Genomic DNA, 204,711 nt, shown 5'->3' on the forward strand with positions numbered 1-204,711 from the left:
GTACGGGGCGTCGGGTTTTCGCGGGGGTTGGATGGCGGCGACGGCCCCGACGTCTACTGGGTAGACCGCCCGGGGCGATGGCGCACCCCGGGCGGCGGGTCTTACGGCTTCACCTCCAGGGTGAGGGTGGTGGTCGACGGCCGGAAGCGGGCGTCGCCGGAGTAGGAGACGGTGAGCTCGTGCGTGCCGGCCGGCAGGTCGAGGCCGAGCTCGGTCTTGCCCTGGCCACCGGGGTTGAGCGTGCCCTCGCCGAGGATCGTCGCGCCCTCGGACACGGTCACCTCACCGGTCGCGCCCTCGGGGTCCACGCTGTAGTGGACCTGGACCTTCTTGCCCTGCTTCACCTGCTTGGGCGAGGCGTGGGCGGTGACGCTGGTGTCGGCCCGGGTGTCCTTGCCGAGACGGATGAACGTCACCGAGCGGGCGGGGAAGTCGTAGGTGAACGACTCGGAGAAGCCGCTCACCTCCCGCTCGACAGGCGCGATCTTCGTAGGTTCGGCGAGCGAGTTCACGGCGGCGGGGTCGCCGGTCAGCGAGGTGACGACGGCCTTCGGGGCGATCTTGGCGTCGCCGAGGTCGACCGTGCTGCGCACGGCGGTGTCCTGGACGTTGACGGCCTTGATCACCACGTCGCCGGTGTCGCTGTCCTTGGAGACCACCTGGTAGAGCGGTTCGACGGAGGCGTTGTCGGTGAAGTCGTTGATCTTCTGGCCGTCCAGCCACGTGGTGATGTGGCGACCGGAGACCTGGATCTTGATCTTGTAGTCACGGCCGGTCTGGACGGTCGTGCTGGAGGTCGCGATCGACGACTTGGAGCCGTTCGTCGCCTTCTCGACGGCCGACTGGGTGTTGTTCCAGCCGCCGATGTTCCACCAGTAGAAGTTGCCGGTGTCCTTCGCGCCGAACATCACCAGGAAGCCCTCGGCGCCGCCGGTCTTGCGGGCGGTGACCTCCAGCGTGTAGTTGGACCAGTCCGTCGAGCCGGCCGTGGACCGGGCGTCGGTCACGTTGGCCGTCTGGACGTACGCGCCGTCCTGCACCGCCCACGTTCCCTGGCCAGGGGTCCACTTGCCCGTACCGTTCGAGAAGTCGTCACTGAACAGGACCGTGCCGTCGGCCCCGGTCACCTTGACGTCGTCGTAGCGGACCTGGGTGCTCCACGAGCCGAGGCCGATGGCGCCCTTGATGTCGTCCACCGGCAGCGGGCTCGCCTTGTACGTGCTCGGCAGCACGGTGTCGCCCACGTTGCGGGAGAACAGGCGCTGCACGTAGTAGCTGGGCGAGCCGTAGACCTGGTCGTTGTCGAACCAGATGAGGTCCGGCGCCCAGTTGACGTAGTCGACGTTGGACAGCAGCGGCGCGTACGACGCCAGCTCGACGACGTCGGAGTTGCGCTCGATGCCGGTCAGGTACGACGCCTCGGTCAGCGCGTTCCAGTACGTGTTGCCCTTCGAGGCGTACTCGCCGACGAACACGTGCGGGCCGCTGCGGTCGTAGGTGTCGTACCGGTGGTTGTTGGCCAGGAACCAGCTCGGGTCGTTGTAGTAGTGCTCGTCGACCAGGTCGGCCTTCTGGTCACGCGCGAACTGCCACATGCGGTCGAACCAGCTGCCCTGGGACGTCTGGCCGGCGTTCGAGAGGATCTTGACGTTCGGGTACTTGGCCCGGACCGCGTTCGCGAACTTGGGGTAGTTCGTGAAGAACTCGTTGTAGATCTCCTCGTTGCCGAGGCCGATGTACTTCAGGTCGAACGGCTTGGGGTGGCCCATGGCGGCCCGCTTGGCGCCCCAGGTGGAGTCGGCAGGGCCGTTGGCGAACTCGATGAGGTCGAGCGTGTCCTGGACCCACCGCTGGAGCTTGGCCTCGTCGGTCAGCGGCCGGTTCTCGTTGCAGCCGTTGACGCCCACCGACAGCACCGGCAGCGGCTCGGCGCCGATGTCCTCGGCGAACTGGAAGTACTCGTAGTAGCCGATGCCGTACGTCTGGTTGTAGCCCCAGAAGTTGAAGTTGGTCGGCCGCTCCTCGACCGGGCCGAGCGTCTCCTTCCACTGGTAGATGCGGCGCCGGTCCTGGTTGAGCGAGTACGGGTCGTAGGTGCCGACGTTGGTCACGCAGCCGCCGGGGAAGCGCAGGAACCGCGGCTTGAGCGCGGCGATCGTCTCGGCGATGTCCTTGCGCATGCCGTTCTGACGGCCCTTGAAGGTGTCCTCCGGGAACAGCGAGATCATGTCGAGGTCGACCCGGCCGGTGCCGCCGGCCAGCACGACCAGGCGTGCCGCGTCGGTGGTCTCGCTCGCGGTGATCGTGGCGGTGTACTTCTTCCAGTCGGCCGACTGCGCGTCGATCGTGGCGGTGCCGTACACCTTCGAACCGTCGGCGTTCTCGATCGTCGCGGTGATCGGGCCGCCGCTGGTGCGCCGGGCGAACAGCGACAGGTCGTAGGTCTTGCCGGCCTGGACCGCGATGCCCTTGTTGAAGCCGGTGTTGCTCACGCCGAAACCGGTGCCCGGGCTGGTGATGTCCAGCCGCAGGAAGTTGCGGTTGTTGCTGTTCAGCGGCTGGTCGCCGGACACGGCGGCCGTGCCGGCCGCGCCGCCGCGCCCGACCCTGGTCCACGCGGTGAGGCCGTTGTAGCTGCGGTTGTCGACCGAGTTGAACTCGAAGGACCGGTTCTGCACGAGCTCGGCGTACAGGCCGCCGTCGGCCGCGTGGTTGATGTCCTCGTAGAAGATGCCGTACAGGTTGGGGCTGACCTTGGTGCCGGCGGAGGCGGTGTCCACCTTCAGCGCGCCGACGTCCTTGGCGTACCCCTCGACCTGGAACTTCGTACCCTTCGCCGTGGCGACGAGCCTGCCGTCGCTCACCGCGACCTGCTTGTCTCCGGCGGAGAGGTACACCTTGCCGCCGCCCGCGTCGCGGAGTTGGAACGCTCCCGGCGTGGAGCCGAGGCGCAGCGTCGAGTCGTCGGCGACCCGCACGTAGTCCTTGCCGTTCAGCTCCTTGAGCCACATCGTGCCGTCGCCCTTGTCCTCGGCGGTGACCGCGAGGCTCGTCATGCCCTGGGCGTCGGAGGCGACCACCTGCCCGTCCTTGGCGACCGACAGGTACGGCGCGGAGCCGGCCGCGCGCAGCGTGAACGCGCCGGACGGCACGACCGTCCTGCCCGGGGCCGCCTTGACCGCGAAGTAGTCGAAGTCGGCCGCGATCGGTGTGCCGTTCTGCGCGGACAGCGCGAACAGGCCGACCTGCTTGATGTTCAGTGCGGCGGTCACCTTGGACGCCTGCACCCAGGCGGAGCCGTCCCAGTAGGACGAGGTGAACTCGTTGCCCGCCCTGGTCAGCTTCAGAATCTCTCCGGTCGAGCCGGAGCGGCTCGCGAAGGACGCGTTGAAGGCCGCCTTCACCTCGGTGTCGGTCTCGATGACGTTGCCCCCGGACGAGCCGACGTGCGCGAGACCGGCGCGGACGTAGTTGTCCCAGTCCTGCCAGGCGAAGATACCGGCGCTCTGGTAGTCCAGCGCGACCGGGGCGCTGAACTTCGTGACGACCTCGAAGTCCCCGGCGGGGACGTCCATGAGGAAGATGTTCTTGGCCGAGTTGTCGGTCTGGTAGGTGTCGCCCTTCAGCGAGTGGATCCGCAGGCTGCCGGGCTGCTCGCTCAGGGACCACTGGGTGTTGTCGGGGTTGAGAACCTGCCAGTCGGGACCGAGCGCGGCGGCGTCGAACTGGTCGACGGCCGCGCCGGCGGGGATCGGGTCGGCGGTCTCGGCCTGAGCCGGCGTGGTGGAGAGCACGCCGCCCACCACACCGCTCACCATGGCCGCCGACAAGGCCAGTGACCAGGCCTTTCTGCTCATTCGGGGGGCTCCTCCGGTTTCTGTTAGCGTTAACATCACGAGATGGTCGCGAAGTGAGCGCTAACAAGCTGGATTCGGCCACCAGTTAAGAGCCACAAGGCATGTCCGTCAATAGGGCGTTAACGCGATGTTTCGGCGTAACCGGACCGTAATCGGCCACCACCTTGACGGGGGGTCGTGTTAACGCTCACAGTCTTCCCAAGCAGATGAGAGGAGCGCCAGTGGGACCCAACGTCGACCGCCGCCCGCCCGTCATGGCCGACGTGGCCAGGCTGGCCGGAGTGTCGCACCAGACGGTCTCGCGGGTGCTCAACGACCATCCGAACGTCCGCGCCGAGACCCGCACCCGGGTCCTGCGGGCCATCGACCAGCTCGGTTACCGCCGCAACCTCGTCGCCCGGGCCCTGGTCACCAAGCACTCGCGCACGCTGGGCGTGGTCAGCTTCGACACGACGCTGTACGGCCCGGCGAGCACGGTATACGGAATCGAGCAGGCCGCGAGGGACGCGGGCTACTTCGTGAGCATCGTGAGCCTGCGGACCATCGACAGGGCCGGCGTGAACGACGCGATCGGCTACCTCGCCGAGCAGGGGGTGGACGGCATCGTCGTCGTCGCTCCGCAGCGCTCGGCGGCCCGGGCGCTCGACGACCTGCCGGCGGGCATGCCCGCCGTGGCCGTCGAGGGCTGGCACCAGGGCGAGGTCTCCGTGGTGAGCGTCGACCAGGTCGAGGGCGCCAGGCTGGCGACCTCGCACCTGCTCGAACTCGGGCACGAGACCGTCTGGCACGTCAGCGGCCCGGCGGACTGGCTGGAGGCCGAGGGCCGGATCGAGGGCTGGCGCGCGGTGCTGACCGCCGCGGGGCGGCCCATCCCCGGCATGCTGACCGGCGACTGGAGCCCGCGATCGGGTTACCACGCCGGAAAGGAGCTCGCCGCCATGGCCGGCGACGTCACCGCGGTGTTCGTCGCCAACGACCAGATGGCGCTCGGCCTCCTGCGCGCGTTCACGGAGGAGGGGGTGAAAGTCCCCGAGCAGATCAGCATCGTGGGCTTCGACGACATCCCTGAGTCGGAGTTCTTCTCCCCGCCGCTCACCACCATCAGACAGGACTTCGGGGCCGTCGGAAGGCGCAGCATCGACGTGCTGCTCCGGCAGATCGAGTCGGGCGAGGCGTTGCCCCATGAGCGTCTCGTCGTGCCTCCCCAGTTCGTGCTCAGGGGAAGCACAGCCGTCGCCGCGCGCTAGCCGTACGGAGACAAACCAGATGACCAGCGCTGTGCCATAGGTGTTAGCGCTAACAGTTAGAAAGGATCCCCCACAGTGTTGAAGAGGATCTCGGCACTGATCCTGGCCGGTGCCACCGCACTGACGATGGCCGGTTGCGGCAGTAGCAGCAGCAGCGGCGGCAGCGGCGGTTCGTCCGGCGGTGGCGCCGACGACGGAAAGCTCGTGATGGGCTTCGCCCAGGTCGGCGCGGAAAGTGGCTGGCGCACCGCCAACACCAAGGACATCCAGGAGTCCGCCAAGACGGCCGGCATCGAGCTGAAGTTCTCCGACGCGCAGCAGAAGCAGGAGAACCAGATCAAGGCCATCCGCTCCTACATCCAGCAGAAGGTCGACGTGATCGCCTTCTCGCCGGTCGTGGAGTCGGGCTGGGACACCGTCCTCAAGGAGGCGCAGAACGCCAAGATCCCGGTCATCCTCACCGACCGGGCCGTGGATTCCAAGGACACCAGCCTGTACAAGACCTTCCTCGGCTCGGACTTCGTGGAGGAGGGCAAGAAGGCCGGCCAGTGGCTGGTCGACCAGTACAAGGACAGCAAGGACGACGTGAACATCGTCCAGCTGGAGGGCACCACCGGCTCGGCGCCCGCCAACGACCGGAAGGCCGGTTTCCAGCAGGTCATCTCGGCCGACCCGAAGTTCAAGATCATCGCTTCGCAGAGCGGCGACTTCACCCGTGCCAAGGGCAAGGAGGTCATGGAGGCCTTCCTGAAGTCCAACCCCAAGATCGACGTGCTCTACGCGCACAACGACGACATGGGCCTCGGCGCCATCGAGGCGATCGAGGGCGCGGGCAAGGTGCCCGGCAAGGACATCAAGATCATCACGGTTGACGCGGTGCACGACGGCATGCAGGCCCTCGCGGACGGCAAGATCAACTACATCGTCGAGTGCTCCCCGCTGCTCGGCACCCAGCTCATGGACCTCGCCAAGAAGGTCGTCAAGGGTGAGCAGGTCCCGCCGCGCGTGGTGACCGAGGAGACCACCTTCACCCAGGAGCAGGCCAAGGAGGCCCTGCCCAACCGCAAGTACTGATCGGGTTCCGGGCCGCCCCCACGCGTGGGGGCGGCCCGCCCCACGGCGACAGAAACGAGCATGAGAGGGGCGCCGCATGGCCGCACCCGCGCCGATCCTGCGGATGAGCGGGATCGGCAAGCAGTTCCCCGGCGTGAAGGCACTGGACGGCGTCGACTTCCGGCTGCTGCCGGGCGAGGTCCACGCGCTGATGGGGGAGAACGGCGCCGGTAAGTCCACCCTGATCAAGGTGCTGACCGGCGTGTACGACATCGACGCCGGCGAGATCGAGCTGGAGGGCAGGCGCGTCGCCTTCCACAGCCCGCTCGCCGCCCAGCAGGCGGGGATCAGCACCGTCTACCAGGAGGTCAACCTCTGCACGAACCTGTCGGTGGCGGAGAACATCTTCATCGGCCGCGAGCCGCGCCGCTTCGGCCGGATCCAGTGGAAGAAGATGCGCCGCCGGGCGGCGGAGATCCTCGCCCGCCTCGACCTCGACCTCGACGTGTCGGCGCCGCTGTCGTCGTACTCGCTGGCCATCCAGCAGATGGTGGCGATCGCGCGGGCGGTGGACATCGAGGCGAAGGTGCTCATCCTCGACGAGCCGACCTCCAGCCTCGACGCGGGGGAGGTGGCCCAGCTCTTCCGGGTGATGCGCAGGCTCAAGGAGCAGGGCATCGCGATCCTGTTCGTCTCCCACTTCCTCGACCAGATCTACGAGATCTCCGACCGGATGACGATCCTGCGCAACGGCACGCTCGTGGGGGAGTACCTCACCAGCGAGCTGAGCCAGGTCGAGCTGGTCGGCAAGATGATCGGTCGTGAGCTGGCCGACCTGGAGAAGCTGGAGGGCCGCCCGCCGGCCCACGAGGCCGCGCCACTGGTGGAGGCCGTGGAACTGGGCCGTTCCGGGGCGATCGAGCCGTTCACGCTCACCATCCACGAGGGCGAGGTCGTCGGCCTGGCCGGGCTGCTCGGCTCGGGCCGCACGGAGGTCGCCCGGCTGCTGTTCGGCGCCGACCACGCGGGCACCGGCGCGCTGAAGATCGGCGGCGAGCAGGTCAACCTGCGCACGCCCCGCTCCGCGGTCGCCAGGAAGCTGGCCTTCTGCTCGGAGAACCGGCGGGCCGAGGGCCTCGTCCCCGACCTCACCGTCCGGGAGAACCTCATCCTCGCCCTGCAGGCCGCCCGCGGCTGGACCCGGCCACTCCCGCGGCGCAAGCAGGACGAGCTGGTCGACAAGTACATCGCCGCGCTGAACATCCGCCCGGCCGACCCCGACCAGCTCATCAGGAACCTCAGCGGCGGCAACCAGCAGAAGGTGCTGCTGGCCCGCTGGCTGATCCTGGAGCCCCGCCTGCTCATCCTCGACGAGCCCACCCGCGGCATCGACGTCGGCGCCAAGGCGGAGATCCAGCGCCTGGTCGCGCAGCTGTCCGACGGCGGGATGGCCGTGCTGTTCATCTCCGCCGAGCTGGAGGAGGTGCTGCGGCTCAGCCACAAGGTGGGCGTGCTGCGCGACCGCAAGCTGGTCGCGCAACTCGACAACGACGAGAGCCTCACCACCGACACACTGACGGAGACGATCGCGAGCGGAGCCCGATCATGAGCCGGTTCCTACGACATCGCCTGTTCTGGCCACTGGTCATCCTGGCCGCGCTGCTGCTGCTGAACCTGTTCTTCACCGACAACTTCTTCAGCATCCAGATGAAGGACGGGCACCTCTACGGCAGCCTGATCGACATCGTCCGGTTCGGCGCGCCGCTGATCCTGGTGTCGCTCGGCATGACGCTCGTGATCGCGACCGGCGGCATCGACCTGTCGGTCGGGTCGGTCGTGGCGATCGCCGGGGCGCTGGCCTGCCTGCGCATCAGCGACCTGTCCGACCAGAACTCGGTGGGCGGGGTCCTCGCGGCCGTCGGGATCGCGCTGGTGCTGTCGGTGATCCTCGGCGCGTGGAACGGCTTCCTCGTCGCGGGCATCGGCATCCAGCCGATCATCGCGACGCTGATCCTGATGGTCGCCGGGCGCGGGCTGGCGCAGCTCATCACCGACGGTCAGATCACCACGGTCAACAGCTCGCCGTACAAGCTGATCGGCGGGGGCTACTGGCTGACGCTGCCGTTCGGGATCATCATCGTGGCGGTCGTGTTCGCCCTCACCGCGTTCCTCACGCGGAGGCTGGCGCTCGGCCTGCTCATCGAGTCCGTCGGCGGCAACGCCGAGGCGAGCCGCCTGGCCGGCATCAGCGCCCGCGGCGTGCTCATGATGGTGTACGCGTTCTGCGCGCTGTGCGCCGGCATCGCCGGGCTGATGATCAGCTCGAACGTCTCCAGCGCGGACGGCAACAACGCCGGCCTGTGGATCGAGCTGGACGCCATCCTCGCCGTCGTGATCGGCGGCACCTCCCTGTCGGGCGGCCGCTTCTCGCTCGGCGGCACCGTGCTCGGCGCGCTCATCATCCAGACGCTGACCACCACCATCTACTCGATCGGCGTCCCGCCGGAGACCACCCTGCTGTTCAAGGCCCTCGTCGTGACGATCGTCTGCCTGCTGCAGTCTCCGGCCTTCCGCGCGAAGGTGTTCCGCCGCCGCAGGCGCCCGGTGGCGCCGACCCCGGCGACCGAAGAGAAGGTGAGGGTCTCGGCATGACGAGCATCGCCGGCGGCCTGCGGTCCGGCCGCCTCAGGGTCCCGCAGAAGTACATCCCGGTCCTGGTGACCGCGGGCCTGTTCGTGGCGATGTTCGTGGCGGGCGGCATCCGCTACGAGGGCTTCGCCACCGGGCAGATCATCCTCAACGTCTTCGTCGACAACGCGTTCCTGCTGGTGGTCGCGGTCGGGATGACGTTCGTCATCCTCACCGGCGGCATCGACCTGTCGGTCGGGTCCGTCGTCGCGCTCTCCACGATGATCGCGGCGAGTCTGCTGAAGGACGGCTGGCCGGCGTTCGGGGTCATCGCCCTGGTGCTGCTGATCGGCGCCGTGCTGGGCCTAGGCATGGGCGCGATCATCCACTACTTCGAGATCCAGCCGTTCATCGTCACGCTGGCGGGCATGTTCCTCGCCCGCGGCCTGTGCTACACGATCGGCACCGAATCGATCCCCATCGAGAACGAGACGTTCACGTCGTTCGCACAGACGAGGATCGACCTCGGCGGCGACATGTGGATCTCGCCGAGCGTGCTGATCGCGGTGGTGGTCGTGCTGGCGGCGGCGTACGTGCTGCACTACACCCGCCTCGGCCGCAACGTGTACGCCACGGGAGGCAGCGAGCAGTCGGCCCTGCTGATGGGCCTGCCGGTGGCGCGGACGAAGATCGCCGTCTACACGATCAGTGGCTTCTGCTCGGCGCTCGGCGGCGTGCTGCTGTCCTTCTACATGTTGTCGGGCTACGGACTGCACGCGGTCGGCATGGAGCTGGACGCGATCGCGGCGGTCGTCATCGGCGGCACGCTGCTCACCGGCGGCAGCGGCTACCTGCTCGGCACCGTGCTCGGCGTGCTCGTCCTCGGCCTGATCCAGACGATCATCAGCTTCGAGGGCACGCTGAGCTCGTGGTGGACCAAGATCTTCATCGGCCTGCTGCTGTTCGCCTTCATCCTGCTGCAGCGCTTGATCACCGCCCGTCGCAGGTAGACGCTGCCAGTAGAGCGGCAGTACCTCTTCCTTCTCCGATTTGGAGTTTGTGTGAACGCTAACAGCGAGCGTTACGTCATCGGCGTCGACTACGGCACGCTGTCCGGGCGCGCGGTCGTCGTGCGGGTGAGTGACGGCGAGGAGGTGGGCGGCGCCGTCCACGAGTACGCCCACCGTGTGATCGAGGACGCGCTGCCGGGCTCCGACGTCCGGCTCGGCCCCGACTGGGCCCTGCAGTCGCCGGCCGACTGGATCGACGTGCTGCGGCACGCGGTGCCGAAGGCGCTGGCCAACGCGCAGGTCCCGGCCGAGCAGGTGATCGGCATCGGCACGGACTTCACGGCCTGCACGATCCTGCCCGCCACCGCCGACGGCCATCCGCTGTGCGAGGAGTTCCCCGAGCGGCCGCACGCCTGGCCGAAGCTCTGGAAGCACCACGCGGCCCAGCCCCACGCCGACCGGATCAACGCGCTGGCCGCTGAGCGCGGTGAGCCGTGGCTGCCGCGGTACGGCGGCAAGATCTCCTCCGAGTGGCAGTTCGCCAAGGGCCTGCAGCTCCTGGAGGAAGACCCGGAGATGTACGAGCGGGCCGACCGCTGGATCGAGGCCGCCGACTGGATCATCTGGCAGCTCACCGGCGTGGAGACCCGCAACGTCTGCACCGCCGGATACAAGGGGATCTATCAGGACGGCGCCTACCCGTCCGAGGAATTCCTGGCCGCGCTCAATCCCGCCTTCGCCGGCTTCACGCGCAAGCTTGAAACCGGTGGGCACGGCCAGGATCTCGCTCCGCTCGGCGGCCTCGCCGGTCGCCTGACCGCGCGGGCCGCCGAGTGGACGGGCCTGCCCGAGGGGATCGCGGTGGCGGTCGGCAACGTCGACGCCCACGTCACCGCCGCGGCGGCCGACGCCGTGCGGCCGGGCCAGATGGTCGCCATCATGGGCACCTCCACCTGCCACGTGATGTGCTCCGACCAGCTCGCCGAGGTGCCCGGCATGTGCGGCGTGGTGCGCGATGGCATCGTGCCCGGGCTGTGGGGTTATGAGGCGGGCCAGTCCGCCGTCGGCGACATCTTCGGCTGGTATGTGGACAACTGCGTGCCCGCGTCGTACGCCGAGCGGGCGGCGGAGGCGGGAGTCGGCCTGCACGAGTACCTGACCTCGCTCGCCGCCGCGCAGAAGGTCGGGCAGCACGGGCTGGTCGCGCTCGACTGGCACGGCGGCAACCGCTCGGTCCTGGTCGACCACACCCTGTCCGGCGTCGTCGTCGGGCAGACGCTCGCCACCCGCCCGGAGGACGTCTACCGCGCGCTCATCGAGGCCACCGCGTTCGGCGCCCGGACGATCGTGGAGACGTTCGAGGCGTCGGGGGTGCCAGTGGAGGAGTTCGTGGTCGCCGGCGGCCTGCTCAAGAACCACTTCCTCATGCAGACGTACGCCGACGTGCTGCGCCGCCCGCTGTCGGTGATCGGCTCCGACCAGGGGCCGGCCCTCGGCTCGGCGATCCACGCCGCCGTCGCGGCGGGCGCCTACCCCGACATCACGGCCGCCGCGGCGGCGATGGGCAAGCGCGAGACCGCCGCCTACGTGCCCGACGCCGGGCGGGCCGACGCCGGGCGGGCCGACGCCTACGACCGGCTGTACGCCGAATATCGCAGGCTGCACGACCACTTCGCGGACGGCGGGATGCTCCACCGGCTCCGCGCGATCAGGAACGAGGCCAGTGCATGATCGATGAACTTCGCAGGGATGTCTGCCGGCTGCACACCGAGCTGGTGCGTTACGGCCTGGTGGTGTGGACGGCGGGCAACGTGTCGGGCCGGGTGCCCGGCGAGGACCTGTTCGTCATCAAGCCGAGCGGCGTGTCGTACGACGACCTGACTCCCGAGTCGATCGTGGTCTGCGACCTCGACGGCAACCTCGTCGAGGGCGACCTGGCCCCCTCCAGCGACACGGCGGCGCACGCCTACGTCTACCGGCACATGCCGGAGGTGAACGGCGTGGTGCACACCCACTCCACGTACGCCTCGGCGTGGGCGGCCCGCGGTGAGGCGATCCCGTGCGTGCTCACCGCGATGGCCGACGAGTTCGGCGGGGAGATCCCCGTCGGGCCGTTCGCCCTCATCGGCAACGACGACATCGGCAAGGGCATCGTCGAGACCCTGACCGGGCACCGCTCCCGGGCCGTGCTGATGCAGAACCACGGGGTCTTCACGATCGGCGAGTCGCCGAAGGCGGCGGTGAAGGCCGCGGTGATGTGCGAGGACGTCGCGCGCACCGTGCACATCTCCCGCCAGCTCGGCGAGCCGCTGCCGATCGCGCAGAGCGACATCGACAGCTTGTACGACCGCTACCAGAACGTCTATGGACAGAGGAGTCACCTGTGAAGTTATGGTTCCTGACCGGCAGCCAGGGCCTGTACGGCGAGGACACGCTGCGGCAGGTGGCCGAGCAGTCCCGGCGCATCGCCGAGCAGTTGGGCGAGGCGCTGCCGTTCGAGCTCGAGTGGCGGCCGGTGCTCACCGACGCGGCGGCGATCCGCCGCGTGTGCCTTGAGGCCAACGGTGACGACGAGTGCATCGGCCTGATCGCGTGGATGCACACGTTCTCCCCGGCCAAGATGTGGATCGCCGGGCTGGACGCGTTGCGCAAGCCGCTGCTGCACCTGCACACGCAGGCCAACGTGGAGTTGCCGTGGAGTTCCATCGACATGGACTTCATGAACCTCAACCAGGCCGCCCACGGCGACCGTGAGTTCGGGTACATCCAGACGCGCCTCGGCGTGCCGCGCAAGACCGTCGCGGGCCACGTGAGCGACCCGTCGGTGGCGGCGCGCATCGCCACCTGGGCGCGGGCCGCGGCCGGCCGGGCGGAGGTCGGCTCGCTGCGCCTGGCCCGCTTCGGCGACAACATGCGCGACGTCGCGGTGACCGAGGGTGACAAGGTCGAGGCGCAGCTGCGGTTCGGGGTGTCGGTGAACACCTACGGGGTCAACGAGCTGGCCGAGGCCGTGGACGCCGCCGCGGACGCGGACGTGACCGCCCTCGTCAAGGAGTACGAGGACCTCTACCGCATGGCCCCCGAGCTGCGCGCGGGCGGGGAGCGGCACGAGTCGCTGCGCTACGCCGCCCGCATCGAGCTGGGCCTGCGGCACTTCCTGGAGGGCGGGGGCTTCAAGGCGTTCACCACGAACTTCGAGGACCTGGGCGGGCTGCGCCAGCTTCCCGGCCTGGCCGTGCAACGGCTGATGGCCGACGGCTACGGCTTCGGCGGCGAGGGCGACTGGAAGACCTCGGTGCTGCTGCGCACGCTCAAGGTCATGTCGACGGGCCTGCCCGGCGGCACCTCGTTCATGGAGGACTACACCTACCACCTGACCCCGGGCGAGGAGCTCATCCTCGGCGCGCACATGCTGGAGGTCTGCCCGACGATCGCGACGGACACTCCCTCGTGCGAGATCCATCCGCTGAGCATCGGCGGGCGGGAGGACCCGGTGCGGCTGGTGTTCGACGCCGCACCCGGCCCCGCCGTGGTGGTCGGCCTGTCCGACATGGGAGAGCGATTCCGGCTGGTGGCCAACGAGATCGACGTGGTCGCCCCGCCCGAGCCGCTGCCCGCCCTGCCGGTCGCCAGGGCCGTGTGGCGGCCCCGGCCCGACCTGCGCACCTCCGCCGAGTCATGGATCACGGCCGGTGCCCCGCACCACACGGTGCTCTCCTCGGCCGTCGGGTCCGAGGAGCTGACCGACTTCGCCGACATGCTCGGCGTCGAGTTGCTCGTCATCGACGAGGCGACCACCTCCCGCCAGTTCGTCAAGGAACTGCGGTGGAACCAGGCCTACTATCGGCTCGCGCAAGGATTTTGATGGTAAAGAAGTTCGTGATGGGCGGCCTGGCCGCCCTCACACTCGGAGCCGGGGCTCTCGTCCCGTCGGCCGCCTCGGCGGCCGACGAGGGCCTCGCGCTCTGGTACAAGCTCGACGAGACCTCCGGCACGGTGGCGGCCGACTCCTCCGGCAACGGCAGGAACGGCACGCTCAACGGTGACGCGAGCTGGGGCGACGGCCTCCAGCTCGGCGGCACGAACGGGTACGTGAAGGTGCCCGACAACCTCATGCGCGGCATGACCTCGATCACGGTCGCGCTCGACGTCTGGATCGACCCCACGCAGGCCACGCCGTACTTCGTCTACGGCTTCGGCAACTCGAGCGGGTCGAGCGGCAACGGCTATCTGTTCACCACCGGCAACACCTTCCGCACGTCGATCGCCTCGGGCAACTGGTCGACGGAGCAGAACGCCAACGCCGGCGTCAACCTGCCGCGCGGCGGCTGGCAGCACATCGCGTACACGCTCGGTGGCGGCGTCGGGGTGCTGTACCAGAACGGCGACGAGGTGGCCCGCAACACCGCCGTCACGCTCACCCCGGGCTCGATCGGCGGCGGCACGACCACGGCCAACTACATCGGCCGCTCGCTCTACTCGGGCGACAAGTACCTCAAGGGCAGGGTCAAGGACTTCCGCGTCTACGGCCGGGCCCTCGGCGCGTCCGAGATCGCCCAGCTCGCGGGGCCGGTCAACGCCGAGATCGTCAAGCAGGACGCCGCGGCGCTCGACCTCGGCGACACCGGCGCGGTCCGGTCCGACCTCACGCTGCCCACCAAGGGCGCGTCCGGATCCACGATCACCTGGGCCTCCAGCGACCCGTCCGTCGTCAGCGCGACCGGCGCCGTCACCCGGCCGCCGGCGGGCGAGGCGGACGCCCACGTCACCCTCACCGCCACGCTCACCAAGGGCACGGCGACGGAGACGAGGACGTTCGACGTCACCGTCGAGGCGATCTACACCGACAAGCGGGCCGTCGACACCGACGCCGACAACCTCGTCGTGCACAACATCGGCGACGTCCGCGGCAACCTGACGCTGCCGGCCAAGGGCGAGAACGGCACCACCATCACCTGGCGGTCGAGCAAGCCGGACACGCTCAGCGAGACCGGCGAGGTCAACCGGCCGCAGCCGGGCGCCAAGGCCGTGAAGGTGAACCTCAAGGCGACGATCTCGCGTGGCAGCCACCAGGCCGTGCGGATCTTCAAGCCCGAGGTGCCGGCGCTGCCCGCCAAGGAGCCGTACAAGGGCTACCTGTTCGCCTACTTCACCGGTGAGGGTTACTCCAACGGCGAGCAGATCTACAACGCGCTGAGCAAGGGCAACGACCCGCTGCACTGGCAGGAGCTCAACGCCGGCCAGCCGGTGGTCACCTCCGACGTCGGCGAGAAGGGCCTGCGCGACCCGTTCGTCATCCGCTCGCCCGAGGGCGACCGGTTCTACATGATCGCCACGGACCTGAAGATCTACGGCAACGGCAACTGGGACCGCGCGCAGCGGACCGGCAGCCGCTCGATCATGGTGGCCGAGTCGACCGACCTGGTGCACTGGACGAACCAGCGGCTCGTCCAGGTCTCCCCGCCGGAGGCCGGCAACACCTGGGCGCCGGAGGCGTACTACGACAAGACCCTCGGCGCGTACGTGGTGTTCTGGGCGTCCAAGCTGTACGACAACCCGCAGCACACGGGTGACACGTACAACAAGATGCTGTACGCGACGACTCGCGACTTCTACACCTTCTCCGAGCCGAAGGTCTGGAAGGACCCGGGCTACTCGGTCATCGACTCGACCGTGATCGAGCACAACGGCACCTACTACCGCTTCACGAAGGACGAGCGGAACAACACCTCCTCGACCCCGTGCAGCAAGTTCATCATCGAGGAGAAGTCCACCTCCCTGACGAACACGAACTGGGACTTCCTCAAGGAGTGCATCGGCAAGGGCTCGATCTCCCGAGGTGAGGGGCCGACGATCTTCAAGTCCAACACCGAGGACAAGTGGTACCTGTTCATCGACGAGTTCGGCGGGCGCGGCTACGTGCCGTTCGAGACGACCGACCTCGAGTCGGGCGACTGGACGGTCCCGGCCGACTACCAGCTCCCCGGCCGTCCGCGCCACGGCACGGTGCTGGGCGTGACGCAGGCCGAGTACGACCGGCTGCTCTCCGCTCTCGGCTGATCCGGGCCCTCGGCTGATCCGGTCTCGCTGACCGCTCGCGGGCCCTTCCCCTCCGGGGGAAGGGCCCGTTTCCTGCGTCAGGCCGCCCGCCGGGACAGCGATCGGGCGGCGAGGGCGGCCCTGGCCGCCGTGAGCGCGCTGGTGACCGACACCTCGGCGAGCAGGCCGGGCGCCGCCACCTGGTCGCCGGCCAGCCAGACGCCGTCGCCGCGCTCGACCGCCGGCCGGTCGCGCCACGACGTGCCGGGAAGGTCGAGCGCGCCGCTGCGCCCTGCGGCCACGGCGTCGCGGCGCCAGGTGACCCGCCCGCGCCAGCCCGGGAGGGCGAGGTCGGCGACCCGCTCCAGCCGCCCGAGCGCGACGGCCTTCGGCTCGCCGGGACGCATCGGCATCTCCAACTGGACGAGGCTTTCCCCGGGCGGGGCCAGGGACGGGTCGGGCAGCGAGTAACGCTCCAGGAAGCCGCCCTCGTCCAGGTCGCTGACGAGGAACAGGTCCCGCGGGTCGGCGCGTACCGCGAGGTCGAGCAGGACCGCCCGGCCGCTCTCCCAGCGCAGCGAGTCGTCGCCCAGCAGGCCGCGGGCGGCGTCGAGGGAGGTGGCGACGATCACTCGTCCCTCCGGCAGCCGGTCTGCCCTCGACCCGGTCTCGATGCGTACGCCGAGGTCGCGCGCCCGCGCGGCCATCCGGTCGATCACCCGTCCCCAGCCGCCGACCACGTAGCGGACCGACGGGTAGCGCGGGGCGAACGCCCGCTGGAGCCGCTCCCAGGCGAAGGCCGCCGACAGCCGGCCGGGGTCGGCGTCGTAGGTGACGACTCCCAGCAGCCCGGCGGCGGCCCGCGCGGCCTCGGCGCCGAAGCGGCGGGTGGCCCAGGAACCGAAGTCCTCGTCCACCGGCGCCTTGAGACCACGCCGGAGGATCATCCGCAGCAGCCCGGCCGGGGGCCGCCCGGTCAGCCTCCCGCCCCGGCGGAACCGCGCCCGGGCCAGGTGCCCCGGCCGCAGCGGAGCGTACGGCCGGACCAGCCCCCGCTCGTCCAGCCACCGCCAGGGCAGGCCGTCGGAGTAGAAGACGTGGGTGCCGTCGTTGGCGACGTACGGCGTAGCGGTGGAGCGGGCGCGCCCGCCGAGGGTGTGGTGCGCCTCGTGCAGGACGACGGCCGCACCGCCCTCCGCGCAGGCGATGGCGGCGGTCAGCCCGGCGAGCCCGCCGCCCACGATCGTGATGTTTTCTCTCATGCGCTCCCGGACGCATCCCGGACCCCGAACCGTGACATCTTGTCCGGGTTGGCAATGAGATAGACCGTGTCCACCAGACCATCGGTGATCACCAGCGAGATGACCGTGACGGGACGGCCGTCCAGCCGGGCGACGATCGCGGGCCCGCCGTTGACCTCGGCGATCTCCAGGTCCATCTCCATGCCCGAGGAAGCGCCGATGGAGGCCAGGAAGCGCCGGCGGCCCTCCGTGCTCGCGATCGCGACGAGGAAGCGGGCGACCCGCACGGCGCCGGCCAGTTCCCGCAGCGGGGCCCGGACCTTGCCGCCGCCGTCGCCGACCATGCGGACGTCCGCGGCGAGCAGCGCCGTCAGGCCCTCGATGTCCCCTTCCGCGCAGGCCGCGGTGAAGCGCTCGGTGATCCTGCGCCGCTCGCGCCGGTCCACGTCGAAGCGCGGCCTGCGCTCGCGCACGTGGTCACGGGCGCGTCTGGCGAGTTGCCGTACGGCGGGCTCGCCCCGGCCGAGGATTTCGGCGATCTCGGCATGGGAGAAGCCGAACGCCTCCCGCAGGACGAACACGGCCCGTTCCAGCGGGGAGAGCGTCTCCAGCACGACGAGGAGGGCCAGTTCGACGCTGTCGGCGCGTTCCGCGGACTCCCCGGAGTCCGGCGCGGTGACGACCGGCTCGGGCAGCCAGGGCCCGACGTACGCCTCCCGCCTGGCCCGCACCCGGCGCAGCCGGTCGATGGCGAGGTTGGTGGTGACGCGCACGAGGTAGGCCTTCGGGTCGGCCACCGACGCGGCGTCCACCTCCGCCCAGCGCAACCACGCCTCCTGGACCACGTCCTCCGCGTCCGCGGCGCTGCCCAGGACGCGGTACGCCACACCGACGAGCAGGTTCCGGTGCGCGGTGAAGACTTCAATGGTCATGTCACGCCAGACGTATCATGCCCGCCGTTGTGTGACATCGGCTCGTCCGGTTACCGTCCCCGCGCGGACTCCTATACACTGACTGCGTCGCAAGGGGCTATAGCGCAGCTGGTAGCGCACTTCCATGGCATGGAAGGGGTCTGGGGTTCGAGTCCCCATAGCTCCACCACACCTCAAGGGCGGTCAATAGACCGCCCTTTTTCATGCCGGAAAGCCATGACGTCTCAGGGGACGCCGAGGAGGCGGAGGACCGCCGTGGTGGCGGCGGCCAGGACGACGATCAGGGGGAACGGCGCCTTCCGCAGCGTGAGGATCCCGGCGACGAGCACCCCGGCGGGCCTGGCCCATCCGGCGAAGCCGTGCCCCTCGGTGAGGGCCGAGGTGGCTACCAGGGCGATGAGCAGCACGGTCGCGGCGACGGACAGCAGGTGGCGCAGGCGGCCGGGCAGCCGGAGCCGGTGACGCAGCACCGGCCCGGCCAGGCGGAACGCGTAGGTTCCGGCGGCCAGCGCGACGACGGCGAGCAGGGGCATCAGCGGACCTCCTGGTCGGGCAACTGGTCGGGCAGCGGCGCCGGTGCGCGCGTGGCGAGCACCAGGCCGGTCAGGGCGAGCAGCACCGGCAGGCCTGCGGGCAGGAACGGTGTGGCCGCCACCGCGACCACCGCGCCGAGTGAGGCGGCGTTCCGGACGTTCCGTTCGGCGAGCGAGGGCAGGACGAGGGCGAGCAGCACCGCGGGGAAGGCCGCGTCCAGGCCCAGGGCGGCGGTGTCGCCGATGCCGCGCCCGGCCAGCGCGCCGAGCACGACGGCCGCGTTCCAGCTGACGAACAGGCCGAGCCCGCAGGCCCAGAACGCGGCGTGACGCCGGCGGGGATCGTCGTGGCGCAGCACGAAGGCCACCGCCTCGTCCGTCATGAGGTGTGCGCCGGTGAGGCGTGTCCACCACCGGCCGCCGAGGACGTCGCCGATCGCGAAGCCGAACGGCAGCAGACGCGCGTTCAGCACCAGGCCGGCGGCGACTGCGGCGATCGGGGCGCCGCCGGACAGCACCACGCCGACCGCGGCGAACTGCGCGCCTCCGGCGAACACCAGCAGGGACATGACGACCGGCACCCACGGAGGCAGGCCGCCGGACACGGCGATCGCGCCGAACGCGGCGCCCACCATGGCGTCGGCGAGGCATACCAGGGCGATGTCGCGGAGCGTGCCGCGATCGAGTGTTCGCCAGAGCGAATGCATGTCCAGTAGAGTGAACAGCGAATGCCTGGTTCGTCAAGTCGAACAAGCGGAAGTGTGGAGCGAACACGTGGCTGAGAGGCCGTCCTTCGACCTGATCGCGCTCATCGCGACGTCGATCCGCAGGGAGCGCGAGCGTGCCGGTCTGTCGCTGACCGAGCTGGCCAGGCGCGCGGGCATCGCCAAGTCCACGCTCTCCCAGCTGGAGTCGGGCGTCGGCAACCCGAGCGTGGAGACGCTGTGGGCGCTCGGGGTCGCGCTCGGCGTGCCGTTCAGCCGCCTGGTGGACCCGCCCCGGCCGGCCGTACGGGTGATCCGGGCGGGGGAGGGGCCCGCGACCTACTCCGAGCAGGCCAGCTACGCGGCCACCCTGCTGGCCTCGTGCCCGCCGCACGCGCGGCGCGACCTGTACCGCATCTCGGCCCAGCCGGGGCGGCCGCGCACCTCCGACCCGCACATGGCCGGCACCGTCGAGCATCTCCTGATCGGGACCGGGCGGGCGCTGGCCGGGCCCGCGGAGGAGCCGGTCGAGCTCGGGCCGGGCGACTACATCGCCTACCCGGGCGACGCCCCGCACATCTTCGAGGCCCTCGAACCCGACACGACGGCGGTCATCGTCATGGAGCACGTCTAGCGCGCCTGCGACTCCCCACGGCGGGCGACGGCCGTGCGCCGAAGATATCTTGATATACCGGGATCCGGGACGTACGTTCGAGCGAGTGAGAGCGGAAGAGCTGCGCAGCCATCGCTGGTACGGCACCGACAGCCTCAGGTCGTTCAGTCACCGGGCACGGACCCGGCAGCTCGGCATCGCGGCCGAGGAGCACCTCGGCAAGCCGGTCGTCGGCATCCTCAACACGTGGAGCCAGCTCAACCCCTGCCACATGCACCTGCGTGAGCGGGCCGAGGACGTCCGGCGCGGCGTCTGGCAGGCCGGCGGCTACCCCGTGGAGCTGCCGGTCATGGCGGTGGGGGAGACGTTCCAGAAGCCCACGGCCATGCTCTACCGGAACCTGCTCGCGATGGAGACCGAGGAGGTGCTCCGCTCCTATCCCGTCGACGCGGCCGTGCTCATGGGCGGGTGCGACAAGACCACCCCGGCGCTCGTCATGGGCGCGATCAGCGCGGACCTGCCGGTCGTCTTCGTGCCGTGCGGGCCGATGCTCCCCGGTGACCGGCGCGGGCAGCGGCTCGGCAGCGGGAGCGACATGTGGAAATACTGGGCCGAACGACGGGCGGGGCGGCTCGGCGACGAGCAGTGGGCGGAGATCGAGGAGGGCATCGCCCGCTCGCCCGGCCACTGCATGACGATGGGCACGGCGTCCACGATGACCTCCGTGGCCGAGGTGCTCGGGCTGACGCTGCCGGGCGCCGCCTCGATCCCGGCCGTGCTGTCGGCGCACACCCGGATGGCCGCCGCGAGCGGGCGCCTCGCGGTGGACCTGGCCTGGCATGGTCCACGGCCGTCGCAGGTGCTGGACGAGAGGGCCTACCGCGACGCGGTGACCGCCGTGCTGGCCCTGGGCGGCTCGACCAACGCGGTGATCCACCTGATCGCGATGGCCCGCCGCAGCGGGGTGCACCTCACGCTCGACGACTTCGACGCCGCCTCCCGCCGGGTGCCCGTCCTCGCGGACGTACGGCCAGGCGGGGCGTTCCTCATGGAGGACTTCCACCGGGCGGGCGGTGTCCCCGCGCTGCTGCACAGGATCGCCGACCTGCTCCACCTCGACCGGCCCACGGTGAACGGCCGGGGTGTCGCGACGCGGGAGCCGTACGACGACACGGTCATCAGGCGCAGGGACGACCCGGTGTCGCCGGAGGGCGGGCTGGCCGTGCTGCGCGGCAACCTCGCGCCGGGCGGTGCGGTGATCAAGCATGTGGCCGCGGAGCCGCGGCTGTTGCGGCACACCGGCCCCGCCGTGGTGTTCGAGGGACACCAGGACCTGCTGCGGCGGATCGACGAGGTGGACGTCACACCCGGCAGCGTGCTGGTGCTGCGCGGCGCCGGGCCGAAGGGCGGCCCCGGCATGCCCGAGCACGGCATGCTGCCGATCCCGGAGCGGTTGCTGAAGCAGGGAGTGCGCGACATGCTGCGGATCTCCGACGCGCGGATGAGCGGCACCAGCTACGGCGCCTGCGTGCTGCACGTCGCCCCGGAGTCGCACGTCGGCGGGCCGCTGGCGCTGGTGCGGGACGGCGACCCGATCACCCTCGACGTCGAGGCGCGGCGGCTCACGCTGGAGGTCGCCGGCGAGGAGCTCGACCGCAGGCGGTGCTCGTGGACGCCGCCGCCCCCGCGCTACACCCGCGGGTACGGCGCGCTGCACGAGGCGCACATCCTCCAGGCCGACGAGGGGTGCGACCTCGACTTCATGAGGGGGTCGGGTGGGGCGCCCGAGCCGGACGTCGACTGATCGGGATTGGTATACCGGTACGCATGACCGCTGAGCACGTGCTGAGTCCGGTGACCAAGTCGACCACCCGCACCGACCTGGTCGCCGACGCGATCCGCACCGCGATCCTGTCCGGACGCCTCGCGCAGGGGGAGACGCTGGTGGAGCGCCGCCTGGCCGAGCGGCTCGGGGTCTCCAAGACGCCCGTCAGGGAGGCGCTCATCGGGCTGGCCGCCACCGGCCTGGTCGTGATCGGCCCGAACCGGGGGGTGACGGTGCGCGTGGTGGGCCGCGCCGACCTCCGGAAGGCGTACGAGGTCAGGCTGCTGCTCGAACCGTGGGCGATCGGCCGGACGGCGGTCTCCGGACATGCGACGGACGGCGCGCGGGCGGCCCTCGCCGAGGCGCGGGCGCTGCTCGCCGGCGCCGACACGGCGGCCCTCAGCCTGGCCAACCGGCGCTTCCATCATGAGCTGTACGCCCGGTGCGGCAACGAACTGGTGGTCGCCCAGCTCGACACCCTGCAGGACCTCGCCGCGCTCGGCAGCGTCACCGTGCTGTGGCGGGACCGGCCCACGTGGCCGGACGAGCACGGGGAGCACGAGGCGATCCTCGCCGCCGTCGAGGCGGGCGACGCCGCGCTCGCCGAGCGGCTGACCCGCCGCCACATCGAGCGCTCGGTCGCCCGCCTCACCTAGAAACGGACCTCAGGCGAGCGTGCGCAGGATGTCCGAAACCCTCTGCCGGTCAGGGCCGGTCAGCTCGGTCATCGGCGGGCGTACGGCCCTGCCGCACACGCCGAGTCGCGCGAGCGCCTCCTTGACCACCGAGACGTTGTGCTCGCCGCCGTTCCTGCCGCGCAGATCCTCGATGGGCTTGAGCAGCCGCCACACCTTCGCCGCGCCCGCCCGGTCGCCCGCCCGGAGCAGGGCGTGCAGTTCAAGCGACAGTTCGGGGGCGATGACCGCCAGGCCCGAGGTGAAGCCCTCGGCGCCGCCGGGCCAGAAGAACGGCGCCCAGGTCTCGGCGAGCCCGCACAGCCAGACCGGCCCCTCGGCCTCGCCCTCCACGGCGGCGGCGAGGACGGCCATGGCCACCGGGTCCGGCACGGCGTACTTGATTCCCACCACGTTGGGGCACTCGTGGAGCAGGTCCCGCAGGGCGCGCTCGGTCACCGCGGGGGAGCGCACGTAGCAGACCACCCCGAGGTCGGGCACCGCCTGGGCGATCTCCCGGTGGTAGGCCGTCCAGCCCGCCTCCGACTGGTAGGGGTGCACCGGCTGGTGGACCATGACGGCCTGGCAGCCCTGCCGGGCCGCGTCCGTGGCCAGCCGTACGGCCCGGCGCACCTCGTGGCCCACGCCCGCGATCACGACGGCGTCCGGCGCGGCCCTCCGGGTGACGGCGACGGCCCGGGACAGCTCGTCGTCGTCCAGTGAGTAGAACTCCCCGGTGTTGCCGTTGGGGGTGAGCGCGCGTACGCCACCCCTGGTCAGCCGCTCGACGACGGCCGCGAGCGCCGGCTCGTCGATCCGGTCGCCGTCGTCGAACGGGGTGACGGTGACGGCGACCACGCCGCGCAGCGCGTCGCGGACCTCATCGATCATGTGAACCTCCCGCGTTTGGTATATCAGTATGCCAAACCGTCTAGTTGACAATGATCTTTGACACAATTGATGGCCGAAAAGCCCAATTGGCCGCGCAATGTCTTGACTTGTTCGGGTGTAGTCCCCTATCTAGAAGAAGGCAAAAGACGGCTGATCATTAACGGCGGCAACGATGACAATCGAATCAGAATCGGACAATCCGCGTCAGGAGTACCGCGCCATCCAGGCTGAGGCGTTCAACCGCATCGGCGGCCGGTACGACGAGGCCTTCCCGCACAAGGAAGGCCAGGTGGCCGCCGGAGAGTGGATGATCAAGCAGCTCAAGCCGGGGGCGCGGGTCCTCGACGTGGGCTGCGGCACGGGCGCGCCCACGGCCCAGCAGTTCGCCGAGGCGGGCTGCGAGGTGACCGGCATCGACATCTCGCCGGTCATGCTGGACCTGGCGCGGAAGAACGTGCCGACCGGGACGTTCCTCGAACGCGACGTGCTCGACCTCGACGACTCGCTCGGCGTGTTCGACGCCGTGACGGCCTTCTTCAGCCTGCTCATGCTGCCGCGGGCCGAGATCGAGCAGGCGCTCGGCAAGATCCATGCCCTGCTCGCCCCCGGCGGCCTGTTCTCGCTGAGCATGGTGGAAATCGACCTCGACGACGTTCCTTTCCAGTTTCTCGGCGCTCCGGTGCGGGTGACCGGATATCTGCGCGACGAGTTGCGCGAGGTCATCGAAGCCGCCGGTTTCAGCGTGCTGTCGGAGAATCACCTCTCGTACGCTCCGGCGACCACGCAGGCGCCGCCGGAGATCCAGCTCTTCGTCAACTGCCGGCGTGGCCAATTCTGAGCGGCCGCACCCGTGTCGGGAGACGGGGAACCGTTCTCTGTGCTGAACCACGTCAGCGGGATCGTCCGGGCCATCGGCGAGAGCCAGGGCCCGGAGGAGGCGACCAGAGTCCTCTGCGAGGCGGTGGTGCCGAGGCTGGCCGACGCCGCCGCGCTCTACGTGGACGGCGCCGTCTGGCACCGGGTCGACCCCGACGGACGGCTGCCGCCGCGCTGGGCCGGCGACGGGATCCGTGAGGCGGCCCTGCTCGACGGGCACCTGCTCGCCGTGCCCCTCCGCGCGTACGGCAAGCCGGTCGGCTGCGCGCTGCTGGCGCGCGACGCCGGGCGGCCGCCCTTCGAGGAGGCCCACGTGCTCGCCGCCGGGCAGTTCGCCGCGCCCGCCGCGCTCACCCTCTTCCACGGGCGGCGGGACCGCCAGCAGGACGAGACGCTGGAGACCCTCCAGCGCGGGATGCGGCCGGGCGACCCGCCCGACCTGCCCGGGCTGGAGATCGCCTACCGCTACAAGCCCGCCGCCGAGCGGGTGGGCGGCGACTGGTATGACGTCATCCCGCTGCCGGGCAGCAGGGTGGCGCTCGTCATCGGCGACGTGATGGGACACGGGCTGGCCGCCGCGGCCGTGATGGGCCAGCTCCGCACGGCCGTGCAGACCCTGGCCTCGCTCGACCTGCCGGCCGAGCAGGTGCTCCACTCGCTCGACGAGATGGCGCAGCGCCTGGCCGCGCAGACGCTCACCACCTGCGTCTACTGCGTGTACGACCCGGTGCTGCGCAGGTGCACGATCGCGAGCGCCGGGCACCTGCCGCCGATCCTGCTGGGACCGGACGGCAAGGCGGAGGTGCTTTCGCCGCCCCGGTGCCCGCCGATCGGGCTGGGCCGCACGCCGTTCGAGACGATGGAGATCGCGGCGGAGGACGGCAGCATGCTCGTCCTCTACACCGACGGGCTGGTGGAGGAGCGCGGGCAGGACATCGGGCTGAGCGTGGAGGCGCTGCGCCGCAAACTGGCGAACGGCGACTCGATCGAGGCGCTGAGCGACGACGTGCTGTCCGCCGCGAGGACCGACGATGTCACCGTGCTGGCCATCCGGTTCCGCGGCATCCCCAGCGAGCACGTCGCCCAGTGGCTGCTGGAGCCCCAGCCGACGGCGCCGGGGCGCGTTCGCGGCCTGGTCCGCCGGACGCTCGACTCGTGGGGTCTCGCGCCGATGACCCCGGTGGCCGAACTGCTCGCCGGAGAGCTCGTCACCAACGCCGTACAGCACACCTCGCGGCCCATCACCGTCAGGCTGCTGCGCACCGACCACCTGCTGTGCGAGGTGAGCGACGACGACCACCGGCTGCCTGTGGTGCGCGAGCCCGGCCTGCTCGACGAGGACGGCAGGGGCCTTTACCTGGTCAGCCAGCTCGCCGAGCACTGGGGGACCAGCCGGGTCGCCGGAGGCAAGACCGTCTGGTTCTCGCTGGCGATCCCCTAACGCCGGAACGCCTTCCGGTACGCCGGCCCCTAGCGGGCTTCTGTGGTGGCAGGGCTGCCGGGCACCCTGGTCGGCATGTCCGCCGTAACGCACACCCCGGCCGCAGAGCCGGCCGCCGCCGTCGCCCACTTCTCGGTTACACCCACGCCGCGGAAGTCCTATACACTGGCGGAGCGCCGCCGACGCGGCGTGGGCAAGGGGCTATAGCGCAGCTGGTAGCGCACTTCCATGGCATGGAAGGGGTCTGGGGTTCGAATCCCCATAGCTCCACCATGGCTGAACCATCGAAAGAGCCGTCCTCCGTCCGGAGGGCGGCTCTCGGTGTTCTGATGGACGCCGAAACGGTCTCCGGCATCTACCGACATCTCGCCGAACGTGGACCGCGTACGCCTGGCGCGGCCCGGCCGCGGGCAACCGCCGTTGACACTGATCAGCCGATGACGGCGGGAGTGCGGAACGTCTGCCGGTAGACCAGGGGGGACACACCGACGGCGGCGTGGAGGTGCTGGCGGAGTGAGACCGCGCTGCCGAAACCGGCCTTCCTGGCGATCGCGTCGACCGGCAGATCCGTGGTCTCCAGCAGGTGCCGGGCGTGCGCGATCCGCTGCCCGGCGAGCCACCTGGCCGGGCTGAGCCCGGTCTCCTCCCGGAACCTGCGGGTGAACGTCCGCACGCTCATGCGGGCGTGCGCGGCCAGGGCGGCCAGGTTGACGGGTTCCTCCAGGTGTTCGAGCATCCACGCCCGGGTGGGCGCGGTGGTGGTCCCGGCGGGATCGGGCAGCGGCCGCTCGATGTACTGGGCCTGCCCGCCCTCCCGGAACGGCGGGGTGACACACCGGCGGGCGGTGCGGTTGGCCACCTCGCTGCCGTGGTCGCGCCGGATGACGTGCAGGCACAGGTCGATGCCCGCCGCCACGCCCGCCGAGGTCAGCACGTCGCCGTCGTCGATGAACAGCACGTCGGGATCGAGCCGTACGCGGGGGAACAGCGCACGGAAGTCCGCGGCGTTGCGCCAGTGCGTCGTCGCCGGACGCCCGTCGAGCAGGCCCGCGGCGGCCAGCACGAAGGCCCCGGTGCAGATCGAGATGAGCCGGGCGCGCCCCGCGACGCCCCACAGCGCCGTGCGCACCTCATCGTCGAGCGTGCCGTCCTCCAGCGGAGGCCCGCTGTGGACGCCCGGCACCACCACCGTGTCCGCCGTCGCGAGCACGCTCAGGTCGTGGTCGGGGACGATGCTGTAGCCCGCCTGGCCGCGCACCGGGCGGCCCCCCGGGGTGCAGGTGACCACCTCGTACAGCGGGCCCGGGTCGCGGGCGGCCCAGAACACCTGCCCGGGGATGCCCAGATCGAGGGTGGCGAAGTCGTCCAGGGCCAGTACGGCGACACGGTGCATGGCCCGATTCTTTCACATGTTGACCTCCCGGCCACTGTCCCCGAAGGCGGGCACAACGGGACGATGCTCGTCATGAAGTCGCTGCATCGTGCGTGGATCGTCGCCGCCGTCGCGTTCGTCGCGATCATCGGGGCGGCCGGGTTCCGCGCCACGCCGGGAGTGCTGATCACGCCGCTGGAGGACGAGTTCGGCTGGACGAGGGGCACGATCTCCCTCGCGGTGTCGATCAATCTCATGCTCTACGGGCTGTGCGCGCCGTTCGCGGCGGCGCTCATGGACCGCTTCGGCATGCGCCGCGTCGTCGCATGCGCCCTGCTGCTGGTGGCGACAGGCAGCGGCCTGACCGTGTTCATGACCGCGAGCTGGCAGCTCATCGCGCTCTGGGGCGTCCTGGTCGGGCTCGGCACCGGCTCGATGGCGCTCGTCTTCGCCGCCACGCTGACCGACCGCTGGTTCGTACGGCACCGCGGCCTGGTCACCGGCGTGCTGACGGCCGGCGGCGCGACCGGGCAGCTGATCTTCCTGCCGGTGCTCGCGCATCTGGCCGAGATGCAGGGCTGGCGGTGGGCCTCGGTCACGGTGGCGGGAGCCGCGCTCGCCGTCGTCCCTCTCGTGTTGTTCCTGCTCCGCGACACCCCCGAGGAGATCGGCCTGACCGCGCTCGGCGCCACCGAGCCGGTCGTGCGGACGCCGGCCAAGGGCGCCGCCGCGCGGGCCGTCCGCGTGCTGCGGGACGCCGCCCGCACCCGGCACTTCTGGTATCTCGCCGTCGGCTTCGCCATCTGCGGCGCGAGCACGAACGGACTGGTCGGCACCCATTTCATCCCGGCCGCCCACGACCACGGCATGCCCGAGACCACCGCCGCCTCGCTGCTCGCGGTCATCGGGGTCTTCGACATCGCCGGCACCGTCTTCTCCGGCTGGCTGAGCGACCGGGTGGACCCTCGGCTCCTGCTCGTCGTCTACTACGCGCTGCGCGGGCTGTCGCTGCTGGTCCTGCCGCGGTTGTTCGCCGCCACGGCCGAGCCGAGCATGCTGGTCTTCATCGTCTTCTACGGCCTCGACTGGGTGGCCACCGTGCCGCCGACCGTCGCGCTGTGCCGCAGGATCTTCGGCGCGGACGGCGCGGTGGTGTTCGGCTGGGTCTTCGCCTCCCACCAGGTCGGCGCGGCCGTCGTCGCCACCGTGGCCGGGGTCACCCGCGACCACCTGGGGAACTACGACCTGGCGTGGTACGGCGCGGGCGTGCTGTGCCTGCTCGCCGCGCTCATGTCGTCCCGTATCGTCACGCGTGTCCGGGATCGCGGCGAAGCTGCGATCCTTGTCGGGTGACCGAACGTGTTCTTCCCCTGGTCGTACGTATCGAGCGGGCCGCGCCGCCGCAGCGCACCGACGCGCTGGAGGCGGCGGCGACGGCCGTGGTGCGCCTGCTCGACAGCGCGGAGAACGGCGAGTGGCCGCAGGAGGTCGCCGAGTGGCAGGACGGCCGGATCAGGAAGGTGGTCAGGCGGGCACGCGGCGCCGAGTGGCGGCGGGCGCTCGCCCTGCCGGGCATCACCGTCACCGTGCGCACGGCCGAGGTGCGGGTGCATCCTCCCGTGCCGCTCGACGACTGGCCGCGCGACCTCGCCCGGCTCCAGGTGTCGGGCACCGAGCTGTCCGACGACGCCGCCCCGCCGGAGGGGGGTCCCGATGAGGTGGTGCTCTGGATCAACCCCCGCCTGGAGATGACGGCGGGCAAGGCGATGGCCCAGGCGGGCCACGGCGCCCAGTTCGCCTGGTGGGGCGCGGGCGAGGCGGACAGGGCGGCCTGGCGCGAGCGCGGCTTCGCCGTACGGGTCAGGACGGCCGGCCCGGCCCGGTGGGACGCGCTGGCCGCGAGCGGGCTGCCGGTGGTCAGGGACGCCGGGTTCACCGAGATCGAACCGGGCTCCGCGACGGTCGTCGCCGACGCGCCGTGGCTGCGGGTGGGCGTTCCCGAAGTGTGATGGGGAAGGCACCCGAAATACCGGGATATGCCGTACGCTCCCGATCGTGTCACCTGGGGACTATGGGACGAAGGCCGTCCCCTCTTACATAGCGGCCGAGGCCGAGACCACTCCGCTACCGAAGATCACGGTCCCTGTAGCGGCGCCACCGGCGAGCTCGTCCAAGGGCCTCGGGGACCTGCCGATGCGGGTGGTCTACCGGGCGATCGCGGTCGCCGCGGGAGTCGTCGTCCTGGGGGCGGGCGCGACCGTCGTGCTGCTGAACCGGGACGACCCCGCCACCACGGCCGCCGCGCCGCGTCACTCCGCGGCCGCCGTCGTCCCCTCGGCCGTATCGGCCTCGTCCGCGTCGGGCGCCGCCGCCCCGGCCGCCGGCGCGGTGGCCACGCCCGGTCTCAGCCCCCTGTCGAGTCCACTGTCCAGCACTCTGCCCAGCAGCGGGGCGAGCGCGGCGCCCAGCGCGGCCGTGAGCGCCGTCGCCAGCCCCGCGGCCAGTGCGGACGCGGTCGATCCCGCGCTGGCCGCGGCCCTCAAGGACCCCCGGGTGCCCGCGCTGCCGAAGAACAGCCGCAGGCTGCGCAGCCTGCCCGGCCGGGCGGCCGCCACCCACGGCCTGGTCAAGGATCGGCGCTCCGGCGTCGCCCTGCCCCGCTTCAAAAAGGCATGGGCGCTGGCCAAGCCCGCGCCGTTCGCCTCCCGTCAGCTGCTGCCCAAGGCCAAGGGCGCGTCGTACCGCGGGATGCTGGTCTCCTGCCCCGTGCCGATCCCCGAGCAGGAGACGCTGCGCGACACCGCCTTCCTGGCCGCCCGATGGACGCTGAACCACCACCCCTCGGGCGCGACGATCACCTGGACGGCTTCCCAGCCCATCAAGGCGGGCAAGCGGAAGGGCTGGCTGCTGGGCTACACCGTGCACTACACGCTCAAGGGCAAGAAGCGGGTCTCCGCCGCGGCGCTGGCCCTCGTGGACGTGCCGGAGAAGAAACCCGCCGTCGTGTTCGTCACGATCCCCGACAGCCAGAAGAAGCGCTGGCACGACATCAACAAGGTGATGTCCTCCGTCAAGGCGCTCTAGCAGGAGCGCGGGCGCCGCCACAGGCGGTTGGTCAGGAGCACGGCCACCGCCAGCCCGGCGGTGGTGAGAGCGCCGCCCTCGCCGACCATCCAGGCCGACCTGCCGTGCGCCGACGTCATCGCCTCGGCCACGAAGTACAGCGACGCGTTCATCGTGGCGTGGAGCACCAGGACCGGCCAGATGCTCCGCGTACGGAGGCGCAGCCACACGAGCGGGAAGGCCAGCGTGACCGTCTGGAGCGTGAACATCAGCAGCGCGTACGGCACCGGCACGCCCTCCTCCACCGCCCCCGGCACGAACAGCATCAGGGGGTAGTGGAACGAGGCCCAGGCCAGGCCGAGGATCACCGCCGTCGCGGCCGGGCCCCTGCGCGCGGCGAGCCTTGTGACGAGCAGGGAGCTCCAGCCGAGTTGCTCGCCGAGCGCCAGGACGACGAACGGCGCCACGCCGGGAACGAGGCCGAGCAGCACGCCGAGCGCCGGATGCAGCCCGGTGGACGCGGCGAGGTTGCCCGGGTCGAAGTGGGCGGCGCCGGTCAGCCAGGCCGTGCCGTACGCGAGGCCGGTGCCGAGGACGGGCACGGCCCACGCGGCGGCGAGCGTGCGCCAGGGCACCCGGTGGAAGCCCCAGTCCAGGGCGCGGACACCGCCACCGGCCAGGCACGCGACGAGCGCGGCGAGCGCGGGCATGAACGCCTGACTGTAGACGGCGATCTGGGTGCCGATCGGGGCGTCGCCGATCCGGTCGAGGTCGGCGCCCTGCGAGACGGCGAGAGCCACGACGGGCAGCACGAGGACGGCCAGGGTGACGCCGTACACCGCGAGCCGCGGCTCGCGGGCGGCGGGAGCGGTGGCCTCGATGGGGATGGCGGGTGACGTGTTCGTTCGCATGGGCCGATTCCAGCGCCCCGGCGGTCCCGTCCGCCTGAGGGCCGGGTCCCGTTCCCGTCCCGGCGTCCGGGCCCAAGGGGGTCCCGGGTGGGACGGGACCCGGGTCCCATTCCCTTCGAGGTGAGGAATGTCCAATGATGTCCTGATGCGAAGCGGTGCGTGGTCCCGATGGCTCTGGGCGATCCCCGTCCTGTGCGGGGCGGCCGTCGTCGCCGGCGTCGCACTCACCGCGGCCGTGCCCGCGCCCGACACCACCTATCTGGTGCTCGACGCGGTCGTCGGCCTGACCTGCCCGGCGGTCGGCGTGCTGATTCTGTCGCGGTGGCCGCGGCACCCCATCGGCCGGCTGTTCTGCCTGAGCGGCGCCGGGCTGGCGCTCCAGGCGCTGTCCGGGGGATACGCCGCGTACGCCGAGCCGCACGGGCTGCCCGGCGCCCTGCTCGCCGCGTGGGTGACGAACTGGGTGTTCTTCACCGGGTTCGGGCCGCTCCTGCTGCTGCCGCTGCTGCTGCCCGACGGACGGCTGCCGTCGCCGCGCTGGCGGCCGGTGCTGGTCGCGGCCGTCGCGGCGATGGCGGTGCTCCAGGTCATGCTCATGCTCCGCGACCGCATCTGGGTCTGGGGACACGAGGTGCCCAGCTCCTTCGGGTTCGTTCCCACGGATCCCGTCGCGAAGGTCGCCTTCGGCGTGGTGGTGACCGGGCTGGCCCTGTCGGGGGTCGCGGCGCTGGCCACCCGGGTCACGCGCTCGGACAACAGGCGCCGCCTCCTGCCGGTGTTCGCGGCCGTCGTCGCCGTGGGGCTCTCGGTCGTCGCCGACAACCTGCTGCCGCCCGACCCACCCGTGGGGGTGTGGCTGCAGGCCGCGGCACTGCCGCTGTTCCCCGCGGCCACGGCGGTCTCGATCTTCCGCTACCGGCTGTTCGAGATCGAGGTGCTGATCCGGCGCACCGTCGTGTACGCGCTGGTCACGGTCGTGCTGCTGGGGGCCTACCTGGTCACCGTGGCCACGATCGGCGCGCTCCTGCGAACCGGGAGCGGAGTCCTCCAGCCGCTCGCCGCCACCGCCGTCGTCGCGGTGGCGTTCGCGCCCGCACGCGACGCCGCGCAGCGGGCCGTCGGCCGTCTGCTGTTCGGCAACCGGGGCGACCCGGCCGCCGCGCTGTCCCTGCTCGGCCAGCGCCTGGAGTCGTCGGCCGACCCGACGCGGCTGCTCGACCGCGCGGCGGAGACCGTGGCGCACACGCTGCGGCTGCCCGCGGTCGCCGTGCTCGCCGCCGACGGCACGCCGGTCTGCGCCGAGGGCGGCGTCCCCGTCGACGGCGTACGGCTACCGCTCGTGGTGGGCGGACGCGTGGAGGGGGAGCTGCGTGCGGCCCCCCGTTCGCCGGGCGAAGCCCTGTCGGCGGCCGACCTGGCCGTGCTCGACGACCTCGGCCGCCAGCTCGCGGTCGCCCTCGCCGCCGTGCGGCTCGCCACGGAGGTGCAGACGTCGCGGGAGCGGCTGGTCATCGCCAGGGAGGAGGAACGGCGCAGGCTCCGCCGTGACCTCCACGACGGTCTCGGGCCCGGCCTGGCCGCCATCGGCGTACGGCTCGACGTGATAGAGGCCACCGCCGCGGACATGTCGCCGGCCATGCGGTCGTCGCTGTCGGAGGTCAGGCAGCTTGTCCAGGGCCTCGTCGGCGACGTGCGGAGAATCGTTCACGACCTGCGGCCGCCGGCGCTGGACGAGCTCGGCCTGGCCGGGGCCCTGGAGGACCTGGCCCTGGACACGGAGGAGGCAGGGGAGGGCGGTCCGGCCGTCACGGTCCGGGTGCCGGACCGGCTGCCCGAGTTGCCCGCCGCCGTCGAGGTGGCGGCCTACCGCATCGCTCAGGAGGCCCTGGCCAACGCCCTGCGTCACGCGCGGGCCCGGACCATCGAGATCGTCGCCCGGATCGAACGGGAGGGACTGGTCCTGCGCGTCCGCGACGACGGCCGGGGACTGCCCGAGCCGCTCGTCGAGGGTGTGGGATCGGGCAGCATGAGAGAGCGCGCCGCGGAACTCGGCGGCGTGTTGCGCAGGACGTCCGCCTCAGGGGCGGGCACGACGGTGGAGGCGGTGCTGCCGCTGTGATCGATGCCACGGCCGATTCCACGGCCGATTCCACGGCCGATCCCGAGGCCGCCGAGCCGGTGCGCGTCCTGCTGGTGGACGACCACCCGCTGCTGCGGCACGGCCTGCGGGCGCTGCTCGAACAGGTCGGCGGCGCCGAGGTGGTGGGCGAGGCGGGAGACGGCGACGAGGCCGTCGCCCTCGCCCTGTCGCTGCGGCCCGACGTGGTCGTGATGGACCTGGTGATGCCGGGCACCTCGGGAATCGAGGCCACCCGCCGGCTGATCGACCGCGATCCCGCCCTCGGCGTGCTCGTACTGACGATGAGCGAGGACGACGCCTCGGTGTTCGCCGCCCTGCGGGCGGGCGCGCGCGGCTACGTCCTCAAGGGCACGGGCGGGGCGGAGTTCATCGCCGCCGTCCGGGCGGTCGCCCGGGGTGAGGCCGTGTACGGCCCCGCGGTGGCACGGCGCATCCGCAGGTTCCTGGCGCCGGGCCCGGCCGTCACGCCGTTCCCCGAGCTGACCGTCAGGGAACGGGAGATCCTCGACCTGCTCGCGTCCGGCAAGTCGAACGCGGAGATCGCCCGCGCCCTGTTCCTCAGCCAGAAGACCGTGAAGAACCACCTGACGTCCGTCTTCGCCAAGCTCCAAGTGGCCGACCGGGCGCAGGCCGTGGTGCGCGCCCGCCGCGCCGGCCTCGGCGAGTGAGCCGAGGGGACGACCGGGCTCAGTGCTCGGCGAGGACGATCACGGAGTCGCCGGGCGTGAACGTCACCGCCCGGGACCGGTCCGGGTTGAGGACGACGCCGTAGCGGGGCGGCTCGCCGATCCTCGCCGCCACGCGGTATCCGATCGCGGTCTCGCCGCGCCGCAGGGCCGACTCCACGATCGTGCGGAAGGCGACGGGCACGCCGGTCGTCACGTAGTTCTCCACCGGCCGCGGGTAGACCTCCGAGCCCGCGGAGTCGAAGAGCTGCCCGAAGACCTCGGCGAGGTGAGAGTTCTCGGCGAGCTGCGCGAGCAACAGGCCGATGACGGTGTCGCTGATCACGATGTCGTCGGCCTTGGTGACCTCGGCGAGCGCCCGGTTGTTCTCGTCGTGCATCTCGCTCACGATCGAGTACTTCTCGCCGAGGGTCGTCTGCATGTCGCGCAGTTGCAGCAGCGTCATCAGCGTCCGGGTGTCGGTGTGGCGGGGATCGTACCGATCGTCGGAGAGCACGATGACGTGCTGGTAGACGCCGACGCCGAGGGACTCCAGGGCGTACCTGTCGGTGCCGTCGCACTCCTTGACGTTCACCGTCAGGTTGGCGAGGTTCGCCAGGCCCGCCCCGGCGCCGGGGTGATCACTGGCGACGTCGAGCACCGACCCGGGGGTCACGTAGCCGTCCAGGTAGCGGATGATTCGCGCGGCCCGGCCGTTCCAGCCGAGCATCAGCGTCCGCTCGGCGGCCGGCTCGGGGGCCGGCGCGGGGACGATCTGCCGTTCGTCGGCGGGCGCCGTGCCGTTGGCGAGCCGGATGAGCGAGTCGTCCTGGGCGAGCACGACGAGTTCGTCGGACGCCCCGATCACCGTGTCCGGCGGCGGGTTGAGCACCACACCGCCGGGTGTGCGCAGGCCGAGGACGGTCGCGGTCGCGTACGCGTCGAGGGCCTGGCCGTACGACCTGCCCGCCAAGGAGGGTTCGCGGCGCAGGTAGATCTCGCCGCCGTCGAAGTTCAGCAGGTCCATGCAGACGACGGACATGCCGGACTGCCGGGACGACTGCACGATCAGCCGGGCGGCGATGTCGTCGCTGTCGACCAGGTGGACGCCGGGCCCTCCGGCCAGCCGGGCGGCGGCCATGTTGCGTGAGGAGGCGATGGCGGCGATGACCGGAGGATGGTCCCCGGCTCGCTTGGCCAGGGCGAGCAGGGTCTTGATGACGTGCGCGTCCGGGTCGTCCTTCTCAGGGGACAGCACCACGACCGTACGCGCGGTGCTCAGGTTCATCAGGCCGAGGTCGGCCGGCTCCGTGGGACTGCCGGTGCGGCAGACCAGCCGTGTCGTGCCGGTGTCGCCCACCCGGGCCCGGATGGCGTCTTCCATCGTCGGCTTGTCCTTGTCGGCCAGGATCGCGATGACCGATCCGCGCTGGCTGGCGTGTGCCTTCACCAGTTCGGAGACGATCGTGTAGAGCTGCTCGGACCAGCCGAGGATGACCGTGTGGCCGTTCTCGATGACGCGTGAGCGGCCCTTGCGCAGCTCCTCGATCTTGCCGCGCAGGCCGGCGGAGAGCACGCCCACGAGGATGCTGACGATGAAGATGCCGCCGAGGGACGCCCCCAGCATGATCGCGAGGAAGGGCGCCGTCCCGGCGTCCCCGGCGATCTTGCCCGGGCTGAGGGCGTGCATGAGCGAGAGCCACAGCACGCCCGGCCAGCCGTGGTACTTGAGCGCCTCGTCCGGGGTCAGCCACACCGTCAGCGCGCTGACCACGACGATGAGCACCAGCGACACCAGGGCCAGCCAGCCGATGAGGGCGGCCGTGCCCTTGGCCATGGTGTTGTCGAACCAGTAGCGCGCGCGCTCTTTGACCGTGGCTTTTGACACCGGCATCCCCCGCATGTGATCGGTAAACGCCAGACATAGTAGAAGCGACTAGGCTTCACCGTGTGACGGAACTGGTGCTCGCCTCGGCCTCGCCCGCCCGCCTCGGCGTGCTGCGGGCGGCCGGGCTCGATCCCAAGGTGATCGTCAGCGGCGTCGACGAGGACGCGATCACCGCGGACACCCCCGAGGAGCTGTGCCTGACCCTGGCCGTGGCCAAGGCGGACGCCGTCGCGCGGACCCTCGGCGACGGCATCGTGATCGGCTGCGACTCGGTGCTCGAACTCGACGGCGTCGCGTACGGCAAGCCGGGTACGCCGGAGAACGCGGTGCGCCGCTGGCACATGATGCGAGGCAGGACCGGCCGGCTGCTGACCGGGCACTGCGTGGTCGACGTGGCCGGCGGCCGCAGGGTGTCCGAGGTGGCGGCGACCGTGGTGCGGTTCGGCACGCCGTCGGACGAGGAGATCGAGGCGTACGTCGCCAGCGGGGAACCGCTGCGTGTGGCGGGGTCGTTCACGCTCGACGGTCTGGGCGGCTGGTTCGTGGAGGGCATCGAAGGCGACCACGGGAACGTGCTCGGCATCTCGCTGCCGCTGCTTCGCCGCCTCTTCGCCGATCTGGGCGTGCCGGTGACGACCTTGTGGCGCTAGCCTGCCCGCCATGAGTGGCATCGGGCGGCCCGCCGGACGGCGCGGCGTCGGCGGTTTCGCCGAGGGAATCGGTTTCTGCTTCCGGGGTCTCGGGTGGGTCGCCCGGCATCCCCGCTGGTGGTTGTTCGGGCTGATCCCGGCCCTGATCGCGCTGGTGCTCTACGTCGTGGCGCTGGTCCTGCTGGGCACGCACGCGACCGACGTGGCGGCCTGGGCGACGCCGTTCGCCGACGACTGGGGCTGGCGCGACGCGTTCCGCACGCTGGTCGGCTTGATGATCTTCGTGGCGGGTCTCGCGCTCGCCGTGCTGACGTTCACCGCCGTCACGCTGGTGATCGGCGACCCGTTCTACGAGAAGCTGTCGGAGCGGGTCGAGGAGGACCTCGGCGGGCTTCCCGGCGGCGGCGACCTGCCCTTCTGGTCGTCCCTGTTCCGGTCGATCCGCGACAGCCTCGTCACGCTCTGGTACGTCCTGCTGTTCTCGGTGCCGTTGTTCGTGCTCGGCTTCGTGCCGGTCGTCGGGCAGACCGTGGTGCCCGTGGTGGGGGCGTTCGTCTCCGGGTTCTTCCTCACGGTCGAACTGACCGCCCTGGCGATGGAACGCCGGAATCTGCGGCGCAAGGAGCGCTTCGCCCTGCTCCGGTCGAACATGTCCGTCTCACTCGGGTTCGGCGTGCCGCTCTTCCTCGCGTTCATGGTGCCGCTCGTCAGCGTCGTCGCGATGCCCGGCGCGGTCGCCGGCGCCGCCATGCTCGTCCGCATGCGGCTGGCGCCGGCGACCGCCCAGGGACATCAGGCACCGGGACATCAGGCACCGGGACATCAGGCACCGGGAGATCAGGCCAGGGACACGAGACCCGCGTAACCGGAGTTCCACATGTCCTCGACCCCGTCCGGCAGCAGCAGGACGCGGTCGGGGCGCAGGGCCTCGACGGCCTTCTCGTTGTGGGTGACCATCACGACGGCGCCCTGGTAGGAGGCGACCGCCGCCAGCACCTCGTCCCGGGACGCCGGGTCGAGGTTGTTGGTGGGCTCGTCGAGCAGCAGCACGTTGGCCTGCGAGCTGACCAGGGTGGCCAGCGCCAGACGGGTCTTCTCGCCGCCGGACAGCACGCCCGCGGGCTTGCCCGCGTCGTCCCCGGCGAACAGGAACGAGCCGAGGATCCGGCGCACCTCGCCGTCGCCCAGGTGCGGCGCGGCGGCGGCGAGATTCTGGGCGACGGTGCGTGCCGGGTCGAGCGTGTCGTGCTCCTGGGCGAAGTAGCCCAGCCGCAGACCCGGCCCGCGCACCACGCGGCCCGAGTCGGGGCGTTCCCGCCCGGCCAGGATCCGCAGCAGGGTGGTCTTGCCCGCGCCGTTGAGCCCGAGCACCACCAGCCGGCCACCCCTGTCCACGGCCAGGTCCACACCGGCGAGCACGCGCAGGTCGCCGTACGCCTTGGTCAGGCTGATCGCGCCGAGCGGGGTGCGGCCGCAGGGGGCGGGCTCGGGCAGCCGGATGCGGGCGACCTTCTCGGCGCGGCGGACCGGCTCCACCGCGGCCAGCATGCGGTCGGCCCGGCGCGCCATCTCCTTGGCCCGTACGGCCGTCGCCTTGCCGGCGCGCATCCTGTCGGCCTGGGCGTGCAGCGCGGCGGCCTTGCGTTCCGCGACCGCCCGCTGCCGGGCGTGCCCGCGCTCGGCGGCGTCGCGGTCGGCCAGATAGGTGCGCCAGCCGGTGTTGTGCACCTCCAGCGCGGCCCGGTCGGCGTCGAGGCGCCAGACCCTGTTCACGGTGTCGTCGAGCAGCGCGGTGTCGTGGCTGATCAGGACCAGCCCGCCGGTGCGGCTCGCGAGGAACGACCGGAGCCAGGCCACCGAGTCGGCGTCCAGGTGGTTGGTGGGCTCGTCGAGCAGCAGCGTGCCCTGCCCGGCGAACAGGATGCGGGCGAGTTCGACGCGGCGGCGCTGCCCGCCGGACAGGGTGCCGACCCGCTGGGTCATGACCCGGTCGGGCAGGCCGAGCCCGGCGGCGATGCGGGCGGCCTCGGCCTGCGCGGCGTACCCGCCGCGCGCCTCGAACTCCGCCTCGGCCCGGACGTACCGCCGCATCGCCTGCTCCTGCAGGGCGGGGTCGGCCATGGCCGCCTCGGCGGCGCGCAGCGCGCGCTCGGCCTCGTCGAGGCCGCGGGCCGACAGGATGCGGCCGGCGACGGTGAGGGACGGATCTGCCGCCGCGGGATCCTGCGGGAGATAGCCGACCTGGCCGGTCCGGGTGATGGTGCCCGCGGCCGGTTGCAGTTCGCCGGCCAGGGTCTTCAGCAGGGTGGTCTTGCCCGCGCCGTTGCGGCCGACCAGGCCGACGCGGTCGCCGGGGGCGACGTGGGCGGTGACGTCCGACAGCAGGAGACGGGCGCCGACGCGCACGTCGACACCACGAAGGATGATCATTTGTTGACGCTCCGGAGAAGCTCAAGGACACACGGGTGGCGTGGAAGCGGGTGTCCGAGCTAGGAAATCCGGGGCGTAGACATGGCGCCGAGTGTAGGCCGCGCGCCCTGTTCGGCGCCAACGGTTTTCCGGCCGCCCGGCTGCCCGGCTGTCCCGCGTTGTCCACAGGAGGACGGCTGTCCCCAGAACGCGCTTCGGCCGTCGTGGGGGCACGGCCGTCCGGCGAGGCTTGCCGCCATGACGATCCCGAAGCTCGTGCTCTCCTCGCCGGCGGACATCCTCGCCGCCGTGCCCTACCTCGTCGGTTTCCACCCCGCCGACAGCCTCGTCGTCACCGGCGTCGCCGGCCCGGAGGTGCGGCTGACGACGCGCTGGGACCTGCCGGTCGCCTCCGGGGACCTCGACCGGCTGGTCACGCTGCTGCGCCGCGAGTCGGTGACCGCCGCGTTCGTCGTCGGCTACGGTCCCGGCGCACTGGTGACCCCGGCCGTCGACACGGTGACCCGGCTGCTGCACGCCGGAGGCATCCGGGTGGCCGAGAGCCTCCGGGCCGAAGGCGGGCGCTACTGGTCCTACTCCTGCGGCAGCTCGACCTGCTGTCCCGCCGAGGGCACGCCGTACGACACCGAGCGCAGCCAGGTGGCCGCCGAGGCCGTGCTGCACGGGCTGGTCGCCCTGCCCGACCGGGGCAGCCTGCGACGCTCCGTCCAGCGGTGCGGCGGAGCGGCGATGCGGCAGGTCACCTCCCGCGTCATGGCCGACCTGCGGGCGATGCCCGAGCCCGGGGGACCGGTCGCGGACGAGATGGCCGCGCGGTTCGTGGCCGAGGGCCTGGCACGGGTGCGCAGGGCCATCGGCCTGTACGACTCGGGAGGCCGGCTCGACGACGAGGGCGTCGCCCGGCTCGGGCTCGACCTCGCCGTGGTCAGGGTGCGCGACGAGGCGTGGGCGTTGATCGACGACCGTGACGCGCACATCGCGTTGTGGCGCGACCTCACCCGCCGCCTGGAGCCGGGCCACGTCGCGCCCGCGGCCTCACTGCTCGCGGCCGCCGCCTGGCACCGGGGGGAGTGCGCGCTCGCGGGGATGGCGCTGGAGCGGGCGCTCGCCGCCGACCCCGGCTATTCGATGGCGCTCCTCCTCCGGCAGGCCCTGACGCACATGATGTCCCCCGCCATGCTCCGCGACCGCATGCCGACGCCGGAGGAGCTCGACGACGAGATGGGCCCTCCCCGGGCGATCTGGCTCGCGCCGCTGCGCGCACTGCTCGCCCGGGAGCCGGCCGGTCCTGCCTCCGCCCCGGCCGGCCGTCAGGCCGGCTCGCCGTCCTGAGCCTGACGACGGCGCTCGTTGTAGGCCCGCATCCGGGCGGGATAGCCGGTGAGCTGCACGTCGTACACCGGAAGGGCGAGATCCCTGGCGACCTTCGCGATCACCGCGGGAGCTCCGACGCGGCGACGGGTCCACTCCCCGTCGTGGGCCACGGCCACCGCGGTGGTGTCGGTCGCGAAGGTCTCGGGTTCGACGTAGAACTCGACGCCACGCCGGGTCTTGGCGAACTCGATGAGGGCCTCGATGTCGGCGTCGGTCGCCTCGCGGTCGAACTTGGCCACGCGGGCGCCCCGGCGGCGCCGGAGCCCATAGCGATCTCGCCATCTCATAGTGCTTGTATACATCGCCGTGGATCACGATGGCGTTAAGGGAACGGTCTCGGGGCGATGTCGGGGATGTCCCTGATGCCACCGGGCGCGTACCCGGCACAAGATGGAGGCAGACTCGAAGAGAGCCGAACAGCCGATCGACGGAAGGCGATGCTGTGATGCCCGCGGCAACGACACCACAGTGGCCGGGCCGTGCCCCGATGCCACATCCTCAGTTGCGCGTTACCAACCAGGACCGCGAACAGGTGGTCGAGCACGTCAAAGCGGCCTACGCCGAGGGCAGGCTCGACAAGCACGAGATGGACGAGCGGCTGCACCTGGCGATGACCGCGCGCACGCACGCCGATCTCGTGCCCATCATGAACGACCTGTACGGGACCCGCCCGGCGTACGTCCCCAGGCCGCCCGTGTACCAGAGGGCGGCTACGGACGGGGGAGACCGGGTCGGGGCGGCGGCCTCGCACCTGTTCGCTCTGCTGGGGTTGTTCATCGTCGGCCCGCTGCTGATGATGGTGACCGCGGGGCGGACGTCCCCATACATCAGGAAGCACGCGGTGGAGTCGCTGAACTTTCACCTCACCGTGTTGGGGGCGACGGTGTTGTTGCCGTTCACCGTCGTCGGCGTCTTCCTGCTGCCGGTCATCTGGGTCGTCGGGCTGGTCCTGGCCGTCGTGGGCGGGGTGTCGGCGCTCGCCGCCACCGAGTTCCGCTACCCGCTGACCATCCGCCTGATCAAGTAGCCCGTGAGGTGAGGCCCCCGGTCAGGGCATGAGCGCGCGGACCGCGGCCACCGTGTCGGCCTCCTCGGGCCGCTTGTCGGGCCGATAGCGCAGCACGCGGGCGAACCGCAGCGCCATGCCGCCGGGGTAACGGCTCGACCGCTGCACGCCGTCGAAGGCTATCTCCACGACCAGCGCGGGCTTGAGCGTGACGACGTAGCCGTCCGCCGGCCCCTCCGCCAGCCGCAGGAACTGCTCGGTCTGCCAGGTCAGCAGTTCGTCGGTGAGGCCCTTGAACGTCTTGCCGAGCATCACGAAACCGCCGCTCTCCGGGTCGTAGGCGCCGAGGTGCAGGTTGGACAGCCAGCCCCGGCGCCGTCCGTTGCCCCACTCGGCGGCCAGCACGACCAGGTCCAGCGTGTGCCGCGGCTTGACCTTGATCCAGCCCGCTCCCCGCCGGCCCGCGGCGTACGGCGTGCGCAGCGACTTCACCACGACGCCCTCGTGACCACGCCGTACGGCGTCGCGGAAGAACGCCTCGGCCTCATCGACGTCGGCCGTGACGAGCCGAGGGGTGATCAGCTCGGCCGGGACCGCGGCCTCCAGCGCGGCGTGCCGCTCCTCGTCCGGCAGATCGAGCAGGTCGGCGCCGCCCACGCGCAGGATGTCGAAGAAGAAGACGGTCAGCGGCACGGCCGCGCGCAGCGACGCGACGTCGGTCCTGCTGGCCACCCGGCCCGAGGTGACCTGGAACGGCTCAGGGCGGCCGTCCGGGCGCAGCGCGATGACCTCGCCGTCGAGCACCAGATCGGTCCCGGGCAGGCCGAGCACGGCCTCGACCAGCTCGGGGACCTGGGCGGTGATGTCGTCGAGCGTGCGGGTGAAGACGGCGACCCGGTCGCCCGACCGGTGGGCCTGGACCCGCACGCCGTCGAGCTTCCACTCCACGGCGGCGGGGGCGCCGGCCTTCTCCAGCGCGGCGGTCACGCTGGGCGCGCTCTGCGCGAGCATCGGCGCCACCGCCCGCCCGACCTCCAGGTGGAACGCCTTCAGCTCCGCGACGCCGCCGCGCAGCGCGGCCGCGCCGACGGCGGGCAGCGAGCCGCGGAGGGTCAGGGCCCGGCGCACCTCGGCCGCGGGCACGTCCGCGGCCATGGCGACCGCCTCGATCATCACCCCGTTGAGCGCCCCCTGGCGCAGCTCGCCCGTCAGCAGCCGGTGCAGGAACGACTGCTCCTGCCGGGTGAGGGCGCCGAACAGCTCGCCGAGCAGCTCGCGGCGCGCGGCCTGCGAACCGGCGCCGGACTGGGACCTGATGCGTTCGAGCAGCGCGTCGACCTGCGTCAGGGTCGCCGTGGCGATCTGGCGCGGCTCAGGGGGATCGGACAGGCTCCGCCAGCCCACCCCGATCTGACGCTGCGGCAGCTCACCCGACAGGTAGGCGATGGCGATCTCGGCCTCGTCCGGTCCCACCCTGCCGAGCAGCTCGGCGAGGTGCCTGATCTTGGCGAGCCGCGCCGAGTCCGCGGCGACGGCCGCGGACGTCCTGGCAAGGTCGATCAGCAACACAACGTAATCCTGCCTCACCACAGCGGCAGATGCCCAGGCCGGGGGTCAGACACGACCTAGTGGGACGTCCACGAACCATGGCCGGGTTCGGTCACCGCGCCGGAAGGAACCTGCGGTCCCCGCGAAGCCCTCCGCTCCCTCGATCCAGGCGAACGTTTGTGGACGGCACTAGCTCCGCCACGCTCCGTGATAATGCGGCAGGTCGAGCGGCGGCACCGGGAAGCCGCCTGCCGCGGGCTCGTCGGACAGTCGCTCGAACTCGGCGTCGACCTCGGCCTTCTTGGCTTCCTTGCGCCGCTGGTCGACGGTGTCGAACCGCATCCAGACGGCCAGCGCGCCGACCACGACGACCGCGCCTAGGGCGACGCCGATCACCCGGTTGCCCTCGTTGACCACCACGTTGCGCACGGCCGCGACGAGCAGGATCCAGGCCAGGTTGACCGGGATGAGCACCTTCCACCCCAGCGACATGAGCTGGTCGTAGCGCACGCGGGGCAGCGAGGCGCGCACCCACACGATGAAGCTGAAGGTCAGCGCGAACTTGATGAAGAACCACAGCGCCGGCCACCATCCCGTGTGCGCCCACTCCCACGCCATCGGGAGCGGCGCCCGCCAGCCGCCGAGGAACAGCGTCACGGCGACGCCCGAGGCGGTGAAGGTGTGCAGGTACTCGCCCATCATGATCAGGGCGAACTTCAGCGACGAGGAGTATTCGGTCTGGAAGCCGCCGACCAGCTCGCCCTCGCCCTCAGGGAGGTCGAACGGGATGCGCGCGGCCTCGCCGAACATGCAGACCACGTAGATCAGGAACGACGGGATGAGCAGCACCGCGTACCAGGTTCCGGCCTGCACCTTGACGATCTCGGAGGTGGACAGCGTCCCGGCGAGGATGAACACCGCCACGAACGACAGGCCCATCGCGATCTCGTAGGAGACCACCTGGGCCGCTGAGCGCAGGCCGCCGAGCAGCGCGTACGGCGACCGCGACGACCAGCCGGCCAGCACCACGCCGTAGACCGACACCGCGCCCATGGCCGGCATGAACAGCACCGCCACCGGCAGGTCCACGAGCTGCAGCGGCGTCCGCACACCGAACAGGTTGACCATCGGCGCGAACGGCACGATCGAGAAGGCCAGGAACGCCGGGACCACCATGATGACCGGGGCCAGCAGGTAGAGCACCTTGTCCACGGTCCGCGGGAAGATGTCCTCCTTCAGCCCCATCTTGATCGCGTCGGCGACCGACTGCAGCAGACCGAACGCGCCGGCCCGGTTGGGGCCGTGGCGGTGCTGCATCCGCGAGATCAGCTTGCGCTCGTACCAAACCCCGAAGACCACGCCGAACGCCAGGAAGAGGAACAGCATCACGGCCTTGACGACGGTGATCCACAGCGGGTCCCTGCCGAAGTCGGCAAGGGTGGGATCGGCCATGGGAACGCCGGTCATGGAGTGCTGCTCCTTCCTCTGCCGCGGCGTCCGGCCAGCCCGGGGCCCGCGGTGGAAGGTGACGCTATCCGGTGAGCCGATCGGCGTCTTGAACGAATGCGAACAGCCGCTTCGGCGTCATGCCGGCCATCGCCCGGATCTCGCGGGTGAGATGAGACTGATCGGCGTAACCGCACGCGACCGCCCGGTCCAGCGTGGCCGAGGGCCGCCGCAGCAGATCCACGGCGCGCTGGAAGCGGGCGATCCGGGCGAACGTCTTCGGCGACAGGCCCACCGCGCGACGGAAGCCGAGTTCGAGGTATCGCCGGCTGACGCCCAGCTCGTCGGCCAGGGCGCCGATGGTGAGCCGTCCGTCCGGTTCCTGCAGCCGCAGCCAGGCGTGCGTGATCATGCCGTCGGGGACGGCGTCGGGGCGCAGCCACGCCGTCAGCAGCTGCTCCAGCAGGCTGAAGCGGGCCGCCCAGCTCGCCGGCGCGGCCAGCCTGCCGGTCAGCTCCGCGGCGCGGGCCCCGAGGAGATCCGCCAGGTGCACGGTCGCACCTGCCACCTCGCGCATGGGTGTCCCCGTCACTGCCGACATCCCGGCGGGGGTGAGCCCGACCGCCACCCCGTGGCGCCACGGGGTGCGAGCCGGGAGCGTCGCGGCGCTCCGGGGGCCGGTGACGATGGCGCTCATGTCCGTGAAGTCGATGATGAGGGTGGCCGCGTTGAGCGGCAGCATCCTGCTGGGCGGAAGCCTTCCCGCCGGAGCGCGAAAGCCTGCCCAGCCCAGCACGTAGGGACGCAGGCGTGGGCCTGACGCGCGGATGACGATCCGGTACGCCTCCGTCCGTGGCTGTGCGGGCAGGGAAGCGGGCAGGGAAGCGGGCAGGGAATGCGTCGCCATCACATCAGCACACCGCCGGGTCATGGGAGGTCATGGATCAAGTGTGCCGCGGGCGCGCAAGCCCCACTAGCTGTAGTGGCGCATGCCCGGCCACAGCTCGCGCCAGGGGCGTACGGGGTCGCGGCAGACCGTGATCGGCACGCCCTGCTCCTCGCCCGGCATTCCGCTCAGCCTGCCCGCCGCGCCGCAGTGGGCGAAGGCGGTGCCGAGGTAGGCGGGCGGGTAGCCGACGGACACGACCACCCGCGTCCCCTCCGGCGGCGGCCCCCACCACCACAGCTCGTTGTGGCCGCTGTACACCTGGGGCAGCCCGAACTCGCCCGCCCAGCGACGCAGCGCGCCTGCCTCGCCGTAGTTCCCCGCGAGCAGCACCGCCCCGGCGCGCTCGCCGGCGGGCAGGCCGTTCACCACCCGGGCCGTCTGCGCCGCCAGGTCGCGCATGCCCACCGACTCGCGGGCCACCTCGTTGACGGCGGCGACCGGCGTACCGGCGAGCGACGCCGCCGGGACGACCGGCAGCGCCACGACCACCGCCACCACGGCGTTGACCGCCAGCGCCGCGACCAACGCTCCCCGCCACCGCCACCCGGCCGCCATGACGCAGCCGGCCGCGAACAGGTAGAGCAGGAACGCGCCGGTGTAGTCCGGGCGGCCCCCCGAATAGAGGATCAGCGCGCAGGCCACGGGGTAGGCGACGGCGAGGGAGCGGACCCGCCGGTTCCGCCACAGCCGCAGCCAGCCGGCCACGCACACCACCGCCTGCGGAGGCCCGAGCAGCACGATCTGAAGGGGGACGAAGGCGGCGCGGTTGTCCGCGCCCTCGTCGATCTTCAGCGCCTGGGCCATCTGGAACTGCGGCCAGTCGTGCGTCGCCTGGTAGACCAGGTTGGGCGAGGCGACGGCCAGAGCCAGGAGGGCGCCGGCCCACAGCCGCCTGTCCCGCAGCACCTCGCGCGGACCGGCCACGAGGACGCCCAGGCCGGCGCAGCCCAGCAGCACCACGATCAGATCGCGGTTGTACGCCGCGATCCCGCACAGCGCTCCCACCCAGAGCCAATAGCGCCCGTCCCGCCTGAGCAGCACCCGGAGCAGGCACAGCGTGACGGCGCTCCACAGCACGAGGTCGGGGGTGAGGGTCAGCAGCGCGTGACCGGCCACGAGGGGCAGCACGGAGGTCGCCGTCCCGGCCGCGGCGAGGATCTGGGCCGTACGGCCGCCACCCAGCTCGCGGGTGGCCAGCGCGACGAGCACGACCAGGGCCCCGGCGCACAGGGCGGGCACGATCCGCAGCGCGACGACCGTGTCCCCGAAGATCGTCGTGGACAGCCGGGCGATCATCGGCGTCAGCGGCGGAGTGTCGAAGTATCCGAGCCGCGGCCGTTCGCCCAGCATGCGGAAGTACAGTTCGTCGCGGTGGTAGCCGTACCACGGGCTGACCACGAGCAGCACGGCCACGGTCGCGGCGGCGATCGCGACCACGGCCCGGGGCGGTCCGGCGAGCGCAGCGCCCGCCCGAGCGTCCCCGCCGGCGCTCTCCGTCGGCGTGTCACCGGTCGCCTCGTCGCCCGCGGTCACGCCGGCCTCCCGGAAGCCGGCGTTCGCGGTGCGGCACTCTCGCTGTTCTGCCAGGAGTCGTGCCGCGAGGGGCCGTGCTTGACGGGGACCCGCAGGCCGCGGCTCGGGAAGGCGTCGTCCACGCGGCCATCATCCTCGAAGTGCCCCGGATCTCCTATCCCCTGATCCGGAGCACCGCGGGCGCCTCACGGGCGCCCCGGTCAGCCGACGCCGAGCAGGTCGACGACGAAGATGAGCGTCTCACCGGGCTTGATGCGGGCGCCCGCGCCGCGGTTGCCGTACCCGAGGTGCGGGGGAATCGTCAGCCGCCGCCGTCCGCCGACCTTCATGCCGGCCACGCCGCGGTCCCAGCCGGCGATGACCCTGCCGCCGCCGAGCGGGAACTGGAACGGCTGGCCGCGGTTCCAGGAGGCGTCGAACTCCTCACCCGTGGAGAACGCCACCCCGACGTAGTGGACGGTCACGTTCTGTCCGGGCGTGGCCTCCGGCCCGTCCCCCTCGACGAGATCGACGATCTCCAGGTCCGCGGGCGGCGCGCCCTCGGGAAAGTCGATCTCGGGCTTCTCCAGTGCCACGTGGGCCTCCTGTTCTGTGTGTGCCCCAAAGCGCTTCGAGTGCCGGAAGTTCCGGCCGGCTGACGACTCTACCGGGGACGGCCGACACGACGACGCCTTCCCCACGCGGGGTGGGGAAGGCGTCGCGATTCCAGGAGATGACGAGGGTTACGGGCGACGGCCCCGCGACAGGCCCGCCCGGTCGTCGTCGCGCGCCTCCTCGGCACGGACTTCATCCGCACGGGCCTCCGCACGAGTCTCATCCGCCTCGGTCACCGGGTAGCCGGGGGCCTGCGGAGCGGTGTCGGGCGCCGCGACCGGTGACGTGACGGGCCCGGCCGACGGCGGACGCTGGACGACGACGGTGTCGGCCGGCTGCACGCCGCCCTGCAGCAGCGCCTGGGCCTGGTCGAGCATGGGAGAGGCCACCTGCACGTCGTAGCGCCCGGCGACGATCGAGCTCCTGGACGAGAAGTCGCGCGTCCCGCCGGTGAAGGCGTGGCTGGTGAAGCCGAAGGCGGCGCCGGCGATGGCGCCCCAGAGGATCGACCAGAGCACCAGTCCGAAGAACGAGGTCGTGGTGGAGGTGAACAGCCCGAGGAACAGGCCGACGATGAGGCCGAACACGGCGCCGGTGATCAGGCCGGACAGCGCCGCCCTGCCGTTGGTGAGCCGGCCGGTGACGGTCTCCTCCAGGCGCAGGTCGCTGCCGACGATCGCGGTGTTCTCCACCGGGAACCCGGCGTCGGACAGGGTGTCGACGGCGCGTTGCGCCGCCGCGTAGTTGTCGTAACTGACCAGCAGCCGTCGGTCGACCGCCGGACTGACCGGCCCTCCGGCCGGGGAGTACTGCATGATCGCCTCCGCGGGGTAGTGCGGTCGGTACAAGACCGCACTACCCCGGGTGAAGCCGATATTCCTCGTCCGAATGGGAAAGGTCACCAGCTTTGGTGCAGCGGCATGCCCTCGCTGTAGCCGGAGGCGCTCTGCACGCCGATCACCGCCCGCTCGTGGAACTCCTCCAGCGACGCGGCACCCGCGTACGTGCAGGAGGAACGCAGACCGGCGACGATGGCGTCGAGCTGGTCCTCCACACTGGGCCGCGCGGGGTCGAGGTACATCCGCGAGGTCGAGATGCCCTCCTCGAACAGCGCCTTGCGGGCCCGCTCGAACGGTGAGTCCTCGGCGGTGCGCAGCCGTACGGCACGTGCCGAGGCCATGCCGAAGTTCTCCTTGTACTTGCGCCCGTCCGGGGCGGTGCGGGTGTCGCCGGGCGACTCGTACGTGCCGGCGAACCACGAGCCGATCATGACGTTGGAGGCTCCCGCGGCGAGCGCCAGCGCGACGTCGCGGGGGTGGCGCACGCCGCCGTCGGCCCACACGTGCCGGTCCAGGCGGCGGGCCTCGGCCGCGCACTCCAGCACCGCGGAGAACTGCGGCCGTCCCACGCCGGTCATCATCCGGGTCGTGCACATGGCGCCCGGGCCCACGCCGACCTTCACGATGTCGGCGCCGGCCTCGACGAGGTCGCGTACGCCCTCCGTGGTGACGACGTTGCCCGCCGCGACCGGCACGGAGGGCTCCAGCGCCCGTACGGCCCGCAGCGCCGCGATCATCTTCTCCTGGTGGCCGTGCGCCGTGTCGACCACGAGCACGTCGACGCCGGCGTCGAGCAGCTCCTTGGACTTGGCGGCCACGTCGCCGTTCACCCCGACCGCGGCCGCGACGCGCAGCCGGTTCCGCGCGTCCACGGCAGGCTGGTAGAGGGTGGAGCGCAGGGCACCGGTGCGGGTGAGGATGCCGACCAGGCGGCCGTCCTCGTCCACCACGGGAGCCAGCCGGTGGCGGCCCTCGTGCAGCGCCTCGAACGCGGCCTGCGGGTCGACGCCGCGCGGCAGCGTCTGCGGCGAGGCGGTCATGACCTGGGAGAGCTGGGTGAACATGTCGACGCCGTGGCAGTCGGTCTCGGTCACCACGCCGACCGGGCGGTTGTCCCAGTCCACGACGATGACCGCGCCGTGCGCCCGCTTGGGCAGCAGGGTGAGCGCCTCGCCCACGGTGTCGTGGGGGGTGAGGGTGATGGGCGTGTCGTGGACGAGGTCACGGCTCTTCACCCATTCGATGACGTCGGCCACCACGTCGATCGGGATGTCCTGGGGGATGACGGCGATGCCGCCGCGCCGGGCGACGGTCTCGGCCATGCGGCGGCCGGCGACGGCCGTCATGTTGGCGACGACGACGGGGATCGTGGTGCCGGTTCCGTCGCCGGTGGACAGGTCCACGGCCAGGCGCGACCCGACGGAGGAGCGGGACGGCACCATGAACACATCGCTGTACGTGAGATCGTAGGGCGGCGTCACATCATTGAGGAATCGCACGTTTGTCCAGCCTACGTTGTGAGCGGGTCATATCCGGCATTCCCGGCCGCCGCCGGAGCAGACCCGGACACGGGATACATTGACCTCGCCTGAGAGGAGAGCATGTGATCATCGTTGACCGTCCGGAGACGCTCGTCGTCGGCTATGCCGTACGGACGACCAACGCGGCGGAGGCGGATCCGGCCCGCGCCCAGTTGCCGGGTCTGTGGGCCCGCGCCGGAGCGCCGGGAGCCTTCGCGCACGTGCCCGGCCGGGTCGACGAGAACCTGTACGCCGTGCTGACGGACTACGAGAGCGACCACAACGGCGCCTACACGCAGATCGTCGGCGTGGCCGTGCGCACGGCGGCGCGACTGCCCGAGGGCATGGTCGCCGTACGGGTGCCCGGCGTGCCCGCGCTGCTGTTCGAGGCGCGGGGACCGATGCCGGGAGCGCTCGTCGAAGCCTGGCAGCAGGCGTGGAAGCACACCGAGTCGGGCGCCACCCCGGCCCGCGCCTTCACCACCGACCTGGAGATCCACCATCCCGGGGGCGTCGACCTCTTCGTGGCCACGCTGCCGTCGTTCGGGGATCCGACCGGGCCGATTCCGCAGGTTCAGGCGCCGCCGGTTCAGCCGGCCTGATCGGCGTCCGGGTTCCGGACGGCGGTGTCGCTCGGGGCGATCGCCCACCGCATGACGACCTCCACCGGCACCTCGAAGAGGCGGTCAGGGTGATCGACTCAGGGCGTCCAGAGGGGCTCGGGGATCTCGAAGCCGACCGGCTCGCCCCACTGGTTGCGGTAGGCGACCTCGTGCACGGGGCGGCGCGGGGCCACGCCCCAGCGGCCGGTCGGGTAGCCGAAGGTGACCATGCACGCCACCTGCCAGCCCTTGTCCTCGGGCACACCGAGGATCCGCATCGTCTCCGCGCCGTGGAACAGCCCCAGCACGGACGTCAGCGCGCTGCCCACCCCGAAGGCGCGGGCGGCCAGCTGGGCGCTCCACACCGAGGGGTAGATGGAGCCGCCGCTCGGGTCGTTGCGGGTGAAGGCGAACATCAGCAGGGGATAGGACTCGAAGTGGTCGGCCAGGTGCTGGGCCGACCGCAGCACACTGAGCGTGCGGGTGTCGCCGGTCGCCTCGGCCCGCTCGCGCATCGGCTTGTAGTGCCCCTCGAACAGCCTGCCGAGCGCGTCCCGGTACAGCGGTCCCAGCTGGGACTTCACCTCCGGGTCGTCCACCAGCAGGAAGCGCCAGCCCTGGGTGTTGCCGGCGCTGGGGGCGCGGACCGCGGCGTCCAGGATGCGTTCCTGGACCTCGGTCGGGATCGGGTCGGGCTTGACCCGTCGCATGGCACGCGTCGTGTACAGGGCCTCGAAAAGGTCCATGTGCGGGGGACTCCTCGATCGTCGCGGGGGAAGGGGGAGCGGGGGGTCAGGCCAGCACGCCGGCGGCGCGCAGGGCCTTCGCCTCGTCGTCGGGCAGGCCCCAGGCGCTCAGGTCGTGCAGCCGGGTGGCGGGGGACAGGTCGCCGCGCGGCACGCCGGCCAGCCGGGGCGCGGGCGCGGCCTGCGGCAGCCCGCCGACCTCCACGAACGTGCCGCGCGCCTGGTTGTGCGGATGCCGGACGGCCTCGCGGGGGTCGAGCACGGGGGACACGCAGGCGTCGGAGCCCTCGAAGACCGCCTCCCACTCGGCCCGCGTACGCGACCGGAACGCCTCGGCCAGCCGCTCCCTGATGGCCGGCCAGTTCGCCCGGTCGTCGCGGTCGGGCATGTCGTCGATGCCCATCCGGGCGAGCATCTCCGCCCAGAACTGCGGCTCGAGCGCGCCCACGGCGAGATGGCCGCCGTCGGCCGTCTCGTACGTGTCGTACATGGGGGCGCCGGTGTCGAGGAGGTTGGTGCCGCGTGGACCCCAGTGGCCGGAGTGCACCCCGCCGTAGAACATCGAGAACAGCAGCGCCGCGCCGTCGACCATCGCGGCGTCCACCACCCGGCCGCGGCCGGTGCGTTCCCGCTCCAGCAGGGCCAGCAGCACGCCGTACGCCAGCATGAGCCCGCCGCCGGCGAAGTCGCCGAGGATGTTGATCGGCGGGGTGGGCTTGCCGCCCTCACGGCCCAGCATCGACAGCACCCCGGCGATCGCGATGTAGTCGATGTCGTGCCCGGCCGTGGAGGCGAGCGGGCCGTCCTGCCCCCAGCCGGTCATGCGCCCGTAGACCAGCCGCTCGTTCACCGCGTGGAGGTCGGCGGGTCCGATGCCGAGCCGTTCGGCGACCCCCGGCCGGAACACCTCGATCACCACGTCGGCCCGCCCGGCCAGCCGCTTGAAGGCGGCGACGCCCTCGGGCGACTTCAGGTCGAGGCCGATCGTGCGCTTGCCGCGGTCCATCACGTCGCGGCGCGGCGTGTCGCTCACGGCCTTCACCCGATCGATCCGCAGCACCTCGGCGCCGTGGTCGGCGAGCATCATCCCGGCGAACGGCCCGGGCGCGAGACCGGCGAGCTCAAGCACCCGGATCCCCGCCAGCGGTCCCCGCGGCTCTTCCATCCACGCCCTCCTCACAGCGGCATCACTTCACGCGACAAGTAGAACATGTTTCTGTAGGCGTGCGAGACTGCGCCCGTGACGTGGAATGTTCTCGCGCTGCCACCGCTTCCGGAGACCGCGGTGCGCGGCCTGCTCGCCGGCCTCGACGGCCGCGTCGAGGTGCGGGTCCCCGCCCGCCACGACCGCGCGGCCCTGCTTGACGCGCTGCCCGAGGCCGAGATCGTCGTCGGCGACTGGAGCGGTGCCCTGGCCCTCGACGCCGAGGCCGTACGGCTGGCGCCGCGCCTGGCGTTCGTGCAGCAGCCGTCGGTCGGCGTGGACGGGCACGACCTGGAGGCGCTCGCCCGCGCGGGGGTGCCCCTCGCCAACACTGCGGGGGTGAACGCCGCCGCGGTGGCCGAATGGTGCCTGGCCGCCGCGCTGGCCCTGCTGCGCCACCTCGCGGACGGCGACAGGGACATGCGGGCGGGGGAGTGGCCGCAGTTCGCCTACCAGCGCCGCGAGCTCGCCGGGTGCCGTGTGGGAGTGGCCGGCTTCGGGCCGATCGGCGCGGCCTGCGCCCGCCTGTTCGGCGCGCTCGGCTGCCGGGTCTCCTACTGGTCGCGCACGCCCAGGGCCGAGTCGTACGGCGCGGCCTACCTGGACCTCGACGCGCTGGTCGCGGGCAGCGACGTGCTCGTCCTGGCCGTGCCGCTCGCCCCGGAGACCCGCGGGCTGATCGACGCCGCCGGGATCGCCCGCATGCCCCCGGGATCGGTGCTGGTCAACGCGGCCCGGGGCGGCGTGGTCGACCAGGCGGCGCTGCTGGCCGCACTGGAGTCCGGCCACCTCGCCGGCGCGGCGCTGGACGTGTACGACAGCGAGCCCCCGCCGCGGGACGACCCGCTGCGCTCCTGCCCGAGGGTCCTGCTGTCGCCGCACGCGGCCGGGGTCACGCCCGAGGCGACGACCCGGCTGATCCGGTGCGTGCTGGACAACCTCACCGCGGCGACAGAAGGTCGTCCCGTCGCCAACGTGGTCAACGGCGCCGACCCGCTCGTCCGCCGGCGTCCGCCCAGGTGATGACGCTTTCCACAGTTACAGCAGGGGCGGCGGAGGCGATGAAAAAGGGCAGGATACGATCTACGCCGACGGGGCGCCGCGGGAATACCAGATAGTTTTCGCGGGCGTAACGTGTCTACTCTGGTCTGCGTTCCCCTCCGGGGATAGCGTGCCAAGAGGCGATCTCTACGATCCATGGGGGTGGTGTCATGCCAGAGCGCACGGCCAGTATGACCGCCCATCGGAAGGCCGTCGAGCAGATCAGGGACTCCTACGCGGCCATGCCCGAGGACGCCGCTCCTCGGCTGGCCAAGGCCACGACGAACCTGTTCCGCTTCCGCGCGCCGGCCAGGACGGCCTCGCTGTCCGCCCGCGATCTGGACCAGGTCATCCACGTGGACCCGGCGACGATGACGGCCGAGGTCCAGGGCATGACGACGTACGAGAACCTGGTGGACGCCACGCTGCCGTACGGGCTCATGCCGTACGTCGTGCCGCAGCTCAAGACGATCACGCTGGGCGGCGCGGTCACCGGCCTCGGCATCGAGTCGACGAGCTTCAAGGACGGCCTGCCGCACGAGTCGGTCGAGGAACTGGAGATCCTCACCGGCGACGGGCGGATCGTGGTGGCCCGGGCCGACAACGAGTACGCGGACCTGTTCCGGGCGTTCCCCAACTCCTACGGCACGCTCGGCTACGCCCTGCGGATCCGGATCAAGCTGGCCCGGGTGAAGCCGTACGTCAAGCTGACGCACATCCGCTTCAGCGACGCCGACAAGTGCATGCTCGCCATGCAGGAGATCTGCGAGAGCCGCGAGCACGACGGCGAGCAGGTGGACTTCGTCGACGGCACGTTCTTCGGTCCCGACGAGCTGTACATCACTGTCGGCTCGTTCTCCGACCGGGCGCCCTACACGTCCGACTACACCGGCATGCGGATCTACTACCAGTCCATCCGCAGCCGCGTCCGCGACTGGCTGACCGTGCGCGACTACCTGTGGCGCTGGGACACCGACTGGTTCTGGTGCTCGCGCGCCTTCGGCGTGCAGCAGCCGCTGGTCCGCTCGCTTCTCCCGCGCCGCTACCTGCGGTCGGACGTCTATCGCAAGCTCGTCGGCCTCGACCAGAGGTACGGCGTGACCGCCCGGATCGACCGCTGGCGGAACAACCCGGTGCACGAGTCGGTCATCCAGGACGTCGAGGTACCGATCGAGCGCGGCGCCGAGTTCCTGGAGGTCTTCCACGACAAGGTCGGCATGACCCCTGTGTGGATGTGCCCGCTCAAGGCGACCGACCGATGGTCGCTCTACCCCCTGGAACCCGGCCGCCTGTACGTGAACTTCGGCTTCTGGGGCATGGTGCCGCTGCCGCGCGGCCAGTACGACGGGTATCACAACCGGCTGATCGAGCGGGCCGTGCACTCGCTCGACGGCCACAAGTCGCTGTACTCCACCTCTTTCTACGAGCGTGAGGAGTTCTGGCGGCTCTACAACGGAGACGCCTACTGGCCGGTCAAACGCGCCTACGACCCAGGCGGCCGGTTGCTGGACCTCTATGACAAGTGCGTCAGGGGCCGGTAGGCGTCGATACGTCGGGAGAGATGCAATGACTCTTGCGAAGATCTTCGAGAAGATCGTCGGTCCTGACGCGGGCGTCGAGTTCGTCGCCTACGACGGCAGCAAGGCCGGATCCTCGGGGGCGGACCTCCGCATCGAGGTGAAGTCGCCGGTGGCGGTGGCCTACCTCGCGCAGGCGCCGGGAGAGCTCGGCCTCGCCCGCGCGTACATCTCGGGGCACATCGACGTGCACGGGGACATGTACACCCTGCTCGACCGGATGTGGTCGCTGACGCTCAACGACCTGCCGCTCAGCGAGAAGGTCGCCGCGATCCGCTCGCTCGGGATCAAGCCGCTGCTGATGCGCGTGCAGCCGCCGCCGCAGGAGGCGCGGCAGAGCACCCTGGCGAAGCTGGGCAGCCGGCACGCCAAGCAGCGCGACGCCGAGGTGATCCACCACCACTACGACGTGTCCAACCGCTTCTACGAGTGGGTGCTCGGCCCCTCCATGGCGTACACCTGCGCGGTGTTCCCCCGGCCGGACGCGACGCTGGAGGAGGCGCAGTACACGAAGTTCGACCTGGTCGCCAAGAAGCTCGACCTCAAGCCCGGCATGCGGCTGCTCGACGTCGGCTGCGGCTGGGGCGGCATGGTCATGCACGCGGCCAAGGAGTACGGCGTGAAGGGCCTCGGCGTCACGCTGTCGCGCCAGCAGGCCGAATGGGCGCAGAAGGCCATCGCGGAGGCCGGGCTGTCGGAGCTCGCCGAGGTCCGCTACATGGACTACCGCGACGTGCCGGAAACCGGTTTCGACCGGGTCAGCTCGATCGGCCTCACCGAGCACATCGGCAAGGACAACCTGCCGTCGTACTTCTCCTTCCTGTACGGCAAGCTCAAGCCGGGCGGGCGCCTGCTCAACCACTGCATCACCCGCCCGACCAGCACAGAGAAGACCTTGAACAAGGGCGGCTTCATCAACCGCTACGTCTTCCCTGACGGTGAGCTGGAGTCGGTGGGCTACCTGGTCCGCCAGATGGAGGACACCGGTTTCGAGGTCCGCCACGAGGAGAACCTGCGTGAGCACTACGCGCTGACGCTGCGCGAGTGGTGCAAGAACCTCGACGCCCACTGGGAAGAGGCGGTCGAGGAGGTCGGCCAGGGCACCGCCCGGGTCTGGCGGCTCTACATGGCCGGCTCCGTCGTCGGGTTCGAGCGCAACAAGATTCAGCTCCACCAGGTGCTCGGGGTCCGGCTCGACGAGGGACGGTCGCACGTTCCGCTGCGCCCGTCCCTCGACTGGCCGTAAAGGGCTCTACCGCAGCTCGCGCTTGAGGATCTTGCCGGTGGCGGTCATCGGCAGGGACTCGCGGAACTCCACGATCCGCGGGTACTTGTAGGCCGCCATCGTCTCCCGGCACCACGCCACCAGTTCCTCCTCGGTGACCGTGGCGCCGGGCTTGCGGATGACGTACGCCTTGACCTCCTCGCCGTGGGAGTCGTGGGGCACCCCGACGACCGCGGCGAGCGAGACCGCGGGGTGGGTCATGAGGACCTCCTCGATCTCACGGGGATACACGTTGAACCCGCCCCGAATGATCATGTCCTTGGCCCGGTCGACGATGAAGTAGTAGCCGTCCTCGTCGCGCCGGGCCACGTCGCCGGTGCGGAACCAGCCGTCCTTCATGACCTGCGCCGTCGCCTCGGGGCGGTTGTAGTAGCCCTTCATGATGTTGTGGCCGCGGACGGCGATCTCGCCGATGTCGTCGGCCGTGTTCCAGTCGGCGTCGACCAGCTTCATCTCGACGCCCCAGATCGGCGTGCCGATCGAGCCGGCCTTCGCGGGCCTGCCCGGCTGGTTGAACGAGGCCACCGGCGAGGTCTCCGACAGGCCGTAGCCCTCCAGGATGTCCACGCCGAACGTCGCGCTGAAGTCCTTGAGCACCTCGACAGGCAGCGCCGAGCCGCCGGAGACCGCCGTGACCAGCGAGGGCGGCACCTCGGCCGCCCCGGCGTGCACGGCGGTGAGCATGGCCCAGTACATGGTCGGCACTCCCGCGAACAGCGTGACCTTCTCGCGCTTCATCAGCCCGAGGGCCTCGGCCGGCTCGAAGCGCGGCAGCAGCACGAGCGTGCCGCCGCGCCGGAACCCGGCGTTCATCAGCACCGTCTGGCCGAAGGAGTGGAACAGCGGCAGCGCGACGAGATAGGTGTTCTCCGCCTGCCGGGGGAACATCTCGTCGCTGACGATGGCGTTCATGACCATGTTCTGGTGGGTGAGCTCGGCGCCCTTGGGCTGGCCGGTGGTGCCGCTGGTGTAGAGGATCACCGCCGTGTCGTCGGCGGAGGTCTGCACGGTCTCGAACTCGCCGGACACCCCGTCGAGGGCCGCCCACAGCGTCTCGCCGAGCTCGGACTCGGTGGCGAACGGCGTGGCCGGCAGCACGAAGAAGTGCTCGGCGCGCTCGGCGTCGGCGAAGCCGGCCCGGCCCCGCTCGCCCAGCGGCAGCTCCGGCGTGCCCTCGAAGCAGAAGAAGGCCTTGGCGTCGGAGTCGTCCAGGTGATAGGCGATCTCCCTGGCCTGAAGGAGCACGTTCAGCGGGACGACGGTCGCGCCCGCCTTGAGGATCCCGTAGTAGACGAACGGGAAGTACGGCAGGTTGGGGCAGGCCAGCGCCACCTTGTCGCCCCTGCCGATGCCGCGCGAGACCAGCAGGTTGGCGACCTGGTTGGCGACGGTGTCCACGAGCGAGTACGGCAGGCGCATGTCGCCGAAGACGACCGCGGTGGCGTCGGGCTTCTCCCGTACGCTGTCTTCCAGCACGACGGCCAGGTTGAGCATCTGCCGCTCCCTCTTCTATCGGACCCTCGGTCCATACCAACCGGTAGGTACCTCAGCGTAACGGCTCGGGGGGTGGATTTTGAGGGTCCGGTTACAAGGGCGTTCTCGGCTCTTGACGATGCTGTGTCCCCGCACCAGAGTGGGCGGCATGGACACGGCTGTCGACCTGTCCCACATCCCCTTCTGGGGGCTGCCCCAGGCCGAGCGGCACGAGGCGTTCCGCCGCCTGCGCGCGCTCGACCACCCCGTCTTCTTCCGCGAGAACAAGATCCCCTTCATCGGCCACGGCCCCGGCTACTACGCGCTCGTACGGCACGCCGACGTGACCGAGGCGAGCCGCGACCCCGCCGTCTTCAGCAGCGAGCCGACGGCCAACAGCATCCCCGACATGCCGCGCTGGCTGGCCGTCTACTTCGGCTCGATGATCAATATGGACGATCCCCGGCACGCCCGCCTGCGGCGGATCGTCTCGCGGGCGTTCACTCCGCGCATCCTGGCCAAGATGGAGGAGGACCTGGGCCGGGCCGCCCGGGAGATCGTCGACCGGGCCGTGCGGGAGGGGCCCGGCGACTTCGTCACCCAGATCGCCGCCCGATTACCCGTACGGGTGATCTGCGACATGATGGGCATCCCGGCCGAACACCACGACCGGGTGCTACGCCGTACGAACACGATCCTGGCCAACGCGGACTCCGAGTATTCGGGCGTCGCCGTCGACCCGTCCCGGCCGGACGGCTCCTTCGGCCGCTGGACCACGGCCCGCGGCCTGGCCGCGCTGCTGCGGGCCGGGCACGACCTGAACGCGCTGGCCCGTCGCCTCGCCGGGGAGCGCCGCCGCCGGCCCACCGACGACCTGACCAGCAAGCTCGTGAACGGCGAGGAGCACCTGACCGCCCAGGAACTCGGCTCGTTCTTCATCCTGCTGGTCGTCGCGGGCAGCGAGACGACCCGCAACGCCATCGCCCACGGGCTCAAACTGCTCACCGACCACCCCGACCAGCGCGCGCTGCTGCTGGAGGACTTCGACGGGCGCGTCGCGGGCGCCGTCGAGGAGATCGTCCGCTACTCCAGCCCCGTCATCCAGTTCCGGCGCACCGTGACGCGGGACCACACGATGAACGGCCACGACTACCGCGCGGGCGACAAGGTCCTGCTGTTCTACAACTCGGCGAACCGGGACGAGGCGGTCTTCCATGATCCCGGCGTCTTCGACATCACCCGCAGTCCCAACCCCCACGTCGGCTTCGGCGGCCACGGCCCCCACTACTGCCTGGGCGCCCACCTCGCCCGCCGGGAGATCACCGTGATGTTCCGGGAACTGTTCGACCGCATGCCCGCCATCCGCTCCGTGGGCGAGCCGTCGTACCTGCTGTCCAACTTCATCAACGGCGTCAAGCACATGAGCTACCGCTTCTGAACTTCAGCGTCAGTGGGCGTACTTGTTGCGGCGCCGGAGCATGGCCGCCAGCATCAGCGGGAACATCGCGACGTGGGCCGCGACCATCAGGGCCATGCCGTCGATCAGGCCCAGCCACAGGAGCGGGAACAACGGCACCACCGGGGCGAACATCGCGCCGCACATCTCCAGGGCCGGGGCCCAGGCGTGGCCGCGCACGCGCATCCAGGCGGCCATGCCGGCCGACATGTCGAACGCCATCAGCAGATAGGCGAGCTCGGGATCGCGGGCGTACGAGGGCTCGATCCCCAGGGCGGACCACAGCAGGCCGAGCGCGAACATCCCGGCGAACATCGCGACCACCATCTCGAGGTAGTGCAGGGCGAAACGGCCCCATCGCCGCGTGGCGGGGCGGTGACCGGTGTGCCTTTCCGGCGTCGTATGAGTCATGGCCCAACTGTCCGGGCGGCCGGGGGACGCGCCAAGGAGGGGAACGGGGACGGGTCCGGAATCTTGGGCTCCTCGTCTGTCCGGCCTACAGTCGGGTCATGACCCAGCGACGCATGGTCGTGGTCGGATTCCACGCGGCGGAGCTCCTCGACATCGCGTGCGTGACGACGAGCCTGATAATGGCGAACACCCACGGAGCGTCCCCGTGCTACGACGTGTGCCTGGCCACTCCGTCGGGGCTGCCGGTCACCTGTGGCAGCGGGTTGACGCTGCAGGGGCAGCAGGCGCTCGAACGCGTCACAGGGCCGCTGGACACGCTCCTCGTCTCCGGGGGAATCGGCCACGAGGAGGCCGCCGCCAACCGGCTGATCGTCAGCCACGTTCGGCGGCTGGCCCGGGAGAGCCGCCGCGTCGCGTCGGTGTGCACGGGCGCGGCGGTGCTGGCCGCCGCCGGTCTGCTCGACGGACGGCGCGCCACCACGCACTGGCAGTTCGCCCACACGCTCGCCGCCCGCCACCCGGAGATCGCCGTCGACGCCCGCCCGATCTTCATCCGTGACGGCAACGTCACCACCGCCGCCGGCGTCACCAGCGCGCTGGACGTCACCCTCGCCTTCATCGAGGAGGACCACGGCCCGGCCCTCGCCAGGCAGGTGGCCCGCAACCTGGTGACGTACCTGCAACGACCGGGCAACCAGGCGCAGATGAGCATGTTCACCGAGGGCCCGCCGCCGGGCGACGGCCTGGTCAGGCGCGTCGTCGACCACATCACCGGCCATCCGGACGCCGACCTGTCCACCGCCGCGCTGGCGGTCGGCGCGGGCGTGAGCGAGCGCCACCTGACCCGGCTGTTCCTCAAGCACACGGGGCAGACGCCGGGCCGGTTCGTACGCCGGGCCCGCACCGAGGCCGCCGCCCACCTGCTCGCCTCCACCTCGCTGCCGATGGCCGCCATCGCGGCCCGCTGCGGCTTCGGGACGGCCGAGGCCCTCCGCCAGGCGTTCGTCGACCTGTACGGCATCCCGCCCTCGCGCTACCGCCTGACTCAGGCGACCGCGTTGCCGTCCTCCTTCGGCGACGGCGAGTGACGATTCTGTCGGTGCGGGCATGCCCGCTTGACCCACTGTGGCTGAACCAGTGGATGTGGCAGACTGGCAACCGAATGTGGTTCTAGTCACTGGGAAGGTCCGGCCCCCACATGATGACGCAGCCCATGGAGCCCGCGCGGCGCACGCCCATCACCTCGGCGGCGGACATCGACCTGAACGACTGGAACTTCTGGGGCCGCCCGGACGAGGAGCGGGAGCACGCGTTCCGGCTGCTGCGCGACCTGGACAAGCCCGCCTTCTTTCCCGAGCCCGAGTTCAGCCTGGGCGGCGTCACGGGGCCGGGCTACCACGCGCTCGTCCGGCACGCCGACATCCTGGAGGCGAGCCGCGACCCCGAGGTCTTCTGCTCGGGCGACGGCGGGGCCACCAACATCCCGGACCTGCCGGCGGAGTTCGCCGAATACTTCGGTTCGATGATCAACATGGACGACCCGCGGCACGCGCGCCTGCGGCGGATCGTCTCGCGCGCCTTCACGCCGAGGATGATCAAGCAGTTCGAGTCCGACGTGGACGCCGCGGCCTCGCGCATCGTGGACGAGCTGCTGGAGACCGGCCCGGGCTGCGACTTCGTCACCGAGGTGGCCGCGAAGCTGCCCTTGAAGATCATCTGCGACATGATGGGCATCCCGGAGAAGGACTACCGGTTCGTCTTCGACCGCTCGAACATCGTCCTCGGCGCCACCGACCCCGAGTACGTGAGCGACCGTGAGGACATCGCCCACGCGCTGCTCACCGCGGGGATGGAGCTGCAGCAGCTCGTCCAGGACCTGGCGGCACTGCGGATGGAGACGCCCACCGGCGACCTCACCTCGTCCCTGGTCAACGCCAACATCGACGGGGAGCGGCTGACCGCCCAGGAGCTCGGGTCGTTCTTCATCCTGCTCGTCGTGGCCGGCAACGAGACCACCCGCAACGCCATCTCGCACGGCATGCGCCTGCTCACGCTCAACCCCGAGCAGCGGCGGCTGTGGCTGGAGGACTTCGAGGGCCGGGCGCCGCGCGCGATCGAGGAGATCGTCCGGCTGGCCGCGCCGGTCAACTACATGCGCCGCAAGGTCACCCGCGACCACGAGATGAACGGCAACCTCTACCGCAAGGGCGAGAAGGTCCTGCTGTACTACTGGGCGGCCAACCGCGACGAGCGGGTGTTCGACGACCCGCTGCGCTTCGACATCCTGCGCGATCCCAACCCGCACGTCGGCTTCGGCGGCCCGGGTCCCCATTTCTGCCTCGGCGCCCACCTGGCCCGCCGCGAGATCACCGCGATGTTCCGCGAGCTGCTGCGGCGCGTCCCGCAGATCGAGGCCGGCGAGCCGGAGCGCCTGCTGTCCAGCTTCATCAACGGCGTCAAGCACATGACCTGCGAGTTCTGACCGGCCGGACCCGGGCCCGGCCGGTGGTCAGCTGAGGGGCTTGATCGACCGGAAGACCGTGTTGATGTCGGGGAGCAGGTCGTTCTTGAGCTCGGGCACGGCCATGTAGACGATCGTGGGAAGGTCGGCGCCGGTGTTCACGGCCGCGACCACGACCGTGGTGGTCGCGCCGTCGGCGGTCACCTTGTAGGCCGCGGCCAGGCCGGTGAGGTTGTTGCGGGCCAGACGCTGCTGGGCAATCTTGGTGGCCTTGTTGTCCTTGGGGAACTGGGTCTGGCGCGCCCGGAACATCACGGCGCTGAGCACCGGGCTCAGGTTGTCGGGCGTGGTGTACCTCGCGGCCAGTGACTGCGTCAGCGGGCCCGACATCACCAGGGCGAACTCGCGCTTGCCCTTCGTGGTCATGCCGGCCGGCACGTACTGCCTGCTGGTGAAGCCGTACGTCGCCTTGATCTGGGCCGGGTCGGCGTCCGCCTGCCAGGGGCCGCCGAGCTTGGGCAGCGTGATCCGGCCCGCGGTGTCGGTGAGCACGCCGTTCACGGGGGAGGCGGTGCCCTTGTAGACGGGCAGCCGTGACGAAGTCTGCGCCTGCGGCTTGGCCGTGGCGCCGGTCTTGACGGGGGAGGGCTTCGCGGACGTCGCCGCCTCGGCGGTGTCGCCGGAGCTGAGCGGCCCGGCGGCGAACGCCCACACGAGCACCCCGACGAGCGCGGCGACGACCGAGGCCACCAGCGCGTACAACCAGACCGGCCGGCCGGACTCGTCCTCCTCGTACTCGTCGATGGCCCGGTAGTTCTCCCCGAACACCGTGTTCCACAGCTCCTGCTGCCGGTGCGCGGGAGGCGTCTTCGGCCCGCTGATCTGTCCCGCCGTCACGAACGGCCGGTACGGATCCTCCGGCTGAGGGGGCGGGGGCGGCGCGGTGGAGGCGGGCGGCGCGGACTCGGCGTACGAGCGGACCGAAGGAGTGAACGGCGAAGAGGGCTGCGGGCGGTCCTGACCGCCCGGGAACCCGCCCCCGTGCGGGTCCGCCTGCCCCTGCCCATGACCCTGGCCCTGGTTCTGACCCTGGTTCTGACCTTGGTTCTGACCGGGGGCTCCGGGGCCCGGCGTGCCGTACACCGGCGCGGGCTCGCCGAAGGCGGGGAAGGGCTGCCGCGGAGCCGCGCCGGGAAGCGGGCCCGCCATGGTCGCGGTCGCGTCCGCGGCCTGCTGCGGAGTCCCTTCGACGAAGGAGCGGACGGTGGGGGTGAAGGAGGCGGGCGGAGGCATCTCGGGCCAGGCCGGCGGGATCTCCGGCCACGCCGGCTCCCGCTGGTGTTCGCTGCGGTCCGTGGGCACGGTACCTCCCGAGATCATGCCCGAATTGGGGGTGCCTGGCATGATCTCATGCGAGCCGGGGGCTGCCGCAGCGAAACCGCGGAATGCCTCGCGGAACTGCTCGCCCGTGGGGTCGGTGGGCGGGTCCTGCATCGGCAAATCCGCGGGCGGGAATGAGTTGGCCACGGCAGCACAGTAGGGGAATGGACATAAGAGCCCACAACGGAACTATCACCATCGGGTATCGCAGTTTGACACGCGAGGTCAGCGCGGAGGATCTCCGGCGACCCCGCTTGCGGTCTGCGCTACGCTTGACACGCGTGCCGCCACCCTGCTGTGCGGGCAGTCGCCTCACGACCGGGACGTGAAAGCGCGGGCTGCCTCCCTCCCCGGTCCACACGCGGGGTGCAGTGGGGTCATGCCCCGGGCGGGCGCCTTCATCTGTGTGATTCCAGCCGCCTGGCGAGGAGTGGAAGTGGACGAGCCGGTGTACGACCCGCAGGCGCTGCAGGCCAAGTGGCTGCCGCGGTGGGAGGAGCTGAACCCCTTCGCGGCGGTCGAGGACCTCGCGGACACCAGGCCGCGCAAGTACATGCTCGACATGTTCCCCTACCCCTCCGGCGACCTCCACATGGGGCACGGCGAGGTCTTCGCGATCGGCGACGTCGTCGCGCGCTACTGGTTCCAGAAGGGCTACAACGTCCTGCACCCGATCGGGTGGGACTCCTTCGGCCTGCCCGCGGAGAACGCGGCCATCAAGCGCAACGCCCACCCCGCCGAGTGGACGTACGCCAACATCGACACCCAGGCGACCTCGTTCAAGCGGTACGCCATCTCCTTCGACTGGTCGCGGCGCCTGCACACCAGTGACGCGGAGTATTTCCGCTGGAACCAGTGGCTGTTCACCCGCTTCTACGAGCGTGGCCTGGCCTACCGCAAGGGCGGCCTGGTCAACTGGTGCCCGCAGGACCAGACCGTGCTCGCCAACGAGCAGGTCGTGGCGGGCAAGTGCGAGCGCTGCGGCGCCGACGTCGTCCGCCGCGAGCTGACGCAGTGGTACTTCAAGATCACTGACTACGCCGACCGGCTGCTCGACGACATGGCGCAGCTGGAGGGCGGCTGGCCGGATCGCGTGCTGACCATGCAGCGCAACTGGATCGGCCGCTCCACCGGGGCCGACGTCCGGTTCCGGATCGAGGGCCGGGACGAGCCCGTCACCGTCTACACCACCCGTCCCGACACCCTGTACGGCGCGACGTTCTTCGTCGTGGCGGCCGACGCCCCGCTGGCGGAGGAGATCGTCGCCCCCGAGCAGGCGGAGGCGCTGGCCGCCTACCGCGCCGAGGTCGCCAAGCTCTCCGACATCGAGCGGCTGTCCACGGAGAAGGAGAAGACCGGCGTCTTCCTGGGCACGTACGCGATCAACCCGGTCAACGGGGAGCGCATCCCGGTCTGGGCGGCCGACTACGTGCTGTCCGACTACGGCCATGGCGCGATCATGGCGGTGCCCGCGCACGACCAGCGCGACCTCGACTTCGCGCGGAAGTTCGGCCTGCCGGTGAAGGTCGTCGTCCACACCGGCCTGGCCGACCCGGGCGAGACCGGCGTCGCCACCCCCGGCGAGGGCACGCTGGTCAACTCCGGCCCGCTGGACGGGCTGACCAAGACCGAGGCGATCCAGAAGATCGTCGAGGTCCTGGAGGAGCGCGGCACCGGCAAGGCCGCGGTGAACTACCGGCTGCGCGACTGGCTGCTGTCGCGGCAGCGGTTCTGGGGCACGCCGATCCCGATCATCCACTGTGTGGACTGCGGCGAGGTCCCGGTGCCGGACGACCAGCTCCCGGTCACGCTGCCCGACCTGCGCGGCACCGACCTCCAGCCCAAGGGCGTCTCGCCGCTGGCGAGCGCCGCCGACTGGGTCAACGTCGCGTGTCCCAAGTGTGGCGGCCCCGCGCAGCGGGACACCGACACGATGGACACGTTCGTCGACTCGTCGTGGTACTTCCTGCGTTACTGCGACCCGCACTACACCGACGGGCCCTTCGACGTCGAGAAGGTCCGTAAGTGGGGCCCGATCGACCAGTACGTCGGCGGCGTCGAGCACGCCGTGCTCCACCTGCTGTACTCGCGGTTCTTCACCAAGGTCCTGCACGACATGGGCATGGTCGGCTTCACCGAGCCGTTCCTGCGCCTGCTCAACCAGGGCCAGGTGATCAACCAGGGCAAGGCGATGTCCAAGACGCTGGGCAACGGCGTGGACCTCGGCCAGCAGATCGACGCGTACGGCGTGGACGCCGTCCGGCTGACCATGGTCTTCGCCGGGCCGCCGGAGGACGACATCGACTGGGCCGACGTCTCGCCGGCCGCGTCGCAGAAGTTCCTCGCCCGTGCGTTCCGCGTGATGGCCGAGGCCGGCGCCGCGTCCGCCCCGGGGAAGGACTTCTCCGGCGGCGACGTCGAGCTGCGCAAGGTCACCCATCGGACCATCGACGAGGTGACCAAGCTCCTCGAGAGCTACCGGTTCAACGTCGCGGTGGCCCGCATGATGGAGCTGACCACGGCCACCCGCAGGGCGATCGACGCCGGGCCCGGCGCGGCCGACCCGGCCGTCCGCGAGGCCGCCGAGACCCTGGCGGTCATGCTGTCGCTGGTCGCGCCGTACGTCGCGGAGGAGGGCTGGGAGCGGCTCGGGCACGCGCCGTCGGTCGCCAAGGCCGGCTGGCCCGAGGCCGACCCGGTGCTGCTGGTGCAGGAGTCGGTCACGGCCGTGGTCCAGGTGGCGGGCAAGGTCCGCGACCGGCTTGAGGTCTCCCCGGACATCTCCGAGGCCGAGCTGGAGGCCCTGGCCCTGGCGTCGGACAAGGTCCGGCCCTACCTGGACGGCGAGCCGCGGAAGGTGATCGTGCGGGCGCCGAAGCTCGTCAACATCGTCCCTTAGCGGGTGACCCGGCTCCGTTGTACCGTGTACGAACCCGTCCGTTACGGCGGAGCCGCCGCCACTCGGCATAGGGTGCGGCTGTGGCGAATGGTGCATACCTGAGATACCCCCACCTGTACGGTGACCTCCTCGCCTTCGTGGCGGACGACGACGTCTGGCTGGCGCCCACGGGCGGCGGCAGGGCCTGGCGGTTCACGGCCGACCGGGTCGCGGTCTCGCACCCCCGGTTCTCCTCCGACGGCACGCGCATCGCCTGGACGAGCAGTCGCGAGGGCGATCCCGAGGTGTTCGCCGCCGATCTGGAGGGCGCCGAGGGCGAGCGGCTCACGCACTGGGGCAACGCCATGACGGGCGTGCGCGGCTGGACCGAGGACGGGAACGTGCTGGCCGTCACCGCCGCAGGCCATGGCTCACGGTCCCGGCTGTGGGCCTACGCGGTTCCGCTGGACGGCGGCCCGGCGACGGCTCTGCCGTACGGCAGGGTCAGCGAGGCCGTGGTCAGCGGCGCCAAGGTGGCGAGCGTATCGGCGGTGTGGAGCGAGCCGTCGCGGTGGAAGCGATACCGCGGCGGCACCGCGGCCAAGATCTGGGTGGACGCCACGGGCGACGGCGAGTTCACCCGCCTGTTCGCCGGCAATCCCGCACAGCATTGGTCGGTCATGTGGGTGGGGGAGCGCCTGGCCTTCCTCGCCGACACCGACGGCGACGGCAACCTTTACTCCTGTCTGCCCGACGGCTCGGACCTGCGGCAGCACACCACACATCGCGGCTTCTACGCGCGCCATGCCGCATCGGACGGCTCGCGCGTCGTCTACAGCCTCGGTGGCGACCTGTGGCTGCTGGAGAGCCTGGACGCCGAGCCGTACAAGCTGGACGTCAGCCTGAGCGGGCCGCGCCCGGCCAGGGCCAGGCGGCCGGCGCGGAACGTCGTCGGCGGCTTCGCGCCGGACCGCACCGGGCGGGCCAGCGTGGTCGAGATCCGCGGCACCGCCCACTGGGTGACGCACCGTGACGGCCCCGCGGGCACGCTGCGCGCCGAGCCCGGTGTCCGGGTACGGCTGCCGCGGGCTCTCGGCTCCTCTCCGCATCCGCAGGCCGGCCGGGCCGTCTGGGTGTCGGACGCCTCCGGCGAGGACGCGCTGGAGATCGGCACGTCCGGCGGAGAGATCCGCACACTGGCCGCGGGCCGGCTCGGCCGGGTGCTCGACCTGGCCGCCGCGCCGGACGGCACGCACGCCGCGGTCGCCACCCATGACGGGCGGCTGCTGGTGGTGGACCTCGGCTCCGGGGACGTCCGCGAGGTGGACCGCACCACCCACGGCGACGTGCGGCAGCTGACGTTCTCGCCGGACTCGGCCTGGATCGCGTGGGCGCACGCCTACCAGCCCTGGCGCCGGCACCTCAAACTGGCCCGCGTGGACGGCGGCGCCGCGATCGAGGTCACTGCGCCGCGCTTCAACGACTACAGCCCGTCCTTCACCAAGGACGGCGAGTTCCTGGCCTTCCTGTCGGACCGCACGTTCAATCCGGTCTACGACAACCACGTCTTCGACCTGTCGTTTCCCAGCAGCTGCCGGCCGTACCTGGTGCCGCTCAAGGCCACCACGCCCTCGCCGTTCGACCCCTCGTTAGCGGGCCGCGGCTTCAACGGGGAGGACGACGCCGGCCCGGACGGCAAGAACGACGCCAAGAACGACGGCAAGAACGACCGGCCGCGTCCGACCGAGGTGGACGCCGACGGGCTGGCGGCGCGCATCGTGCCGGTGCCGGTGCCGGCCGGCACCTACTCGAACCTGCGTGCCGCCAAGGGCGGCCTGCTGTGGCTGCGGCACCCGCTCACCGGCGAGCTCGGCGACGGCACCGAGCCCGGCGAGCCGGTCCTCGAACGCTACGACCTGGCCAAGCGCAAGGTCATCGAGCTGGGCGGGGAGTTCGGGGCCTTCGAGGTCAGCGACGACGGCACGCGCCTGGTGGCCAATGGCGGGCACGGCCTGCAGACCCGCGCCACCGGAGACGACGACGAGGTCGTCACCGTCGACCTGGACCGCGTGGTCGTGACCATCGACCCGGTCGCCGAGTGGCGGCAGGCCTACAACGAGGCCGGGCGGCTCATGCGCGACCACTTCTGGCGGGCGGACATGAACGGCGTGGACTGGCAGGGCACGCTCGACCGTTACGCCCCCCTCGTGGAGCGAATCGGCGCCTACTCCGAGCTGATCGACCTGCTCTGGGAGGTCCAGGGCGAGCTGGCCACCTCCCACGCGTACGCGCGGCCCGCCGGCGCCCGCCGCAATCCTCGGCGCCACCAGGGCCTGCTCGGCGCCGACCTCGCCCGGGACGAGAACGGGGTGTGGCGGATCAGCCGGATCCTGCCCGGGGAGTCCTCCGACCACGAGGCTCGCTCGCCGCTGCTCGCGCCCGGCGTCGCCGTCCGGGAGGGCGACGCGATCGTCGCCGTGAACGGGCGTCCGGTGGATCCGGTCCGCGGGCCGCTGGCACTGCTGTCCGGCACGGCGGAGCGGCCCGTGGAGCTGACCGTCCGGCCCGGCCCCGGCGGCGAGACCCGCCGGGTCGTCGTCACGCCCGTCGCCGACGAGACGCGGCTGCGGTATCACGACTGGGTGACCGGACGGCGGGCGTTCGTTCGTGAGGCGTCGGGCGGGCGGCTCGGCTACCTGCACGTGCCGGACATGATGTCCACCGGGTGGGCGCAGTTCCACCGGGATCTGCGTGCCGAGATGGACTTCGACGGGCTCGTCGTCGACATCCGCGACAACGGCGGCGGGCACGTCTCCGAGCTGGTGCTGGAGAAGCTGCAGCGGCGGGTGACCGGCTGGTCGCTGGCCCGGGGGTACGAGCCGGCGAGGTACCCGGAGGACTCGCCTCGCGGGCCGATCGTGGCCGTCACCGACGAGTTCGCCGGGTCGGACGGGGACATCGTCAGCGCCGGGATCAAGAACCGCGGCATCGGACCGCTCGTGGGCACGCGGACCTGGGGCGGCGTGATCGGCATCGATTCGACGTATTCGCTCGTGGACGGGACCGTCGTCACGCAGCCCCGGTACTCGTTCTGGCTGGAAGGCGAGGGGTGGGGCGTCGAGAACCACGGCGTCGACCCGGACGTCGAGGTCGTCGTGACGCCGCAGGACCTGGTCGCCGGGCGGGATCCGCAGCTGGCGCGGGCGGTGGAGCTGGCCCTGGCGGCGCTGGAGGAGAGGCGGCCGGCCACCCCGCCGGAGTTGCCGCCGCTGCCGTGATCCCCCGCTGCCGATGACGTTGACGATCGGGCAGCCGTACGGAGAAAATTACGCCCGAGCCACAAACTAGTCATATCGATGTAGGCGTGCGGTCAGGGCATGCCGCGACCACCACCGCTCCGGCGGTGGTCTGGGGTGCGCGCCTGACCGTATGGCTCACCGTCGGCGTGCGCCCCACGTGGGAGGCACGTCTTGTACAGACGCATTCTCGGCGGGCTGGCGACCGCCGCCGCGATGGCGGCGACCGTTCTCGTCGTCACCGGATCACCGGCCAACGCCGCCGGTACGGGCACCGGCTACCTGCACACCAGCGGGAACAAGATCGTTGACAGCACCGGTGCCACGGTCCGGCTGACCGGCATCAACTGGTTCGGCATGGAGACCGACAACAAGACCTTCCACGGGCTGTGGGCGAACAACCCGTGGAAGAGCCAGCTCGACCTCATGGCGAACCTGGGCTACAACACCATCCGGGTGCCGTTCTCCGACGACGCGCTGAAGCCGGGCGCGCAGGCGACGAGCGTCAACACGTACTCCAACCCCGACCTGATCGGCCTGTCCCCGCTGCAGATCCTCGACAAGGTCGTGGACTACGCGGGCCAGAAGGGCATGCGCATCATCCTCGACCGGCACCGGCCGACCAGCGCGGGCCAGACGGCGCTGTGGTACACCTCGGGCGTCCCCGAGTCCACCTGGATCAGCGACTGGAAGTCGCTGGCCCAGCACTACGCCGGCAACACCACCGTGATCGGCGCGGACCTGCACAACGAGCCGCACGCCGACGGCACCAACCCGAACGCCACCGGCTCCTGCTGGGGCTGCGGCGACGAGTCGCGCGACTGGCGTCTGGCGGCCGAGCGGGCGGGCAACGCGATCCTGTCCGTGCAGCCCAACTGGCTGATCTTCGTGGAGGGCGTGAGCTGCCCGAGCGGCGGCCTGTCCAACATCTGGGACAACGACCCCAGCAACGACGAGGACTGCGGCTGGTGGGGCGGCAACCTCACCAAGGCCGGGCAGTACCCGGTGCGGCTGAACGTGGCCAACCGGCTCGTCTACTCGCCGCACGAGTACGCCACGTCGGTCTACCACCAGGCGTGGTTCGACGACCCGTCGTACCCGGCCAACATGCCGGCCATCTGGGACAAGTACTGGGGCTACCTGTACAAGCAGAACATCGCGCCGATCATGGTGGGCGAGTTCGGCACCACGCTGGCCAGCAACGTCGACAAGATCTGGCTCCAGGAGCTCATGAAGTACATGGGCAGCGGGGTGAACGGCATGTCGTTCACCTACTGGTCGTGGAACCCCAACTCGGGTGACACGGGCGGCATCCTGAAGGACGACTGGGCGACGGTCGACCAGGCCAAGCAGAGCATTATCTCGCCCTACCTGATCCCGCCCACGGGCGGCAACCCGACGCCGCCGGTGTCGCCCTCGGCCTCGCCGAGCGTGTCCCCCTCGGCGTCCCCCTCGGCATCCCCGTCGGTCTCGCCGTCGGCGTCCCCCTCCGCGTCGCCGTCCGCGTCTCCTTCGTCGCCGGGCGGGAAGACCTGCACCGCCACGTACAAGGTCGCCAACCAGTATCCCGGCGGCTTCCAGGGCGAGGTCACGGTCAAGGCGGGTTCCTCGGCCATCTCGGGCTGGACCGTGAAGTGGGCCTTCCCGGACGGCCAGAGCATCAGCCAGCTCTGGAACGGCACGCTCAGCGCGAGCGGGTCCAACGTCACGGTGACGAACCTGGCCTACAACGGCGCGCTGGGCGCCGGGGCCTCGACCACGTTCGGCTTCAACGGCAGCTGGTCGGGCACCAACGGCGTTCCGTCGCCGGTGAGCTGCACCGCGTCCTGACGACGGCACAAGCCCCGCAGGGCACAGCACAAGCCCGGCGCTCCCGTGAGCGCCGGGCTTGTCCCTGTGCGGCGTCCGGAACCGGCGGACCGGTTACAGCTTGCGCAGGACGGCCGTGACCTTGCCGAGCACGGTGGCCTCGTCACCGGGGATCGGCTCGTAGTTGGGGTTGTGCGGCACCAGCCACACGTGCCCGTCCTTGCGCTTGAACGTCTTCACGGTGGCCTCGCCGTCGATCATGGCGGCCACGATGTCGCCGTTGTCGGCGACCGGCTGCTGCCGCACCACGACCCAGTCGCCGTCGGCGATGGCGGCCTCGATCATCGAGTCGCCGGAGACCTGGAGCAGGAACAGCGTGCCCTCGCCCACGAGCTGCTTGGGCAGCGCGTACACGTCCTCGATGCTCTGCTCGGCGAGGATGGGCCCACCGGCCGCGATGCGGCCGACCAGCGGCACGTACGCCGCGGTGGGCCGGTTGAACCCGGCCTCCTCCTCGCTGGTGGCGTCCGGATCCACCCACAGCACCGGCTCGCCGGGCAGCCGGACCTCCAGGGCCCGGGGCCGGTGCGGGTCACGCCGGAGGTAGCCCTTACGCTGGAGCGCCGTGAGCTGGTGCGACACGCTGGAGGTGCTGGTCAGCTGGACCGCTTCCCCGATCTCCCGCATGGACGGCGGATAGCCGCGCTGCTGGACCGAGTCGCGGATCACCTCGAGGATCTTCCGCTGCCTGGGGGTGAGGCCAAGCGAGTCGCGCCTGCGAACCGCGAGGTCGCTGACGCCATCCGCTTGCTCACTTCGGTCACTCACGATGCCACCTCTCAATCCGTGTTCCTCATGTCGCACAGAGCGACCGTACCGCGATTCAAGATCACCGTCAAACAATTGTTCGATATCCAGCGAAATCGCCGATCTCGCCGTCCGTCTCATCGTACGGGAGTTCGATCGATCCCGTGTTCGATTTACCCGATCTTCTTTGACCGCTGTACGCCCAGGTCAGAAGCCGTACGGAAATCAGCTGGAAATGGCGCGTAAAGGGCGTATTCCCCTACGCGTGGGGCAGTTGAGGCTGCCGTGACTGGAGGCGCGACACGCGCGCCGAACAGGCACTTCCTCTCCCATGGCCCGTTCGACTTGCGTTCAAGGTCGGGCACTCCTACGGTTGGACCACAACATCTAGTAGTCACAGCGGTGTAAGTTCACCACACCTTGTGTTCGGGATGTGCGTTCAGGGAGGCGATGAAGTGCACTGTCCGTTCTGTCGCCACCCGGACACCCGGGTCGTGGACAGCCGTGCGGCCGAAGACGGGGCGGCGATCCGCCGCCGGCGCACCTGCCCCGAGTGCGGGCGCAGGTTCACCACCCAGGAGACCGTGCTGCTGATGGTGAGCAAGCGCAGCGGGGTCACCGAGCCGTTCTCCCGGGAGAAGGTCATCGCCGGCGTGCGGCGGGCCTGCCAGGGGCGCCCGGTCAGCGAGGACTCCCTCGCCCAGCTCGGGCAGCGCGTGGAGGAGAGCATCCGGGGCACCGGCGCGGCCGAGATCGCCTCCCACGAGGTGGGCCTGGCCATCCTGGGCCCTCTCCGCGACCTCGACGAGGTGGCCTACCTGCGGTTCGCGTCGGTCTACCGGGGATTCGAGACGCTGGCCGACTTCGAGGCGGAGATCGAGCGGCTCCGGTCCGCCAGAGGCGAGCTGGAGCCGGTCGAGGACTAGGCGCGCCTCCCGGGACGACCGGGACGGGGCGCGGGCACGGCGCGGACGCGGTGGCGGCGGCGCGACGATGAGGTTGTAACGAGCGTGGTCCGAAAGAGGGGCTCCACCGGGCCCTGGGAGGGGGAAGTCATGACGGAGACCGTGAGCGGCACCGTATCGGGTGCGGGGGGCCGGGCCGGCAAGCGGCCGCGCAAGGGCCTGAAGATGAAGCGCGTCTTCACCACCCCGGGTGTCCACCCGTACGACGAGGTCCGCTGGGAGCGGCGCGACGTCGTGATGACGAACTGGCGGGACGGCTCGGTCAACTTCGAGCAGCACGGCGTGGAGTTCCCCGACTTCTGGTCGGTCAACGCGGCCAACATCGTCACCACCAAGTACTTCCGCGGGGCGGTGGGCACCCCGCAGCGCGAGTCGAGTCTCAAGCAGCTCGTCGACCGGGTGGTGGGCGTCTACACCAGGACCGGCGTGGAGAACGGCTACTTCGCCTCCGAGGAGGACGCGGAGATCTTCGACCACGAGCTCAAGCACGCGCTGATCCACCAGATCTTCAGCTTCAACTCGCCGGTGTGGTTCAACGTCGGCACCCGCTCGCCGCAGCAGGTGAGCGCCTGCTTCATCCTGGCCGTGGACGACACGATGGAGTCGATCCTCGACTGGTACAAGGAAGAGGGCGTGATCTTCAAGGGCGGCTCCGGCTCCGGGGTCAACCTCTCCCGCATCCGCTCGTCCAAGGAGCTGCTGTCCAGCGGTGGCACGGCCAGCGGCCCGGTCTCCTTCATGCGCGGCGCCGACGCCTCCGCCGGCACCATCAAGTCGGGCGGCGCCACCCGCAGGGCGGCCAAGATGGTCGTCCTCGACGTGGACCACCCCGACATCGAGGAGTTCATCGAGACCAAGGCGCGCGAGGAGGACAAGATCCGCGCGCTGCGCGACGCCGGGTTCGACATGGACCTCGGCGGCAAGGACATCGTCTCCGTCCAGTACCAGAACGCCAACAACTCGGTGCGGGTCTCCGACGAGTTCATGCGCGCGGTCGAGGCCGGCGGCAAGTTCGGCCTGCGGGCCCGGCTGACCGGCGAGGTCATCGAGGAGGTCGAGGCCCGGTCGCTGTTCCGCAAGATGGCCCAGGCCGCCTGGGAGTGTGCCGACCCCGGCGTGCAGTACGACGACACGATCAACGACTGGCACACCTGCCCCGAGACCGGGCGCATCACGGCCAGCAACCCCTGCTCGGAGTACGTCCACCTGGACAACTCCTCGTGCAACCTCGCCTCGATCAACCTGCTGAAGTTCCTGCGCGACGACGACAGCTTCGACGTCGCGACCTTCGTGAAGGTCACCGAGCTGATCATCACCGCGATGGACATCTCGATCACCTTCGCCGACTTCCCGACGCAGAAGATCGCCGAGACCACCCGGGCGTACCGCCAGCTCGGCATCGGCTACGCCAACCTGGGCGCGCTGCTGATGGCGACCGGCCACGCGTACGACTCCGACGGCGGCCGGGCCATCGCCGCCGGGATCACCTCGCTGATGACCGCCGTGTCCTACCGCCGCTCGGCCGAGCTGGCCGGGATCGTCGGCCCGTACGACGGCTACCAGCGCAACGCCGAGCCGCACAAGCGGGTCATGCGCAAGCACGCCGCGGCCAACGACGACCTGCGCACGCTCGACGACATGGACAAGGCTCTGCACGTCGAGGCGACCCGGCAGTGGCAGGAGTGCCTGCGGCTCGGCGAGAAGAACGGCTACCGCAACGCCCAGGCGTCGCTGCTCGCCCCGACCGGCACCATCGGCCTGATGATGGACTGCGACACCACCGGCATCGAGCCCGACCTGGCGCTGGTGAAGTTCAAGAAGCTCGTCGGCGGCGGCTCGATGCAGATCGTCAACCAGACGATCCCGCGGGCGCTGCGCCGGCTCGGCTACCCCGAGGAGCAGGTCGAGGCCATCGTCGAGTACATCGCCGAGCACGGCCACGTCGTGGACGCCCCCGGCCTGCGGCCGGAGCACTACGAGGTGTTCGACTGCGCGATGGGCGAGCGGGCCATCGCCCCGATGGGCCACGTGCGGATGATGGCGGCCGTCCAGCCGTTCCTGTCCGGCGCGATCTCCAAGACCGTGAACCTGCCCGAGTCGGCCACGGTCGACGACATCGAGCAGGTCTACCTGGAGGGCTGGAAGCTCGGCCTCAAGGCCCTGGCCGTCTACCGCGACAACTGCAAGGTCGGCCAGCCGCTGTCGGTCGCCAAGAAGACCTCCGAGGAGGTCCCTGCCGAGACCGCGGAGAAGGAGCCGATCGTCCAGGTCGTGGAGGTCGCGCGGCCGACCCGGCGGCGGATGCCGAACCAGCGGCCGAGCACCACCACGCGCTTCACGGTGGGCGGCGCCAAGGGCTACATGACCGCCTCGTCCTACCCCGACGACGGCCTGGGCGAGGTCTTCCTCAAGATGTCCAAGCAGGGCAGCACGCTCGCGGGCGTGATGGACGCCTTCTCCGTGGCGATCTCGATCGGCCTCCAGTACGGCGTGCCGCTGGACACGTACGTGCAGAAGTTCGTCAACATGCGCTTCGAGCCGGCGGGGATGACCGACGACCCCGACGTCCGGATGGCGCAGTCCGTGATGGACTACATCTTCCGGAGGCTCGCGCTCGACTACCTGCCGTACGAGGACCGGGCCGCCCTGGGCATCTTCTCCGCCTCCGAGCGGGCCGCGCAGCAGCGCGGGGAGGACCCGGCCGCGCTCCAGGACGTCGACACCGCCGCCCTGGCGCAGTCTGCGCCCATCGAGAAGGCGCAGTCCGCGCCCGTCGAGACCAAGCCCGCCGAGGAGCCGTCCAACGGGCAGCTCGCGCCGGTGGCGGTGCCGGAGCCGCGCCGGGTCGGCGCCTCGCTGGAGAGCCACCAGGGTCGTACGGCCGACGCGCCGCTGTGCCTGACCTGCGGCACCAAGATGCGCCCCGCGGGCAGCTGCTACGTCTGCGAGGGCTGCGGCAGCACCAGCGGCTGCAGCTGAAACCTGGAAAGTACGGGCACGTCTCCCGGTGATCACCTCCATGACGGATGCCTCCCACTCGGGTTCGGGTGGGAGGCATCCGTCAGAGTGTCGTACCTCCGTGCGATCGTTCTCGGGCGCCGAGCGTGGAGCTGCTGCGCCGGCGTGTGCTCGCCGTGCTGACCCAACGCGCCGATCCCGGCGCCATGCCACGCGGTTCGGCCGGGGAATGACATCGGCGGCGCGTGTGTTGCCGCAGCCATGGTCATTGGATTCATCGGCAGCGGGAACATCGGCGGCACCCTCGCGAAGCTGGCGGTCGACGCCGGCCACTCGGTGGTGCTGAGCAACTCCCGCGGGCCTGACACGCTCTCCGAACTCGTGGCCCGGCTGGGCCCGAACGCGCGTGCCGCCACCCCGGCCGAGGCCGCGGAGGCGGGCGACATCGTGGTCGTGACGATCCCCTTCGGCAGATACCGGGAGGTGCCGGTCGAGCCGCTCGACGGCACGATCGTGATCGACACGAACAACTACTACTTCGAGCGGGACGGTCACTTCCCCGAGCTCGACGCGGGGGAGACCACCGACAGCGAGCTGCTCTCCTCGCATCTGCCGGGAGCCCGGATCGTCAAGGCGTTCAACTCCATCTACTACGTCCACCTCGCGGAGCAGGGTCAGCCCGCGGGCACGGAGAACCGGCGCGCGCTGCCCATCGCGGGCGACGACGCCGAGGCCAAGAAGGTGGTCGCCGAGCTGATCGACTCGTTCGGATTCGACGTGGTCGACGCGGGCCCGCTCGCGGAGGGGCGGCGCTTCCAGCGGGACAAGCCCGCCTACGTCAACCGCCTGACCAGCGCCGAGCTGCGCGAGGCGCTCGCCAGAGGCTGACGAGGGATTTCCCGGCGCCCTAGGGTTCACCGATGCTCGATGGGCTGCGCGTGCCGCGGTTGCGGGGGTTGCCGGGAACGCCGCCGTCTGATCAGTCGGTCTCGAAGGCGAGCCGGTCGGTGAGCCAGCGGTAGAACTTGATCGAGAACCTGACCCAGTGGGCCACCATCGTGGTCAGGTGTTCCCTGGTCACGCCGGCCCCGATGTAGACCTGGGAGTCGCCGACGAGCCGGATGGCGCCGTTGTCCTGGGTGAACGTGTACACCTTCGGCCACATCGTGTCCGCGTTCCACTCGTTGAGCGCCGCGAGCAGCATCGGCTTGTCGTCCACCGAGAACTGCCTGTTGTAGAAGGTGCGTACGGTGAACAGGTCTCCTTCCTTGCCGAACAGGAAGTAGATCGTGAGGTGGGCGGTGGAGATCGCCAGGTCGCCCTCTGTGTCTATGGTGTGCTCGATGTCCAGCTCGTCCAGGATCTCCTCGAGGAGGTCCCGGTCCGGCTGGACGACCGCTGGGGAAGGCGTCACCGCTCCATCCTGCCGCATCGGCCTGCCGCCGAAGTGGCAGACGTGACAGATGAGACGGGGGAGAGGGCGCCGCTCAACCGATCCTGGTGACGAGGGCCATGATGTCCTCCGCCAGGGCGGCGTCGAGCGGGGCGTGCCGGTTGAGCAGCCGACACCGGATGACCCCGAAGATCACGTCGACCAACGACCGTCAGCGCGCGGGAACCTCCGGGTAGCCGCCACGGTAGTCAGAGGCATGAGGCACACTGCGGTCGGCTTGTGCGGCTTGGCGCTCGTGGCGGGCTGCGCCGGCACCGGAACTCCCGACACCGGCACCGGTGCCGGAACGGCGCTCCCGCCCGTGTCCGTCCCCGTGTCGGTCCCCGCTCAGGGGTCCTGCGGACGGACGGCCGGCAGCACGGCGAACGCACTGCCCGAGGTGCGGGGTGCCGGGCGGGGAGCCGAGGTGTGGGGATTGATGTTCGCGCCGGTGCCCCTCGCCGCCGGACGGGAGGTCAAGATCGTGTGGCGGATGACGGGTGAGGGGCCGTTGCGCGTGACCGCCGCGCTCCCCGACGGCACCGCCGCCAGGCTGACCTGGGGACCCGAGGCGCACGGCGGATCGACCTGGCACCGGCCCGGTCAGGAGTGGGGGACGGGGTTCGTCTTCCCCAAGCCGGGCTGCTGGGAGATCACGCTGACCCGCGACCGGGGCTCGGGCACGGTGTGGCTGCCGGTCCGGTGAGACGAATCCCGGCCCGCCGGATCGTACGGCGCCCCGGTCAGTGGGGCATGGTGCGGGTCAGGATGTGCGGCGGGACGGGATGGGCGGCGGCCTGCGGGTCGGTCACCGGGGCCTGCCACGACCGGGTGAGCGGCAGGATCCCGGCCCACACGTCGTGCGGGTCGCCGGCGTCGTCCGGCTGGCCTTCGCGCACCTTGACCGACGCCTCGGCGAGCGGGAGCGCGAGGATCGTCGTGGCGGCGAGTTCCTTGCGGTTCGGCTGCCGGGCGTAGTCCCACTGGCCGGGGGTGACGTGTTCGGTCAGGCAGCGCAGGGCGGCCGGTTTCTCGTCGTCCTCCAGCACGCGGGGCACGCCGTAGATCATCGCGCTGCGGTAGTTCACGCCGTGTTCGAAGACCGACCGGGCCAGCACGAGACCGTCGACGTGAGTGATCGTCACGCAGACCGTCGTGCCCCGGGTGAGGCTGCGGCTGGCCACCGAGCCGTGCACGTACAGATGGTCGTCGTCGAAGCCGTAGACGGTCGGCACCACCATGGGGTCGCCGTCCACGACGACGCCGAGGTGGCAGACGAACCCGGCCCGGAGCACCTCGAACAGCGCCTCCCGGTCGGTGCGGCCCTGCTCCCGCAGCCGGCGGTGCCGGGTCCGCTCCGTTGCGGACAGATCACTCATGAGGCGACATTCAACCAGAAAAAGCCTTCGGCCCGCCCGGCGGGGATGCCGGGCGGGCCGTCTCGTGGACCCTGCGGTAGATCCGGCTCAGGCGGCGGACGTCGGTCCGGACGTCCTCGGGAACCGGATGACGTTTCCGCCCGTGTAGGCGCTGAGGTCGACGATCTTCCCGTCCCTCCTGTCCCGCCTGGGCCTGCGGCGCAGCGCGGTCCTGATGTCCCTGACCTTGGCGAGCGACGGCACCACCGTGACCATGTTCGTTTCCCCCCGACCGTGATGGTTCCGTGACCTTTTCGGTATAGATATCGGAGACTTGGTAAAAGGGGCGTAAAGCCTTCGCTGTCACAGCAGCCTCTGGAAGCACGACGGCCTCGGAAGCACAGCTCAGTACGGAAGCGGGCGGCCGGAGGGGGTGCGCAGGGTAGGCAGGCTATTCGCCCCGCGTGCCGCCGTCCTCCCGTTTTTCACTCAGGAGCCGGGGACCTTACGGCTCACGACGCAGATGCGGTTCCAGGCGTTGATCTGCGCGATGGCGACGACCAGCGCGGCCAGCTGCTCCTGGGAGTAGTGCTTGGCCGCATCCGCCCAGATCTCGTCCGGCACGGGGTCGGGCCGGTCGGCGAGCCGGGTCGCGGCCTCGGTCAGCGCGAGCGCGGCCCGCTCGGCGTCGGTGTAGTGGGGCGCCTCCCGCCAGGCGGCAACCGACCACAGGCGCTCGTCGGTCTCCCCGGCCTTCTTGGCGTCCCGGAAGTGCATGTCCAGACAGAAGGCGCAGCCGTTGATCTGGCTGGCCCGGATCTTGGCGAGTTCCAGGGTGGCGTGGGGCACGTCGCACTCGTGCAGGAAACGCTCCACCCCGAGCATGGCCTGGTACGCCTCGGGAGCCAGCTCGCGGACGTTGATCCTCTCGATCATCGTCATCTCCTCGTCTCGTCGGCCCGCGTCACGCGGGCGAGTTTCTCGGGGTTCAGGACCATGTCGACGGCGGTGACCCGGCCGTCCGCGACGGTGAGGCCGAGGACGGAGGTCAGCCGTTCGCCGTGGTAGCGCAGCAGGCCAGGCCGGCCGTTCACCACAACCGGGGCCAGCTCGAACCCGCCGAACCTGCGGATGCCGAACAGCAACCTGGCCACCTTGGCCGCGCCGCGGACGGGCCGCCTCCCGGCGCGCACCCGGCCGCCGCCGTCGCTGCGCAGGACGACGTCCGGGTCGAGCAGCGCGAGCAGCGCGTCCATATCGTCGCCGAGACAGGCCCGCGCGAAGGCGTGCACCACCCGCCGGTGCTCGGAGGGGTCCACGTCGAACCGGGGCGCGCGGGACGCGACGTGCGCCCGCGCCCGGGCGGCGAGCTGCCTGCAGGCCGCCGGACTGCGCCCGACCGCCTCGCCCACCTCGGCGAACGTCAGGCCGAACACGTCGTGCAGCACGAACGCCGTGCGCTCGGCCGGGCTGAGCGACTCCAGCACGACGAGCATGGCCATGCTCATCGACTCGTCGAGGGTCACCCGCTCCGCAAGGTCCGGCTGAGTGAGAACGGGCCCGGTGATAATGGGCTCCGGCAGCCACTGCCCCACGTACTCCTCCCTGCGGTGCCGCGCCGAGCGCAGCACGTCGAGAGCCAGCCGGGAGACCGTGACCACCAGCCAGCCGGTCACGTCCCTGATCGCGTCGCCGCCGTCGCCCGCCTTGGCGGACCGCAGCCGCAGCCAGGCGTCCTGCACGACGTCCTCGGCCTCGTCCAGGCTGCCGAGCAGGCCGTACGCGACGCCGAGCAGCCGGGGCCGCATCGCCTGGAACTCGGCGTCGAGGACCGCCGTGCCGTCGTCATGGTCGTTCACGAACTGAGGACGAGACACCCCCTCAGTGTGTGACATCCCTCTGCAGCGGCTGCGCCCGCGGGGCGTCCTGAGCCGGTGCTGAGGCAATGCCATGGGTGCGGAGGCCGAACGCGACGACGACCGCGCCGAGCACCGCCGCCGCCACCGGGACGACCAGCGCGGTCCGTAGCGCGTCCGGCCCCGACCCGGCCGCGACGCTGACGGCGGTGACGGCCGACAGCCCGAGCGCCGTGCCGAACTGCATCGCCGTGTAGAGCAGGCCGCCTGCCAGGCCGTGCTCGTCCTCGTCGACGCCCTCCGTCGCGGCCATGGTCAGCGGGCCGTACGCCAGCGAGAAGGACAGGCCGAGCAGGAGCAACGCCGGGAGCATGGCGGCGTAGGTCCAGTCCATCCCCACGGGAAGGAAAAGCGCGTACGCGACCGCCGCGAGGACGATGCCGCAGAACAGCACCCGCGTGTTGCCGAAGCGGTTCACCAGGCGCGGCGTCAGCGTCGGCGCGAGCACCGTGTCGATTCCGATCACCAGCATGGCCAGGCCGGTCTGCATCGTGTTCCAGCCCCGCCATTCCTGGAGGTACAGGGTGATCAGGAACTGGAACCCCGCGAAGGCGAACAGGAACAGCAGCGCCGCCGCGTTCACCCGCACCAGCGGTGCGGTGCGCAGGATGCCCAGCCGCACCAGGGGCGACGACGACCGCCGCTCGATCGCGACGAACAGCCCCAGCAGCGCCAGCCCCGCCGCGAAGGCGCCGGCGGTGAGGCCGGGGCCCTCGCCGGGGTGCTCCAGCCGGACCATTCCGTACGCCAGGAGCAACATGGCCCCCGTGACGGCGAACGCCCCCGCCAGATCGAAGCCGCCCGAGGGGCGGTCGCCGCCAGTGTCGCGGACGAGGACCAGTGCCGCCGCCAGGATCAGCGCGGACAGGATGACCGGCGCGAAGAACACCCACCGCCAGCCGAACGCGGTGAGCACGCCACCGGCGACCAGGCCGAGCGAGAACCCGCCCGCCGCCGTGCCCGCGTACACGCCGAGCGCCTTGGTACGCACCGGTCCCTCGGGGAAGTTGGACGTGACCAGCGCCAGCCCGGCGGGGGCCATGAACGCGGCCGCGACCCCCGTGACGAACCGTGCGGCCAGCAGCATCCAGCCCTGGGTCGCGAACCCGCCGAGCCCGGAGAAGACCAGGAAGACGGCCAGCCACAGCAGGAACATCCGCCGATGGCCCAGCAGGTCGGCGGCGCGCCCGCCGAACAGCATGAACCCGCCGTAGCCGAGCACGTAGGCGCTGACCACGCCGCTGAGCGTCCCGGTGGACAGGCCAAGGTCGGCCCGGATCGACGGCAGCGCCACGTTCAGCATCGCCACGTCGATCCCCTCCAGGAAGATCGCGCCGCACAACACCAGCAGCACGCCCCACGCGCGTCCCGTCATGCGGGCGGGGTGCCGGGCGGCGGTTCCGCCCACGGAATTGGACATCGAGTTCGGCTCCATCTCGTCGGGAACCGGTCTCGGAGCGGTTCCCCGAGTGCCTGCCGGTTCCCTCTTGTAACCGACTGCATCGTCAGGCACTATCGGTGACCATGGAAGACGGCACTTTCGAGTCCCTCGGTTACTGCGCGAATACCGGCGTTGACGACGACGTCCTCCAATGGGACCAGCGCGCGGACTGCGAGGTGCGGCAGATCCTCGACCGCATCGCCGACAAGTGGTCGCTCCTGGTGATCGCGCTGCTCGACAAGCGGAGCCTTCGCTTCACCGAGCTGCGCCGCGCGATCGACGGGGTCAGTCAGCGGATGCTGGCGCGCACGCTGCGGCATCTCGAACGCGACGGGCTGGTGAGCCGGACGGTCCACGCGACCGTCCCGCCGCGCGTGGACTACGCGCTGACGCCGATGGGCGCGACTCTGCACGCCACCATCCGTGCCCTGGTCGTCTGGACAGAGGAGCACCAGAACGCCATCGCCGCGGCCCGCGCCGCCTACGACCGGCGTGTGGCCGCCGAGCAGGAGGCCGCCGAGCGCCAGGAGGCCGAGCGCCTGGCCGTCGCCCGCGCGGCCCTGCCGATCAGGGGCTGACCGCCGGCGAAGGCGTCCAAGCGAGCAGGGGCCTGCCGGGGACACGGCGCGGTCTCAGGCCGACTCCCTCACGATGAGGCGGGTGGGCAGGATGACCGGGTCCACCGGGCCGCCTCCGTCGATGAGCGCGAGCAGCAGCCGTACGGTCTCCTCCGCGACCTCGGCGAGCGGCTGGCGGATCGTGGTGAGCGGCGGGTGCGTGGTGGCGGCGACGGACGAGTCGTCGAAGCCGCCCACGGCCACGTCGTCGGGCACCCGGCGGCCGGCCGCGCGCAGCGTGGACAGCGCGCCGGCCGCCATGAGGTCGGAGGCCACGAAGACCGCGTCGAGGTCGGGCGTGCGCTCCAGCAGCCGCGCCATCGCGCTCTCGCCGCTGAGCTGGGTCCAGTCGCCGTGCTCGATCAGCTTCCTGGAGGCCTTCCTGCCGAGCACGTCGGCGAAGCCCTCCAGGCGCTGGATGCCGCCCGGGGTGTCCATCGGGCCGGTGATCGTGGCGATCTTCCTGCGGCCCTGCTCGACCAGGTGGCGGGTCATCTGCCGGGCGCCCTCACGGTCGTCGGCCGCCGCGTAGGGGATCACGTTCTCCTTCCCGACGACGGCCCCGCAGGCGACCGCCGGGATGCGCATCGACTCCAGCTCGTCGACCATCGGGTCGCCCGCGTGCGTGGACATCAGCAGCACGCCGTCGGCGTGGCCGCCGCGCACGTAGCGCACCACGCGCTCGCGGTCGCCGTCGTCCCCGGCCAGCATGATGACCAGGGAGACGTCCCGCTCGCCGAGCCGCCTGATGGCCGTGCGGATGGTGGTGCTGTAGTTCGGGTCCTCGAAGACCTTCTCGTGCGGCTCCGACAGCACCATCACCACCGACCCGGTGCGCTGGGTGACCAGGCTGCGGGCGTTGCGGTTGACGATGTAGCCGGTCTCGGCGATGGCGCGCCGGACCGCGGCGTGGGCGGCGGGGCTCACGTACCGGTCGTCGTTCAGCACCCGCGAGACGGTGCCCCGGGAGACGCCCGCCGCCGCGGCGACGTCGTGAATGGTCGGTCGCTTCGCCATGAACGTATTTTCCCCCGCCGATCAGCCTGTTCCCCCGTGCTCATTCAGCCTTTCACGGCCCCGCCGGTCAGGTCCGTACGCCAGTAGCGCTGCATCGTGAGGAACAGCGCGATCAGCGGGATGAGCGACAGCATCGTCCCCGTGATGATCAGGTTGTACAGCGACGGCTGGTTGGCGCCCGCGGCGAGCAGCGTGTAGAGGCCGACCGTCAGCGGGAACCTGTGGTCGTCGCCCAGCATGATGAACGGCAGCAGGAAGTTGTTCCAGATCGCCACGAACTGGAACAGGAAGATCGTCACCATGCCCGGCGTCAGCATCGGCAGCGCCACCTGGCGAAACAGCCGCCACTCGCCGGCGCCGTCCAGCCGGCCCGCCTCCAGCAGCGAGCCCGGGATCGCGGCCTGCGTGTAGATCCTGGCCAGGTAGATGCTGTACGGGTGCAGGATCTGGGGCAGCAGCACCGACCAGTACGTGTCGGCCAGGCCGGCCTTGGAGAACAGCAGATACTGCGGGATCGCCAGCACGACCGACGGCACGAGGATGCCGCCGATGAGCAGGTTGAAGATCAGGTTCCGCCCCGGGAAGTCGTACGTCGCGAGGGTGTAGCCCGAGATGGTGGACACCGCGGTCGACAGCACCGCGCCGCCCCCGGCGTACAGGACGGTGTTGAGCAGCCAGAGCCAGAAGACGCCGTCGCGGTAGGCGAACAGGTCGGCCAGGTTGGACAGCAGGCCGGTGCCGGGTGTGAAGGTCGAGGTGGAGAACAGCTCGGCCTTGGACTTGGTGGCGGCGACCACCACCCAGCTCACCGGGAACAGGGTGTAGATCGCGCCCAGCACGAGCACGCCGGTCGGCACGATCCCCAGCGGGCGGCGCGGCGACGGGCGGACGTGGCCGCGGGCCCTGGGCAGTGCGGTGGCGGTCATCAGCCCTCCCCGAACGCGCGGTTCTTCACGACCCGCAGGAAGCCGAACGACAGCACGAGGGAGATCCCGGCGATCACCATGGACGTCGCGGCGGCCGAGTAGAGGTCGCCGGTGACGAACGCGTCGCGGTACACCTTCATCAGAGGGCTCCAGGTCGAGCTGATCGTGTTCGTCAGCGGCCGCAGGGTGGTCGGTTCCGTGAACACCTGGACGGTCGCGATGACGGAGAACACCGTGGTCAGGATGATCGACGGCACCAGGATCGGGATCTTGATGCGCAGCGCGATGCCCAGCTCGCTCGCGCCGTCGATCCTGGCCGCCTCGTAGTACTCCCGCGGCACGGCCCGCAGGTTCGTGTAGAGCACCAGCATGTTGAAGCCGGTGCCGCCCCAGACCGCCACGTTCGCCATCGAGAACGTCACCAGGTCGGCGCTCAGGAACGGGTGCTCGCCGAACGGGCTGAGGCTGGGCAGGTAGAGGAAGCCCCACATCAGCGTCGCCGCCACGCCCGGCACGGCGTACGGCAGGAAGATCGAGATCCGGGTGAGGCGGGCGAGCCGCACGTGCGCCGCGTCGAGCATCAGCGCGAACACGAGGGCGAGCCCCAGCATCAGCGCGAGCACGAGCGCCCCGTACGCGAGGACGCGCAGCCAACCGGCCCACAGCTCGCCGTCGCCGACGGCGGCGGCGTAGTTGGCGAGCCCGGCGAAGACCTCCGTGCGGGCCCCCTTGCCGAGGCCCAGGCCAGAGACCTTGGTGCGCCGCAGGCTCAGATAGATCGTGTAGCCGATGGGCAGGGCCATGAAGAGCGCGAACAGCGCCATCGCCGGGGCGAGGAACAGGTAGGGCACGGCGCCCGCGCGGCCGGCGCGGGCGCCCTTCTTCGGAGATCGCATCGTCACTGGGCCCTGCTCACTGGGCCAGGGTGAAGCCGGTCTTCTGCATGTCGGCGACGGTGGCGTCCTGCATGCTCTGCACGGCGGCGGCGAAGTCGGACTTGGCGGCGACGGCCTTGTCGAAGGCGTCCTTGTACGCGTTGTACGTCACGCCCACGTTGGGGCCGAAGGTGAAGCCGCGGGCGGTGGCGCCGATGTCGGCCGCCTGCTTCCAGAAGTCGGGCTGGTTGGAGAAGTAGTCGGGAGCGTCGGTCATCAGCGCGGCGCCCTTGGTGGAGGCCGGGTAGACCGCGCCCTCCTTGATCAGCAGCCCGAGCGCCTGCGCGTCGGTGTTCAGCCAGGTGGCGAACTTCGCGGCGGCCGCCTTGTTGGGCGACTTGGCGGCGACGGCGGTGGAGGAGCCGCCCCAGAAGCCGCTGTGGTTCTCACCCGCGTTCCACTGCGGCAGCGGGGCGATGGCCCACTTGCCCTTGGCCTTCGGCGCGTTGCTCGACAGCACGCCCGGGCCCCACACGGCCGACGGCCAGGTGAGCAGCCTGCCGTCGTTGAGCGCCTTGTTCCACTCGGGGGTGAAGTAGGGCATGCCGTCGATGACGCCCTCCTTCACCAGGCCGCCCCAATAGGAGGCGACCTTCTTGGTGGCCTCGTCGTTCACCGCGACCTTCCACGCGTCGCCGCTGATCGACCACCACTGCGCGCCCGCCTGCTGGGCGAGCCCGGCGAACCAGCCCGGGTCCTTGCTGGAGAACGTGCCGAGGAAGACCTTGGGGTCCTTCTTGTGCACGGCGCGGGCGGCCTCGGCGTACTCGTCCCAGGTCTTCGGCACCTCGATGCCGTACTTCTCGAACAGGTCCTGCCGGTAGTAGAGCATCATCGGCCCGCTGTCCTGGGGGACCGCGTAGACGGCGTCGGTGCCGAGGGTCACCAGCCCCCAGATGCCCTCGCCGAACTCGGCCTTCGCCTGCGCGGTCTCCGCCTTGAGGTCGGCCACGGCGTCGGCGGCGACGAAGGAGGGCAGCATCTGATACTCGGCCTGGACCAGGTCGGGCGGGTTGCCCGCCTTCGCGGCGGTGAGGAACTTGGCCGCCGCGTCGTCGCCGCCCGCCTGCTTGCTGACCGTGACCTGGATGTCGGGGTGGGCCTGGTTCCACACCGCGACGATCTTGTCCATGTTCGGGACCCAGGTCCAGTAGGTCAGCGTCACCGGGCCGGCCGGCGCCGCGCTCTGGCTCGCGGCGGGGGAGGACGGCTCGTCGGAGCCGCCCGAGCAGGCCGTCGAGAGCGCGGCGGCGAGGATCGCGACGGCCGCCGCTGCTAGCCGGTTCACGCGCATATGTTCCTCCAGGCGGGGGTGGAGAGGGGGATGAGAGGCTGGAATATCTGGGAGCGTTCACAGACTGGAAGCTCCCCATCCTGCTGTCAACGGTCGTTACGCGGTTGTTAAGGACCCTGGCTGATCAGCCTGAATCGCTCGCACCTTCTCGGCGAGACGGTTGTGCGCTACTGTGCACGTTCACAGAAGCAGAATCGAGGGGGAGACGTGCCCGGATATCCCGTCCTGCCCGAGGGCCTCGCTTACGGCGGGGACTACAACCCCGAGCAGTGGCCGGAGGAGGTGTGGCGGGAGGACGTCCGCCTGATGCGGGAGGCCGGGGTGAACCTGGTAACCGTCGGGGTCTTCAACTGGGGACTGATCGAGCCGCGGGAGGGCGAGTACGACTTCTCCCGGCTCGACCGGATCCTCGACCTGCTCCACTCGGCCGGGGTGTACGCCGACCTCGCCACCCCCACCTCCTCGCCGCCCACGTGGTTCCGCCGCCGCCACCCCGGCAGCCGCCTCGTGGACAGGGAGGGCCACGTGCTCGGCGGAGGCTCCCGGCACAGCTTCTGCCCCAGCTCACCCGACTACGCCGCGGCGTCCGAGCGGATCGTCGCGGCCCTCGCCGCGCGGTACGCCGGCCACCCCGCCCTGGCCATGTGGCACGTGCACAACGAGTACGGCTGGGCCAACGCGCACTGCTACTGCCCGACGTCGGCCGAGGCGTTCCGCGCCTGGCTCCGGGACAGGTACGGAGACGTGGGCGCGCTCAACGCCGCCTGGGGCACCACCTTCTGGGGGCTGACCTACGGCTCGTTCGAGGAGGTCGAGCCGCCCGTCACCGCGCCGGTCGGCCTGCTCACCGGGCTCCAGCTCGACTTCATGCGGTTCTCGGTCGACGCGCACATCGCCTGCTTCCGCAGAGAGCGCGAGACGATTCGCCGGTTCAGCGACCTGCCCGTCACGACCAACTTCATGATCCCCAACTGCAAGCCCATGGACTACTGGCGCTGGGCGGCGGAGGTCGACGTGGTGGCCAACGACCACTACCTCGACTCGGGCCGGGCCGATCCGCACATCGAACTCGCCATGGCCGCCGACCTGACCCGGTCGGTGGCCGGAGGCCGCCCCTGGATGCTGATGGAGCACTCGACGGGCGCGGTCAACTGGCAGCCGCGCAACCTCGCCAAGCGGCCGGGGGAGATGCGCCGCAACACCCTCGCCCACGTGGCGCGCGGCTCGGACTCGGCGATGTTCTTCCAGTGGCGCGCCTCCCGCTACGGGGCGGAGAAGTTTCACTCCGCGATGGTGCCGCACGCCGGGACCGACTCCCGGATCTGGCGCGACGTGGTCGCGCTCGGCGCCGACCTCGGCAGGCTCGCCGGGGTCAGGGGCGCGCGGGTGGCGGCCGAGGTCGCCGTGGTGTGGGACTGGGAGTCCTACTGGGCGCTCGAATTCGAGTGGCGGCCCTCGTCCGACCTGCGCTTCCGGGAACGGATCGAGGCCTACTACGAGGCGCTGTGGCGTGAGCACGTCACCGTCGACTTCGTCCACCCGTCGGCCGACCTGTCGCCGTACCGGCTGGTCGTCGCGCCCAGCTCCTACCTGCTCGGCGAGGAGCCGGCGAAGAACCTGCACCGCTACGTGGAGGCGGGCGGGCACCTGCTCGTGTCGTACTTCTCCGGCATCGTGGACGAGAACGACACCATCCACCCGGGGCCGCACCCGGGGGCGCTGCGCGAGGTGCTCGGCGTGGCCGTCGAGGAGTTCCACCCGCTCCGCGAGCACGAGGCCGTGACGTTGCGGCCGTCTTCGCTGACCGGCCGGATCTGGTCCGAACGCGTACGGCTCGCGGGGGCGCGGGCCGTGCACGAGTTCGCCGACGGGCCCGACGCCGGGCACCCCGCCGTCACCCGGCACGACCTGGGCGCGGGCACCGCGTGGTATGTGTCCACCGCCCTGGACGCCGAATCCGGCCTGCGCGGGCTCGTCGCCCGGGTCCTCGACCACGCGGACGTGTCCCGGCCGCGCGGGCTGCCCGACACGCTGGAACTCGTACGGCGGGGCGATCACCTGTTCCTCATCAACCACGCCGACGAGCCGGCGACCGTGACCGGGGTGACCGGCACGGGAGTGCTCGACGGCGCCGCCTACGACGGTTCGGCGACGGTGCCCGCCGGAGGCGTCGTGGTCGTCCGCACCCAAGCTCCTTCGCCGTGACGACCTGACCGCGTTCGCGGCGGAGGATTCGGGGGTGTCCGTCCATTCCTCTCCTGACCGGAGGACCCATGAAGAAGATCCTGGCGGCGCTCGTCCTGTGCGCCGCCGCGGTGCTCCCCGCCGCACAACCGGCGCACGCCGCCACCACACTGACCATGCTCGGAGCCGACGTCTCCTCCGTGCAGCGCTCCCTCGACCTGGGCGCGAAGTACTACGACGCGAGCGGCAACCAGAAGGATCCGCTGGACATCCTCAAGGGCATCGGCGTCAACTACGTCCGGCTGCGGATCTGGAACAACCCCGTCAGCGGCTACAACAACAAGGCCAAGGTCCTGCAGTACGCCAAGACGGTGAAGGCCAAGGGCCTGAAGCTGCTGGTCGACTTCCACTACTCGGACACCTGGGCCGATCCCGGCAAGCAGTACAAGCCCGCCGCCTGGGCGAGCCACGGCATCAGCCAGCTCCAGACCGACGTCTACAACTACACGTACGACGTGTGCTCGAGCCTCAAGGCGCAGGGCACGACACCGGACAGCGTGCAGATCGGCAACGAGATCAACGTCGGCATGCTGTGGAACGACGGCAAGGTCGTCAACAACGACTTCACGAACCTGAGCCTGCTGCTCAAGGCCGGCTACAACGCGACCAAGGCGTGCAACTCCGGCACGCAGGTGATCATCCACACGGCTGACGCGGACAGCGACGCAAACGCCCGCTGGTTCTACGACGGCATCAGGGCCAAGGGCGTGGCCTGGGACATCACCGGACTGTCGTACTACTGCATGTGGCACGGCACGCTGTCCAACCTGTACAACGTGATCTCGGACGTGCGGTCCCGCTACGGCAAGCCGGTCGTCGTCGCCGAGACGGCCTACCCGTTCACTCCCGACAACGCCGACGGGGAGGGCAACTCGGTGACGTCTGGCTGCTCGGGGTACGGCCTCACCTGGCAGGGACAGGGGGCCGAGTTCACGGCGGTGCAGAACACGGCCCGCAACGCCGGCGCCATCGGCGTCTTCTACTGGGAGCCGACCTGGTACGCGGTGCCCGGCAACGGCTGGGACCCGGCGAACATCAACGGCACCGGCGACCAGTGGGACAACATGGCGATCTTCAACTGGACCGGCCACCTCAACCCGAACGTGAAGTGGACCCCGTGACGAACTGACACCGATCCGGGCCGCCCCGCGTGACTTCTTCGGGGCGGCCCGCCCCGGCACACGGGCACGGCCGCCTTCAATCGAACAGCTCGTCGGCCGATCTGACCTTGGGGGCGCTGCGCAGCCAGGCGCCCAGTTGGTCGAGGCTCTCGCATCGGCTGAGCCGTTTCCTCGCGTTGTCGGAGATCTCCACGCCACGCATCTCCAGCACGCTGACGATCCCCGCGATCAGCGTTGCCTTCGCCATCCCCAGGGCGCGGCCCGCCTCGATCCAGTGAGGGAAATATTTCTCCCCCAGATAGTCGAAGTCTCGCATGGTCTTACTCGTCGAACAGCTCGTCGACCGAGGTGACGGTGACGGCCCTGCGGACCCAGGTCTTCAGCTGGTTCAGGTCGTTGCATCGGCGGATGCGCTCACGCGTGTCGTCGGAGACCTCCAGGCCGCGCACATCCAGGACGTTGAAGATCGCGTCGATCTCGCCTCTGATCTCCCCCACGGCCTCGCCCTTGGCCACCCAGTGCGAGAAGTACTTCTTCCCGAGGTAGTCGAAGTCCTGAATGGTGGTCACCATCTCCTCCAGACGCTTGACTGTCACAGCGGGTAGCGAACTGATCACGTAGTTCAAATATACTCTGGCCCGATCCTGATCCAGTGTCGCGAGCCCAGCCAGCATCGCCTCCAGCACCGGCTCGTCGTCGGCCTCGTCGGGATGCGCCACGGTCGAGAGCACTGCGAGTTCCGGGCAGGCGCGGGCCTGGTCGGGGTCGGTGATCAGGGGCATGCGGCTGGGGTCGATCGCCAGCGGCGTGATGGCGCCGTTCGGGCCCAGCCGGATCGCCCTCTCGCACCAGCGGGCCATCGACCGATTCGGGCAGATGACCAGCAGTGCGGTGTCGCACCTGTGCTGAGATCGCAACGTCGTGACGTAGACCGGCCAGCTGAACCGCTTGCCGGAATCTCTGCGGAGTTGCACCTCCACGATGACGGCCATCAGCGCCGTTCCGGTCTCGTTTCGGAGCACCACGACCGAATCGGCCCGGAACTCGATCGGCGTCTGGGTGTAGTCGACCGTCTCCACGCGGGCGGCGGCGTGCGGCGGGATGTCGGCCCCCGGCACGCGACGCAGCAGTTCCAGTGCGGTCTCCGGCCGGTTGCGGATGAGTTCGAGAGGCATCTCGTGATCAATACCGGGCATGGCCGAGACACTACTGATCGTTGTCAGTAGATTACGGTGAGTTCGCGAAAGTGACGGTGATTGGCGGCCATTAAGGGGCGCGGAACGGCTCAGGGCTCGGGGACGGCTTCCCATTCGCGGCAGGGGCTGAGCGCGTGATGCTGGTAGATGACGCCCACGGCGGGGCGGGACCAGCCGAGTGCGACGGTGTCGCTCTCCGTGTGCGGCACCGGCTCGCCGAGGTCGGCGGCGGTGACGGGCTGGCCGCCCGGCCCGCAGACGCACTCCGGGCTGCCCTCGTGGTCGATCACGTCGTCGAGCGGCATCACGTGTACGAACCTGTCCATGTCACCTGCCTTGACTGGGGATTGCGGTCACATTACCCCAAGTAGGAACAAACGGGAATAACTTGGACAAATCCGGAGCGGCTCCTACCCATTGACCTTTGTTGGGATGGACGGCAAACTAACTCCACAATCGCCGGATGAGCCGATGGAGTGCCGCAATGCCGTACCGTCCCCCCTTGATCGCGCGCGAGTTCTTCGTGGCGGATCCTCCCGAGCTTCCGGTGCGCGAGCCGGGTGAGGAGGGCCTGTCCGCGCTGACCAGCGCGGAGGTGGTGGCCTCCGACGGCCGGGGCGTGACGCTCAAGGGCTCCACCTCGGCGGGGGAGACGCTCGTCGTGCGGATCACGGTCGCGGGCGAGGGGGTGATCCGGGTGCGCCTGTCGGAGGACCCCGACGCGCGCACCCGATCCGCCCGCGCGATCTCGATGGTCACCCCCGGTGAGTACGGCGACGCCGTGGTGGAGGCGAGCCACTGCCGGGTGGTGGTCGACGCCGGGTCGCTGCGGGCGGAGGTGCGGCTGAACCCCTGGAACCTGCGCTTCACCGACCGGGCCGGCCGGACGCTGCTGGAGCAGGACCCGGGCCACCCCGACATCAGCGGCCGGCTGCGCACGCTGCCGTTCGGCCGCTCCACGGTGGACGGCGCCCCCGTCGCCTACCATGACACGTTCGTGGCCCCGGCCGACGAGGCCTTCGGCGGCTTCGGCGAGTCGTTCACGCCGCTCGACAAGCGCGGCCAGCGCCCGCTCATGTGGAACTTCGACGCGTTCGGCGCCGAGTCGCAGCGCGCGTACAAGAACGTGCCCTTCTACCTGTCCAGCAGGGGGTACGGCATCTGCGTCGACAGCGGGACGCCGGTCGAGTTCGACATGTGCCAGTCCACCCACAGCGCGGTGCAGATCATCGTGCCCGACGACCTCATCGACTACTACGTGATCGCGGGGCCGACCCCCGCCGAGATCCTCGACCGGTTCGACGGGCTGACCTCCCGGCCGACGCTGCCCCCGAAGTGGTCGTTCGGCACCTGGATCTCCTCGGGCTTCTTCAGGGACAGCCAGGAGCGCGTGCTGGAGCGCGCCAGGAAGATCAGGGAGCGCGGCATCCCCTGCGACGTGCTCCACCTCGACTGCTACTGGCAGGCGGACGGGCACTGGTCCGACCTCCAGTGGGACCCCGAGACGTTCCCCGACCCGGCGGGCATGCTCGCCACGCTCAAGGAGCAGGGCTTCAAGGTCTGCCTCTGGATGAACTCCTACATCTCCCACCTCAGCCCGGCCTTCGCCGAGGCGGCGGAGAAGGGCTACTTCCTCAAGCGGCCCGACGGCGAGACGTACGTCGCCGACACCTGGCACGGCTCCTACCCGGCCTGCGGCATCGTCGACTTCACCAACCCGGAGGCGGTGGAGTGGTTCAAGGGCCTGCTGCGCGACCGCCTGCGCGAGGGCGTGGCGGCGTTCAAGACCGACTTCGCCGAGGGGGTCCCGGCCGACGCCGTGGCCTTCAACGGCATGACCGGCACCGAGCTGCACAACGTCTACACGCTGCTGTTCAACGACGTCGTCGCGGAGGTCACCCGCGAGGTCAACGGGCACACCCTGGTCTGGGCCCGCTCGTCCTACCTCGGCGGCCAGCGCCACTCGGCCCAGTGGAGCGGCGACGTCGACACCACCTACTCCGCGATGGGCAGCACGATCAGGGGCGGGCTGTCGCACGGCCTGTCCGGCATCCCCTTCTGGAGCCACGACGCGGGCGGCTTCACCGGCACGCCGAGCCCGGACCTCTACATCCGCTGGTCGCAGTTCGCCGCGCTGTCCCCGCTCGTGCGGTTCCACGGCACGACCACCCGGGAGCCCTGGGAGTTCCCCCCGCACGCCGAGCAGGCCGCCGTCGAGGCTCTGCGGCTGCGCTACCGGCTCATGCCGTACATCTACTCGGCGGCCGTCACCGCGGCGGAGACGGGCGCGCCCATGCTGCGCGCGCTGTGCGTCGACTACCCGGACGACCCGGTGGCCTGGCAGGCGGACCTGGAGTACCTTCTCGGCACCGACCTGCTCGTCGCCCCGATGACCTCCGCCGACGGCACCCGGAAGGTCTACCTGCCCTCGGGGGTGTGGGTGGACTACTGGACGGGTGAGGCCGTCGACGGCGGGCGTTACGTCACGGTGTCGCCGCCGCTCGACCGGATCCCCCTGTTCGTACGGCACGGCTCGCTGATCCCGGTCACCGAGCCGGGCGACACGGTGGCCGACGACCCCCGGGTCTCGCTGCTCGCCTTCGGCCTGCCGGAGCGCGAGAGCCGTACGACGATCAGGGACCTGGACGGGGACACGACGGTCACGGCGGTGCGGGACGGCGACACGCTGGTCGTCACCGCCGAGGGCCCCAAGCAGATCGACGGCGTCGAGTTCGTCGGCCCCGGCGCCCCGGTCGTCATCAACTAGACAAAACCCCCTGGAGAAAGACCATGTTGAGAGTAGGCAGGAGCGCGGCGGTGGCGGCGCTGGCCGCGGCCGCGCTCGCGCTCAGCGCGTGCGGCGGATCCTCCGATAAATCCGAGGGCGGCAACGGCGGCGGCTCCGCCGAGGGCAAGACCCTCACCCTCTGGCACTACGAGACCGGCAACAGCGCCATGGGCACCGCCTGGGCCCAGGCGATGAAGGAGTTCGAGGCGAGCCACCCCGGCGTCAAGGTGAAGTTCGAGGAGAAGGGCTTCGAGCAGATCCAGAAGACGGCGTCCATGGTCCTCAACTCCGACGAGGCCCCCGACATCATGGAGTACAACAAGGGCAACGCGACGGCCGGCCAGCTGTCCAAGCAGGGCCTGCTCACCGACCTGACCGAGCAGGCGACCAAGCGCGGCTGGGACAAGCTGCTCAGCCCGTCGCTGCAGACCACCGCGAAGTATGACGAGCGGGGCATCATGGGCTCGGGCAAGTGGTTCGGCGTGCCGAACTACGGCGAGTACGTGATGGTCTACTACAACAAGGACATGTTCGATAAGGCGGGCGTCAAGGTGCCCACCACGTTCGACGAGTTCACCGCCGCGCTCGACGCGTTCGCGAAGAAGGGCACCACCCCGATCGCGATGGCGGGCGCCGAGTACCCCGCCCAGCAGCTCTTCTATCTGCTGGCGCTGAACAAGGCCAACCGCGCCTGGATCGACTCCTTCGAGCTCTACAAGGGCAAGGTCGACTTCCACGGCCCCGAGTTCACCTACGCGGCCCAGACCTTCTCCGACTGGGTGAAGAAGGGCTACGTCAGCAAGGACTCGGCCGGCATGAAGGCCGAGGACATGGGCGTGGCGTTCATCGGCGGCAAGTTCCCGATCATGGTGTCGGGCAGCTGGTGGTTCGGCCGCATGCAGGAGGAGATCAAGGACTTCAAGTGGGGCTCGTTCCTGTGGCCCGGCCAGTTCGCCCCCGGCTCCAGCGGCAACCTCTGGGTCGTGCCCGAGAAGTCCAAGAACAAGGACCTCGCCTACGACTTCATCGACATCACAATGAAGAAGGAGATCCAGAACCTGCTCGGCAACTCGGGCGGCGTCCCGGTCGCGGCCGACCCGTCGGCGATCACCGACGCGCAGAACAAGGAGCTGATCGAGAACTTCAACAAGCTCTCGACGCAGGACGGCCTGGCCTTCTACCCTGACTGGCCGGCGCCCGGCTACTACGACGTGCTCGTCGCCGGCATCCAGGAGCTGATCAACGGCAGCAAGAAGCCCGAAGAGGTCCTGGACGAGATCGCCCAGCCGTACAACGACAACCTGGCCGACATCGGCAACTAGGGTCGCGGCGGGTCCCGCAATCACGGGGGACCCGCTTCTCCCTCCGACCCCGGCGGCGGGGCTGCCCGAACGGTCTTCGCCGCCGGACCCCTTCCTTTTGGAAAGGTCTGCACGTGACTCCTCCGTCCCCTGAAGAGGACGGCTTCTCGCTAGCCCCGACTGCGGCAACCGGAGTAGGCGACGGCCAAGCCCTGACCGATGCCCCTTACGGGCATGCGGCAGGGAGGCGATCCTTCCGCCGGGTGAATTCCGCGCCCGGCGCGGGCGCGGCCCGCCCGCGCGGGAGGGGCGGCTACTGGCTCTACCTGGTTCCGAGCCTGGTGCTGTTCCTCGCGATCATCGTCGTCCCGTTCCTGATGAACGTGGCGACGAGCTTCACCCGCTGGTCCGGCGTCGGCACCCCCACCTGGATCGGGCTCGACAACTACACGAAGCTGTTCAAGGACGAGCGTTTCTGGGCGTCCTTCCAGCACAACGTCGCACTGATCATCGCGATGGCGGTGGTGCCGACGATCATCGGTCTGGTGCTCGCCGCCGCACTGTTCGACTACATCGCCAAGCGGTTCGGCGGGCGTACGGCCTCGGCCCTGCGCGCGGCGTTCTACCTGCCGCAGGTGCTGCCCGTCGCGGTGGCCGGCGTGGTCTGGGGCTGGATGCTCCACCCGTCGTACGGCGCGGTGAACCAGATCTTCGGGCTCAAGGTCAACTGGCTGGGCGACCCCGACATCGCGCTGGCGACGGTCATGGCGATCATGGTGTGGTTCCAGCTCGGCTATCCGGTCGTCATCTTCATGGCCGGGCTCCAGCGGGTCGATCCCTCGCTGTACGAGGCCGCCGAGATCGACGGCGCCTCGTGGTGGCGCAGGTTCTGGCACATCACGATCCCGCAGATCCGGCCGGAGATCTTCGTGGTGCTGCTGACCTGCACGATCGCGGCGCTCAAGGTGTTCGGGCCGATCTTCGTGCTCACCAGGGGAGGACCGGGCTCCGCGACCATGGTGCCGTCGTACTTCTCCTATCTGAACTTCTTCCAGAAGGTCAACGTCGGGTACGGCTCGGCGATCGCGACCGTGCTCGCCCTGATCATCGTCGTGGTGACCTTCCTCTTCCTGCGGGTGCAGGAGCGTGACCAGGAGAGTGACGCGTGAACGCCGATCGCACCTTCCGCCAGCCGGGACGGTGGGCCGTGCTCGCGGCACTGGTCGTGCTCGCGGTCGTGATGCTCTTCCCCTTCGTCATCGTCACGCTCAACGCCTTCAAGTCCCCGGCCGAATACTCCTCCGGCGGCCCGCTGAGCCTTCCTCACGGGCTCTACCTGGACGGGATCGTCGCCTTCTGGGATCGCGTCGACTTCGGCCTGAAGCTGTGGAACAGCCTGCTCATCAGCGGCGTCGTCGCGGTCGCCGCGGTGGTGCTGTCGGTGCTCAACGCGTACGCGCTGGGCATCGGCAAGGTCCGCGGCCGGCTGTGGATCCTCGTGCTGTTCCTGGTCGCCAACACGCTGCCGCAGGAGGCGCTGGTCTACCCGCTCTACTACCTGTCGAAGCAGGTGGACCTGTACGACTCGAAGCTCGCCGTCATCCTGATCTTCACGGTGATCCAGGCGGCCTTCGGGACCTACCTGCTCTCCTCGATGCTCGGGCAGTTTCCCCGGGGCATCCTGGAGGCGGCCGAGCTCGACGGCGCGAGCAGGTGGCGGACGCTGTGGGGCATCGTCGTGCCCATCAGCCGCCCGACCCTCTCGGTGCTGCTCATCTTCTTCTTCATCTGGACGTGGAACGAGTTCTTCCTCCCGATGGTGTTCCTCATCTCCAACGACAACCAGACCGTGCCGGTCGCCCTGGGCGTCCTGCAGGGCGAGAAGATGATGGACGCCACCATGTCCAGCGCGTCCGCGCTGCTCGGCATCATCCCGGCCGTGGCCTTCTTCCTGATCTTCCAGCGCACGCTGACCCGTGGCGTCACGGTCGGCGCCATCAAGTAACACCCCCCAAGTAACGCGTCACTACCTGACCTGGAGGCGCAATGTCCCATCGCCGTTCGGCGATGCTGTCCGCGTCGGCCGCCCTGGCTCTGGCACTGAGCCTGGGTGCCGGCCCCGCGAGGGCGGCCGACGACTATCCGTTCCGGAACCCGTCGCTGCCGCTCGCCCAGCGCATCGACGACCTGCTCGGCCGGCTCACGCTGGACGAGAAGGTGGCGATGCTGCACCAGTACGCCCCCGCGATCGACCGTCTCGGCATCAAGATGTTCAAGACGGGCACCGAGGCGCTGCACGGCGTCGCCTGGTCGACCGACTACACGAACAACGGCGCCGTGGTCACCGCCAAGGGCACCGTCTTCCCCCAGGCGGTCGGCCTGGCCAGCACCTGGGACCCCGCCCTGATCAAGCGGGTCGGCTCCGCCGTCGGCGACGAGGCCCGCGGCTACCACGCCGAGAACCCCACCGTGTGGGGGCTCAACCTCTGGGCGCCCGTGGTCAACCTGCTGCGCGACCCCCGCTGGGGGCGCAACGAGGAGGGCTACTCGGAGGACCCGACGCTGACCGGCGCCATCTCCACCGCGTACGGCTCCGGCCTGCAGGGCGACGACCCCGACCACCTGAAGACGGCGCCCACGCTGAAGCACTACCTGGCCAACAACAACGAGGTCACCCGCGACACCTCGTCGTCGGAGCTGCCGCCGCGGGTGAAGCACGAGTACGACGAGGCGGCCTTCAAGCCGGCCATCGCGGCCGACGCGGCGACCGGCGTGATGGCGTCGTACAACCTCGTCAACGGCCGGCCGAACACGGTCAACCCGGATCTGAACGACGTGGTCCGCTCGTGGACCGGCCGGACGCTGTTCAACGTCACAGACGCCGGCGCGCCGAACAACCTGGTGAACTCCGAGAAGTACTACGCCACCCAGGCCGAGGCCGACGCCGCGCTGATCAAGGCCGGGCTCGACAGCTTCACCGTGGACGACACCAAGGGCGGCCCGACCGTGACGGCCGTCAAGGAGGCGCTGTCGAAGGGGCTGCTCACGCAGGCGGACGTGGACGACGCCGTGCGGCACCAGCTCAGCATCCGCTTCCGGCTCGGCGAGTTCGACCCCGACGGCGGGCCGTACGCGAAGATCACCAAGGACGTGGTCAACAGCCCGGCGCACCAGAAGCTGGCCCGCGAGACCGCGGCCAAGGCGATGGTGCTGCTGAAGAACTCCGGCGGCACGCTGCCGCTGAAGCCCGGCAAGAAGGTCGCCGTGGTCGGCCCGCTGGCCAACGTGCTCTACACCGACTGGTATTCGGGCAGCCTGCCGTACAAGGTGACCCCGCTCGACGGGATCAAGGAGCGGGCGGCGTCGGTGGCCTCCTCCGAGGGCGTCGACCGCATCGCGCTCAAGGACGTCGCCACCGGGAAGTACATCAGCGCTCCCGCGGCCGGCGGCGACCTCAAGGAGAGCGCCACCTCGGCCGGCGCCACCGAGCAGTTCGACGCGTTCGACTGGGGTCAGGGCGTGCTGACGCTGCGCAGCGTGGCCAACGGCAAGTACGTCAGCCGGGCCAACTGGTCCACGCTGGCCAACACCGCCGACCAGCCGTCGGGCTGGTTCGTGCAGGAGCAGTTCACGCTGGAGCCGCAGTCCGACGGCACCTCCCTGCTGCGGTACGCCGGCTACGAGACGGCCTACGACTGGTTCGGGCCGAACAAGTACGTCAAGGCGGCGGCCGACGGCACGCTCAGCCTGACCACGGCCGACCAGGCCACGCACTACGCCAAGGAAGTCGTCTCCAGCGGAGTCGACGACGCCGTCGCCAAGGCCAAGGCCGCCGACGTGGCGGTCGTCGTGGTCGGCAGCATGCCGTTCATCAACGGCCGCGAGGACCACGACCGCACCGACATGAACCTCGCCGAGGGCCAGGAGGCGCTGGTCAAGGCCGTGAAGGCGGCCAACCCGAACACGGTGGTGGTGCTGGAGAACAGCTACCCGACCACGATCAACTGGGAGCAGGACAACGTCCCGGCCATCCTGTGGACCACCCACGCGGGCGCCGAGACCGGGCACGGCCTCGCCGACGTGCTGTACGGCGACGTCAACCCGGCCGGCCGGCTCACGCAGACGTGGTACCGGTCGGCGGACGACCTGCCGGGCATCCTCGACTACGACATCGTCAAGAGCGACCGGACGTACCTGTACTACCAGGGCAAGCCGCTCTACCCGTTCGGGTACGGCCTGTCGTACACGTCGTTCTCCTACCAGGGCCTGAAAGCGGTGCGGAAGGGCGACGCGTACGAGGTCTCGGTGAAGGTGACCAACACCGGCTCCCGGGCCGGCGACGAGGTCGTGCAGCTCTACACCCACCAGCAGCGCTCGCGGGTGGAGCAGCCGGTCAAGCAGCTTCGCGCGTTCCAGCGGGTGACCCTGGCGCCGGGGCAGACCAAGACGGTCGCCTTCAGCGTCAAGAAGAGCGACCTCGCGCTGTGGGACGTCACGCGGAACAAGTGGACCGTCGAGAACGCGACCCACGATGTGCTCGTGGGATCGTCCTCCGCGAACATCCGCCAGCGGGCGACCATCAACGTCACGGGTGAGAACATCCCGCATCGCGACCTGTCGAAGACCACCCGGGCGGTCGACTTCGACGACTACTCGGGCATCCACCTGGTCGACGAGACCAAGGTCCGCGGCGACGCGGTCGCGGGCGCGAACGGCGGCTGGATCGCGTTCAAGGACGTCCACCTCCGCAAGCCCCGCACGGTGACGGCCGGGGTCGCCTCCGCGGGCGGCGGGAGCATCGAGGTGCGCCTCGGCTCGCCGACCGGCGCCAAGGCGGCCACGATCCCGGTCGCCGCGACCGGCGGGATCTACAACTGGGCCACCGCGACCGCTCCCGTGTCCGGCGCGAACGGCGTGAAGGACGTCTACCTGGTCTTCACCGGCGACGTCCGGATCAAGGACCTCGTCCTGAGCTGAGGATCCGCCTGAGGATCCGGCTGCGAACAACGGACGCCCCGCGCGCATGCGCGCGGGGCGTTCCGCAGTTCCGCTTTCGCGGGCTCACGTCGGCGTGACAGCCGGGGGCGGGCTTGTGCTCCGGACCGGTCCTGATGGTGCACATGGCTCCGGGGTGGGTTGTGCTCCGGTTGCCCCGGCCTGATCGGCGCGACGATCGGGGGCGGGCGGGTGCTCCGGCCGGCCGTGACAGTCGCGGTCCGGTGAGCCGTGGGAGCGGCCATCGCGGGCGCGGTGGTACCTGGCACGGTCCTACGCCGGCCTCCGCACCCGCCCACCCCCGAGGCCGGACGCCGGGCGCGTTCACCACCCGATGTTCGTGGTGGGCCGGTGGATCCACGCCTTCTGGCGGGCGTTGCAGAGGCGGGGCCGCCGCTTGCAGAAGTTGCCCTGGGAGTTGCTGGCCCCGCTCACGCTGATCGTGGCCTGCTGCAGGCCGGCTCCGTTCTTCAGACTGCCGAACGCCAGGTAGTTCCTGACGTTCCTGCCCTGGCCCACGTTGATGCTGGACCGGTTGGCGTTGATGTCGCCGCCCTGTTCGCCGCCCGCTCCCCAGCCGTGGGAGATCGGCGCGGTCGTCGCGGCTGCCGGGGACCAGGGGACCGCGGACACCGCGATCGCGAGCACGGCCGCCGCGGTGAGCCCGGCCACGCGGGTGAGCGCTGTATGACACACCATCTCCGCTGGCTCCGCTCCCTCTGACGACGTGGCTGACCGGTGACGAGTGGATACCCCGATCGGCCGTGCCTTTCCCGGCGCACGATGACCCCCGCCATAGCGGTTACCGGTTCTTTGTCGGGCGGTGAGGCCGGTTCCGGGCGCGGCGGGCGCATGGATCACGCTTTCGCTATTCTCCCCGATATGGCCGAATCGCTGGGGGGGACGCTGGCCTCGCGATACCACCTGCTGCGCCCGCTGGGCTCCGGCGGCATGGGCACGGTGTGGCTGGCCAGAGACTCCGTGCTCGACCGCGAGGTGGCGATCAAGGAACTGCGCCTCCCGGACGGCCTCGGCGAGCGCGAGCGGGCCGAACTGATCGCCAGGGTCATGCGCGAGGCCGAGGTCACGGCACGCATCCGGCATCCCGGGATCGTCGCCCTCCACGACGTGCTCCTCCAGGACGGCAGACCGTGGATCGTCATGGAGCTGCTCCACGGTCACGATCTCGCCCGGCAGATCGCCGCGTACGGACCGCTGCCGTACCGGCAGGTGGCGGACCTCGGCGCCCGCCTGCTCGACGCGCTGTCGGCCACGCACGCGCGGGGCGTGCAGCACCGGGACGTCAAGCCGGGCAACGTCTTCCTCTCCGCCGACGGCCGGGTGCTCCTCACCGACTTCGGCATCGCCCGCCCGGCAGACCAGGCGTCGATCACCGAGGCCGGGCTGCTGGTCGGCTCCCCGGGATTCATCGCGCCGGAGCGGCTCGCGGGCGAGCCCGGCGGCCCGGCCGCCGACCTGTGGTCGCTCGCCGCCACCCTCTACACGGCCGTCGAGGGCGTCGCCCCCTACCAGGGCACGCATTCCGAGGTGATCCGGGCGACCCTCACCCAGTCTCCCCGTCCGCCGGCGCTCGCGGGACCGCTCGGCCCGGTGCTCACGTGGATGATGGCGCGCGATCCGGCCGCCCGCCCGGACGCGGCGACCGCGCTCACGCTGCTGCGCCAGGTGGCCGACGGCGTCACTCCGGACCTGGATTCCCGGCGCGGCCTCCGGATCGAGTCGCCGAAGCGCCGTCCGCGATGGTGGTACGCGGCCGGGGCCGTCGCCGTGGTGGGCGTCTCGATCGCGGTGGCGGCGGTCGTGTTCTCCGCCGGGCCAGGCGAACCGTCCCGCGACCCCGTACGCCGGGTCTCGCCCACCTTCGACAGTGCGGTGGACCTGTGCCGGTCGTTGTCGGCCGAGGATGTGCGGCGGATCCTGGGCGCCCCGGCGCAGGCCCGGCAGGGGAAGACGAGCTGCCAGTGGGCCGTGAAGGGCAGCGGCGTCGAGGTGAGCGCCGAGACCGACTCCGACACCCCCGAGCCGTGGGGGCTCGACACGGCCTCAGCGCGCACGCTCATGGAGGGGCTGCGCAGGCAGTACGCGTCGGGGCCGCGCGACGCGAGCTGGCTCTGGTACGAGATCGGCCTCGACCGGAGGACCCAGGCCATCGAGTCGGCAGGACGGGACACGCCGGATGTGGCGGACGAGGCGTTCGCCGTCGACCTCACCACGCCGGAGGGCAGGGCGCAGGCCGCCCTCGTGTACTTCAGGCTGGGCGACCTCGTCGTTCAGCTCCAGTACGCCGATCTCGACGTGAGCTCCCCGGCCGTCCTGCGTGACCGGGCGGTCGCGGCGGCGGCGTCGGCGGCCGAGGGCCTGAAGGGGCTGGCCTGACCATGGACCTGCTCGCCGGACGGTACCGCCTCGCCGAACCGCTCGGCGAGGGCGGCGGCGGCACGGTCTGGCGCGCGCACGACGAGCTGCTGCGCCGGGAGGTGGCGATCAAGCAGATGCGCGTCCCGCCGGACCTGGACCAGCGGCAGCGCGCCGACTTCCTCGGGAGAGCCGTCGAGGAGGCCCGGGCGGCCGGACGGCTCACCAACCCGTCCATCGTGACGATCCACGACGTCGTCGGGCACGCCGGGCAGCCGTGGATCGTCATGGACCTGGTGCCGGGCCGCTCCCTCGACAAGATCATCCGGGAGGACGGGCCGCTCGACTCCGAACGGGTGGCCGAGATCGGGCTCGCCGTGCTCGACGCGCTGGAGGCGGCCCACGCCCGGGGCATCCTGCACCGCGACGTCAAACCGGCCAACGTCCTCATCGGGCCGGACGGCCGCGCCCTGCTCACCGACTTCGGGATCGCCGCGCCGCTCGGCGGCGCCGGGCATTCCTGGCAGAGCTCGGCGGGCTCGCCCAACTACATGGCCCCGGAACGGTTCCGTGACGAGCCGGACGGCCCGCCCTCCGACCTGTGGTCCCTCGGGGCCACGCTCTACACCGCCGTCGAGGGGGAGCCGCCCTTCCAGCGGAGCATGGCCGCCGCGCTCGTCGCCGCCGTCCTGCTCCACGACCCCCGGCCGATGACCCGGGCCTCGCGGGTGCTCGCGTGGATCGTGCTCGCGCTGCTCGACAAGGATCCGGCGCGGCGTCCACCGCCCGAGGTCGTACGGCAGGCTCTGCGGGCCGCCGCCGCGCGGCCCGCCCCCGCTCCCGCCGCCCGGCCCGCCGGAATGTGGCGCTTCGTCGCCGTGGCGGCCCTGGTGATCGTGGTGGGCCTCGCGGCGGGCCTGGGCGCATGGCTTCTCCTGTCGGGGAAACAGGGCGGCTCGGGGCGGTTCGCCGCCGTCCCCGACGCCTGCCGCAGCCTCACCCAGGCGCAGATCCGCGACCTCCTCGGCGCCACGCCGCGTGGGGAACCCGCCGCCGAGGGGCGATGCGAGTGGAAGGAGCACACCACCGGCCACGACGGGACGATCACGGTCGGATACCGATTGCCGGCCAAGGGGGAGGGGGAGGCCGCCGCCTCCCGCGACCTCGCGGCGGAGCGGGCCGCGCGAGGCGCCGCCGCACGCGACCGGCCGGGCATCGCCGACGAGGCCTTCACCTGTGACTCCTCCGACCCCGCCGCCGGGAGCACCGGGGCCACGGTCTGGTTCCGCCTCAGCAATCTCATCGTCGAGGTCGCCTATCGGCGCGCCGGTGACCCCTCGGTCACCCCGGCCGACCGGCGCACGGCCGAGCGCGCCGCCGAACTCGTCGGCATCGGGCTCGGGTGACCTCCCGCACTGCATCTGTAGGAGACCCCATGACCAGCGGTGACGACGCCCCCGTCGAGCCCGGCGCGACGCCTCCCCGGGACGACCGCCTCCAGCAGGGCATGCCGCCGTACCCGCCGCAGGACCGTCCCCACCCGGGAGTTCCGCCCTACCCACCCCCGTACGGCCCGCCGCCCGGACCTCAACCCGGACCTCAGCCCGGGCCCTCGTCCGGAGGCGCGCCGCCCGGACCTCAGCCCGGGCCCCCGTCCGGAGGCCCGCCCGGAGCGCCGGCCGGTCCGCAGCCTCGACCGGGCGTCCACCCTGCTCCCCAGCCGGGCCCGTATCCCGGTCCGCAGGTCGGTCCGCCGCCTTTGCCGGGCGCCTACCCCGCCTCCCCGCCGGGTCCGTATCCCGGTTCTGCGCCCGGGGCGCAGCCTCCGCAGCCGAATTTCGGCGGGTATCCCGGCGCGCAGCCCGGCCCGTACTCGCAGCCGGGCCGACCTCAGCCGGGTGAGCAGCCCGGGGTGCATTCGGGGGGGCCGGGTGGGCAGGGCTGGCCGCCGTCTCAGTCGCCTCAGTCGAATCCCTATCCCTATCCGGCGGGCGGGCAGGCCGGCCCGCAGTCGCAGTCCGGTCCGTACCCCGCGCCGGGCGGGCAGGCCGCTCCGCCGCCTGGGCCGCAGGGGCAGGGCTGGCAGGCGGCGACGCCGCCTCCGCCCGAACTGTGGCAGATGCCGACCCAGCCGTCCGCCCCGGCGCGGCGGGGATGGGTGCTGCCGGTGGTGGCGGTCGTCGCCGTGCTGGTGGTGGCCGGGGGGACGTTCGCGTTCATGACGGTGCGTCAGACCGGGACGCCCGGTAAGGCGGGTTCGACGGCGGCGGCGACGGCCAGGAAGTCGGCGTCGGCCGCACCGGTCGCGGCGAACGCCGACGTGTGCTCGATGCTCGACCCGGACGAGGCCGAGCGTCTCGTGCCGCGGGCCGAGATCGACTCCTCGACCAGCGACAACCGCGGCGACACCCTCGTGAGCTACGTCCGGTGGCAGTGCCGCTGGGTCAACCGGAACATCTCGTACAAGGACGTCACCCGCAGCCGGGAGATCACGGTCAACGTGTCCAAGTACGAGGCGCTCGGGACGACCACCGCTGTGGAGGCGGCGAAGATCCAGTACAAGGGCGAGCTCAGCCAGTACAAGTACGGCGCGACCCACTCGGACGAGGAGCACTACTACTCGGCGGTCCAGGAGTACCAGGGCATCGGAGACGGGGCGGCCGCGCAGTACCAATGGACGCGGGAGGGGAAGCAGTACTGGTACTCCTTCGGCCAGGGAGCGGGCCGGGTGGGCGACGTGTTCTTCCAGGTGAAGTACGAGGCGAGCCAGAAGAAGAAGGAGGCCGACCTCCTGTCGACGGAGAGCACGCAGTCGATCACCGAGGAGAACGCCCTGCGGGAGGTGAAGGGCCTGCTCGGGCAGCTCGCCAAGTCGGTGACCGCCTGGCGGGCCGGGCAGCCGCTGCCATACCACGCGCGTCCCAAGCCGAGCCCGTCGCCGTCGCCCTCGCCCACCCGGATTCCCCTGCCCCGGGCCTGCGTGAGCCTCAAGTCGCTGGCCGCCACCCTGGTGCCGCAGACCGAGGGCGCGGCGGTGCGGGGCAAGGAGGGCAACTCCAACGTCACCCAGTGCCAGTGGTGGAACGACAAGCTGCCGCTCGGCGGGGGCAAGGTCCGGTGGCGCAACCTGCGCATCGCCGTTCACACCTTCTGGGACGCGGAATCCGCCCGTTACTACCTCATCGACGAGCGCTCGAAGACGAAGTTCACGGCGAACAGCAAGATCGGCGGAATCCGGTGGGGCAAGGTCGAGAAGCTGACCGGCTTCGGGCAGGAGGCGTTCGGCCAGGCGATCCAGCAGCGCACCGACACGGCCCAGGGCAACCGCTACGAGATCTACGCGCTGGACGGCAAGAACGTCATATGGGTGCTGCTGTCCGGCAGCGACCGTCCGGAGAACACGCCGATCAACTCGCCTGACTCCGTGCTCATGGATCCGAAGGAGGCCGTCACCGGGGCCAAGTCCGTGGCCAAAGCCCTGCTCGACGCCCTGTGAGCCGGTGTTCGCGCAGGTTTACGCGGGTATCTCCCCCCTCGACCGCGAGTCGACGGGGGGAAACCATGGCTACCTGTGAAGTCTGCGGCAACGATTACGACATGGCTTTCGAGGTGCACACCCAGGGGGCGGTGCACGTCTTCGACAGCTTCGAGTGCGCCATCAGCCGGATGGCTCCCGTGTGCGAGCACTGCGGGTGCCGCATCGTGGGCCACGGGTCCGAGTTCGACGGCCGCTGGTTCTGCTGCGCGCACTGCGCTCGGGAAGCGGGTGCGACCAAAATTGTCGACAGAGAGGTCACGGGCGCCGTCGCGCGTTAGAGGTGCATTGACGGTCGTGAGGGCCTTCGAGCGGGATTCGCACCCGCCGGAGGCCCTCACGCCGCACGTCAGGACTCGAACGCGACCAGGCGGATGATGAGGAATCCCTCACCCTCGGGCTTCGGCGGCAGGGTGGTGCCCGGCACCGCCTCGAACACCTCGGGGTGCTCGTCCCTGGTCACCACGCCGAACAGGTCGTCCGGCGGGGTCATGCCCAGCGCCAGGGCACGCCTCGCCGCCGCGTAGAAACTGCCGCCCGCCTCCAGGTCGGCGGCGACCAGCTCGGCCGCCGGCCGGTCGGGCACCCGGATGCGGGCCACCCGGGCCCGCTCCGGCCGGGCCGAGCGGGCACGGAGATAGTCCTCGATCTCCCACACGAGCAACTCGCCGAGGTAATGCGACATATCCCTCTTCACGGTGCTCAGAATCGCCTGTGGCGGTTGATTCCCGTTTGCACTCCGTTTGCTTCTGCCGCCGACCGTCCCGGAAGGGGCTCCGAATGAGCGACGCCCGCGCCGGCTCATCTCGCCCGGGTGCTTGCCCCTGGATTCACATGACGCTCCACGGTAGTCTTTAGTTAGTTCTATAGCCAAACAAATGACGGAGGAGCGAGTGCCACCAGGTTACCCGGAAGGCGCTGGGACCGGTGGCCGGTGCCATGCGGGGCGCGACGCCGCCCGCGCGTCCGTGCGTGCCATCATCCCGGCAGCCGATTTCGTGTCAAATTGCGTGCAATTGCGGCATGATGAGCCCGAGCGGGAACGGGGCGGACAGTGATGATCACATCGCACAACGGGCCACAGCCGGCCGACTTCACCGACGTACGGGCGACCAACCTCGCCGTCGTGCTGCGGTTCGTCCGGGAGAACGCGCCCTGCTCACGCGCCGACATCGCCGCCTCGACCGGCCTCAACAAGGCCACCGTGTCCAGCCTGGTCGCCGATCTCATCGACCGGCGCCTGCTGCGCGAGACGGGCCTGACCGAGCACCGCGTCGGCCGGCCCGCCACCATGCTCGTCCTGGACGGCTCGCCGTACGCCGCGATCGGCATCGAGGTCAACGTCGACTACATCACGGCGGTCGCGGTGGACCTCAAGGGAGAGGAACTGCTGAACTGGCGGCGGTCCTTCCCCGGCGGGACCTCCGGCGCGGGCCAGGCGGTCGTGGCCATGGCCGCGCTCGCCCGGCGGGTGGTCAGCCGGATGGCCAAGGAGGCCCGCCAGGTGCTCGGCCTGACCGTGGCCGTGCCCGGACTGGTCGACGTCAACGGGATCGTGCGGGTCGCCCCCAACCTGGGCTGGCGCGACGCGGACCTCGCGGGCGACCTCACCAAGGCGCTGCGCGACCCCGGCTTCCCGGTGCTGGTGGACAACGACGCCAACCTCGCCGCCCTGGCGGAGCACCGGTTCGGCCCCCACGGCAACGCCGCCAACCTCGTCTACGTGACCGGCGAGGTCGGCGTGGGCGCGGGCATCGTCATGGACGGCCGGCTCAGGCGGGGCGGGCAGGGCTACAGCGGCGAGATCGGGCACATCGAGCTCGACCCCGCCGGGCCCACCTGCCGGTGCGGCCGGCGCGGCTGCCTGGAGGCCGTCGCCGGGATCGGCGCGATCCTCGCCCACACGGCGCCCGACGCCTCGCCGTCCGAGCTCGAACTCGAGATCGACGAGGTCGTGCGGCGCGCCCGCAACGGCGAGCCGGACATCCTCGCGCTGCTGGAGGACGTGGGACGCCACCTCGGCAGGGGAATGGCCGCCGTGGCCAACATGCTCAACCCCGAGGTCGTGATCCTCGGCGGCTACTACGTGCCGCTGGCGCCCTGGCTCGTCGCGTGTGCGGAGGAGGAGATGTACGGCAGGGTGCTCGCCCCCGGCGGGGGAGGCTGCCGTCTCGAGGTCTCCACGCTCGGGTACGGCGCCGCCGCGCTCGGGGCCGCCGCACGGGTGCTGGACTCGGTCGACTCCGGCCGCCTGCCCGCGCAGCGCTGACCGTCTCCTCCCGCTGCCGCCCGAAAGAACCGCCGAGCCGTGCCGCGACCCATGCGCCCGGTGCACTGTTTCCGGCGGCAGGCGTACCGATATCGAGCGGTTGCGAACCAGGCCGGGGCGCGAGGCGTCGAACAACGGCACAGTCGACGAATGGGAACACGATGAACACTCGCCTGCTCTCCGCCGCCGCGCTCTCCGTCGCGCTCACCGCCGCACTGGCCGCCCCCGCGGCCGCCGCCGCTCCGGCCGGGGCCTCCGCCGCGCCGAAGCCCCTCACCGGGGTCGCCGTCTACCTGTCGTACGGCAAGGGGTACCCGATCAGCCGTTACGAGCCCGGCAAGGGCTTCACGAAGCTGGGCGCCATGCCGATGACGGGCCAGTTCTCCGCGTCCCCTGACGGCAGGAAGCTCGCCTGGATCACCGACGCCGGGTACGTGCGGGTCGGCGACGGCCGCACGGTCACGACCGCGGCCAAGGGCGCCGGGGCCGGAGCGCCGTGCCTCACCCCGGTCTGGTCGTCCGACTCCAAGCAGGTCGCGTACGTGGGGAAGGGCGACTCCGACGCCGGGGCCGTCTCGGTCGTCGGCGCGGACGGCAGGGGCGGCAGGAAGGCGGGCACGACCCTCGGGGTCTGTCACCTGGCCTGGTCGGCCGACGGCCGCTACCTCGCGGGGTACGCCGGGACGACCGAGGGCGTGTACCGCCTCGACCTGAAGACCGGAAAGGCGCTCAAGGTCAAGGGCGTCGACCTCGCCAACCACGTGCAGAGCCTGTCGCCCGACGGCACGAAGGTCGTCGTGGCGCCGCTGTCCAGGAACGCGCCGGGGGGTGACGGCTCCTGGCCGGGGGGCTTCCGGCCGGCCGTGGTCGACGTCGCCACCGGCAAGAAGGTCGCCATCCCGGTGAAGGGCTCGCTCGTCGGCGCCTTCTACCTGCGGGACGGCCGCCTGGTCGTCCGGGTCGCCGGGCGCACCGCCAACACCCTGGTCGTGCTGGACGGGAACGGCAGGCAGGTGCAGCGCCTGACCGAGCCGGCCGTGGCCAGGAACCAGACGCTGCTGCAGATCGTCGGCTGATCCGGGCATCAGCCGGAGGGGCGGGCGTGGACCGGCCGGGGCTCCCGGCTCCGCGCCCGCCTTCGCGTACGGCCGGCGGGGACGTCGATGACATCGGGGCGAAACCGGTGCGACCGAGGGTCTTGACCTGAGCCGAGGATGAAGGCACTCTTCCGGATAAGCCCGGATTTACACGCCGGAAACTTGTGGTAACCCTTTCGAAGCGCTTCGACAGCGGCGCTTCTCCAACCGAACATGCGGATCCTCGCGACGCCCCCATGGGCGCGTTTTTCGGCAGGTCTTCGAAGCGCTTCGACGCGAAGGGTGAGTCTCCAGATGAACGAACCGGCTCAAGACCCGGCATTCAGGAACCCCGCGCTGTCTCCCGCCGAACGGGTGGACGACCTGCTCGGCAGGCTCACACTCGACGAGAAGATCGGCCTGCTGCACCAGTACCAGGCGCCCGTGGAACGCCTCGGCCTGCGGGCCTTCCGCACCGGCACCGAGGCCCTGCACGGCCTGGCCTGGCACGGCCCGGCCACCGTGTTCCCCCAGGCCCTCGGGCTGGCCAGCACCTGGAACCCGGACCTGGTCCGCCAGGTGGGGGAGGCGGCGGGCGACGAGGTCATGGCCTTCCACCACAAGGACCCGCAGAGCGTGGGCCGCAACGTCTGGGCGCCGGTGGTCAACCCGCTGCGCGACCCGCGCTGGGGCCGCAACGAGGAGGGCTACTCGGAGGACCCCTGGCTGACCGGGGTGATGGGCACGGCCTACGCCCGCGGCCTGCGCGGCGGCCACGCCGTGCTGAAGACGGCGCCCACGCTGAAGCACTTCCTCGGCTACAACAACGAGACCGACCGGTGCGTGACCTCCAGCGGCCTGCCGCCGCGGGTGCTGCACGAATACGAGCTCAAGGCGTTCCGCCCGGCCGTCGAGTCGGGGGCCGCGGTGGCCGTGATGCCGTCGTACAACCTCGTCAACGGCCGGCCCGCCCACCTGTCGCCGCTGATCGGCAGTCACCTGCGGAAGTGGGCGCCCGACGACATCCTCGTGGTCAGCGACGCGTACGCGCCGGGGAACCTCGCCGGGCTGCAGGGCTACCACAAGGACCTGCCCGAGGCGTACGCGCACGCGATCAAGGCCGGGCTGGACAGCCTCACCCAGGACGACGCGGACGCCGCCGCCACCCTGGGCCACGTCAGGACGGCGCTCGACCGCGGCCTGCTGACCGAGGCCGACATCGACGCCGCCGCCCGGCACGCGCTGTCGATCCGGGTGCGGCTCGGCGAGTTCGACCCCGCCACGCCGTACGACGACATCACCCACGACGTCGTCAACAGTCCGGAGCACCAGCGGCTCGCGCGGGAGGCGGCCCGCCAGTCGATCACCCTGCTGAAGAACGACGGCCTGCTCCCGCTGGCCGCCCCGCGTACGGTCGCGGTGATCGGCCCGCTGGCCGACGCGTTGTTCGAGGACTGGTACAGCGGCACGCTGCCCTACCAGGTCACCGCCCTGGCGGGGCTCGCCGAGCGGTGCGAGACCGTCTACTGCGAGGGCGTCGACCGGGTGGCTCTGCGCACCGAGGGCGGGTACGTCGGCGCGTCCGCCGACCCCGCGGGCGGGCCGCTGTACGTGGGGAGTGAGCGGTCCTGCTTCGACGTGTTCGACTGGGGCGGCGGCGCGTACGCGTTCCGGTCCTGCGCGAACGGCCGGCACGTGTCGGCCGGCGAGGACGGCGTGCTGGCCAACGACCAGCCGGGCCCGAACGGCTGGGAGGTGCGCCAGACCTTCCGGATCGAGGAGCGGCCGAGGGGCGTCGTGCTGCGCAACATCTCCTCCGGCCGGTACGTCACCGTGGCCGACGGCGTCGTACGCACGACCGACGACCCCGACACCGCGTCCGTGCTGTCCCTGGAGCCGGTCGAGAGCGGCGCGGTTCGCGCGGCGCAGGCGGCGGCGCGCGCCGACGTCGCGATCGTGGTGCTCGGCGACCACCCCCTGGTGAACGGCCGCGAGACCGAGGACCGCGTGACGCTGGCGCTGCCCGAGCGGCAGGAGGCCCTGCTGAAGGCCGTCCACGCGGCCAACCCGGCCACCGTGCTGGTGATCTCCAGCGGATACCCGTTCGCGGTGACCTGGGCGCAGGAGCACCTGCCCGCGGTCGTCTGGTCGGCCCACGGCGGCCAGGAGTACGGTCACGCGCTCGCCGCCGTGCTGTTCGGCGACGACGACCCGGGCGGCCGCCTCACCCAGACGTGGTACCGCTCGGCCGCCGAGCTGCCCGATTTGCTCGACTACGACATCATCGCCTCCGACGCCACCTACCTCTACTACCGCGGCCGGCCGCTCTACCCGTTCGGGCACGGCCTGAGCTACACCCGCTTCGCCTACTCGGATCTGGAGCTGTCGTCGGCCGACCTCGCCGCGGACGACACGCTCACCGTCCGGGTGACCGTGACGAACGCGGGCGAGCGCGCGGGGGAGGAGGTCGTGCAGTTCTACACCCACCAGCAGCGCTCCCGCGTCAAGCAGCCGCTGCGCCAGCTGCGCGGTTTCGCCAAGGTGCGGCTCGCGCCGGGCGAGAGCCGTACGGTGTCGGTGGACGTGCCGGTCGGCGACCTGGCCTTCTGGGACGTGACGCGCGGCAGGTTCGTGGTCGAGGACGCCGCGCACAAGGTGCAGGTGGGCGCCTCGTCGGGGGACGTCCGCCTGTGCGCGCCGTTCCGGGTGCGGGGAGAGCGCATCCCGCCACGCGATCTGACCGCGGGGCCACTGGACGCGGCCGATCACGACGAGTACGACGGTGTGGTGCTGTGCGACGCCGCCCTCGACTCCGGCGACGCGGTCCGCTCCACCGGGCCGGGGGCGTGGATCGCCTTCCGCGACTGCGATCTCGGCGATCAGGGCCTGTCCGCCTGCGTGCTCGCGGTGTCGAGCGACGAGGGCGGGGTGGTCACGCTGCGGCTCGACGACCCCCTGACCGGCGAGGTCGCCGGCGCGGTCAGCGTCCCGCCCACGGCGGCCAGGCATGATTTCGTGGAGGTGAGCACGCCTCTGGCGGGAGCCGCCGGAGTGCGCGATCTTTATGTGGTGTACGAGAGCGAGGGGGTCACGGTGAGCGCGCTGCGTTTTCTCTCGGGGTTCCGCCCGTGAGGACCGTGACGATCGCCGACGTCGCCAAGCACGCGGGGGTCGCCGTCTCCACGGTCTCGTACGTGCTGAGCGGCAAGCGGGCGATCTCGGCGACCACCCGGCAGCGGGTCCTGGACAGCGTGCGGGCCCTCGGCTACCACCCCAACGCGGGCGCCCGCGCCCTGGCGAGCAAGCGCGCGAAGGTCATCGCGCTGGTGCTGCCGCTGCGGGCCGGCATGAACCTGCCGGTCCTCATGCAGTTCGCGACCTCGGTCGTCACCACCGCCCGTCAGTACGACCACGACGTGCTCCTCATGACGGCCGACGAGGGGGCGGACGGGCTGCACCGGGTGGCGGCCAGCGCGCTGGTCGACGGGCTGCTGCTGATGGACGTGGAGATCCACGACCCCCGCGTGCCGCTGCTGCGCAAGCTCGCCGAGCCGAGCGTGCTGATCGGTTTCCCGGCCGACCCCGAAGGACTGACCTGCGTCGACCTCGACTTCGCCCGGGCCGGGGCGCTGTGCGCCGACCACCTGGCCGATCTCGGGCATCGCGAGATCGCGCTGCTCGGCGCGCCGCGCGTGGTCTACGAGCGCGGCACGGGATTCGCCGAGCGGACGATGGCGGGATTCGTCGAGGCGGCCCGGCGGCACGGCCTCGAGGCCGACGCGCGGCCCTGCGAGGAGTCGTTCGACGAGGTCCACGCCGCGGTGAAGCTGCTGCTCGACGAGCGCCCGGCGCTGTCCGGGCTCGTCGTGCACAACGAGGCGGCCGCCGGCCATGTGCTGGGGGCGTTGCGGATCCTCGGCAGGCGGGTGCCCGAGGACGTCTCGGTGGTGGCGATCTGCCCGGACGACATCGCCGAGCGGGCCAGCCCCGCGCTGACCTCCGTGCTCATTCCCGCCGAGGACGTCGGCAGGCAGGCGGTCCGGCTGCTCATGGCCAAGCTGGAGGGCCAGGCCGTCCCGGAGTCGACGCTCCTCGAACCCCGGCTGACGATTCGCGAAAGTTCACGATGACCTCATTTCCCGACGGCTTCCTGTGGGGCGCCGCGACCGCGTCGTACCAGATCGAGGGAGCGGTGCACGCCGACGGCCGCGTCCCGTCGATCTGGGACACCTTCTCCCACACGCCCGGCATGGTCACCGACGGCCACACCGGCGACGTGGCCTGCGACCACTACAACCGCTATCTCGAAGACGTCGAGATCATGGCGTGGCTGGGGCTCAAGGCGTACCGGTTCTCGGTGGCCTGGCCGCGCCTGGCCGACCTGAGCTTCTACGACCGGCTCGTCGACGCCCTGCTCTCCAAGGGGATCACGCCCGTCGCGACGCTCTACCACTGGGACCTGCCGCAGACGCTGCAGGACGAGGGAGGCTGGACCAACCGCGAGACGGCCTTCCGGTTCGCCGACTACGCCGCCGTCGTGCACCGGCGCCTCGGCGACCGCGTCGGCGTCTGGACGACGCTCAACGAGCCCTGGGTGTCGGCGTTCGTCGGGTACGGCTCGGGCCGGCACGCGCCCGGGGTGACCGACCCGGCCGCCGCGTTCACCGCCGCCCACCACCTGATGCTCGGGCACGGCCTGGCCGTGCAGGCGCTGCGGGCGGGCGGTGCGGAGTCGGTCTCGCTGACGCTGAACCTGACACCGATCCTCGGCGACCCCGAGCCGGCCCGCCTGATCGACGGCCTGGCGAACCGGCTCTTCCTCGACCCCGTCCTGCGCGGCGAGTACCCCGCCGACGTCCTCGCCCACCTGGAACGTTTCACCAAGGTCAACCTGGACGACCTGCCGACGATCGCGCAGCCGATCGACGTGCTCGGCGTCAACTACTACACGGTCAACCGGGTCGTCGCCGACCCCTCGTCCGAGGGCCATTCGGAGTATCCCGGCAGCGAGGGCATCGCCTGGGAGGAGCCGCACGGCGAAGTCACCGAGATGGACTGGGAGATCAACCCGGCCGGGCTGGAGGACCTGCTCGTACGGCTGGCGCGGGACTACCCCGGCACGCCTTTGATGATCACGGAGAACGGGGCCGCCGTTCCCGACGGGGTGTCCGACCCCGGCCGGATCTCCTATCTCGACGCCCACTTCCGGGCCGCCAGGTCGGCCATGGACCGGGGCGCCGACCTGCGCGGCTACTTCGTGTGGTCGCTGATGGACAACTTCGAGTGGGCCCGGGGCTACCACAAGCGGTTCGGGCTCGTCCGCGTCGACTACGACACGCTGGAGCGCACGCCGCGCGACAGCGCCCGGTGGTACCGCGAGGTGATCGCCCGCAACGGCCTGGCGGACTGAGACCCCGCTCCGCCCGGGTGGCGCCGGTCCCCGCCGTCACCCGGGCGCGCTCCGCCATCACCGTCCGACCGCGGTGATCACACGTTTTCCCGCGCCCCGGCTGCGGGCGGCAGCACCCGGTCACCGAGCCACGGGAACACCTTGGCGACCTTCGCCGTCAGATAGTCGCCGTACGTGCCGGTGAAGGCCCGCAGGTCCAGGCCGTCCCAGCGGGGGCGGCCCCCCTCACGGGCGGGCAGGGAGGGCAGCGGCGGCACCTCGCAGTCCCAGCCCGGGTCGAAGAAGAAGGGGAAGGACAGCCTGCCGCGGCCCGTGCTGTTGCGCACCCGGTGCGGGGTCGACCGGTACAGGCCGCCGGTCAGCTTGTCGAGCATGTCGCCGATGTTGCAGACGAGGGTGCCCGGGATGGGCGGCGCCTCGATCCAGCCGCGGGCGGTGTGCACCTGGAGACCGGGATTGCCGTCCTGGAGCAGCAGCGTCAGCAGGCCGTAGTCGGTGTGCTCGCCGACCCCCCACTCGTCGGGACCGGCGTGCGGCGGGGGCGGATAGTGGAAGATCCGGAACAGGATCGTGGGCGTGGCCGTGTAACTGGCGGCGAAGTAGTCCTCGTCGAGTCCCAGGCTCAGCGCCACGCCCCGCATGACCGCCTGCCCCACGTGGGTGAGCGCGTCCATGTACGCCAGCACGGCCGGGCGCAGTTCGGGCACCTCCTCCGGGAAGAGGTTGCGCCCGTGCAGCGGCCGGGGATCGTCGTGACCGAGCTCCGCGCCGAAATAGACGCCCTCCTTGAGGTCGGGCCGGCCGGAGGTGAGCTCGCCGCCCACGGGGAAGTACCCGCGCCAGGCCCGCCCGCCCCGGTCCATGGAGATGCGCGACTTGTGCTCCTGCGGCAACCGGAAGAAACGCGCGGCGGCGTCCCTGAGCTGTGCGATCAGGACCTCGGGCACCCCGTGGCCGCTGATGTAGAAGAAACCGCTGTCCAGGCAGGCGGCCTCGATCCGGCGCGCGACCTCGGCGCGCACGTGGCCTGCTCCGGGGCCGGTCCCGGGGCCGGTGAGGGCGGACACGTCGATTACCGGCAGTGGTCCGGCGGCGTTCATACCTCCATATCCCACCATCCGGGAGGGCCCTGCGGAAGGCTCCTTTACCTGCTTGCCGGTCGTGTTGCGTGTGCGGGCATTTCTGCCTGATAGGACCAACTCGTCCAGTTTGTTCCGTTACTGGTTAATAACGCCCTGAAGAGTAGATTTCTTAGGCACGGTCAGTAGGGCCGCATCGTGAAGTGGGCGATCACGTGGGTTTCGGGGATCGATGGTCGGTCAGGAGTCGCATCGTGCTGTTCACCGGCACGGTGGTCGCCCTGCTGTGCGCCGCGTTCTCGGTCGTCCTGGTGTGGGCGCTGCATCTGACGGCCGACGAGAACCTCATGCGGGAGGTGACGGCGGCGGGCGGGCGGGTCGCCTACCTCGTGGACCGCGGACAGGTGGGGAGCGTGCTGCCCCCCGACGGGCAAGACCGGCCCGTCCAGGTGGTGGGCCCGCAGGGGCGGGTGCAGGCGGCGACGCCGGACGTGCTCGGGAAGCCGGCCATGGCGACCTTCCACCCCCGGCCGCCGCTCCGCAAGGCCACACGAGAGGTGTGCAACGGCGTCTTCGGTCCGGGCAAGTGCGACATCGTGGTGGCGCAGCAGGTCTATCGTGACGGCGGAGACTGGACCGTCTACAGCGCCGCGCCGGTCCAGGCCTTCCACGTCTCGCCGCTCCTGGTGGCCGGTCTGGCCGTGGGGTCGACACTCGTCACGGCCGCCGTCGCGTACGGCACCTGGCGCAGCGTGAAGCGGGCGCTCATGCCGGTGCGGGCCATCCGGGCCGAGCTCGACGAGATCAACGCCTCCGACCTCGGGCGGCGGGTGCCGGTCCCCGCGGCCAGGGGAGAGATCCACGACCTCGCGCAGAGCGTCAACTACACGCTCGACCGGCTGGAGGAGACGCTCGAACAGCAACGGCGCTTCACGTCCGACGCGTCCCACGAGCTGCGCAGCCCGATCACCGCGATCCGCGCGCAGGTGGAGGACGCGCTGCTCGCCCCGCAGGAGTCCGACCTGCGGGAGATCGGGCAGGCCGTGCTGAAGAGCCTCGAACGGCTCCAGGCGATCGCCTCCGACCTGCTGACGCTCGCCCGTCTCGACGCGGGCGCGCCCTGCGAGCGCGAGCCGCTGGACCTCGGCCGGCTCGTGGCCGCGGAGCTGGACGCCCGCCGCCCGGTCAGGAGGGTCGTCCCGCACCTGGCTCCCGGCGTGGTCGTCCGGGGGGATCGCATCCGGCTGGGCCGCCTGGTCACCAACCTGCTCGACAACGCCGAGAGGCACGCGGCCACCACCGTACGGCTGGAGGTGCGGCGCGAGGACCCGCCCGACGGAGATCCCAGGTTCCGCTCCGGTCTGGCCGTGCTCGAAGTGCTCGACGACGGCGCGGGGATCGCGCGTCAGGAGCGGGAACTCGTCTTCCAGCGGTTCACCCGGCTCGACACCGCCCGCAGCAGGCACGCCGGGGGCGCGGGCCTGGGCCTGCCCATCGCCCGGCAGATCGCGGAGAGCCACGGCGGCACCCTGACGATCATCGACAGCCCGCGCGGCGCGTGCTTCCTCCTGCGCCTGCCGCTCTCCCGGGAGCCCTGACCTCCGCGGCTGAAAACGGCTTCGCCGGGGTCATGGTGGTGCCGGGTGTGTGGCAGCCGATCTCCGGCGGAGAGGCCGCCGGCGGACCGCTCAGCGGGCCGGGGGCGCCTCGGCCCGGCTTTCCGTGGTCGTGTCGTCCTCCCGCCTCGTACGCCGCTGACGGGGCGTGGGCTTGCGTGCCGTCGCCGTGGCCGAAGCCTCCTCGCCGGGCCGGTCCGCGGCCGTCCCGGCGGTGGTGGAGCCCGAGCCCGTACCCACACCCGAGCCGGCCGCCGAGGGCGACTGCGGCGACTGCGGCGACCCCGGCGACCCCGGAGACCCCGGCGAATCGGTGGAGGGGCCGGGCCGGGCCGGGGTTTCGCCCGCGCCCGCGCCCGGCTCGCCGGGCCGTGGCGGGCGCAGCGCCGCGATGACCGCGTCGGCCTCCGCGTCGGCGGCGAACTCCCCGGCCGCCTCGGCCTCGCGTCGTTTGATGACCACCATGTGGTCGGCCGAGATCCGGCCGGCGCCGGTGACGGCCAGCAGCACGGAGGCGGCCCCGAGCGCGACGATCAGTTCGATGTCGCCCCCGGTGAGCGGCAGGCCGGTGTCCCCGGCCGTGAGCACGAACACCGCGAGGGCCTCGGCGAACAGCAGCAGCCCGACGACCGGCACGGCGAGGCCCGCGATCAGCAGCGTGCCACCCACCAGCTCGGTCAGCATGGTCACCGGCGCCCACACGTGGGGCAGCGGGGCCTGCAGCGCGGTGAACTGGTCGGCGGTGGCGTTGAGGCCGGCTTCGAGCTTCTGCCAGCCGTTGGCGAAGAAGATCCCGCCGACGCCCATGCGGGCGGCCAGCGAGGCTAAGTCGTGCAGGGTTCTCTTCACGGCACTCATCCTGGGGTGGGGGGTGACTTGCCCGGACACTTCCCCGCCTGCGCCGCCGTCATGCGCCCGGCCGGCTCAGGCCCGTACGCCGTCGGACTCCTCGGTGTCGGCGTCCGCGGGGGTGGGAACGTGGCGGGGGAGCAGCAGGGCCACGGCCAGCGCGGTGAGCGCGAGCAGCGCCACGCTTACGGCGATGGTGGAGTGCAGGGCGGTGACGAAGGCCGCGCGGGCGGCGCCCAGCAGCGCGGCTCCGGTCGCGCCGGTCTCGTCGGCCACGTGCGCGGCCGCGGCCAGCGACTCGCGCGCCTGCGCCATGAGCCCGGCCGGGATTCCCGGGACGGTCCCGAGAGAGGGGGCGTACACGATCGTGGTGATCGTCCCGAGGACGGCGATGCCGAGGCCCGCCCCGAGCTCGTAGGCCGTCTCCTCGATCGCGGCGGCGCCGCCGGCCCGCGACTCCGGCACCGTGGCCATGATCGTGTCCGACGCCGCCAGCAGGGCGACCTCGACGCCGAAGCCGATCCCGACGAAGCAGGCGGCCAGCATCACCGGATGCTGCTCGGTGCCCCAGGACAGCACCGGAGTGAGGGACAGCGCGGTCAGGGCGAGGCCGCCGCCGACCGTCGCGCGCAGCCCGGCGCGTCCCAGCACGTGCGCGGCGGCCAGGCCGCCCGCGATGGCCGCGACCATGAGCGGCAGCATCCGCACGGCGGCCTCCAGGGGCGACAGCCCCAGCACGAGCTGGAGATACTGCGCCAGCATCAGCTCCAGGCCGACCAGCGCGAAGATGGCCAGCAGCACGCAGCCGACGCCGGTCGCGAAGCCGCGCTGGGCGAACAGCCCGATGTCGAGCAGGGGGAACGGCAGCCGCCGCTGCCGCCGGACGAACCAGACGAGCAGCGCGACGCCGGCCAGGAACACGGCGAGCGAGGGCCAGCGGCCCAGGGTGTGCCCCGACCCCGCCTCCTTCAGCCCGAACGCGACGGCCAGGATGCCCAGGGTGGAAAGCGCCGCGCTCAGCGCGTCCCACGGATGGTCGGCCCGGCGCGGCGAGGGCGGCAGGATCCGTACGGCGAGCGGCAGCGCGACCAGCAGCAGCGGCACGTTGATGAGGAAGACCGCGCCCCACCACAGGTGCTCGACGAGGACCCCGCCGATCAGCGGCCCGACGGCCGCTCCCGCGGCGGCGACGGCGCTCCACACGCCGAGCGCGATCGCCCGCTCGCGCCGGTCGGTGAACACCTGACGGATGATCGAGAGCGTCGCCGGCATGATCATCGCGCCGCCGACGCCGAGGAAGGCCCGCGAGACGATGAGCGCGAGCGGGGTCGCGGCGAACGCGGCCGACAGCGAGGCCAGGCCGAACACCACGTAGCCGCCGAGCACGAACGGCCGCCTGCCGTACCTGTCGCCCAGTGTGCCGAACGTCACCAGCAGCGGCGCGACGACCAGCGAGTAGATGTCGATGATCCACAAAAGCTGCACGGACGACGGCTCAAGCGCCGCGGTGAGCGCCGGGACGGCGATGTGCAGCACGGTCGCGTCGACCGCGATCAGGAGCAGGCTGAAGCACAGGAGCACGAGCACCGACCATCGGCTCGCCCGGTGCTCTCGCAGGGCGCCCGCGGCGCGGACGGCGGCGGACTCGACCGAAACCATGATCATAGTCCGCTCAGTGCTCCTGCCCCGAAATCCCGGCGCGCTGGAACATGCGTGGCAGCTTAGGCCATGGGAAGCGGATCTCTCAGCCCTTCCGGTGATGTCGGGAACATATCGCCAGATCCTTATCGCCCCAGGTGATCAAGTGGAACGATCCGCCTCTCTAGAGAGCCATAGGTATATATCCCGCGTCTAGGCAAGCGGCCGAACGCAACGGATCATGCGGTCGTGGGGAGCGATATCGACGGATGTGATACGTCCCCGGTGCCGCCCCCGCTCGACCGCGCCGACCCCCGTGCCTGGTGCGCCGTCGCGACGGCCCGGCTGTCGCACGACCAGCCGGAGGCGGCGCTGGAGGCCGCGCGCCAGGCGATCGGGTGCGATCCGCAGGAGGAATGGGGGCATCGCCTGGCCGGCGCGGCCCTCGAGCGTCTCGGCCGCGACACCGAGGCGGTCGCGGCGGCGCGGGAGGCCGTACGGCTCGCGCCCGGCTCCTGGGCGGCGCGGCTCCGGCTCGCGAGCGCGCTGCGGCGGGTCCCCGGACGGTGGCGGGAGGCGTGGGCGGAGGCCCGGCGGGCCGTCAGGTTCGCCCCCGACGAGCCCGACCCGCACGTGCTCTGCGGCGACCTCGCGCTGCTGCGCGGCGACCACGACGGGGCCGCCCGGGCGTACGGCGCGGCGCTGCGCATGCGGCGGGACCACCCGGCGGCCTGGGTGAACCTCGGCCTCACGATGCTGCGCTGGCAGCGGCCGCGCGACCACCACGACCCCGCCTGGGAGGCCGACCCCCGCGACACCGGCCGGGCCCGGCGCGCCCTGGAGACATGGTCGCGGCAGGTGCGCGTGATCCTCGCGGTCGCGACGGCCGGAATCTGCGTGGCCGTCGTGCTGCCCGACCCGGGCCTCCTCCCCGGCACGCACCGGCTCCTCGGCGCCGGCCTGCACGGGGAGGCGCGGATCGGCGGCGCGCTGGCGCTCGCGGCCGTCCTGGCGGTCTGCGTCCGGCAGGCCGCGCGCGTGGGCGCCTCGGCCTACGTTCCGGGCATGCTCCGGCGCGACCTGCGGCTCGGCATGTCGGTCGCGCTCGGGCTGCTCACCCCGGCGGCGTACGTGGCCGCGCTGGCCACGCTCCCGGAGTCGCGGCCCGGTTCGCTGCAGGAGGTGAGCGAGGTCTGGGCGGGGGCGACCGGGCTGGTGCTCCTGAACCCGGCCGCGGCGCTCGTCGTCAGGCTCCTCGCCGAGACGTGGCGGGGACGCCCTGTCGCCGCGCTGAGGCGGTTCGCCGCCGCGCTGCCCCCGCTGCCCGCGCCGCCCGCGTCATCCGGTCCCGCCGCCGATCCGGGCCGGACCGCTGGGGGTGCCCGTGCTGGGGGTGCCCGTGCTGGGAGTGACCGGGCGGCGCTGCGCGACATCGCCGTCACCTTCTGGATCGTCGCGGCCCGCGCGTGGCAGGCGACCGCGGCGCTCATGCTGGTCCCTTTCGTGACCGGCGCGCCCCTCGCCGCCCTCGCGTGCCTGGCGGTCCCGGCGGTGTTGCCGCGGGTGCGGGCGACGGGCGCGCCGCGGCCGCGCGACCGGTGGCTCGCCGTGGCGCTCGCCGCCCCGGCCGTCGCCGCCGTCTGCGCCGCCTGCGCGGGCGCGGCGGGGGCCATCGCGGGACCGGACCCCGCCGTCGTGGCCGCGTGGCGCTGCGCCTGGGGCGCGCTGGCGCTCGGGGCGGCGGCCTTCGCGGTCCGCGCCACGCGGGCCTGGTGGCGCGGCGGGCCGGGCCCGTGGCGTGCCTCGCTCGTGCCGTCCGAGTCGCGCGGCACGCGGATGCCCGGCGACCTGACCCCCTCGGCCTGTCTCAGCGAGGAGGTGCGGCACGCCGCGGCCTACTCCCGGAGCGTGGTCCTCGCCTGCACCGGGGCGGACGGCCCGCGCGCGCTCGCGGTCAGCGCCGTGACCTCGGTGGCCCCGTCGGGCGAGTTCCGCCTCATCGCGGGTGACGAGGCGTGGGACGCGGTGCGGCGCGACCCGCGCGTGGTCCTCTTCGTGGGAGACCCGCGATTCTGGGCAGAGGTGCGGGGCGTCGCCGTGCCGGACGACGACGTGCTGCGGGTCACGCCGCGGCAGGTCCTGATGCGCGAGTACCCGGGACGCCACCAGGCCCGCACCCGGTAGTCGCACACCACGCATCTCGGGCGGGCGGCCCGTTCCGGCGACGTGCGTCGTCCACCGCGCCGCTTGGGTCCACCCATTCCGTTCGCACGTGCGGTATAACCGGGGTCGAAGCGGGGAGGCGTCGATGCGGGACTCCGACAGGGCACGGGCGGCGAGCCTCTTAAGCCGGACTGCGGCACGTGATCTGTTCGAACAGGTGCGTTTCCGCTATTTCCAACTGCCGCCGTTCGCGCGACGCGTGCTGTTCGTGGTGCTGCTGGTCGCCACCATGGGAGTGGCCGCGGCGCTCAACTGGTCGCTGGCGCCCACGTTCATCTACACGTTCCTGGCGCTGTGCTTCCTCGCGCTGGCGCTCAGCTATCCGCGCGCCGCCGCGACCGTGCTCGTGCTTGCCGGGTGGGGCCTGCTGCTGCCGCTGTTCATGGGCGTGTTCGGCGGGCAGTCGATCGTGCCCGGCCTGCTGATGCTGCTGGGCGCGCTGGCGGGCGGCGCGGCCCACCTGATCCGGTGGGTCCCGCCGTGGCTGACGACGCTGATGTCCCTCGCGCCCGCCGGGGTCGTCGCGCTGTCGCTGTCGCCGCTGTCGCCGTCCGCCGCCCTCTGGGGCGCGTACGGCGTGGCCGCCGCGGTGCTCCTCTACCGCCTGGTGCTGGCCCGCAGGGTGCGCGCGGAGGCGGAGCGGGAGGCGGCGGGCGCGGAGACCCAGGTGCAGGTGCGCGCATCCGGCAGGCCGGGGCGGCCCGGCGGACACCAGGCCGCCCCGGCCGAGGCCGGCGCTCCGCCGCCCATCACGGTCGAGCAGGCGCTCGCGGAGCTGGAGTCCATGATCGGCCTCGAACCGGTCAAGGAGCAGGTGCGCGCCATCGCCGCGTCGATCGAGGCGGCCCGGCTGCGCAGGGAGGCGGGCTACGCCAACGAGCGGCCGATGCGCCACTTCGTGTTCGTCGGACCTCCCGGCACCGGCAAGACCAGCGTCGCCAGGTCGCTCGCCAAGATCTTCTACGCGTTCGGGCTGCTGGAGACGCCGTTCGTGGTGGAGGCGCAGCGGGCCGACCTCGTGGGGGAGTACCTGGGGGCGACGGCGATCAAGACCAACGAGCTGATCGACCGCGCGCTCGGCGGTGTGCTGTTCGTGGACGAGGCGTACAGCCTCATCAACTCGGGCGACGGCCAGCCCGACCGGTTCGGCGCGGAGGCCGTGCAGACGCTGCTCAAGCGGGCCGAGGACGACCGTGACCGGCTCATCGTCATCCTGGCCGGCTACGAGCGGGAGATGAACGACTTCCTCGCGTCCAACCCCGGGCTGTCGAGCCGCTTCGCCACCCGGGTGCGCTTCCCCAGCTACAGCCCCGCCGAGCTGCTGGAGATCACCGAGGCGCTGCAGCAGCGCCGGGGAGACCGGCTCGCCCCCGAGGCCCGTCCCATGCTGCGCCGGCTGTTCGAGGACGTGGAGCGCCGGGGGCTCGTCGACGACCTGGGCAACGCCCGCTTCGCCCGCAGCCTCGCCGAGGCCGCCGCGCAGGCCCGCGACGTCCGCGTGGTGAGCGCGGGCGGGGCGCCGCGCGGCGAGGACCTGGTCACCACCACCGCCGACGACGTGAACAAGGCGTTCAACGAGATCACCGCGAGATACCGCGGCTACCAGGTCACCCCGACCCTGGACGAGGCGCTCGCGGACCTCGACAGGATGGCCGGGCTCGAACCGGTCAAGCGGCAGGTCCACGCGATCACCGCCCAGCTCAAGGTGGCCAGGATGCGCCAGGAGCAGGGCCTGCCGGTCCAGTCGCAGATGCGGCACTTCGTGTTCGTCGGCCCTCCGGGCACCGGCAAGACGACCGTCGCGCGGATCCTCGGGCGGATCTTCTCCGCGCTGGGCCTGCTGGCCCGGCCCGACGTGGTCGAGGCGTCGCGGGCCGACCTGGTCGGCCAGCACCTCGGCGCGACCGCGATCAAGACGAACGAGCTGGTCGACCGGGCGCTCGGCGGCGTGCTGTTCATCGACGAGGCCTACAGCCTGGTCAACACCGGCTACTCGGGGGGCGACGCCTTCGGGGCCGAGGCGGTGCAGACCCTGCTGAAACGCGCCGAGGACGACCGCGACCGCGTGGTCATCATCCTGGCCGGCTACGAGCGTGAGATGGACGCGTTCCTGGCGACCAACCCTGGCCTGGCCTCCCGGTTCAACCAGCGCGTGTCGTTCCCCTCCTACTCGCCGCCGGAGCTGACCGAGATCGCGGAGCTGCTGGCCGCCGGGAGCGGCGACAGGTTCGACCCCTCCGCCGCGCGCGACCTCGCCGACGTCTTCGACTGGGTCTGCCGGGAGGGCCTCATCGACGGGCTGGGCAACGGCCGCTTCGCCCGCTCACTGTACGAGCGGGCCGCGCTGCGGCGCGACGTCCGCCTCGCCGAGCAGGGGTCGGCGAACGCCGCCGAGCTGACGACGATCACCAGCGAGGACGTCCGCAGCGCGGTAGACGAGTTGTCCTGATCTCGTAGGGAAATCCACCGGACGCGTGTCCCGATGGCCGCCGGCCGTCACTTCCTGCTACTAATCGACTGCGCATGGTAGCTGGAGGATCGGAGAAGCACGTGAGAGCACGATGGCCGGTTGCCCTGGCCACACTGGCCGCTCTGTGGGCCGCCGGTGCCTGCGGCGTGCAGCGGGGGCCGGGTGAACCGGACAGCGGGCTCGCTCCCTCCCCGGTCAAGGCGTACGACATCAACCCGCTGGCGCGGGACAAGGTCAAGGACGGCGGCACGCTCCGGTGGGGGCTCACCGACTTCCCGTCCCAGTGGAACCGCAACCACGTCGACGGAGACACCACCGCCACCAAGGCGGTGACGGACGCGCTGATGCCGCGCACGTTCCGGTCCGACGAGCGGGGGCGGCTGACCCTCGACACCGACTACGTGACCAACGCCAGGATCACCGCGACCTCCCCCCGGCAGGTCATCACCTACTCCATCAACCCGAAGGCGAAGTGGTCGGACGGCAGGCCGATCACCTGGACGGACTTCGCCGCGCAGTGGAAGGCCATGAGCGGCCGCGACCGGGACTACCGGGTCGACTCGACCATCGCGTACGAGAACATCCAGAGCGTGGCCAGGGGGGCGAGCGACCGCGAGGTGGTGGTCACGCTCGCCCAGCCGTTCAACGAGTGGCAGTCCCTGTTCACGCCGCTCTACCCCAGCAGCACCAACGCGACCGCGGCGGCGTTCAACGCCGACTGGATCAACCGCATCCCGGTGACCGCGGGGCCGTTCCGCGTGGAGCGCCTCGACGTCAAGGGCAGGACGGTCACGCTCACCCGCAACCCCGCCTGGTGGGGCAACCGGGCCAAGCTGGACACCATCGTGTTCCGGACCGTGCGTCCCGACCAGATGGTCCACGCGTTCACCCGGGGGGATGTGGACGTCTTCGAGGTGGGCCCGTCCCCCGACGACTACGCGCGGGTCAGGGAGGCGTGGGACGCCGTGGTCCGGCAGGCCGCGGGCACGCAGTACCGGCAGTTCACCTTCAACGGCGAGAGCCCGGTCCTGTCCGACGCGCGGGTGCGGGAGGCCGTCGCGGCGGCGCTCGACCGCCGCGGTCTCATGCAGGTGGACCTGAAGGGCCTCGGCTGGCCGACCGTGACCCTGGACAACCACTTCCTCATGAACAGCCAGTACGGCTACCGCGCCAACGCCGCAGAGATCGGCGCGTACGACCCGAAGCGGGCCGGGCGGCTGCTCGACCAGGCGGGCTGGAAGCTGTCGGGCAAGACCCGCGTGAAGAACGGCAAACCGCTCACGCTGCGCTTCGTCGTCCCCGACGGCATCGTCATGAGCGGAGTCGAGGCCGACGTCGCCCGGCAGATGCTCCAGCGCGTCGGCATCAGGGTCGACGTGCGGAAGGTGTCCTTCGACGACTTCTTCGGCAAGCACCTCATCCCCGGCGACTTCGACGTCACCGCCTTCGCCTACCCGAGCACGCCGTTCCCGGTGTCGAGCGCCTTCGACATCTACGCGGACGGCGAGAGCGGCGGCCGGGGCGACGACACCGAGTGGTACTCCAACCTTGGGCGCAGCGGGAGCAGGCAGATCGACGAGGCGATGTACCGCGCCGGCAGCACGCTCGACCTCGACAAGGTGCCCGGCCTGCTGAACGAGGCCGACCGGCTGGTCTGGAAGAAGGTCAACGTGCTGCCGCTCTACCAGTGCCCGCAGGGGGTGGCCGTGCGGTCCGCGCTCGCCAACGTCGGGGCCGCCGGGTTCTTCGACCTCAGGTACGAGGACATCGGCTACGCCTCCTGAACGGCCGCCGGCGGGCCGCCCCGGCGAGCCGGTCGAGCACCGGCTCCGGGTGCCCGCCCGCGGCCCCTGAGGGTCACGTGGACGGCTCCACCGTCACGCCCGCCGCCACGAGCGCCTCGACCTCGTTCTTCATCCGCCGGGTCTCCCCGCCCCCAGGGGGTCCCGACGTCAGGTGGGCGGTTCGTCCGGGATGTCGGCGATGTCGTCCAAGGCGGCGGCCAGTTCGTCCGGGTGGTCGCCGATCCGCTCGGCGATCTCGATGAGGACGTGCAGCACGTCGTGCCGGTCGTGCCCGAGGTCGATCAGGCGCTGGGCGGCCTCCCACAGCTGCGGCGGGTCGCCGACCCACAGCCGGCCCGCGATCTCCTCGTGCCAGGCCAGGTGCTCCTCCAGGTCCGTACGGCCCAGTTCGTCCGCGTGGTCGATCTCCAGCAGGATGCGCCGGTCGGCCTCGTCCGCCGGGTTCAGCAGGTCGAGGTTGGTCGAGCCGCGCATGCCCTGCAGCAGGGGGAACGCGAACGCGCGCCGGGCCAGCGCGGACAGGTCGCCGTCGGGCAGCAGCCGTTCCACGAGGGAGCGGTCGAGCCCGAAGGTGGTGGGATCCCGGTATGCCTCGGTGAACCGGGCGGTCGCCTCCCAGACCGCGTCGAGCGTCGCCCGCACGCCCTCGTCGGGCAGCTCGATCCGAGGGCCGGCGAAACGCACCCACGCCGACAGCACGTGCGGCATCGCGTCCTGCTCGGCCGGGGTGAGCAGGACCTTGCGCGGCAGCCAGTCGAGCAGGAACGTCTCGCACTTGGTCGGGCTCACCCGCATCGGCCGTCCGAAGTCCTGGTCGCAGCCGTAGTCGATGATGTGGTCGGCGCACCGGGAGGCGGCCGAGGGGTCCGAGAGGTTCTCCGCCGCGTCCGAGGCGAGGAACTCGGCCGCCAGCGTCGCCCGGCGGTCGCGGCTGTAGGGGGCCTCCGTGTGCGCGGGGGCGGGCCGCATCCGCCCGGGCGGCAGCGCCTTGATACGCGCCCGCGCGAAGGCGTGGTAGGCGCTGTAGCTGTCGCTCACCGGCTTCGGGCCCGTTCGGCCGTGCGCGGCGGCCCCGGTGGCCTTCATCGCGAACTCCAGCAGCGCCCGCGCCTGCTGCGGCTCCAGCTCCTCGAACCGCAGCAGCGCGTTGCCCGCCGCCTCCAGCCTGGCCTGCTCAAGCAGCTTGTCCACCTGCGACGACACCCACGCGTCGCGGGCCATGCCGCCCATGTTGTAGTCGACGACCACGACCAGCGCGTGCCTGTCCTCGCCGTTGTAGGCGAACGTGCACACGACGGTGTCCTGGTCGCCGTACACGTCCCTGGAGACGTAGCAGCCGGTCGGCTTGACGGCGCCCACACGGTCCGCCCAGCGAGGCCGGGCGACGTCGGACTCCATCAGCGCGAGCGCCGCGCCCTCCGCCTTGGCCGCCTGGCGGGCGGTGCCGAGGTACGCGACGGAGATGAGGAGGGTCAGCGCGGCCGGCGTCCCGGCCTTGGCCGCGTAGTCCACCAGGCCCTCGCCGAGGATCTGCTCGACGTCGCCGCCGCGCAGCCGCCTGCCCCACCAGGCGCCGAGCATGTCGGAGACCATGAGCTCCGCGTCGAGCGGGCTGCGCACGGCGAGCAGCTCCCTGGCCGCCAGCAGCATCTCCGCGAACACGTCGTCCGGCGGCCGGGTCTCCCGGGGGTCACGTCGGCGCCGGCGACTCACGAGATCTCGCTCCGCTCGCTCACGCTGACCACCTTCTCGCATTCCCGCCGTGAAGGGCATCAGGAACACGGCCCGGTGACTTCCCCGTTATCTGCCGCTCCAGCCTTGCCCGCCGTACGGGGGCGGGCCGGGGCGACGGCCGCGCGAGCGCCGTACGGCGCCTCACCTCCGGGAAGGCGGCGCCGAGTTCACCAGACCCAGGAGGCGCTCCCGGGCGACCCGCTCGACGATCTCCGGGGTGACGTCGAGCCCCAGGTGCTCGCCGCAGGCCCAGGTGTCGGCGACGCAGCGGGCGACTGCGGACAGGGGGACGGTCAGGAATTCGGCGGCCAGCCGATCGGTCACGAGTTCCACCGGTCCGCGGAGAACCGGCTCCGGTGATGGGCCGCCACTGATTCGTGCTGCGAGTACGGGCATGGACTGCATTCCTCGCTGAATGGGGACCTGCCGCCCCTTATTCCACCTCTTTCCCCGGCAGTGTCAAGCCTTCGCGTGCCGCCGCGTGGGAAGCTGGACCCATGCGCATCCGGCTCGCCCAGGATCCCGAGGCCGACGAGCTGCTCGGCCGCAGCCCCCTCGCACTGCTCGTCGGCATGCTGCTCGACCAACAGGTGCCGCTCGAGCGGGCCTTCGCGGGCCCCCGTGCGATCGCCGACCGGCTCGGCCGCGACCTGGACGCGCGTGAGATCGCCTCCTATGATCCTGACCAGTTCGCGGCCCTGCTCGCGGCGACGCCCGCCGTCCACCGTTATCCGAAGGCGATGGCGGCCCGCGTCCAGGCGCTCGCGACCTATCTCGTCGAGCAATACGATGGCTCGGCCGAGAAGGTGTGGGAGGATGTCCGCGACGGCGCCGAGCTGCTGCGCCGGCTGCTGGCCCTCCCCGGATTCGGCCGGCAGAAGGCCCAGATCTTCCTGGCCCTGCTGGGCAAGCAGTGCGGTGTGCGCCCGGACGGCTGGCGTGAGGCGGCCGGGCCGTACGGCGAGGAGGGGGTGCACCGGTCGGTGGCCGACGTCGTGGATGCCGAGAGCCTGCAACTGGTCCGCGCGACCAAGCAGGAAACGAAGCGGGCGGCCAAGAAGTAGTTCGGATCTTCCTGCGCGAGACGCCGGTCTTTTGACAGGATGCGTTGACCGCATGGCGGGCGGGGCTTCCGTCCGCGCATGCCGATCGCCCATGATGTAGGGCAGATCTGCGCTACCAATCACAGTTATGGAGATGTGCCTCGTGGGAGACGCTGGCACGCGACGGAGGTGCCGACCATGAGCGCCGAAACCTCCGTGCCCCGGCCCCGGGAGCCCGGTTTGGACATATCAGACTCCGACCTCTTCAGAGGCCTGATGTCGGAGGCACCGTTCGCCTTCGCGTTTTTCGACCCGGACGGGCGTTTCGTCCGAGTCAACTCCACCTTTACCGAGCTGACCGGCCATCCTGTCGAGTTGCATCTTGACCGCCAACCGGCCGAGCTGCTGCCGGCCGACCTGACCACCCTGATGGAGGCGGCGCTGCGCCGGATCGCCGACGAGGCGCTGCCGGTCACCGATCAGCGGATCAGGACCCGCGCGGAGAACGGCGACACCCGCCACTGGACGGTGTCGTTCTTCCCGATGCATGGGGACGACGGCGTCGTCGGGACCGCGCTCTTCGGGGTCGACGTGACCGAGCGGCAGCTGAACGAGGAGGTGCTCGAGCGCAGCGAGGAACGCTACCGCTCGCTGGTGGAGTCGCAGCAGCAGCTCGTGTGGATCACCTCGCCCAGCGGCTCGGTGGTGGAGGACGCGCCCCAGTGGCGGGCCATCACCGGCCAGGGCCTGGAGGAGTACCTCGCGCACGGCTGGCTGGACGCGGTGCACCCGGACGACCGCCCCGGCACCGAGGAGGCGTGGCGCGAGGCGCTGCGCGGCCGGACGATGTTCGAGTGGAGCTACCGGGTGCGCACCCGGGCCAGCGGCTACCGGCACTTCGAGGTCCGGGCCGTGCCGATCATCAGGCACGGCCGCGTGGTGGAGTGGGTCGGGGCGAACACCGACGTCACGCCGCAGCGTGAGGCCGAGGAGATGCGCGGCCGCCTCACCGACCAGCTCGGCGCCGCCGCGCTGCGCACCGCCCGTCTCCAGGGCGCGACCGCCCAGCTCGCCGAGGCGCTCACGGTCGAGCAGGTGGTGCAGGTCATCATCGACGTCGGCCGTACGGCCCTCGCCGCCGACCACTCGTCCGTGGCCCTGCTCGACCTGGACCGGGCGACGCTGAAGCTGATCAGCAGCGGCGGCACCCCGGACACCCGGGGCGAGGAGATCGATCTCGCGAACCCCAACGTGATGACGATGGCGGTCAACAGCCGCCGTCCGGTCTTCGCCGAGTCGCCCGACAGCCTGCGGGCCCAGCTCGTGGACGCCGGCGCCGACGAGGCGCAGATCTCCGGCTTCCTCGCGCAGACGGACGAGCGGGCCTGGGTGGGCCTGCCGCTGCTGGCGGCCGGGCGGGCGCTCGGCGCGCTGCGGTTCTCGTTCACGCGGACCCAGAAGATCTCGCAGGAGGACGGCGTCTTCCTGGAGGCCCTCGCCGGACAGTGCGCCCTCGCGGTCGAGCGGGCCACGCTGTTCGAGCGTGAGCACAAGACGGCCGAGACGCTGCAGCGCAGCCTGCTGCCCGAGCGCCTGCCGGTCGTGCGGGGGATGACCCTCGCCTACCGCTTCCGCTCCGGCTCGCGCCACGTCCAGGTGGGCGGCGACTGGTACGACGCGTTCGTGCTGCAGGACGGCCGGGTGGCGGCCGTCGTGGGCGACGTCATGGGCAAGGGCGTCAAGGCCGCCGCCGGCATGGGCCGCATCCGCAACGCCATGCGGGCGCTCGCGCTGACCAACCCGCCCCCGGCGGCGGTGCTGACGGGGCTCGACCGCGTCTTCGAGGCTACCGAGGAGGAAGAGCAGGTCACCACCCTGGCGTACATGGTCGTCGAGCCCGGGACCGGGGAGGGCACGCTGGCCCTGGCCGGTCACCCGCCGCCGCTGCTGGTCTCGCCCCAGGGCGTCGGGCTGCTGCACGAGACCGAGCCGGGCACTCCGCTCGGCTGGGCCACGAGCCGCAAGCAGTTCAGGTTCTGCGTGCCACCGGGTCACACCGCCGTCCTGTACTCGGACGGCCTGGTGGAGAACCGCAAGCGCGGCCTGGACGCCGGGCTCAGGGAGCTTTCGTCCGTCGTGGCCGAAGCGCCCCCGGAGGTCCTGAGCAGCCCGAATATGCTGCTCGATTTCCTGGTGGACCACATGCTGTCCGGGTATGAACAGGACGATGACGTAACGGTACTGGCGGTCCACGTTCCACCGGCCACGAAGAGTGACTGAATGAAACAGTCATAACGGTTGCTTTCGGGTATCAGTGACCTCCTTCCGTACGCACTAGTGTCTCGGTCGGCCTAGGGTGGAGGAGCAACCGGCGGGACGCGGCCGTATCACGTACCGTGGCGTGCCACAATGGCATGTCGCGGTCTGCGCGACCTCACCACCGGAAAAGAAGAAGCACCTGGGTCCATTCTCGCCATGCGTTCGTTCGAGAGGTGTTCGTGTCGCCTGCAAGTTCGACTCGCTCGAAGCCGTCGGAGCTGAACGAGCCAGTGATTCAGCAGCTCCTCGAGCGTGGGCGCTCGCAGGGTTTCCTCGAGTCCGAGGATGTCCGCAAGGCCTTCGAGGAAGCGGACATCCCGATGTCGCAAGCCGCTGGATTCCTGCGCAGCCTCAGCAAGGAGGGTGTGACCGTCGTGGTGACGGCCGCCGACTCCGCGGCTCCCAAGCGTTCTCGAGGTCAAGCCAAGCGCCGCACCACCGCGCCCGTCAAGAAGACCACCAAATCCGCAGCGGCCAAGGAGTCGCAGCCGGAGACCGTGACCGCCGTGGTGACCGACTCCGCGCCGGCCGCCAAGCCGGCGCCGAAGAAGCCCGCCCCGGCCAAGCCCGGGCCCGCCGCCAAGCCGGCTGCCGCCAAGGCTCCGGCCAAGCCCGCTCCGCCGAAGAAGGCCGCGCCCGCCAAGCCGGAGGCCCCCACCGCGGGTCCCGAGGTGAAGGCGCCCAAGGCCGATCCCAAGCCGAAGTCCGCCGACCTCGCCGAGGACGACGAGGACATCGACCTCGAAGGTGACGTCGACATCGAGGACTTCGACCTTGAGGTCGAGGACGTCGAGATCGACGCCGAGGTGGAGACCGAGGACACCGACACCGACGCCGACGGGGAGGCCGACGGCGACGAGCCCAAGGCCGAGGCGCTCGCCCAGTCCGAGGACGAGGTGCTGATCCTCACCGACGACGATGACGACGCGCCCGTCGCCCAGGTCGCGGCGGCCGGCGCCACCGCCGACCCGGTGAAGGACTACCTCAAGCAGATCGGCAAGGTGCCGCTGCTCAACGCCGAGCAGGAGGTCGAGCTCGCCAAGCGGATCGAGGCCGGCCTGTTCGCCGAGGAGCAGCTCGCCCAGGAGGCCGACGGCCTGCCCGTCGACGTCCGCGCCGAGCTGGAGTGGATCGCCGAGGACGGCCACCGCGCCAAGAACCACCTGCTGGAGGCCAACCTCCGCCTCGTGGTCTCGCTGGCCAAGCGGTACACCGGCCGCGGGATGCTGTTCCTGGACCTGATCCAGGAGGGCAACCTGGGCCTGATCCGCGCGGTCGAGAAGTTCGACTACACCAAGGGCTACAAGTTCTCCACGTACGCCACCTGGTGGATCCGGCAGGCGATCACCCGGGCCATGGCCGACCAGGCGCGGACCATCCGCATCCCGGTCCACATGGTCGAGGTGATCAACAAGCTGGCCCGCGTCCAGCGGCAGATGCTGCAGGACCTCGGCCGCGAGCCCACGCCGGAGGAGCTGGCCCGCGAGCTCGACATGACCCCTGAGAAGGTCATCGAGGTGCAGAAGTACGGCCGCGAGCCGATCTCCCTGCACACTCCGCTGGGCGAGGAGGGCGACAGCGAGTTCGGCGACCTCATCGAGGACTCCGAGGCCATCGTCCCGGCCGATGCCGTCAGCTTCACGCTGCTGCAGGAGCAGCTGCACTCCGTTCTCGACACGCTGTCGGAGCGGGAGGCGGGCGTGGTGTCGATGCGGTTCGGCCTCACCGACGGACAGCCGAAGACCCTCGACGAGATCGGGAAGGTCTACGGCGTGACCCGCGAGCGGATCCGCCAGATCGAGTCCAAGACCATGTCGAAGCTGCGCCACCCCTCCCGCTCGCAGGTGCTGCGCGACTACCTGGACTGACGCACGAGTCGATCGTCCCCCCGGCCACGCACCACGGCCGAGGGGACGACGACTTAACACGGACGTAACCTCGTGGTAGCGCCATGGGCACGTCGACGCTCCTAGGCTCGCGCCTCATGGGAGTGATCGAAGTGGATCGGGCGCGTGCTCGGGGGCCACGAGTGATCCCGGACCGCCCGTGGGCGGACACCATGCTCGACGAGGCGGTCGAGGCCGTCTCCAGGGGCGACCTCAGACCGGCGGCGGCCGTCCTCGCGGACAGCCGGGGCGATCCGGAGACGCGGTCACTGCGGGTGGAGGCACTGTCGCGGGCCGTCGTCGGGGCGAGCCGGTCGATCGAGACGCTGCTCGCCTACGACCAGGGCAATCCCGACCTGTGGCTGTGGCTCGGCCGGGCCCGCGTGGAGGAGGCCTGGGAACTACGGCCCGACGTACGGGCCAGGGCGGTGCAGGCGGACCGGTTGCACGCCTACCAAACGGCGATGGAACAGGCCAGGCAGCCGCTGCTGACGGCGGCGGCGCTCGCGCCGGGCGACCCGGTGCCGTGGGAATGCCTGATGTGGCTGGCCATCGGGCTGGACCGGCCGCGCGCCGACAAGGACGCGGTCTGGTACGAATGCTCCCGCCGGTGGCCGACCCTGTATTCGGGGGCGCTGGCCCGCCTGATCACCCTGTCGCCCGGCTGGGGCGGCACCGCCCAGGAGATGCTCGGCTTCGCCCGCTCTGCCGCGGCGCACGCCCCGGAGGGCAGCCCGCTCCCGGCACTCGTGCCGCTGGCCCACTTCGAGATCGTCGCCGCCGGGCGCACCCCGATGTCCCGGGGCGGCTGGTTCCCGTTCGAGGCGCAGCGCGAGATCGTCTCGGCCGCCGGCCACTGGGCGGAGCGGCGCCTCGGCGGGGCGCATCCGCGCTCGGTCGAGGGCCACAACGTCTTCGGCGCCGCCTTCTACCTGTCCGACCTCCGGCGTCCGGCGCGCGGGCACCTCGCCAGGACGGGCGGCCGTTTCAGCCGGCTGCCCTGGTCGCACCTCGGCGATCCGGCGCAGCAGTACCGCAGGGCCTGCGCCCGGCTCAACCTCTGACTCACTCGCTCACGATCACATCGAGGGTCCGCGGTCTTCCCCGCCCGGCGGGCGCCGGCAGTTCCACCCGATGCCCCAGGCCGATCAGCAGGTCGGCCAGATCCCCGGCCGTGCGGGGCCGGTCGGGGGTCTCGACGAGCGAGCGGGCCACCACGCCCCGGGTGGCCTTCGCCATGTGGCTGACGACGGTCCGCTTTCCGGCCGCCTCCCTCAGCACCCGTACGGCCACGCCGCGTTCGCCGGGCTGCCAGGCGGCGGCGTACGTCGCGGACCGCATGTCCACCACGAGCCCCTTCGTCGCGTCGAGCACCGCGCTGATCGACGGCCGCCAGAACGCGGCCAGGCCGCCCATCGGCGGCAGCCGTACGCCCATGGACAACCGGTAGGGCGGCACGCGGTCGGACGGCCGCAGCAGGCCCCACAGCGCCGAGAACACGACGATCCTCCGCTCGGCCCGCCGCCGGGCCTCGGGGGAGAGGGTGGCCAGGCCCAGGTTGTCGTACAGCACACCCGTGTAGAGGGCGGCGACGGGCAGCGTGCGCGCCGTGGGGAGGGCCAGGTTGCGCTCGATCTCGCCGGCCTGCCCGTCCGACAGGCCGAGCACGTCGCGCGCCTCGGGCGTGTGGCAGAGCGCGACGAGGGCGTCGAGGACCTTCTCGCGCGGGGAGGCGAGTTCGGGGAAGCCGAGCCTGCGGACGGTGGAGGTCCCCCGGTCGGCCTTCCCCTCCGACGGCGGAAGCAGGATGAGCACGGTTCCGCAGCCTACTGTGCCCCTCCACCGGAGAGGCCCCCACCGGAGAGGCCCCCACCGGAGAGGCCCCGACCGGAGAGTTTCCCCCGATCGGGGCGCCGCCCCGAAACGATGTGTCGCTCACTCCCTGCCGGTCTCCACCGCCTTGAGCACGGCCTCCGCGATCGAGCGCGGATCCACGCCGAAGTGCCTGCGGACCGCCTCGCGGGTGCCCGACAGCCCGAACCCGTCGGTGCCGAGCGAGGTCCACGGCCGGTCGATCCACGGGCTGATCTGGTCCGGCACCGCGCGCATCCAGTCGCTGACCGCGATCACCGGCCCCGCGGTCCCCGCCAGGGCCTGCCGGATGTACGGCACGCCCGTCGCGGTCATGGCGTCGCGGCGCAGCTCGCTCCAGGAGGTGACCGACCACACGTCCACGCCCAGGCCGTACTCCTCCCGGAGCAGCCGCTGCGCGTCCAGCGCCCAGTGGATCGCGGTGCCGCTGGCCAGCAGGTGAGCCTGGCCGCCGCCGGCGGCGTACCGGTAGATCCCCCGGAGGATGCCCTCCTCGACTCCCTCGGGCATCGGGGGCTGGGGCAGCGGCTCGTTGTAGACGGTCAGGTAGTAGAACACGTCCTCGCCGTCGGGGCCGTACATGCGCCGGAGCCCTTCACGCACGATCGTCCCCACCTCGTACGCGAAGGCGGGATCGTAGGCCAGGCACGCCGGGTTGGCGGAGGCGAGGAGCTGTGAGTGGCCGTCCGCGTGCTGCAGACCCTCCCCGGTCATCGTGGTCCGGCCGGCGGTGGCGCCAATGAGGAACCCGCGGCCGAGTTGGTCGGCCAGCGCCCACATCTGGTCGCCGGTGCGCTGCCAGCCGAACATCGAGTAGAAGATGTAGAAGGGGATCATGACTTCGCCGTGGGTGGCGTAACTGGAGGCCGCGGCCGTGAACGACGCCATCGACCCGGCCTCGGTTATGCCTTCCAGCAGGATCTGCCCGTCGGCCGCCTCCTTGTACGCCAACAGCAGGTCCCGGTCGACCGACTCGTAGCGCTGGCCCAGCGGCGAGTAGATCTTGGCGGTGGGGAACAGCGACTCCATGCCGAACGTCCTGGCCTCGTCGGGCACGATCGGCACCCAGCGGCGCCCGGTCTCCGGCTCTTTCATCAGGTCCTTGACGAGGCGGACGAAGGCCATCGTCGTGGCCACGGGCTGCTTCGAGCCCTTCTCCAGGGCCCGGAACGGCGCCTCGCCCGGGGCCGGCAGCGGGCGGTGGGAGACCGTGCGTCGCGGGACGGGCCCGCCCAGGTCGCGGCGCCGCTCCGCGGCGTACCGCGCCTCCGGCGAGTCCGGCCCGGGATGCAGGTAGGGCGGCAGGTCGCCGTGGAGCGCCTCGTCCGGCACCGGCAGGCCGAGCCGGTCGCGCAGCGCGCGGAACTCGTCCTGGGTGAGCTTCTTCATCTGGTGGTTGGCGTTGCGCGCCTCGATCCCCGCACCGAGGGTCCAGCCCTTCACCGTCTGCACGAGGACCACCGTCGGCGCGCCCCGGTTGTCCAGGGCCCTGCGGTAGGCCGCGTACACCTTCCGCGGCTCGTGGCCCGCCCGCGACCCGCCGACGATGCGCCGCAGGTCCTCGTCCGAGTACGGCACGTCCAGTCCCTGGAACAGCCGCTCCCTGATATAGGCCCCCGTCGAGGCGGCGAACGTCTGGAACTGCCCGTCCGGGATCTCGCCCAGCCGGGCCACCAGATCGTCCGATTGGAGCAGCCCGTCCCACTCCCGGCCCCACAGCGCCTTGACGACGTGCCAGCCCGCGCCCCTGAAGACGCTCTCGAGCTCCTGCACGATGCGGGTGTTGCCCCGCACCGGCCCGTCGAGCCGCTGCAGGTTGCAGTTGACCACGAACGTGAGGTTGTCGAGCCCTTCGCGGGCGGCCAGGGTGAGGGCGGCCGTGGACTCCGGCTCGTCCATCTCGCCGTCGCCGAGGAAGGCCCATACATGGCTGCGCGAGGTGTCCTTGATGCCGCGATTATGCAGATAGCGGTTGAACCTGGCCTGGTAGATCGCGTTGAGCGGGCCGAGGCCCATGGAGACGGTGGGGAACTGCCAGAAGTCCGGCATGGACCGCGGATGCGGGTACGACGGCAGCCCGCCCTCGGGCTCGCGCCTGAACAGGTCGAGCCGGGCTTCGCTCAGCCTGCCTTCCAGGAAGGCCCGGGCGTAGATGCCGGGGGAGGCGTGGCCCTGGAAGTAGACCTGGTCGCGGCCGGCGTGGAAGAAGTGGTTGAAGCCCACCTCGTACAGCCAGGCGGCCGAGGCGTAGGTCGCCAGGTGGCCGCCGAGTCCCAACCGGCTTCCCCTGGTGATCATCGCCGCGGCGTTCCACCGGTCGTACGCGGCGATGCGTTCCTCCAGCTCCAGGTCGCCCGGGTAGCCGGGCTCCTCGGAGGTCGGGACGGTGTTGAGGTAGCGGGTGGTCGTGGCCAGCCGCCTCAGCAGGTAGTCGGCCCGTTCGGGGCCGGCCGCACGGCGGACCGCCTCAAGGGATTCGAGCCATTCGGCGGTCTCCTGCGGATCCAGGTCTTCGTCCATAGGTTCATTAAACACCCTATGATCGATCATCGGATGTCTGTCCTGCGGCCCTATCATCGGTGTCGTGGAACCCGTCGTGCGGTCGCCGCTTCGCGACCAGATCCGGCAAGCCGTGCTCGACGGCCTGATCAACGGCCGATGGAAGCCCGGCGACCGCCTGGTCGAGCGGCGCATGGCGGCCGAGCTGAGCGTCAGCCAGGCCCCGGTGCGTGAGGCGCTGCGCGAGCTGGAGGCGCTCAGGCTCATCGAGTCCGCGCCCAACAAGGGCGCGCGGGTCCGCAGGCTCACCCGGGAGGATCTCCGGGAGGTGTACGAGGTGCGGGCGGGCCTGGAGGAGACGGCCGTCCGGCTGGGCACGCCCCGCGTGGAGGCGCTGCGTGCGCACCTCGGCCGCCTGCACGATGCGGCGGCCGCCGGTTCGCTGCACGACCAGGTGCGGCACGGCGTCGCGTTTCACCGGGAGATCGTGAAGGCCTCGGGCAACGAGGTGCTGCTGTCGGTGTGGGAGTCGCTCGGCATCGAGGTGTGGACCCACCTGTCGATCCGCCTGTTCCGGATGCGCCCGCACGAGAACGCCGCCGACCACGAACCTCTCGTGGAGGCGTTCGAGCGCAACGACCCCGAGGTGGGCGTCCTGCTCCGCGAGCACGTGCTCGGCTACGCCCCGCCCGAGCCCGGGGATGCGATTTAGCCCTTCTGCCCGGTCGTGGCGATGCCCTGCACGAAGTAGCGCTGACCGGCGAAGAAGACGACGACCAGCGGCAGCGTGGTGATCACGCTCGCGGCCAGGACGATCTCCCACTTGGGGTCGCCGCCCTGGTAGAACTGGTCGACCACGGCCTTGAGCCCGCGCGGCAGCGTGAACAGCGCGGGGTCCTGCAGGTAGATCAGCGGCTTCATCAGGTCGAACCAGCTCGCCTTGAGCTCGAAGACGAACGCGATGATCAGAGCCGGGCGGCCGAGGGGCAGCGCGATCCGCCAGAACAGGTCGAGGTAGGACGCGCCGTCCACCCTGGCCGCCTCGAAGACGTAGCGCGGGATGCCGAGGAAGAACTGGCGCAGCAGGAAGATGTAGAACGCCGACCCGAACAGGTTGCCCGCCCACAGCGGCACCTGCGTGCCGGTCAGGCCGGCCGAGTTCCAGATCAGGTACGTCGGCACGAGCGTGACGGCAGCCGGGAGCATCATCGTGGCGAGCACGCTGCCGAACAGCAGGCCGCGCCCCGGGAAGCGGAAGTAGGCGAACCCGAAGGCGACGAACGCGCTCGACACGGTCACGGTGAGGGCCGCCGTGACCCCCACGACGACCGTGTTGAACAGCCAGGCCAGCATCGGCGCGGCGTCCCACACGTTCGCGTAGTTCTCCGGGGCGAACGGGTGCGGCCAGGGGAGGAACGGGTCGGCGAACGTCCGGTCGCGCGGCTTCAGCGAGGCCACGACCAGCCACACGAACGGGTAGAGGAACACCACCGCGGCGGCCGAGAGCATGACGAGGAAGAACGCCCTGCGGGTGCCCGCCGTGCCCGGGCGGTCGTCGCGCGCCGCCGCCCGCACCCGCTCCGCCACGCCGGCGGCCCCCGGCGGCGTACGGCCCGCCGTCGTGGTCATCGCGCTCCTCCCGGAGGCTCGGCCTCGTAGTAGACGAACCGGTTGCCGACCTTGACCTGCACGATCGTGATGATCGCTATGATCGCGAACAGCAGCCAGGCGAGCGCCGACGCGTAGCCCATGTGCAGGAACTGGAAGCCCTGCTGGAACAGATAGACGACGTAGAACAGGGCCGAGTCGCCGTAGGAGTGCTGGGCCGTCTGGTTGCCGAAGAACATCGTGTAGACCTGGTCGAACATCTGCAGTGCCGCGATCGTGTTGACGATCAGCACGAAGAACAGCGCGGAGCTGATCATCGGCAGTGTGACCGAGCGGAACCGCTGCCAGGGGCCCGCGCCGTCGATCACCGCGGCCTCGTACAGGTCGCGCGGCACGTTGCGCAGGGCGGCGAACAGGATGATCGTCGTCGAGCCCAGGTTCCACAGCGACATGAGCACGATGCCGGGCTTGACCCACGCCGGGTCGGTCGTCCACTGCGGCCCGTCCACGCCGAACAGCCCGAGGAACTGGTTGACCAGCCCCGCCTGGCCGTTCAGCAGGAACAGGAACAGCACGCCCACCGCGACGTACGGCGTCATGGACGGCAGGTAGAACGCCGTGCGGAAGAAGCCGGCGGCCCGGCCGGTGACGCGGTTGAGCATGAGCGCGAGCAGCAGTGAGATCACCAGCGCCAGCGGCACGTGCAGGACCGTGTAGAAGGCCGTGTTGCCGATCGCCCTGGCGACCTTCGGGTCCTCCAGCATCGCGGCGTAGTTGCCGAGGCCGGCGAACTTCGGGCTGGAGATCAGGTCGTAGTCCGTCAGCGAGAGCACGAGGCTCGCGACCATGGGCCCGGCCTGGAAGACCACCAGGCCGATCAGCCACGGCAGCAGGAACACGTAGGCCCAGCGGGCCTCGTGGCGGGCCAGTCCGGAAAGCGGGCGAGCCACGTCAGCCCGCCGCGGCCTGGAGGGCCTTGGCGGCCTCCTGCTGGGCCTGGGAGAGCGCGGCCTTCGCGTCCTGGCGTCCCTGCGTCACCCGGGTCGCCGCGTCGATCCAGGCGGTGCGGAACTCCGCCGCGGCGGCCGACTGCGGGACGACGAAGCCCTTGTCCTGCACGCTCAGGATCGTCGCGGTCGCGTCGTCGTACGGCTTGTGCCCGCTCGGCTTGACGATCTGGGAGAAGATCACCTGGTCGGCCTTGGCCGCCCTGGTCGTCGAGCAGCCCGTTGGCGTAGTCGAGCGCCTCCGCGACCTTCGGGTCGTCCAGGTGGGAGGTCTTCCCGTCCGCCGACAGCAGGTCGGCGCCGTTGGCCTTGGCCCACAGGGGGAGGAACTCCGGCAGCTTGGGGTAGAAGCCGAAACGCTCGATTCTGCCGCCGGAGACCTTGTTCATCTTCCTGGCCAGGGCGGCCAGGGCGTCCCAGTCGGAGGTGTCGATGCTCGCCGGGTCCACCCCGGCGTCCTTCGCGGCCTTGTCGTTCACCAGCAGGACGATCGAGGTGTAGAACTCGGGCACGCCGTACCACGTGCCGTTCAGCTTCACCTGCTGCTGGGCGGCGGGATAGAAGTCGGACATCGGGATACCCTCCTTGGCCACGCAGTCGTCCAGCGGCCGGATCGCGCCCCTGGCGGCGTACGTGCCGATCAGTTCACGGCCGAGGTAGACGACGTCCGGCGGATTGCCGCTCGCCACGGCCGACAGGAACGCCTGCTCGTCGAACTGGCCCTGGTTGACGGTGAGCTTCACCTCGGGATGGGCCTTCGTGAAGGCGTCCACCCGGGTCGTGGCGATCTCGTCGGGGAAGCCGAAGCCCATGGTGGTCAGGGCGGAACCGCCGCCCGGCGACGCGCCGTCCGCGGCTCCCACGCCGCCGCACGCCGACAGTGGCAACACCGCTGCCAGGGCTCCCGCGAGCGCGACCATGCCGGTACGGTTCCTGCGCGAAGGGGACACCGCCGCTCCTTCGAGGGGGTCCGAGGGATCGAAAGCCCTCCCACTGCCCCGGAGGCAAGATCTAAACCCGAGCAGTGCAGGTCAACTAGGCTGCGGCGGGTGAATCAGGAAATTTCACAGTTCGACCTGCTGGTCGATGCGGCATGGCCGGCGCCGGGGCGGGCCGAGGACGACGGCTGGGTCTACCGGCACGCGGGCGGCGTGACCAAACGGGCCAACTCGGTGCTGGCGCTGGGGGAGCGCGCGGACCTGCCGGAGGCCGTCGAACGGGCCGAGCGGTTCTACGCGGGCATCGGGCAGCCCTGCGTGTTCTCGGTCGGCACGGGCGCGTCGCCCGGGCTCGACGACGAGCTCGGCCGCCGGGGCTACCGGCTGGTGGATCCCACCCTGGTGATGACCAGGCCGCTCACCGGCGATGAGCCTGTCGCCGATGCGGCGGTGGAGGACACGCCGTCCGAACGGTGGCTGCGCACCTGGTGGAGCGTGGACGGCGGGCGGCACCGCGACACAGGGGAGGTTCCGGCGCGGACCTGGGGCGAGCGGATCCTCGGCGGGGTGCCCGCCGGGTACGTCTTCCTCGACGAGGGCGCGGTGGGAAGGGGTGTGCCGCAGGGGCGATGGCTCGGGGTCTACTGCATGGCGGTCGAGCCGCACGCCAGACGGCGCGGGCTGGGTGCGGCCGTGCTGCGCACCCTGCTCGCCTGGGGGCGGGGACACGGCGCCGGCAGCGCGTACCTGGTGGTGACAGAGGCCAACGCAGGTGCCCGCGCGCTCTACGAGCGGGAGGGCTTCACCGTCGCCGGTCGTTATCACTACCGGGTGCGGCCCTGACGGGCGGCACCGTTTGGGAGCCGCGCGCCGGATCGGCCGGTCACGGCACCCGTACGGCGGCCTCCGGCCACGGCGAGACCTCAAGAGGATCGCCGCCCGGGGGCCTGTGGCCCCGGCATCCCACCGGCTTCATCCGCCGCGGGCCCCGGGGGAAGCGGGGAGCGGCGGTCGCGCCGGGCGGGTCGCCAGGGGTTGATGGCTTATATGGCGACGGCGTGCGGAGCAGACGTCGCTGTCACGCTCTGTCGTAACGCTCCGGCACGCCGTCTATAGGTCAGCGCTCGCCGTCAGGGGCGGTCGCGGGGGATTCACTGAGTCGGGCCGACTCGTCCTGGATCTCAGCACCTTTGTCGCGCAGCACAGCCACGTGCTGACGCCCGTGGTGGGCGCAGAACAGCAACTCCCCACCCACGGGCAGGGTCGCGCGGATGTAGGCCTGAGCACCGCACCGGTCGCACCGGTCCAGGGCCGTCAGCGGCTTGATGGGGGCGAGAGCTCCAGTCACGTATCGCCTTTCGGGTCGCCCCACGACGTGGGGACGTTGGCGTCAGTCACTTGGGACAACATCTAACCGGATGCGGGCCTTCCCAATCATGCTCCGACTACGCCCACAGCAGAATGATCCGGAAAGTGACCGGGATCACAGCGAAAGTGCCGGTCATCGTGCTGCGCCTGGCAAGCTTGTACGCGTACAAACATGAGTGGCGTTAAGCTGCGTACGCGTGTTCGATTGATAAGTGGGAGTTGGGTGTGACTGCGGTTCGCGCGGAGACGGGGTACACCGCCCGTCATCTCTCTGTGCTGGAAGGCCTGGAGGCCGTCCGCAAGCGCCCGGGGATGTACATCGGCTCCACGGACACGCGCGGCCTCATGCACTGCCTGTGGGAGATCGTGGACAACTCGGTCGACGAGGCGCTCGGAGGCCACTGCACGCGGATCGAGGTCGAGCTGCACGCGGACGGCTCGATCGAGGTGCGTGACAACGGGCGCGGCATTCCCGTCGACATCGAGCCCAAGAGCGGCCTGGCCGGCGTCGAGCTCGTCTACACGAAGCTCCACGCGGGCGGCAAGTTCGGCGGCGGCTCCTACGGCGCTTCCGGCGGTCTGCACGGTGTCGGCGCCTCGGTGGTCAACGCGCTGTCCTCCCGCGTCGACGTGGAGGTCGACCGCGACGGCAAGGTCCACCAGATCAGCTTCCGCCGGGGAGTGCCCGGCGTGTTCGACGGCGACGGCCCGACCGCCAAGTTCCGCAAGAAGTCGGGCCTGCGCGACGGCGGCGCGGCCCCGCGCAACGCCACCGGCACCCGCGTGCGCTTCTGGGCCGACCGGCAGATCTTCCTGCCCGAGGCGGAGGTCTCGCTCGACGAGATCCACGTGCGGCTGCGCCAGACGGCCTTCCTGGTGCCGGGGCTCACGCTCGTGGTGCGCGACGCCCGCGGCGAGGAGCCGGTCGAGGAGACGTTCCGCTTCGACGGCGGCATCAGCGAGTTCACCGAGTTCCTGTCCCGTGACGAGGCCGTGTGCGACGTGCTGCGGCTGCAGGGCGAGGGCCACTTCCACGAGACGGTCCCCGTGCTCGACGAGCAGGGCCACATGACGCCGACGGAGATCGAGCGTGAGCTCACCGTCGACGTCGCGGTCCGCTGGGGGAAGGGCTACGAGACGACCGTACGCTCGTTCGTGAACGTGATCGCCACGCCGAAGGGCGGCACCCACGTCGCGGGGTTCGAGCGGGCGCTGGTCCGCACGATCAACGAGCAGCTCAGGGAGACCCGGCTGCTGAAGAACGGCGACGAGCCGGTGACCAAGGAGGACATCCTCGAAGGGCTGACCGCGGTGGTCACCGTGCGGGTGCCCGAGCCGCAGTTCGAGGGCCAGACCAAGGAGGTGCTCGGCACCTCCGCGGCCAGCCGCATCGTCGCCCACGTGGTCACGCGGGAGCTCAAGGCGCAGTTCGCCAACCCCAAGCGGGGGCAGAAGCAGCAGCTGCGCGCGGTGCTCGAGAAGGTCGTCGCCGCGGCCAAGGCCCGCATCGCCGCCCGCGAGCACCGCGACAACCAGCGGCGCAAGTCCGCCCTGGAGAACTCCGCGCTGCCCGCCAAGCTGGTCGACTGCCGCAGCGACGACATCGACCGCAGCGAGCTGTTCATCGTCGAGGGCGACTCCGCGCTGGGCACAGCCAAGCTCGCCCGCGACTCGGAGTTCCAGGCGCTGCTGCCGATCCGGGGCAAGATCCTGAACGTGCAGAAGGCGTCGGTCTCCGACATGCTCAAGAACGCCGAGTGCGCCGCGATCATCCAGGTGGTCGGCGCCGGGTCCGGCCGCTCGTTCGACATCGAGTCGGCCCGCTACGGCAAGATCATCTTAATGGCCGACGCGGACGTGGACGGCGCGCACATCCGCTGCCTGCTGCTCACGCTCTTCCATCGCTACATGAAGCCGATGGTCGAGGCCGGGCGGGTGTTCGCCGCGGTGCCACCGCTGCACCGTATCGAGGTCACCAACCCCGGGCGCGGCCAGGACAAGTACATCTACACCTACAGCGACGCGGAGCTGCACAAGGTCCTGCGCGACCTGGAGCGGCGCGGCAAGCGCTGGAAGGACCCCGTACAGCGTTACAAGGGCCTCGGCGAGATGGACGCCGACCAGCTCGCCGAGACGACCATGGACCCCCGCCACCGCGTCCTGCGCCGCGTGCGGATCGAGGACGTGGAGGAGGCCGAGAACATCTTCAACCTCCTCATGGGCAGCGACGTCGGCCCGCGCCGCGAGTTCATCATCGGCAGCGCCGCCGAGGTGGACCGCGACCACATCGACGCCTGACGGGTCACTCCGGCCTCAGGGCTTGACCTCGCGCAGGCGCCCGGTCTCGACCTCGTAGACGAATCCCGCACCGAGTCCTTGTGCGGGATGAACCGGGTCAATAGGTTTCGTGACCGCGTGTGAGAAGATGGTGTCCGACGGTCATCGGCTCAGCCGGACTCGATCTCCAGCGTGCTGACCCGGTTGCGGGCCTCCAGCATGCCCTCCCGGTAGCGCTCGTCCCAGTCCGGGTCGTCGTCGCGGATGGTCCTGACCGTCTGCCTGGCCAGCTCCACCGGCCCGTTGGGGCCGTGAGCGACCTTGCGCACGACGATCAGGGTCCATCCGTTCTCCATGACCGTGTCGGCCTCCCAGCGGGGTGCGCCGGCCGTCTCCCGCCGGGACGCCGGCTTCCCGCCGCGTACGAGCGTCACGAGCAGATACACGAGCACGGCGATGACGATGAGCGTCACCGGAAGGGCGAGCAGGCGCATCGGGGTTCCCGGCTCCCTACTTGGTGGGCAGAGCGACGCCTCCAGTATTGCCCGGCGCGTACACCGTGATGCCCTGGGGCAGGGCCTTCAGCTTCTCGATCTCCGCGCACGTGGGGCACTTGTTGTAGCCGTCCTGCCGGGCCTTGTTGGCCTCCGCCTCGGCGCGCGCCTGGGCGACCTTCGCCTGCGCCTCGGTGACCTTCGCGAACGCGGCCTGCGCCTGGTTGACCGCCTCCTGGACCTCGGTGGGCAGGGTCACCCGGGAGAGGTTGAAGTGGATGCCGGTGAGATAGTCCGCGCCGAGGGTCGACTTGAGGTCCTCGGCCAGGCTCGTGTTCACCGCGTTCTGGATCTTGGCGATGTTCGCGTTGTTGCCCTGCTGCGGCACGCCCCCGGTCTGGCCGCCGCTGTTGTTCTGCACGAGCGCGCAGGAGGAGACCAGTTCCGCGCAGCGGAAGTTGTTGATCTGGGTGCGCAGGTCGTTGTCGATCACCGGCCGGATGATCTGGTCGAGGAACGCCGACCAGCCGTCGTCGCCCTCCCAGGGGTAGAAGGTCCCGCCGTTGGTGCTGCGGAACTTGCGCGTGCCGAACTTGTCGTCGAACGACTTCAGCGTCTGGTGGTCGAGGTTGAGGCCGAAATAGAGCGTGCCCTCGATGCCCATGTTGACGCCGTCGCCGCTCGGCACGTTGACGACGTCGACGCCGGACCTCTCGCCGTGTCCCGAGTCGGAGGTGATCGTGTAGAACCGCTGCTGGGCGGGGTAGCGGTGCATCTGGGACCACCAGCCGATCCAGGTGACCCCGGAGCCCGGGTCGATGACCTGGCGGACCTTGTTGTCGTCCAGCGGGCCGCCGTCGCGGACGACCGCTACCTCGCCGCCGCTGGTGCGCTCGAACCCGCTGAACGCGCCGATCAGGGTCGGCGCCCCGGCGACGATGAGCGCGAGGATCACCAGGATGGCGATGCCGCGGTAGGACCGGCGCGACGTGCCGCCGGAGGAGGCGGAGGAAGTGCGGCTGGGCATACGGGCTCCTTGGGGGGCGCCTCGGGACCGGTTGCGGTACCGGGGGAAAGCTCACGTGTAGTCGGCAGGACAACCTAACAGTTGATTGTCCCGGTTCCGGGAAGGCCCGGATGCCCGGGGCTCCGGTAGCAACGCGCAAATCTCCACCGAGGTGGAGCCTGACCTCGGGCGCCACTCGTGCAGCACCACCGGATCCGCGCCGGCCCGTGAGCTGCCGCTCAGCCGAGAGGCCCAGACCGTGCGGGCCGAGGTGGTGAAGGTGTGCGAGGCGGTCTTCGAGAAGCTGCCGGGCCCCGACGCCGACAGCATGTGGGCCAGGCAGGTCTATCTTGCGCTGCTGGGGGAGGCCGCGCACGCCGCGCTCCCGGACTCCGAGCCCGACGCGCTGACGGCGTCCCAGGCCGTGCCTGACAGTCCGGGCGGTCGATGAGATCAAAGGCGCCCCGTCCGGCCCCGTACGGCAGGCCAGGGCGGCCCGCCGTACGGGGGTGGGATCAGAGTTCGACAGGCTGGAGTCGTCCCGTGTGCACGTCGTACAGCGCGCCGCCCACGACGAGGTCCTTGGGCAGGTAGGGGCTGGACTTGATGCGGGTGATGTCGTGCCGCAGCGCGGCCCGCTGGTCGGGGACGGTGTGGAACTCCAGGCTGCGGGTGTCGACGCCGTACTCGCCGGCGATGAGGTTGTGCACGTCCTCGTCGGTCGACTTGGACATCCGGCAGTCGGTGTGCGGCATCACCAGCACGCGGTCGACTCCGAGCAGGTAGACGGCGAGGACGAGGGTCCGCAGGACGTCGTCGGTCACCCGCGCGCCCGCGTTGCGCATGATCTTCGCGTCGCCCGCAGTCAGGCCGAGCAGCCCCAGCGGGTCGATGCGGGAGTCCATGCACGTCACCACCGCGAGCCCACGCGCCGCGCGGCCGCTCAGGCCGGAGTGGGTGAACGTGCTCGCGTACTTCTCGTTCGCGTCAAGCAGATCGTCGAATGCACCGGTCATGTCACAGATGTTGCCCGATGCCCTCCAGCCGGTCACCGCGGGGGGCGGGCTTTCCGGCACACCTGGTGGGTAGCCGTCCATTGTGACACCGGTATAAGGTTTTCGCTGGTGTTGTCGTCATGGGAGAGAGGTCACCATGAGCGGTGTCGCGCGCATGCACTCGGTCGTGCTCGACTGCCCGGAGCCGAAGGCCCTGGCGTCCTTCTACGCCGGGCTGCTCGGCTGGAAGGTCGCCGACGAGGAGGAGGACTGGGTCACGCTCGCCGGCGACGACCACGCCCGCCTCGCCTTCCAGCGGGTCCCCGAGTATGTGCCCCCGGCCTGGCCGTCCGCCGAGCACCCGCAGCAGTTCCACCTCGATCTGGCCGTGGACGACATGGCCGAGGCGGAGAAACAGGTGCTCGCCCTGGGGGCCGTCAGGCATGAGCGCCAGCCCGGCGAGGGACAGGGCTGGACCGTCTTCCTCGACCCGGCCGGGCACCCGTTCTGCCTGGTCGGCGGGTCGAGCTGACCCCTTAGCCCAGGGAGTCGGCGGCGGACTTCTCCCGCGGCGTACGCGTGAGGCGCCGCAGGACGAGAAGGCCGCCGATTCCCGGCAGCCAGGCCAGCGCCTTGCCGGTCGGGTCGCACCCGGCGTCGCGGGCGGCGGCCACGACGACGAACAGGTACGCGCAGCCGTGCAGGGGGCCGACGAGTGAGGAGACGGGCGGCAGGTGCACGGTGGCCAGATTGGCCAGGAGGACGGCCAGGGACCCCAGCTCGACGGCGGCGGCGACGCGCAGGGCGGAACGAGGGCGCGACATGGTCAGACTCCCGTGGTCGAGCCGGGACGGACGATCATCAGCACCGTGACGGCCGCCCACAGCAGGTTGAAGACGCCGGTGAGCATGGCCAGCCGCGCCACCCCGCCGCCGGCGTCGTCGGGCGTGGAATCCCCGGCGGTGAGCCGGGCGAGGACGGCGTCCTGGCGCGGCAGGACCGCCAGGGCCAGGATCGCGGCCGCCGCGGCGGTGAGCAGGATGGACGCGATCACCCACGCGTCGCGCAGCACGCCGAGGCTGCTCGCCGTGGCGAACCCGAAAACCGGGACGGCCAGGCCCGCGACGGCGTAGACACGGCAGACGCGGTGCAGGACGCGGAGCGCTGCCACGCCGCCGGTCTGGGTGCCCCGCTCCCAAGCGCCCGGATTCGATGCGCTCGGATTCGATGCGCTCGGATTCGATGCGCTCGGATTCGATGCGCTCGGATTCGATGCGCTCGGATGCGGTGCGTCCGGGTTCGACGCGCGCCGTGCGGCGGCGGGGAACATGCTCGCCGCCACGGCGACCGGGCCGACCGCGAGGATCGCGGCGAGGACGTGAACGGCCAGGAGGAACTTGGTCATCGTGCGTGGTCCCGATCAGCGGGTGGCGGGCACGGACGGACGGCGCTCGCGCCAGACGACACCGCGCCGCTCATGGGCGAAGAGCCGTTCCACGTCGCGTGCGACGTGCGGTCCGAACTCGCGCTCCACCAGGTAGAGGCCGAGGTCGAGGCCGGAGGTGACCCCGGCGCCGGTCACCAGGTCGCCGTCGTCGACGACCCGCGCGTCGACCGCGATCGCTCCGAAGGCGTTCAGCGCGTCCAGCCCCATATGGTGACCGGTCACGTGACGACCGGAGATCAGCCCCGCCATCGCGAGGATCAGCGAGCCTCCGCAGACGGTGGCGACGGTGACGCCCTCCCGGCCGAGCGCCTCGCCCATGAGCCGGGGCAGGCCGGTCGCGAGAGCGCGGCCGAGTCGCGCGGTGACCGTCTCCTGACGCTCCCGCTCGGTGAGACCCTCCTCCTCGCGCACGTCCCCCGCGGCTCCGGGAAGGACGACCAGGTCCGCGCGGTCCGGGTCCAGCAGCCCCGTGGCCCGCAGCGACGCACCCGGAACGCCGCCTGCCACCGCCCGGGGTCCCTCGGCCGTGACGAACATGGCTGTGAGCGGGGTCCGCGTGAACATCGCGGCCGCCGTCAGGACCTCGTACGGCGCGAGGACGTCCAGGGGATCGAACCCGTCGAACAGCACGAACTGGGCCAGCATCGGCATCTCTCCTTGTCGTCGGTGCGGTCACCAACCGTAGGAGTACGGCCGTGCCTGGTCCCAGAGGCGAGAACGACAAAGACCAACGAATTCTCGCCAAGCGCTTTCACCTGGCCATTGGTGTCTGGTCCCAGGGATTCGGCTATGGCGAGATTCCGTCTATGGTGGCGATCGTGCACACTGTGGCGATCCTGGCGCTGGACCATGTCGTGCCGTTCGACCTGGCGACCCCCATCGAGGTGTTCGGGCGCACCCGGCTGCCGGACGGCCGGCGGCCGTACCGGGTGCGGGTGTGCGGGCCCGTCCCCGAAGTGGAGACCGAGGCGTTCGCCCTGCGGGTGCCGTACGGCGTGGACGCGCTGGCGGAGGCCGACACGGTCATCGTGCCCGGCTGCTCGGAGCGGGCCGGGCCGCCCCCGCCCGAGGCCCTGGAGGCGCTGCGCGACGCGGCGGCGCGGGGCACCCGCCTCGCCTCGATCTGCGTGGGCGCGTTCATCCTCGCGGCGGCCGGGCTGCTGGACGGCCTGCGGGCGACCACGCACTGGGCGGCGGCGCCCGTGCTGGCCCGGCGGTTCCCGCGGGTGGAGGTGCGGCCGGACGTGCTGTACGTCGACAACGGGCAGGTGCTGACCTCCGCGGGCGCGGCGGCCGGGCTCGACCTGTGCCTGCACATGATCCGGCGCGACCACGGCTCGGCCGTCGCGGCCGACGCCGCCCGCCTGTCGGTGATGCCGCTGGAGCGGGAGGGCGGTCAGGCCCAGTTCATCGTCCACGAGCATCCGCCGGTGCCCAGCGGTTCGCTGCTGGAGCCGGTGCTGGCGTGGATCGAGGACAACCTCGGCCGCGACCTCACCCTGCGGGAGATGGCGGTCCGCGGCGGGATGAGCGAGCGGACGTTCAGCAGGCGCTTCCGCCAGCAGACCGGCACCACTCCACTGCAGTGGCTGCTGCGCGCCCGGGTGCGGCGGGCGCAGTACCTGCTGGAGAACACCGACCACGGCATCGAGCGCATCGCCGCACAGGCCGGTTTCGGGTCGCCGACCGCGTTCAGGGAGCGGTTCAAGCGGGTCGTGGGGACCACGCCGCAGGCGTATCGCTCCTCATTCCATTCCTCATCCCAGCACGACGGCCCGGCCGCCACCTGAGCGCCACGCGCGGCGGCGCGGAGCCACGAGAACCGGCTCCGCGCCGCCTGTGTCAGGGCGGCGGCTCCGGCGTGACACAGTGGCGGCTCTTCGCCCCCGCTTGTCACAGTGGCGGTTCTTCGCCCCCGGCGTGTCACATGGGCGGCTCTTCGCCGCCGGTGTCGCCCGTGATGGCCATGCCGCCCTCCGTCGCGGCGGCCTCCTCGCCGCCGTCCGCGCCGAGCGCGCCGCCGATCGCGGCGATGGCGTGCACGAGGCGCACTCCCGAGCCGTCGCGGCGGCCCAGCTCGTCCGGCAGCGGCACCGGCTTGCCGGTCGAGGAGACCGCCTTGACCGGCGCCGGGCCGGCGTAGGCGAGCAGCAGCACGTCCTCGCCCTTCAGGAAGCGCTGGGCGCGCACGCCGCCGGTCGCCCGTCCCTTCGGCGGGAAGTCGGCGTAGTCGGAGACCTTGCCCGCGCCCATCTGGGTGCCGGGCAGGGCGGTGGAGGAGCCGGCGATCGTCACCACGCGCGCCTCCCGCGTGGGATCGACCACGCCGAAGAAGACCACCTTCGCGTCGCCGTCGAGGCGCACGCCGGCCATGCCGCCCGCAGGACGTCCCTGGGGCCGTACGACGGAGGCGGGGAAGCGCAGGAGCTGCGCGTCGCTGGTGATGAAGACCAGGTCGTGATCGGCGGAGGTCAGCTCCACCGCGCCGACCACCACGTCGCCGTCCCGCAGTCCGATCACCTCGAACTCGTCGCGGTTCACGGGATATTCGGGCACGACCCGCTTGACCACGCCCTGGCTGGTGCCGAGCGCGAGGCCAGGCCCGTCCGGGTCGAGCGAGCCCAGCCCGACGACCTTCTCGTCCGGTTCGAGGGCGACGTACTCCGACACCGGGTGCCCGCCGGCGAGCGAGGGCGGGTTGGCCGAGGGCGGCAGCGCGGGCAGGTCGAGCACCGAGACCCGGATCATCCGGCCCATGGAGGTCACCACGCCGACCTCGCCGCGCACGGTGCAGCGGACCACCGACACGAGCACGTCGTGCGCCGTGCGATCGCCTTCGCCGGAGACCGGCGAGGCGTCGGTCGTGCGGGCGAGCAGGCCGGTGGACGACAGCAGCACCAGGCAGGGGTCGTCGGCCACCTCCAGCGGCACGACGGCGGCCCTGGCGGCCTCCGACGACTCCAGCAGGACCGTGCGGCGCGGCGTGCCGTACGTCTTGGCCACCTCGGCCAACTCGGACGACACGACCTTGCGCAGCCGGTCATCCGAGCCGAGGATCTCGTTCAGCTCGGCGATGTCGGCCTGGAGCTGCTCCTTTTCCCGGTCGAGCTCCAGCTTGTCGTAGCGGGTGAGGCGGCGCAGCGGGGTGTCGAGGATGTAGTTCGCCTGGATCTCGCTCAGCTCGAAGGTCTCCATGAGCCGCGCGCGGGCCTGCGCCGAGTCGTCCGAGCCGCGGATCACCTGGATGACCTGGTCGATATTGAGCAGCGCGATGATGAGGCCGTCGACGAGGTGGAGCCGTTCCTCGCGCTTGCGCAGCCGATAGAGCGACCGCCTGCGCACGACGTCGAGCCGGTGGTCCACGTAGACCGACAGCAGCTCGCGCAGGCCGAGCGTGCGCGGCTGGCCGTCGACGAGGGCGACGTTGTTGATGCCGAAGGTCTCCTCCATCGGCGTCAGCCGGTAGAGCTCCTCCAGCACGGCCTCCGGGTTGAAGCCGTTCTTGACCTCGATGACCAGGCGCAGGCCCTTGTGCCGGTCGGTCAGGTCCTTGAGGTCGGAGATGCCGGTGAGCTTCTTCGCGGTCACCAGCTCCCTGATCTTCGTCACCACCCGCTCGGGACCGACGTTGAACGGCAGCTCGGTGACGACGATGCCCTTGCGGCGGGGGGTGACCTGCTCGATCGTCGCCTTGGCCCGCATCTTGAACGTGCCGCGGCCGGTCTCGTAGGCGTCCCTGATGCCGTTGAGGCCGATGATCGTGCCACCGGTCGGCAGGTCGGGGCCGGGGACGTAGCGCATGAGCTCGTCGAGCGTCGCGGTCGGCTTCCTGATCAGGTAGCGGGCCGCCGCGATGACCTCGCCGAGGTTGTGCGGGGCCATGTTGGTGGCCATGCCGACCGCGATACCGGAGGCGCCGTTGACCAGCAGGTTGGGGAACGCCGACGGCATGACCGTGGGCTCGGTCTCCTGGCCGTCGTAGTTGGGCTTGAAGTCGACGGTGTCCTCGTCGATCGACTGCACCATGAGCATGGCGGCCGGGGCGAGGCGGGCCTCGGTGTACCGCATCGCGGCGGGCAGGTCGTCGGGGGAGCCGAAGTTGCCGTGCCCGTCCACCAGCGGCAGGCGCATCGAGAACGGCTGCGCGAGCCGTACGAGCGCGTCGTAGATGGCCGAGTCGCCGTGCGGGTGGAACTTGCCCATCACCTCGCCGACGACGCGCGAGGACTTGACGTGCCCGCGGTCCGGCCGCAGGCCCATCTCGTTCATCGCGTAGAGGATGCGGCGCTGGACGGGCTTGAGGCCGTCACGGGCGTCGGGCAGCGCGCGCTGGTAGATCACCGAGTAGGCGTACTCAAGGTAGCTCGCCCGCATCTCGGCGGAGACGTCGATGTCGACGATCCGTTCCTCGAAGTCCTCGTCCGGCGGGGGTGTCGTCGTGCGTCGGGCCATGTCGTGGTTTCCTGCGTGTCGAGGAGCCGGACCCCGGCCGTCGGGACCGGGGAGGGCGAACGTTGGTGGTGAACGTCAGTGGTGAACGTCGGTGGTGGACATCGGTGGTGAACGTCAGTCGGTGGACATCGGTGGTGGACATCGAACATTCTGCCGAGAGTTCACCCTGTTCGCGACTCACCACCATACTGCCGGGCCCGCGCCCGCCGTCCCGGCTTCCCCGACGAGGCAGCCTCTGCGGTCTCGGGACGGTCAGTCGCGGGGGCCGGCGCCGGGCCAGGGACCTGGCGTCTCGCCCTCGTCCCCGTCGCCCGGCACGTTCAGCTTCTCGTCGTAGATCCGGAAGCCGCGGGCCTTGTAGTTCGCCAGCGCCGCCGGGCCGTCGAGAGAGCAGGTGTGCACCCAGACCCGCCGCGTGGGCTTCAGACCGGGCCGGCGCTCGGCCATGTCCCAGGCGCGGGCCACGCCCTCGCCGAGCAGCCAGCCGCCGAGGCCCTGCCCGATCGCGAACGGCAGCAGCCCGAAGTAGACGATCTCTACCTCGCCCTCCCGGGAGACGAGCTCGACGTACCCGGCCGGGGTGCCGCGCACCCAGGCCACCCAGGTCTCGACGCCGGGCAGGTCGAGCCATTCCTTCCACTGCCTCCAGGTCCACTCCAGGCGCTCCGTCCACTGCCAGTCGCCGCCGACGGCGGTATAGAGGAAGCGGCTGAACTCGGGGCTGGGGACCTCGGCGCGGACGACCTGGGCGGGGATCGCGGGCGGCCGTCCCGGCCGCAGGTCGGCGGGGCTGGTCTGTTCGAGATACCAGGTGGTCACGTCCATAACGGGACACATCCAACCACGACGCCCGCCTGGCTCCGTCCAGTGCCGACCTGACCGAGACGGCGAGAGGCGGTGCGACGGGAGTTGCTCCCCGCTCCGCTCCGATTCATCCTTGAGTCCGTGAGGCCGCGCTTTTACGGAAGTGCCGACTGCCGGCGTGTCAGAATGATTGTTTTCTGCGACGTCGACTAATCGGGGTATACGGAACATATCTGGCCAAGGGGAGATTCCGTGAGTGTTCTCGTGACCGTGTCAGGCGACAACCCCGCGGACCTGATTCGCGACCTGTATTCCTGGCTTTCGGAGGAACCGGAATTGCGAGGGCGCACCAGAATTCACGCGGACGCTGTCCCTGAAGGGGCACTTGGCTCACCCGCGGACGTGTTACAGCTGATTCTGGGCGCCGGGGGCGGCGCGGCCACCGCGGCCAGCGTGGTGATCGCCTGGCTGAACACGCGGTCGGGCGAAGTCACGGTGAAGCTGAGCCGGGGTGGGGACGACGGCGAGACCCTGGAGGTCACCGCCAAGGGAGTCAGGGGTCTCGACCCTGTCGGGGTCCGCGAGTTGGCCACGCAGATCGCCCACCTGCTCGACACCGCCCACCAGGACCGATGATCTCCGGAGAGAGCCCGCGCCTGCTGCTCTCCTCACCGGGCACCCGGGTGTTGCTGGTCGGTTCCGGCGCCTACGCCACAGGCTCGCTTCTCCCCGCGGTCGGCTCGGTGCCCGACTCCGTCGCCGATCTGGGGCGATGCCTGGTGGAGCGGGCGGGGCTCGACCCGGGCGCCCTGACCACCGTGCTCGACCCCGCCGGCCCTGTGGAGTTCGGCAACGCCCTGGTCGAGGCGGCCGCACAGGCCACCAGCACCCTGATGGTCTACTACCTGGGCCACGGCCTGCTCGACGCGGACAACGAGCTTCACCTGGCCACGTACGCGACCGTGGACCTGACCAAGGGCATTGCGGAACACCAGGCGCTGCCGTACTCGACGCTCAGGAAAACCCTGGTGCGGTGCGCCGCTCCGGTGATCGTGGTCGTGATTGACTGCTGTTTCTCCGGGCGGGCCGCCACCCCGGCGACGGGGGACACCGGAAAGCGATTGCTCGATGCCACTCCGCAAGGCACGTTTCTGCTGGCCGCCACCACTCGCGACGCGCTCGCCTGGGCCCCCACAGGGCAGCGTCACACCGCCTTCACCGGCGCGCTGATCGACCTGCTGACCGCGGGCGATCCCACCGCGCCGAGGGCGCTCACACTGGACGACGTCTACCGGTGCCTCGCGCGGACCCTGCACGAGCGCGGCTTCCCCGCCCCCCGCCGCCAGGCGACCGACCACGGCGACTGGCAGCCCATCGCACTCAACCCCGCCCACCCCGTACCCGCGACGACCGGTACGGCGGCCGGTACGGCGGACAGCGAGGCGGCGGCAGAACGGCAGGGCGAGTTCAGCCCCTACCGGGGACTGGCCGCCTACGGGCCGGAAGACGCGGAGTACTTCTTCGGCCGTACGGAGTTGACCGGTGTGCTGGTCGACCGGGTGGCGGCTCAGGTCACCGCCGGGGGCCCGCTGGTCGTGACCGGCCCGTCCGGCTCGGGCAAGTCCTCCGTGCTGCGTGCGGGCCTGATCCCGGCCCTGCGCCGCTCGTCTCGCACCGAGGTCGCCTTGATGACCCCCGGTGCGGACCCGGTGGGGACGCTGGTCGCACGGTTCGCCCACCTGACCGATGCGAATCCGGCAGACCTGCGCGAACGCGTGGAACGGGAACCGGCCGCCCTGGACGGCGTCGTCAGGGAGGCGCTGGGCGACCGCCAGGCGGTCATCCTGGTCGACCAGTTCGAGGAGGTGTTCACCGCCTGCCCGGACGAACGGCAGCAACGGATCTTCGTACGTGCTCTGCACGGGCTGTGCCGCGGGCCCGCCGATGCGGCGGACACCCTCGCGGAGGAACCGGCGGAGGAGGCGCCCGCCGCCGTGGTGGTCATCGGCGTACGGGCCGACTTCTTCGGGCACTGCACCGCCCATCCCGAGCTGGTGCCCGCGCTGGAACACGCGGTGGTCGTCGGCCCGATGACCCCGCCCCAGCTGAGCCAGGCGATCGAAGGCCCCGCGCGGCGGGCCGGGTTCGTCTTCGAACCCGGCCTGATCGAGCTCATCCTGGACGACATCGGTTCGTCCGAGCCGACCACGGCAGGCGCCGCCGTGTTGCCGTTGCTGTCCCACGCCCTGCTCGTCACCTGGCAGCATCGGGAAGGCCGGACGCTGACGATGGCCGGTTACCGTGCCAAGGGCGGCATCCATGGGGCCCTGGCCCGCACGGCCGACGATGCCCTCGAGCAGCTCGATCTGCCCGCACGCCAGGTCGCCCGCCGGATGCTCACCCGCCTGGTCCGGGTCGGTGAAGGCCAGGACGACACCCGCCGCACGCTGCCGTTGGCCGACCTGCTCCCCCCAGCACGTTCCCCGCGGTACGCCACCGCCCGCGAGATCCTGGACCACTTCGTCCGCGCCCGCCTGCTGACCGTGGACGTGGACGTCGTACAGATCGCTCATGAGGCCTTGATCCGCTCATGGCCGCAGCTGCGCCGGTGGATCGAGGCCGACCGGGCCACCCTGCTGATCCATCAGCAGCTCAGCGAGGACGCCGCCGAATGGCGGCGGCACGACCGGGACCCCGCATACCTCTACCAGAGCACCCGCCTGGCGGCCGCACGGCAGGCCTCCCAGGTCTGGCGGGCCGACCCCGGCCGCTACCCGCCCCTTCCCGACGTCGCGTGGCGCTTCCTGGAGGCGAGCCGCAGCGCGGAGGACCGCCGCACCCGCAGGGGACGCCGCACCATGGTTGCGTTGGCCGCGCTGCTGGCCCTGGCCCTCGTCGGCGCCGGAACCGCCGGCGTGCTGGCGGCCAGGGCCGCGAAGGAAAGCGCGGACTCCCTGTCGCGCCAGCTCGCCGCCCAGAGCGAGAGTGTCGGTGACAGCGACATTACCCTGTCGCGCCAGCTCAGCACCGCGGCCTGGCACATCTCGCACACCCAGGAAGCCCGGCTGAGCATGCTCAAGGCACTCCTCAGCCCGCAACGCGCGATGTTGACGGAGGACTACAGCAGCGTTGCCAACACAACCGTGGGTCGAGTGACGGCGATGCGGTTCCTTCCCGGAGGCTCCCGCCTGGTCACGCAGATGCACGAAAGGATCGAGGTGTGGGATGCGGTCACAGGCAGAGAGAACCGCCTACCGGGTGTCGATCGCGCCAGCGCCATCCTGTACGACTCCAAAGGGTTTCGCCTGGTTACCCAGGGTGAGGATCGCGCCATGCGGCTGTTGGATGGAAAGACCGGCAAAACGATCTCCACATTGGACGGCCTCACCGCTCCGGACGCGGTCATGGTCAGCTCCGACAGTTCTCGCTTCGCCAGTAAGGAAGACAACACCATCCGGGTGTGGGACGGAAAGACCGGCGAGGCACTCGCGACAGTGAAAAGTAAGTCACTGCGTGAGTTCGGATTAAATCCCGATGGCAGCCGTGTGGCCACCAGCGACGGGGAGAGCGCCTCAAGGCTGTGGGACGCCGCCAGCGGTAAGGAGATCGCCACCTTGGGGCGCTTCGAGGACACATTCATTTTCAGTCCTGACGGCTCCCGCCTGGCCACCGTCGGTGTCCGTGGTGTCGCACTCTTGCGGGATGGCAGGACGGGCAAGCTGGTGGCCACGCTCGGCAGCTCCGGTGGCCGTGAAACTCCAATCGGTTTCACTTTTGACAGCTCTCGCCTCATCACCGCGGGCAGTGACAACAGCATCCGGTTGTGGGACGGGAAGACCGGTAAGGGGGTCGCCGTCCTCAACGGTCACAAGGGTCCGGTGAACTGGATCACTTCCAGCCCCGACAGCTCTCGTCTGGCCACAGCCGGCAGTGACAACAGCATCCGGTTGTGGGACGGGAAGACCGGTAAGGGGGTCGCCGTCCTCAACGGTCACAAGGGTCCCGTGAACGCGGTCGCCTTCACCTCGGACGGCTCCCGCCTGGCCAGTGGGAGCAGCGACAACACCGTCAGAGTGTGGGATGTGGGGACCGCAAGCGCGATCGCGGTGCTCAGGGGACATATAGGGCCGGTCACGGAGGTCGCGTTCAGCCCTGACGGCTCCCTTCTGGCCACCTCCGGTGCCGACGGGACGGGCAGGTTGTGGAATGTGGCCGTCGGCGAAGCGGCCACCCTTGCACAGAGAGCCTCGGTCACCGCGGTCGCCTTCACTTCTGACGGCTCTCGCCTGGCCGCTCTTAGCGACAGGACCTGGATGTGGGACCTGGCGCGGGGCAGCGTAATCGGCAGTGTGGGCGACATCGAGGCCAATGCGATCGCGTTCAATCAGACCAGCTCCCGCCTCGTCAGCGTCGGCCGTCAGGGGGAGGCGCGGCTCTGGGATGTGAACGCGCGCAGGGTGAACGGCACCCTGGACCTCGGCCAGAGCGTGAGCAAGATAGCGATCAACAGTGGCTCGCGCCTGGCTTTCGTTCCCGGCGCGGGTGACCCCGCTGTGCGCCTTTGGGATGTCGCCGGAAGTCGGGAGATCGCGGCTCTGGGCCACGAATACGAAGAGACGCTTGCGCTTGCCTTCAGTTCTGACGGGTCTCGTCTGGCCACCGCCGGCACTTACGGCATCCGGCTTTGGGATGGGAACACAGGCAAGTCGATCGCCTCGTTCGACGGGGACGACGCCTCCGGTGTCAATGCGGTCGTTTTCAGCCCTGACGGCACGCTCCTGGCCACCGTGGCTAAGTACACCACCGTCCGGGTGTGGGATGTGGCGACGGGCGAGGTGGTCGCCGTTCTTAACGGTCACACCGGTCATGTCAATGCGGTCGCCTTCAGCCCTGACGGGGCTCGCCTGGCCACCGCGGGTGATGACACCACCGTCCGGGTGTGGGATGTGGCGACGGGCGAGGTGGTCGCCGTTTTCACCGGTCACACCGGTCCGGTGAAGGCGGTCGCCTTCAGTCCTGACGGGGCTCGTCTGGCCACCGCCGGTGAGGACACCACGATCCGGGTATGGAATATGGACCTTCCGTCCGATCCGTTCTCCGCCGTCTGTGCCCTGACAGACACCCCTATGAGTGAGGCGGACTGGGCGCGTTACCTGGGTGACACGCCGTACCGGAAGGTGTGCCCGTGATCACCCGCACGTCCGGCCTCCAGCGCTCCTGTCGCTCCGTCGGCCGTCGCGGCGGAAACGGTCGGCCGGACCTGGTACCAATGGGCGGGTGACCGAAGAAGAGGAGACGCTGCGGGAAGAGGCCGAGGCCCGGCTGCGGGCGCTCGCCGGCGATCACGCGCGGCTGCGCGACGACCAGTGGGCCGCCATCAAGGCCTTGGTCATGGACCGCAGGCGCGCGCTGGTCGTGCAGCGCACCGGCTGGGGAAAGTCGGCCGTCTACTTCATCGCGACCGCGCTGCTGCGCGAGCTCGGCGAGGGGCCGACGGTCATCGTCTCCCCGCTCCTGGCGCTGATGCGCAACCAGATCGCCGCGGCCGAGCGGGCCGGCATCCACGCCGAGACGATCAACTCCGCCAACCCCGAGGAGTGGGAGAAGGTCTACGGCCAGGTCGCCGAGGGCGTGGTCGACGTGCTGCTGGTCAGTCCCGAGCGGCTGAACAACCCCGACTTCCGCGACAACGTGCTGCCCGAGCTGGCCGGCAGCGCGGGACTCCTGGTGATCGACGAGGCCCACTGCATCTCCGACTGGGGCCACGACTTCCGGCCCGACTACCGCAGGCTCCGCACGCTGCTGGCCGAGCTGCCGCCGGGCATCCCCGTGCTGGCCACGACGGCCACGGCGAACGCCCGGGTCACCCGCGACGTCGCCGAGCAGCTCGCCGTCACCCAGGAGTGGGACGAGCTGCCCGGCGGCGAGGTGTTCGTCCTGCGCGGCCCGCTGGAGCGCGAGAGCCTCCACCTGAGCGTCGTACGGCTGGGCGGCGCGGACCAGCGGCTCGCCTGGCTGGCCAGGACGCTGCACGAGCTGCCGGGCTCCGGCATCGTCTACACGCTGACCGTCGCCGCGGCCCAGGAGATCGCCGCGTACCTGCGCGAGCAGGGCCACACCGTCGCCGCGTACACCGGGCAGACCGAGCCGGCCGACCGGCTGGCCGCCGAGGAGGACCTGCTCGCCAACCGGGTCAAGGCACTGGTGGCGACCTCGGCGCTGGGGATGGGCTTCGACAAGCCCGACCTGGGCTTCGTCATCCACGTGGGCGCGCCCGCCTCGCCGGTCGCGTACTACCAGCAGGTGGGCCGGGCCGGCCGCGGCGTCGAGCGGGCCGAGGTCATCCTGCTGCCCGGTCCCGAGGACCGGGAGATCTGGGCCTACTTCGCCTCGCTCGCCTTCCCGCCGGAGGGCGTGGTCAGGGCGACGCTGGAGGCGTTGTCCGAGGGGGGCGTGCTGTCCACCGCCGCACTGGAGACGAGGGTCGACCTCAGCCGGAGCCGGCTGGAGATGATGCTCAAGGTGCTCGACGTGGACGGCGCCGTACGCCGGGTCAAGGGCGGCTGGGAGGCCACCGGCGAGCCGTGGAGCTACGACGCCGACCGCTACGCGCGGGTGGCCGCCGAGCGCCGGGCGGAGCAGGAGGCCATGCTCGGCTACATCGCGACGAGCGAGTGCCGGGAGCAGTACCTGCGCCGCCACCTGGACGACGAGACCGCGACACCCTGCGGCAGGTGTGACAACTGCACCGGCGTCCACCGCTCCGCCGAGGTGCCGGACGAGGCCGTCCGGGCCGCGCACGAACGGCTCGCGCGTCCCGGCGTCGAGATCGAGCCGCGCCGCCAGTGGCCCACGGGCCTGCCTGACCTGAAGGGGCGGATCAAGCCCGAGCTGTGTGCCGAGCCGGGCCGCGCGCTCGGCCGCCTGACCGACATCGGGTGGGGCACCCGGCTGCGCGAGCTGTTCGCGGCGGGGGACGGGCCGGTTCCCGACGACGTGTTCGCGGCCGTGATCGAGGTGCTGAAGTCGTGGGAGTGGGAGCGGCGCCCGGTCGCGGTGGTCGCGGTGCCGTCGGGCACGCGGCCGGCGCTGGTCGGGTCGCTCGCCGAGCGGCTCGCCCAGGTCGGCCGGCTGGAGTATCTCGGGATGCTCGGTTACCGCAGCGGGTCGCCCGCAGCCAGGCACAACAGCGCCCAGCGGGTGACGGCCATCCGGGGGACGCTCGCGATGCCGCGTGACGTGGCCGCGAGGATCGCGGCGGCGGGCGGGCCGGTGCTGCTGGTGGACGACCGCGTGGACAGCGGATGGACGATGGCGCTGGCCGCCGCCCAGGTCCGTCACGCCGGGGCGCCCGCAGTGCTGCCCTTGGCCCTGGCCGTCACCAGCTGACCACCTCCCGCTCCCCGGATGGGCCCGGCAACGACCGGGACGTCCCTGACACGAGGGGGCGGTGAGCCGAGGCCGGGCTCGGGGACGGGTCAGGGGTGAATCAGGGGCGTCACCCCATCCCGGCGGCGCGCCGCGGCCTGCACACTCGTCGCCATGAGATCACTTGTCGCGGCTCCGCTCCTGGTCGGCGCGTACGGGGTCGCCCGCATGGCCGACGGTCTGGACGGCAGCCGGGGGCCCGGCCTGGCCTGGACCGTGGGGCACCTGTTCTTCCTGGCCGCGTTGGTCCTCTTCGTGCGGATCTTCGGGCGGCTCCGCACGATGGCCGGCGGCGGCGTGACGGCCACGGCGGGCTACGCCGCCGGCCTCGCCGGGGCGATGGCGCTGGCCGCGCAGTTCACGATCGACATCGTGGTCGGCTTCCTGTCCGCCGACCACGACGCGATGGGGCCGCGCTTCGACGCTGTCAAGGCGATCCCGGGTGTCGAGCCGGTCGTCTACACCGTCGTGCCGTTGCTGTTCTACGCCGGCATGGTCACGCTGGTTGCCCGGCTCGCCGCAGGGCGCCGGGTGACGTGGTGGAGTCCCGCGCTGGTGCTCGTGCAGGCCGTGCTCCCGCTGGTGAGCAAGGACCTGATCCCGCTGGGAGCCTCGCTGCTCCTGCTGGCCTTCGTGCCGCTGCTCCGCCTTCGGCCCGCGCAGCCGGTCGCGCTCGCGCGAAGCCCGTTCTGAACCGGGCTCCTCTGAGCTGGGCCGTTCTGAGCTGGGCCGTTCCGAACCGCGGGGTCAGAGACGGGGGCGGGCGCCGAGGTTGGAGATGCACTTGGCGGCGAGGGCGTTGCCCGCCGCCAGCGCCTCGGCGGCCGGCTTGCCGTCCAGCCAGACGGGCAGGAACCCGGCGGTGAAGGCGTCACCGGCGCCGGTGCCGTCCACCACCCGGTCGACGACCTCGGCGGGCGCCCGGACCGGTTCGGGACGGTTGTTGGAGTACCAGAGCGAGCCCTCGGCGTTCAGCTTGATCACGACCTGCGGGAACCAGGCGGTCAGCACCTTGGCCGCCGAGGCGGCGTCGTCCCTGCCGGTGAGCACCTTGGCCTGGTCGGCGTTGGCGAACAGCAGCTTCGCGCCGTCCGTCCACTCCAGGAACGGCTCGGCGCCGGTCCGCTCCAGCGGGGCGGAGGAGGCGCAGTCCACGGAGATCGACATGCCGGCGCGCCTGGCCATGTCGAGCGCGGCGAGGCCGGCGTCGCGCGACCCCTCGTTGATCAGCGTGTAGCCCGACATGTGCAGGTGGCCGCCGGCGCCGAACAGGTCGCGCGGCAGGTCCTCGGGCGACAGCGCGGCGTTGGCGCCGGGGTCGGACAGCATGGTCCGCTCGCCCTTGTGGGTGACGAGCACGACGCAGGTGCCGGTCGGACGCTCGGGATCCATGACGAGCCGGGCGTCCACGCCGTAGCCCATGAGTTCCATGTCGCGGTTGCGGCCGGTGATGTCGGCGCCGCGGCGGCCGATGAAGGCGACCTCCGAGCCCTCCACGGCGAGCCAGGAGGCGATGTTGGCGCCGGAGCCGCCACCGTGCATGGTCACGACGGCCGGGGTGTCGCTCGCCCTAGCAAGAGGGAACTTCGCGCGGGCGACCGCGTCCGTCATGAGATCGCCCACCACGACGACCCGCGTCATGATGTCACCACCTTGCCAACTGCTTGTGGAGGTGAGCCATGCCCTAGGAGGGGCGGCGTCCTCTCCGTGCTGTGAGGCTGACGTCCAGAAACCTAACAGCTTCCAGGGGCGTCGTGGGGTGGAGAGCGGACAGACGGGCACAGTCGATGCACAAGCGTTGCCCAACTTGCCCCGTCAGGGCTGGTAGATCCCCTATAAGCGCACTCGAAAAGCGGATCCGCCACTCGTAAGAAATCTCTCAATACGGGCCAAGCCGGGCAACGCTAGCCTCGATTGCGTGCACCCTCAGTACCCCGCCCACTGGGAGGCGGACGTCGTGCTGTCCGACGGCGGCACCGCCCACGTCCGCCCGATCAGGCCGGACGACGCCGACATGCTGCGCTCGTTCTACTCGCGCCTGTCCGCGGAGTCCATCTACTTCCGGTACTTCGGGCCGCGGCCTCGGCTGACCGACAAGGACGTGGTCTGGTTCACCAACGTCGATTACGACAACCGGGTCGCCCTGATCGCCACGATCGGCACCGAGATGGTCGCGGTCGTACGGTATGACCGGGTGCGGCCGCACGACCATGCCGAGGTGGCCTTCCTGGTCGAGGACGCCCACCAGGGCAGGGGCGTGGCCTCGGTGCTGATGGAGCACCTGCGGGCCGCCGCGCGCGAGCGCGGGATCAAGACGTTCATCGCGGACGTGCTGCCGGGCAACCACCGGATGATGGGCCTGTTCCGCCAGGCCGGCTACACGGCGCAGAGCCAGTTCGAGGACGGCGTCGTGCGCATGACGCTCGACCTGTCCAGCACCGAGACCGCGCTGGAGGTCCGGCTCGCCCGCGAGCACCGCGCCGAGGCGCGCTCGATCGCCCGCCTGCTGACGCCGGAGTCGGTCGCCGTCATCGGCGCGAGCCGCGAACCGGGCGGGATCGGCCAGACGGTCCTGCGCAACCTGCTCGCCGCCGACTTCACCGGCCCCGTCTACCCCGTCCACCGGCATGTACGGGCCGTGGCCGGCGTGCGGGCCTACCGCAGCGTGTCGGCCATCGACGGCGAGGTGGACCTCGCCGTGCTGGCGGTCCCCGCGGAGGGCGTGCTCGAACTGGTCGAGGAGTGCGCGGAGAAGGGCGTGAAGGGCCTGGTGGTGGTCTCCTCCGGGTTCGGCGAGACCGGGCCCGAGGGCCGGGCCCGGCAGGAGGAACTGGTCCGCATCGCGCGGGCGTACGGCATGCGGGTGGTGGGGCCCAACTGTCTGGGCATCGCCAACACCGACCCCGCCGTACGGCTCAACGCGACGCTGGCGGCGACCCTGCCGGGGCGGGGGAGGGTCGGGTTCTTCAGCCAGTCGGGCGCGCTGGGCACCGCCCTGCTGCAGCGGGTGGCGCAGCGCGGCATGGGCATCTCGACGTTCGTCTCGGCCGGCAACCGGGCCGACGTGTCCGGCAACGACCTCCTCCAGTACTGGGAGGAGGACCCGGCGACCGACGTGATCCTGCTCTACCTGGAGTCCATCGGGAACCCGCGCAAGTTCACCCGGCTGGCCCGGCGGATCTCCCGGTCCAAGCCGATCGTGGTGGTCAAGTCGCGCGGCGTCCCCGGCGGGCACCGCGCGCCCGTGCTCGCGCTGCCCGACACCGCGCTGAGCTCGCTGTTCGCGCAGGCCGGGGTCATCCGGGTGGACGACCTGGTCCAGCTCTTCGACGTCGCCCAGCTCCTGGCACACCAGCCGCTGCCGGCCGGGCCGCGGGTGGGCGTGGTCGGCAACTCCGACGCGCTCACGCTGCTCGCGGAGGAGGCGTGCGCCGGCGCCGGCCTGCAGCCGAGCCCGCCGGTGAACCTCGGCGCCCGCGCCGGCGCGGCCGAGTTCGCCGAGGCCCTGCGGAGCGTCCTGCCCGAGGTGGACGCCGCCGTCGCGATCTACATGCCGCCGATCCCCGGCGACTGCCGCGAGGTGGCCGAGGCGCTGCTGGAGGCCGCGCGGGAGTCGGGCAAGCCGGTGCTGGCGACCTTCCAGGGCGAGCTGGGCATGCCGGCCGAGCTGCGCGTGGCGGGCGGCTCCGGCGACGACTCCCCCCAGCGCGGGTCGATCCCGTCGTACCCCGCTCCCGAGGAGGCGGTCCGCGCGCTGGCCCACGTCGTGAGGTACGCCCAGTGGCGCAGGCAGCCGCCGGGCACGGTCCCGTCCGTCGAGGGGATCGACACCGCCGCGGCGCGGGAGATCGTCGCCGCCGCGCTGTCGGACGGCGAGGAGCGGTCGGACGGCGAGGAGCGGGAGATCGACGCGACCGCGCTGCTGGCCTGCTACGGCATCGAGGTGTGGCCGGCGCACGTCGCCGCCGACGCCGAGGAGGCCGTCGCCGCGGCCGAGCGGGTCGGCTGGCCCGTGGTGGTCAAGTCGGCCGACCCGGAGGACGCCCGCCGCGCCGGCACCGCGCGCATCGGCCTCACCGAGCCCGCCGGGGTCCGGCAGGCGTACGCGGACCTCGCCGCGCTCCTCGGGCCCGGCACGCCGCTCGCGGTGCAGCGCATGGCGCCGCAGCCCTCGGTGCCGACCGTCGTCGGCGTGACCCAGGACCGCTACTTCGGCGGGGTCGTCACGTTCGGCCTCGGCGAGGTCACCGCCCGGCTGCTCGGCGACCAGGCCTACCGCCTCGCGCCGCTCACCGCCGAGGACGCGGCAGGGCTGGTGCGGACGGTCCGCGCCGCGCCGCTGCTGTTCGGCGAGTACGGCTACCAGGCGGTGGCCGTGGAGGCGCTGGAGGAGCTGCTGGTGCGGGTGGGGCTGCTGGCCGACGCCCTGCCCGAGGTCGCCAGGATGGACCTCGACCAGGTCCTCGTGGGCGCGTCGGGAGTGGCGGTGCTGGGCGCGCGGGCCGTCCTGCGGCCCGTCACCGCGCTGCGTCCCGACGTCGGGCCGCGCCGTCTGAGCTGATCGGTGCCGTCTGAGCTGATCGGCCGGCGTCACGCCGTGGGCGGAAAACCCGTCCCGTCGGGGTGTGAAACCGGTGTCCCTTACAGGGCAGGATGGACCCATGAGGGAAACCCGAGTCTCCGCCGCGGGCTTGCGCGAGGCCATAGATCGCAGCGGCTACTACCCGGATCTGGTGGCCGACGCCGTCGACTCCGCGCTCGGCAACGAGCCGGTCACGGCGTACGTCGTGCATCACGAGGCCACGTTCGACCCGGCGATGGAGGTGCGCAGGCACGTCACGGTCCTGGTCCTTTCACCCACCCGGCTGCTGGTCTGCCACACCGACGAGCACCCGCCCGCCGAGGGCATGCCCGCCTCGCACGCCTCCACCACCACCGAGGCGGTGCGGCTCAGCCGCATCCAGTCGGTCGCCGTGACCAGGGTCGTGCCCGACCCCGCGTCGTACGTGCCGGGAGTCCCCCCGACGGAGGTCACGCTGACGATCGGGTGGGGTGCGATCTCCCACGTCGATCTCGAACCGGCGACCTGCGGCGACGAGAACTGCGAGGCCGACCACGGCTACACCGGCGCGATCACGGCCGACGACCTGTCCCTGCGGGTCAGCGAGGCGGCCGACGGTCCCGAGGCCGTCACCCACGTGCTGGCGTTCGCGAAGGCGCTGTCGGAGGCCACCGCCAAGGCCGCGACGGCCTGACCGTTCCCCCTCCAGCCGCCGGGAGGTGACGTGATCGACCCCCAGCCCTCGGGGGCTCTACCCGGGGAGCCGTCCATGGCGTCGCCGGCCGCGCCCGTGCCGTACGTGCCCGCGTACGGCACGGCATCGCTGGCCGATCTGCCGGGCTCGCTGCTCGCCTCCCTCGGGCTGCCGGTTGACAACGCGCTGGCGCTGGAGCCGGCCCCGCGGGTGTGCCTGTTCCTCGTGGACGGCCTCGGGGCCGAGCTCCTGGCCGCCCACCCCGGCGCCGCACCGTTCCTGTCGGCCCACCTGCGGGGGACGCTCACGGCCGGCTTCCCCTCCTCGACCCCGACCAGCCTGGCCACCCTGGGCACCGGCGCCCCTCCCGGGGAGCACGGCATGGTCGGCATCCAGATGGCCGTTCCGGGGGAGGGGCGGCTGTTCAACTGCCTGCGCTGGACGGCCCCCGGCCTGTCGATCGACCCGGACGTGTGGCAGCCCGCGCCGACCGTCTACGAACGCATGGCGGCGGCGGGGATCGAGCCCGCCTACGTGGCGCCCGCCTCGTTCGACGGCACAGGACTGACCCGCGCCGTCTACCGGGGCATGCGCTACCTGGCGGCCGAGAGCCCGGGCGAGCGCGTCGAGGCCGTGCGGCAGGCGCTGCGCGAGACCACGTTCGTCACCGTCTACTACGGCGAGGTCGACCGCGTGGGGCACTTCAGCGGGTGGGGCGGCGGCGAGTGGCTCGAACAGCTCGCCGTCGTGGACCGCATGGCCGAGCGCATCGCCGGGACGCTGCCGCCGGGTGCGGTCCTGTACGTCACGGCCGACCACGGAATGATCAACGCCGCCGACAAGGTGGATGTGGACCACCGCTCCGACCTGCGGGAGGGCGTGCTCATGCTGGGCGGCGAGGCCCGCGCCCGCCACGTCTACACCTCCCCAGGAGCGGCCCCCGCGGTGCTGGAGACCTGGCGGGAGGTCCTGCGCGGGCGGGCCTGGGTGGTCACCCGCGAGGAGGCCGTCTCCGCGGGCTGGTTCGGCCCCCGCGTCCGCCGCGAGTGGCTCGGCCGCGTCGGCGACGTGGTGGCCGTGCCGTACGGCGAGTGCGTGATCGTGACCTCGGCCGGGGAGCCGGTGGAGTCGTCCATGATCGGCTACCACGGCTCGCTGACCCCCGCCGAGCAGAACGTCCCGCTCGTGGAGATTCGTCGCTGACGCTCGTGCGGTTTTGCCGCTGACGCTGATGCCGATTTGTCGCTGAGGCTCGTGCAGATTCTGTCGCTGACGCGACTGCGAGATCCGCCGCTGATCTGCTTGCCCTCCGATCGACAGTTTGGACTGCACAGTTTCAGGTGTACAGTTTGGACTGTCTTTTTGGGAGGTGTGCCATGAGCGATGCCGTCTCGGAGGCGGCGGCGCAGGCTGCCGGCGATGCCTGGGTGGCGGTCAGCCGGCTCGTCCGCAGGCTGAGGGAGCTGGACGCGGAGGGAGACCTCAGCTCCGGCCAGGTCTCCGTGCTGGTGCGGCTGGCCAAGCACGGCCCGGCCTCGGCCAGCGAGCTGGCCGCGGCCGAGCGGGTCAGGCCGCAGTCGATGGCGGCGATCGTCCAGGCACTCGAACGGGCCGGGCTGGTCGAACGTCACCGCGATCCCGAGGACGGCCGGCGTCAGCTCGTCACGCTGACCGAACTGGGGCGCGAGCGCCGCCTGGACGACCGCAGGGCGCGCGAGGCGTGGCTCGCACGGGCGCTGCAGGAACACTGCACAGAAGCGCAGCTGCGCACGATCACCGAGGCGATGGCGCTGCTGGACGCCGTGGCCCAATCATGATCGGGCTCCAGTCATGACGCGGCTTCCGGCCGCCTCCCGGGCCTGGCGCCGGTCGGACGCCGGTGGCTTCGACCGCAAGCTGATCGCCCCGATGATCCTGGGCTCGGTCCTGAACCCGATCAACTCCTCGATGCTGGCCGTGGCGCTCGTGCCGATCGGCCGCTGGTTCCACGCCTCGCCCGCGCACACCGCGTGGCTGGTGACGGGGCTCTACCTCGCCACCGCGGTCGGTCAGCCGGTCATCGGGCGGCTGGTGGACATGTTCGGCCCGCGGCCGCTGTACCTGACCGGCACGGCGCTGGTCGGCGTCGCCGGGCTGCTGGGCGTGCTGGCCCCCAGCCTGGACGTCCTGATCGTGTCCCGGGTCCTGCTCGGGATCGGCACCTCCGCCGCCTACCCCGCCTCGATGTTCCTGCTGCGGGCCGAGGCCGACCGCACCGGCATGCGAAGTCCCAGCGGAATCCTGGCGGCGCTGTCGATCTCCAACCAGGTCATCGCGGTCATCGGGCCGACCCTGGGCGGTCTGCTCATCGGAGCGGGCGGCTGGCATCTGATCTTCGCCGTCAACGTGCCGCTCTCGGCCGCCTGCCTCGTGCTCGGCGCGCGGCGATTGTCCCGCCACGCCACTACCTTCTCCAGGGCCGCCCGGCCTGGCGGGGGACTGGACGTGATCGGCATGGCGTTGTTCGCCGGCATGCTCACGGCGTTCATGACGTTCCTGATGAACCCGGCGTGGGGGCACTGGTGGCTGCTGGTGATCGTCGCGATCGCCGGAGCCTGTTTCGCCGTACGGGAACTGCGGGTGGCGCAGCCGTTCCTCGACCCGCGGGTGCTGGGCGGCAACCTGCCGTTGCTGGCCACGTACGGCAGGCAGTGGCTGGCCTACACGACCTCCTACGCCTTCATGTATGGGTTCCCCCAGTGGCTGCAGGACGGCCGGTCGCTCGCCCCCTCGGCCGCCGGGCTGCTGCTCCTGCCCATGTCGGTGATGGCCATCGCCGTGACCGCCCTCACCGGCCGCCGCGCCGAAGTGCGCGGCAAGCTCGCCGTGGGTGCCGCGGCGCAGATCGCCGGCTGCGCCGCGCTGCTGACGGCCGGCTCCGAAAGCCCGATGTGGCTGCTGGCGCTGATCGGCGCGCTCGTCGGCGTCGCGCAGGGTCTCAGCGGGCTGGCCAACCAGAACGCGCTGTACGCGCAGGCCGACCCGGCCCGCATGGGCTCCTCCGCCGGGCTGCTGCGCACGTTCGGATATCTCGGCGCGCTGAGCGCCTCGGCCGCCAACGCGACGTTCTACCGGCACGGCGCCACCACGCCTGGGCTGCACCACCTGAGCCTGCTCCTGCTGGGCGTCTCGGTGCTGCTGCTGGCCGGCACCCTCGCCGACCGGTCGCTGAGCCGCGTCGGCCGCACCTGACCACCCCCTGTCCGCACATCAGAGAGGGAGATTTCCATGCCCGTGACCACGCTCGATCCCAAAACCGCGCTCGTCGTCATCGACCTGCAGAAGGGCGTGCTGGCCGCCCCCGGCAGCCCGTACCCCGCCGCGGACGTGCTCGCCCGGACGGTCCGGCTGGCCGAGGCCTTCCGCGCGCGCGACCTGCCGGTCGTCCTCGTCCGCGTCACCGTCGCGGCCGACGGCTCGGACGCCGTCCCCGGACGCACCGAGCTGTCGCGCCCCGGGCGCGCCTGGCCCGACGGATGGGACGAGATCGCCGACGACCTGGCCGGACATCCGGGGGACATCGTCGTCACCAAGCGCAACTGGTCGGCCTTCTACGGCACCGACCTGGACCTGCACCTGCGCCGCCGCGGCGTCACCCAGATCGTGCTGACCGGGGTGGCCACCAGCATCGGCGTCGAGTCCACCGCCCGCGCCGCCCACGAGCACGGCTATCACGTCACTCTGGCCACCGACGCCATGACCGACCTCGACCCCGACGCCCACCGGCACAGCGTCGAGAAGATCTTCCCGCGTCTCGGCGAGACCGGCGCCACCGCCGACATCCTCGCGCTGCTCACCGCGACCGCGTCCTGAGGCGCGACGGCTTGGCACAATGGCTTGCGGCACCGTACGGCACCGAGCCGAAGGCGAGGGGATGGCATGAGCCCGCTGATCACTCCTGAGGAGCTCGCCGCGATCGGCGACGCCGCGATCCTCGACGTCCGGTGGCGGCTGGGCGGACCGCCCGGCGTCGAGGCGTACCACGAGGGTCACATCCCCGGGGCGGTCTTCTGCGACCTCAACGCCGACCTCGCCGCCCCGGCCGGGCCCGCCGGACGGCATCCGCTGCCCGAGCCTGAGGCGTTCCAGGAGGCGATGCGCCGCCTGGGAGTGTCCGAGGGCCGGCCGGTGGTCGTCTACGACGAGGCCGACTCGACGGCGGCGGCCAGGGCCTGGTGGACGCTGCGCTACTTCGGCCACGGCGACGTGCGCGTGCTCGACGGCGGACTGCGGGCCTGGACCCGGGCCGGGTTTCCGGTGACCAAGGAGGAGACCCCCGTGTCTCCCGGCGACTTCACCGCCCGGCCGGGCGGGATGCCGGTGCTCGACGCCGACCGGGCCGCCGCGCTGGCGGCCGACGGCGTGCTGCTCGACGCCAGGGCGGCCGAGCGTTACCGGGGCGAGGTGGAGCCGATCGACCCGGTGGCGGGGCACATCCCGGGCGCGGTCAGCGCCCCGACCACCGGGAACGTCGAGCCCGGCGGGCGGTTCCACAACAGGGAGTTCCTCCGCGAGCGCTTCAACAGCCTCGGGGCGGTCGAGGGCGTGCCCGTCGGCGCGTACTGCGGGTCGGGGGTCACGGCCGCCCACGAGGTGCTCGCCCTGGAGATCGCCGGGCTGCCGGCCGCCCTGTACGTCGGCTCGTGGTCCAACTGGGTCGCCCACCCCGGCAGGCCGGTCGCGACCGGCTGACCCCGCCGCTCTGTTCGGGGAGCGGGCCGTCAGCCCGTGCCGAGAGGCACGTCGCCGGCGCCGAAGCACACGAATCCCGGCACGGCCGTCTTCTCGGAGGCCTGGGCCAGCGCCTCGGCGGGGGAGCGGCCCTCGGCCAGCAGCGTGTGGAAGAGCGTCATGATTGCCAGTGCCTCGTCGTCACGCACCGGCACCACACCGGCCACCACGCACGCGGCGTCCCCGTTGCGCGCGGCGCCGTCGAGGAAGGCTCCGGCGAGGCCCAGCGCCGCGCCGTCCACCGGGGCGTGGGCCATCCCGGCGTCGCAGGCCGACAGCACGACGAGGCGGGGGATCCGCCGCGCGGCCAGCAGGTCGTAGGCCATGAGCGGCCCGTCGTCGAGCGTGATCTGCGACAGCATGGGCCCGCGCGGGCTGAACATCCCGTGGGCGGCGACGTGGAGCACGTCGGCCCGCTCCAGCGCGCGGAGCACCTCCGCCCTGGTGGCGCCGACGCGCCGCGCCCGCCCGTGCGCGGCGGCGACCATGTCGGCCTCGGCCGCGGCGTGGTCGAGCCCCGGCCCCGCGAGCGACAGCACCAAAGGGGCGCCGGCCGGGCCCGGGCGCGGGGCGAGCCACGCGGCTGCGTCGGCCGCCACCGACACCGGCCGGCCGCGCAGCGAGGGAAGCAGCGGCCAGGGCAGCGTGCACAACGCTCCGGTGGGCACGACCGTCACCGGCCCGCCGGGCGGGCTCCCCACTGACGTGAGGGTGCCGGGGCCGGACAGCAGAACGCGATCGAGAGCGGACAGCTCGTGGGTGACCGCCTCGTCCGCCGCGCCGGGAAGGCCGTCCGCGTCGCATGGGGTGTCGCGCAGAGTGTCGAGCAGAGCGCGGCGGCGCAGGCCGTACCTGATCCGTACGGTCGCCTCCACCGCCGCCTGGTACGAGCCGAGCGCCCGCAGCACGCATCCCCCGGGGCCGGCCGTGACGGCGAACAGGTCGTCGCCGCGCCGCACCAGCTCCACGAGGAGCCCGAAGCCGGCGGGCACGGCTTCAGGCACGCTGTCGGGCACGCCGTCGGGCAGGGCACCGGTCAGGGGGCCGGGCGGCCGGAACGCGGGAGCCGCCGCGCCGCGCACGACCGCCCGCCACCGCTCGGCCCATTCGAGCACCGTCAGTGCGTCTCCGGCCCGCAGCGCCCGGTCGAGGGCGATCTCCAGGCCGAACGCGGCGAGATCCTCGGCTGGCCGCGCCGCGTGCACCCGCAGTTCCGCGTCCCGCTCCACGTCGCGGTCGCGGCACCCGGCGTCGTCGCCCGGGGTGTGCACGGCCTCGATGCCCCGTGCCGCGGCCGCCAGGGCCAGGTCGAGGTCCCCGTCCAGGCGGTGCCGCATCGCCACCGCGTGCCAGCGTACGAGCGGGCGGGTGGCGGTGGCGGCGACGCGGTCGAGCTGCGGGCGGGCGCGCGTGATCACGCCCAGCCGTACGGCCGCCGCCGCGGCGGTGAGCCGCAGCGCCGCCGACGCCCCGGGCCAGCCGCACGCCGCGAGGTCGTCGGCACAGGCGATCAAATCGGTGACCAGGCCGTCGTCCGCCGCGTCCTGCGCGCCGGTGACCAGGTCCCCGGCCGCCGCGTCGTGCGCGTGCGAGGCCGGCGCGGGCAGAGGCGCGGCGCGTGCGGCCGGCGGGGTGGGTGCCTCCGTGAGGCGGGCGCGCAGGACGACCTCCCTGGCCAGGGGCAGCCAGGTCGTCCTGCCCTGTGCGTCCAGCTCCGCGAGCGCCGTGCGCGCCGTCGTCTCGGCCAGCGGGGCGTCCCCGGCGAGGAGCGCGGCCTGGGCGAGCAGCAGCCGCGCGCCGGGGACCGCCGCCTGCGCCCCGGCCGCGACCAGTTCGGGGACGGCCTGTTCGAGCAGCGTGCGCGCCTCGCCGGGCAGCCGTGCGGCCACCAGCGCCTCGGCGAAGTCCGTGCGCATCGCGGCGAGCCGTTCCGGGTAGCCGAACAACGTGGTCTCGGCCGCGCGGTAGCGTGCGAAGGCCGCGGCGATGTCGCCGCGCCGGGCGGCCACGAACGGCAGGTTGCCCTCCGCCAGCATCGCGACGTGGTCGAGGCCGGCCGACCTCGCGACCCGGGCGCACTCGGCCAGGTCGGCCTCGGCTTCGCCGTACTCCTCAAGGTAGGCGCGGGCAAGGCCGCGGTTCAGCAGCCCGCCCGCCCGGAAGCGGGAATCGCCGTCCAGCAGGCCGATCGCCCTGTCGCAGTGCCGTACGGCCTCCTCGTGCCGCCCCAGCAGGATCAGGGCGACCGACCGCTGCACGCCGAGCCTCGCCAGGTCCGTTCCCGCCAGATCCCGCTCGGCGAGATCGGCGAGGCGCAGCCCGCCCTCCGGGTCGCCGAGCTGGGCCCGGACCGTGACGAGCGACATCCGGGCCTGCGCCACCCGGCGCGGGAACCCCCGCCCCGCCGCGATCGCCTCCTCCAGCCGCTCTGCGGCGAGTTCGAGGTCGCCCAGTTCGCGGGCCGCCAGCGCCGCCGCGCGCAGCGCCACCGACGCCGCCTCGCCGCACGCGCCGGCGGTCAGGTCCAGTACGGCTCTCGCCTCCGCCAGGGCCAGCCGAGGGTCGGTTCCGGAAAGCCGCACGGCGGCCTCGGCCCGGTGAAGCAGGCACACGCGCAAGAGGTCCATGCGAGAAGTCACGCGGGTACGTGGATCCAGCGGGTGAAGACGGGCGGGTGACCGGGCCGGTGGCAGACGACGCTGATCCAGCCGGGCGGCAGGCCGGCCACCGCGAAGTGGCCGCTGCCGGAGGGCACCCGGACCTTGCCGATGTGCGGGGTCCGCACCTCGATCCTGGCGTCCGGCCCGGGGGCGGGGGTCACCTGGCCGGCCACCTCCATGCGTCCGCCGGTGACGGCCGTCTCGATGTCGATGACCAGGCCGTCCGCGCTGAAGCGGCGGACCCCGGGCTGCGCCGTCCCGGCCTCGGCGGAGGAGCGGGACCCCGGCGGCACGGGAAGGTCGACCGGTCCTGCGGGCACGCCTCCGGGGACCCGCAGGCCGAAGACCGCCCGGGCGGCGGCCGACACGCCCTCGGGCACCGGATCGGCGCCCGCTCCCATGCGCAGGGCCGCCAGCAGGTATTCGTCCCTCACCGGGTCTCCTCCTCCACGAGGGTGCGCAGGCGGGCCATGCAGCGGGCCCGGGTGGGGCCGATGCTGCCGACCGGCAGGTCGAGGCGGACCGCTATCTGGGCGTACCGCGCCTCGGGGTGGAGCACGTAGAGGCGGATGAGCGACCGGCACGGCTCGCCGAGCAGGTCGAGCCTGCGCCACACCTGCCTGCCGAAGTCGGCGTCCACCACCGCGGCCGTCGGATCGGGCAGCGCCGTGTCCGGCACGTCCAAATCGGAGACCACCTCCCCGCGTGCCCTGCGGCTGAGCCGGGCGGCCTCGTGCCGCGTGGTGGTCACCAGCCACGCGCCGATCCGTTCCGGGTCGCGGATGGCGCCCGCGTTCTCCACGAGCCGGAGCCAGGCGCCCTGCACGGCGTCGGCCGCGTCGGCGGCGCTCAGCCCGAACGCCCGGGCGACCGCCCACATCCTGCCGTCGAATCGGGCGACCAGGTCCTCCCAGGCGGCCTGGTCGATGGTGGCGAATGAGTCGTCTGTCGGCATCTGTCACTCTGCGCGCTCGGGGAGAAGCGTATGGTGACAAGAACCTTACCGATCTCCGCTCGTCACGACCACCCCGAGATCCGCGACCCGCCGTCCGCTGCCGAGCAGGCGCCGTACGGCCTCGTCCGGTGGAACCTCCCAGCACAGGCGGGCGAGTGCGCCGGTGACCACGGCGGCGGCGAACGACGTGCCGCTCCAGGCGGCGTAGCCGTGGAAGTCGCCGTAATCGAGGAAGCTGCTCGTCAGGCCGACGCCCGGGGCCCAGGCGTCCACCCACGGGCCGTACGCGGAGAAACCGGCCCTGGCGTCCCCGTCGAGCGCGCCGACCGCGACGACGCCGGGCAGGGCCGCGGGCCAGAAGGGGCGCGGCGACGCGGTGTTGCCCGCGCACGCGACGACGGCGGGGAAGCCCGCGAGCGCCTCGGCCAGCCCGAGGGGCGGCGCGTCGTCGAAGGTGTGCCCGCCGAAGGAGAGGTTCACCACGTCGGCCCGCCCGCCGCGCAGCACGGCGAGCGCGCGCAGCAGCGCCGCCTCGTCGCTCACGCCGTCGCTGTCGAGAAGGCGCAGGGCACGCAGCCGGACGCCGGGCGCGTGCCGCAGGATCAGCCCGGCGACGAACGTGCCGTGCCCGGCCTGCCGGTCACGCACGCCGTCGCCGTCCGCGTCGGGCGTCTCGGCGACGTCGTCGCTGTACCACCGCGCCAGCCACGGGTGCGGCGCCAGGCCGGTGTCGAGGACCGCCACGGTGACCTCGCACGGCTCCCCCGGCTCGTACGGCGGCGCGGCCGCGGGCGCGGGCGGCCCGCCGGGCCCGCCGAAGAACAGCGGCTGCCCCGACAGGACGTGGTTGGGGGAGGCCGGGTGCCCGCGGTCGCGGAGCGTGGCCGTCAGGTCGATCACGTCGGTGCCCGGCGGCAGCCGTACGCGGTGGACGTGACCGGTGCCGGGAAGGGGCTCGGCGGCCAGGGCCCACCGGGCGACGGCGGCGGGGGAGGAGGTCAGGAGTTCGTCCGGCCGGATGAGAACGGGCCGTCCTGGGAGGGGTTCGACGAGCCGGCTGCGCATCGGGGAGCCTTTCCGTGATGGTTACGGAACGCGTCCTTCCCGATTCGGTTGGTCGCCAAGCACCAATCGGTATGACCCCCCTCTGGTGCCGGGCTGCGACGGACGGTAGTCTCTCCTACAGTCATCCAACCGTGATCATTCCAAGTATGAGGCCGTTGGGGAAGGCGCACCTCATGCGAATTGGGAGGTCCGGTGGCTGCTGCTCGTGGCGTCCTGTACGTCCACTCGGCTCAGCCTGCGCTGTGCCCGCATATCGAGTGGGCCGTCGCAGGCGTTCTTGGCGTACCCGTCGACCTGACGTGGACCGCCCAGCCCGCCGCGCCCGGGACCCTGCGGGCCCAGGCCGAGTGGGAGGGGCGTCCCGGCACGGCGGCGGCGATCACGTCCTCACTCATGGGCTGGCAGCGCATCCGCTTCGAGATAACCGAGGACGCCTCGCCGGGCGTCGACGGCTCCCGGCACGCCTACACGCCGACGCTGGGCGCCTTCACGGCGGTCGTCGGCGCGAACGGGGACATCCTGATTCCCGAGGACCGGCTACGCAACGTGATGCTGATGGCGGCCCAGGGGCGGGTCGTCCTGGAGGAGGAGCTCGACCGCCTGCTCGGCAAGCAGTGGGACGAGGAGCTGGAGTCGTTCCGGTACGCGGGTGAGGGAGCGCCGGTCCGCTGGCTGCACGCTGCCGTCTGACGCCTTTTTCTGCGGATCGTGATAACAATCCGCCCTTGCACCTTGTGAAACTGGCATAGAAAGTCGTCTTTTTCGCAGATATACCGGGACTCATTCACGTCCGCACCCCCCGACGCGGATCCGAGGAGGAGTCCATGAGCGTTCGTGCCCGGCGCCTGGCGATCGGCATGGCGGCGGCGGCGCTGCTGGCCGGCTCGGCGGCGCCCGCCCAGGCGGCCGCCGCCTACGACTACCACCCCAGCGACGCCGACTGGGCCGACTGCCCCCGGCTTCCGGCCGGTGCCACGCCCGACACCTGGAGCTGCATCTTCATCATCACCGTGGGCGGCTCGATCAAGCTCGGCTCGATCACCCAGGACATCAGCGAGCCCCTGCGGATCACCGTGGCCCAGGGCAAGCTCGCCGACGGCAGCACGGCGGCGGCGTTCGGCAGCGTCGCCGGCGGCCGGATGAAGGTGCCCGGCGGCCTCATCGGCAAGCCGTTCGAGGTGCCCAAACTCACCGATGTGTACGTGGAGACCCAGGGCACCGGGAAGGTCGAGGCCGGCCCGATCTTCCCGGGAGGTGTCGGCATCAAGATCCGGATGATCCACTCGCTGCTAGGCAAGAAGTGCTACATCGGGAGCGACGCCGCTCCGATCGTGCTGAACCCCGAGGTCACCTCGCTGGACCTGACCTCGATCGACGGGACGCCGGTCTTCAAGGTCGCGGCCAAGGACACGACGTTCGCCGTGCCGAAGGCGTCGGGCTGCGGCCTCGACTGGGGCCTGGTCAACACCGCCGTGAACCTGCGGGCCGGGCTGCCCTCGCCGAGCGGCAGGAACGCGGCCGACTTCCAGTGGTTCGTCCGCGGCAAGTCCTACCTGGAGCTTCCCGAGCTCACGTCCTGACCTCGGCCGCGTCCGCCCGGTCCGTGGCGTACGGGCCGGGCGGACCGGATCAGGCGAGGCCGTCCAGAGCGGCGAGGTCCACGCCCACGCGCAGGTAGACGAGGTCGAGCCGGGCCCGGCTTGTCGTCCAGCGTTGAGCAGTTGAACGCCCGCTCCCGGAGAACGCGAAAGCGCCGGTCCCCGGGGTGGGGACCGGCGCTCTCGGCGCGTCGTCAGAGCGGGATGTTGCCGTGGGCGCCCCGGGCCGGGGTGGCCTGGGCGAGCACCCTGGCGATCGCGCCGCGCGCCTTGGCCGGCTCGATCACCTCGTCGATCACGCCGAGGTCGAGGGCGCGCTGGAGGCCGCCCGCCGTCTTCTCGTGCTCCTCGGCCAGCCGGGCCTCGAGCGCGGAGCGCTCCTCCTCGGGAGCGGCGGCGAGCTCGCGCCGCTTGAGGACGCGGACGGCCGCGACCGCACCCATGACGGCCACCTCGGCGGTCGGCCAGGCGAACACGCGGGTCGCGCCCAGTGCGCGGGAGTTCATCGCGATGTAGGCGCCGCCGAACGCCTTGCGGGTGATCAGCGTCACCCTCGGCACCGAGGCCTCGGCGAACGCGTGCAGCAGCTTCGCGCCGCGCCGGACGATGCCGTCGTGTTCCTGGCCGACGCCGGGCAGGTAACCGGGCACGTCCACGAGCACCACCAACGGCACCCCGAAGGCATCGCACATCCGAACGAATCGGGCGGCCTTCTCCGCGGAGGTGGAGTCGAGGCAGCCGCCGAGCCGCATGGGGTTGTTGGCGATGACGCCGACCGTGCGGCCACCGAGCCGGCCCAGGGTGGTGACGATGTTCGGCGCCCACTTGGGGTGCAGCTCCACACCGGGCTCGTCGAGCAGCCCGTTCACCAGCGGGTGCACGTCGTACGCGCGGCGGGGGTTGTCGGGGAGCAGGCTGCCGAAGTCGACCTCGTCCACCTCGCGCATCCGGCCCTGGTGGCCGAGCAGGCAGGCGAGCTGGCGGGCCCTCAGCAGGGCCTCACCTTCGCTCTTGGCGACGACGTGGACGACGCCGCTGCGCTTGCTGTGCGGCTCCGGCCCGCCGAGCGAGGCCATGTCGGTCTGCTCGCCGGTCACGCTGCGCACGACGTCCGGCCCGGTGACGAAGATGCGGCCGTTGTCGGCCAGGATCACGATGTCGGTCAGGGCCGGGCCGTAGGCGCCGCCGCCGGCCACCGGGCCGACCACGACGGAGATCTGCGGAACGATGCCGGAGGCCTTGGTCATGGCGGCGAACACCCGGCCGACCGCGTGCAGCGACTCCGCGCCCTCGGCGAGCCGGGCGCCGCCGGAGTGCCACACGCCGATGACGGGCACTCGCTCACGCACGGCCACGTCGTAGGCGTGGACGATGTGCTCACAGCCCTCCGCGCCCATCGCGCCGCCCTGGACCCGCGCGTCGCTGCAGAACGCCACGACCGGCACACCCTCGATGCGACCGGTCACCGCCAGCACGCCGCTCTTGTCCTCGGGGGTGATCGGCCGGATGGAGCCCTCGTCCAGCAGGTGGCCGAGGCGCACCAGGGGGTCACGGGGATCGACGGCGGCCGCTTCGGCGGCGTCGGCCACCGTTCTGCTGTCCAGCACAGTCATTCGAGACTCCCTTGTCAAAACGTCGTGAAGGCCACGGCGACGTTGTGTCCGCCGAACCCGAAGGAGTTGTTGATAGCGGCGAGCTGGTCGCCCTCGAGCTTGCGGGGTTCGCCGCGTACGAGGTCGACCTCGATGCCGTCGGCCGGGTCGTCCAGGTTCGCGATGGCCGGCACGAGCCGCTCGTGCAGGGCGAGAATGGTGAAGATCGACTCGATGCCGCCGGCGCCGCCGAGGAGGTGGCCGGTCATCGACTTGGTGGCGGTGACGATCGCGTGGCCGCCGATGGCTTCCTTGATCGCACGGGCCTCGATCTCGTCGCCAAGCGGGGTCGACGTGGCGTGGGCGTTGACATGGACGACGTCCGACGGGGCGAGGTCCGCGTTCCTGAGGGCCCGGAGCATGGCCTCGCTGCCGCCCTTGCCGTCCGGGTCCAGCCCGGTGATGTGGTAGGCGTCGCTGGTGTAACCGGCTCCGGCGGCCACGGCGTAGATGCGGGCGCCGCGAGCCAGGGCGTGCTCCTCCGACTCCAGCACCACGATGCCCGCGCCCTCGCCGAGCACGAAGCCGTCGCGGCCCTTGTCGAACGGGCGGGAGGCGCGCTCGGGCTCGTCGTTGCGGGTCGACATGGCCCGCGCCGCGGCGAACGACGCCACGTTCAGACCGTGGATCGCCGCCTCGGTGCCGCCGGCGACCACGATGTCGGCCCGGCCGGAGCGGATCATGTCGATGCCGTAGCCGATGGACTCGGCGCCGGTGGCGCAGGCGCTGACCGTGGCGTGCGCGCCGGCCTTGGCGCCCAGTTCGATGCTGATCCAACCGGCCGAGCCGTTGGGCATGAGCATGGGCACGGTGAACGGCGACAGCCGGTTCCAGCCCTTCTCCCGGTAGAGGTCGTAGGCGGACAGGATCGTTCCGATGCCGCCGATGCCGCTGCCGACCACCACGCCCAGCCGCTCCCCGTCCACCTCGGGGGCGCCCGCGTCCTGCCAGGCCTGCCTGGCGGCGATCAGGGCGAACTGCTCGGCCCGGTCGAGCCTCCTGGCCTCCGGCCGGGGAAGCACCTCGCCGGGATCGACGGCCGCCACACCGGCGAACTTCACCGGCACGGTGTCGACCCAGTCCTCGGTGAGCGTGCGGATGCCCGACCGCCCCTCGAGGAGCGCCGACCAGGTCGATGCGACGTCTCCACCGAGGGGCGTCGTCGCGCCGAGCCCGGTGACTACGACACGTACCCGGTCCTTACTCACTTGTCTGCACTCCTCTTGCTGTCGGGGCGTGAAAGGGGCCGGACGCGCCCTGTCGCCTCGCCGGAGGCGGGGCGGGCACGTCCGCGCGGCCGTCGTACGGTGGGTTACTAGGCCTGGATGAAGTTGATGACGTCCTTGACGGTCTTCAGGTGCTTGAGCTGGTCGTCGGGGATCTCGACGCCGAACTCGTCCTGGGCCGCGACGGCGATCTCGACCATGGAGAGCGAGTCGATGTCCAGGTCGTCCACGAAGCTCTTCTCCGCGGTGACCTCGTCGGCCGGGATGCCGGTGATCTCGTTGATGATCTTGCCGAGGCCCGCGAGGATCTCCTGCTCGGTCAGTGCCATGTCGCGACTACTCCTTGGATTTTCTGTCTTCCGGGTTTCCTGGGTTGCCCCAGCTCTGTACGGCAGGCCGTACAAGTTCCTCAGGGGATCTCGATCACCTGGGAGGCGTAGGTGAGGCCGGCGCCGAAGCCCAGCAGCAGGGCCAGGCCGCCCGACTGGACCTCGCCGCGCTCGATCATGCGCGAGAGCGCGAGCGGGATCGACGCGGCGGAGGTGTTGCCGGCCAGCACGATGTCCCTGGCCACGATGGCGTTGTCGGCGCCCAGCTTGCGCGCGATGGCCTCGACGATCCGCAGGTTCGCCTGGTGGGGGACGAAGGCGGCCAGGTCGGCGGGGTCCACGCCCGCACGCTCGCAGGCGAGCTTGGCCACCGGGTGAAGCGCGGTGGTGGCCCAGCGGAACACCGTCTGGCCTTCCTGGTAGAGGAAGGACCTGCGGTCCTTGATCTGGATCGCCTCGGCCTTGTCGCCGGCGCTGCCCCAGGCCACCGGGCCGATGCCCGGCCGGTCGGAGGGGCCCACGACCGCGGCGCCCGCGCCGTCGGCGAAGATCACGACGGTCGACCGGTCCTCGCTGTCGACCCACTGGCTGAGCTTCTCGCTGCCGACGACCAGCACGTTGGTCGCCGAGCCCGACCGCACCGCGTCGGACGCGGCGGCCAGCGCGTAGCAGAACCCGGCGCAGGCGGCGTTGAGGTCGTAGGCGCCGGGGGCGGTGATGCCGAGCCGGTGGGCGACGCGGCCGGCGGCGTTGGGAATGGGGGCCTCGATGGTGCAGGTCGCCACGATCACCAGGTCGATGTCGTCGCTGGACAGGCCGCTGGCCGCCAGGGCCTTGCCGCCCGCCTGCACCGCGAGGTCGATCTCCGACTCCTGCGGTCCCGCCACGCGGCGTTCCTTGATGCCGACGCGGCTCTGGATCCACTCGTCGTTGGTGTCGAGCCGGGCGGCGAGGTCGTCGTTGGTCACGACCTGGGCGGGCTGGTAGCCGCCGAAGGCGAGGATCCTCGCCGCGGGGGCGCCTTGACCGAGCCTCACTTCAGCACCTCCCGGGCGGTGTCCAGGTCGTCAGGGGTCTTGAGCGCCACGGTCTTCACCCCGGGCAGGGCCCGCCGGGCCAGGCCCGTCAGCGTGCCGCCGGGCAGCAGCTCGATCATGGCGGTGACGCCGTGCCCGGCCATCGTCGCCATGCAGGAGTCCCACCGGACCGGGTTGGCCACCTGGTTCACCAGCCGGTCGAGGAACTCGCCTCCTCCGGCGACGGCCGCGCCGTCGGAGTTGGACAGCAGCGTGACCGACGGGTCCGCGGGCGTGAGGTTCTCGGCCTCGGCGCGCAGATGGTCCACCGCGGGGGCCATGTGGACGGTGTGGAAGGCTCCGGCGACCGCCAGGGGGCGCACCCGCGCCTTCTCCGGCGGCTCGGCGGCGAAGGCGTCCAGCTGCGCCCGCGTGCCTCCCGCGACGATCTGGCCCGCGCCGTTCATGTTGGCGGGCGTCAGCCCGTGCTTGGAGATCGCGGCCAGGACGTCCTCCTCCACGCCGCCGAGCACCGCGCTCATGCCGGTCTCGGTGACGGCGGCGGCCTTGGCCATGGCACGGCCGCGCTCACGCACCAGGGCGAGGGCCTGCTCGGCGGTCAGCACCCCGGCGATCGCGGCGGCGGCGAGCTCGCCCACGCTGTGCCCGGCGACCATGTCCGGCCGGACCCCGAGCGTCTCGAACGACGCCAGGGCGGCCGCCACCAGCAGGGGCTGGGCCACGGCGGTGTCGCGGATCTCGTCGGCGCCGGCGGTCGTCCCGTACGACACGAGGTCGAGCTCCACGATCTCCGACCACGCGGAGATCCGCTCGCGGAACTCGGGGATCTCGAGCCACGCACTGAGGAATCCTGGGGTTTGGGCGCCTTGGCCCGGAGCGACGATGACGAGCACGTACTCAACCCTGCCCTGTAGAGGTTCACCACACTGATGGAGATCCGAACGAACTTTGTGGCCGCCGTGTTGTGGGGTACCTACAGTTTCGGTGTCGAGGAGATTAAGGCACCCGGCTCAGGTTACGGACAGGCGCCCGAGTATGAGACCCACCTGGAGGGTGAATGCGGACCGTCCCTCCGTGGGCTGGTACCCGGTCAGTTCCGTGATCTTACGTAGACGGTACCGCACGGTGTTGGGGTGGACGAACAGCAGCCGGGCGGTCGCCTCGAGGGAGGTCCCCTGCTCCAGGTACGTCGCGAGCGTGTCGAGCAGCGGGGTCCCGGCGAGCGGTTTGTAGACGTTCTCCACCAGCTGGGCCCGGGCGTCCTCGTCGCCGTCCAGCGCGCGCTCGGCCAGCAGGTCCTCGGCGAGCACCGGGCGCGGGGCGTCGGGCCAGCCGGCGGCGGCGCGCAGGCCCGCGATGGCGGCGCGGGCCGACCTGGCCGCCGCGTGCAGGTCGGGCACCTCCGGCCCGATCACGACCGGCCCGGGGCCGAAGCGCGCCACCACACCGCGCGCCGCGTCCTTCACGCCGTCCGCGCCGCCCACGATGACGATGAGCCGGTCGCCCTGCACCCCGGCGAGCAGTTCGTGGCCGAGGCGCCGCCCCTTGTCGCGCAGCCCGTCGATGACGCTCTGCGGGTCCTCGTCGGGGGCGTACCCGGCGAAGACGACGACCGGCGCGGAGGTCCAGCCGAGCGCGGCGGCCCACGAGTGCAGCCCGTCGTCGACCTGGCCGCGCACCAGCGCGTCCACGATCAGCGCCTCCAGCCGCGCGTCCCACGAGCCGCGCGCCTCGGCCTCCCTGGCGTACACCTGGGCGGCGGCGAAGGCGACGTCGCGCGTGTAGCGCAGCATCGCGTGCCGCAGCAGCTCCGCGCCGCCGGGCGCGGCCAGCTCCTCGACCTGGGCCTCGACGACCTCGACGACGATGCGGACGAGGTCGACCGTCTGCTGGAGCGACACGCTGCGCTTGAGCTCGCGCGGAGCGGTGCCGAAGAACTCGATGCTCGGCGTCGGCCGCCCCTCGCCCGCGTGGCCGAACCACTCCACGAACGCCGCGATGCCGGCCTGCGCCACCAGGCCGACCCACGACCTGTCCTCCGCCGACAGCGCGCGGTACCAGGCCAGCCGCTCCTCCATCCTGGCCATCGCGGCCGTCCCGAGGCTGCCCATGGCCCGGTCGAGCCGCCGCGCCGTGTCCTCCCGGATCCTGTCGTCCTCCCGGATCCTGTCGCTCATCGGCACACCGTCTCCGGCCACCCGGGCGACGTCGTCGCCTTGCCCGTCCGTACGCACCTGACCGCCGTTCCACGTGCCCCGCTCGCTCACGCCCTCTAGCGTGCCAGGTCATCCGCGTGATCGTGCCGTACGGGGGCGTGGGCGGTGTTTCCGCACGTCGCGGCGGCGGCCGGCGGTCCTCAGGCGCCGACGCGGTGCAGGACGACGATGTCGTCCCGGTCGAGGCGCAGCTCGTAGCCCTCGTTCAGGTAGCTCTCCACCAGGCCGCGCAGGTCGTCGTTGATCGAGGCCACGATCCAGGGCGTGCCGCGCTTCTGGTAGTCCCACCACAGCACGGTCGTCCGGCCGGACAGCCGCGCGCCGAAGTCGTCGCTCGCCTCCACCACCACGCCGTCGGGGACCAGGCTCATGGCCTGCTCCCGGGCCTCCGTACGCGGGTCGGGATGGTAGAAGTCCGGGCTCATCAGGTTGTCGAACGGCCGGTAGGGGACCGTGGTGACCGCGACCGCGAAGACCGCGGCGGCGTAGGCCAGCCGGAGGCCGTGCCCGGGGCGCGGCACCCCGCGCCGCTCCAGCCACCGGATGAGCCGGGCGGCGCCGTCCACCCCGGCCAGCAGCAGGATCACCACCACGAACGCGTCGTAGTGCCAGCCGGTCGACCACCAGTTGTCCGAGTCGGCCAGCAGCCGCTCAAGGATCAGCGGCAGCGCCGCCAGGAACAGCGGGGACAGCAGGCACAGGAACAGCGCCGGCCACAGCAGCAGGCCCCAGGTGTCCCACTTCGAATGGTCGTCGAAGAGCATGGCCACGAACTCGTGCGGCCGTGTGACGGCGCTCCACAGCATCTGCGGCAGGTCCTCGCCGAGCTTCGAGTAGCGCGTGTAGTACGCCGGGTTGCCGCCCGCCGCGGGGATCAGGAACTTGCGCACCACCTCGAACACGGCCACTCCGGTGAAGGCCAGCCCGGCGCCGAGCCGGCGCTGACCGGTGAGGAACAGCCAGACGCCGAGGCCCGCCACCATCAGGCCGAGGTCCTCCTTGGTGAGCAGCAGGCCGAGCACCGCGAGCAGACCGGGCAGCCGCCGTCCCGCGTGCAGCCGCTCGATGGCGATCGCGCTCAGCAGCGGCACGAAGGCCACCTCGTGGAACTCCACCGCCGTCGCCTGCGCGATCGGCCAGGAGATCGCGTACGCCACGGAGACGAGGTAGGCGTGCGGTGTGCCCAGCACGCGGCGGGTGAACATCCACACGAACGGGATGGCCAGGGCGAACAGCACGGCCTGCGCCACGAGCAGCGTCTCGGGTCCGTCGTGCAGCCAGTAGAGGGGCGCCAGCACGGCCAGGATCGGCGAGAAGTGGTCGGCGAGCTGGATGTAGTCCATGCCGAAGCCGCCGGTGACCCCCCGCAGCGGCACCGTGGGCACGGAGAAGTGCGAGTATCCGCGCACCGCCTGGTCGAAGATGACCAGGTCGTAGGTGCTCACCTGGAAGTGGGAGAACCTGAGCAGGGAGAGGGTCCAGTTCAGGGCCGCCGACAGCGCGCAGATCACCGGCAGCGCGATCAGGTGCCGGTTCGACCTCCGGAACCGCGAGGCGGGGAGCCGGGGTGCCGCCTCGCCGCCCGGGTCACCGGACCGTTCCTCCGGGTCACCGGGCTGTTCCTCCGGTTCGACGGCGGCCGTGGTGCCGCTCTCGCTCGTTGCCCGGGTGCCGGCCGTGTCTCCGGGCTCCGCGACGGCCGTTCCGTCCACGGCGGCTGCCTCCAGAATGTCGTCGGGGTCGCTGCCTTGCCGGGGCGGCTCCTCCGCCGGCTGCCCCGGCGTCGCGGTCCCGGTGATCACGAGGAGGAGAGTAGGGCCTACGGTAGGGAACGGTCTATACGGACGTACCCGCGGAAACTCCCCCATGGATACGTCCACCGCTCCCACCTGGGCCTTCTCCCGTGGGCCGATGAATGTTTCACCGGCTCTCGCGGGTGCCCCGGTGTCGGTGGGTCGGATGACCCGCAGCGGAGCGAGGATCGTCTGACCGGCCGCTTGCGGGGGTCCGGGGGTCGCCCCCCGGTGTCGACGGGTCAGATGACGGCGACGGCGGTGATGAGGCCGATGAAGAAGTGCGTCACGCCGAGCAGGACGGCGGCGGGCTGCAGCGCGGTCTCCCGGACGAGCTCACGCACCGAGATGCCGGCGACCTTGTCGAAGGCGACCATGCCGAGCGTCTGCACGGCGATGCCCACCAGGCCGAACACGAGTGTCGCGAGCAGTCCCTCGCGCAGCGCGCCGCCCGACGACCAGATGGAGGCCGCCACGACGAGCCCGACGCCGGCGACGCTGGAGGCGGCCAGCACCGTGGCGTTGGGGTTGCGGTCGGCGCGGATGATCTTGCTGAGCCGCCCGGGCGTCGCCAGGTCCACGACGTAGAACCCGGCGACGAGCAGCAGCACGCCCAGGATGGCGTACGCGAGGATCGCCAGGGCGCCGTGCCCGAGCACGTCGGCGAGTGAGGTGCCCGCCGCGTCGGGCGGCAGGAGAGGCTCTGGAGTGGGCATGGGATTCGCTTTCAGCCGTGGATGCGGTGGGGGACGAAAGAGGAGGTGTCGTCGGTGACGAGGCCGGAGGTCTCCCGGATGCCGAGCCCGGCCGACTCGTCGTCGACCACCCACGCCCCGAGCACCGGACGCCAGCCGTCGAAGTCCGGCAGCGGCAGGAACTCCTGGTAGACGAAGCCCTCCGTGCCGTAGTCGCCCTCGGTCTCCACCTCGACGCCCGGTGCGGAGATCGTCATCGAGGCGCCCTCGCGGCCGAGCAGCGGCTTGCGCACGTAGCCGGGGCCGCCGGCCAGCTCGCGGGGACCGTCGAGGTAGGCGGGCAGCAGGTTCGGGTGGCCCGGGTACAGCTCCCACAGGATCGCCAGCAGGGCCTTGTTCGACAGCAGCATCTTCCACAGCGGCTCGATCCACGTCATCGAGATCTGCTGCGCGAGCGCGTGTGGCGCGAACGGCTCGGCGACGATCCACTCCCAGGGGTACAGCTTGCACAGCGTGCGGACGACCCGGTGCTCCATGTCGACGAACCGGCGGTTGAGCGCGTCCCAGCCGATGTCCTCCATGGCGATCGCCGCCGTGACCAGCCCGGCCTGCTCCGCGGTCTCCTGGAGGTAGCCGATGGTCATCACCTCCTCGCCCGTCTCGTCGGCGCTGGTCCACGCGAAGTGGGCCGGGCCCGTCTGGAGCGTGAGGGACTTCCAGCGGTCGACCAGGCGCTCGTGGATCGAGTTCCACTGGTCGTCTTCGGGATACACGTCCTTCAGCCAGAACCACTGCACGACGGAGCTCTCGACCAGGCTGGTCGGGGTGTCGGCGTTGTACTCCAGCAGCTTGGCCGGCCCCGTGCCGTCGTAGCGCAGGTCGAACCGGCCGAAGACGTGCGGGTCGCGCCGCCGCCACGACTCAGCGACGGCCGCACGGCAGTGCGGCGGGATGCCGAGGTCGGCGAACCGGTCGTGGGCCACGATGTGGTCGGCCGCGGCCAGGCACATCCGGTGCAGCTCCTCGACCTGCTCCTCCAGGGACAGGACCTCGTCCATGGTGAACACGTAGTGGACGCTCTCGTCCCAGTACGGCCGGGTGAGGCCCTCCGGGTGGGCGGAGCGGTGGAACGCGAGCCCCTGCGACTCGATGAGGGCGGCCCAGTTCTCCCTGGGCGCCGAGGTCAGCCTGCGCACGCCCGCCGCTCAGCTTCCGCCGCCGGAGTGGAACCCGAACCCGCCGCGCTGGACGACCCGTCCGGAGCGCGTCGTGATCTGGGCGTCCGCCGGCCGGACCGTCGTGCCGTGGTAGATCCGGCCGCCGCTGCGGGTGCCGCCGTAGTACCAGCGGTACGCGCCGTGCGAGCCGGAGTAGTGGCTGTGGCCGTCGTCGTCGTCGCAGTAGTCGTCGTCGACGACCACGTACGACCCGTCGGGGTTGAGCGTCGAGGTGTCCACGCAGTCCGCGCCGACCTCCTCGTAGTCGTCCTGGGCCGCGCAGAAGCCGACGACGAGGACGGACAGCACGCCCAGCGTGCCGAGCTTGATCGCGGTGGAGGACTTGATGCCGCTCGGGGGCGGTGACGTCCGCGGTCGCGGTGTGTTGCCCATGGCCATGGGATGGGTGGGCAGGGAGGAGCTGCCGGGTGGCGTCGTCTGCGGTGGGGGGCTCTCCCCGGGTTCTGCCAATCGGGCTCCTGCTGTCGAGATCGGCACACATTATCGTCTCGTTGGACGAACGGGACAGGCCGGGGCGGGGTTCCTGATCGGTCTGTTACCTGGTCGCAGCCGTCCCGGCCGGCCGTACGGGGACTCCGGCGCGGCGGCCCGCGGCTCTCGCCCTGCTGACGCTCCGGGGTAGCGTGCCGGATGTGGACCCCGTCGAGGCACTCAAGCGCATCGCCTTCCTGCTGGAACGGGCCGGCGAGCCGACCTACCGCGTGCGCGCCTTCCGCGGCGCCGCCGCCGCGATCGAGGACCTGCCGAGGGAGGAGCTGGTACGGCTCGCGCGCACCGGCGGCCTGACCGACATGAAGGGCATCGGGAAGGTCACGGCCCTGGCCATCACCGAGGCGCTGGACGGCGCCGTGCCGACCTACCTGCGGCGACTGGAGGACACCAAGGACGTCGACCTGGACGAGGCCGCGCAGGCGCTGCGGTCGGCGCTGCGCGGCGACTTCCACAGCCACTCCGACTGGTCGGACGGCGGATCGCCCATCGAGGAGATGGCCGACGCCGCCCGCTCGCTCGGTCACGAGTACCTGGCGCTGACCGACCACTCGCCCCGGCTGACCGTCGCGCACGGCCTGTCCGCCGACCGGCTGCGGCGGCAGCTCGACGTGGTCGCCGAGCTCAACGAGCGGTACGCCGGGGACGGCGGCCCGCCGTTCCGGATCCTGACCGGCATCGAGGTGGACATCAACACCGACGGCTCGCTCGACCAGGAGCCGGAGCTGCTCGAACGGCTCGACGTCGTGGTGGCGAGCGTCCACTCGCTGCTGCGGATGGACGCGGAGGACATGACGCGGCGGATGGTCACGGCGGTGGCCGACCCCCACGTGGACGTCCTGGGGCACTGCACCGGCCGGGTCGTACGCGGACGAGGGCGGCCGGAGTCGCGGTTCGACGCCGAGGTCGTCTTCGAGGCGTGCCGGAGGTTCGGGGTCGCGGTGGAGATCAACTCCCGGCCCGACCGGCTCGACCCGCCCAAGCGCCTGATGCGGCTGGCGTACGAGATGGGCTGCGAGTTCGCGATCGACTCCGACGCCCACGCGCCCGGCCAGCTCGACTGGCAGCGGTTCGGGTGCGAGCGGGCCGCCCTGTGCGGGATACCGCCCGAGCGCATCCGCAACGCCCGCCCGTGGGGGACTGCTGCGCACTTGGGGTGATAGTGCTGTGGCGTCCGAGTGAGGTGTGTTGGGCGGGTTTCGCCGGACTGATCGACGTAGCGTCGAATCATGAAACGCCACGACGCGCTGGTGAAGGAGCTGGAATCCGGCGGATGCCTGTCGGCCCGCGAGCTGGCCGCGCGCCTCGGGGTCAGCAAGAGCACCGTCGTGCGCGACGTGGCGAAGCTCCGGGAGGCCGGTGTCCCCATCCGGCTCGACCAGGGCGGGTACGCGCTCGCGGGTCCCGACGCGGTGAAGCGGGCCGTCGACAGGGCGCTGCGCGGGCGGCACGTGCTGCGCCTGGAGTACGTCAACAGCAAGGGCGTGCCCACCGTCAGGGACGTCGAGCCGAGCATCTGCCTGGGAGGCCGGGGCGGGCACTGGTACCTGGTGGCCTGGTGCCGGTTACGCGACGACGTGCGTGTCTTCCGGCTCGACCGGATCTCCTGGGCGGAGGTCACGGACGAGCGCTTCCCCGAGCCGGGCGGCGACCGCCTGGCCGAGCTCGCCGAGGCCCTCGGCGGCTGAGCCGGCCGTCCGCGGCCTCTCCCGCCGGCGCGGGGACGTGGCGTGCGTACGGCCGGAACCCCGGGCGGGGTGGCCGGGGCCGGGCGCGGCCGGTGCGGCGCGGTCGTGAGGACCCCGCGGGCCCGGGAGCCGGGTGGACGCGCGGTGCTCGGACGTCCGTGCTGACGTGCGTCGATGTGCTGGAGTCGAACGCGTCAGCGAGAAATGTCGGTGGGGTGGCCTACCCTCTGCGGGGTGAACCGTACCGACCGGCTCTACGCGATCGTCGAGGACCTGCGGGCGATCTCCCCGCGCTGCCGGTCCGCGCGGGAGCTCGCCCTGCGCTTCGAGGTGAGCTCGCGGACCATCGAGCGGGACATCTCCGCGCTGCAGCAGGCCGGCGTGCCCATCTACGCGGAGGTCGGGCGCAGGGGAGGGTACGCGCTGGACAAGAGCATGTCCCTGCCCCCGCTCAACTTCACCCCCGCCGAGGCCGTGGCGGTGGCGATCGCCCTCAGCCGCACAGAACAGCAGCCGTTCGCCGACGAGGCGCGCAGCGCGCTGCGCAAGCTCGTCGCCGCCATGCCCGGTCCCGAGGGGGAGCGGGCCCGGCAACTGGCCGCCCGTGTGCAGATCCTCACCGAGGACAAGCCGGAGTCCCGCTACACCGGATCGATCGGCCGGGTCATCGAGGAGGCCCTGCTCAAGGGCGTCGTCTTACGCATCCACTACGGCGACGCGCAGGGCGTGCTGACGACCAGGGAGGTGGAGCCCGGGGCGTTCGTCGGCGGGCGGACCGGGTGGTGGTATCTGGTGGCCTGGTGCCGGCTGCGCGACGCCGTCCGCGTCTTCCGGCTCGACCGGATCGCCGAGGCCGTCCTCACCGAGGAGACGGCGCCCGGCCGGCCGCTGGAGGCGTTCGACGCCGGCGTGCCGGACATGATCGCCCGGACGCCGGTGCTGGACTGATCGGAGATTCGAAAAGATGTTCGTGAAATTCTGGAAACGCCGACAGGGGGGTGTCGCCGAAGGGCGGGAGGCTCTGAACACGCGACGACGGACCGGCCACGGACCGGCCACTGTCCAGCAGCGTCTTCCCCGGCTCGTCACGCCGCCCGCCGTGCCGTCGCGTAAGGAGAGCGAGCGGCCCACGGGGGAGGCGACATGGGCGAAGGCGACACAGCCGAAGACGAAATGGACGAAGACGACCCCACAGCCCAAGACGACCCCACAGCCGAAGACGACGCAGAGAAAGACAACCACGATGACCACTTCCGCCGCCCCCGCCGTCAGCACGGCCGCCTGGTTCGCGATCGCGAGCGACGACATCGAGGGCGTCCGGCGGTTCTACGGCGCTTGATCTTCGCGACGGCCGGTGCCTGACCGGCCGGAGCGCACCCAGGCCGTCCGAACGCCCGCCGGGATCCCCTTTCCCGTGCTTCCCCCGCGGCGCCTTTCCCCCCGGGTCCTTCCCCTCCGGGCCGTCAGGGCGCTCGGACGGCTCTTCCCCGCCCCCGCCGGCCGGGTGGGGTCCGCCGGCCGCCCGTACGAGGTGCCGTTACGGGCGGCCGGCGGCGGCGCGTTGTCACGCGTCCAGTGACCGCGTCGCGGGGCCGGCGGCGGCGCGTTCTCACCGGTGCGGTGGTGTCACGAGGTCGGCGGCGGGCGCGGTGTCCGCCGGCGGTGGCGGTGGCAGGCGGCAGGCAGGCGCGCCTCGTCACGCCTCCGGCGGGCGGTGCTGCAACTGGCGGCGCAGTTCGGCGATCTCCCGCTCCAGGTCGGCGACGTCCGGCGCGTTGGAGTCGGCCGGGCCCTGGCCCGGTATCGCCTGCGGCCGCTGCTGCCCATAGGGCGAGGGAGCGGGACGCACGTACTGCGTCGCGCCGTCGGGCCGCTGGGGGTCGTAACCCCCGTCCGGTCGCTGGGGGTCGTAGCCGCCGGGGCGCGGGGCCTCGTAACCTCCGGCCGTCCGCCCGGGCTGGTGACCGTTGGCGGGCGGCAGGCTCTGCGGCTGCCATCCCTGGGGCAGCACCTGGCCGTTCACCGGCTGCCGGTCATAGCCGCCGACCTGCGCCGGGTAGCCGCCACCGCCGTTCCCCCCGGGGTAGGGCCCGCCATACGCGGGCGAGGGCGACTGGCCCTGTGGGGAGGCGGGGTCCTTCTTGCGCCTGCGCATGAGGACCAGCAGCAGGAGACCGCCGCCGACCACGATCAGGGCACCGGCGCCGATGGCGATCCACAGCCACATCGGCTGCGGGGTCTCGTCCTTGCCGGACGAGATCGCCTGCTGGGATTCGGTGATGTACTTCGCGACGTACGGGTGACTCGGGAACAGCGCCTGCACCTCGCGGAACTTCGGCAGCGCGTCCTTGTAGTACCGCTGGAAGAAGTCGTCGAGCGCCTCGTTGTACTTCGTCGTCGTCAGCGACGCGGAGGGCTTGACGTTCTTCTCGTTGAGCTTCTCCTTGATGATCGAGACGGGGAGCACGAAGCTCTCGTTCTCCGACGCCTCGCCGTTCTCGCTCACGGTGCCGGCGATCAGCATGCCGACGACCTTGCCCGCACGGCTGAAGACGGGACCACCGGAGTTGCCGTGGTAGGAGGGCGCCTGCGTCTGGATGTACGGCACGCCTTCCTGGGTCGAGCGCTTGGCGTTGTACGGCCCCTCGGTGAGCGCGGGGTCGAGCTTGGACTCGATGCTGAACCACGGCGTGTTGGTCACCAGGCCGGGGAAGCCGCTGATGTAGAGCGTGTCGCCGGTCTGCACGTCGGCGTCGTCGCCGAGCGGCACGGTCGGCAGGTTCTGCTGGCCGTTGACCTTGAGCAGCGCGAAGTCCTTGCCCGGGTAGCTCTCGCCGACCGACACCAGCTCGGCCGGGACCTCCTTGGCCGTCTTGTCGACGCCGCCGCCGGGCAGGCTCTGCAGGACCGACAGGCTCTTCTGCAGGCCGCGGATCTCCAGGTGGGTGCTGTTGAAGGTGACGTAGATCTGCTGGACGAGCTCGACCATCTCCTTGTCGGCCTCGAAGTTCCGCAGCGCGTTGATCATGTCCTTCGCGTCCTGCTTGTTGAACTTCTCCAGCGCCTGCTGCGCGAAGGTCTGCGACAGCTCCTCGTCGCTCATCTGGACGCAGTGCGCGCCGGTGACCATGTAGCCGTCGGGGGTCACCCACCAGCCCGTGCACATGCCGCCGACCTGCGCCTTGACGGTGCGCTCCGGGGCGACGGGCTGGAGATACCGGTCGACGTCGCCCGCCACGCGCTGGAAGAGGAACTTGGCGATGCTCCGCTCGTCGGAGGGGATCTTGCCGGCGAGCACGGCCTGCGTGGCCTCGTTGGTCAGCTGGTTCCACGCGGCCTCGTTGGCCTGGCTGCTCGGGACGACGACCTCGCCGGAGTAGGTGATGCTGGTGAGCTGCACGGCCGGGTGGGTGCGAGCGGCCAGCCGGGTGCCGACGGGGATCTCGTCCCCGGGGTCCGCCGAAGCGGGAGTGGCCACGACGAGCAGGGCGAGGGTCGCCATCGCGGCCATCCCCCCGGTCAGTCTGCCGAAGTATTTCCTGAGATTTCCATCCACGTCGGCAAGCGTGATGGAACGGTCTTGTTTCTTGCTTGGAGGTGGCTTGGGACCGGACGGTACCGCGCTGCAAAGCCGCCGTTCGCGCCGCTCAGGCGAGGTGAGGGGGCCGGAGACGACGGCGGCCCCCGCCGAGACGGGGGCCGCCGGACGATCCGCGGATCAGACGCCCATCGACTGGGTGTCGTTGGTCTCCGGGGTCTGCTGAGCCGACACCTCGGTCACCCCGTTCTTGAGGTGGTAACGGGCGACGGCCTCCTGCAGCGTCTCGGCCTTGACCTCGCCGCGCCGCACGAGCTGGGTCAGCACCGCCAGCGTGATCGAGGCCGCGTCCACGTGGAAGTGGCGGCGCAGCGCCGAACGCGTGTCGGACAGGCCGAAGCCGTCGGTCCCGAGCGAGGTCCAGTCACCGGGCACCCACTGGGCGATCTGGTCCGGGACGGCGCGCATGTAGTCGCTGACGCCCACGAACGGCCCCGGCACACCCGACAGCTTGCTGGTCACGTACGGCACGCGCTGCTCGGCGTCCGGGTTGAGCAGGTTGTGCTCCTCGACGGTGAGGGCGTCCCTGCGCAGCTCGCTCCAGGAGGTGGCCGACCAGACCGAGGCCGACACGCCCCAGTCCTCCGCCAGCATCCGCTGCGCCTCCAGCGCCCACGGGCCGGCGACGCCGGACACCAGGATGTTCGCCTTCGGCCCCTCGCCCGTCGCCGGGGCGTAGAGGTACAGGCCCTTGAGGATGCCCTCCACGTCCGCGTTCTCCGGCTCGGCCGGCTGCGGATAGGGCTCGTTGTAGACGGTCAGGTAGTAGAAGACGTCCTCGGGGTGCTCCCCGTACATCCTCCGCAGGCCGTCCTTGACGATGTGCGCGATCTCGAACGCCCACGCCGGGTCGTACGCCACGGCGGCGGGGTTGGTCGAGGCGATCAGCGGGGTGTGGCCGTCCTCGTGCTGCAGGCCCTCGCCGTTCAGCGTGGTGCGGCCGGCCGTGGCGCCGAGCAGGAAGCCCCGCCCCATCTGGTCGCCGAGCTGCCACATCTGGTCGGCGGTCCGCTGGAACCCGAACATCGAGTAGAAGATGTAGACCGGGATCATGTGCTCGCCGTGGGTGGCGTACGACGTGCCCGTCGCGATGACCGAGCCCATCGAGCCGGCCTCGCTGATGCCCTCGTGCAGGATCTGACCCTCGGTCGACTCCTTGTACGACAGCAGCAGCTCGCGGTCGACCGCCTCGTACGTCTGCCCGTGGGGCGAGTAGATCTTGGCGGTCGGGAACATCGCGTCCACGCCGAAGGTGCGCGCCTCGTCCGGGATGATCGGCACGAACCTGGCGCCGATCTCCTTGTCGCGCATGAGGTCCTTGAGCAGGCGGACGAACGCCATGGTGGTGGCGACGTTCTGCTTGCCGGAGCCCTTGCGCAGGCCGGAGTAGACGGGGTCGCCGGGGAGCTTGAGCGGCTTGGCGCGTACTACCCGCTTGGGCAGGTAGCCGCCGAGCGCCGCCCGGCGCTCCTTCATGTAGGCGATCTCGTCGTTGTCCTCGCCCGGGTGGAAGTACGGCGGGAGGTCGGCCTCGAGGTCCTTGTCAGGGATGGGCAGGTAGAGCCTGTCGCGGAACTCCTTGAGCTCGGCCTTGCTCATCTTCTTCATCTGGTGCGTCGCGTTGCGCGCCTCGAAGTCCTTGCCGAGCGTCCAGCCCTTGATCGTCTGGGCCAGGATGACGGTCGGCTGGCCGACGTGCTCGCGGGCCGCCTTGAACGCCGCGTACACCTTGCGGTAGTCGTGGCCGCCGCGCGACAGCTTGCGGATGTCGTCGTCCGACATGTGCTCGACCATCTTGCGCAGCCGCGGGTCGCCGCCGAAGAAGTTCTCCCTGATGTACGCGCCCGACTCGACCGAGTAGGTCTGGAACTGGCCGTCGGGCGTGGTGTTCATCTGGTTGACCAGCACGCCGTCGACGTCGGCCGCCAACAGCGGGTCCCAGTCACGGCCCCAGACGACCTTGATCACGTTCCAGCCGGCGCCGCGGAAGTACGACTCCAGCTCCTGGATGATCTTGCCGTTGCCGCGTACCGGGCCGTCGAGCCGCTGCAGGTTGCAGTTGATGACGAAGGTGAGGTTGTCGAGCTCCTCGCGGGCCGCGACGCCGATCGCGCCGAGCGACTCGGGCTCGTCCATCTCGCCGTCGCCCAGGAAGCACCAGACGTGGCTGCGGCTGGTGTCCTTGATCTTGCGGCTGAGCAGGTAGCGGTTGAACCGCGCCTGGTAGATCGCGCCGATCGGGCCGAGGCCCATGGAGACCGTGGGGAACTCCCAGAAGTCCGGCATCAGCCGCGGATGCGGATAGGAGGGCAGGCCCTTGATCCCGTGGGACAGCTCCTGGCGGAACGCGTCGAGCTGGGCCGCGTCGAGGCGGCCCTCCAGGAAGGCGCGGGCGTAGATGCCGGGGGCCGCGTGGCCCTGGATGAAGACCTGGTCGCCCGACTCCCCGTGGTCCTTGCCGCGGAAGAAGTGGTTGAAGCCCACCTCGTACAGCGAGGCCGCGGACGCGTAGGTGGCGATGTGGCCGCCGACGTTGGTCCGCGCGTTGGCACGGGTCACCATCACCGCCGCGTTCCAGCGGATGTAGGCCCGGATGCGGCGCTCGACGTATTCGTCCCCAGGGAACCACGGCTCGCGCTCCGGGGGGATGGTGTTGATGTAGTCCGTGCTGCGCAGGCCGGGCACCCCGACCTGGTGTTCGCGGGCGCGCTCGAGCAGCCGGAGCATCAGGTAGCGGGCCCGGGTGCGGCCCTCGGTCTTGATGACGTTGTCGAGCGATTCGAGCCATTCGTTGGTCTCGCTCGGATCGACATCAGGCAACTGGCTGGGTAGGCCGTCACTGATGATCGAAAAACGCTGGCGTCCGGAAGCCACTGGGTCTCGCCTTCCGAGAATGGACTTTGTCTCGTCGGATCTGTTACGTCTGTGTTGCCTGCTGCGATGCGGTCAGCGCTCGATCGCGGCGTTGCGGTCTTCTTCCATCCTGTCTCGTCCCACCGGAAAGTGCATCTCTACTTCCCGGTAACCGGACCGTCCGCGCTGGCTGCGGGGCAGGTCTTGGCCTAGACCACCGATGGTAGGACGATTTTTACCCACCATCCATTCCCGGTCTCCGCCGGGGGCGTCCCAAGGTCGCGGGTGTCACATCGTGCCTGGTCGGAACCTCCGTACCCGGCCTGACCGCGCCCTACCCGGAAGGCCGGGCGAAGTCGCCGCGCGGCCGGGGGAGTCCCCCGCCGGCGGTCGTCCCGCCACTGTCTCCGGAACCGTCCGCCTCGCCTTTCTCCATGTCTCCGGCATGTCTCCGGCATACGTCCGGCATGTCTCCGGGGCGGCGCGGGCGGGACCTTGGACGGCCTGCCGGCAGCGTAACGTTTTGGTATGGGTTGTCCCTCCCTCTGTGGAGAGGGGGGTTTCTCCTCTTTCCAGGTGGCGATAGCCGTACCAGGCTCGTGGAGAGAGGGGGGATCGAGATGCACGCAGCGGTAGGAGACCGGCTGGTGGTGCACGGTGCGGTCGTGGGCGACCACGAGAAGCACGGTGTCATCGTCGAGGTCCGCGGTCCCGGGGGCGGCCCGCCGTTCCTGGTGAGGTACGAGGACGGGCACGAAGCGCTCGTCTTCCCCGGCCCGGATGCCGTCGTCCTCCCAGCTCAGCGCGAATCGTAATATCGCGGATGTGAAATCGACGGTGATCGAGGTGCGGACCGGCGCGCGCGAGCGCGTGCACGACATAACGAAGGAGTGCGCCGATTTCGCGCGCGAGTGCGGGGGAGACGGGCTCTTGCACGTTTTCGTCCCGCACGCGACGGCGGGCGTGGCGCTGCTGGAGCTGGGCTCCGGCAGCGACGAGGACCTGCTGGCCGCCCTGGGCGACCTGCTGCCGGCGGACGACCGGTGGCGGCATGCGCACGGCTCCCGTGGGCACGGGAGGTCGCATGTCATGCCCGCCCTCATTCCGCCGTACGCGACCGTTCCCGTCCTCGGGGGCAGGCTGGCGCTGGGGACCTGGCAGTCGGTCGCCCTGATCGACCTCAACGTCGACAACCCCGACAGGCGTGTTCGTTTGTCGTTTTTGACCGATTAAGAGATAACGGTGCGGGTCACCCGCCGTGGCGACCGTTGACGACGACGGGTCGCAGCGTGTGGACTGTGCCGAAGCATGGCTCTCAACGAGCCGGGACAACCGCAGACATGGGCGGGGTCACCCCGAGCAGGAGGGATAAACGTGAGCGCGACCGCGGGTCAGGCGCAGGGCGAGCGCGGCCTGGCCGAACGACTCGGCCTCAAAGCGGGTCAGGTGGTGCAGGAGGTCGGCTGGGACGAGGACTGCGACGAGGCGCTGCGCCAGTCCATCGAGGAGCTGACCGGCAACGAGCTGGTGGACGAGGACTACGAGGACGTCGTCGACGTGGTGCTGCTCTGGTGGCGTGACGGCGACGGCGACCTCTTCGACGCCCTGAGCGACGCGATGACCGCACTCGCCGACGGAGGCCAGATCTGGCTCCTGACCCCCAAGGCGGGTCGCGAGGGCCACGTGGAGCCCAGCGACATCGGTGAGGACGCGGCGACCGCCGGGCTGTCGCAGACGAGCAGCGTGAGCGCCGCCAGGGACTGGTCGGGCACGAGGCTCGTCGCCCCCAAGGCCCGCCGCTGAGTATTGCCCTGCCGTACGGCCCGGGGACGCCGTACGGCAGGATGATGGGCGGACACCTGGGGAGGGACTGCTCATGGCGATAGAGGTCGGGCAGCGGGCTCCGGATTTCGCGCTCAAGGATCAGCACGGCGTTCCCGTGCGCCTGTCCGGCCTGCGGGGCAAGACGGTCATGCTCGTCTTCTATCCCCTGTCCTTCAGCCCCGTCTGCCACGGTGAACTCGCGGCGATCCGCGACGAGCTCGCCGGTTCCCTGCCCCCGCACGTCCAGGTGCTGGCGGTGTCGGTCGACTCGATGTTCAGCCAGCGCGCCTGGGCCGACCAGGAGGGCTTCACGTTTCCCCTGTTGTCGGATTTCTGGCCCCACGGTGAGGTCGCCCGGGCGTACGGTGTTCTCGATGAGGACAGGGGACTCGCGCTCCGGGGCACCTTCATCATCGACGGCGAAGGCGTCGTGCGCTGGAAGGTCGTCAACCCGATCGGTTCCGCACGCGACCTCGACGAGTACCGGAAGGCGCTCGCGGAAATCTGATCGTTTCATTGCCCGCCCCCGGGCACTGACATATTCGACTCCGACCCCGACTCGCCCCATTGGAGGTCACGATGCCCTGCTACAGGTGCGGGGCCCGGCAGACCGACCCCGTCCGCGGCGCCAGCCCTTGGAAGCGCGCGGTGCGCCACGAGGCGCAGGTCCTCGTCTGCCCGGACTGCCAGCGTGTGCACGACCTCGATCTCGACACGTGCGCCTCGTGCGGCTCGATCGCGCTGATCTGCCGCCTGGGGGAGATCGAGTGCCGCTCCTGCGGCGAGGTGCGGCTCGCCCGCGCCGGTGAGCCGCTCGTCACGGCCGGCTCGCCGGGCTCGGCTCGCATGCCCGGCCTCGCCGCGGAGGTGGAGGCGGCCCTCGACCGCGTCCTGGGACGCTCGTGACGCAGCCCGCGCCGTACGTGGTCGCGCTCGACGTGGGCGGCACCTCGATGAAGGGCGGCCTCGTCACCCGGCGGGGCGAGGTCACCGTCCTCGCCGGGCGCCCCACGGGGCGTGAGAACGGCCCGGACGCGGTGGTGGAGGCCGTGCGCGCCTATGTCGGCGAGATCGCCGACCTCGGACGGTCCCGGCACGGCGCTCCGCCCGCCGGGGTTGGCCTGGCCGTCCCGGGCATCGTCACCGCGTCCACCGCCGTCTACTCGGCCAACATCGGCTGGCGCGACGTGCCCGCCGAGGCGTTCACACCTCCGGGCGTCCCGGCGCGGCTCGGCCACGACGTCCGCACGGGCGGCCTGGCCGAGAGCGTCTTCGGCGCGGGCCGCGACGTCGCCGACTTCCTCTTCCTGCCCATCGGCACCGGCATCGCGGGAGCGGTGGTGCTCCGCGGCGAGCCGTACGGCGGCGCGCACGGCTGGGGCGGCGAGATCGGGCACGCGTCCGTCTGGCCCGCGGGGGAGAAGTGCGCCTGCGGGCAGATCGGCTGCCTGGAGACCTACAGCTCCGCCTCGGCCGTGGCCCGCCGCTTCACGGCGCGCTCCGGCCGTACGGCGACCGCGAAGGAGGTCGTCGAACTCGCGGTCGCGGGAGATCCGGTGGCCGCTGAGGTGTTCGGCGAGGCGATCGAGGCCCTGGCCATCGCGCTCGCGTCGTACGTGCTCGTGCTCGACCCGGCCCTGATCGTCATCGGCGGCGGCCTGGCGGAGGCCGGTGCGACCCTGTTCGACCCGTTGCGGGAACGGCTGGCCGGGCGGCTGGCCTTCCGGGAGCCGCCACCCGTACGCCCGGCCGCCCTGGGCCCCCGGGCGGGCATGCTCGGTGCGGCCCTCCTCGGCTGGCAGGCGGCGGGAGACAACGACGCGGGCGCCGACTGGACGCTCGATGTGCTGAGAGGCGGGTCGGTGTCGTAAGGTGTAGTCCGGTCCGGGCGGTTAGCTCAGCGGTAGAGCACTCGCCTTACAAGCGAGGGGTCACTGGTTCGAACCCAGTACCGCCCACCAGTGAAAGCAAGCCCCGTAGCGATCACGCCACGGGGCTTCGTGCCATTAACGTGCCATTAGCTTTGGATCTTGGCTGTTTTGATCTTGCGATTCATCGCGTCGGCGATGCCCTTCTCCGCCCCCGCCGTGCGGTTGCTGGTAGATCATCGCTGCGCGCACGCTCTCAGTCATGGCCCGTGCGTGCCAGATGGCGGAGGGAAGCGTCGGCGCTGGCTGCGATTGTGTTCCCGGTGTGGCTCGGGAGCGCGTTGGCGATGACGGCTTGGCCGTGCCCGCCGGATCCGTCTTCGACGCGCTGCTCTTTTGCTCCCCGGCGGGTGGTGGAGCGCCGGTATCGATCACGCCGGGGACGTCCAGGGCTGCACGTTCCGCTCGCCAACACTGAGCGGATGGGGCAAGGACGGGAATGCGAGAATGGCCGTACCTGACAAAAGATCGGAGCCGGGATGGACATGCGCGCGGAGGTGGAGTGGGTGGACTCACGGCAGAGGCTGCCGGAGGACGGAATGCCCGTGGCCGCCGCGATCACGGGCCGTTTCGCGTCCGACGATGCGGACGAGCGTGATCCGAACGCCGGGCAGGAATTCTGGCTGGTGAGGCCGATGTACTTCACCACCCGTCACTTCGCTGAGGACGGGCGTGAGTACCACGACTGCTTCGTCGACTCTGACGGCATCGTCCGCCTGCCCTACGGCCGGGACCGTGACGACCTCCAGGACTGTGACGACCCGATCACCCACTGGGCCGAGCTGCCCACCCTGCCGGGCACGACCGTGCATTACCTGGTGGGCGAGGAGGCGAAGACCGCTCGCGCGAACGCCCTGGGCGAGGGGACATAACGGCGTTCATGGCGCGCTCGCGATCCCATGAGCCGTGCCAGCATGGCATCGGCCCCGGACGCGCCGACCAGGTCCGCAATCGGCTGCGCAAAGGCCGCCGAGGCGGGCGGCCACTCGCCTTCGACCGAGGCATCCACAGCTAGGAACGTGGTCGAACACTGATTCAACAAGCTCAAGCAGTGGCGTGGCATCGCCACCCGCCTGGCGGCAACTGCACCGTGAAGGGATCGAGGTGGCGGCTGGACGGACGGCATGAGCGCGCAACCACAGGAGTTCACTCCCGAAGGTCCTCTTCCGGGGAAGAATCTGCGCGCAATCCGTAGAGCGTTGGTCGTGCCACAGGACGGAGATGGGTTCGACGCGGGTCTTGACGTCGTCCTGGCTGAGGTGCGCGCGAGTCTGGACCTCGGTCGGCTGAGCGAGTTCATCCACACCTGGTGGCTGATCGCGTGCGATTCGGTCAAAGGTCCGCAGGGCCGCAGAGACGTCTACGAGCGGGCTGCCCACGTCCAGGAGCTGGCCGACGGCGGCAAAACCGATTCCTCGAGGTGGCAAGACGTGGCGCCAACTGCTGGCGGAGCGCGGGGCCGAGCGGTAGGTGTACTCGATCGTCGAGCCCGATCCTGTCGCTCAAGAACAGATCGCGGCCCTGCCGGACGATGCCTTGCGGTATCTGGCCGGGGTACTGGATCTGATTGAGTTTGAGCCCTGGGCCGGTGGACCGCAGTCGCGAAGCAAGCCCGACGGCAACATGCGGGTCATGCCGTTCGGAGAGCGTGGGCTGGTGACCTATCTAGTCATGGAGCCCCAACGCGAGGTGTACATGCGTTCCGTGCAGTGGATCTAGGTTCTGGCGTGAGGCAGGCGCGGCGCGCTGGGTGACTATCTGGGTGACAACCGCAGTGGACGAGCCCGGACGGCAGTGGAGAACGGTGGACCGTACGCCAAGGTCGGGGTGGGTGCCGGTGCTGGTCCCGCCCCTTCCTGGGTTGACTTACAAGCGAGGGGTCACTGGTTCGAACCCAGTACCGCCCACCAGCGAAAAGAGCTCGCATCGGGTCATCACCAGGCGGCGTTCGGGGAGTCGCCTTCGCGGGAGTGCTCATCGGCCTCGATCGGCACCGACGTGGTCGAACCATCGACGAGATCGACTCGAAAGCCCCGCCATCGGTGCACGAAGAGCAGGTACCGGCCGGTTCCATCAAGGCTGAAACGGAGGGTCATTGACGCGTCGGCCGGCAACGTCACCCGCGCGAGAACCCGCGGTTCCTCTCCACCGTTGACCGGGATGCGCATTATGGCGTGACCGGCCGAGTAGATCAGGGCACTGCCATCAGGGGTGTAGGCCACAGATTCCGGGAATGGCAGGTCGTTGCTCGGTTTGACGAGGCGGGTGGCGGCCAGCAGATCGGATCCCTGTAAACCGAGGTCGAGGACGCCGATGCCCCAACCGCCGATCGCCAGTGCGATCCGCCGGCCGTCTGGGGCCCACGCCAGGCCGGTCACCACGGACGCTTGCGCGCTCCAGTCGTGGCGCCGGCCGGTGGCGAGATCGACAACAGAGATCTTCACTCCACCCGGGGTGGAGGCGGCGTAGGCCAGTCTGGTGGCGTCCGGACTCAGGGCAATGATGTATCCAACGCCCAGCGCGTCGCTCTGGAGCCCGGGGACGGGTATCGGATCGCTCGGCGATCCGTCCTCGGCGAGGTGGACGCGGAAGAATCGGAGGGGAGAGTTCGGCCCGGTCCATCCGGACAGTACAAAGGTGCGGTTGTCGGGTGCCGCGGCTAGAACTTGCCAGGAGGAGCGCACTCCTGGAGGCAGCGGGATGGCGGCCAGGAACGCTCCGGTCGCGGCGTCGTGCACGGCGGGCCGTACCGGAGTGAAGATTGCCGTCTTGGACCTGTTGGGAAAGCGTGCGAGTGGAGCCCTCGCGGTGACGAAGAATCGTGGTGGGCCGACCACCGGCAGGGGCGAAGAGGTCGCCATCGGCGATGCCAAGGAGGTCGCCATGGGCAGCGGCGTGGGGACGGCTGCGGGGTCTGACGATCGCGCGACTGTGGCGGGCAGAGATGGCAACGCTGACGGTGGGGACATCGCGGCAGCCGTAGAGGACGCCCAGCCCTTGAGTGAGACCCGCTCGTAGGCGTGATCCCCGCCGTCCTCGCCACAGGCGCCCACCAGCGCCAGCACGAGTAAACCTGCCGTGGTGACGCCTGTGCGTGACAACATGTGTAGATCATCTTGTGGCGCCGGATACGGCGTCAAGGTCCAGGAATCGCATACAGGGCGGTTACAGCATTGCGATCTGACATCCGGGCGTTGTCTAGTCACATGAGTTGCTTGACGTTTCTGTCCGGGGACGGAGGGTTTCCCAAGGTCGCGACGGCCTTTCGACCGGGCGTCTTTGACAGAAAGACCGCTTGTGTGGCGAAGCGATAACGCTGCTCTGCAACGGGCAATACGACCGGTAATCGCGCGCCATCCGCAGACGGCACACGAAAGATCGGCTGACAACGGCACCTGTCCAACACGTCCCGGGACTGATGTGTCAAGCATGTCGCGGGACAGGACAGAGATCTTGCAAATCGCGCTCATAAGGATCAAGAACGGCGCTGCGCGCCGCCTCGTCCTGCTGCGCCCCAGGCAGAGCCCAGCAGGCCGACTCCTCCAGCTCGAGCCCGTCCGTGACCGTTGGCATCTGATGGTCGAGGAGCGGCGGCCGGTCGAGGTAACGCGAGGACGGGCTCGACCTTCCGTCGCCGGCCCGCTGCCGCTTCGCGGTGGGTCGAGGCAGACGGGAAGATCTCAGTGTCACGCTTGTAGTGCCCGCTGGCGCGGGTCCAGGTCGCCGGGTGACTCCGGGGTGATCTGCCATCGGACGATGAATGGCTTGTGCCTGACTGAACCGCGCCGAGTTTCGTGGAGGCCGTGATGTTCACCGGCTTTCATGGAGTCACTTTGGTTGACTGGCATGCCTGAACCCCGAGAGAGGTCAGCATGCCGAGGAGCTATCCCCCCGAGT

At 71.3% G+C, this 204,711-nt stretch carries 169 protein-coding genes and 3 tRNA genes; 96 read left to right on the forward strand and 76 right to left on the reverse strand.

Going from position 1 to position 204,711, the window contains the following annotated elements:
• Positions 1 to 101: 101 nt before the first annotated feature.
• On the reverse strand, positions 102 to 3,857 hold the full coding sequence (locus ABZ857_RS21745; protein WP_357045563.1) for an alpha-L-arabinofuranosidase C-terminal domain-containing protein: 3,756 nt from the start codon (positions 3,855 to 3,857) through the stop codon (positions 102 to 104).
• A gap of 254 nt (positions 3,858 to 4,111) precedes the next feature.
• Here ABZ857_RS21745 and ABZ857_RS21750 point away from each other — a divergent pair, with 254 nt between their 5' ends.
• The 9 genes from ABZ857_RS21750 (at position 4,112) to ABZ857_RS21790 (ending at position 15,855) form a co-directional block, all read left to right on the forward strand.
• Positions 4,112 to 5,104, forward strand: a complete 993-nt coding sequence (locus tag ABZ857_RS21750) for a LacI family DNA-binding transcriptional regulator (RefSeq protein WP_357045874.1) — start codon at positions 4,112 to 4,114, stop codon at positions 5,102 to 5,104.
• A 75-nt stretch (positions 5,105 to 5,179) separates the two neighbouring features.
• On the forward strand, positions 5,180 to 6,178 hold the full coding sequence (locus ABZ857_RS21755; RefSeq protein ID WP_357045565.1) for an ABC transporter substrate-binding protein: 999 nt from the start codon (positions 5,180 to 5,182) through the stop codon (positions 6,176 to 6,178).
• A gap of 76 nt (positions 6,179 to 6,254) precedes the next feature.
• Entirely contained in the window at positions 6,255 to 7,766 is a 1,512-nt protein-coding gene (locus tag ABZ857_RS21760) for a sugar ABC transporter ATP-binding protein (protein ID WP_357045567.1), read from the forward strand.
• Positions 7,763 to 8,809: an ABC transporter permease gene (locus tag ABZ857_RS21765; RefSeq protein ID WP_357045569.1), complete on the forward strand. Its 1,047-nt coding sequence runs from the start codon at positions 7,763 to 7,765 to the stop codon at positions 8,807 to 8,809. The genes ABZ857_RS21760 and ABZ857_RS21765 overlap by 4 nt, the downstream gene beginning before the upstream one ends.
• Entirely contained in the window at positions 8,806 to 9,795 is a 990-nt protein-coding gene (gene yjfF / locus ABZ857_RS21770; RefSeq protein WP_357045572.1) for a galactofuranose ABC transporter, permease protein YjfF, read from the forward strand. Before ABZ857_RS21765 ends, yjfF begins: the two co-directional genes overlap by 4 nt.
• Positions 9,796 to 9,846: 51 nt before the next feature.
• Entirely contained in the window at positions 9,847 to 11,526 is a 1,680-nt protein-coding gene (gene araB, locus ABZ857_RS21775; RefSeq protein ID WP_357045574.1) for a ribulokinase, read from the forward strand.
• Positions 11,523 to 12,182, forward strand: a complete 660-nt coding sequence (locus tag ABZ857_RS21780) for an L-ribulose-5-phosphate 4-epimerase (protein ID WP_357045576.1) — start codon at positions 11,523 to 11,525, stop codon at positions 12,180 to 12,182. The genes araB and ABZ857_RS21780 overlap by 4 nt, the downstream gene beginning before the upstream one ends.
• Positions 12,179 to 13,660 (forward strand): L-arabinose isomerase, encoded by a 1,482-nt coding sequence (gene araA, locus ABZ857_RS21785; RefSeq protein WP_357045578.1) that lies wholly within the window; start codon positions 12,179 to 12,181, stop codon positions 13,658 to 13,660. The genes ABZ857_RS21780 and araA overlap by 4 nt, the downstream gene beginning before the upstream one ends.
• Positions 13,660 to 15,855, forward strand: coding sequence for an immunoglobulin-like domain-containing protein (locus tag ABZ857_RS21790; RefSeq protein WP_357045580.1), 2,196 nt, complete (start codon positions 13,660 to 13,662; stop codon positions 15,853 to 15,855). The genes araA and ABZ857_RS21790 overlap by 1 nt, the downstream gene beginning before the upstream one ends.
• Before the next feature lie 77 nt (positions 15,856 to 15,932).
• Here ABZ857_RS21790 and ABZ857_RS21795 read toward each other — a convergent pair whose 3' ends face one another.
• Positions 15,933 to 17,096 (reverse strand): NAD(P)-binding protein, encoded by a 1,164-nt coding sequence (locus tag ABZ857_RS21795; RefSeq protein WP_357045582.1) that lies wholly within the window; start codon positions 17,094 to 17,096, stop codon positions 15,933 to 15,935.
• Positions 17,093 to 18,007, reverse strand: coding sequence for an RNA polymerase sigma-70 factor (locus tag ABZ857_RS21800; RefSeq protein WP_357045584.1), 915 nt, complete (start codon positions 18,005 to 18,007; stop codon positions 17,093 to 17,095). Before ABZ857_RS21800 ends, ABZ857_RS21795 begins: the two co-directional genes overlap by 4 nt.
• Before the next feature lie 93 nt (positions 18,008 to 18,100).
• On the opposite strand from ABZ857_RS21800, the gene ABZ857_RS21805 reads away from it, so the two are divergent.
• Positions 18,101 to 18,176 (forward strand) — tRNA-Ala (locus ABZ857_RS21805).
• A gap of 55 nt (positions 18,177 to 18,231) precedes the next feature.
• Here ABZ857_RS21805 and ABZ857_RS21810 read toward each other — a convergent pair.
• Both ABZ857_RS21810 and ABZ857_RS21815 read right to left on the reverse strand, forming a co-directional pair.
• Positions 18,232 to 18,540: an AzlD domain-containing protein gene (locus ABZ857_RS21810; protein ID WP_079316094.1), complete on the reverse strand. Its 309-nt coding sequence runs from the start codon at positions 18,538 to 18,540 to the stop codon at positions 18,232 to 18,234.
• A complete protein-coding gene (locus ABZ857_RS21815; protein ID WP_357045586.1) occupies positions 18,540 to 19,247 on the reverse strand; it encodes an AzlC family ABC transporter permease in 708 nt (235 codons plus the stop codon). Before ABZ857_RS21815 ends, ABZ857_RS21810 begins: the two co-directional genes overlap by 1 nt.
• Before the next feature lie 67 nt (positions 19,248 to 19,314).
• On the opposite strand from ABZ857_RS21815, the gene ABZ857_RS21820 reads away from it, so the two are divergent.
• The 3 genes from ABZ857_RS21820 (at position 19,315) to ABZ857_RS21830 (ending at position 22,338) form a co-directional block, all read left to right on the forward strand.
• Complete coding sequence (locus ABZ857_RS21820; protein WP_357045588.1) at positions 19,315 to 19,878, forward strand: XRE family transcriptional regulator; 564 nt, start codon at positions 19,315 to 19,317, stop codon at positions 19,876 to 19,878.
• 85 nt (positions 19,879 to 19,963) lie between these two features.
• Positions 19,964 to 21,661 (forward strand): IlvD/Edd family dehydratase, encoded by a 1,698-nt coding sequence (locus tag ABZ857_RS21825; RefSeq protein WP_357045590.1) that lies wholly within the window; start codon positions 19,964 to 19,966, stop codon positions 21,659 to 21,661.
• 23 nt (positions 21,662 to 21,684) lie between these two features.
• Positions 21,685 to 22,338, forward strand: a complete 654-nt coding sequence (locus ABZ857_RS21830; protein WP_357045592.1) for a GntR family transcriptional regulator — start codon at positions 21,685 to 21,687, stop codon at positions 22,336 to 22,338.
• Positions 22,339 to 22,347: 9 nt separating this feature from the next.
• Here the strand turns inward: ABZ857_RS21830 and ABZ857_RS21835 are convergent, their stop codons facing one another.
• Entirely contained in the window at positions 22,348 to 23,247 is a 900-nt protein-coding gene (locus ABZ857_RS21835) for a dihydrodipicolinate synthase family protein (RefSeq protein WP_357045594.1), read from the reverse strand.
• Between the two features lie 172 nt (positions 23,248 to 23,419).
• On the opposite strand from ABZ857_RS21835, the gene ABZ857_RS21840 reads away from it, so the two are divergent.
• The 3 genes from ABZ857_RS21840 to ABZ857_RS21850 all read left to right on the forward strand — a co-directional run bounded on the left by ABZ857_RS21840 (position 23,420) and on the right by ABZ857_RS21850 (position 25,837).
• Positions 23,420 to 24,085: a class I SAM-dependent methyltransferase gene (locus ABZ857_RS21840; protein WP_357045596.1), complete on the forward strand. Its 666-nt coding sequence runs from the start codon at positions 23,420 to 23,422 to the stop codon at positions 24,083 to 24,085.
• A gap of 39 nt (positions 24,086 to 24,124) precedes the next feature.
• On the forward strand, positions 24,125 to 25,564 hold the full coding sequence (locus ABZ857_RS21845; RefSeq protein WP_357045598.1) for an ATP-binding SpoIIE family protein phosphatase: 1,440 nt from the start codon (positions 24,125 to 24,127) through the stop codon (positions 25,562 to 25,564).
• A gap of 197 nt (positions 25,565 to 25,761) precedes the next feature.
• Positions 25,762 to 25,837, forward strand: a tRNA-Ala gene (locus ABZ857_RS21850).
• Positions 25,838 to 25,994: 157 nt separating this feature from the next.
• Here ABZ857_RS21850 and ABZ857_RS21855 read toward each other — a convergent pair.
• Complete coding sequence (locus tag ABZ857_RS21855) at positions 25,995 to 26,957, reverse strand: helix-turn-helix domain-containing protein (RefSeq protein ID WP_357045600.1); 963 nt, start codon at positions 26,955 to 26,957, stop codon at positions 25,995 to 25,997.
• A 72-nt stretch (positions 26,958 to 27,029) separates the two neighbouring features.
• On the opposite strand from ABZ857_RS21855, the gene ABZ857_RS21860 reads away from it, so the two are divergent.
• The 3 genes from ABZ857_RS21860 to ABZ857_RS21870 are packed head-to-tail and all read left to right on the forward strand — an operon-like array spanning position 27,030 to position 30,020.
• Positions 27,030 to 28,289: an MFS transporter gene (locus tag ABZ857_RS21860; RefSeq protein WP_357045602.1), complete on the forward strand. Its 1,260-nt coding sequence runs from the start codon at positions 27,030 to 27,032 to the stop codon at positions 28,287 to 28,289.
• Entirely contained in the window at positions 28,286 to 28,945 is a 660-nt protein-coding gene (locus tag ABZ857_RS21865; RefSeq protein WP_357045604.1) for a peptidyl-tRNA hydrolase, read from the forward strand. Before ABZ857_RS21860 ends, ABZ857_RS21865 begins: the two co-directional genes overlap by 4 nt.
• 46 nt (positions 28,946 to 28,991) lie before the next feature.
• On the forward strand, positions 28,992 to 30,020 hold the full coding sequence (locus ABZ857_RS21870) for a hypothetical protein (protein WP_357045606.1): 1,029 nt from the start codon (positions 28,992 to 28,994) through the stop codon (positions 30,018 to 30,020).
• Here the strand turns inward: ABZ857_RS21870 and ABZ857_RS21875 are convergent.
• A complete protein-coding gene (locus ABZ857_RS21875) occupies positions 30,017 to 30,910 on the reverse strand; it encodes a CPBP family intramembrane glutamic endopeptidase (RefSeq protein ID WP_357045608.1) in 894 nt (297 codons plus the stop codon). The two genes, ABZ857_RS21870 and ABZ857_RS21875, sit on opposite strands and share 4 nt — an antisense overlap.
• Positions 30,911 to 31,055: 145 nt before the next feature.
• Between ABZ857_RS21875 and ABZ857_RS21880 the strand changes: the two genes are divergently transcribed.
• Positions 31,056 to 33,029, forward strand: a complete 1,974-nt coding sequence (locus tag ABZ857_RS21880; protein WP_357045610.1) for a sensor histidine kinase — start codon at positions 31,056 to 31,058, stop codon at positions 33,027 to 33,029.
• The gene (locus ABZ857_RS21885) at positions 33,029 to 33,718 is read left to right on the forward strand and encodes a response regulator transcription factor (protein ID WP_357045876.1); all 690 of its coding nucleotides are present in this window, start codon (positions 33,029 to 33,031) and stop codon (positions 33,716 to 33,718) included. The genes ABZ857_RS21880 and ABZ857_RS21885 overlap by 1 nt, the downstream gene beginning before the upstream one ends.
• Positions 33,719 to 33,737: 19 nt before the next feature.
• Here ABZ857_RS21885 and ABZ857_RS21890 read toward each other — a convergent pair whose 3' ends face one another.
• The gene (locus ABZ857_RS21890) at positions 33,738 to 35,609 is read right to left on the reverse strand and encodes a potassium transporter TrkA (RefSeq protein ID WP_357045612.1); all 1,872 of its coding nucleotides are present in this window, start codon (positions 35,607 to 35,609) and stop codon (positions 33,738 to 33,740) included.
• 56 nt (positions 35,610 to 35,665) lie between these two features.
• Here ABZ857_RS21890 and ABZ857_RS21895 point away from each other — a divergent pair, with 56 nt between their 5' ends.
• Together ABZ857_RS21895 and ABZ857_RS21900 are read left to right on the forward strand one after the other, a co-directional pair.
• Positions 35,666 to 36,253: a nucleoside triphosphate pyrophosphatase gene (locus ABZ857_RS21895; RefSeq protein WP_357045614.1), complete on the forward strand. Its 588-nt coding sequence runs from the start codon at positions 35,666 to 35,668 to the stop codon at positions 36,251 to 36,253.
• Positions 36,254 to 36,263: 10 nt separating this feature from the next.
• On the forward strand, positions 36,264 to 37,118 hold the full coding sequence (locus ABZ857_RS21900; RefSeq protein ID WP_357045616.1) for an EI24 domain-containing protein: 855 nt from the start codon (positions 36,264 to 36,266) through the stop codon (positions 37,116 to 37,118).
• On the opposite strand, the gene ABZ857_RS21905 is transcribed toward ABZ857_RS21900, so the two are convergent.
• Positions 37,091 to 38,683 carry an ABC-F family ATP-binding cassette domain-containing protein gene (locus ABZ857_RS21905; RefSeq protein WP_357045618.1) on the reverse strand — a complete coding sequence of 531 codons (1,593 nt, stop codon included), beginning with the start codon at positions 38,681 to 38,683 and terminating at the stop codon, positions 37,091 to 37,093. The two genes, ABZ857_RS21900 and ABZ857_RS21905, sit on opposite strands and share 28 nt — an antisense overlap.
• 237 nt (positions 38,684 to 38,920) lie before the next feature.
• Between ABZ857_RS21905 and ABZ857_RS21910 the strand changes: the two genes are divergently transcribed.
• Positions 38,921 to 40,015 (forward strand): DUF4192 domain-containing protein, encoded by a 1,095-nt coding sequence (locus ABZ857_RS21910; protein ID WP_357045620.1) that lies wholly within the window; start codon positions 38,921 to 38,923, stop codon positions 40,013 to 40,015.
• Here ABZ857_RS21910 and ABZ857_RS21915 read toward each other — a convergent pair.
• On the reverse strand, positions 39,994 to 40,344 hold the full coding sequence (locus tag ABZ857_RS21915; protein ID WP_357045622.1) for a hypothetical protein: 351 nt from the start codon (positions 40,342 to 40,344) through the stop codon (positions 39,994 to 39,996). The genes ABZ857_RS21910 and ABZ857_RS21915 overlap by 22 nt on opposite strands.
• Before the next feature lie 215 nt (positions 40,345 to 40,559).
• Here ABZ857_RS21915 and ABZ857_RS21920 point away from each other — a divergent pair, with 215 nt between their 5' ends.
• On the forward strand, positions 40,560 to 41,084 hold the full coding sequence (locus ABZ857_RS21920; protein WP_357045624.1) for a DUF1707 and DUF4870 domain-containing protein: 525 nt from the start codon (positions 40,560 to 40,562) through the stop codon (positions 41,082 to 41,084).
• Positions 41,085 to 41,105: 21 nt separating this feature from the next.
• On the opposite strand, the gene ABZ857_RS21925 is transcribed toward ABZ857_RS21920, so the two are convergent.
• The 7 genes from ABZ857_RS21925 to ABZ857_RS21955 all read right to left on the reverse strand — a co-directional run bounded on the left by ABZ857_RS21925 (position 41,106) and on the right by ABZ857_RS21955 (position 49,471).
• The gene (locus tag ABZ857_RS21925; protein ID WP_357045626.1) at positions 41,106 to 42,632 is read right to left on the reverse strand and encodes an ATP-dependent DNA ligase; all 1,527 of its coding nucleotides are present in this window, start codon (positions 42,630 to 42,632) and stop codon (positions 41,106 to 41,108) included.
• 168 nt (positions 42,633 to 42,800) lie between these two features.
• A complete protein-coding gene (nuoH, locus tag ABZ857_RS21930) occupies positions 42,801 to 44,078 on the reverse strand; it encodes an NADH-quinone oxidoreductase subunit NuoH (RefSeq protein ID WP_357045628.1) in 1,278 nt (425 codons plus the stop codon).
• Positions 44,079 to 44,142: 64 nt separating this feature from the next.
• Positions 44,143 to 44,964, reverse strand: a complete 822-nt coding sequence (locus ABZ857_RS21935) for a helix-turn-helix transcriptional regulator (RefSeq protein WP_357045630.1) — start codon at positions 44,962 to 44,964, stop codon at positions 44,143 to 44,145.
• A 66-nt stretch (positions 44,965 to 45,030) separates the two neighbouring features.
• Positions 45,031 to 46,539 carry a glycosyltransferase family 39 protein gene (locus tag ABZ857_RS21940; protein WP_357045632.1) on the reverse strand — a complete coding sequence of 503 codons (1,509 nt, stop codon included), beginning with the start codon at positions 46,537 to 46,539 and terminating at the stop codon, positions 45,031 to 45,033.
• A 200-nt stretch (positions 46,540 to 46,739) separates the two neighbouring features.
• Positions 46,740 to 47,114 carry an FKBP-type peptidyl-prolyl cis-trans isomerase gene (locus ABZ857_RS21945; protein WP_357045634.1) on the reverse strand — a complete coding sequence of 125 codons (375 nt, stop codon included), beginning with the start codon at positions 47,112 to 47,114 and terminating at the stop codon, positions 46,740 to 46,742.
• A 147-nt stretch (positions 47,115 to 47,261) separates the two neighbouring features.
• A complete protein-coding gene (locus ABZ857_RS21950) occupies positions 47,262 to 47,948 on the reverse strand; it encodes a YrzE family protein (protein WP_357045636.1) in 687 nt (228 codons plus the stop codon).
• Between the two features lie 83 nt (positions 47,949 to 48,031).
• Positions 48,032 to 49,471, reverse strand: coding sequence for a GuaB1 family IMP dehydrogenase-related protein (locus tag ABZ857_RS21955; protein ID WP_357045638.1), 1,440 nt, complete (start codon positions 49,469 to 49,471; stop codon positions 48,032 to 48,034).
• A 104-nt stretch (positions 49,472 to 49,575) separates the two neighbouring features.
• Here ABZ857_RS21955 and ABZ857_RS21960 point away from each other — a divergent pair, with 104 nt between their 5' ends.
• Positions 49,576 to 50,094, forward strand: coding sequence for an effector binding domain-containing protein (locus ABZ857_RS21960; RefSeq protein WP_357045640.1), 519 nt, complete (start codon positions 49,576 to 49,578; stop codon positions 50,092 to 50,094).
• Between the two features lie 98 nt (positions 50,095 to 50,192).
• Here ABZ857_RS21960 and ABZ857_RS21965 read toward each other — a convergent pair whose 3' ends face one another.
• Together ABZ857_RS21965 and ABZ857_RS21970 are read right to left on the reverse strand one after the other, a co-directional pair.
• Entirely contained in the window at positions 50,193 to 50,840 is a 648-nt protein-coding gene (locus ABZ857_RS21965) for a nitroreductase family protein (RefSeq protein WP_357045642.1), read from the reverse strand.
• A gap of 46 nt (positions 50,841 to 50,886) precedes the next feature.
• Positions 50,887 to 52,005: a CaiB/BaiF CoA-transferase family protein gene (locus ABZ857_RS21970; protein WP_357045644.1), complete on the reverse strand. Its 1,119-nt coding sequence runs from the start codon at positions 52,003 to 52,005 to the stop codon at positions 50,887 to 50,889.
• A gap of 75 nt (positions 52,006 to 52,080) precedes the next feature.
• On the opposite strand from ABZ857_RS21970, the gene ABZ857_RS21975 reads away from it, so the two are divergent.
• The 3 genes from ABZ857_RS21975 (at position 52,081) to ABZ857_RS21985 (ending at position 55,908) form a co-directional block, all read left to right on the forward strand.
• On the forward strand, positions 52,081 to 53,067 hold the full coding sequence (locus tag ABZ857_RS21975) for a 2-hydroxyacid dehydrogenase (RefSeq protein ID WP_357045646.1): 987 nt from the start codon (positions 52,081 to 52,083) through the stop codon (positions 53,065 to 53,067).
• A 188-nt stretch (positions 53,068 to 53,255) separates the two neighbouring features.
• Entirely contained in the window at positions 53,256 to 54,626 is a 1,371-nt protein-coding gene (locus ABZ857_RS21980; protein ID WP_357045648.1) for an FAD-binding oxidoreductase, read from the forward strand.
• Positions 54,627 to 54,651: 25 nt separating this feature from the next.
• Positions 54,652 to 55,908 (forward strand): class I SAM-dependent methyltransferase, encoded by a 1,257-nt coding sequence (locus ABZ857_RS21985; RefSeq protein WP_357045650.1) that lies wholly within the window; start codon positions 54,652 to 54,654, stop codon positions 55,906 to 55,908.
• A gap of 6 nt (positions 55,909 to 55,914) precedes the next feature.
• On the opposite strand, the gene ABZ857_RS21990 is transcribed toward ABZ857_RS21985, so the two are convergent.
• Positions 55,915 to 57,441 carry a long-chain fatty acid--CoA ligase gene (locus tag ABZ857_RS21990; protein WP_357045652.1) on the reverse strand — a complete coding sequence of 509 codons (1,527 nt, stop codon included), beginning with the start codon at positions 57,439 to 57,441 and terminating at the stop codon, positions 55,915 to 55,917.
• 148 nt (positions 57,442 to 57,589) lie between these two features.
• On the opposite strand from ABZ857_RS21990, the gene ABZ857_RS21995 reads away from it, so the two are divergent.
• On the forward strand, positions 57,590 to 58,858 hold the full coding sequence (locus ABZ857_RS21995) for a cytochrome P450 (RefSeq protein WP_357045654.1): 1,269 nt from the start codon (positions 57,590 to 57,592) through the stop codon (positions 58,856 to 58,858).
• Between the two features lie 9 nt (positions 58,859 to 58,867).
• Here ABZ857_RS21995 and ABZ857_RS22000 read toward each other — a convergent pair whose 3' ends face one another.
• Positions 58,868 to 59,287 (reverse strand): hypothetical protein, encoded by a 420-nt coding sequence (locus ABZ857_RS22000; protein ID WP_357045656.1) that lies wholly within the window; start codon positions 59,285 to 59,287, stop codon positions 58,868 to 58,870.
• A 98-nt stretch (positions 59,288 to 59,385) separates the two neighbouring features.
• On the opposite strand from ABZ857_RS22000, the gene ABZ857_RS22005 reads away from it, so the two are divergent.
• Both ABZ857_RS22005 and ABZ857_RS22010 read left to right on the forward strand, forming a co-directional pair.
• Positions 59,386 to 60,375 (forward strand): helix-turn-helix domain-containing protein, encoded by a 990-nt coding sequence (locus tag ABZ857_RS22005; RefSeq protein WP_357045658.1) that lies wholly within the window; start codon positions 59,386 to 59,388, stop codon positions 60,373 to 60,375.
• A gap of 110 nt (positions 60,376 to 60,485) precedes the next feature.
• Positions 60,486 to 61,769 carry a cytochrome P450 gene (locus ABZ857_RS22010; RefSeq protein WP_357045659.1) on the forward strand — a complete coding sequence of 428 codons (1,284 nt, stop codon included), beginning with the start codon at positions 60,486 to 60,488 and terminating at the stop codon, positions 61,767 to 61,769.
• Between the two features lie 27 nt (positions 61,770 to 61,796).
• On the opposite strand, the gene ABZ857_RS22015 is transcribed toward ABZ857_RS22010, so the two are convergent.
• The gene (locus ABZ857_RS22015; RefSeq protein ID WP_357045661.1) at positions 61,797 to 63,110 is read right to left on the reverse strand and encodes a hypothetical protein; all 1,314 of its coding nucleotides are present in this window, start codon (positions 63,108 to 63,110) and stop codon (positions 61,797 to 61,799) included.
• A 454-nt stretch (positions 63,111 to 63,564) separates the two neighbouring features.
• Between ABZ857_RS22015 and leuS the strand changes: the two genes are divergently transcribed.
• The 3 genes from leuS (at position 63,565) to ABZ857_RS22030 (ending at position 71,132) form a co-directional block, all read left to right on the forward strand.
• On the forward strand, positions 63,565 to 66,027 hold the full coding sequence (gene leuS / locus ABZ857_RS22020; RefSeq protein ID WP_357045663.1) for a leucine--tRNA ligase: 2,463 nt from the start codon (positions 63,565 to 63,567) through the stop codon (positions 66,025 to 66,027).
• Positions 66,028 to 66,107: 80 nt separating this feature from the next.
• Positions 66,108 to 69,284 (forward strand): PDZ domain-containing protein, encoded by a 3,177-nt coding sequence (locus ABZ857_RS22025; protein ID WP_357045665.1) that lies wholly within the window; start codon positions 66,108 to 66,110, stop codon positions 69,282 to 69,284.
• A gap of 192 nt (positions 69,285 to 69,476) precedes the next feature.
• Positions 69,477 to 71,132: a cellulase family glycosylhydrolase gene (locus ABZ857_RS22030; protein WP_357045667.1), complete on the forward strand. Its 1,656-nt coding sequence runs from the start codon at positions 69,477 to 69,479 to the stop codon at positions 71,130 to 71,132.
• A 93-nt stretch (positions 71,133 to 71,225) separates the two neighbouring features.
• Here the strand turns inward: ABZ857_RS22030 and lexA are convergent, their stop codons facing one another.
• Entirely contained in the window at positions 71,226 to 71,942 is a 717-nt protein-coding gene (gene lexA / locus ABZ857_RS22035; protein WP_357045878.1) for a transcriptional repressor LexA, read from the reverse strand.
• Between the two features lie 431 nt (positions 71,943 to 72,373).
• On the opposite strand from lexA, the gene nrdR reads away from it, so the two are divergent.
• From nrdR to ABZ857_RS22050, 3 genes are all read left to right on the forward strand, one after another.
• Positions 72,374 to 72,844 (forward strand): transcriptional regulator NrdR, encoded by a 471-nt coding sequence (nrdR, locus tag ABZ857_RS22040; RefSeq protein WP_357045669.1) that lies wholly within the window; start codon positions 72,374 to 72,376, stop codon positions 72,842 to 72,844.
• Between the two features lie 129 nt (positions 72,845 to 72,973).
• The gene (locus ABZ857_RS22045; protein ID WP_357045672.1) at positions 72,974 to 75,862 is read left to right on the forward strand and encodes a vitamin B12-dependent ribonucleotide reductase; all 2,889 of its coding nucleotides are present in this window, start codon (positions 72,974 to 72,976) and stop codon (positions 75,860 to 75,862) included.
• A gap of 240 nt (positions 75,863 to 76,102) precedes the next feature.
• On the forward strand, positions 76,103 to 76,729 hold the full coding sequence (locus tag ABZ857_RS22050) for an NADPH-dependent F420 reductase (protein ID WP_357045674.1): 627 nt from the start codon (positions 76,103 to 76,105) through the stop codon (positions 76,727 to 76,729).
• Positions 76,730 to 76,820: 91 nt separating this feature from the next.
• Here ABZ857_RS22050 and ABZ857_RS22055 read toward each other — a convergent pair whose 3' ends face one another.
• Positions 76,821 to 77,255, reverse strand: coding sequence for a YbjN domain-containing protein (locus ABZ857_RS22055; RefSeq protein ID WP_357045676.1), 435 nt, complete (start codon positions 77,253 to 77,255; stop codon positions 76,821 to 76,823).
• A 235-nt stretch (positions 77,256 to 77,490) separates the two neighbouring features.
• Between ABZ857_RS22055 and ABZ857_RS22060 the strand changes: the two genes are divergently transcribed.
• Positions 77,491 to 77,979, forward strand: a complete 489-nt coding sequence (locus ABZ857_RS22060; RefSeq protein WP_357045678.1) for a hypothetical protein — start codon at positions 77,491 to 77,493, stop codon at positions 77,977 to 77,979.
• Between the two features lie 37 nt (positions 77,980 to 78,016).
• On the opposite strand, the gene ABZ857_RS22065 is transcribed toward ABZ857_RS22060, so the two are convergent.
• The 5 genes from ABZ857_RS22065 to ABZ857_RS22085 form a co-directional block, all read right to left on the reverse strand.
• A complete protein-coding gene (locus ABZ857_RS22065; RefSeq protein ID WP_357045680.1) occupies positions 78,017 to 78,652 on the reverse strand; it encodes a pyridoxamine 5'-phosphate oxidase family protein in 636 nt (211 codons plus the stop codon).
• An 87-nt stretch (positions 78,653 to 78,739) separates the two neighbouring features.
• Positions 78,740 to 78,907 (reverse strand): hypothetical protein, encoded by a 168-nt coding sequence (locus tag ABZ857_RS22070; RefSeq protein WP_357045682.1) that lies wholly within the window; start codon positions 78,905 to 78,907, stop codon positions 78,740 to 78,742.
• Positions 78,908 to 79,120: 213 nt separating this feature from the next.
• Positions 79,121 to 79,567 carry a carboxymuconolactone decarboxylase family protein gene (locus tag ABZ857_RS22075; RefSeq protein WP_357045684.1) on the reverse strand — a complete coding sequence of 149 codons (447 nt, stop codon included), beginning with the start codon at positions 79,565 to 79,567 and terminating at the stop codon, positions 79,121 to 79,123.
• A gap of 2 nt (positions 79,568 to 79,569) precedes the next feature.
• Entirely contained in the window at positions 79,570 to 80,490 is a 921-nt protein-coding gene (gene sigJ / locus ABZ857_RS22080; protein ID WP_357045686.1) for an RNA polymerase sigma factor SigJ, read from the reverse strand.
• 22 nt (positions 80,491 to 80,512) lie between these two features.
• Positions 80,513 to 81,967, reverse strand: coding sequence for an MFS transporter (locus ABZ857_RS22085; protein ID WP_357045688.1), 1,455 nt, complete (start codon positions 81,965 to 81,967; stop codon positions 80,513 to 80,515).
• A gap of 104 nt (positions 81,968 to 82,071) precedes the next feature.
• Here ABZ857_RS22085 and ABZ857_RS22090 point away from each other — a divergent pair, with 104 nt between their 5' ends.
• The gene (locus tag ABZ857_RS22090; RefSeq protein ID WP_357045690.1) at positions 82,072 to 82,566 is read left to right on the forward strand and encodes a helix-turn-helix domain-containing protein; all 495 of its coding nucleotides are present in this window, start codon (positions 82,072 to 82,074) and stop codon (positions 82,564 to 82,566) included.
• Positions 82,567 to 82,620: 54 nt separating this feature from the next.
• On the opposite strand, the gene ABZ857_RS22095 is transcribed toward ABZ857_RS22090, so the two are convergent.
• The 4 genes from ABZ857_RS22095 to ABZ857_RS22110 are packed head-to-tail and all read right to left on the reverse strand — an operon-like array spanning position 82,621 to position 86,777.
• Entirely contained in the window at positions 82,621 to 83,622 is a 1,002-nt protein-coding gene (locus ABZ857_RS22095) for a LacI family DNA-binding transcriptional regulator (protein ID WP_357045692.1), read from the reverse strand.
• A 44-nt stretch (positions 83,623 to 83,666) separates the two neighbouring features.
• A complete protein-coding gene (locus tag ABZ857_RS22100; protein WP_357045694.1) occupies positions 83,667 to 84,548 on the reverse strand; it encodes a carbohydrate ABC transporter permease in 882 nt (293 codons plus the stop codon).
• On the reverse strand, positions 84,548 to 85,444 hold the full coding sequence (locus ABZ857_RS22105; protein WP_357045880.1) for a sugar ABC transporter permease: 897 nt from the start codon (positions 85,442 to 85,444) through the stop codon (positions 84,548 to 84,550). The genes ABZ857_RS22100 and ABZ857_RS22105 overlap by 1 nt, the downstream gene beginning before the upstream one ends.
• 16 nt (positions 85,445 to 85,460) lie before the next feature.
• On the reverse strand, positions 85,461 to 86,777 hold the full coding sequence (locus ABZ857_RS22110; RefSeq protein ID WP_357045696.1) for a sugar ABC transporter substrate-binding protein: 1,317 nt from the start codon (positions 86,775 to 86,777) through the stop codon (positions 85,461 to 85,463).
• 207 nt (positions 86,778 to 86,984) lie between these two features.
• On the opposite strand from ABZ857_RS22110, the gene ABZ857_RS22115 reads away from it, so the two are divergent.
• Positions 86,985 to 88,982, forward strand: a complete 1,998-nt coding sequence (locus ABZ857_RS22115; RefSeq protein WP_357045698.1) for a beta-galactosidase — start codon at positions 86,985 to 86,987, stop codon at positions 88,980 to 88,982.
• Positions 88,983 to 89,050: 68 nt separating this feature from the next.
• Positions 89,051 to 90,142, forward strand: coding sequence for a glycosyl hydrolase 53 family protein (locus ABZ857_RS22120; protein ID WP_357045700.1), 1,092 nt, complete (start codon positions 89,051 to 89,053; stop codon positions 90,140 to 90,142).
• A gap of 76 nt (positions 90,143 to 90,218) precedes the next feature.
• Here ABZ857_RS22120 and ABZ857_RS22125 read toward each other — a convergent pair whose 3' ends face one another.
• The 3 genes from ABZ857_RS22125 to ABZ857_RS22135 all read right to left on the reverse strand — a co-directional run bounded on the left by ABZ857_RS22125 (position 90,219) and on the right by ABZ857_RS22135 (position 91,664).
• Entirely contained in the window at positions 90,219 to 90,458 is a 240-nt protein-coding gene (locus ABZ857_RS22125; RefSeq protein WP_357045702.1) for a hypothetical protein, read from the reverse strand.
• A gap of 4 nt (positions 90,459 to 90,462) precedes the next feature.
• Entirely contained in the window at positions 90,463 to 91,338 is an 876-nt protein-coding gene (locus ABZ857_RS22130) for a hypothetical protein (protein ID WP_357045704.1), read from the reverse strand.
• An 89-nt stretch (positions 91,339 to 91,427) separates the two neighbouring features.
• Entirely contained in the window at positions 91,428 to 91,664 is a 237-nt protein-coding gene (locus ABZ857_RS22135) for a hypothetical protein (RefSeq protein WP_357045706.1), read from the reverse strand.
• 176 nt (positions 91,665 to 91,840) lie between these two features.
• Here ABZ857_RS22135 and ABZ857_RS22140 point away from each other — a divergent pair, with 176 nt between their 5' ends.
• From ABZ857_RS22140 to ABZ857_RS22160, 5 genes are all read left to right on the forward strand, one after another.
• Positions 91,841 to 94,105, forward strand: coding sequence for a TIM-barrel domain-containing protein (locus ABZ857_RS22140; protein WP_357045708.1), 2,265 nt, complete (start codon positions 91,841 to 91,843; stop codon positions 94,103 to 94,105).
• Positions 94,106 to 94,128: 23 nt separating this feature from the next.
• Complete coding sequence (locus ABZ857_RS22145; RefSeq protein ID WP_357045710.1) at positions 94,129 to 95,448, forward strand: sugar ABC transporter substrate-binding protein; 1,320 nt, start codon at positions 94,129 to 94,131, stop codon at positions 95,446 to 95,448.
• A 242-nt stretch (positions 95,449 to 95,690) separates the two neighbouring features.
• A complete protein-coding gene (locus ABZ857_RS22150; protein WP_357045712.1) occupies positions 95,691 to 96,596 on the forward strand; it encodes a sugar ABC transporter permease in 906 nt (301 codons plus the stop codon).
• Positions 96,593 to 97,432 (forward strand): carbohydrate ABC transporter permease, encoded by an 840-nt coding sequence (locus tag ABZ857_RS22155; RefSeq protein ID WP_357045714.1) that lies wholly within the window; start codon positions 96,593 to 96,595, stop codon positions 97,430 to 97,432. The genes ABZ857_RS22150 and ABZ857_RS22155 overlap by 4 nt, the downstream gene beginning before the upstream one ends.
• 41 nt (positions 97,433 to 97,473) lie before the next feature.
• A complete protein-coding gene (locus ABZ857_RS22160) occupies positions 97,474 to 100,404 on the forward strand; it encodes a glycoside hydrolase family 3 C-terminal domain-containing protein (RefSeq protein ID WP_357045716.1) in 2,931 nt (976 codons plus the stop codon).
• Between the two features lie 342 nt (positions 100,405 to 100,746).
• Here ABZ857_RS22160 and ABZ857_RS22165 read toward each other — a convergent pair whose 3' ends face one another.
• The gene (locus tag ABZ857_RS22165) at positions 100,747 to 101,121 is read right to left on the reverse strand and encodes a hypothetical protein (RefSeq protein WP_357045718.1); all 375 of its coding nucleotides are present in this window, start codon (positions 101,119 to 101,121) and stop codon (positions 100,747 to 100,749) included.
• 183 nt (positions 101,122 to 101,304) lie between these two features.
• Here ABZ857_RS22165 and ABZ857_RS22170 point away from each other — a divergent pair, with 183 nt between their 5' ends.
• The 4 genes from ABZ857_RS22170 (at position 101,305) to ABZ857_RS22185 (ending at position 106,614) form a co-directional block, all read left to right on the forward strand.
• Entirely contained in the window at positions 101,305 to 102,819 is a 1,515-nt protein-coding gene (locus ABZ857_RS22170; protein ID WP_357045720.1) for a serine/threonine-protein kinase, read from the forward strand.
• 2 nt (positions 102,820 to 102,821) lie between these two features.
• Positions 102,822 to 104,204 (forward strand): serine/threonine-protein kinase, encoded by a 1,383-nt coding sequence (locus ABZ857_RS22175; protein ID WP_357045722.1) that lies wholly within the window; start codon positions 102,822 to 102,824, stop codon positions 104,202 to 104,204.
• 713 nt (positions 104,205 to 104,917) lie between these two features.
• Positions 104,918 to 106,294: a hypothetical protein gene (locus ABZ857_RS22180; RefSeq protein ID WP_357045724.1), complete on the forward strand. Its 1,377-nt coding sequence runs from the start codon at positions 104,918 to 104,920 to the stop codon at positions 106,292 to 106,294.
• Positions 106,295 to 106,359: 65 nt separating this feature from the next.
• Positions 106,360 to 106,614: a hypothetical protein gene (locus tag ABZ857_RS22185; protein WP_357045726.1), complete on the forward strand. Its 255-nt coding sequence runs from the start codon at positions 106,360 to 106,362 to the stop codon at positions 106,612 to 106,614.
• A gap of 68 nt (positions 106,615 to 106,682) precedes the next feature.
• Here the strand turns inward: ABZ857_RS22185 and ABZ857_RS22190 are convergent, their stop codons facing one another.
• A complete protein-coding gene (locus ABZ857_RS22190) occupies positions 106,683 to 107,030 on the reverse strand; it encodes a hypothetical protein (protein WP_357045728.1) in 348 nt (115 codons plus the stop codon).
• Between the two features lie 360 nt (positions 107,031 to 107,390).
• On the opposite strand from ABZ857_RS22190, the gene ABZ857_RS22195 reads away from it, so the two are divergent.
• From ABZ857_RS22195 to ABZ857_RS22215, 5 genes are all read left to right on the forward strand, one after another.
• Complete coding sequence (locus tag ABZ857_RS22195; RefSeq protein WP_357045730.1) at positions 107,391 to 108,602, forward strand: ROK family transcriptional regulator; 1,212 nt, start codon at positions 107,391 to 107,393, stop codon at positions 108,600 to 108,602.
• A gap of 161 nt (positions 108,603 to 108,763) precedes the next feature.
• Complete coding sequence (locus tag ABZ857_RS22200; protein WP_357045732.1) at positions 108,764 to 109,678, forward strand: hypothetical protein; 915 nt, start codon at positions 108,764 to 108,766, stop codon at positions 109,676 to 109,678.
• Between the two features lie 315 nt (positions 109,679 to 109,993).
• Positions 109,994 to 112,810, forward strand: a complete 2,817-nt coding sequence (locus ABZ857_RS22205; RefSeq protein WP_357045734.1) for a glycoside hydrolase family 3 C-terminal domain-containing protein — start codon at positions 109,994 to 109,996, stop codon at positions 112,808 to 112,810.
• A 5-nt stretch (positions 112,811 to 112,815) separates the two neighbouring features.
• A complete protein-coding gene (locus tag ABZ857_RS22210; RefSeq protein WP_357045882.1) occupies positions 112,816 to 113,808 on the forward strand; it encodes a LacI family DNA-binding transcriptional regulator in 993 nt (330 codons plus the stop codon).
• The gene (locus tag ABZ857_RS22215) at positions 113,805 to 115,088 is read left to right on the forward strand and encodes a GH1 family beta-glucosidase (protein WP_357045736.1); all 1,284 of its coding nucleotides are present in this window, start codon (positions 113,805 to 113,807) and stop codon (positions 115,086 to 115,088) included. Before ABZ857_RS22210 ends, ABZ857_RS22215 begins: the two co-directional genes overlap by 4 nt.
• A 77-nt stretch (positions 115,089 to 115,165) precedes the next feature.
• On the opposite strand, the gene ABZ857_RS22220 is transcribed toward ABZ857_RS22215, so the two are convergent.
• The gene (locus ABZ857_RS22220; protein WP_357045738.1) at positions 115,166 to 116,188 is read right to left on the reverse strand and encodes a 2-oxoglutarate and iron-dependent oxygenase domain-containing protein; all 1,023 of its coding nucleotides are present in this window, start codon (positions 116,186 to 116,188) and stop codon (positions 115,166 to 115,168) included.
• A 233-nt stretch (positions 116,189 to 116,421) separates the two neighbouring features.
• Between ABZ857_RS22220 and ABZ857_RS22225 the strand changes: the two genes are divergently transcribed.
• A complete protein-coding gene (locus ABZ857_RS22225) occupies positions 116,422 to 117,765 on the forward strand; it encodes an ATP-binding protein (RefSeq protein ID WP_357045740.1) in 1,344 nt (447 codons plus the stop codon).
• Positions 117,766 to 117,855: 90 nt separating this feature from the next.
• Here the strand turns inward: ABZ857_RS22225 and ABZ857_RS22230 are convergent, their stop codons facing one another.
• A complete protein-coding gene (locus tag ABZ857_RS22230) occupies positions 117,856 to 118,632 on the reverse strand; it encodes a DoxX family protein (RefSeq protein ID WP_357045742.1) in 777 nt (258 codons plus the stop codon).
• A 75-nt stretch (positions 118,633 to 118,707) separates the two neighbouring features.
• Positions 118,708 to 120,297, reverse strand: coding sequence for an MFS transporter (locus ABZ857_RS22235; protein WP_357045744.1), 1,590 nt, complete (start codon positions 120,295 to 120,297; stop codon positions 118,708 to 118,710).
• A 222-nt stretch (positions 120,298 to 120,519) separates the two neighbouring features.
• Between ABZ857_RS22235 and ABZ857_RS22240 the strand changes: the two genes are divergently transcribed.
• From ABZ857_RS22240 to ABZ857_RS22250, 3 genes are all read left to right on the forward strand, one after another.
• Positions 120,520 to 122,454 (forward strand): hypothetical protein, encoded by a 1,935-nt coding sequence (locus tag ABZ857_RS22240; protein WP_357045746.1) that lies wholly within the window; start codon positions 120,520 to 120,522, stop codon positions 122,452 to 122,454.
• 124 nt (positions 122,455 to 122,578) lie between these two features.
• Positions 122,579 to 124,942: an AAA family ATPase gene (locus ABZ857_RS22245; protein WP_357045747.1), complete on the forward strand. Its 2,364-nt coding sequence runs from the start codon at positions 122,579 to 122,581 to the stop codon at positions 124,940 to 124,942.
• Between the two features lie 101 nt (positions 124,943 to 125,043).
• Positions 125,044 to 126,747 (forward strand): ABC transporter family substrate-binding protein, encoded by a 1,704-nt coding sequence (locus ABZ857_RS22250; protein WP_357045749.1) that lies wholly within the window; start codon positions 125,044 to 125,046, stop codon positions 126,745 to 126,747.
• 168 nt (positions 126,748 to 126,915) lie between these two features.
• Here ABZ857_RS22250 and ABZ857_RS22255 read toward each other — a convergent pair whose 3' ends face one another.
• Together ABZ857_RS22255 and ABZ857_RS22260 are read right to left on the reverse strand one after the other, a co-directional pair.
• The gene (locus tag ABZ857_RS22255; RefSeq protein WP_357045884.1) at positions 126,916 to 128,418 is read right to left on the reverse strand and encodes a hypothetical protein; all 1,503 of its coding nucleotides are present in this window, start codon (positions 128,416 to 128,418) and stop codon (positions 126,916 to 126,918) included.
• Between the two features lie 225 nt (positions 128,419 to 128,643).
• Positions 128,644 to 128,898, reverse strand: coding sequence for a hypothetical protein (locus ABZ857_RS22260; RefSeq protein ID WP_357045751.1), 255 nt, complete (start codon positions 128,896 to 128,898; stop codon positions 128,644 to 128,646).
• Between the two features lie 101 nt (positions 128,899 to 128,999).
• Between ABZ857_RS22260 and ABZ857_RS22265 the strand changes: the two genes are divergently transcribed.
• The 4 genes from ABZ857_RS22265 (at position 129,000) to ABZ857_RS22280 (ending at position 134,814) form a co-directional block, all read left to right on the forward strand.
• Positions 129,000 to 129,566 (forward strand): HhH-GPD-type base excision DNA repair protein, encoded by a 567-nt coding sequence (locus ABZ857_RS22265; protein ID WP_357045753.1) that lies wholly within the window; start codon positions 129,000 to 129,002, stop codon positions 129,564 to 129,566.
• A gap of 177 nt (positions 129,567 to 129,743) precedes the next feature.
• Entirely contained in the window at positions 129,744 to 131,825 is a 2,082-nt protein-coding gene (locus ABZ857_RS22270) for a SpoIIE family protein phosphatase (RefSeq protein WP_357045755.1), read from the forward strand.
• Between the two features lie 218 nt (positions 131,826 to 132,043).
• The gene (locus ABZ857_RS22275) at positions 132,044 to 133,732 is read left to right on the forward strand and encodes an RNA polymerase sigma factor (protein ID WP_357045757.1); all 1,689 of its coding nucleotides are present in this window, start codon (positions 132,044 to 132,046) and stop codon (positions 133,730 to 133,732) included.
• Positions 133,733 to 133,848: 116 nt separating this feature from the next.
• A complete protein-coding gene (locus ABZ857_RS22280) occupies positions 133,849 to 134,814 on the forward strand; it encodes a hypothetical protein (protein WP_357045759.1) in 966 nt (321 codons plus the stop codon).
• A gap of 1 nt (position 134,815) precedes the next feature.
• On the opposite strand, the gene ABZ857_RS22285 is transcribed toward ABZ857_RS22280, so the two are convergent.
• A complete protein-coding gene (locus tag ABZ857_RS22285) occupies positions 134,816 to 135,565 on the reverse strand; it encodes a peroxide stress protein YaaA (protein WP_357045761.1) in 750 nt (249 codons plus the stop codon).
• A 120-nt stretch (positions 135,566 to 135,685) separates the two neighbouring features.
• The gene (gene aceE, locus ABZ857_RS22290; protein WP_357045763.1) at positions 135,686 to 138,142 is read right to left on the reverse strand and encodes a pyruvate dehydrogenase (acetyl-transferring), homodimeric type; all 2,457 of its coding nucleotides are present in this window, start codon (positions 138,140 to 138,142) and stop codon (positions 135,686 to 135,688) included.
• Positions 138,143 to 138,206: 64 nt separating this feature from the next.
• Between aceE (ABZ857_RS22290) and ABZ857_RS22295 the strand changes: the two genes are divergently transcribed.
• Complete coding sequence (locus ABZ857_RS22295; protein ID WP_357045765.1) at positions 138,207 to 138,833, forward strand: GntR family transcriptional regulator; 627 nt, start codon at positions 138,207 to 138,209, stop codon at positions 138,831 to 138,833.
• On the opposite strand, the gene ABZ857_RS22300 is transcribed toward ABZ857_RS22295, so the two are convergent.
• From ABZ857_RS22300 to ABZ857_RS22310, 3 genes are read right to left on the reverse strand one after another with little or no spacing between them, the layout of a single operon-like run.
• A complete protein-coding gene (locus ABZ857_RS22300; RefSeq protein WP_357045767.1) occupies positions 138,830 to 139,750 on the reverse strand; it encodes a carbohydrate ABC transporter permease in 921 nt (306 codons plus the stop codon). The genes ABZ857_RS22295 and ABZ857_RS22300 overlap by 4 nt on opposite strands.
• The gene (locus tag ABZ857_RS22305; protein WP_357045769.1) at positions 139,747 to 140,679 is read right to left on the reverse strand and encodes a sugar ABC transporter permease; all 933 of its coding nucleotides are present in this window, start codon (positions 140,677 to 140,679) and stop codon (positions 139,747 to 139,749) included. The genes ABZ857_RS22300 and ABZ857_RS22305 overlap by 4 nt, the downstream gene beginning before the upstream one ends.
• The gene (locus ABZ857_RS22310; protein ID WP_357045771.1) at positions 140,607 to 141,686 is read right to left on the reverse strand and encodes an extracellular solute-binding protein; all 1,080 of its coding nucleotides are present in this window, start codon (positions 141,684 to 141,686) and stop codon (positions 140,607 to 140,609) included. Before ABZ857_RS22310 ends, ABZ857_RS22305 begins: the two co-directional genes overlap by 73 nt.
• Before the next feature lie 99 nt (positions 141,687 to 141,785).
• On the opposite strand from ABZ857_RS22310, the gene ABZ857_RS22315 reads away from it, so the two are divergent.
• Positions 141,786 to 142,517: a GNAT family N-acetyltransferase gene (locus ABZ857_RS22315; protein WP_357045772.1), complete on the forward strand. Its 732-nt coding sequence runs from the start codon at positions 141,786 to 141,788 to the stop codon at positions 142,515 to 142,517.
• Between the two features lie 274 nt (positions 142,518 to 142,791).
• On the opposite strand, the gene ABZ857_RS22320 is transcribed toward ABZ857_RS22315, so the two are convergent.
• Positions 142,792 to 143,022, reverse strand: coding sequence for a hypothetical protein (locus ABZ857_RS22320; protein ID WP_079312375.1), 231 nt, complete (start codon positions 143,020 to 143,022; stop codon positions 142,792 to 142,794).
• 245 nt (positions 143,023 to 143,267) lie between these two features.
• Here ABZ857_RS22320 and ABZ857_RS22325 point away from each other — a divergent pair, with 245 nt between their 5' ends.
• Complete coding sequence (locus ABZ857_RS22325) at positions 143,268 to 145,340, forward strand: DNA topoisomerase IV subunit B (protein WP_357045774.1); 2,073 nt, start codon at positions 143,268 to 143,270, stop codon at positions 145,338 to 145,340.
• A 149-nt stretch (positions 145,341 to 145,489) separates the two neighbouring features.
• Here the strand turns inward: ABZ857_RS22325 and ABZ857_RS22330 are convergent, their stop codons facing one another.
• Complete coding sequence (locus ABZ857_RS22330) at positions 145,490 to 145,813, reverse strand: hypothetical protein (RefSeq protein ID WP_357045776.1); 324 nt, start codon at positions 145,811 to 145,813, stop codon at positions 145,490 to 145,492.
• A gap of 16 nt (positions 145,814 to 145,829) precedes the next feature.
• Entirely contained in the window at positions 145,830 to 146,840 is a 1,011-nt protein-coding gene (locus ABZ857_RS22335; protein ID WP_357045778.1) for an SPFH domain-containing protein, read from the reverse strand.
• Between the two features lie 151 nt (positions 146,841 to 146,991).
• Between ABZ857_RS22335 and ABZ857_RS22340 the strand changes: the two genes are divergently transcribed.
• Complete coding sequence (locus ABZ857_RS22340; RefSeq protein ID WP_357045780.1) at positions 146,992 to 147,270, forward strand: hypothetical protein; 279 nt, start codon at positions 146,992 to 146,994, stop codon at positions 147,268 to 147,270.
• 64 nt (positions 147,271 to 147,334) lie between these two features.
• On the opposite strand, the gene ABZ857_RS22345 is transcribed toward ABZ857_RS22340, so the two are convergent.
• Positions 147,335 to 147,835, reverse strand: coding sequence for a carbonic anhydrase (locus ABZ857_RS22345; protein WP_357045782.1), 501 nt, complete (start codon positions 147,833 to 147,835; stop codon positions 147,335 to 147,337).
• A gap of 136 nt (positions 147,836 to 147,971) precedes the next feature.
• On the opposite strand from ABZ857_RS22345, the gene ABZ857_RS22350 reads away from it, so the two are divergent.
• On the forward strand, positions 147,972 to 148,346 hold the full coding sequence (locus ABZ857_RS22350; protein WP_357045784.1) for a VOC family protein: 375 nt from the start codon (positions 147,972 to 147,974) through the stop codon (positions 148,344 to 148,346).
• 4 nt (positions 148,347 to 148,350) lie between these two features.
• On the opposite strand, the gene ABZ857_RS22355 is transcribed toward ABZ857_RS22350, so the two are convergent.
• The 3 genes from ABZ857_RS22355 to ABZ857_RS22365 all read right to left on the reverse strand — a co-directional run bounded on the left by ABZ857_RS22355 (position 148,351) and on the right by ABZ857_RS22365 (position 149,906).
• Positions 148,351 to 148,638, reverse strand: a complete 288-nt coding sequence (locus tag ABZ857_RS22355) for a hypothetical protein (RefSeq protein ID WP_357045786.1) — start codon at positions 148,636 to 148,638, stop codon at positions 148,351 to 148,353.
• Between the two features lie 2 nt (positions 148,639 to 148,640).
• Positions 148,641 to 148,985: a hypothetical protein gene (locus ABZ857_RS22360; RefSeq protein ID WP_357045788.1), complete on the reverse strand. Its 345-nt coding sequence runs from the start codon at positions 148,983 to 148,985 to the stop codon at positions 148,641 to 148,643.
• Between the two features lie 249 nt (positions 148,986 to 149,234).
• Entirely contained in the window at positions 149,235 to 149,906 is a 672-nt protein-coding gene (locus ABZ857_RS22365; RefSeq protein WP_357045790.1) for a DJ-1/PfpI family protein, read from the reverse strand.
• 173 nt (positions 149,907 to 150,079) lie between these two features.
• On the opposite strand from ABZ857_RS22365, the gene ABZ857_RS22370 reads away from it, so the two are divergent.
• Positions 150,080 to 151,051 carry a helix-turn-helix domain-containing protein gene (locus ABZ857_RS22370; protein WP_357045792.1) on the forward strand — a complete coding sequence of 324 codons (972 nt, stop codon included), beginning with the start codon at positions 150,080 to 150,082 and terminating at the stop codon, positions 151,049 to 151,051.
• A 133-nt stretch (positions 151,052 to 151,184) separates the two neighbouring features.
• On the opposite strand, the gene ABZ857_RS22375 is transcribed toward ABZ857_RS22370, so the two are convergent.
• Together ABZ857_RS22375 and ABZ857_RS22380 are read right to left on the reverse strand one after the other, a co-directional pair.
• Positions 151,185 to 153,713 (reverse strand): DNA topoisomerase IV subunit A, encoded by a 2,529-nt coding sequence (locus tag ABZ857_RS22375; RefSeq protein ID WP_357045794.1) that lies wholly within the window; start codon positions 153,711 to 153,713, stop codon positions 151,185 to 151,187.
• A gap of 252 nt (positions 153,714 to 153,965) precedes the next feature.
• On the reverse strand, positions 153,966 to 154,538 hold the full coding sequence (locus ABZ857_RS22380) for a GNAT family N-acetyltransferase (RefSeq protein WP_357045796.1): 573 nt from the start codon (positions 154,536 to 154,538) through the stop codon (positions 153,966 to 153,968).
• A gap of 249 nt (positions 154,539 to 154,787) precedes the next feature.
• Here ABZ857_RS22380 and ABZ857_RS22385 point away from each other — a divergent pair, with 249 nt between their 5' ends.
• From ABZ857_RS22385 to ABZ857_RS22400, 4 genes are all read left to right on the forward strand, one after another.
• Positions 154,788 to 155,153, forward strand: a complete 366-nt coding sequence (locus ABZ857_RS22385; protein WP_357045886.1) for a hypothetical protein — start codon at positions 154,788 to 154,790, stop codon at positions 155,151 to 155,153.
• A 143-nt stretch (positions 155,154 to 155,296) separates the two neighbouring features.
• Positions 155,297 to 159,706 (forward strand): caspase family protein, encoded by a 4,410-nt coding sequence (locus tag ABZ857_RS22390; protein ID WP_357045798.1) that lies wholly within the window; start codon positions 155,297 to 155,299, stop codon positions 159,704 to 159,706.
• Between the two features lie 88 nt (positions 159,707 to 159,794).
• Complete coding sequence (locus tag ABZ857_RS22395) at positions 159,795 to 161,906, forward strand: RecQ family ATP-dependent DNA helicase (RefSeq protein WP_357045800.1); 2,112 nt, start codon at positions 159,795 to 159,797, stop codon at positions 161,904 to 161,906.
• Positions 161,907 to 162,059: 153 nt separating this feature from the next.
• On the forward strand, positions 162,060 to 162,638 hold the full coding sequence (locus ABZ857_RS22400) for a hypothetical protein (protein WP_357045802.1): 579 nt from the start codon (positions 162,060 to 162,062) through the stop codon (positions 162,636 to 162,638).
• Positions 162,639 to 162,692: 54 nt separating this feature from the next.
• On the opposite strand, the gene ABZ857_RS22405 is transcribed toward ABZ857_RS22400, so the two are convergent.
• Positions 162,693 to 163,586, reverse strand: coding sequence for a sugar kinase (locus tag ABZ857_RS22405; protein WP_357045804.1), 894 nt, complete (start codon positions 163,584 to 163,586; stop codon positions 162,693 to 162,695).
• 277 nt (positions 163,587 to 163,863) lie between these two features.
• Between ABZ857_RS22405 and ABZ857_RS22410 the strand changes: the two genes are divergently transcribed.
• The 7 genes from ABZ857_RS22410 (at position 163,864) to ABZ857_RS22440 (ending at position 171,931) form a co-directional block, all read left to right on the forward strand.
• A complete protein-coding gene (locus tag ABZ857_RS22410; protein ID WP_357045806.1) occupies positions 163,864 to 166,506 on the forward strand; it encodes a GNAT family N-acetyltransferase in 2,643 nt (880 codons plus the stop codon).
• Positions 166,507 to 166,606: 100 nt separating this feature from the next.
• On the forward strand, positions 166,607 to 167,200 hold the full coding sequence (locus ABZ857_RS22415; protein WP_357045808.1) for a DUF5998 family protein: 594 nt from the start codon (positions 166,607 to 166,609) through the stop codon (positions 167,198 to 167,200).
• A 30-nt stretch (positions 167,201 to 167,230) separates the two neighbouring features.
• On the forward strand, positions 167,231 to 168,403 hold the full coding sequence (locus ABZ857_RS22420; RefSeq protein ID WP_357045810.1) for a nucleotide pyrophosphatase/phosphodiesterase family protein: 1,173 nt from the start codon (positions 167,231 to 167,233) through the stop codon (positions 168,401 to 168,403).
• A 173-nt stretch (positions 168,404 to 168,576) separates the two neighbouring features.
• Complete coding sequence (locus tag ABZ857_RS22425; protein WP_357045811.1) at positions 168,577 to 169,017, forward strand: MarR family transcriptional regulator; 441 nt, start codon at positions 168,577 to 168,579, stop codon at positions 169,015 to 169,017.
• Positions 169,018 to 169,030: 13 nt separating this feature from the next.
• The gene (locus ABZ857_RS22430) at positions 169,031 to 170,431 is read left to right on the forward strand and encodes an MFS transporter (protein ID WP_357045813.1); all 1,401 of its coding nucleotides are present in this window, start codon (positions 169,031 to 169,033) and stop codon (positions 170,429 to 170,431) included.
• 36 nt (positions 170,432 to 170,467) lie between these two features.
• Entirely contained in the window at positions 170,468 to 171,052 is a 585-nt protein-coding gene (locus ABZ857_RS22435; protein ID WP_357045815.1) for a hydrolase, read from the forward strand.
• A 66-nt stretch (positions 171,053 to 171,118) separates the two neighbouring features.
• Positions 171,119 to 171,931 (forward strand): sulfurtransferase, encoded by an 813-nt coding sequence (locus ABZ857_RS22440; RefSeq protein WP_357045817.1) that lies wholly within the window; start codon positions 171,119 to 171,121, stop codon positions 171,929 to 171,931.
• Between the two features lie 29 nt (positions 171,932 to 171,960).
• Here the strand turns inward: ABZ857_RS22440 and ABZ857_RS22445 are convergent, their stop codons facing one another.
• From ABZ857_RS22445 to ABZ857_RS22460, 4 genes are read right to left on the reverse strand one after another with little or no spacing between them, the layout of a single operon-like run.
• On the reverse strand, positions 171,961 to 174,597 hold the full coding sequence (locus tag ABZ857_RS22445; protein ID WP_357045819.1) for a CHAT domain-containing tetratricopeptide repeat protein: 2,637 nt from the start codon (positions 174,595 to 174,597) through the stop codon (positions 171,961 to 171,963).
• Positions 174,598 to 174,605: 8 nt separating this feature from the next.
• Positions 174,606 to 175,064: a hypothetical protein gene (locus ABZ857_RS22450; RefSeq protein WP_357045821.1), complete on the reverse strand. Its 459-nt coding sequence runs from the start codon at positions 175,062 to 175,064 to the stop codon at positions 174,606 to 174,608.
• A complete protein-coding gene (locus ABZ857_RS22455) occupies positions 175,061 to 175,585 on the reverse strand; it encodes a sigma-70 family RNA polymerase sigma factor (RefSeq protein WP_357045823.1) in 525 nt (174 codons plus the stop codon). The genes ABZ857_RS22450 and ABZ857_RS22455 overlap by 4 nt, the downstream gene beginning before the upstream one ends.
• A gap of 45 nt (positions 175,586 to 175,630) precedes the next feature.
• Complete coding sequence (locus ABZ857_RS22460) at positions 175,631 to 176,650, reverse strand: S8/S53 family peptidase (RefSeq protein WP_357045825.1); 1,020 nt, start codon at positions 176,648 to 176,650, stop codon at positions 175,631 to 175,633.
• A gap of 192 nt (positions 176,651 to 176,842) precedes the next feature.
• On the opposite strand from ABZ857_RS22460, the gene ABZ857_RS22465 reads away from it, so the two are divergent.
• Complete coding sequence (locus ABZ857_RS22465) at positions 176,843 to 177,340, forward strand: DUF3145 domain-containing protein (RefSeq protein WP_179155579.1); 498 nt, start codon at positions 176,843 to 176,845, stop codon at positions 177,338 to 177,340.
• Between the two features lie 134 nt (positions 177,341 to 177,474).
• On the forward strand, positions 177,475 to 178,230 hold the full coding sequence (locus ABZ857_RS22470) for a hypothetical protein (protein ID WP_357045827.1): 756 nt from the start codon (positions 177,475 to 177,477) through the stop codon (positions 178,228 to 178,230).
• Between the two features lie 212 nt (positions 178,231 to 178,442).
• Here the strand turns inward: ABZ857_RS22470 and ABZ857_RS22475 are convergent, their stop codons facing one another.
• From ABZ857_RS22475 to ABZ857_RS22520, 10 genes are all read right to left on the reverse strand, one after another.
• Positions 178,443 to 179,861, reverse strand: coding sequence for a carboxyl transferase domain-containing protein (locus tag ABZ857_RS22475; RefSeq protein WP_357045829.1), 1,419 nt, complete (start codon positions 179,859 to 179,861; stop codon positions 178,443 to 178,445).
• A 14-nt stretch (positions 179,862 to 179,875) separates the two neighbouring features.
• A complete protein-coding gene (fabF, locus tag ABZ857_RS22480; protein WP_357045831.1) occupies positions 179,876 to 181,108 on the reverse strand; it encodes a beta-ketoacyl-ACP synthase II in 1,233 nt (410 codons plus the stop codon).
• A gap of 107 nt (positions 181,109 to 181,215) precedes the next feature.
• Positions 181,216 to 181,455 carry an acyl carrier protein gene (locus ABZ857_RS22485; protein ID WP_357045833.1) on the reverse strand — a complete coding sequence of 80 codons (240 nt, stop codon included), beginning with the start codon at positions 181,453 to 181,455 and terminating at the stop codon, positions 181,216 to 181,218.
• 80 nt (positions 181,456 to 181,535) lie between these two features.
• On the reverse strand, positions 181,536 to 182,492 hold the full coding sequence (locus tag ABZ857_RS22490) for a beta-ketoacyl-ACP synthase III (RefSeq protein WP_357045835.1): 957 nt from the start codon (positions 182,490 to 182,492) through the stop codon (positions 181,536 to 181,538).
• Positions 182,489 to 183,385, reverse strand: a complete 897-nt coding sequence (locus ABZ857_RS22495; RefSeq protein ID WP_357045837.1) for an ACP S-malonyltransferase — start codon at positions 183,383 to 183,385, stop codon at positions 182,489 to 182,491. Before ABZ857_RS22495 ends, ABZ857_RS22490 begins: the two co-directional genes overlap by 4 nt.
• A gap of 117 nt (positions 183,386 to 183,502) precedes the next feature.
• On the reverse strand, positions 183,503 to 184,669 hold the full coding sequence (locus ABZ857_RS22500; RefSeq protein WP_357045888.1) for a helix-turn-helix domain-containing protein: 1,167 nt from the start codon (positions 184,667 to 184,669) through the stop codon (positions 183,503 to 183,505).
• A gap of 179 nt (positions 184,670 to 184,848) precedes the next feature.
• Positions 184,849 to 186,510, reverse strand: a complete 1,662-nt coding sequence (locus tag ABZ857_RS22505; RefSeq protein ID WP_357045839.1) for a DUF2079 domain-containing protein — start codon at positions 186,508 to 186,510, stop codon at positions 184,849 to 184,851.
• A gap of 233 nt (positions 186,511 to 186,743) precedes the next feature.
• Positions 186,744 to 187,217: a DUF350 domain-containing protein gene (locus ABZ857_RS22510; RefSeq protein WP_357045841.1), complete on the reverse strand. Its 474-nt coding sequence runs from the start codon at positions 187,215 to 187,217 to the stop codon at positions 186,744 to 186,746.
• Between the two features lie 11 nt (positions 187,218 to 187,228).
• On the reverse strand, positions 187,229 to 188,392 hold the full coding sequence (locus ABZ857_RS22515; protein WP_357045843.1) for a glutathionylspermidine synthase family protein: 1,164 nt from the start codon (positions 188,390 to 188,392) through the stop codon (positions 187,229 to 187,231).
• A 9-nt stretch (positions 188,393 to 188,401) separates the two neighbouring features.
• The gene (locus tag ABZ857_RS22520) at positions 188,402 to 188,884 is read right to left on the reverse strand and encodes a hypothetical protein (protein WP_357045845.1); all 483 of its coding nucleotides are present in this window, start codon (positions 188,882 to 188,884) and stop codon (positions 188,402 to 188,404) included.
• A gap of 182 nt (positions 188,885 to 189,066) precedes the next feature.
• Between ABZ857_RS22520 and ABZ857_RS22525 the strand changes: the two genes are divergently transcribed.
• The 3 genes from ABZ857_RS22525 (at position 189,067) to ABZ857_RS22535 (ending at position 191,559) form a co-directional block, all read left to right on the forward strand.
• A complete protein-coding gene (locus tag ABZ857_RS22525) occupies positions 189,067 to 190,083 on the forward strand; it encodes a PHP domain-containing protein (protein WP_357045847.1) in 1,017 nt (338 codons plus the stop codon).
• A 69-nt stretch (positions 190,084 to 190,152) separates the two neighbouring features.
• Entirely contained in the window at positions 190,153 to 190,611 is a 459-nt protein-coding gene (locus ABZ857_RS22530; protein ID WP_357045849.1) for a WYL domain-containing protein, read from the forward strand.
• A 234-nt stretch (positions 190,612 to 190,845) separates the two neighbouring features.
• Positions 190,846 to 191,559 (forward strand): YafY family protein, encoded by a 714-nt coding sequence (locus tag ABZ857_RS22535; RefSeq protein ID WP_357045851.1) that lies wholly within the window; start codon positions 190,846 to 190,848, stop codon positions 191,557 to 191,559.
• Between the two features lie 748 nt (positions 191,560 to 192,307).
• Here ABZ857_RS22535 and ABZ857_RS22540 read toward each other — a convergent pair.
• Both ABZ857_RS22540 and aceE (ABZ857_RS22545) read right to left on the reverse strand, forming a co-directional pair.
• On the reverse strand, positions 192,308 to 194,167 hold the full coding sequence (locus ABZ857_RS22540) for a trypsin-like peptidase domain-containing protein (RefSeq protein WP_357045853.1): 1,860 nt from the start codon (positions 194,165 to 194,167) through the stop codon (positions 192,308 to 192,310).
• A 162-nt stretch (positions 194,168 to 194,329) separates the two neighbouring features.
• Positions 194,330 to 197,083: a pyruvate dehydrogenase (acetyl-transferring), homodimeric type gene (gene aceE / locus ABZ857_RS22545; protein WP_357045855.1), complete on the reverse strand. Its 2,754-nt coding sequence runs from the start codon at positions 197,081 to 197,083 to the stop codon at positions 194,330 to 194,332.
• A gap of 599 nt (positions 197,084 to 197,682) precedes the next feature.
• Between aceE (ABZ857_RS22545) and ABZ857_RS22550 the strand changes: the two genes are divergently transcribed.
• The 10 genes from ABZ857_RS22550 (at position 197,683) to ABZ857_RS22595 (ending at position 202,533) form a co-directional block, all read left to right on the forward strand.
• Positions 197,683 to 197,877, forward strand: a complete 195-nt coding sequence (locus ABZ857_RS22550; RefSeq protein ID WP_079313603.1) for a DUF1918 domain-containing protein — start codon at positions 197,683 to 197,685, stop codon at positions 197,875 to 197,877.
• A 10-nt stretch (positions 197,878 to 197,887) separates the two neighbouring features.
• The gene (locus ABZ857_RS22555; RefSeq protein ID WP_357045858.1) at positions 197,888 to 198,295 is read left to right on the forward strand and encodes a secondary thiamine-phosphate synthase enzyme YjbQ; all 408 of its coding nucleotides are present in this window, start codon (positions 197,888 to 197,890) and stop codon (positions 198,293 to 198,295) included.
• A 141-nt stretch (positions 198,296 to 198,436) separates the two neighbouring features.
• Positions 198,437 to 198,865: a DUF3052 domain-containing protein gene (locus tag ABZ857_RS22560; RefSeq protein ID WP_357045860.1), complete on the forward strand. Its 429-nt coding sequence runs from the start codon at positions 198,437 to 198,439 to the stop codon at positions 198,863 to 198,865.
• A 73-nt stretch (positions 198,866 to 198,938) separates the two neighbouring features.
• A complete protein-coding gene (locus ABZ857_RS22565) occupies positions 198,939 to 199,394 on the forward strand; it encodes a peroxiredoxin (protein WP_357045862.1) in 456 nt (151 codons plus the stop codon).
• 71 nt (positions 199,395 to 199,465) lie between these two features.
• On the forward strand, positions 199,466 to 199,792 hold the full coding sequence (locus ABZ857_RS22570; protein ID WP_357045864.1) for a hypothetical protein: 327 nt from the start codon (positions 199,466 to 199,468) through the stop codon (positions 199,790 to 199,792).
• A complete protein-coding gene (locus ABZ857_RS22575; protein WP_357045866.1) occupies positions 199,789 to 200,757 on the forward strand; it encodes an ROK family protein in 969 nt (322 codons plus the stop codon). Before ABZ857_RS22570 ends, ABZ857_RS22575 begins: the two co-directional genes overlap by 4 nt.
• A gap of 15 nt (positions 200,758 to 200,772) precedes the next feature.
• Positions 200,773 to 200,847, forward strand: a tRNA-Val gene (locus ABZ857_RS22580).
• Positions 200,848 to 201,293: 446 nt separating this feature from the next.
• Positions 201,294 to 201,686 carry an AQJ64_40280 family protein gene (locus ABZ857_RS22585; protein WP_357045868.1) on the forward strand — a complete coding sequence of 131 codons (393 nt, stop codon included), beginning with the start codon at positions 201,294 to 201,296 and terminating at the stop codon, positions 201,684 to 201,686.
• Positions 201,687 to 201,938: 252 nt separating this feature from the next.
• Positions 201,939 to 202,385, forward strand: a complete 447-nt coding sequence (locus ABZ857_RS22590; protein WP_357045870.1) for a DUF6247 family protein — start codon at positions 201,939 to 201,941, stop codon at positions 202,383 to 202,385.
• Complete coding sequence (locus ABZ857_RS22595) at positions 202,285 to 202,533, forward strand: hypothetical protein (protein WP_357045890.1); 249 nt, start codon at positions 202,285 to 202,287, stop codon at positions 202,531 to 202,533. Before ABZ857_RS22590 ends, ABZ857_RS22595 begins: the two co-directional genes overlap by 101 nt.
• Before the next feature lie 215 nt (positions 202,534 to 202,748).
• Here the strand turns inward: ABZ857_RS22595 and ABZ857_RS22600 are convergent, their stop codons facing one another.
• The gene (locus ABZ857_RS22600; protein WP_357045872.1) at positions 202,749 to 203,879 is read right to left on the reverse strand and encodes a hypothetical protein; all 1,131 of its coding nucleotides are present in this window, start codon (positions 203,877 to 203,879) and stop codon (positions 202,749 to 202,751) included.
• Positions 203,880 to 204,711 lie beyond the last annotated feature (832 nt).

The sequence above is a fragment of the Microbispora sp. NPDC046933 genome (genome assembly GCF_040644635.1).
In the GTDB taxonomy this organism is placed as follows: Bacteria; Actinomycetota; Actinomycetes; order Streptosporangiales; family Streptosporangiaceae; genus Microbispora.

Coding starts and splice junctions, on each gene's coding strand:
- ABZ857_RS21745 (WP_357045563.1), bottom strand. CDS start 3,857: ATGAGCAGAAAGGCCTGGTCACTGGCCTTGTCGGCGGCCATGGTGAGC.
- ABZ857_RS21750 (WP_357045874.1), top strand. CDS start 4,112: ATGGCCGACGTGGCCAGGCTGGCCGGAGTGTCGCACCAGACGGTCTCG.
- ABZ857_RS21760 (WP_357045567.1), top strand. CDS start 6,255: ATGGCCGCACCCGCGCCGATCCTGCGGATGAGCGGGATCGGCAAGCAG.
- ABZ857_RS21765 (WP_357045569.1), top strand. CDS start 7,763: ATGAGCCGGTTCCTACGACATCGCCTGTTCTGGCCACTGGTCATCCTG.
- yjfF (WP_357045572.1), top strand. CDS start 8,806: ATGACGAGCATCGCCGGCGGCCTGCGGTCCGGCCGCCTCAGGGTCCCG.
- ABZ857_RS21780 (WP_357045576.1), top strand. CDS start 11,523: ATGATCGATGAACTTCGCAGGGATGTCTGCCGGCTGCACACCGAGCTG.
- ABZ857_RS21790 (WP_357045580.1), top strand. CDS start 13,660: ATGGTAAAGAAGTTCGTGATGGGCGGCCTGGCCGCCCTCACACTCGGA.
- ABZ857_RS21795 (WP_357045582.1), bottom strand. CDS start 17,096: ATGAGAGAAAACATCACGATCGTGGGCGGCGGGCTCGCCGGGCTGACC.
- ABZ857_RS21800 (WP_357045584.1), bottom strand. CDS start 18,007: ATGACCATTGAAGTCTTCACCGCGCACCGGAACCTGCTCGTCGGTGTG.
- ABZ857_RS21810 (WP_079316094.1), bottom strand. CDS start 18,540: ATGCCCCTGCTCGCCGTCGTCGCGCTGGCCGCCGGAACCTACGCGTTC.
- ABZ857_RS21815 (WP_357045586.1), bottom strand. CDS start 19,247: ATGCATTCGCTCTGGCGAACACTCGATCGCGGCACGCTCCGCGACATC.
- ABZ857_RS21830 (WP_357045592.1), top strand. CDS start 21,685: ATGACCGCTGAGCACGTGCTGAGTCCGGTGACCAAGTCGACCACCCGC.
- ABZ857_RS21835 (WP_357045594.1), bottom strand. CDS start 23,247: ATGATCGATGAGGTCCGCGACGCGCTGCGCGGCGTGGTCGCCGTCACC.
- ABZ857_RS21840 (WP_357045596.1), top strand. CDS start 23,420: ATGACAATCGAATCAGAATCGGACAATCCGCGTCAGGAGTACCGCGCC.
- ABZ857_RS21855 (WP_357045600.1), bottom strand. CDS start 26,957: ATGCACCGTGTCGCCGTACTGGCCCTGGACGACTTCGCCACCCTCGAT.
- ABZ857_RS21860 (WP_357045602.1), top strand. CDS start 27,030: ATGAAGTCGCTGCATCGTGCGTGGATCGTCGCCGCCGTCGCGTTCGTC.
- ABZ857_RS21875 (WP_357045608.1), bottom strand. CDS start 30,910: ATGCGAACGAACACGTCACCCGCCATCCCCATCGAGGCCACCGCTCCC.
- ABZ857_RS21880 (WP_357045610.1), top strand. CDS start 31,056: ATGCGAAGCGGTGCGTGGTCCCGATGGCTCTGGGCGATCCCCGTCCTG.
- ABZ857_RS21890 (WP_357045612.1), bottom strand. CDS start 35,609: ATGCCGGTGTCAAAAGCCACGGTCAAAGAGCGCGCGCGCTACTGGTTC.
- ABZ857_RS21900 (WP_357045616.1), top strand. CDS start 36,264: ATGAGTGGCATCGGGCGGCCCGCCGGACGGCGCGGCGTCGGCGGTTTC.
- ABZ857_RS21905 (WP_357045618.1), bottom strand. CDS start 38,683: ATGATCATCCTTCGTGGTGTCGACGTGCGCGTCGGCGCCCGTCTCCTG.
- ABZ857_RS21910 (WP_357045620.1), top strand. CDS start 38,921: ATGACGATCCCGAAGCTCGTGCTCTCCTCGCCGGCGGACATCCTCGCC.
- ABZ857_RS21915 (WP_357045622.1), bottom strand. CDS start 40,344: ATGAGATGGCGAGATCGCTATGGGCTCCGGCGCCGCCGGGGCGCCCGC.
- nuoH (WP_357045628.1), bottom strand. CDS start 44,078: ATGACCGGCGTTCCCATGGCCGATCCCACCCTTGCCGACTTCGGCAGG.
- ABZ857_RS21935 (WP_357045630.1), bottom strand. CDS start 44,964: ATGGCGACGCATTCCCTGCCCGCTTCCCTGCCCGCTTCCCTGCCCGCA.
- ABZ857_RS21950 (WP_357045636.1), bottom strand. CDS start 47,948: ATGCAGTACTCCCCGGCCGGAGGGCCGGTCAGTCCGGCGGTCGACCGA.
- ABZ857_RS21965 (WP_357045642.1), bottom strand. CDS start 50,840: ATGGACCTTTTCGAGGCCCTGTACACGACGCGTGCCATGCGACGGGTC.
- ABZ857_RS21970 (WP_357045644.1), bottom strand. CDS start 52,005: ATGGAAGAGCCGCGGGGACCGCTGGCGGGGATCCGGGTGCTTGAGCTC.
- ABZ857_RS21980 (WP_357045648.1), top strand. CDS start 53,256: ATGCCAGAGCGCACGGCCAGTATGACCGCCCATCGGAAGGCCGTCGAG.
- ABZ857_RS21985 (WP_357045650.1), top strand. CDS start 54,652: ATGACTCTTGCGAAGATCTTCGAGAAGATCGTCGGTCCTGACGCGGGC.
- ABZ857_RS21990 (WP_357045652.1), bottom strand. CDS start 57,441: ATGCTCAACCTGGCCGTCGTGCTGGAAGACAGCGTACGGGAGAAGCCC.
- ABZ857_RS21995 (WP_357045654.1), top strand. CDS start 57,590: ATGGACACGGCTGTCGACCTGTCCCACATCCCCTTCTGGGGGCTGCCC.
- ABZ857_RS22000 (WP_357045656.1), bottom strand. CDS start 59,287: ATGACTCATACGACGCCGGAAAGGCACACCGGTCACCGCCCCGCCACG.
- ABZ857_RS22005 (WP_357045658.1), top strand. CDS start 59,386: ATGACCCAGCGACGCATGGTCGTGGTCGGATTCCACGCGGCGGAGCTC.
- ABZ857_RS22010 (WP_357045659.1), top strand. CDS start 60,486: ATGATGACGCAGCCCATGGAGCCCGCGCGGCGCACGCCCATCACCTCG.
- ABZ857_RS22045 (WP_357045672.1), top strand. CDS start 72,974: ATGACGGAGACCGTGAGCGGCACCGTATCGGGTGCGGGGGGCCGGGCC.
- ABZ857_RS22050 (WP_357045674.1), top strand. CDS start 76,103: ATGGTCATTGGATTCATCGGCAGCGGGAACATCGGCGGCACCCTCGCG.
- ABZ857_RS22060 (WP_357045678.1), top strand. CDS start 77,491: ATGAGGCACACTGCGGTCGGCTTGTGCGGCTTGGCGCTCGTGGCGGGC.
- ABZ857_RS22065 (WP_357045680.1), bottom strand. CDS start 78,652: ATGAGTGATCTGTCCGCAACGGAGCGGACCCGGCACCGCCGGCTGCGG.
- ABZ857_RS22070 (WP_357045682.1), bottom strand. CDS start 78,907: ATGGTCACGGTGGTGCCGTCGCTCGCCAAGGTCAGGGACATCAGGACC.
- ABZ857_RS22075 (WP_357045684.1), bottom strand. CDS start 79,567: ATGATCGAGAGGATCAACGTCCGCGAGCTGGCTCCCGAGGCGTACCAG.
- ABZ857_RS22085 (WP_357045688.1), bottom strand. CDS start 81,967: ATGTCCAATTCCGTGGGCGGAACCGCCGCCCGGCACCCCGCCCGCATG.
- ABZ857_RS22090 (WP_357045690.1), top strand. CDS start 82,072: ATGGAAGACGGCACTTTCGAGTCCCTCGGTTACTGCGCGAATACCGGC.
- ABZ857_RS22095 (WP_357045692.1), bottom strand. CDS start 83,622: ATGGCGAAGCGACCGACCATTCACGACGTCGCCGCGGCGGCGGGCGTC.
- ABZ857_RS22100 (WP_357045694.1), bottom strand. CDS start 84,548: ATGACCGCCACCGCACTGCCCAGGGCCCGCGGCCACGTCCGCCCGTCG.
- ABZ857_RS22105 (WP_357045880.1), bottom strand. CDS start 85,444: ATGCGATCTCCGAAGAAGGGCGCCCGCGCCGGCCGCGCGGGCGCCGTG.
- ABZ857_RS22110 (WP_357045696.1), bottom strand. CDS start 86,777: ATGCGCGTGAACCGGCTAGCAGCGGCGGCCGTCGCGATCCTCGCCGCC.
- ABZ857_RS22120 (WP_357045700.1), top strand. CDS start 89,051: ATGAAGAAGATCCTGGCGGCGCTCGTCCTGTGCGCCGCCGCGGTGCTC.
- ABZ857_RS22125 (WP_357045702.1), bottom strand. CDS start 90,458: ATGCGAGACTTCGACTATCTGGGGGAGAAATATTTCCCTCACTGGATC.
- ABZ857_RS22130 (WP_357045704.1), bottom strand. CDS start 91,338: ATGCCCGGTATTGATCACGAGATGCCTCTCGAACTCATCCGCAACCGG.
- ABZ857_RS22135 (WP_357045706.1), bottom strand. CDS start 91,664: ATGGACAGGTTCGTACACGTGATGCCGCTCGACGACGTGATCGACCAC.
- ABZ857_RS22145 (WP_357045710.1), top strand. CDS start 94,129: ATGTTGAGAGTAGGCAGGAGCGCGGCGGTGGCGGCGCTGGCCGCGGCC.
- ABZ857_RS22160 (WP_357045716.1), top strand. CDS start 97,474: ATGTCCCATCGCCGTTCGGCGATGCTGTCCGCGTCGGCCGCCCTGGCT.
- ABZ857_RS22165 (WP_357045718.1), bottom strand. CDS start 101,121: ATGGTGTGTCATACAGCGCTCACCCGCGTGGCCGGGCTCACCGCGGCG.
- ABZ857_RS22170 (WP_357045720.1), top strand. CDS start 101,305: ATGGCCGAATCGCTGGGGGGGACGCTGGCCTCGCGATACCACCTGCTG.
- ABZ857_RS22175 (WP_357045722.1), top strand. CDS start 102,822: ATGGACCTGCTCGCCGGACGGTACCGCCTCGCCGAACCGCTCGGCGAG.
- ABZ857_RS22180 (WP_357045724.1), top strand. CDS start 104,918: ATGCCGACCCAGCCGTCCGCCCCGGCGCGGCGGGGATGGGTGCTGCCG.
- ABZ857_RS22185 (WP_357045726.1), top strand. CDS start 106,360: ATGGCTACCTGTGAAGTCTGCGGCAACGATTACGACATGGCTTTCGAG.
- ABZ857_RS22195 (WP_357045730.1), top strand. CDS start 107,391: ATGATCACATCGCACAACGGGCCACAGCCGGCCGACTTCACCGACGTA.
- ABZ857_RS22200 (WP_357045732.1), top strand. CDS start 108,764: ATGAACACTCGCCTGCTCTCCGCCGCCGCGCTCTCCGTCGCGCTCACC.
- ABZ857_RS22205 (WP_357045734.1), top strand. CDS start 109,994: ATGAACGAACCGGCTCAAGACCCGGCATTCAGGAACCCCGCGCTGTCT.
- ABZ857_RS22215 (WP_357045736.1), top strand. CDS start 113,805: ATGACCTCATTTCCCGACGGCTTCCTGTGGGGCGCCGCGACCGCGTCG.
- ABZ857_RS22220 (WP_357045738.1), bottom strand. CDS start 116,188: ATGAACGCCGCCGGACCACTGCCGGTAATCGACGTGTCCGCCCTCACC.
- ABZ857_RS22235 (WP_357045744.1), bottom strand. CDS start 120,297: ATGATCATGGTTTCGGTCGAGTCCGCCGCCGTCCGCGCCGCGGGCGCC.
- ABZ857_RS22245 (WP_357045747.1), top strand. CDS start 122,579: ATGCGGGACTCCGACAGGGCACGGGCGGCGAGCCTCTTAAGCCGGACT.
- ABZ857_RS22255 (WP_357045884.1), bottom strand. CDS start 128,418: ATGCTGCTGGCGGCCAGGGAGCTGCTCGCCGTGCGCAGCCCGCTCGAC.
- ABZ857_RS22260 (WP_357045751.1), bottom strand. CDS start 128,898: ATGCCCGTACTCGCAGCACGAATCAGTGGCGGCCCATCACCGGAGCCG.
- ABZ857_RS22265 (WP_357045753.1), top strand. CDS start 129,000: ATGCGCATCCGGCTCGCCCAGGATCCCGAGGCCGACGAGCTGCTCGGC.
- ABZ857_RS22270 (WP_357045755.1), top strand. CDS start 129,744: ATGAGCGCCGAAACCTCCGTGCCCCGGCCCCGGGAGCCCGGTTTGGAC.
- ABZ857_RS22280 (WP_357045759.1), top strand. CDS start 133,849: ATGGGAGTGATCGAAGTGGATCGGGCGCGTGCTCGGGGGCCACGAGTG.
- aceE (WP_357045763.1), bottom strand. CDS start 138,142: ATGGACGAAGACCTGGATCCGCAGGAGACCGCCGAATGGCTCGAATCC.
- ABZ857_RS22300 (WP_357045767.1), bottom strand. CDS start 139,750: ATGACCACGACGGCGGGCCGTACGCCGCCGGGGGCCGCCGGCGTGGCG.
- ABZ857_RS22330 (WP_357045776.1), bottom strand. CDS start 145,813: ATGCGCCTGCTCGCCCTTCCGGTGACGCTCATCGTCATCGCCGTGCTC.
- ABZ857_RS22335 (WP_357045778.1), bottom strand. CDS start 146,840: ATGCCCAGCCGCACTTCCTCCGCCTCCTCCGGCGGCACGTCGCGCCGG.
- ABZ857_RS22345 (WP_357045782.1), bottom strand. CDS start 147,835: ATGACCGGTGCATTCGACGATCTGCTTGACGCGAACGAGAAGTACGCG.
- ABZ857_RS22350 (WP_357045784.1), top strand. CDS start 147,972: ATGAGCGGTGTCGCGCGCATGCACTCGGTCGTGCTCGACTGCCCGGAG.
- ABZ857_RS22355 (WP_357045786.1), bottom strand. CDS start 148,638: ATGTCGCGCCCTCGTTCCGCCCTGCGCGTCGCCGCCGCCGTCGAGCTG.
- ABZ857_RS22365 (WP_357045790.1), bottom strand. CDS start 149,906: ATGCTGGCCCAGTTCGTGCTGTTCGACGGGTTCGATCCCCTGGACGTC.
- ABZ857_RS22375 (WP_357045794.1), bottom strand. CDS start 153,713: ATGGCCCGACGCACGACGACACCCCCGCCGGACGAGGACTTCGAGGAA.
- ABZ857_RS22380 (WP_357045796.1), bottom strand. CDS start 154,538: ATGGACGTGACCACCTGGTATCTCGAACAGACCAGCCCCGCCGACCTG.
- ABZ857_RS22400 (WP_357045802.1), top strand. CDS start 162,060: ATGAGATCACTTGTCGCGGCTCCGCTCCTGGTCGGCGCGTACGGGGTC.
- ABZ857_RS22405 (WP_357045804.1), bottom strand. CDS start 163,586: ATGACGCGGGTCGTCGTGGTGGGCGATCTCATGACGGACGCGGTCGCC.
- ABZ857_RS22415 (WP_357045808.1), top strand. CDS start 166,607: ATGAGGGAAACCCGAGTCTCCGCCGCGGGCTTGCGCGAGGCCATAGAT.
- ABZ857_RS22425 (WP_357045811.1), top strand. CDS start 168,577: ATGAGCGATGCCGTCTCGGAGGCGGCGGCGCAGGCTGCCGGCGATGCC.
- ABZ857_RS22430 (WP_357045813.1), top strand. CDS start 169,031: ATGACGCGGCTTCCGGCCGCCTCCCGGGCCTGGCGCCGGTCGGACGCC.
- ABZ857_RS22435 (WP_357045815.1), top strand. CDS start 170,468: ATGCCCGTGACCACGCTCGATCCCAAAACCGCGCTCGTCGTCATCGAC.
- ABZ857_RS22440 (WP_357045817.1), top strand. CDS start 171,119: ATGAGCCCGCTGATCACTCCTGAGGAGCTCGCCGCGATCGGCGACGCC.
- ABZ857_RS22445 (WP_357045819.1), bottom strand. CDS start 174,597: ATGGACCTCTTGCGCGTGTGCCTGCTTCACCGGGCCGAGGCCGCCGTG.
- ABZ857_RS22455 (WP_357045823.1), bottom strand. CDS start 175,585: ATGCCGACAGACGACTCATTCGCCACCATCGACCAGGCCGCCTGGGAG.
- ABZ857_RS22460 (WP_357045825.1), bottom strand. CDS start 176,650: ATGCGCAGCCGGCTCGTCGAACCCCTCCCAGGACGGCCCGTTCTCATC.
- ABZ857_RS22470 (WP_357045827.1), top strand. CDS start 177,475: ATGAGCGTTCGTGCCCGGCGCCTGGCGATCGGCATGGCGGCGGCGGCG.
- ABZ857_RS22475 (WP_357045829.1), bottom strand. CDS start 179,861: ATGACTGTGCTGGACAGCAGAACGGTGGCCGACGCCGCCGAAGCGGCC.
- ABZ857_RS22485 (WP_357045833.1), bottom strand. CDS start 181,455: ATGGCACTGACCGAGCAGGAGATCCTCGCGGGCCTCGGCAAGATCATC.
- ABZ857_RS22500 (WP_357045888.1), bottom strand. CDS start 184,669: ATGAGCGACAGGATCCGGGAGGACGACAGGATCCGGGAGGACACGGCG.
- ABZ857_RS22510 (WP_357045841.1), bottom strand. CDS start 187,217: ATGCCCACTCCAGAGCCTCTCCTGCCGCCCGACGCGGCGGGCACCTCA.
- ABZ857_RS22530 (WP_357045849.1), top strand. CDS start 190,153: ATGAAACGCCACGACGCGCTGGTGAAGGAGCTGGAATCCGGCGGATGC.
- ABZ857_RS22550 (WP_079313603.1), top strand. CDS start 197,683: ATGCACGCAGCGGTAGGAGACCGGCTGGTGGTGCACGGTGCGGTCGTG.
- ABZ857_RS22565 (WP_357045862.1), top strand. CDS start 198,939: ATGGCGATAGAGGTCGGGCAGCGGGCTCCGGATTTCGCGCTCAAGGAT.
- ABZ857_RS22570 (WP_357045864.1), top strand. CDS start 199,466: ATGCCCTGCTACAGGTGCGGGGCCCGGCAGACCGACCCCGTCCGCGGC.
- ABZ857_RS22585 (WP_357045868.1), top strand. CDS start 201,294: ATGGACATGCGCGCGGAGGTGGAGTGGGTGGACTCACGGCAGAGGCTG.
- ABZ857_RS22590 (WP_357045870.1), top strand. CDS start 201,939: ATGAGCGCGCAACCACAGGAGTTCACTCCCGAAGGTCCTCTTCCGGGG.